The 230,686-nt window shown below is 67.8% G+C and carries 215 protein-coding genes, 9 pseudogenes and 1 riboswitch (2 of these 225 running past the window's edge); of the genes and pseudogenes, 103 read left to right on the plus strand and 121 right to left on the minus strand.

What is annotated here, in order from left to right; genetic code table 11:
• Window positions 1-1,152 carry the 5' portion of a glutamate-1-semialdehyde 2,1-aminomutase gene (gene hemL / locus G6N25_RS06515; protein WP_083074526.1) on the minus strand. 225 nt of this gene lie to the left of the window's left edge, so the window shows 1,152 of its 1,377 coding nt (coding positions 1-1,152); it begins with the start codon at window positions 1,150-1,152; its stop codon lies beyond the left edge, outside the window.
• Window positions 1,153-1,279: 127 nt separating this feature from the next.
• Between hemL and G6N25_RS06520 the strand changes: the two genes are divergently transcribed.
• Window positions 1,280-1,672, plus strand: coding sequence for a nitroreductase family deazaflavin-dependent oxidoreductase (locus tag G6N25_RS06520; protein WP_083074572.1), 393 nt, complete (start codon window positions 1,280-1,282; stop codon window positions 1,670-1,672).
• On the opposite strand, the gene G6N25_RS06525 is transcribed toward G6N25_RS06520, so the two are convergent.
• Window positions 1,656-3,008: an amino acid permease gene (locus G6N25_RS06525; protein ID WP_083074525.1), complete on the minus strand. Its 1,353-nt coding sequence runs from the start codon at window positions 3,006-3,008 to the stop codon at window positions 1,656-1,658. The genes G6N25_RS06520 and G6N25_RS06525 overlap by 17 nt on opposite strands.
• Before the next feature lie 94 nt (window positions 3,009-3,102).
• Window positions 3,103-4,248, minus strand: coding sequence for an LLM class flavin-dependent oxidoreductase (locus G6N25_RS06530; protein WP_083074524.1), 1,146 nt, complete (start codon window positions 4,246-4,248; stop codon window positions 3,103-3,105).
• Between the two features lie 251 nt (window positions 4,249-4,499).
• Here G6N25_RS06530 and G6N25_RS06535 point away from each other — a divergent pair, with 251 nt between their 5' ends.
• On the plus strand, window positions 4,500-5,378 hold the full coding sequence (locus G6N25_RS06535; protein ID WP_083074523.1) for an alpha/beta hydrolase: 879 nt from the start codon (window positions 4,500-4,502) through the stop codon (window positions 5,376-5,378).
• 349 nt (window positions 5,379-5,727) lie between these two features.
• Here the strand turns inward: G6N25_RS06535 and G6N25_RS06540 are convergent, their stop codons facing one another.
• Window positions 5,728-6,423 (minus strand): Rv0518 family GDSL lipase, encoded by a 696-nt coding sequence (locus G6N25_RS06540; RefSeq protein WP_083074522.1) that lies wholly within the window; start codon window positions 6,421-6,423, stop codon window positions 5,728-5,730.
• Window positions 6,424-6,516: 93 nt separating this feature from the next.
• Entirely contained in the window at window positions 6,517-7,755 is a 1,239-nt protein-coding gene (locus G6N25_RS06545) for an acyltransferase family protein (RefSeq protein ID WP_083074521.1), read from the minus strand.
• Window positions 7,756-7,983: 228 nt separating this feature from the next.
• On the opposite strand from G6N25_RS06545, the gene G6N25_RS06550 reads away from it, so the two are divergent.
• Window positions 7,984-8,430, plus strand: a complete 447-nt coding sequence (locus tag G6N25_RS06550; RefSeq protein WP_083074520.1) for an STAS domain-containing protein — start codon at window positions 7,984-7,986, stop codon at window positions 8,428-8,430.
• On the opposite strand, the gene G6N25_RS06555 is transcribed toward G6N25_RS06550, so the two are convergent.
• The 7 genes from G6N25_RS06555 to G6N25_RS06585 all read right to left on the minus strand — a co-directional run bounded on the left by G6N25_RS06555 (window position 8,414) and on the right by G6N25_RS06585 (window position 14,784).
• Window positions 8,414-8,686, minus strand: coding sequence for a hypothetical protein (locus G6N25_RS06555; RefSeq protein ID WP_083074519.1), 273 nt, complete (start codon window positions 8,684-8,686; stop codon window positions 8,414-8,416). The two genes, G6N25_RS06550 and G6N25_RS06555, sit on opposite strands and share 17 nt — an antisense overlap.
• A complete protein-coding gene (locus G6N25_RS06560) occupies window positions 8,683-9,231 on the minus strand; it encodes a DUF3093 family protein (protein WP_179961654.1) in 549 nt (182 codons plus the stop codon). Before G6N25_RS06560 ends, G6N25_RS06555 begins: the two co-directional genes overlap by 4 nt.
• A gap of 37 nt (window positions 9,232-9,268) precedes the next feature.
• Window positions 9,269-10,258, minus strand: a complete 990-nt coding sequence (gene hemB / locus G6N25_RS06565) for a porphobilinogen synthase (RefSeq protein ID WP_083074518.1) — start codon at window positions 10,256-10,258, stop codon at window positions 9,269-9,271.
• Window positions 10,259-10,343: 85 nt separating this feature from the next.
• Window positions 10,344-12,005 carry a bifunctional uroporphyrinogen-III C-methyltransferase/uroporphyrinogen-III synthase gene (locus G6N25_RS06570; RefSeq protein WP_083074517.1) on the minus strand — a complete coding sequence of 554 codons (1,662 nt, stop codon included), beginning with the start codon at window positions 12,003-12,005 and terminating at the stop codon, window positions 10,344-10,346.
• Between the two features lie 23 nt (window positions 12,006-12,028).
• A complete protein-coding gene (gene hemC, locus G6N25_RS06575; RefSeq protein ID WP_083074516.1) occupies window positions 12,029-12,976 on the minus strand; it encodes a hydroxymethylbilane synthase in 948 nt (315 codons plus the stop codon).
• A gap of 13 nt (window positions 12,977-12,989) precedes the next feature.
• The gene (locus G6N25_RS06580) at window positions 12,990-14,369 is read right to left on the minus strand and encodes a glutamyl-tRNA reductase (protein WP_083074515.1); all 1,380 of its coding nucleotides are present in this window, start codon (window positions 14,367-14,369) and stop codon (window positions 12,990-12,992) included.
• A gap of 145 nt (window positions 14,370-14,514) precedes the next feature.
• The gene (locus G6N25_RS06585; protein ID WP_083074514.1) at window positions 14,515-14,784 is read right to left on the minus strand and encodes a glutaredoxin family protein; all 270 of its coding nucleotides are present in this window, start codon (window positions 14,782-14,784) and stop codon (window positions 14,515-14,517) included.
• 59 nt (window positions 14,785-14,843) lie between these two features.
• Here G6N25_RS06585 and G6N25_RS06590 point away from each other — a divergent pair, with 59 nt between their 5' ends.
• The 5 genes from G6N25_RS06590 to cmaA2 all read left to right on the plus strand — a co-directional run bounded on the left by G6N25_RS06590 (window position 14,844) and on the right by cmaA2 (window position 17,984).
• Window positions 14,844-15,155 (plus strand): WXG100 family type VII secretion target, encoded by a 312-nt coding sequence (locus tag G6N25_RS06590; protein WP_083074513.1) that lies wholly within the window; start codon window positions 14,844-14,846, stop codon window positions 15,153-15,155.
• Complete coding sequence (locus G6N25_RS06595; protein WP_083074512.1) at window positions 15,148-15,438, plus strand: WXG100 family type VII secretion target; 291 nt, start codon at window positions 15,148-15,150, stop codon at window positions 15,436-15,438. Before G6N25_RS06590 ends, G6N25_RS06595 begins: the two co-directional genes overlap by 8 nt.
• 134 nt (window positions 15,439-15,572) lie before the next feature.
• Window positions 15,573-16,484: an HAD family hydrolase gene (locus tag G6N25_RS06600; protein WP_083074511.1), complete on the plus strand. Its 912-nt coding sequence runs from the start codon at window positions 15,573-15,575 to the stop codon at window positions 16,482-16,484.
• Window positions 16,485-16,530: 46 nt separating this feature from the next.
• Window positions 16,531-17,043, plus strand: a complete 513-nt coding sequence (locus tag G6N25_RS06605) for an FAS1-like dehydratase domain-containing protein (RefSeq protein ID WP_083074510.1) — start codon at window positions 16,531-16,533, stop codon at window positions 17,041-17,043.
• Between the two features lie 11 nt (window positions 17,044-17,054).
• Window positions 17,055-17,984 carry a cyclopropane mycolic acid synthase CmaA2 gene (gene cmaA2, locus G6N25_RS06610; RefSeq protein WP_083074509.1) on the plus strand — a complete coding sequence of 310 codons (930 nt, stop codon included), beginning with the start codon at window positions 17,055-17,057 and terminating at the stop codon, window positions 17,982-17,984.
• A 12-nt stretch (window positions 17,985-17,996) separates the two neighbouring features.
• On the opposite strand, the gene G6N25_RS06615 is transcribed toward cmaA2, so the two are convergent.
• The 9 genes from G6N25_RS06615 to G6N25_RS06655 form a co-directional block, all read right to left on the minus strand.
• Window positions 17,997-19,073: a lysophospholipid acyltransferase family protein gene (locus tag G6N25_RS06615; RefSeq protein ID WP_142272673.1), complete on the minus strand. Its 1,077-nt coding sequence runs from the start codon at window positions 19,071-19,073 to the stop codon at window positions 17,997-17,999.
• A complete protein-coding gene (locus tag G6N25_RS06620; protein ID WP_142272679.1) occupies window positions 19,070-20,152 on the minus strand; it encodes an SDR family oxidoreductase in 1,083 nt (360 codons plus the stop codon). The genes G6N25_RS06615 and G6N25_RS06620 overlap by 4 nt, the downstream gene beginning before the upstream one ends.
• Window positions 20,153-20,256: 104 nt before the next feature.
• Window positions 20,257-20,358: a 30S ribosomal protein bS22 gene (locus G6N25_RS06625; protein ID WP_003402602.1), complete on the minus strand. Its 102-nt coding sequence runs from the start codon at window positions 20,356-20,358 to the stop codon at window positions 20,257-20,259.
• Between the two features lie 151 nt (window positions 20,359-20,509).
• Window positions 20,510-20,767: a cell division/environmental response transcriptional regulator gene (locus tag G6N25_RS06630; RefSeq protein ID WP_083074506.1), complete on the minus strand. Its 258-nt coding sequence runs from the start codon at window positions 20,765-20,767 to the stop codon at window positions 20,510-20,512.
• Between the two features lie 141 nt (window positions 20,768-20,908).
• Window positions 20,909-21,781: a pyrroline-5-carboxylate reductase gene (proC, locus tag G6N25_RS06635; RefSeq protein ID WP_179961655.1), complete on the minus strand. Its 873-nt coding sequence runs from the start codon at window positions 21,779-21,781 to the stop codon at window positions 20,909-20,911.
• Between the two features lie 24 nt (window positions 21,782-21,805).
• Window positions 21,806-22,633 (minus strand): thioesterase family protein, encoded by an 828-nt coding sequence (locus G6N25_RS06640; RefSeq protein WP_083074570.1) that lies wholly within the window; start codon window positions 22,631-22,633, stop codon window positions 21,806-21,808.
• A 23-nt stretch (window positions 22,634-22,656) separates the two neighbouring features.
• Window positions 22,657-23,499 carry a sugar phosphate isomerase/epimerase family protein gene (locus G6N25_RS06645; protein WP_083074504.1) on the minus strand — a complete coding sequence of 281 codons (843 nt, stop codon included), beginning with the start codon at window positions 23,497-23,499 and terminating at the stop codon, window positions 22,657-22,659.
• Between the two features lie 26 nt (window positions 23,500-23,525).
• Complete coding sequence (locus tag G6N25_RS06650; RefSeq protein WP_083074503.1) at window positions 23,526-24,533, minus strand: hypothetical protein; 1,008 nt, start codon at window positions 24,531-24,533, stop codon at window positions 23,526-23,528.
• Entirely contained in the window at window positions 24,530-25,546 is a 1,017-nt protein-coding gene (locus G6N25_RS06655; protein ID WP_083074502.1) for a Ppx/GppA family phosphatase, read from the minus strand. Before G6N25_RS06655 ends, G6N25_RS06650 begins: the two co-directional genes overlap by 4 nt.
• 230 nt (window positions 25,547-25,776) lie before the next feature.
• On the opposite strand from G6N25_RS06655, the gene G6N25_RS06660 reads away from it, so the two are divergent.
• Window positions 25,777-26,562 carry a hypothetical protein gene (locus G6N25_RS06660; protein WP_083074501.1) on the plus strand — a complete coding sequence of 262 codons (786 nt, stop codon included), beginning with the start codon at window positions 25,777-25,779 and terminating at the stop codon, window positions 26,560-26,562.
• A 174-nt stretch (window positions 26,563-26,736) separates the two neighbouring features.
• Here the strand turns inward: G6N25_RS06660 and regX are convergent, their stop codons facing one another.
• The 6 genes from regX to G6N25_RS06690 form a co-directional block, all read right to left on the minus strand.
• Entirely contained in the window at window positions 26,737-27,420 is a 684-nt protein-coding gene (regX, locus tag G6N25_RS06665; protein WP_083074500.1) for a two-component sensory transduction protein RegX, read from the minus strand.
• Window positions 27,417-28,637, minus strand: coding sequence for a sensor histidine kinase (locus tag G6N25_RS06670; protein ID WP_142272672.1), 1,221 nt, complete (start codon window positions 28,635-28,637; stop codon window positions 27,417-27,419). Before G6N25_RS06670 ends, regX begins: the two co-directional genes overlap by 4 nt.
• Before the next feature lie 151 nt (window positions 28,638-28,788).
• Window positions 28,789-29,538, minus strand: coding sequence for a phosphoglyceromutase (locus G6N25_RS06675; RefSeq protein ID WP_083074498.1), 750 nt, complete (start codon window positions 29,536-29,538; stop codon window positions 28,789-28,791).
• Window positions 29,539-29,543: 5 nt separating this feature from the next.
• Window positions 29,544-30,077: a type III secretion system chaperone family protein gene (locus G6N25_RS06680; protein ID WP_083074497.1), complete on the minus strand. Its 534-nt coding sequence runs from the start codon at window positions 30,075-30,077 to the stop codon at window positions 29,544-29,546.
• Entirely contained in the window at window positions 30,074-31,426 is a 1,353-nt protein-coding gene (gene mshA / locus G6N25_RS06685) for a D-inositol-3-phosphate glycosyltransferase (protein WP_083074496.1), read from the minus strand. The genes G6N25_RS06680 and mshA overlap by 4 nt, the downstream gene beginning before the upstream one ends.
• A gap of 59 nt (window positions 31,427-31,485) precedes the next feature.
• Window positions 31,486-32,811 carry an ROK family protein gene (locus G6N25_RS06690; protein ID WP_372506730.1) on the minus strand — a complete coding sequence of 442 codons (1,326 nt, stop codon included), beginning with the start codon at window positions 32,809-32,811 and terminating at the stop codon, window positions 31,486-31,488.
• A 173-nt stretch (window positions 32,812-32,984) separates the two neighbouring features.
• On the opposite strand from G6N25_RS06690, the gene G6N25_RS06695 reads away from it, so the two are divergent.
• Window positions 32,985-33,734, plus strand: a complete 750-nt coding sequence (locus tag G6N25_RS06695; RefSeq protein WP_083074494.1) for an SDR family NAD(P)-dependent oxidoreductase — start codon at window positions 32,985-32,987, stop codon at window positions 33,732-33,734.
• Here the strand turns inward: G6N25_RS06695 and G6N25_RS06700 are convergent.
• The gene (locus G6N25_RS06700) at window positions 33,718-35,112 is read right to left on the minus strand and encodes a L,D-transpeptidase (protein ID WP_142272671.1); all 1,395 of its coding nucleotides are present in this window, start codon (window positions 35,110-35,112) and stop codon (window positions 33,718-33,720) included. The genes G6N25_RS06695 and G6N25_RS06700 overlap by 17 nt on opposite strands.
• A gap of 48 nt (window positions 35,113-35,160) precedes the next feature.
• The gene (locus G6N25_RS06705; protein ID WP_083074492.1) at window positions 35,161-36,276 is read right to left on the minus strand and encodes a UDP-N-acetylmuramate dehydrogenase; all 1,116 of its coding nucleotides are present in this window, start codon (window positions 36,274-36,276) and stop codon (window positions 35,161-35,163) included.
• Window positions 36,277-36,302: 26 nt separating this feature from the next.
• Between G6N25_RS06705 and G6N25_RS06710 the strand changes: the two genes are divergently transcribed.
• From G6N25_RS06710 to G6N25_RS06720, 3 genes and pseudogenes are all read left to right on the plus strand, one after another.
• Window positions 36,303-36,830: a DUF2505 domain-containing protein gene (locus G6N25_RS06710; protein WP_083074491.1), complete on the plus strand. Its 528-nt coding sequence runs from the start codon at window positions 36,303-36,305 to the stop codon at window positions 36,828-36,830.
• A 10-nt stretch (window positions 36,831-36,840) separates the two neighbouring features.
• Window positions 36,841-37,661: pseudogene (locus G6N25_RS06715) on the plus strand (carbon-nitrogen hydrolase family protein).
• On the plus strand, window positions 37,658-38,674 hold the full coding sequence (locus tag G6N25_RS06720) for an LmeA family phospholipid-binding protein (RefSeq protein ID WP_083074489.1): 1,017 nt from the start codon (window positions 37,658-37,660) through the stop codon (window positions 38,672-38,674). Before G6N25_RS06715 ends, G6N25_RS06720 begins: the two are co-directional and overlap by 4 nt.
• An 11-nt stretch (window positions 38,675-38,685) precedes the next feature.
• Here G6N25_RS06720 and deoC read toward each other — a convergent pair whose 3' ends face one another.
• The 5 genes and pseudogenes from deoC to G6N25_RS06745 all read right to left on the minus strand — a co-directional run bounded on the left by deoC (window position 38,686) and on the right by G6N25_RS06745 (window position 42,435).
• Window positions 38,686-39,372, minus strand: coding sequence for a deoxyribose-phosphate aldolase (gene deoC, locus G6N25_RS06725; protein WP_083074488.1), 687 nt, complete (start codon window positions 39,370-39,372; stop codon window positions 38,686-38,688).
• Window positions 39,373-39,435: 63 nt separating this feature from the next.
• Window positions 39,436-39,723: a DUF2516 family protein gene (locus G6N25_RS06730; protein WP_083074487.1), complete on the minus strand. Its 288-nt coding sequence runs from the start codon at window positions 39,721-39,723 to the stop codon at window positions 39,436-39,438.
• Window positions 39,724-39,810: 87 nt separating this feature from the next.
• Complete coding sequence (hbhA, locus tag G6N25_RS06735) at window positions 39,811-40,404, minus strand: heparin-binding hemagglutinin HbhA (protein ID WP_083074486.1); 594 nt, start codon at window positions 40,402-40,404, stop codon at window positions 39,811-39,813.
• A 143-nt stretch (window positions 40,405-40,547) separates the two neighbouring features.
• Window positions 40,548-40,968 (minus strand): annotated as a pseudogene (locus tag G6N25_RS06740) (helix-turn-helix domain-containing protein); the annotation flags it as partial.
• Between the two features lie 84 nt (window positions 40,969-41,052).
• Complete coding sequence (locus tag G6N25_RS06745; protein ID WP_142272669.1) at window positions 41,053-42,435, minus strand: DUF445 domain-containing protein; 1,383 nt, start codon at window positions 42,433-42,435, stop codon at window positions 41,053-41,055.
• 133 nt (window positions 42,436-42,568) lie between these two features.
• Between G6N25_RS06745 and G6N25_RS06750 the strand changes: the two genes are divergently transcribed.
• From G6N25_RS06750 to pcaA, 3 genes are all read left to right on the plus strand, one after another.
• Complete coding sequence (locus tag G6N25_RS06750; RefSeq protein WP_083074484.1) at window positions 42,569-43,270, plus strand: TetR/AcrR family transcriptional regulator; 702 nt, start codon at window positions 42,569-42,571, stop codon at window positions 43,268-43,270.
• Window positions 43,271-43,283: 13 nt separating this feature from the next.
• Complete coding sequence (locus G6N25_RS06755) at window positions 43,284-44,294, plus strand: prenyltransferase (RefSeq protein WP_083074483.1); 1,011 nt, start codon at window positions 43,284-43,286, stop codon at window positions 44,292-44,294.
• A gap of 149 nt (window positions 44,295-44,443) precedes the next feature.
• Window positions 44,444-45,307, plus strand: coding sequence for a cyclopropane mycolic acid synthase PcaA (gene pcaA / locus G6N25_RS06760; RefSeq protein ID WP_083074482.1), 864 nt, complete (start codon window positions 44,444-44,446; stop codon window positions 45,305-45,307).
• An 11-nt stretch (window positions 45,308-45,318) separates the two neighbouring features.
• Here the strand turns inward: pcaA and G6N25_RS06765 are convergent, their stop codons facing one another.
• Both G6N25_RS06765 and G6N25_RS06770 read right to left on the minus strand, forming a co-directional pair.
• The gene (locus tag G6N25_RS06765) at window positions 45,319-46,179 is read right to left on the minus strand and encodes a cyclopropane mycolic acid synthase family methyltransferase (protein ID WP_083074481.1); all 861 of its coding nucleotides are present in this window, start codon (window positions 46,177-46,179) and stop codon (window positions 45,319-45,321) included.
• Between the two features lie 86 nt (window positions 46,180-46,265).
• Window positions 46,266-47,129: a 3-hydroxybutyryl-CoA dehydrogenase gene (locus G6N25_RS06770; protein WP_083074480.1), complete on the minus strand. Its 864-nt coding sequence runs from the start codon at window positions 47,127-47,129 to the stop codon at window positions 46,266-46,268.
• Window positions 47,130-47,552: 423 nt separating this feature from the next.
• Between G6N25_RS06770 and G6N25_RS06775 the strand changes: the two are divergent.
• Window positions 47,553-48,844: pseudogene (locus tag G6N25_RS06775) on the plus strand (IS110 family RNA-guided transposase).
• 159 nt (window positions 48,845-49,003) lie between these two features.
• Here the strand turns inward: G6N25_RS06775 and aceA are convergent.
• Window positions 49,004-50,290, minus strand: a complete 1,287-nt coding sequence (gene aceA / locus G6N25_RS06780; protein WP_083077604.1) for an isocitrate lyase — start codon at window positions 50,288-50,290, stop codon at window positions 49,004-49,006.
• Window positions 50,291-50,558: 268 nt separating this feature from the next.
• Window positions 50,559-51,353: an acyl-[acyl-carrier-protein] thioesterase gene (locus G6N25_RS06785; protein ID WP_083077605.1), complete on the minus strand. Its 795-nt coding sequence runs from the start codon at window positions 51,351-51,353 to the stop codon at window positions 50,559-50,561.
• 158 nt (window positions 51,354-51,511) lie between these two features.
• Here G6N25_RS06785 and ramB point away from each other — a divergent pair, with 158 nt between their 5' ends.
• Together ramB and G6N25_RS06795 are read left to right on the plus strand one after the other, a co-directional pair.
• On the plus strand, window positions 51,512-52,936 hold the full coding sequence (gene ramB, locus G6N25_RS06790; RefSeq protein ID WP_083077607.1) for an acetate metabolism transcriptional regulator RamB: 1,425 nt from the start codon (window positions 51,512-51,514) through the stop codon (window positions 52,934-52,936).
• Window positions 52,933-53,511, plus strand: coding sequence for a carboxymuconolactone decarboxylase family protein (locus G6N25_RS06795; RefSeq protein WP_083077608.1), 579 nt, complete (start codon window positions 52,933-52,935; stop codon window positions 53,509-53,511). Before ramB ends, G6N25_RS06795 begins: the two co-directional genes overlap by 4 nt.
• Here G6N25_RS06795 and G6N25_RS06800 read toward each other — a convergent pair.
• A complete protein-coding gene (locus tag G6N25_RS06800; RefSeq protein ID WP_083077610.1) occupies window positions 53,508-53,792 on the minus strand; it encodes a hypothetical protein in 285 nt (94 codons plus the stop codon). The genes G6N25_RS06795 and G6N25_RS06800 overlap by 4 nt on opposite strands.
• A gap of 8 nt (window positions 53,793-53,800) precedes the next feature.
• A complete protein-coding gene (gene lpdA, locus G6N25_RS06805; protein WP_083077611.1) occupies window positions 53,801-55,198 on the minus strand; it encodes a dihydrolipoyl dehydrogenase in 1,398 nt (465 codons plus the stop codon).
• A 114-nt stretch (window positions 55,199-55,312) separates the two neighbouring features.
• Between lpdA and G6N25_RS06810 the strand changes: the two genes are divergently transcribed.
• Complete coding sequence (locus G6N25_RS06810; protein WP_083077667.1) at window positions 55,313-56,227, plus strand: IS982 family transposase; 915 nt, start codon at window positions 55,313-55,315, stop codon at window positions 56,225-56,227.
• Window positions 56,228-56,277: 50 nt separating this feature from the next.
• On the opposite strand, the gene G6N25_RS06815 is transcribed toward G6N25_RS06810, so the two are convergent.
• The 4 genes from G6N25_RS06815 to exaC are packed head-to-tail and all read right to left on the minus strand — an operon-like array spanning window position 56,278 to window position 59,188.
• A complete protein-coding gene (locus G6N25_RS06815) occupies window positions 56,278-56,847 on the minus strand; it encodes a hypothetical protein (RefSeq protein ID WP_083076702.1) in 570 nt (189 codons plus the stop codon).
• Window positions 56,840-57,118: a putative holin gene (locus tag G6N25_RS06820; protein WP_083076705.1), complete on the minus strand. Its 279-nt coding sequence runs from the start codon at window positions 57,116-57,118 to the stop codon at window positions 56,840-56,842. Before G6N25_RS06820 ends, G6N25_RS06815 begins: the two co-directional genes overlap by 8 nt.
• Before the next feature lie 19 nt (window positions 57,119-57,137).
• Window positions 57,138-57,653: a DUF779 domain-containing protein gene (locus tag G6N25_RS06825; protein ID WP_083076708.1), complete on the minus strand. Its 516-nt coding sequence runs from the start codon at window positions 57,651-57,653 to the stop codon at window positions 57,138-57,140.
• On the minus strand, window positions 57,653-59,188 hold the full coding sequence (gene exaC / locus G6N25_RS06830) for an acetaldehyde dehydrogenase ExaC (protein ID WP_083076710.1): 1,536 nt from the start codon (window positions 59,186-59,188) through the stop codon (window positions 57,653-57,655). Before exaC ends, G6N25_RS06825 begins: the two co-directional genes overlap by 1 nt.
• Before the next feature lie 67 nt (window positions 59,189-59,255).
• On the opposite strand from exaC, the gene G6N25_RS06835 reads away from it, so the two are divergent.
• The 6 genes from G6N25_RS06835 (at window position 59,256) to G6N25_RS06860 (ending at window position 64,241) form a co-directional block, all read left to right on the plus strand.
• Window positions 59,256-61,358, plus strand: a complete 2,103-nt coding sequence (locus G6N25_RS06835) for a prolyl oligopeptidase family serine peptidase (protein WP_372506661.1) — start codon at window positions 59,256-59,258, stop codon at window positions 61,356-61,358.
• An 89-nt stretch (window positions 61,359-61,447) separates the two neighbouring features.
• A complete protein-coding gene (locus G6N25_RS06840) occupies window positions 61,448-61,708 on the plus strand; it encodes a type II toxin-antitoxin system VapB family antitoxin (protein WP_083076714.1) in 261 nt (86 codons plus the stop codon).
• A 9-nt stretch (window positions 61,709-61,717) separates the two neighbouring features.
• A complete protein-coding gene (locus G6N25_RS06845) occupies window positions 61,718-62,143 on the plus strand; it encodes a type II toxin-antitoxin system VapC family toxin (RefSeq protein WP_083076716.1) in 426 nt (141 codons plus the stop codon).
• 31 nt (window positions 62,144-62,174) lie between these two features.
• A complete protein-coding gene (locus tag G6N25_RS06850) occupies window positions 62,175-63,089 on the plus strand; it encodes a crotonase/enoyl-CoA hydratase family protein (protein WP_083076718.1) in 915 nt (304 codons plus the stop codon).
• Between the two features lie 65 nt (window positions 63,090-63,154).
• The gene (locus tag G6N25_RS06855) at window positions 63,155-63,619 is read left to right on the plus strand and encodes a DUF5078 domain-containing protein (protein WP_083076720.1); all 465 of its coding nucleotides are present in this window, start codon (window positions 63,155-63,157) and stop codon (window positions 63,617-63,619) included.
• A gap of 277 nt (window positions 63,620-63,896) precedes the next feature.
• Window positions 63,897-64,241, plus strand: a complete 345-nt coding sequence (locus G6N25_RS06860) for a hypothetical protein (protein WP_083076775.1) — start codon at window positions 63,897-63,899, stop codon at window positions 64,239-64,241.
• 54 nt (window positions 64,242-64,295) lie between these two features.
• Here G6N25_RS06860 and G6N25_RS06865 read toward each other — a convergent pair whose 3' ends face one another.
• The 3 genes from G6N25_RS06865 to G6N25_RS06875 form a co-directional block, all read right to left on the minus strand.
• Complete coding sequence (locus tag G6N25_RS06865) at window positions 64,296-67,238, minus strand: MMPL/RND family transporter (RefSeq protein WP_083076724.1); 2,943 nt, start codon at window positions 67,236-67,238, stop codon at window positions 64,296-64,298.
• Entirely contained in the window at window positions 67,235-67,654 is a 420-nt protein-coding gene (locus G6N25_RS06870; protein ID WP_083076727.1) for an MmpS family transport accessory protein, read from the minus strand. The genes G6N25_RS06865 and G6N25_RS06870 overlap by 4 nt, the downstream gene beginning before the upstream one ends.
• A gap of 247 nt (window positions 67,655-67,901) precedes the next feature.
• A complete protein-coding gene (locus tag G6N25_RS06875; protein WP_083076730.1) occupies window positions 67,902-68,588 on the minus strand; it encodes a TetR family transcriptional regulator in 687 nt (228 codons plus the stop codon).
• Window positions 68,589-68,901: 313 nt separating this feature from the next.
• On the opposite strand from G6N25_RS06875, the gene G6N25_RS06880 reads away from it, so the two are divergent.
• From G6N25_RS06880 to G6N25_RS06890, 3 genes are read left to right on the plus strand one after another with little or no spacing between them, the layout of a single operon-like run.
• Complete coding sequence (locus tag G6N25_RS06880; RefSeq protein WP_083076734.1) at window positions 68,902-69,324, plus strand: MmpS family protein; 423 nt, start codon at window positions 68,902-68,904, stop codon at window positions 69,322-69,324.
• A gap of 56 nt (window positions 69,325-69,380) precedes the next feature.
• Window positions 69,381-72,197 (plus strand): MMPL/RND family transporter, encoded by a 2,817-nt coding sequence (locus G6N25_RS06885; RefSeq protein WP_276004235.1) that lies wholly within the window; start codon window positions 69,381-69,383, stop codon window positions 72,195-72,197.
• 17 nt (window positions 72,198-72,214) lie between these two features.
• Complete coding sequence (locus G6N25_RS06890) at window positions 72,215-73,900, plus strand: cytochrome c biogenesis protein CcdA (protein WP_083076740.1); 1,686 nt, start codon at window positions 72,215-72,217, stop codon at window positions 73,898-73,900.
• A 158-nt stretch (window positions 73,901-74,058) separates the two neighbouring features.
• On the opposite strand, the gene G6N25_RS06895 is transcribed toward G6N25_RS06890, so the two are convergent.
• Entirely contained in the window at window positions 74,059-74,574 is a 516-nt protein-coding gene (locus G6N25_RS06895) for a mycothiol transferase (protein ID WP_083076779.1), read from the minus strand.
• Window positions 74,575-74,584: 10 nt separating this feature from the next.
• Window positions 74,585-74,731: pseudogene (locus G6N25_RS06900) on the minus strand (VOC family protein); the annotation flags it as partial.
• Window positions 74,732-74,822: 91 nt separating this feature from the next.
• Between G6N25_RS06900 and G6N25_RS06905 the strand changes: the two are divergent.
• The 3 genes from G6N25_RS06905 to G6N25_RS06915 are packed head-to-tail and all read left to right on the plus strand — an operon-like array spanning window position 74,823 to window position 78,469.
• On the plus strand, window positions 74,823-76,574 hold the full coding sequence (locus G6N25_RS06905) for an N-acyl-D-amino-acid deacylase family protein (protein WP_083076747.1): 1,752 nt from the start codon (window positions 74,823-74,825) through the stop codon (window positions 76,572-76,574).
• Window positions 76,575-76,612: 38 nt separating this feature from the next.
• Window positions 76,613-78,028, plus strand: coding sequence for a PPE family protein (locus tag G6N25_RS06910; RefSeq protein WP_083076750.1), 1,416 nt, complete (start codon window positions 76,613-76,615; stop codon window positions 78,026-78,028).
• A gap of 27 nt (window positions 78,029-78,055) precedes the next feature.
• On the plus strand, window positions 78,056-78,469 hold the full coding sequence (locus G6N25_RS06915; RefSeq protein ID WP_083076754.1) for a hypothetical protein: 414 nt from the start codon (window positions 78,056-78,058) through the stop codon (window positions 78,467-78,469).
• A gap of 190 nt (window positions 78,470-78,659) precedes the next feature.
• On the opposite strand, the gene groL is transcribed toward G6N25_RS06915, so the two are convergent.
• Together groL and G6N25_RS06925 are read right to left on the minus strand one after the other, a co-directional pair.
• On the minus strand, window positions 78,660-80,285 hold the full coding sequence (groL, locus tag G6N25_RS06920; RefSeq protein WP_083076757.1) for a chaperonin GroEL: 1,626 nt from the start codon (window positions 80,283-80,285) through the stop codon (window positions 78,660-78,662).
• Window positions 80,286-80,493: 208 nt separating this feature from the next.
• Window positions 80,494-81,060, minus strand: coding sequence for a TetR/AcrR family transcriptional regulator (locus G6N25_RS06925; protein WP_083076761.1), 567 nt, complete (start codon window positions 81,058-81,060; stop codon window positions 80,494-80,496).
• 104 nt (window positions 81,061-81,164) lie between these two features.
• On the opposite strand from G6N25_RS06925, the gene G6N25_RS06930 reads away from it, so the two are divergent.
• From G6N25_RS06930 to G6N25_RS06960, 8 genes are all read left to right on the plus strand, one after another.
• On the plus strand, window positions 81,165-82,079 hold the full coding sequence (locus tag G6N25_RS06930) for an SDR family NAD(P)-dependent oxidoreductase (protein WP_083076764.1): 915 nt from the start codon (window positions 81,165-81,167) through the stop codon (window positions 82,077-82,079).
• A 25-nt stretch (window positions 82,080-82,104) separates the two neighbouring features.
• Window positions 82,105-82,596 (plus strand): cupin domain-containing protein, encoded by a 492-nt coding sequence (locus tag G6N25_RS06935; RefSeq protein WP_083076768.1) that lies wholly within the window; start codon window positions 82,105-82,107, stop codon window positions 82,594-82,596.
• A gap of 33 nt (window positions 82,597-82,629) precedes the next feature.
• Entirely contained in the window at window positions 82,630-82,785 is a 156-nt protein-coding gene (locus tag G6N25_RS24435; protein WP_408632426.1) for an FAD-dependent monooxygenase, read from the plus strand.
• Window positions 82,786-82,790: 5 nt separating this feature from the next.
• Window positions 82,791-83,159: an FAD-dependent monooxygenase gene (locus tag G6N25_RS24440; RefSeq protein ID WP_142272837.1), complete on the plus strand. Its 369-nt coding sequence runs from the start codon at window positions 82,791-82,793 to the stop codon at window positions 83,157-83,159.
• Window positions 83,086-83,751, plus strand: a complete 666-nt coding sequence (locus G6N25_RS24445) for an FAD-dependent monooxygenase (protein ID WP_264055556.1) — start codon at window positions 83,086-83,088, stop codon at window positions 83,749-83,751. The genes G6N25_RS24440 and G6N25_RS24445 overlap by 74 nt, the downstream gene beginning before the upstream one ends.
• Window positions 83,752-83,870: 119 nt before the next feature.
• Complete coding sequence (locus tag G6N25_RS06950) at window positions 83,871-84,284, plus strand: alpha/beta hydrolase family protein (RefSeq protein ID WP_232065707.1); 414 nt, start codon at window positions 83,871-83,873, stop codon at window positions 84,282-84,284.
• A gap of 1,529 nt (window positions 84,285-85,813) precedes the next feature.
• A complete protein-coding gene (locus G6N25_RS06955) occupies window positions 85,814-87,097 on the plus strand; it encodes a PGRS repeat-containing protein (protein WP_142272838.1) in 1,284 nt (427 codons plus the stop codon).
• 86 nt (window positions 87,098-87,183) lie between these two features.
• Window positions 87,184-88,458: a hypothetical protein gene (locus G6N25_RS06960; protein WP_163672386.1), complete on the plus strand. Its 1,275-nt coding sequence runs from the start codon at window positions 87,184-87,186 to the stop codon at window positions 88,456-88,458.
• Between the two features lie 119 nt (window positions 88,459-88,577).
• Here G6N25_RS06960 and G6N25_RS06965 read toward each other — a convergent pair.
• Window positions 88,578-89,455 (minus strand): annotated as a pseudogene (locus tag G6N25_RS06965) (IS256 family transposase).
• On the minus strand, window positions 89,428-89,892 hold the full coding sequence (locus G6N25_RS24450) for a transposase (RefSeq protein ID WP_408632422.1): 465 nt from the start codon (window positions 89,890-89,892) through the stop codon (window positions 89,428-89,430). Before G6N25_RS24450 ends, G6N25_RS06965 begins: the two are co-directional and overlap by 28 nt.
• 227 nt (window positions 89,893-90,119) lie before the next feature.
• Between G6N25_RS24450 and G6N25_RS06970 the strand changes: the two genes are divergently transcribed.
• From G6N25_RS06970 to G6N25_RS07040, 15 genes and pseudogenes are all read left to right on the plus strand, one after another.
• Window positions 90,120-91,187 carry an AAA family ATPase gene (locus tag G6N25_RS06970; RefSeq protein ID WP_163672388.1) on the plus strand — a complete coding sequence of 356 codons (1,068 nt, stop codon included), beginning with the start codon at window positions 90,120-90,122 and terminating at the stop codon, window positions 91,185-91,187.
• Between the two features lie 1,969 nt (window positions 91,188-93,156).
• Window positions 93,157-93,858: pseudogene (locus tag G6N25_RS24455) on the plus strand (PGRS repeat-containing protein); the annotation flags it as partial.
• Window positions 93,859-93,950: 92 nt separating this feature from the next.
• Window positions 93,951-95,276: a hypothetical protein gene (locus G6N25_RS06980; protein WP_083077602.1), complete on the plus strand. Its 1,326-nt coding sequence runs from the start codon at window positions 93,951-93,953 to the stop codon at window positions 95,274-95,276.
• A 101-nt stretch (window positions 95,277-95,377) separates the two neighbouring features.
• Window positions 95,378-96,427: an AAA family ATPase gene (locus G6N25_RS06985; protein WP_083077601.1), complete on the plus strand. Its 1,050-nt coding sequence runs from the start codon at window positions 95,378-95,380 to the stop codon at window positions 96,425-96,427.
• A gap of 2,065 nt (window positions 96,428-98,492) precedes the next feature.
• Window positions 98,493-99,125: pseudogene (locus tag G6N25_RS24565) on the plus strand (PGRS repeat-containing protein); the annotation flags it as partial.
• Window positions 99,126-99,267: 142 nt separating this feature from the next.
• A complete protein-coding gene (locus G6N25_RS06995) occupies window positions 99,268-100,608 on the plus strand; it encodes a hypothetical protein (RefSeq protein ID WP_163672391.1) in 1,341 nt (446 codons plus the stop codon).
• Window positions 100,609-100,825: 217 nt separating this feature from the next.
• Complete coding sequence (locus G6N25_RS07000; RefSeq protein WP_163672393.1) at window positions 100,826-101,953, plus strand: AAA family ATPase; 1,128 nt, start codon at window positions 100,826-100,828, stop codon at window positions 101,951-101,953.
• A gap of 7 nt (window positions 101,954-101,960) precedes the next feature.
• Complete coding sequence (gene moeA / locus G6N25_RS07005; protein WP_083074230.1) at window positions 101,961-103,175, plus strand: molybdopterin molybdotransferase MoeA; 1,215 nt, start codon at window positions 101,961-101,963, stop codon at window positions 103,173-103,175.
• A 25-nt stretch (window positions 103,176-103,200) separates the two neighbouring features.
• A complete protein-coding gene (locus G6N25_RS07010) occupies window positions 103,201-103,896 on the plus strand; it encodes a phosphatidylserine decarboxylase (RefSeq protein WP_083074229.1) in 696 nt (231 codons plus the stop codon).
• Complete coding sequence (gene pssA, locus G6N25_RS07015) at window positions 103,893-104,756, plus strand: CDP-diacylglycerol--serine O-phosphatidyltransferase (RefSeq protein ID WP_083074228.1); 864 nt, start codon at window positions 103,893-103,895, stop codon at window positions 104,754-104,756. The genes G6N25_RS07010 and pssA overlap by 4 nt, the downstream gene beginning before the upstream one ends.
• Window positions 104,753-106,921 carry an AAA family ATPase gene (locus G6N25_RS07020; RefSeq protein ID WP_083074227.1) on the plus strand — a complete coding sequence of 723 codons (2,169 nt, stop codon included), beginning with the start codon at window positions 104,753-104,755 and terminating at the stop codon, window positions 106,919-106,921. Before pssA ends, G6N25_RS07020 begins: the two co-directional genes overlap by 4 nt.
• Window positions 106,922-107,101: 180 nt before the next feature.
• Window positions 107,102-108,544, plus strand: a complete 1,443-nt coding sequence (locus tag G6N25_RS07025) for a long-chain-fatty-acid--protein ligase (protein ID WP_083074226.1) — start codon at window positions 107,102-107,104, stop codon at window positions 108,542-108,544.
• Complete coding sequence (locus G6N25_RS07030; protein ID WP_083074225.1) at window positions 108,541-109,998, plus strand: acyl-CoA reductase; 1,458 nt, start codon at window positions 108,541-108,543, stop codon at window positions 109,996-109,998. The genes G6N25_RS07025 and G6N25_RS07030 overlap by 4 nt, the downstream gene beginning before the upstream one ends.
• Window positions 109,995-110,927 carry an SDR family NAD(P)-dependent oxidoreductase gene (locus G6N25_RS07035; protein WP_083074245.1) on the plus strand — a complete coding sequence of 311 codons (933 nt, stop codon included), beginning with the start codon at window positions 109,995-109,997 and terminating at the stop codon, window positions 110,925-110,927. Before G6N25_RS07030 ends, G6N25_RS07035 begins: the two co-directional genes overlap by 4 nt.
• Window positions 110,924-111,496 (plus strand): TetR/AcrR family transcriptional regulator, encoded by a 573-nt coding sequence (locus tag G6N25_RS07040; protein ID WP_083074224.1) that lies wholly within the window; start codon window positions 110,924-110,926, stop codon window positions 111,494-111,496. The genes G6N25_RS07035 and G6N25_RS07040 overlap by 4 nt, the downstream gene beginning before the upstream one ends.
• 85 nt (window positions 111,497-111,581) lie before the next feature.
• Here G6N25_RS07040 and G6N25_RS07045 read toward each other — a convergent pair whose 3' ends face one another.
• From G6N25_RS07045 to G6N25_RS07070, 6 genes are all read right to left on the minus strand, one after another.
• Entirely contained in the window at window positions 111,582-112,400 is an 819-nt protein-coding gene (locus G6N25_RS07045) for an enoyl-CoA hydratase-related protein (protein WP_083074223.1), read from the minus strand.
• An 11-nt stretch (window positions 112,401-112,411) separates the two neighbouring features.
• On the minus strand, window positions 112,412-113,053 hold the full coding sequence (locus tag G6N25_RS07050) for an LON peptidase substrate-binding domain-containing protein (protein ID WP_083074222.1): 642 nt from the start codon (window positions 113,051-113,053) through the stop codon (window positions 112,412-112,414).
• Window positions 113,053-114,183: a glutamate--cysteine ligase gene (locus G6N25_RS07055; protein ID WP_083074221.1), complete on the minus strand. Its 1,131-nt coding sequence runs from the start codon at window positions 114,181-114,183 to the stop codon at window positions 113,053-113,055. The genes G6N25_RS07050 and G6N25_RS07055 overlap by 1 nt, the downstream gene beginning before the upstream one ends.
• On the minus strand, window positions 114,173-114,886 hold the full coding sequence (gene sodC / locus G6N25_RS07060) for a superoxide dismutase[Cu-Zn] (RefSeq protein ID WP_083074220.1): 714 nt from the start codon (window positions 114,884-114,886) through the stop codon (window positions 114,173-114,175). The genes G6N25_RS07055 and sodC overlap by 11 nt, the downstream gene beginning before the upstream one ends.
• 64 nt (window positions 114,887-114,950) lie before the next feature.
• Complete coding sequence (locus tag G6N25_RS07065) at window positions 114,951-115,424, minus strand: LytR C-terminal domain-containing protein (RefSeq protein WP_083074219.1); 474 nt, start codon at window positions 115,422-115,424, stop codon at window positions 114,951-114,953.
• A gap of 51 nt (window positions 115,425-115,475) precedes the next feature.
• On the minus strand, window positions 115,476-115,784 hold the full coding sequence (locus G6N25_RS07070) for a DUF3263 domain-containing protein (RefSeq protein ID WP_083074218.1): 309 nt from the start codon (window positions 115,782-115,784) through the stop codon (window positions 115,476-115,478).
• 194 nt (window positions 115,785-115,978) lie between these two features.
• Between G6N25_RS07070 and G6N25_RS07075 the strand changes: the two genes are divergently transcribed.
• The 4 genes from G6N25_RS07075 to G6N25_RS07090 all read left to right on the plus strand — a co-directional run bounded on the left by G6N25_RS07075 (window position 115,979) and on the right by G6N25_RS07090 (window position 118,951).
• Entirely contained in the window at window positions 115,979-116,572 is a 594-nt protein-coding gene (locus G6N25_RS07075; protein ID WP_083074217.1) for a peptide deformylase, read from the plus strand.
• Entirely contained in the window at window positions 116,572-117,471 is a 900-nt protein-coding gene (locus G6N25_RS07080) for an N-acetylglutamate synthase, CG3035 family (RefSeq protein WP_083074216.1), read from the plus strand. Before G6N25_RS07075 ends, G6N25_RS07080 begins: the two co-directional genes overlap by 1 nt.
• 17 nt (window positions 117,472-117,488) lie before the next feature.
• Entirely contained in the window at window positions 117,489-118,295 is an 807-nt protein-coding gene (locus tag G6N25_RS07085; protein WP_179961706.1) for an exodeoxyribonuclease III, read from the plus strand.
• Between the two features lie 200 nt (window positions 118,296-118,495).
• Window positions 118,496-118,951, plus strand: coding sequence for a hypothetical protein (locus tag G6N25_RS07090; RefSeq protein ID WP_163672395.1), 456 nt, complete (start codon window positions 118,496-118,498; stop codon window positions 118,949-118,951).
• A 19-nt stretch (window positions 118,952-118,970) separates the two neighbouring features.
• On the opposite strand, the gene G6N25_RS07095 is transcribed toward G6N25_RS07090, so the two are convergent.
• Window positions 118,971-119,300: an Rv1535 domain-containing protein gene (locus G6N25_RS07095; protein WP_232065708.1), complete on the minus strand. Its 330-nt coding sequence runs from the start codon at window positions 119,298-119,300 to the stop codon at window positions 118,971-118,973.
• 63 nt (window positions 119,301-119,363) lie between these two features.
• Here G6N25_RS07095 and G6N25_RS07100 point away from each other — a divergent pair, with 63 nt between their 5' ends.
• Window positions 119,364-119,639: a hypothetical protein gene (locus G6N25_RS07100; protein ID WP_142272641.1), complete on the plus strand. Its 276-nt coding sequence runs from the start codon at window positions 119,364-119,366 to the stop codon at window positions 119,637-119,639.
• 6 nt (window positions 119,640-119,645) lie between these two features.
• Here the strand turns inward: G6N25_RS07100 and G6N25_RS07105 are convergent, their stop codons facing one another.
• On the minus strand, window positions 119,646-120,353 hold the full coding sequence (locus G6N25_RS07105) for a PAS and ANTAR domain-containing protein (RefSeq protein ID WP_083074212.1): 708 nt from the start codon (window positions 120,351-120,353) through the stop codon (window positions 119,646-119,648).
• A gap of 118 nt (window positions 120,354-120,471) precedes the next feature.
• Window positions 120,472-120,582, plus strand: a riboswitch (TPP riboswitch).
• Between G6N25_RS07105 and thiC the strand changes: the two genes are divergently transcribed.
• The 5 genes from thiC (at window position 120,573) to G6N25_RS07130 (ending at window position 125,311) form a co-directional block, all read left to right on the plus strand.
• Window positions 120,573-122,213, plus strand: a complete 1,641-nt coding sequence (gene thiC, locus G6N25_RS07110) for a phosphomethylpyrimidine synthase ThiC (protein ID WP_083074211.1) — start codon at window positions 120,573-120,575, stop codon at window positions 122,211-122,213. It overlaps the preceding riboswitch by 10 nt.
• Complete coding sequence (gene thiD, locus G6N25_RS07115) at window positions 122,210-123,037, plus strand: bifunctional hydroxymethylpyrimidine kinase/phosphomethylpyrimidine kinase (RefSeq protein WP_083074210.1); 828 nt, start codon at window positions 122,210-122,212, stop codon at window positions 123,035-123,037. The genes thiC and thiD overlap by 4 nt, the downstream gene beginning before the upstream one ends.
• Entirely contained in the window at window positions 123,034-123,669 is a 636-nt protein-coding gene (locus tag G6N25_RS07120) for an alpha/beta hydrolase family protein (RefSeq protein WP_083074209.1), read from the plus strand. The genes thiD and G6N25_RS07120 overlap by 4 nt, the downstream gene beginning before the upstream one ends.
• Window positions 123,670-123,884: 215 nt before the next feature.
• Window positions 123,885-124,487: a DUF2249 domain-containing protein gene (locus G6N25_RS07125; protein WP_083074208.1), complete on the plus strand. Its 603-nt coding sequence runs from the start codon at window positions 123,885-123,887 to the stop codon at window positions 124,485-124,487.
• Complete coding sequence (locus G6N25_RS07130) at window positions 124,487-125,311, plus strand: class I SAM-dependent methyltransferase (RefSeq protein ID WP_083074207.1); 825 nt, start codon at window positions 124,487-124,489, stop codon at window positions 125,309-125,311. Before G6N25_RS07125 ends, G6N25_RS07130 begins: the two co-directional genes overlap by 1 nt.
• 36 nt (window positions 125,312-125,347) lie before the next feature.
• Here the strand turns inward: G6N25_RS07130 and G6N25_RS07135 are convergent, their stop codons facing one another.
• Window positions 125,348-125,785: a group III truncated hemoglobin gene (locus tag G6N25_RS07135; RefSeq protein WP_083074206.1), complete on the minus strand. Its 438-nt coding sequence runs from the start codon at window positions 125,783-125,785 to the stop codon at window positions 125,348-125,350.
• Window positions 125,786-125,794: 9 nt separating this feature from the next.
• Window positions 125,795-127,213: a WS/DGAT/MGAT family O-acyltransferase gene (locus tag G6N25_RS07140; RefSeq protein WP_083074244.1), complete on the minus strand. Its 1,419-nt coding sequence runs from the start codon at window positions 127,211-127,213 to the stop codon at window positions 125,795-125,797.
• Between the two features lie 216 nt (window positions 127,214-127,429).
• On the opposite strand from G6N25_RS07140, the gene G6N25_RS07145 reads away from it, so the two are divergent.
• Window positions 127,430-128,686, plus strand: a complete 1,257-nt coding sequence (locus G6N25_RS07145) for a cytochrome P450 (RefSeq protein ID WP_083074205.1) — start codon at window positions 127,430-127,432, stop codon at window positions 128,684-128,686.
• Between the two features lie 24 nt (window positions 128,687-128,710).
• Here the strand turns inward: G6N25_RS07145 and G6N25_RS07150 are convergent, their stop codons facing one another.
• From G6N25_RS07150 to G6N25_RS07185, 8 genes are all read right to left on the minus strand, one after another.
• Complete coding sequence (locus G6N25_RS07150) at window positions 128,711-129,508, minus strand: slipin family protein (RefSeq protein ID WP_083074204.1); 798 nt, start codon at window positions 129,506-129,508, stop codon at window positions 128,711-128,713.
• The gene (locus G6N25_RS07155) at window positions 129,505-130,131 is read right to left on the minus strand and encodes a hypothetical protein (protein WP_083074203.1); all 627 of its coding nucleotides are present in this window, start codon (window positions 130,129-130,131) and stop codon (window positions 129,505-129,507) included. Before G6N25_RS07155 ends, G6N25_RS07150 begins: the two co-directional genes overlap by 4 nt.
• A gap of 3 nt (window positions 130,132-130,134) precedes the next feature.
• Window positions 130,135-132,453 (minus strand): nitric-oxide reductase large subunit, encoded by a 2,319-nt coding sequence (locus G6N25_RS07160; protein ID WP_083074202.1) that lies wholly within the window; start codon window positions 132,451-132,453, stop codon window positions 130,135-130,137.
• A gap of 195 nt (window positions 132,454-132,648) precedes the next feature.
• Window positions 132,649-133,389 carry a Crp/Fnr family transcriptional regulator gene (locus G6N25_RS07165; RefSeq protein ID WP_083074201.1) on the minus strand — a complete coding sequence of 247 codons (741 nt, stop codon included), beginning with the start codon at window positions 133,387-133,389 and terminating at the stop codon, window positions 132,649-132,651.
• A gap of 10 nt (window positions 133,390-133,399) precedes the next feature.
• A complete protein-coding gene (locus G6N25_RS07170) occupies window positions 133,400-133,858 on the minus strand; it encodes a pyridoxamine 5'-phosphate oxidase family protein (RefSeq protein ID WP_083074243.1) in 459 nt (152 codons plus the stop codon).
• Between the two features lie 181 nt (window positions 133,859-134,039).
• Complete coding sequence (locus tag G6N25_RS07175) at window positions 134,040-135,509, minus strand: M28 family peptidase (protein ID WP_142272645.1); 1,470 nt, start codon at window positions 135,507-135,509, stop codon at window positions 134,040-134,042.
• An 8-nt stretch (window positions 135,510-135,517) separates the two neighbouring features.
• A complete protein-coding gene (locus tag G6N25_RS07180) occupies window positions 135,518-137,017 on the minus strand; it encodes a M28 family metallopeptidase (protein WP_083074242.1) in 1,500 nt (499 codons plus the stop codon).
• 11 nt (window positions 137,018-137,028) lie between these two features.
• Entirely contained in the window at window positions 137,029-137,406 is a 378-nt protein-coding gene (locus tag G6N25_RS07185) for a DUF2752 domain-containing protein (RefSeq protein WP_232065933.1), read from the minus strand.
• A gap of 449 nt (window positions 137,407-137,855) precedes the next feature.
• On the opposite strand from G6N25_RS07185, the gene G6N25_RS07190 reads away from it, so the two are divergent.
• Together G6N25_RS07190 and G6N25_RS07195 are read left to right on the plus strand one after the other, a co-directional pair.
• Window positions 137,856-138,383, plus strand: a complete 528-nt coding sequence (locus tag G6N25_RS07190) for a serine/threonine protein kinase (protein ID WP_083074241.1) — start codon at window positions 137,856-137,858, stop codon at window positions 138,381-138,383.
• Between the two features lie 66 nt (window positions 138,384-138,449).
• Window positions 138,450-138,977, plus strand: coding sequence for a serine/threonine protein kinase (locus tag G6N25_RS07195; RefSeq protein ID WP_083074198.1), 528 nt, complete (start codon window positions 138,450-138,452; stop codon window positions 138,975-138,977).
• A gap of 44 nt (window positions 138,978-139,021) precedes the next feature.
• On the opposite strand, the gene thiG is transcribed toward G6N25_RS07195, so the two are convergent.
• The 3 genes from thiG to thiO are packed head-to-tail and all read right to left on the minus strand — an operon-like array spanning window position 139,022 to window position 140,995.
• Window positions 139,022-139,780: a thiazole synthase gene (gene thiG / locus G6N25_RS07200; RefSeq protein WP_083074197.1), complete on the minus strand. Its 759-nt coding sequence runs from the start codon at window positions 139,778-139,780 to the stop codon at window positions 139,022-139,024.
• Complete coding sequence (gene thiS / locus G6N25_RS07205; RefSeq protein WP_083074196.1) at window positions 139,773-139,979, minus strand: sulfur carrier protein ThiS; 207 nt, start codon at window positions 139,977-139,979, stop codon at window positions 139,773-139,775. Before thiS ends, thiG begins: the two co-directional genes overlap by 8 nt.
• Window positions 139,976-140,995: a glycine oxidase ThiO gene (gene thiO, locus G6N25_RS07210; RefSeq protein WP_083074195.1), complete on the minus strand. Its 1,020-nt coding sequence runs from the start codon at window positions 140,993-140,995 to the stop codon at window positions 139,976-139,978. Before thiO ends, thiS begins: the two co-directional genes overlap by 4 nt.
• A 130-nt stretch (window positions 140,996-141,125) precedes the next feature.
• Between thiO and thiE the strand changes: the two genes are divergently transcribed.
• Entirely contained in the window at window positions 141,126-141,797 is a 672-nt protein-coding gene (thiE, locus tag G6N25_RS07215) for a thiamine phosphate synthase (protein WP_083074194.1), read from the plus strand.
• On the opposite strand, the gene G6N25_RS07220 is transcribed toward thiE, so the two are convergent.
• A complete protein-coding gene (locus tag G6N25_RS07220) occupies window positions 141,769-142,401 on the minus strand; it encodes an NUDIX hydrolase (RefSeq protein ID WP_083074193.1) in 633 nt (210 codons plus the stop codon). The two genes, thiE and G6N25_RS07220, sit on opposite strands and share 29 nt — an antisense overlap.
• A 136-nt stretch (window positions 142,402-142,537) precedes the next feature.
• Here G6N25_RS07220 and glnX point away from each other — a divergent pair, with 136 nt between their 5' ends.
• The 3 genes from glnX to G6N25_RS07235 are packed head-to-tail and all read left to right on the plus strand — an operon-like array spanning window position 142,538 to window position 147,095.
• Window positions 142,538-143,857 (plus strand): protein kinase G-activating protein GlnX, encoded by a 1,320-nt coding sequence (glnX, locus tag G6N25_RS07225; RefSeq protein ID WP_083074192.1) that lies wholly within the window; start codon window positions 142,538-142,540, stop codon window positions 143,855-143,857.
• Window positions 143,857-144,825 (plus strand): glutamate ABC transporter substrate-binding protein, encoded by a 969-nt coding sequence (locus tag G6N25_RS07230; RefSeq protein ID WP_083074191.1) that lies wholly within the window; start codon window positions 143,857-143,859, stop codon window positions 144,823-144,825. The genes glnX and G6N25_RS07230 overlap by 1 nt, the downstream gene beginning before the upstream one ends.
• Window positions 144,826-144,836: 11 nt before the next feature.
• On the plus strand, window positions 144,837-147,095 hold the full coding sequence (locus G6N25_RS07235; RefSeq protein ID WP_408632427.1) for a serine/threonine-protein kinase PknG: 2,259 nt from the start codon (window positions 144,837-144,839) through the stop codon (window positions 147,093-147,095).
• A 145-nt stretch (window positions 147,096-147,240) separates the two neighbouring features.
• Here the strand turns inward: G6N25_RS07235 and G6N25_RS07240 are convergent, their stop codons facing one another.
• The 4 genes from G6N25_RS07240 to fgd form a co-directional block, all read right to left on the minus strand.
• Window positions 147,241-148,098 (minus strand): hypothetical protein, encoded by an 858-nt coding sequence (locus tag G6N25_RS07240; protein ID WP_083074190.1) that lies wholly within the window; start codon window positions 148,096-148,098, stop codon window positions 147,241-147,243.
• A gap of 108 nt (window positions 148,099-148,206) precedes the next feature.
• On the minus strand, window positions 148,207-149,370 hold the full coding sequence (locus G6N25_RS07245; protein WP_372506659.1) for an acetate kinase: 1,164 nt from the start codon (window positions 149,368-149,370) through the stop codon (window positions 148,207-148,209).
• Window positions 149,363-151,468, minus strand: a complete 2,106-nt coding sequence (gene pta, locus G6N25_RS07250; protein ID WP_083074188.1) for a phosphate acetyltransferase — start codon at window positions 151,466-151,468, stop codon at window positions 149,363-149,365. Before pta ends, G6N25_RS07245 begins: the two co-directional genes overlap by 8 nt.
• Window positions 151,461-152,471 carry a glucose-6-phosphate dehydrogenase (coenzyme-F420) gene (gene fgd / locus G6N25_RS07255; RefSeq protein ID WP_083074187.1) on the minus strand — a complete coding sequence of 337 codons (1,011 nt, stop codon included), beginning with the start codon at window positions 152,469-152,471 and terminating at the stop codon, window positions 151,461-151,463. Before fgd ends, pta begins: the two co-directional genes overlap by 8 nt.
• An 86-nt stretch (window positions 152,472-152,557) precedes the next feature.
• On the opposite strand from fgd, the gene G6N25_RS07260 reads away from it, so the two are divergent.
• Entirely contained in the window at window positions 152,558-153,316 is a 759-nt protein-coding gene (locus G6N25_RS07260) for an MBL fold metallo-hydrolase (RefSeq protein ID WP_083074186.1), read from the plus strand.
• Between the two features lie 178 nt (window positions 153,317-153,494).
• On the opposite strand, the gene G6N25_RS07265 is transcribed toward G6N25_RS07260, so the two are convergent.
• Genes G6N25_RS07265 through G6N25_RS07275 form a run of 3 tightly spaced genes read right to left on the minus strand, consistent with a single transcriptional unit; the run spans window position 153,495 to window position 155,280 of the window.
• Complete coding sequence (locus tag G6N25_RS07265) at window positions 153,495-153,971, minus strand: GNAT family N-acetyltransferase (protein ID WP_142272638.1); 477 nt, start codon at window positions 153,969-153,971, stop codon at window positions 153,495-153,497.
• 10 nt (window positions 153,972-153,981) lie between these two features.
• Window positions 153,982-154,911, minus strand: coding sequence for a class I SAM-dependent methyltransferase (locus tag G6N25_RS07270; RefSeq protein ID WP_083074184.1), 930 nt, complete (start codon window positions 154,909-154,911; stop codon window positions 153,982-153,984).
• Between the two features lie 6 nt (window positions 154,912-154,917).
• Complete coding sequence (locus G6N25_RS07275) at window positions 154,918-155,280, minus strand: DUF3054 domain-containing protein (RefSeq protein ID WP_142272637.1); 363 nt, start codon at window positions 155,278-155,280, stop codon at window positions 154,918-154,920.
• Between the two features lie 69 nt (window positions 155,281-155,349).
• Here G6N25_RS07275 and G6N25_RS07280 point away from each other — a divergent pair, with 69 nt between their 5' ends.
• From G6N25_RS07280 to G6N25_RS07300, 5 genes are read left to right on the plus strand one after another with little or no spacing between them, the layout of a single operon-like run.
• Window positions 155,350-156,096: an SDR family NAD(P)-dependent oxidoreductase gene (locus G6N25_RS07280; RefSeq protein ID WP_083074182.1), complete on the plus strand. Its 747-nt coding sequence runs from the start codon at window positions 155,350-155,352 to the stop codon at window positions 156,094-156,096.
• 16 nt (window positions 156,097-156,112) lie between these two features.
• On the plus strand, window positions 156,113-157,297 hold the full coding sequence (locus tag G6N25_RS07285) for an acyl-CoA dehydrogenase (protein WP_083074181.1): 1,185 nt from the start codon (window positions 156,113-156,115) through the stop codon (window positions 157,295-157,297).
• A gap of 7 nt (window positions 157,298-157,304) precedes the next feature.
• Window positions 157,305-158,450: an acyl-CoA dehydrogenase family protein gene (locus tag G6N25_RS07290; RefSeq protein WP_083074180.1), complete on the plus strand. Its 1,146-nt coding sequence runs from the start codon at window positions 157,305-157,307 to the stop codon at window positions 158,448-158,450.
• Window positions 158,450-159,112: a TetR/AcrR family transcriptional regulator gene (locus G6N25_RS07295; protein ID WP_083074179.1), complete on the plus strand. Its 663-nt coding sequence runs from the start codon at window positions 158,450-158,452 to the stop codon at window positions 159,110-159,112. The genes G6N25_RS07290 and G6N25_RS07295 overlap by 1 nt, the downstream gene beginning before the upstream one ends.
• 4 nt (window positions 159,113-159,116) lie before the next feature.
• A complete protein-coding gene (locus tag G6N25_RS07300) occupies window positions 159,117-159,737 on the plus strand; it encodes a hypothetical protein (protein ID WP_083074178.1) in 621 nt (206 codons plus the stop codon).
• 29 nt (window positions 159,738-159,766) lie between these two features.
• On the opposite strand, the gene G6N25_RS07305 is transcribed toward G6N25_RS07300, so the two are convergent.
• A complete protein-coding gene (locus G6N25_RS07305; protein ID WP_083074177.1) occupies window positions 159,767-159,958 on the minus strand; it encodes a hypothetical protein in 192 nt (63 codons plus the stop codon).
• A gap of 291 nt (window positions 159,959-160,249) precedes the next feature.
• Window positions 160,250-160,558: a plasmid mobilization protein gene (locus G6N25_RS07310; protein ID WP_197745672.1), complete on the minus strand. Its 309-nt coding sequence runs from the start codon at window positions 160,556-160,558 to the stop codon at window positions 160,250-160,252.
• 521 nt (window positions 160,559-161,079) lie between these two features.
• Between G6N25_RS07310 and G6N25_RS07315 the strand changes: the two genes are divergently transcribed.
• Window positions 161,080-162,471, plus strand: coding sequence for an NAD(P)/FAD-dependent oxidoreductase (locus tag G6N25_RS07315; RefSeq protein ID WP_083074175.1), 1,392 nt, complete (start codon window positions 161,080-161,082; stop codon window positions 162,469-162,471).
• On the opposite strand, the gene G6N25_RS07320 is transcribed toward G6N25_RS07315, so the two are convergent.
• From G6N25_RS07320 to G6N25_RS07350, 7 genes are all read right to left on the minus strand, one after another.
• Window positions 162,468-163,706 carry an O-succinylhomoserine sulfhydrylase gene (locus G6N25_RS07320; protein ID WP_083074174.1) on the minus strand — a complete coding sequence of 413 codons (1,239 nt, stop codon included), beginning with the start codon at window positions 163,704-163,706 and terminating at the stop codon, window positions 162,468-162,470. The genes G6N25_RS07315 and G6N25_RS07320 overlap by 4 nt on opposite strands.
• Window positions 163,703-164,143 carry a rhodanese-like domain-containing protein gene (locus tag G6N25_RS07325; RefSeq protein ID WP_083074173.1) on the minus strand — a complete coding sequence of 147 codons (441 nt, stop codon included), beginning with the start codon at window positions 164,141-164,143 and terminating at the stop codon, window positions 163,703-163,705. The genes G6N25_RS07320 and G6N25_RS07325 overlap by 4 nt, the downstream gene beginning before the upstream one ends.
• A gap of 152 nt (window positions 164,144-164,295) precedes the next feature.
• On the minus strand, window positions 164,296-164,817 hold the full coding sequence (locus G6N25_RS07330; protein WP_083074172.1) for a hypothetical protein: 522 nt from the start codon (window positions 164,815-164,817) through the stop codon (window positions 164,296-164,298).
• A 15-nt stretch (window positions 164,818-164,832) separates the two neighbouring features.
• Window positions 164,833-165,510, minus strand: coding sequence for a hypothetical protein (locus G6N25_RS07335; protein ID WP_083074171.1), 678 nt, complete (start codon window positions 165,508-165,510; stop codon window positions 164,833-164,835).
• Between the two features lie 59 nt (window positions 165,511-165,569).
• Window positions 165,570-166,706 (minus strand): formate-dependent phosphoribosylglycinamide formyltransferase, encoded by a 1,137-nt coding sequence (gene purT / locus G6N25_RS07340; RefSeq protein WP_083074170.1) that lies wholly within the window; start codon window positions 166,704-166,706, stop codon window positions 165,570-165,572.
• Window positions 166,707-166,735: 29 nt separating this feature from the next.
• Window positions 166,736-167,377, minus strand: a complete 642-nt coding sequence (locus G6N25_RS07345) for a PaaI family thioesterase (protein WP_083074169.1) — start codon at window positions 167,375-167,377, stop codon at window positions 166,736-166,738.
• A complete protein-coding gene (locus tag G6N25_RS07350; protein ID WP_083074168.1) occupies window positions 167,374-168,672 on the minus strand; it encodes an adenylosuccinate synthase in 1,299 nt (432 codons plus the stop codon). Before G6N25_RS07350 ends, G6N25_RS07345 begins: the two co-directional genes overlap by 4 nt.
• Window positions 168,673-168,819: 147 nt before the next feature.
• Here G6N25_RS07350 and G6N25_RS07355 point away from each other — a divergent pair, with 147 nt between their 5' ends.
• Genes G6N25_RS07355 through G6N25_RS07365 form a run of 3 tightly spaced genes read left to right on the plus strand, consistent with a single transcriptional unit; the run spans window position 168,820 to window position 171,148 of the window.
• A complete protein-coding gene (locus G6N25_RS07355; protein WP_083074167.1) occupies window positions 168,820-169,434 on the plus strand; it encodes a peptidase M50 in 615 nt (204 codons plus the stop codon).
• 9 nt (window positions 169,435-169,443) lie between these two features.
• Window positions 169,444-170,226 carry a site-2 protease family protein gene (locus G6N25_RS07360; protein ID WP_083074166.1) on the plus strand — a complete coding sequence of 261 codons (783 nt, stop codon included), beginning with the start codon at window positions 169,444-169,446 and terminating at the stop codon, window positions 170,224-170,226.
• Window positions 170,227-170,266: 40 nt separating this feature from the next.
• Complete coding sequence (locus tag G6N25_RS07365) at window positions 170,267-171,148, plus strand: cation diffusion facilitator family transporter (RefSeq protein WP_083074165.1); 882 nt, start codon at window positions 170,267-170,269, stop codon at window positions 171,146-171,148.
• Here G6N25_RS07365 and G6N25_RS07370 read toward each other — a convergent pair.
• Complete coding sequence (locus G6N25_RS07370) at window positions 171,145-171,558, minus strand: DUF3151 domain-containing protein (protein WP_083074239.1); 414 nt, start codon at window positions 171,556-171,558, stop codon at window positions 171,145-171,147. The two genes, G6N25_RS07365 and G6N25_RS07370, sit on opposite strands and share 4 nt — an antisense overlap.
• Window positions 171,559-171,605: 47 nt before the next feature.
• Here G6N25_RS07370 and G6N25_RS07375 point away from each other — a divergent pair, with 47 nt between their 5' ends.
• Window positions 171,606-172,442, plus strand: coding sequence for an Rv0361 family membrane protein (locus G6N25_RS07375; protein WP_083074164.1), 837 nt, complete (start codon window positions 171,606-171,608; stop codon window positions 172,440-172,442).
• A 104-nt stretch (window positions 172,443-172,546) separates the two neighbouring features.
• On the opposite strand, the gene fbaA is transcribed toward G6N25_RS07375, so the two are convergent.
• A complete protein-coding gene (gene fbaA, locus G6N25_RS07380) occupies window positions 172,547-173,578 on the minus strand; it encodes a class II fructose-bisphosphate aldolase (RefSeq protein WP_083074163.1) in 1,032 nt (343 codons plus the stop codon).
• Window positions 173,579-173,636: 58 nt separating this feature from the next.
• Between fbaA and G6N25_RS07385 the strand changes: the two genes are divergently transcribed.
• Window positions 173,637-174,341, plus strand: coding sequence for a DedA family protein (locus tag G6N25_RS07385; protein ID WP_083074162.1), 705 nt, complete (start codon window positions 173,637-173,639; stop codon window positions 174,339-174,341).
• Here the strand turns inward: G6N25_RS07385 and G6N25_RS07390 are convergent.
• From G6N25_RS07390 to clpB, 7 genes are all read right to left on the minus strand, one after another.
• Window positions 174,300-176,249 (minus strand): acetoacetate--CoA ligase, encoded by a 1,950-nt coding sequence (locus tag G6N25_RS07390; protein ID WP_083074161.1) that lies wholly within the window; start codon window positions 176,247-176,249, stop codon window positions 174,300-174,302. The two genes, G6N25_RS07385 and G6N25_RS07390, sit on opposite strands and share 42 nt — an antisense overlap.
• Window positions 176,246-177,358, minus strand: coding sequence for a glycoside hydrolase family 76 protein (locus tag G6N25_RS07395; RefSeq protein ID WP_083074160.1), 1,113 nt, complete (start codon window positions 177,356-177,358; stop codon window positions 176,246-176,248). The genes G6N25_RS07390 and G6N25_RS07395 overlap by 4 nt, the downstream gene beginning before the upstream one ends.
• Before the next feature lie 160 nt (window positions 177,359-177,518).
• Window positions 177,519-178,163 (minus strand): TrmH family RNA methyltransferase, encoded by a 645-nt coding sequence (locus tag G6N25_RS07400; protein ID WP_083074159.1) that lies wholly within the window; start codon window positions 178,161-178,163, stop codon window positions 177,519-177,521.
• Window positions 178,160-179,041, minus strand: a complete 882-nt coding sequence (locus tag G6N25_RS07405) for a hypothetical protein (protein WP_142272644.1) — start codon at window positions 179,039-179,041, stop codon at window positions 178,160-178,162. Before G6N25_RS07405 ends, G6N25_RS07400 begins: the two co-directional genes overlap by 4 nt.
• Before the next feature lie 36 nt (window positions 179,042-179,077).
• Entirely contained in the window at window positions 179,078-179,614 is a 537-nt protein-coding gene (gene pyrE, locus G6N25_RS07410) for an orotate phosphoribosyltransferase (RefSeq protein ID WP_083074237.1), read from the minus strand.
• 18 nt (window positions 179,615-179,632) lie between these two features.
• The gene (gene ttfA, locus G6N25_RS07415; RefSeq protein WP_083074158.1) at window positions 179,633-180,508 is read right to left on the minus strand and encodes a trehalose monomycolate transport factor TtfA; all 876 of its coding nucleotides are present in this window, start codon (window positions 180,506-180,508) and stop codon (window positions 179,633-179,635) included.
• A 218-nt stretch (window positions 180,509-180,726) separates the two neighbouring features.
• On the minus strand, window positions 180,727-183,273 hold the full coding sequence (gene clpB, locus G6N25_RS07420) for an ATP-dependent chaperone ClpB (RefSeq protein WP_083074236.1): 2,547 nt from the start codon (window positions 183,271-183,273) through the stop codon (window positions 180,727-180,729).
• 210 nt (window positions 183,274-183,483) lie between these two features.
• Between clpB and G6N25_RS07425 the strand changes: the two genes are divergently transcribed.
• The 4 genes from G6N25_RS07425 (at window position 183,484) to G6N25_RS07440 (ending at window position 186,148) form a co-directional block, all read left to right on the plus strand.
• Window positions 183,484-184,635 (plus strand): FAD-binding oxidoreductase, encoded by a 1,152-nt coding sequence (locus G6N25_RS07425; protein ID WP_083074157.1) that lies wholly within the window; start codon window positions 183,484-183,486, stop codon window positions 184,633-184,635.
• Between the two features lie 78 nt (window positions 184,636-184,713).
• Complete coding sequence (locus G6N25_RS07430) at window positions 184,714-185,604, plus strand: aldose 1-epimerase (protein ID WP_083074156.1); 891 nt, start codon at window positions 184,714-184,716, stop codon at window positions 185,602-185,604.
• Between the two features lie 44 nt (window positions 185,605-185,648).
• A complete protein-coding gene (locus G6N25_RS07435; RefSeq protein WP_083074155.1) occupies window positions 185,649-185,894 on the plus strand; it encodes a type II toxin-antitoxin system Phd/YefM family antitoxin in 246 nt (81 codons plus the stop codon).
• Entirely contained in the window at window positions 185,891-186,148 is a 258-nt protein-coding gene (locus G6N25_RS07440) for a Txe/YoeB family addiction module toxin (RefSeq protein ID WP_083074154.1), read from the plus strand. Before G6N25_RS07435 ends, G6N25_RS07440 begins: the two co-directional genes overlap by 4 nt.
• A gap of 180 nt (window positions 186,149-186,328) precedes the next feature.
• On the opposite strand, the gene G6N25_RS07445 is transcribed toward G6N25_RS07440, so the two are convergent.
• From G6N25_RS07445 to G6N25_RS07470, 6 genes are all read right to left on the minus strand, one after another.
• Window positions 186,329-186,718 carry a heat shock protein transcriptional repressor HspR gene (locus tag G6N25_RS07445; protein WP_083074153.1) on the minus strand — a complete coding sequence of 130 codons (390 nt, stop codon included), beginning with the start codon at window positions 186,716-186,718 and terminating at the stop codon, window positions 186,329-186,331.
• Window positions 186,718-187,893 carry a molecular chaperone DnaJ gene (dnaJ, locus tag G6N25_RS07450; RefSeq protein WP_083074152.1) on the minus strand — a complete coding sequence of 392 codons (1,176 nt, stop codon included), beginning with the start codon at window positions 187,891-187,893 and terminating at the stop codon, window positions 186,718-186,720. Before dnaJ ends, G6N25_RS07445 begins: the two co-directional genes overlap by 1 nt.
• Window positions 187,894-187,971: 78 nt before the next feature.
• Entirely contained in the window at window positions 187,972-188,607 is a 636-nt protein-coding gene (grpE, locus tag G6N25_RS07455) for a nucleotide exchange factor GrpE (RefSeq protein WP_083074151.1), read from the minus strand.
• Complete coding sequence (gene dnaK / locus G6N25_RS07460; protein WP_083074150.1) at window positions 188,604-190,463, minus strand: molecular chaperone DnaK; 1,860 nt, start codon at window positions 190,461-190,463, stop codon at window positions 188,604-188,606. Before dnaK ends, grpE begins: the two co-directional genes overlap by 4 nt.
• 224 nt (window positions 190,464-190,687) lie before the next feature.
• A complete protein-coding gene (locus G6N25_RS07465) occupies window positions 190,688-191,053 on the minus strand; it encodes a helix-turn-helix domain-containing protein (RefSeq protein ID WP_142272636.1) in 366 nt (121 codons plus the stop codon).
• Complete coding sequence (locus G6N25_RS07470; RefSeq protein ID WP_083074149.1) at window positions 191,050-191,445, minus strand: hypothetical protein; 396 nt, start codon at window positions 191,443-191,445, stop codon at window positions 191,050-191,052. The genes G6N25_RS07465 and G6N25_RS07470 overlap by 4 nt, the downstream gene beginning before the upstream one ends.
• Before the next feature lie 150 nt (window positions 191,446-191,595).
• Here G6N25_RS07470 and G6N25_RS07475 point away from each other — a divergent pair, with 150 nt between their 5' ends.
• Window positions 191,596-192,195 carry a hypothetical protein gene (locus tag G6N25_RS07475; RefSeq protein WP_083074148.1) on the plus strand — a complete coding sequence of 200 codons (600 nt, stop codon included), beginning with the start codon at window positions 191,596-191,598 and terminating at the stop codon, window positions 192,193-192,195.
• On the plus strand, window positions 192,180-192,842 hold the full coding sequence (locus tag G6N25_RS07480; RefSeq protein WP_232065709.1) for an RES family NAD+ phosphorylase: 663 nt from the start codon (window positions 192,180-192,182) through the stop codon (window positions 192,840-192,842). Before G6N25_RS07475 ends, G6N25_RS07480 begins: the two co-directional genes overlap by 16 nt.
• A 135-nt stretch (window positions 192,843-192,977) precedes the next feature.
• On the opposite strand, the gene G6N25_RS07485 is transcribed toward G6N25_RS07480, so the two are convergent.
• From G6N25_RS07485 to G6N25_RS07495, 3 genes are all read right to left on the minus strand, one after another.
• Window positions 192,978-194,240 carry a type II toxin-antitoxin system HipA family toxin gene (locus G6N25_RS07485; protein WP_083074146.1) on the minus strand — a complete coding sequence of 421 codons (1,263 nt, stop codon included), beginning with the start codon at window positions 194,238-194,240 and terminating at the stop codon, window positions 192,978-192,980.
• Window positions 194,233-194,559 carry a helix-turn-helix domain-containing protein gene (locus G6N25_RS07490; RefSeq protein WP_197745673.1) on the minus strand — a complete coding sequence of 109 codons (327 nt, stop codon included), beginning with the start codon at window positions 194,557-194,559 and terminating at the stop codon, window positions 194,233-194,235. The genes G6N25_RS07485 and G6N25_RS07490 overlap by 8 nt, the downstream gene beginning before the upstream one ends.
• 487 nt (window positions 194,560-195,046) lie before the next feature.
• Window positions 195,047-195,994 (minus strand): LysR family transcriptional regulator, encoded by a 948-nt coding sequence (locus G6N25_RS07495; protein ID WP_232065710.1) that lies wholly within the window; start codon window positions 195,992-195,994, stop codon window positions 195,047-195,049.
• Between the two features lie 91 nt (window positions 195,995-196,085).
• Between G6N25_RS07495 and G6N25_RS07500 the strand changes: the two genes are divergently transcribed.
• The 4 genes from G6N25_RS07500 to G6N25_RS07515 all read left to right on the plus strand — a co-directional run bounded on the left by G6N25_RS07500 (window position 196,086) and on the right by G6N25_RS07515 (window position 201,227).
• Window positions 196,086-197,576, plus strand: a complete 1,491-nt coding sequence (locus tag G6N25_RS07500; protein ID WP_083074145.1) for an aldehyde dehydrogenase family protein — start codon at window positions 196,086-196,088, stop codon at window positions 197,574-197,576.
• A gap of 6 nt (window positions 197,577-197,582) precedes the next feature.
• A complete protein-coding gene (locus G6N25_RS07505) occupies window positions 197,583-198,533 on the plus strand; it encodes an amidohydrolase family protein (protein ID WP_083074144.1) in 951 nt (316 codons plus the stop codon).
• Between the two features lie 81 nt (window positions 198,534-198,614).
• A complete protein-coding gene (locus G6N25_RS07510) occupies window positions 198,615-200,072 on the plus strand; it encodes an amino acid permease (RefSeq protein WP_083074143.1) in 1,458 nt (485 codons plus the stop codon).
• A 591-nt stretch (window positions 200,073-200,663) separates the two neighbouring features.
• Window positions 200,664-201,227, plus strand: a complete 564-nt coding sequence (locus G6N25_RS07515; protein ID WP_142272642.1) for a hypothetical protein — start codon at window positions 200,664-200,666, stop codon at window positions 201,225-201,227.
• 221 nt (window positions 201,228-201,448) lie between these two features.
• Here the strand turns inward: G6N25_RS07515 and G6N25_RS07520 are convergent, their stop codons facing one another.
• The 7 genes and pseudogenes from G6N25_RS07520 to G6N25_RS24575 all read right to left on the minus strand — a co-directional run.
• Window positions 201,449-202,141 carry a DUF433 domain-containing protein gene (locus G6N25_RS07520; protein WP_232065711.1) on the minus strand — a complete coding sequence of 231 codons (693 nt, stop codon included), beginning with the start codon at window positions 202,139-202,141 and terminating at the stop codon, window positions 201,449-201,451.
• A 333-nt stretch (window positions 202,142-202,474) separates the two neighbouring features.
• Complete coding sequence (locus G6N25_RS07525) at window positions 202,475-203,518, minus strand: AAA family ATPase (RefSeq protein WP_158084877.1); 1,044 nt, start codon at window positions 203,516-203,518, stop codon at window positions 202,475-202,477.
• Window positions 203,519-203,772: 254 nt separating this feature from the next.
• Window positions 203,773-205,101 (minus strand): hypothetical protein, encoded by a 1,329-nt coding sequence (locus G6N25_RS07530; protein WP_083074138.1) that lies wholly within the window; start codon window positions 205,099-205,101, stop codon window positions 203,773-203,775.
• Window positions 205,102-205,175: 74 nt separating this feature from the next.
• Window positions 205,176-205,808: pseudogene (locus G6N25_RS24570) on the minus strand (PE family protein); the annotation flags it as partial.
• 1,911 nt (window positions 205,809-207,719) lie between these two features.
• On the minus strand, window positions 207,720-208,802 hold the full coding sequence (locus G6N25_RS07540) for an AAA family ATPase (protein ID WP_163672399.1): 1,083 nt from the start codon (window positions 208,800-208,802) through the stop codon (window positions 207,720-207,722).
• 193 nt (window positions 208,803-208,995) lie between these two features.
• Complete coding sequence (locus tag G6N25_RS07545) at window positions 208,996-210,246, minus strand: hypothetical protein (protein ID WP_083077064.1); 1,251 nt, start codon at window positions 210,244-210,246, stop codon at window positions 208,996-208,998.
• A gap of 75 nt (window positions 210,247-210,321) precedes the next feature.
• Window positions 210,322-210,987 (minus strand): annotated as a pseudogene (locus tag G6N25_RS24575) (hypothetical protein); the annotation flags it as partial.
• A gap of 1,954 nt (window positions 210,988-212,941) precedes the next feature.
• Between G6N25_RS24575 and G6N25_RS07555 the strand changes: the two are divergent.
• From G6N25_RS07555 to G6N25_RS07565, 3 genes are all read left to right on the plus strand, one after another.
• Window positions 212,942-213,388, plus strand: coding sequence for a hypothetical protein (locus tag G6N25_RS07555; protein WP_232065713.1), 447 nt, complete (start codon window positions 212,942-212,944; stop codon window positions 213,386-213,388).
• 98 nt (window positions 213,389-213,486) lie between these two features.
• Window positions 213,487-213,990, plus strand: a complete 504-nt coding sequence (locus G6N25_RS07560; protein WP_083077070.1) for a hypothetical protein — start codon at window positions 213,487-213,489, stop codon at window positions 213,988-213,990.
• A gap of 96 nt (window positions 213,991-214,086) precedes the next feature.
• Window positions 214,087-215,700, plus strand: a complete 1,614-nt coding sequence (locus G6N25_RS07565) for an Hsp70 family protein (RefSeq protein WP_083077073.1) — start codon at window positions 214,087-214,089, stop codon at window positions 215,698-215,700.
• Here the strand turns inward: G6N25_RS07565 and iniC are convergent.
• Both iniC and G6N25_RS07575 read right to left on the minus strand, forming a co-directional pair.
• A complete protein-coding gene (gene iniC / locus G6N25_RS07570) occupies window positions 215,697-217,205 on the minus strand; it encodes an isoniazid-induced dynamin-like GTPase IniC (RefSeq protein ID WP_083077075.1) in 1,509 nt (502 codons plus the stop codon). The two genes, G6N25_RS07565 and iniC, sit on opposite strands and share 4 nt — an antisense overlap.
• The gene (locus G6N25_RS07575) at window positions 217,202-219,043 is read right to left on the minus strand and encodes a dynamin-like GTPase family protein (RefSeq protein WP_083077078.1); all 1,842 of its coding nucleotides are present in this window, start codon (window positions 219,041-219,043) and stop codon (window positions 217,202-217,204) included. The genes iniC and G6N25_RS07575 overlap by 4 nt, the downstream gene beginning before the upstream one ends.
• A 401-nt stretch (window positions 219,044-219,444) precedes the next feature.
• Here G6N25_RS07575 and G6N25_RS07580 point away from each other — a divergent pair, with 401 nt between their 5' ends.
• Window positions 219,445-220,236 (plus strand): hypothetical protein, encoded by a 792-nt coding sequence (locus G6N25_RS07580; RefSeq protein ID WP_142272860.1) that lies wholly within the window; start codon window positions 219,445-219,447, stop codon window positions 220,234-220,236.
• Between the two features lie 140 nt (window positions 220,237-220,376).
• On the opposite strand, the gene G6N25_RS24125 is transcribed toward G6N25_RS07580, so the two are convergent.
• Entirely contained in the window at window positions 220,377-220,502 is a 126-nt protein-coding gene (locus tag G6N25_RS24125) for a hypothetical protein (protein ID WP_264055552.1), read from the minus strand.
• 277 nt (window positions 220,503-220,779) lie between these two features.
• Between G6N25_RS24125 and G6N25_RS07585 the strand changes: the two genes are divergently transcribed.
• Window positions 220,780-221,397: a hypothetical protein gene (locus tag G6N25_RS07585; RefSeq protein WP_083077085.1), complete on the plus strand. Its 618-nt coding sequence runs from the start codon at window positions 220,780-220,782 to the stop codon at window positions 221,395-221,397.
• 209 nt (window positions 221,398-221,606) lie between these two features.
• Here G6N25_RS07585 and G6N25_RS07590 read toward each other — a convergent pair whose 3' ends face one another.
• On the minus strand, window positions 221,607-222,134 hold the full coding sequence (locus G6N25_RS07590; protein ID WP_083077086.1) for an Rv0340 family IniB-related protein: 528 nt from the start codon (window positions 222,132-222,134) through the stop codon (window positions 221,607-221,609).
• 175 nt (window positions 222,135-222,309) lie between these two features.
• Between G6N25_RS07590 and iniR the strand changes: the two genes are divergently transcribed.
• The 4 genes from iniR to G6N25_RS07610 all read left to right on the plus strand — a co-directional run bounded on the left by iniR (window position 222,310) and on the right by G6N25_RS07610 (window position 230,506).
• A complete protein-coding gene (gene iniR / locus G6N25_RS07595) occupies window positions 222,310-224,706 on the plus strand; it encodes an isoniazid response ATPase/transcriptional regulator IniR (protein WP_083077089.1) in 2,397 nt (798 codons plus the stop codon).
• A 125-nt stretch (window positions 224,707-224,831) separates the two neighbouring features.
• Window positions 224,832-227,678, plus strand: coding sequence for a heterodisulfide reductase-related iron-sulfur binding cluster (locus G6N25_RS07600; RefSeq protein WP_083077092.1), 2,847 nt, complete (start codon window positions 224,832-224,834; stop codon window positions 227,676-227,678).
• 183 nt (window positions 227,679-227,861) lie between these two features.
• A complete protein-coding gene (locus G6N25_RS07605) occupies window positions 227,862-229,202 on the plus strand; it encodes a pyridoxal phosphate-dependent aminotransferase (protein ID WP_083077096.1) in 1,341 nt (446 codons plus the stop codon).
• A 23-nt stretch (window positions 229,203-229,225) separates the two neighbouring features.
• On the plus strand, window positions 229,226-230,506 hold the full coding sequence (locus G6N25_RS07610; protein WP_083077112.1) for a YibE/F family protein: 1,281 nt from the start codon (window positions 229,226-229,228) through the stop codon (window positions 230,504-230,506).
• Here G6N25_RS07610 and rfbA read toward each other — a convergent pair.
• Window positions 230,457-230,686 carry the 3' end of a glucose-1-phosphate thymidylyltransferase RfbA gene (rfbA, locus tag G6N25_RS07615; protein WP_083077099.1) on the minus strand. It continues 637 nt past the right edge of the window, so the window shows 230 of its 867 coding nt (coding positions 638-867); its start codon lies beyond the right edge, outside the window — the gene reads right to left on this strand; the stop codon is at window positions 230,457-230,459. The two genes, G6N25_RS07610 and rfbA, sit on opposite strands and share 50 nt — an antisense overlap.

Below are 230,686 nucleotides of genomic sequence, written 5' to 3' on the forward strand. Positions count from 1 at the left end.
CACGCTGAGCATGTTGCCGGCACGCGGAACCTGGTGCGGCACACCGGCTTTCGTCAGTGCCTCGGACAGCAGCCCGGCCAGGCGGTCGGCGTTGGCGTCCAACGCGGCGTAGACCGCGTCGTCGGCGGCGCGCAGCGTGGCCAGCCCGGCGGCCATCGCCACCGGGTTGCCCGACAGCGTGCCGGCCTGGTACACCGGCCCCAGCGGCGCCAGCCGCTCCATCACCTCGGCCCGCCCGCCGAACGCGGCCGCCGGCAGCCCACCGCTCATCACCTTGCCAAAGGTGAACAGGTCGGCGTCGACGGGATCGATTCCGTACCAACCACTTCGGCTGACCCGGAACCCCGTCATCACCTCGTCGATAATCAGCAGCGCGCCGTGCTCGGCGGTGATCGCGCGCAGCGCCGCGTTGTAGCCGGGTGCCGGCGGGACGACGCCCATGTTGCCGGGGCTGGCCTCGGTGATCACGGCCGCGATCTGGTCGCCGAACCGGGCGAACGCCTGCCGTACCGCGTCGATGTCGTTGTAGGGCAACACGATCGTGTCGGCCGCGGCAGCGCCGGTGACCCCGGGCGATGACGGCAGGGCCTGTGACGATCGCAAGCGCGGCGAAGCCGGGCGCGGCGGGTCGTCACATAGGCCCAGCGTCGCCACCCCCGAGCCCGCGTCGGCGAGCAGCGCGTCCACGTGGCCGTGGTAGCAGCCGGAGAACTTGACGATCTTGGCGCGGCCGGTGAACCCGCGGGCCAGCCGGACCGCGCTCATGGTGGCCTCGGTGCCGGAGTTCACCAGCCGTATCCGCTCCACCGGCGCCACCCGCCCGATGATCTCGGCGGCCAGCCGGCTCTCGGCGGGCGTCGGCGCCCCGAACGACAGGCCCGAGGCGGCGGCCCTGGTGACGGCGTCGACGACGGCCGGGTGCGCGTGACCCAGGATCATCGGTCCCCACGAGCAGACCAGGTCGACGTAGCGGTTGCCGTCGGCGTCGGTGAGCCAGCAGCCGCGCGCCTCGGTGATGAACCGGGGGGTGCCGCCCACCGCGGTGAAGGCCCGCACCGGGGAGTTCACCCCGCCGGGGATGAGCCGGCAGGCGTCCTCGAACAGCCGGGCCGACGCCCGCACGCTCGCGGTCGCTTGGTCGGTGCTATCCATGTCGACTAGTGTCCCAGCCTCCGCGGATCGTTCAACTACAGGGTGTAGCAGGAGGCGGCCCCACGCTGCGGCGTGCAGGCGGGCTCCGGGGTTGATGTCGGTCCGGGCCGCGGGTTGGATGGGTGGCATGCAACTACCGCAAGGGCTGGCCCGGTTCAACCGGCACGTCACCAACCCCATTCAGCGGCTGTGGGCCGGCTGGGCCCCGTCGTTCGCCATCATCGAGCACGTCGGCCGCCGTTCCGGAAAGGTCTACCGCACCCCGGTGAACGCCTTCACCACCAGCGTCGACGGCAAGCCTGGCGTGGCGGTGGCGCTGAGCTACGGCCCCGACCGCGACTGGCTGAAGAACCTCAAAGCGGCCGGTAGCGGCAAGATGCGCCGCAACGGCAAGACGATCGGCATCGCCGACCCGCAGGTGGTCAGCCGGGAGGCCGCGGCCGCGCACGTGACGCGCGGGCGGCGATTCTTCGCCAGGCTGCCGTTCGAGCAGGCGGTGCTGTTCACCAAGACCGGGTAGCGCCGACCCGGGCGCGGGCCACGAAGTACAGCCCAACCACCACCGCCCAGGACAGCAGGCTGAGCCAGAGCTGACTGCGCGCCGAGCGGTCGAACGCCATCTGTACCAGCACGGCGGTGATTCCGGCCAGGGTGAGGATCGACAGCACCGGGAAGAACCACATCTTGACCCGCAGCTTTTCTTCGGGTGTCCTGCGGCGCAGGATGATCTGCGACAGCGCGATCAACCAGTAGACGAACAGGATGATGGCGCCCGACGAGTTGAGCAGGAAGAGAAACACCGTGCCCGGCGCGACCCACGCCATGATGACGCACAGGAACCCGATCGCCGACGAGCACAGGATGGCGAGGTAGGGGACCCCGCGCCGACTGAGCTTGATCAGCGCGGCCGGGGCCTCGCGGCGGTCGGCGAGCACGAACAGCATGCGCGACGCCGTGTACAGCCCCGAATTCAGGCAGGACAGCACCGCGGTGAGCACGACGGCGTTCATGACCTGATCCGCGCCGGGAAGGCCCAGGTGCTTGAGGGCGGCGACGTACGGCGAGGCACCCGGCTCCACCGAATTCCACGGCAGGATCACGACAAGCAGAAAGACCGAACCGACGAAGAAGATCCCGATGCGCGCGACCACCGACCTCGTCGCCCGCTGGACCGCGAGCTGGGGGTCCCGACTTTCCGCGGCGGCGACGGTGACGATCTCGGCGCCGACCATGGAGAAGATCACCACCACGATGGCGGCGAAAACCGCCCCCGCACCCTTCGGGAAGAACCCGCCGTGCGACGTGAGGTTGGAAAAGTCGGGGTGACGGCCGGGCAGCAGGCCGAGCGCGAAGACGGTGCCGACGACGAGGAAGATCACGATCGTCGCGACTTTGATTCCGGCGAACCAGAATTCGAATTCGCCGAAGGACGACACCGAGAACAGGTTCGTCGCGGTCATCAGCAGCATCAGGCACAGCGAGAGCAGCCACAGCGGCGCGTGGAACCAATAGTCGAGGACTTTCCCGCCGGCGACGGCCTCGAACCCGACCACGATCACCCAGAAGTACCAATACAGCCAGGCAACCGAAAACCCCGCCCAGCCGCCCAGGGCCGTCGCCGCGTACTCGGCGAACGACCCGGTCGACGGGTTCGCGGCCGCCATCTCGCCCAGCATCCGCATCACCAGCACGATCAGCAGGCCGCACAGCGCGTACGCCAAGAACGCGGCGGGCCCGGCGTCTTTGATCACCACACCGGACCCCACGAACAGTCCGGCGCCGATCACACCCCCGAGGGCGATCATGGCGAGCTGGCGCTGCGACAGTCCTTGGCGCAGTTGCGAAGCGCTGGCCATGTCCTGGGCCCTCCCGGCGTGCCCGCCACCTAGTGCTGGTGACTAACCACAGCACATCGGCGCGCGGGACACCAACCGGGTGCCGCCGCCGTGGCTACTGCGCCGAGGCGACCGCGAAGGGTGTCGCCGGTGCCGGCTGTGACCGACGGGTGGGGTGTTGCCACAAACCCATCCGCTCGAGCAACGGCAGGACACCCTCGCCGAACCAGTAGGCCTCTTCCAGGTGCGGATATCCCGACAAGATGAAGTGGGTGATGCCCAGCGTGGCGTATTCGGCCAGCCGTTCGGCCACCTCGGCGTGCGACCCGACCAGGGCCGTCCCCGCTCCCCCGCGGACCAGGCCCACTCCGGCCCACAGGTTGGGGCCGACCAACAATCGGCTGCTGCTTCCGCCGTGCAAATCCAGCATGCGGCGCTGCCCCTCCGATTCGCTGCGCGCCAGGCTGGACTGCACCCGCTCGATGTCTGCCGGATCGACGGCCGCCAGCAGCCGGTCGGCCTCGGCCCATGCCTCGGCGGCCGTATCGCGACTGATCACGTGAATCCGCAAGCCGTACTGCAAGATCCGGCCCGCGTCGACGGCCAGCCCACGAATCCAGTCGAGCTTCTGCGCGACCGCTTTCGGCGGTTCACCCCACGTGAGGTAGACGTCGGAGTGCTTGGCCGCGACGGGCCCGGCGGCCGCCGACGAGCCGCCGAAGAAGACCGCGGGTGTCGGGTCGGGCGGGTTGTTCAGCTGCGCACCCTCGATGCGAATGTGGTCCCCGGCGAAGGTCACCGGCGTGCGCGAGGTCCACAGTTGCCGCACCACATGCAGAAACTCGGCGGTGCGGGCGTAGCGCGACTCCTTGTCCAGGAAGTCCCCGTAGGCCCGTTGCTCGTGCGGTTCGCCGCCGGTGACGACATTGAGCAGCAGCCGACCGCCCGAGTGCCGCTGGAAGGTCCCGGCCATCTGCGCGGCCAGAGTGGGGCTGAGCAGCCCGGGCCGGAACGCGACCAGGAATTTCAGCGCCTCGGTGCCCTCGATCAGCATCGCCGTCGTCAACCAGGCGTCCTCACACCACAATCCGGTCGGTGTGAGCACCGCCTCGAAGCCGTTGTCTTCGGCGGCCGCGCAGATCTGGTGCAGGTACCGCAAAGTCGCGGGCCGGTCGCCATGCATCGCGGTGCCGTGACCGCCCGCGACCAGGTTGCGCGAATCCCCGTAGGTCGGCAAAAACCAATGAAACGCCAGGCCCATTCACAGTCCTTTTCCGCTTCTCCACTGTGCACGAAAGCTCCAGCGTGCGAAACATCGGCCGGAGGCGCGACGGTTGAAACCTTCGAGATTGGATCTCGTACCGGCCGTCGGAGTCGTCGCCGCACGGGTGTCCGGCGGGCGAACCCGGCGCCGCGGCCCGGTGAGCGCGATGTCAACTCTTTGTGACCGCTACATCACAATGCCTGCTCTACGGCGTGGCTGGGGCGGTAAATCCCTGTGGGCGCGGCATTATGGCGACTGTGCCTGACCTGAACCGGCGTGCGGTGCTGCGGATGGGCGCCGCTGCCAGCGCGGCGGCCGCCGGCGTGTGGGCGTTGAGCGCGCTGCTGGATCCGCTCGAGCCGCAAGCCGCGCCGCCGCAAGCCCCCGCGCCGTTTGAGCCCCCGGCCGCGGGCAGCAGCCCGCCGACCAAGCTCACCGGTTCGTTCATCTCGGCGGCCCGCGGCGGGGTCAAGACCAATTGGGTGATCGCCCTGCCGCCGGGCCAGAAGGCCGGCGCCGGCGCGCTGCGCCCGGTGATCGCTTTGCACAGCAAGGACGGCAATGCCGACCAGATGATCGAGATCGGCGTCGAAGACGGGCTGGCCCAACTGGTCAAAGCCGGCAAGACGCCGTTCGCGGTGGTGGGCGTCGACGGCGGCAATACCTATTGGCACCGAAGGGCTTCGGGCGTGGACTCGGGCGCGATGGTGCTCGAGGAGCTGTTGCCGATGCTGTCCTCGATGGGCATGGACACCTCGCGGGTGGGCTTCATGGGGTGGTCGATGGGCGGCTACGGCGCGCTGCACCTGGGGGCCAAGCTGGGCCCGGCGCGCACCGCCGGGATCTGCGCGATCAGCCCGGCGTTGTTCACGTCGTTCACCGGCAGCACCCTCGGGGCGTTCGACAGCTATGACGACTGGGTGCAAAACAGCGTGATCGGCGTGCCCGCACTCTCCCAGATCCCGCTGCGCGTGGACTGCGGCACCGGCGACCGCTTCTATTTCGCCACGCGCCAGTTCGTCAGCCAGCTGAAAAAGCCGCCGGCCGGCAACTTCTCCCAGGGCGGGCACGACGTGGACTACTGGCGTGAGCAGTTGCCCGGCGAGTTGGCCTGGATGGCGTCCTAGCCGAGGCACCCACAAGGGATGACACTCCGGCCGGAAGACACCGCCAGCTCGCCCCGCAAAGCGGAGCGGCGCATGAGGCGGACGCATGGCCGCGTCACCGGCGGGTCGGGCCGTAATGAACTTCTCGCCGCGAACGAACGTCTTATTAACGAAAGGTGTTGGGAGGTTTTGAGATGAGCCCGCTGCTGCTGGTCTGCATCGTGGCCGCCGCGCCGGTCGTCGGCGTCGGCCTGATGCACGTGCAGGCGCGCCTGGAGCAGTGGGACTACGAGCGGCACGCGGACGACTGAAGCCGTTCGGCGTCTTCCGCTAACACCTTGTGCGGCCGGCCTTTTCGCCGTAATGCCGCTCACCGAGACAACTGCAGGCCAATGAGCGGTGCGATCTTGCCGGCCAGATATTCGTGCCCCGCGTCGTTGGGATGCACGCCGTCCGGGCCGATCAGGTCCGGCCTGTCGACGAACCAACGGTCGCCGATCGGGTCGACGAACGCCGCCCCCGCGGCCCGGGAGGCGGCGTTGAGCACGTCGCGAACCTGCAGGATCCACCCGGGTACGTCGGCGGTCGGCCACGGCGGTCCGATCACCAGGAGCCTCGCGGACGGCGCACGGATGCGCGCCAGATCGAAAGCGTCGCCGGCCCTTTCGGCCAGCTGTTCGGGATCGACGCCCTGGTCGTTGCGTGAGCCGAAGAACACCACCAGCGCGTCGTCGGGCTTGACCGCCCGCCCCGTCAGGTCCTCGAAGACGCTGCCGTGGTCGCCGGGCACGATGTAGCCGGCCCTGCCCTCGGCCGCCACGTCGGCGACGATCCGCACGCCTCGCTGGGCGAGCGTGTGCCAGGCCAGGGCGGTCCACGATTTCGGGCCCAGGCCGCCCTCGTCGGTGCCGGTGGTATAGGAGTCGCCGATCACCGCGACGTGGTTCAGCCGGGAATCCACGGTCAGCGTGTCGTAGGCCCGCACCCGCGCCGGGTGCGCCGGGTCTCCGAAGACAACGCCCACCGCAAGGGCGAGGCCGATGACGATCGTGGCCAGACGACTCACTACTACCTCCACGGAAACCGCATCGCCCTGTGCCGCATCCAAATCAACGGAATCGTACGGGGAAACGACGCGATTCGCGTACCGAGGCACCCGTCACACCGCGCGGGCCGAAACCGCTTCCAGCCCACCGTCGATCGGATGCAGCTTGGTGCCTACCGGCTCGGTGGGCTCGGCTTTCTCGTCGGCGGGCCTGACGTCGACCATCCTGCGCATCCAACGACGGGCGGGCTCTTCGACGAAGTGATACATGACGATCGAGGTGACCACGGCGATCGCCAACAGGCCGACGACGTTCCATTTCCACGGATCGTCCTGCGGCGTGAGCTCGAATTGTTCGACGGCCCATCCCCAGCCGGTGTGCACCAGCTCATGCACCATGTACAGGCAAAAGGAAATCTGGCCGCCGTAGACCATCACCCGGGTCGACAGCAGCCTCGGCAGGCTGCCCAGCCCGATCGCCAGCGTTATCACCAGCGGGACGAACAGCGCGTCGACCACCCCGCCGCTGTCGTTTTCCACGACCCCGGTTATCGGGTGCGCGTCAAACCAGTAGAGGACGCCCACCATCGCACCCAGCAGGAGCAGGGAGACGTACCCCGCGACGCGGCGGGCGCGGTCGGTCAGCCGCAGCCTGCGCACGGCGGCACAGGCCAGGGCGCCGGCGGCGAACTGCGTCACGATTCGCGGCAGCCAGCTCCACGGTGTGTAGAAGTGGCCGCTGGCCAGCAACATCAGCACCGGCGGCAGCGACGCCGCGAACGCCAGCGCCATGAGGCTCCGCGCCCTCGTCGCCTGCGTCATCCGCAAGATCACCAGGACGAGCAGGCCGAACAGCAGGTAGGCCAGCCATTCCGCGCTGATCGACCAGGCCGGCCCGTCCCAGCTGGACCCGTCGAAGAACGGCTGGAACCACAACTGCACCAGCAGGATCTGGCGCACATAGCTGATCGCGGTGAGCTGATCGGCGTCGGGCGACGGCACGTGACCGACGTGCAGCGTGAAGACCACCCACAGGGCGGCGAGGTGCAACGTGACCAGGTACACCGGCCACACCCTGGCCAGCCGCAGCCACAGGAAGCGCAGGGTGGTGCGCGTCGACCAGGACCGACCCATGCGGTCGAGGTAGTTCCAGGTCAGGACGAACCCGCTGAGGATGAAGAAGAGGTCGACGCCCTGGGCCCCGCAGTTGAGCACCGGCGCCAGCGCGTCGCGCAAGCCCGGCGACACATCGCCCAGCATCGGCCGGAAGTGAAACAGCACCACCCACACCGCGGCGACGATGCGGAGTCCCGTCAGGGCCTTGATCTCGCCCCTGATCTCTCCGGTGCGCACGATGCTCTTTCCGTCTGGCTTGCCGCTTCGTATCCGATCGGTCCGGCTGCCCGGGCGATCCCGCCATGACACAGACCCCCGACTGGGCGACCGGCAGCCATCGCAGCCTAACAGCCGGCCTCCGCAAGCCCCCGAAAATCGCTTCTTAGCAAAGAGTTAGACGCGGCTTTCGGTCCCCTTAGATTTTGCGGGCACCTTAGAAAGCAGGTTTCGTGGAATGGGGCGCTCATGACAATCGCTAACGTCGCGACTCGACGGGGGTACGGCACGTCCGACTGCGGCGGCGCCCAGATCCGGGCCCACTGTCGCCACCTGGCGACGGTCGTGACCGTCCGGGGGGACATAGACGCGGTCAACGTCGGCCGCGTCAGCGAATACATTCGGCGCTTCATCATCGGGAGCAATTCGGTGGTGCTCGACTTCACCGACGTGAGTCACTTTGCCGCGGCTGGTATCTCGCTTTTGCACATGGTCGACGACGACTGCCGCGACGCCGGGGTGGAATGGATATTGGTCGCGAGCCCGGCCGTCGCCGAGCTGATGGGCGTTGGCTTTGACCGCGCCGAGACCCTGTTTCCGGTCGCGCGCTCGGTGCGCGAGGCGCTCCGCAGCCTGGCCGACGCCATCGTCAGCCGCCGTCAGCTCGTGCTGCCGCTCGTCAAGAAGACGGCGTAGCGCCCCGGTCGGCGCTGCGCCGCTCGCGCCGCCACCTGGCGATCCCCACCACGGCCAGCACCCCGGCGGCCGTCACCAGCACCAGGGACAGCAACAGCAGCTGGGGGTCATAGACCAGCGACGTCGTGAACGGCTGCCCGTCGGCGATGGGCGCGACACGCACGGTGCGGCGCGCGTGCGCCCAGCTCACGGCCCCGCCAACCAGCGCGGCGCAGGCCAGGCCGAGTTCGACCCAGGCCCGGTGCCGGGCGGTCACCGCGCCGACCCGTCGTCGTACCGTTCGTCGTCGCCGAGATCGGATCCGGCGGGCTCCACGCGCTCCTGGACCAGTGGGGCCAGCGCCGCCCGAAGGTGACGATGCCGACGCGCCCAGGCCTGGGCGGTGCGATGTTCCGTGAGCTTGAGGCCGATGCCTATCCGGCCGCGCGGCACCCCGACCAATTCGCCCAGCGCCCGCGCCGACTGCCACCCCTCCAGCTCCTTGCCGGAAGCCTCGTGATTCTCCGGCTCCGGGTAAACCCTGACGATCTCGCGGACCAGGATGGTTTCGGTGCCCTGACGCAGGGCGTCCTCGGTGAGCTCGACCGAGACGTGGATGCGTGCCGCCTTCACCTGCAGCGCGACGAACGCCGACACCAGCACCAGGAAGATCGCCGGGACCACGAATGACACCCGGGCACCGCTCCAGACTTCGATCAGGATCATGGCCGCCCCCGACAGCGGGCCCAGCGCCACCCACCACCAGCTGGCGCCGGGTTCGTAGAACAACCGCTTCGAGCCGGTGTCCCTCGCTGTCGTCATCCGAAACCTCGTTTGGTGATCGTTAGCCACTGGTCCGTCACGAAAGCCAGCCCGCCGCATCGACGGCCCAGTAGGTGAGCACGATGTCCGCGCCGGCGCGCCGGATGCTCGTCAGGGACTCCAGCGCCGCCGCGCGCCCGTCGATCCAATTGTTCGCGGCCGCAGCGCAAATCATCGCGTACTCCCCCGAGACCTGATAGGCGGCCACGGGCACCGGCGAGACGTCCGCGGCGGCCGCCACCACGTCGAGATAACCCATCGCGGGCTTGACCATCACGATGTCGGCGCCCTCGTCGAGATCCAGCTCGATCTCGCGCAGCGCCTCCCGGAAGTTGCCCGGCTCCTGCTGGTAGGCGCGCCGGTCCCCGGACAGGCTGGAGCTCACCGCGTCGCGGAAGGGGCCGTAGAACGCCGAGGCGAACTTCGCGGCATAGGCCAGGATCACCACATCGGTGTGGCCGGCGGCGTCCAGGCCGTCGCGGATCGCGGCCACCTGGCCATCCATCATCCCGCTCGGCCCGACCACGTGTGCGCCGGATTCCGCTTGCGCCACAGCAAGTTTCACGTACCGGCTCAGCGTGGCGTCGTTGTCCACGCGGCCCCTGGCGTCCAGGACCCCGCAGTGCCCGTGGTCGGTGAACTCGTCCAGGCAGGTGTCGGCCATCAACACCGTGGCGTCGCCGAGGTCCTTGGCGAGGTCGCGCAGCGCGACGTTGAGGATGCCGTCGGGGTCGGTGCCGGCCGAGCCGGTCGGGTCCTTGTCCTCGTCGCGCGGCACCCCGAACAGCATCAGCCCGCCGACTCCCGCCGCGACGGCGTCGGCGGCGGCGGCGCGCAGCGAGTCCCGGGTGTGCTGAACCACGTTCGGCATGGACGGGATGGGTCGCGGGTCGTCGATGCCGTCGGCGACGAACATCGGCAACACCAAATGCCTTGGCTCCAGCGACGTCTGCGCCACCAGGCGACGCAACGCCGGGGTGGAGCGGAGCCGGCGCGGACGCTGCCGCGGGTAGCCGCCCACTCTCATCGACCGCGAGCGTGCGCAGAATGCCAGCGCGGACGGCGTGTCGCTGCACAGACACGCACGCTCGCGAGGGGGTGGGGGCTCGCCACTAGCGCCTGCGGCTCTTCTTGCGCGGCGGCGGCAGCGCGCCCTCGGCGCGCAGCCGCGCGGCGTGCTCGGCCAGGGCGTCGACCAGCGGGCCGACGGCGGCGGTGTCGGGCTGGACGTCCACCCGCAACCCGAATTCGGCTGCGGTCTCGGCGGTTTTGGGCCCGATGCAGGCGATGATGGTCCGCGCGTGCGGCTTGCCGGCGATGCCGACCAGGTTGCGCACGGTGGAGCTGGACGTGAAGCACACCGCGTCGAAGCCGCCCGTCTTGATCATCTCGCGGGTGGCCGCCGGCGGGGGCGCGGCGCGCACGGTCCGGTAGGCGGTGACGTCCTCGATCTCCCAGCCACGCTCGCGCAGACCCTCGGCCAGCGTCTCGGTGGCGATGTCGGCGCGCGGCAGCAGGACCCGGTTCACCGGGTCGAAAACGCTGTCGTAGGGCGGGAAGTCGTCGAGCAGGCCGAGCGAGGACTGCTCGCCGGCCGGCACCAGCTCGGGGCTGATCCCGAAGGCGCGGACCCGGTCGGCCGTCGACTCGCCGACGCAGGCGATCTTCACCCCGGAGAACGCGCGGGCGTCCAGCCCGAACTCGCCGAACTTCTCCCACACCGCGCGCACCGCGTTGGTGGAGGTGAACACCACCCACTGGAAGCGGCCGTCGACCAGGCCCTTGACGGCCCGCTCCATCTGGGCGGGGCTGCGCGGCGGCTCGACGGCGATGGTCGGCACCTCGATCGGCAGCGCGCCGTAGGAGGTCAGCCGCTCGCTCATCTCGCCGGCCTGGTCCTTGGTGCGGGGCACCAAAACGGTCCAGCCGTAGAGCGCGCGGCTTTCCCACCAGTTCAGCTTCGCCCGGCTGGCCACCGTCTTGCCGATGGTCACCACCAGCGGCCCGGTCATCGGGCTCGCCGGGTCGGCGCCGCCCAGGACGGCCGGATCGGTCAGCCCCCGCAGCGTGGTTTCGACCGAACGCTGCTGGCAGGTGGTGCCCTGCGCCGTGACCACGCAGGGGGTCGCCTCGGCCAGCTCGTGGTCGATCAGGGCGCGGGCCGCGTCGGGCAGGTGGGACGCGGTGGCCTGCAGGATCAGCGGGCCGGGTGCCGCCGCCAGCGCCTCCCAGTCGGTCCCTTTGGGGTCGACGCGCACGTCGGCAACCGTGTGCGACGAGCCCAGCGGCAGCCCCGCATAGGTGGGGACGGCGCTGCTCGCGGCCAGGCCGGGCACGATCTCGAAGTGCAGGTGGCTGCGCGCGACGGTGTTCACCTCGGTGATGACCGCGTCGGCGGTCAGCGGGTCGCCGGTCACCAGCCGCACCACGTCGGCGCCCGAACGGGCCTCGGCGGTAAGGGCCTTGGCGACGTCGGCGGGCTCGCCCAGCGCGGGCCGGATGTCGGGTCCGCCGGGGATCACCGCGTGCCGATCCCCGTCGCCGCCGCCCGCGTCGCCGTTCCCGGAGGCCGAACCGGCCGGCGCGGGGCCGGAGACCGGTGGCAGGTCCCTGCCGATCAGCGCGAGCACCGGCCCGGGGACGTCGGGGTCGGTGACCACCAGGGCGGCGTTGGCCAGCACCGCGGCCGCCCGCGCCGTCAACAGTCCCGGGTCGCCGGGGCCGGAGCCCACGAACGTGATGTGGCCCGGTCTCGGCTTGCGCCCTCGTGTCATTGTCGCTCCCACGTCATTCTCATTCAGTTCCCTTGCGACGGGTCCTGCCGCGCCCCCGACATCAGCTCCCGCGCGCCCAGTTCGAACAGCTCGGCGGCGACCGAAAGCCCCAGCTCTCGTGCCCGACCGGGAGTGCCGATTCCCGATGCGCGGATCACGTCGGACCCGTCCAGCGCCGCCACGCAGCCGCGCAGCGACAGCTCCTCGAAGACGCGGCCTTCCTCATCGATGGACTCGACCACTTCCGCGATCGCGCCCACCGGTGCGGAGCAACCGGCCTCCAGTTCGGCCAGCAGGGCTCGCTCCGCGGTGACCGCCGCGCGCGTGTCGGCGTCGTCCAACTCCGCCAGCACCGCCGCCAACCGGTCATCGCCGGCGCGGCATTCGACGGCGAGCGCGCCCTGAGCCGGTGCTGGCAACATCTGCACCGGCTCTAGCGTCTCGGTGACATCGTCGAGGCGGCCCAGCCGGGCGAGACCGGCCCGGGCCACCACGATGGCGTCAAGATCACCACTGCTTACCCTGTTCAACCTGGTATCTAGGTTGCCTCGTAGGGGGCGGATTTCCAAACCGAGACCCAATGCTCTAAGCTGTGCGGCCCGTCGCGGGGACGACGTGCCCACCAGCGAACCGACCGGCAACTCCCCAAGGACCAGCCCGTCCCGCGCCACCACGGCGTCCCGGGGGTCGTTCCGCGGCGGTATCGCCGCGACCGCGAACCGCGGATCCTCGGCGGTCGGCAGGTCCTTGTGCGAGTGCACGGCGGCGTCGACGCAGCCGTCCTCGATGGCCTCCCGCAGCGCGGTGGTGAAGGCGCCCACACCCAGGCTTTGGATGGGCGCCGACGACCGATCGCCGACCGTGGAGATGATCACCAACTCCGCGGGATGGCCGTTGGCGATGAGAGCGTCTCTGACGACACCGGCCTGCGTGGTGGCCAACAGGCTGCCCCGGGTGCCTATCCGGATCACGTTCGCCAATCGGCTACTCGCCGGACTGCGTTGGGGTTCCGGAGTCTAATCCGTTTGATATCACTGGCAATTCGCCCGCAGCGACGGCGGCTACGGAGTCTATGGCGGTCTGGTCGAGTTCGAAGAGCTCGCGCAGGGCCTCGGCGTAGCTGTCCCCGCCGGGGGCGCTGGCGAGCTGTTTGATCCGCACGGTGGGCGCGTGCAGCAGCTTGTCGACGACCCGCCGGACGGTGCGGGCCACCTCCTCGCGCTGGGCGCTCTGAAGGCCGGGCAGCCGGTTGTCCAGGCGCAGCAACTCCGCTTCGACGACGTCGGCGGCTCGCTGACGCAACGCGGTCACCGTCGGGGTGACCTCGGCCATCCGCTGCCCCGCCAGGTAGGTGGCGACCTCGGCCGCCACGATGTGGCGTGCGGCCTCGACGTCGGCGGCCGCGGCATGCGCCGACGGCTCGCGTTGCACGCGGTCCACGTCGACGACCCAGACGCCGGGCAGTCCGGCCACCGCCGGATCGACGTCGCGCGGCATGCCCAGGTCGCAGATCACCAGCGGCTGAAGCGATTCATCGCGGTGTCCGGCCGCCAGCGCATGGTGTACATCGGCCAACGAAACCACCGGACTCACCGCGCCGGTACAGCTGACGAGTATGTCGGCGCCCGCCACCGCGTCGGCGAGGCGGTCGAGGGTCAGCGCGTCGGCCGGCACGCCGGATTCGCGGACCTTGCGGGCCAGCCGCTGCGCACGGGACAGGGACCGGTTGAGCACCTGAATGCGCCCTATGCCGGCGCGGGTCAGGTGTGCCGCCGACAGCGCGCCCATCGCCCCGGCGCCGATGACGACGGCGGTCTTGCCCCCCAGCCCACCGAGCCTGCGTCCGGCCATGCCCAGGGCGACCGACACCACCGAGGCGCCGGCGGCGTCGATGGCGGTTTCGGAATGCACCCGCTTACCCACCGACAGCGCCCGCTGGGCCAGCTCGTGCAGCACCCGGCCGACGGTGCGATTGGCCTCGGCCGCGGCGTACGCGCGGCGCACCTGACCGAGCACCTGCTGCTCGCCGATCACCGCCGAGTCCAGGCCGCTGGCCACCGCGAACAGGTGCTCGACGGCGGCCTCGCTGTAGCGGACGTAGGCGTGCTTGGTCAGCTCACCCATCGACATCCCGGAGTGTTCCGACAGCACCTGTCCGACCACCGCCAACCCGCCGTGGAACGCGTCGACGATGGCGTAGACCTCGACCCGGTTGCATGTCGACAGCACCATCGCCTCGGTCACCAGTGGCGACTGCAACACCCGATCGACGATCTTGACCTGATCGGCTTCGTCGATGCTGAGCTGTTCCAGGACGGAGACCGGCGCACTACGGTGCGAAACCCCGAAGAGCAGGACGCTCACGGCAGCATCACCTGGCCAGCTCCCTTGCTTGCTCCACTACCGAACTGGTGTCCACGGTAAACGTTCATCAGGTGGGCTACCAAATAATTGACCGACGTCACTGGTCCGATCGGGGGCCGCCGCGGCCCGCCTTTTCCGTGAGCCTTCAGCGCGCGAGATCGGCGCGCAACCGCGGCTCGTCGACGTCCCAGTAGCTGTGCTCGCGGCCATCCAGCAGGATCACGGGCAGGCGGTCGCCGAACTCGGCCCGCAACCCCGGGTCGCCCGTCGACGCCGCGGCGTCGACGTCGACCGTGGAGAGCTCGAAGCCCAGCTCACCGGCCAGTTCGACCAGCCGGGCGTGCGCCCGCGCGCACAGGGCGCAGTCCCGGCGGGTCAGCAGCGCCACCCGCGGCCGGCCGTTGGGCTGCGTCATGGCCCCAGTGTGGCATTGGGTGAATTGTGGGGCCGCGCGGTAGCGGTTAGGTTGCCGCTGTGGCTGCTCAGGACACGTTGCGCGTCGACCCGGCGGCGATGCGGGGGTTCGCCGAAGGGCTGGGCGGTCGCGCCGAGGACCTGCGAAACCAGCTGGCCGCCCTCGACAATCAGGTCGGCGCGATGCTGGGCGGCTGGCGCGGCGCGTCGGGAAGCGCGTACGCGTCCGCGTGGGAGCTGTGGCATCGCGGGGCCGGGGAGGTGGAGGTCGGCTTGTCGCTGTTGGCGCGGTTGGTGGCCGAGGCCGGTGGGCTTTATCACGACAACGAGGCGGTGTCCGAGCGGGCGATGCGCGGGGTGGTCGGTGGCTGAGGGGTTTCGGGTGGATCCGCACGCGCTGGCCGACGCGGTGCGACGAATGACGGAGTTTCAGAGGTACGCCGAAGACATGCTCGACCAAATCGACTCCCTGGTAACGGATTTGCACGGGGGGTGGACGGGGCGAGGCGCGGCGGCCCACGCCGAGGCGCACCGGCACTGGGCCCGTGGCGAGGCGATGATGCGCGAGGCGCTGGCCCGGTTGCGGGCCGCGGGCGCGACGGCCCACCGCAACTACACCGGCGCAATGTCAACGAATTTGGCCATGTGGCCGTGACCTGAGGGTCGCGGGTCGACCTCGCGGGCCCGCGCCCGGCCGGGCGCGTAAATCCGGTCAAAGCCTCCGCCGGATAGTGTTGATACCGGCCGCCCACGGGCGGCGGGCGGCACGGCGATCCAGGAGGTGTGGCGATGGCTTCCCCTGAGTCGGGCAGCGCGGAGCCCACCGGCCGCGTTGACCTGGAGTCGCTGGCCGACAACGCGAGCGCCAAGCGTGCGCTCGACGACCTGCGGGCCGCGGGCATTCCCGAGGAGGGGCGCCCGCAGCCCCCCATTGATCTGACCGCGGCCGCGTTCTTCGACGTGGACAACACCCTGGTGCAGGGCTCCTCGGCGGTGCATTTCGGCCGCGGGCTGGCCGCCCGCAACTACTTCACCTACCGCGATGTGCTCGGATTTGTCTACGCCCAGGCCAAGTTTCAGCTGCTGGGCAAGGAGAACAGCGACGACGTCGCCGCCGGCCGGCGCAAGGCGCTCACGTTCATCGAGGGGCGATCGGTCGAGCAGCTGGTCGCTTTGGGCGAGGAGGTCTACGACGAGATCATCGCCGACAAGATCTGGCCCGGCACCCGCGAACTCACCCAGATGCACCTCGATGCCGGCCAGCAGGTGTGGCTGATCACCGCCACCCCGTACGAGCTCGCGGCGACGATCGCGCGGCGCCTCGGCCTGACCGGCGCGCTGGGGACGGTCGCCGAGTCGGTCGACGGAATATTCACCGGCCGGCTGGTCGGCGAGATCCTGCACGGCCCCGGCAAGGCCCACGCCGTGCGGTCGCTGGCGATCCGCGAGGGCCTCAACCTCAAACGCTGTACGGCCTATTCCGACAGTTTCAACGACGTGCCCATGCTGTCCCTGGTGGGCACGGCCGTCGCGATCAACCCCGATGCCCGCCTGCGCAGCCTGGCCCGCGAACGGGGCTGGGAGATCCGCGACTTCCGGACCGCCCGCAAGGCGGCCCGGATCGGGGTGCCGTCGGCGCTGGCGCTGGGCGCGGCGGGCGGTGCGCTGGCGGCGTTGGCGTCGCGACGCCAATCACGCTGATAAGCTGCGCCGCTGAGCAAACGATTCGAGTGGAGAGCAGCAAGGCATGACAACTCCCGAGGAAGCCCAGGGTCTCATCGGCAGCCACTACCGGGCGCCGGATTACTTCGTGGTCGGACGCGAGAAGATCCGGGAGTTCGCGGCCGCGGTCAAGGACGACCATCCGACGCACTACAGCGAGGTTGACGCCGCCGACGCGGGGTACCCCACGCTGGTGGCCCCACTGACGTTCCTGGCGATCGCGGGCCGGCGCGTGCAGCTGGAGATTTTCACCAAGTTCAGCATCCCGATCAACCTCGCCAGGGTCTTCCATCGTGACCAAAAATTCCTGTTCCACCGGCCGATCCTGGTCCAGGACAAGTTGCACTTCGACACCTACCTGGACTCGGTGATCGAGTCCCACGGCACCGTGATCGCCGAAATCCGCAGCGAAGTCACGGACGCCGAAGGGAAGCCGATCGTCACCAGCGTCGTCACGATGCTGGGCGAGGCGGCGCACCAAGACGCCGGCACTGAAGAAACCGTTGCCGCGATTGCATCCATTTCAGCCGGAAAGTAGGGTCGATTTGTATGACGCCACAGGGGGAACCGGGTGGCACCCAGCTCAAGCCACCGGTTGAAGCGGTCCGATCCCACTACGACCGATCCAACGAATTCTTCAAGCTCTGGCTCGATCCGTCGATGACCTACAGCTGTGCCTATTTCGAACGTCCCGACATGACGCTGGAAGAAGCCCAGTACGCCAAGCGCAAACTCGCGCTGGACAAGCTGCACCTCGAGCCCGGCATGACCCTGCTCGACATCGGCTGTGGCTGGGGCTCGACCATGCGGCACGCGGTGGCCGAGTATGACGTCAACGTGATCGGGTTGACGTTGAGCGAGAACCAGTACGCCCACGACAAGCAGAAGTTCGACGAGATGGACTGGGGGCACCGCCCGCTTGCGGGGGACCCGCGCCACAAAGAGGTGCGGATCCAGGGCTGGGAGCAATTCGACGAGCCGATCGACCGCATCGTGTCACTGGGCGCGTTCGAGCACTTCGCCGACGGCGCCGGCGACGCCGGGTTCGAGCGCTACGACACGTTCTTCAAGAAGTTCTACAGCCTGCTGCCCGACGACGGCCGGATGCTGCTGCACAGCATCATCATTCCCGACAAAAAGGAAGCCGAGGAGCTCGGCCTGACGTCGCCGATGAGCCTGCTGCGCTTCATCAAGTTCATCTTGACCGAGATCTTCCCCGGCGGCCGGCTGCCCCGGATCTCCCAGGTCGACCACTACTCGTCCAACGCCGGCTTCAAGGTCGAGCGCTACCACCGGATCGGCTCGAACTACGTGCCGACGCTGAACGCCTGGGCCGACGCGCTCGAGGCCAACAAGGAGAAGGCCATCGAGCTGCAGGGCGAGAAGACCTTCGACACCTACATGCATTACCTGAGGGGCTGCTCGGACCTGTTCCGCGACCACTACACGGACGTCTGCCAGTTCACCCTGGTCAAGTAGCCGCGGCCGAACTCAGCCGAAGAAGATGTTGCGGCGCCCGGCCAGCAGCCGGTACAGCGTCTGCTGGATCGTCTCGCGCACCTGGTCGGTCAGCTCGAAGGTGACCATCGGGTCCTCGGCGTCGGACGCGGCGTAGTCGGCGGTGCAGATCGGCTCGCCGAACGCGATGCGCCATTTCGACGGCAGCGGCACCAGGCCCGCCGGGCCGGCCAGCGGGAACAGCGGGGTGATCGGGAAGTAGGGCAGGCCGAACAGCCGCGCCAGCAGCTTGACGTCGGTGAGCATCGGGTAGATCTCTTCGGACCCGATGATCGAGCACGGAATGATCGGGGCTTTGGTGCGCAGCGCCGCCGTCACGAAGCCGCCGCGCCCGAACCGCTGCAGCCGATAGCGGTCCTCGAAGCGCTTGCCCAGGCCTTTGTAGCCCTCCGGGAACACGGCGGTGAGCTCCCCGGCGGCGAGCAGCCGGTGCGCGTCGGTGGTGCAGGCCATCGTGTGGCCCGCCTTGCGGGCGGCCTCGCCGACCACGGGCAGGTCGAACACCATGTCGGCGGCCAGCAGCCGCAGGTCCCGCTGCGCCGGGTGCTCGTCGTGAACCGCCACCGACAGCATCAGCCCGTCGAACGGCAACACCCCGGCGTGGTTGGCCACCACCAGCGCGGCGCCCTCGCTCGGCAGGTTCTCGACGCCGCTGACCTCGACCCGGAACCACGACCGGAAGAAGAACCGCAGCAAAGGCCGAACGATCGCGTTGTTGAAGTGCGGGTCGAACCCGAACTCGTCGACGGTGTAGTCGCCCGTGAGCCGCTGGCGCAGGAATCCGGCGACCGCGGCGACGCGTTGCGCGAGATCGTTGAGCGGCGCCTCGGTGGTCGACATCGCGCTCGCCGCGCGCCGGTGCTCGTCGATTTCGCGGACCACGGCGGCGATCTGTTCGGCGGACGCCCGAGCGCGCGGATCGGACAGCAGCGAGGGATGTTGACGAGACGAGTCCGCCCGTTGATCGGCTCTGCGACGCGCCGCTACCCGACCCCTATTGGTATGCAGTGGAATGACATTCGCTCTGGTCTCACCCGCCACGTTAACTATCCAAATCTATCTGCCCCGACCCATGGAATGGGATTCCGGCTACCCCACCGCTGCGCTATCGCTATGGCGCGACCCTCCCAGGAGCGTACCCGATCAGGGTCGATTATGGGAGTCAGGCCGCGGCCGCGAACGTAGTCGTCGAACGCGTCGGCCGTCGTCCATTTCGGCTGGTAGCCGAGTTCGGTGCGCATCCTGGTGGTGTCCATGACGCGGCCATAACTCAAATAATCAAACTGATCGCGGGTGATCTCGGTATAGCGATTGGCCCGTCTCAGCGAATCCAGCGCCCACACGCCAAAACCGGGTACCGGCAGCGGGATTCGGCCGGCCCGCCGGATCGCCTGCGACAGCATGATGATGCCGTCGGCGCCGATGTTGAACGTGCCGGCCTTGCCGGCCATCGCCGCGCGCTCCAGCGCGCCCAGCGCATCCTGCTCGTGCAGCAGCTGCAGGCGGGCGTCGCGGCCGAACATCGTCGGAACCAGCGGCCCGGCCAGATACCGCGACAGCGTGGTGTCCATCGCCGGGCCGATCATGTTGGCCAGCCGCAGAATGGTCACCGCGATATCGGGCCGGCGCCGGCCCAATCCGCGCGCGTATCCCTCGATGTCGAGGCTGTCCTTGGCGAAACCGCCGCGCAAGGGCCGCCGGCTGCTGCTGTCCTCGGTGAACATCACCGGGTCGTGCGCGCTCGAGCCGTACACCTCGGAGGTCGACTTCAGCACGACGCGGCGCACCGAGGGCGCCTTCTGGCAGGCCGCGAAGAGCTGCATCGCGCCCATCACGTTGAGCTCCTTCAGCGCCGCGCTGCCGCCGGATCGCGGCGCGTACGACGCCGCCGCGGCGTGCACCACCGTGTCGACATCGCCGTTGCGAATCACCTTGGCGATGAAGGGATTACGAATGTCGGCGCGGACGAACTCGGCTCGGCCCATGCGGCGCAGCATGTCTTTGCTGGGAGCGATCGCATCCACCGCGATGACGCCGTTGATCAACGGGTTCTGCGCGAGCCGGGCGGTCAGGTAGCCGCCCAGAAACCGGCACGCGCCGGTAACCAGCACCACCTTGGGATAGTGCATGGTGTCGCTCGCGCCGGCACCGCTTCCGCTGGGCTGATCCACCCAAACAGCCTAACGGCCCGGCGAGACGGTGGCGTTTCGGCGACGTGACGGTGAACTGGGGCTTACTTACCGAGTTTTCTGCGCTGCACCCGGGTGCGGCGCAGCAGCTTGCGGTGCTTCTTCTTCGACATGCGCTTGCGCCGCTTCTTGATTACTGAACCCATGAACTCCGCTATCTGACCGGTGACCGCTGCTAAAAACCTCGAGCCACCTTACCCGGCGGGCGGCGCCCAACACCAAACGGGCACCGACCGTAAGCTCCGCGACGCGACACGCTGGGCCGCCGCCGGATTCACGGTCGGGCCATGGGCGCGGCTAGCCCGCGTCGAAGTACGAGGTCTCCAGCATGTCGTGGACGGCCTTGGCATGCACCCGGAAGGACCTCCCGACCCGCACCGCCGGCAGCTCGCCGTTGTGCACCAGCCGGTACACCGTCATCTTGGAGACGCGCATCAGCGCGGCCACCTCGGCGACGGTGAGGAATTGTGTCCTGGCCTGCTGGCCGTCGGCGGAACCGGTGTCCCGCCCCTTACCAGCGGAATCTCGCGCCGATGGCCCGTTCGTAGACGTCATCGCAACCCAATCGTGTCAGGCCCGCGCAATGCCAGCGGCTTCCCCTCCGCTGGCACCCACACGTGCATACAAGTAAGGAGAATAGCGGGACTAATGGGGTTACTGGTACTGGTGAGGGACAATCAGTCCAAAATTCTTGAATTATTCCGATGTAATTCTTAGCTGCTCAGAGCGCCTTTTGGCGGCCTGGACCGCCGCGTCCACGGCCGCCCGCACTCCGCCCCGTTCCAGTTCGCGCAGCGCAGCGGCGGTCGTGCCGCCGGGCGAGGTGATCGTGGCTCTCAGCTGCGCCGCGGTGGCGTCCGCCCGCATGCCCGGCGCCTCCCCCTCGAACGCCCGGTCGGAATCCATCCGTTCCAGCAGCATGGCCGCCGACCCGGCCATCGTCTGCGTGGTCAGGTCGGTGGCGACGTCGCGGCTCAGGCCCGCCGCGACACCGGCATCCACCAGGGCCTCGACCAGCAGGAAGAAATACGCCGGACCCGAACCGGACAGCGCGGTCACGGCGTCCATCTGGGCTTCCGGAACCGTGAGCACGCCGCCGACGGAGTCGAACAGCGCCGCGACCTCCTCGAGCTGTGGCGGGGTGACGAATCGGCCCTTGGCCAGCGCGGTCACCCCCGCGCCCACCAACGCGGCCGCGTTGGGCATCGCCCGGACCACCGGCGTCCCGGCCGGTAGCTTGGATTCGAAGTAGGTGATCGTGATCCCGGCCGCGACGGTGACGAACACCTGCTCGGCGCTGTCGGTCTCGGCCGCGGTGGCGGCACGCGCCAGCTCGCCCAGCACCGACTCGACGTCGGCCGGCTTGACGGCGACGACGACGAACGTCGCGTTCTCCACCGCGTCGGTCACCGAGGTGACCAGCACCGAATAGGTGTCGGCCAGGTATTCGGCGCGCTCGGGCACCCGTTCGACCACCACCAGGTCTTTCACCTGCCGGCCCGCCCGCAGCAGACCCGACAGCAATGCCTCGCCGATGCTGCCGCCGCCGATGATCGCGATTCTTGCCATGCCGGAAAGCATCGCAGACAGCGGCTACCCGCGAGCGGCAGGGACCAGCGCCAGTTGGCGGGCCTGCACCACCAGGCGGCCCAGGCTGTCGACGACGACGTGGTCCTCGTCGAACCAGTCGTGGCCGATCTCCATGCACGTCGCGATGATTCGCAGCCAGCCGTCGGCGGGCAGGGCGCGAAGGAAGGCGGTGAGCTGAATGGTGGGGGCCCAGCCGGTGCGGTCGACGGCGAAGGTCACCGGCGCCGACAGGTCCCCGCACATGAGCGCGAACAGCGCGTCCGGGGCCACGTCGCGGGGCCGCGCCCACATCTGGATCACCGGCGGCCGCCCGCCCGCGCTGAGCCCCATCGTCGACAGCACCGGCCGCACGTCGCAGCCCTCGCCCAGGTGCACCAGGCCGGCCAGCGGGTGGCCGGGCCCGATCGGCGCGACGTCGTCGGGCGGTTCGGGCGCCATCAGGTCCAGGACGGGGTTGGCCGACAGCAGCGGCGCGGCCCGGCCGCCCGGCGGGAAATGTTCCGGCGCGCCCAGGTTGACGACGGCGTGCACGGCGGTGCGGTCGCCCTGGGTGAGCTCGACGTCGACGACGCTGATCCGGCGGCCGCGCTTGCGGATCGACGTCACCAGGCGCACCGCCCCGGGATCGGGCGCCCACAGGAAGCTCGCCGACACGGCAACGGGCTGCAAGTCCTGCCCGCCGTGTGCGGTGCGGGCGGCGTTGGCGCACAGCGCCAGCATCGCGCCCCCGTGCACCTTGGGCCCGATGGTCCAGTGCTCGTTGAGCTCGCCCGCATACACGCCGGGATCGACCTGCCGCAGCGTCATCGCGGTGGTGAATAGCGCGTTCATGGTCTCCTGGTGTCGCTGGAAGGTCACCGCATCAGGTGGGTGCGGGCGAACTGCAACGACTCGGCGAGCATGGCTTCGCGCTCGTGTGCCGAACGCGCGCTCGAGGTGGACACCTCCAGAATCACGTGGCCGGCGAAACGGCCGCCGGCCAGCATCTGGCACACCTCGGCGGTGGGTTGGGTGCCGCGGCCGGGCACCAGGTGCTCGTCGACGGGCAGACCGCTGCCGTCACACAAGTGCAGATGAACCAGGCCCGCGCCCATGCGCCGGGCCATGTCCAGCGAATCGGTGCCCGCGGTCGCGGTGTGGGACAGGTCCAGCGTGTAGTGCGCGTGGTTGCCGTCCAGGGGGTCGTAGGACGGCGCGAACGCCGAGATCGCCGGGCCCGGGCCGCCGCCGCGCCTGCGCATCCGTTCCCGCGACTGGCCGGCCCCGAAGAACCGGTCCGCCCGGAACGGGAACATGTTTTCCACGGCGATCATCACGTCGCCGGAGGCTTCCAGTGCCGAAACCTGCTCGCTGAATCCCTCGGCATAGCGCCGTTGCCAGCGGAACGGCGGATGCACGACGACGGTCTGCGCGCCCAGCCGTTCGGCGGCCTTCACGCTGCGCTCCAGCTTGGGGATCGGGTTGGCGCCCCACACCCGCTGCGAGATCAGCAGGCAGGGCGCGTGCACCGAGAGCACCGGCACGCGGTAGTGCCGCGACAGCTTCTTGACGGCGTCGACGTCCTGGCTGACCGACTCGCTCCACACCATCAGCTCGACCCCGTCGTAGCCGAGCCTGGCCGCATACTCGAACGCGGCCTCGGCCCGCAGTGGGTACACCGAGGCCGTCGAGAGGCCGACTTTGATTGCTGGGCGCAATGATCTGTGTGGTTCCGGGTGGGCGCCTAGCCGGACTGCAACGACAGCGCCAACGGCCCGAGCGTGATCAGCGCCCCCACCGCGACCGCGATCAACGTGCTGGCGATGTCCTCGGTCTTGCGAACCACCCGGACCCCCGCCACCAGGCCGAGGATGACGAGCACCGACAGCACCAGTGCCACGATGCTGTTCCAGCGCCACAGCTGGTCGAACGCGACGAACAGCCCGGCCCCGAACACGACGGCCAGGATCGACTGCAACACGATCAGGCTGCCGCGCCACAGCGCCTCGAGCCTGGCGCGCGCCTTGCGGGGCCTCTCGGCCTCGTCCACACGGTCGAGTGCTTCCTCGTCGTGCGGCCCGGCTGTCAGCAGGTCCGCGGGGGGTTCCCCGCCGCGGCGCCGGGCGACCTCGTCGGCGAGGGTCTGCCCGCCGAACAGCGTGGTGTCCGACTGCAGGTAGGAGCGCACGTAGGCGGAGTCCTCGGTCGCGGTTTCGGCCTCGCGCACCTCGGAGTCCATGACGTCCACCGGGATGTCGGCGTAGTGGTCCACCGGATCCGGGCTCATGTCCTCGGCGCCGGAGTGCTCGGCATCGCGCGGCTCGGTGTGGCGCAGGGGCCGCGGGTAGGCGCTGCGCTCGGGCCCCGACACGCGTTCGGGCTGCGGTGGCGACTTGGGCCAGCGCGGCGCGCGTTCGGACCAGTACGCGGTTTTGGGCCCGGCCTCGGTGCCGTGCCCGGACATCACGTCGTCGGAACGGGGTTCCGGCGCCGCCCGGGTGGCCGGTTCGGCGTCCTGAACCGCTCCGTTGGCGCCGTGCTCGGTCTCCTCGTGCTGGTCGTGCTCGTCGTCACGGATGACCGGGATCTCGCCGGTGAGCTCGGCCACCGTGACCGCGTCGCTGTCGCCGCGCCGGCGGCGCCGGCGCCGGGTGACCGCCGGGGCGCCGATGGTTCCGTTCCTGGCCAGCAATTCGGCGACCGAGATCGGCCGGGTCTCGGGGCTCTCGGTCTCGGGGTGTGGTCCGGTCATCGCTTGTTGCCTCTCGATCGGTTCGCGTTCCGATCATGTGCCTGGCCTTTAGCATCGCGCACCGAGCTCTCGACGAGCGCGGTTCCGTCGGCTTCGCTGTCGAGTTTGCGCAAGATGAGACCTTCCCGTAACGCCCACGGGCAGATGTCCAGCTCTTCGATCGACAGCGCTCGCATGCTTGCCTCCGCCACCAGGGCGCCCGCCACGATCTGCGGCGCCCGCTCGGCGCTTACCCCTTCCAGTTCCGCCCGGTCAGCGGTCGTCATCCTAGAGATGAAAGCTATGAGTTGTCTGAGGCCGTTTGCCGTGAGAGCCCTCTTCACCCGCGGTCCGGCCGCCGAGGGCGCCGCGCCGGTCAGCCGGGCCAGCGAGCGGAACGTCTTCGACGTCGCGACCGCCAGGTCGGGGCTGCCCGCTTCGAGCACCTGCACGCCGGCTTCGGCCAGCTCGGCGTCCAGCCAATCGCGCAGCATCGCCACCCGGCGCCGGCCGGGTGGATCGTCGGGCAGCCATTCGCGGGTCAATCGCCCGGCGCCCAGCGGCAACGACAGCGCGATCTCGGGCTCCTCGTCGACACCGCTGGACAACTCCAGCGAGCCGCCGCCGATGTCCAGGTTGATGATCCGCCCGGCGCTCCATCCATACCAGCGGCGCACCGCCAGGAACGTCAGACGGGACTCGTCGACGCCGCGCAGCACCTCCAACTCGACACCGGTCTCTTTGCGCACCCGGGACAGCACGTCGTCGGAATTCTCGGCGTCCCGGACCGCGGACGTGGCGAAGGCCATCAACTCCGAACAGCCCGAGCTGTCGGCGATCTTGGCGAACTCGTCGATCGTGGAAATCAACTTGTCGGCGCCGCGCTTGGTGATCTTGCCCGAGCTGTCGATGGATTCGGCCAGCCGCAGCGTGGCCTTCGTCGAACTCATGGGTGTCGGATGCCCACCGCGGTGGGCATCGACCACCAGCAGATGGACCGTGTTGCTACCCACGTCGAGCACGCCCAATCGCACAGCAACAACCTAGCCGGGCAACGATGCAGGGCGCGTCCCGCCCTGCTGAGACGCCCGGCGATCCAACCCCGCGGGCAACGATGCAGGGCGCGTCCCGCCCTGCTGAGACGCCCGGCGATCCAACCCCGCGGGCAACGATGCGGGGCGCGTCCCGCCCTGCTTGGGCGCGCCGCTCGCGTCGCAGGGCCGGGTAGCGCGAATCGCGGGAATTGTGGTCTAACGTTGACGGAATGGGGAATTCGCACCCGCAGCCGGGTCAAGAGGTCGAATTGGACTTCGCCCGTGAGTGGGTGGAGTTCTACGACCCGGACAATCCCGAGCACCTGATCGCGGCCGACCTCACCTGGCTGCTGTCGCGCTGGACGTGTGTCTTCGGCACACCGGCCTGCCGCGGCACCGTGGCCGGGCGCCCGCACGACGGGTGTTGCTCGCACGGCGCGTTCCTGTCCGACGACGACGACCGCGCCCGGTTGGACGACGCGGTGAAGAAGCTGACCGACGACGATTGGCAATTCCGCGAAAAGGGCTTGGGCCGCAAGGGCTATCTGGAACTTGACGAGCATGACGGCCAGCCCCAGTACCGCACCCGCAAACACAAGGACGCGTGCATCTTCTTGAACCGGCCCGGCTTTGCCGCCGGTGCCGGCTGCGCCCTGCATACCAAAGCCCTCAAGCTGGGGGTGGCGCCGCTGACCATGAAGCCCGATGTCTGCTGGCAGTTGCCGATCCGGCGCAGCCAGGAATGGGTGACCCGGCCCGACGGCACGGAAATCCTCAAGACCACCGTCACCGAATACGATCGCCGCGGCTGGGGCTCCGGCGGTGCCGACCTGCATTGGTATTGCACCGGCGACCCGGCCGCCCACGTCGGCGCCAAGCAGGTGTGGGAGACCCTGGCCGACGAATTGGCCGAGCTGCTCGGCGCGAAGGCCTACGCGGAATTGGCCGCAATGTGCAAGCGCCGCAGCAAGTTAGGTCTCATCGCGGTGCACCCGGCGACTCGGGTCGCCGAGTAGCGCCAGGTGGTCGGCGCCCGCTGATCGAGCGTGAATCCTGGGCTTCGAGTGTGCGCCCTGGGCGGAAATCCGGCCCGATTTCCGCCCTGCATACACACTCGTTGACGACGGCCACTTGACGACGGCTACCCCGTCGACGCACACCCGTCGACGGCCTCGCCGGCTCGACAGCCCCTAGCCTTCGAGCTTGTAGCCCAGCCCCCGCACCGTCACCAGGTGCACCGGGTTGGCCGGGTCGGCTTCGATCTTCGACCGCAGGCGCTTGACGTGGACGTCGAGCGTCTTGGTGTCACCGACGTAGTCGGCGCCCCACACCCGATCGATCAGCTGCCCGCGGGTCAGCACCCGCCCGCTGTTGCGCATCAGGTATTCCAGCAGGTCGAATTCCTTGAGCGGCAACGTGATCGTGTCACCGTTGACCGAGACGACGTGCCGCTCGACATCCATCCGGACCGGGCCCGACTCGAGCACGCCGTCGCTGATTTCGGAGTCGTCGTCGCCGCCCCGGCGCAGCACCGCCCTGATCCGGGCGATCAGCTCACGCGCCGAATAGGGTTTGGTGACATAGTCATCCGCGCCGAGCTCGAGGCCGACCACCTTGTCGATCTCGCTGTCGCGGGCGGTCACCATGATCACCGGCACGCCGGACCGGGAACGCAGCTGCTTGCACACGTCGGTGCCCGACATGCCCGGCAGCATCAGGTCGAGCAGCACGATGTCGGCGCCGGCGCGATCGAACTCGGCGAGCGCCGCCGGGCCGTCGGTCACCACCGTGGCCTCAAAGCCCTCCTTGCGCAACAGGAACGCCAGCGGATCGGCCAGCGACTCCTCGTCCTCCACGATCAGCACACTGGTCATCGACTTAGTTCTTCCTCTCGTTGTGACCTGTTGGGCCGCACCTCACGACCCCGCGGTTGCTCGGGTTGCTCGTCACTGTTTGTGTAGGCCGGAATGGACAGGGTGAACGTCGACCCGGTTCCCGGCTTGCTCCACACGCCGATGCTGCCATTGTGGTTGGCCGCAACGTGTTTGACGATGGCAAGCCCTAAGCCGCTGCCGCCGGTGGCGCGCGAACGCGCCTTGTCCCCGCGGAAGAACCGCTCGAAGACCCGCTCCTGGTCTTCCAGGGCGATCCCGATGCCGCGGTCGGTCACCGCGATCTCGATGTTGTCGCCCCGGCGGCGGCGGCTGATCGACACCGGCGAACCCGGGGGCGAATAGGCGATCGCATTCGAGACCAGGTTGGCCAGGGCGGTCACCAGCAGCGTTTCATCGCCCAGCACCCGCAGGCCGCTTGGCGCGTCGGTGCGAACCTCGATATCGGCGTTGTCGGCGGCCACCTTGTGGCGTGAAATCGCCTCGGACACAACGATGTCGACGTCAACGTCGGTCACGTTGGGCAACCGCTCCGCGCCCTGCAGCCGGGACAGCTCGATCAGCTCGGCGACCATGTCGCCCAGCCGGTTGGCCTCGACAAGCACCTTCTCGGCGAACCGGCGAACCGTCTCGGAGTCATCCGCGGACGCCAGCAGGGCCTCGGCGAGCAGGGCCATGGCGCCGACCGGGGTCTTGAGCTCGTGGCTGACGTTGGCCACGAAATCGCGCCTGGTCGCCTCCATCCGCGCGTAGTCGGACTGGTCGTGGACGAACACCACGGCGAACCGGCGGTCTTCTTCGCTCAGCAGCCGCGCCTGCCCGTGCACCGACAGCCCGGACCGGCCCGCCGCGCGTTTGGCCGGCCGCAGGTCGAACTCGACGTCGACGCCGCTGAGCGCCTGCTGCGCGGCCTGCCACGCCTGGTTGTCGAGCTGACGATCGCGCACCAGGCCCAACTCCCTGGCCCGGTCGTTGAGGTACACGACGTCGCGATGCGAATCCACCACCGCGACACCCAGCGGCATCAGCGCGACGATGCGTTGCAGCATCTGCGCGACGGTTATCCCCGTCCACTCGGTGGACGATTGCTGGCGGCGTTGAACCGCCCGCGGCGCCAGCCGAACACCGACCACCACGCCTACGGCCAATGCCAGCACGGACAAGACCCCGGCCAGCAACAGCGCCGAGAACACAGTCACATACAAAATCCTACAAATCTGGTGAACGCCGCCCTAGCGGAGCGAGGCCAAAATCGGACAAGTCACATCTTGCCCTACAGGTGTTCCGCTCGCGTTCACGCGATGTTTGGCAAACAGGCCTTTGAAGGGGCCTTCCGGGCGTGCGGCCGAACTACGCGCGTCCTTGGCTGGCAACCGCGGCGGCACCGGCCGCGGCGGCCTCCGGGTCGAGATAGGTGCCGCCCGGCAGCGCCGGCCGCAGGTCGGCGTCCAGGTCGTAGCGCAACGGAATGCCGGTCGGGATGTTCAACCCGACGATCTCTTCGTCGGACATCCGGTCCAGGTGCTTGACCAGGGCGCGCAGCGAGTTGCCGTGCGCGACGATCAGCACCGTCTTGCCGGCCCGCAAATCGGGGACGATGACGTCGGTGAAGTACGGCAGGAATCGGACCACCACATCGGCCAGGCATTCGGTCAGCGGGCCACCGCCGATGTTGGCGTAGCGGGGGTCGGTGTCCTGGCTGAACTCGCTGCCCTTCTCGATCGGCGGCGGCGGCGTGTCGTAGCTGCGCCGCCAGGCCATGAACTGCTCCTCGCCGTAGCGCTCCTGCGTCTCGGCCTTGTTCAGACCCTGCAGCGCGCCGTAGTGGCGTTCGTTGAGCCGCCAGCTGCGCCGCACCGGAATCCACAGCCGGTCCGCGGTGTCCAGCGCCAGGTGTGCGGTGGTGATCGCGCGTCGCAGCAGCGAGGTGTAGAGCACGTCGGGCAACAGGCCGTGTTCGGCCATCAGCTCGCCGCTTCGAACGGCTTCGGTCCGGCCCCTCTCGGTCAGCCCGACGTCCACCCAGCCGGTGAACTGGTTGCTTGCGTTCCAGTCGCTCTCGCCGTGGCGGAGCAGCACCAGCGTGGCAGTGTCTCCCATGCCGGTTAGTCTCTCACGCCCTCCGCGTCGTCGCCTTCGTCGCCGTCGATCAGGTGGGCGAACGCCTGCAGGTTCTTCAGCGACTCCCCGCGGGATACCCGCCAGTCCCACTCCTTTTGAATCGATGAGCGAAAGCCCAACTCCAGCAACGTATTAAAGTCCGAGTCCACCGCTTCGAGCACCTGCCCGAGCACCCGGTCGATCTCGTCGGCGTCGACCGACGCCAGCGACATGTGGCCCACCAGGTAGATGTCGCCGACGTTGTCCAGCGTGTAAGCGACCCCGTAGAGCCGGCGATTGCGCTTGAGCAGGAACCGGTAGACGCCCTCGTGGTTCTCGTCGGGCTTGCGGCACACGAACGCCTCGACGCGCACCGAGTGCTCGCCGACGATCAGGATCGTGTTGGTCTTGAGCTTGCGCTCGCCCGGCAGTTCCACCACCAACCCCGGCGGGCCGCCGTGCGCCCCGGGGAATTCCGAGTAGGTCAGCTCGCTGGCCCGCAGCGCGCGCTCGATCACGGCCTGCACGGTCGAATTCATGCGCCCACCCCGCGACGCGGCGCCCAGCGACGGGGCTTGCGCATCGACGCCCGGTCCGGCATCGGGACGCCCCGGCGCTGACGCTCGGCGGTGAAGTCGCCGATCGCCCGTCGATAGCTGGCCAGCAGCGCGTCGGTGGTGTTCTCCCAGGAGAAGCCGGCCGCGTGCGCGGCGGCGGCGCGGCCCATCGCCTCCGCGTGCGGCGGGCCCAGCCGCAGCAGCCGATCGAGGGCGTCCGCCCAGTCGCCGACGTCGTGCCCGGACACCAGGGCGCCGGAGATCCCGTCGCGCACCGCCACCGGCAGGCCGCCCACCGCGGCCGCCACCACGGGCGTGCCGCACGCCTGCGCCTCGACGGCGACCAGGCCGAACGACTCCGAATAGCTCGGCACGGCAACGAGATCAACGGCCCGGAACAGGGTGGCCAGGTCGTCGCGGGACTGCGGCGGCAGGAACGTCACCCGGTCGGCGATGCCGAGTTCGTCCGCGAGCCCGACCAGTCCGTCCGGGGAAGCCAGACCGCTGCCCGACGGGCCGCCGGCCACCACGATGCGCACCCCGGGCAATTTCGCCGCGGCGCGCAGCACGATGTCGGGGGCCTTCAGCGGCTGGATCCGTCCGACGAACGCCACCAGGTCTTCCTCGAGCGGGAGCCCCAGCGCGGCCCGGGCCGCCCGGCGGTCGCCCGGGCGGAACACGTCCAGGTCCACGCCGGGATGGACCACGTCGATCCGCGCCGGATCGGCGTGGTGGATCGAGATCAATTGTCTGGCTTCGTCGTCGGTGTTGACGATCAGCCGGTCCGCCTCGTCGACGACCTGCTGCTCCCCGACCGTGCGCAGCGGCGGCTCGGGCGCGTCCCCGGCGGCCAGGGCCGCGTTCTTGACCGCCGCGAGCGTGTGCGCGGTATGCACCAGCGGCACCGCCCACCGGTCGCGGGCCAGCCAGCCGACCTGCCCGGACAGCCAGTAGTGGGAGTGCACGATGTCGTAGTACCCCGGCTCGTGGGACGCCTCGGCGCGCAGCACCCCGGCCGCGAAGGCGCACAGCTGGGTGGGCAGATCGTATTTGTCCAGGCCCTCGAACGGCCCCGCCACCACGTTGCGCACCAGCACGCCCGGCGCGACCCGGACGACCGGCGGATCGGCCGACGCGGTGGCCCGGGTGAAGATCTCCACCTCGATGCCCCGCCGGGCCAGATGCAACGCGGTCTGCAGCACGTAGACGTTCATGCCGCCGGCGTCGCCGGTCCCCGGCTGCGCCAGCGGTGAGGTGTGCACCGCCAACACCGCTACCCGGCGGGGGCCACTCAGCCGGATGACGTCCCGGACAAGCTCGTCGTGCCGCACACCCTCATCTTTACAGGACGGGCCGCCACCAGGCCCAAGCGCGCTGGACGCGCAGGGTGTTAAGCGGACGACTCGTCGGCATCAGCGACGTCGCGCAGCCGGGAGTCCAGCGCGCCGGCGCGGCGCATCGCGCCCAGCGGGTCGGAATACAACCCGCCCAGCGACACGGTCCCCGCGCCCGCCTCCTGCACCCGGTTGCCGAAGGCGGTGACGCGGATGTCGCGCGGCGCCAGGACCGAGCGTGCGGCGAAGGCCGCCTCCACCCGTTCCATCGCCTCGGGGTATTCGGTGAAGGCCTGGCCGCCGACCACCAGCTCGTCGGGGTTGAGCATGTCGCGCAGCAGCGCGACCGCCTCCCCGAGCACCCGGGCCCGCTCGGCCAGCAGGTCCTTGGCCTGCTGGTTGCCGGCCCGCGCCACCCGCAGCAGGTCGGTCATGGCGGTTGCCGACCCGCCGGCGCGAGTCGCCGGGGCGACGGGCGCGACGCCGGGAAGGATCTTGAGCCGGCGCGCCGCGGCCAGGACCGCTTCGTCGCTGACGGCGGACTCCAGCTGCCCGGTGCCGCCGAGCGGCTCGGAGTATGCGGGCAGGGACGCGATGGTGCCCGGCCCGCTGGCCGGGCAGTGCACCCGTCCGCCGATCACCAGGGCGTAGCCCACGGTCTCGCGGGCGTAGACGTACAGGCTGGTCGGCGAGCTCGGCGCGAACCGCCGCAGCCCCAGCAGCAGCTCGGCGCCGGCCATGGCGTCGACGTGCGAGGCCACCGACACCGGCAGGCCCAGCGCGTCGGCCAGCACGGGCCCGACCGGCGCCTGCCGCCAGCCCAGCCTCGGGTGGTCGACGTGGCCGGTGGCGCTGTCGACGGTGCCGCCGATCGCCACCCCGACCCACAGCGGGCGGCGCCGGTGCCAGCGCCTCAGGTACCGGCTGGCGCTCTCGGCCAGCGACGCGAGCGCGGGCCCGGCGGGACTGAGCGGTGTCGGGGTCTCGACCGTGTCCAGCGTGCGGCCGAACAGGTCGGTGGCCACGATGCTGGTGGTTCGCGCGCCGACGTGGATGCCCAGCGTCACGAACGGTTCGTGGTTGATCTCCACCGGCACCCGCGGGCGGCCGATGGCCCCGGAGACGGCCAGGTCGGCGCGCTCGCGCAGGAGTCCGGCGTCGAGCAGCGCGATGACCTGGCGGTTGACCGTGGCGATGCTCAGCGAGGTGACGCCGGCGATGACGTCACGGCCGACCGGGCCGCGCAATCGGACGGCCCGGAAGACGGAGGCCGCCGCCGAGTCGGAGATGTACAACGCCGGCGGCAGGATCTGGCGGTGCAACCGCAGGTGGTTTTTGCGGGTGAGCGAATGATGGCTATGGGTGAGGGTAGTCGAGCGCACGAGCGTCCTTTGTCCGAGTTCCTGGTGGCCGGTCATGGCCACACCTGAAGGTCAGGAGCGGCAAAGTGCGCGGCAACAACACGCACTTGCCGCGCAAAGACACGCGGCGGTGTTGTTGAACGGGGCGCTGAGGTGCACTCCGAGAATTTAGCACGTTTATTAGAGTTGTTCCCGTGAATGCAGCAGGGGGGCGCCAACGGGTCGCGGTCGTCACCGGCGCCAGCTCCGGTATCGGCGAGGCTACCGCCAAAATACTTGCGGCACAAGGCTTTCACGTGGTCGCGGTGGCGCGGCGGGCGGACCGGATCAACGCGCTGGCCGACGAGATCGGCGGGACCGCCATTGTGGCCGACGTCACAGACGCCGGCGCGGTGGAGGCGCTGGCCGACGAAGTGGGCCGGGTCGACGTGTTGGTCAACAACGCCGGCGGCGCCCGCGGGCTGGAGCCCGTCGCCGAGGCCGACGTCGAGCACTGGCGATGGATGTGGGAGACCAACGTGATGGGCACGCTGCGGGTCACCCGCGCGCTGCTGCCCAAGCTGGTCGACTCCGGCGACGGCCTGATCGTCACCGTCACCTCGATCGCGGCGCTCGAGGTCTACGACGGCGGCGCCGGCTACACGGCGGCCAAACACGCCCAGGGAGCGCTGCACCGCACGCTGCGCGGCGAGCTGTTGGGAAAGCCGGTGCGGCTCACCGAGATTGCCCCGGGCGCGGTCGAAACGGAGTTCTCGCTGGTCCGCTTCGGCGGCGACCAACGGCGCGCGGATGCCGTCTACACCGGCATCACGCCGTTGGTGGCGGCCGACGTCGCCGAGGTGATCGGGTTCGTGGCCTCGCGGCCGTCCCACGTCGACCTGGACCTGATCGTCATCAAGCCGCGCGACCAGGCCAGCGCGTCGCGGTTCAACCGCCGGGGCTAGACGGCTCCGAACCGGAAGGCGTCGTGCTCGTCGTGGTCGTCGTGGTCGTCGTGGTCGTCGTGGTCGTCGGCGTGCCCGAGAGGGTGGGCGCGTTGGGAGGGGTCACCGGTGCGGTGACCGGAATCTGCGTGCCCGGCGGGCGAGCGGTCGTCGGCGGCAGCGCCGACATCGCCACCCAGGTGTCCCAGTCCACCGCCCAGTCCCAGATGTCGCCGTCGGAATAGGACAGCTGGATCGAGCTGCCGGTCACCTCGACCGGGTCGCCGTAGATCGCGGTGTGGTAGTACTCCTCGGCGTCGCCGGTGGACAGGTTGATGCAGCCGTTGGTGACGTTGGTGTTGCCCTGTGCGCCCGAACTGGCGGGGTTGGCGTGAATGAACTCGCCGTTGTTGGAGATCCGCACCGCCCAGCGCTCGTGGATGTTGCTGTAGCCGGCGGCCGGGTTGGACATGTAGAAGTCGGAGTACTTCTCGGTGACCACGTGGATGCCGTTGCGGGTGACGTTGCGCGCCTTGTCGGCCTCGCCGTAGCTGCACGGGAAGTCCATGATGACGCCGGCGTCGGTGACCACCTGGATGCGGTGCGAGGAGACCTCGGCCTTGACCACCTGCCGGCGGCCGATCTGGATCTTCAGGGAGATGTCCTCGGCGCCGTACGCGCCGTCGCCGAACGGCCGACCGTAGAGCTTGGCGTCGACGTTGACGGTGGTGCCCGCCGGGTAGTACTCGCGGGTCCGGTAGTGGACGCGCGCGCCCTGCGCCTCGTCGGGCAGCCACGCCCAGCTGCCCTCGACGGGCGGGTTGGCGGTCACCGTGAGCGCCTTCTCGACGGCCGCCTTGTCGCTGATCGGCGCGTCGAACTGGATGATGATCGGCGCGGCGACCCCGACGGTCTGGCCGTCGGCCAACTGGAAGCTCCCGCCGATCTTCTTGGTCGGCGACACGGTGGTGAACTTGCCGGTCACCGGCGTCGCCCTGCCGTCGTGGCCGACGGCCGAACCGCTCCAGGTATAGGTCGAGTCGTAGCCCAGCGGCTCGGTCGTGGTGTAGACGGTGCGATCGGAGTTGAACGCCCCGGCAACCACCTTGCCCGACGAGTTCGTCAACGCCACCTTCTGGAACCAGCCGTCACTCACCTGGACGCTGATCGGCGCGATCGGAACCACGTCGCCGGTAGTATCGGCCGGCTGGAACGTCAGGCGCGGCGCGGGCGGTTCCTTTTTCTCGGCGTGTTTGGCCACGGTGCCCGCGCAGCCGGCCAATACGCCGGGGGCGAACACGCCGAGCCCGAGGGCCGCCAGGGCCAAGCGCCGGTTGATCGGCGGCGGGGGACAGGACGTGCTCACGATAAATAAAGTACCGTGCTGAAAGACCTCCAACCCGCCACGACAATTCGCGGATCGTGTGCCGGGGCAGGAATTTCACCGCTACAGCCTGCACCCGAGCAGGACGGGCTCCGGTTTCAACGTGATGCCAAACACATCGCGGACCCCGTCACGGATGGTCCGGGCCAGTAGAATCACGTCCTCGGCGGTGGCGCCGCCGCGGTTGGTCAACGCCAGCGCATGCTTGGTGGACAGCCGGCACGGCGCTTCGCGGCCGCCCGGGTCCGGGTCCGGATAGCCCTTGGCGAAGCCCGCGCGCTCCACCAACCAGCCGGCGGCCAGCTTGACGCCGTCCGGCGCCGGGTAGTGCGGAACCGGCCCCTCGACACTGTCGGCCAGCCGCTCGTAGACCCCCGGCGGGACCACCGGGTTGGTGAAGAAGGAGCCCACGCTCCAGGTGTCGTGGTCGGCCGCGTCGAGCACCATGCCCTTGCGGGCGCGCAGCCCCAGCACCGCCTCGCGGACGGCCTTCGGGTCGGCGCGCCCGCCGCTGGTCGCGTTCAACGCGGCCGTCAGCTCCCCGTAGCGCAACGGCGCGCTGCGGCCCGATGCGTCCAGCGCAAACTCGACTTCGAGCACCACGGAAGGGATTTCGCACGCGGACTCCCCCGCCTGCTTGAATACGCTGGTGCGGTACCCGAAGCCCAGCTCGCCGCCCGGCACCCAGCGCACCGCCCCGCTGCGGCGATCCAGCACCCGGACCCGCGTGATGGTGTCGGACACTTCCGCCCCGTAGGCCCCGACGTTCTGCACCGGGGTGGCGCCGGCGGATCCGGGGATGCCGGACAGGCATTCCAGCCCCCCCAAGCCATGCTCGATGGCCGCGACCACCACGTCGTCCCACACCGCGCCGGCCTCCGCGCGCACCAGGTTGCCGTCGACGGTGATGCGGTCGTTTGCCAGCCGCACCGCCGTCAGGCCGGCCAGGGTGTCGGCGATCACCAGGTTGGAGCCGCCGGCAAACACCAGTACCGGTCCCCCGGCCGGTGGGGCTTCCAAGTCCAGCCGCCTCAGGACGGCGATCGCCTGGTCGGTGCTGGCGCAGGTGATCAGGCGTCGCGCGACCGGTCCGACCCGCAGCGTGGTCAACGGCGCCAGCGGCACCGCCTCGGCGACGTGCGCGCCGGCGAAGACCGAACCGGCACCGCTCGGTTTCATGGCCCGTAACGGTAGCCTGGCCAGCTATGCCGCGTTCATTCGACTTGTCGGCCGACTTCCAGGAAAGCGTCGAGGAGGTTCATCGCGCTTTCGGCGAGGAGGGGTACTGGCGGGCCAGGCTGGCCGACATTCCCGTCGACGAGGCGAAGCTGGAGTCGCTGCGGGTCGGCGGCGAGTCCGGAAGCGACGGCACCATCGAGGTCGTCACCCTGCAGGTGGTCCGCAGCCACAACCTGGCCGCCCTCGTCAAGCAGCTGCACCGCGGCGACCTCTGCGTCAGGCGCACAGAGACGTGGGGCCCGCTCACCGATGGCGCGGCGACGGCCTCCATCGCGGGCTCGATCGTGGACACCCCGGTGAGTGTGGCGGGCACCGGCGAACTGTCGCCGATCGCCGGGTCCGGGGGCGCCCGGCTCGCGTTCCGGATCAGCGTGCAGGTGCGGGTCCCGATCATCGGCGGCAAGGTGGAACGGCTCATCGGCACCCACCTGGCCGAGCTGGTGACCAGGGAACAACGCTTGACCGCGGACTGGATCGCCGATAACGACTCCTAAACTGGGGCCCATGCGAATCGCGCTGGCGCAGATCCTCAGCGGCGCCGACCCGGCGGCGAACCTGCAGCTGGTGCGCGAGTACGCCGGCCGGGCCGCCGACGCGGGGGCGCGGCTGGTGGCGTTCCCGGAGGCGACGATGTGCCGGTTCGGCGTGCCGCTGGCGCCGATCGCCGAGCCCGTCGACGGGCCCTGGGCGGACGGTGTGCGCCGGATCGCCACCGACTCGGGCCTCACCGTGCTGGCCGGCATGTTCACCCCCGCCGGCGACGGGCGGGTGACGAACACGCTGATCGCGGCCGGGCCGGGCACCCCGAACGCCCACTACGACAAGATCCACCTCTACGACGCGTTCGGCTTCACCGAGTCGCACACCGTGGCGCCCGGGCGCGAGCCGGTGGTGATCACGGTCGACGGCGTTCGGGTGGGGTTGAGCATCTGCTACGACATCCGCTTCCCGGCGCTCTACACCGAGCTGGCCCGGCGCGGCGCCCAGCTGATCGTCGTCGGCGCGTCCTGGGGTTCGGGGCCCGGGAAACTTGAGCAGTGGACGCTGCTGGCCCGGGCCCGGGCGCTGGACTCGATGAGCTACGTCGCCGCGGTCGGTCAGGCCGACCCCGGCGACTCCCGCCCCGGCTCGGGCGCGCCGACCGGGGTGGGCGGCAGCCTGGTGGCCTCGCCGCTGGGTGAGGTGGTCGCATCGGCCGGCGCCGACCCGCAACTGGTGGTGGCCGATATCGACGTCGACAGGGTGGCCCAGGCCCGCGACAGCATCGCGGTGCTGCGCAACCGCTCCGACTTCACCAGATCGATAGGGCACAATCGGTTAGGTGACGAACCCGCAAGGACCACCCAACGAGGGCCCGTCGACGTGGGCCCGTCCGGGCGGCCAGGGCCCCTTCGGTCAACCCCCGACTGAGCGGCCCACCGAGCGGATCAGCACCGGCGGCCCAGCCCAGACGCCGCCGCCGCCGCAGACCGAGCAGCTGAGCGCGCCCCACGCGGGCGTGCACCCGCCCGGCTACCCGCCTCCGCCGACCCCGCCCACGGCCCCCCCGGAACGGCCGGCCGCTCCGAACGAAGAACCGGCACCGGTGAAACGTAAACGACGCTTCCTCCGCGACCCGCTATCCATCCTGTTGGTCGGCGTGATCGTCTTCGCGCTCGTCGTCGCGGGCCTGATCGGAGGCGAGCTGTACGCGCGTCACGTGGCGGACACCAAGGTCGCCCAGGCGGTGGCGTGCGAGGTCAAGGACCAGGCCACCGCGTCGTTCGGGGTGGCGCCGCTGATGCTGTGGCAGCAGATCACGAAGCACTACACCAACATCTCGGTGCAGACGGCCGGCAACCAGATCCGCGACGCGAAGGGCATGAAGCTCGCCCTGAACATCAGGGATGTCCGGCTCAACTCGGCGGGCAACTCCAAGGGCACCATCGGCTCGCTGGATGCCACCATCACCTGGACGACCGACGGCATCAAGCAGTCGGTGCAAAACGCCATCCCGGTCCTGGGCCCGTTCGTCACCAACAGCGTGACCACCCATCCGGCCGACGGCACCGTCGAGTTGAAGGGCATGCTGGACAACATCACGGCCAAGCCGGTGGTGTCCGGCAACGGGTTGCAGCTGCAGATCGTCAGCTTCAACGCGCTCGGGTTCACCATGCCCAAGGAGTCCGTGCAGTCGACGCTGGACGACTTCACCTCCAACCTCACCAAGAACTACCCGCTGGGCATTCACGCCGACAGCGTCCAGGTCACCGATAGCGGTGTGGTGAGCCACTTTTCGACGCAGAACGCCAGCATCCCCGCCGGCAACGACAACGACCCCTGCTTCGCCAACATCTGACGACCGGGGCTCTAGCGGGCCTGGCCGAGCCCGTCGAGCACCCCCCGGGTGCCTGACAGGCCCAGCCTGGTGGCGCCGGCCTCCAGCATCGCGAGGGCGTCCGCGGCGGTGCGGATGCCGCCGCTGGCCTTGACGCCCAGTCGCCCACCGACGGTCTCGGCCATCAGGGCGACCGCGCGCACCGACGCCCCGCCCGCGGGATGAAACCCCGTCGAGGTCTTGACGAAGTCCGCGCCGGCGTCCTCGGCGGCGCGGCACACGTCCGCCAGCCTGCGGCCGTCCGCCCCGCCGAGCAGCACCGCCGACTCCACGATCACCTTGAGGACGGCCCGGGGCACGGCGGCGCGCACCGCCTCGATGTCGGATCGCACCGCGTCGACATCCCCGGCCAGGGCGACGCCGACATCGATGACCATGTCGATCTCGCTGGCGCCGGACGCCGCGGCCCGCGCGGCCTCCAGCGCCTTGACCGCCGGCACGTGCTTGCCCGACGGAAAACCCGCCACCGCCGCCACCCGCATGTCGCCGCCGGCGCGCGCCGCGACCGGCACCATCGACGGCGAGACGCACACCGCGTAGACGCCCAGGTCGACGGCTTCGGCGACCAGGGCGGCCACGTCGGCACGGGTGGCCTCGGGTTTGAGCAGGGTGTGGTCGATCAGCGCGGCCAGCTGCGCCCGGGTGGGTGGGCTCGCCACTAGAACGCTTCTTCGAGCCGCCGTCGACCACCGGCCGGCGCGGCCAGCGGGGCCTTCATCCCGCTAGCGCGACTTGCCCTGAATTTCGAGGAGTTTGGGCCGCACGTCGACGAGGTAGACGCCGGCGGCGCACGCCGCGATCGCCATGCCGAGCACGCCGAAAACGAAACTGAGGATGGACGTCAGCGCGACGGCCAGACCGAGGATCACCAGCCACACCGGCTTGGTCAGCTTGTCCGCGGCGGTATAGGCGTCGGGTCGCTGCATCGCCGCGTGCACAAACGCGTACACCGCCGTCACCAGGACGGCGACCTGCAAGACCAACATGACGGTACCCACGAGGTGGTTCACGCCCTAAGCGTATGCGGGGACCGTCCGAAACGTCGACTCCGAGTCGCCGTGGGGCGACCCGGAGTCGAGTGCGTTGGCCGTGTCCGACTACTTCTGGGTGACCTTCTTGGCCGAAGCCTTCTTGGCCGGGACCTTCTTCGCCGGAGCCTTCTTGGCCGGGGCCTTCTTGGCGGGAGCCTTCTTGGGCGCCGCGGCCTTCTTGGGCAGCTCGATGCCGACCAGCTTGGCCGCGCGCTCGCCGACCGCGCGGGTCTGCGACGCGACGGTGCCCAGCGCCTCCTGGGTCAGCTCGACGGCCTGGTCCACGTAGCCCTCGGCGCGCGCCGACGCGTCCTCGAACGGCCGCTGGCTGCGCAGCCGATCCAACGCGGCCTCGCCCCGCTCGACCAGCTCGTTGTACCGGTTGGTCGCCGCGTCCAGGTAGCCCTCGGCGGCCTTGCGCAGCTCGTCGGTGGTGAACCGGTCGCGCAGCTCGGTCAGCTGCTCGGGCAGGTCATCCTGCAGCTTGGACAGGCGAGCACGCCTCTCCTCGACGCGGCTGCGGGTTTCGGTGCGGGTCTCCTCGGCGCGCTCACGCAGGTTGGTGATCAAGTCGTTGACGGTGGCCAGGGCCAGGTCGGCCGCGCCCAGCGCCGCCAGCAACGGAGCCCGCAAGTCGTCGATGTTTGGGTTTTCAGCCATGGTGTTTTCCTTTCATGGTTTGTTTTTCGTTATCGGCGTTACTTAGGTGTCATTGGGGTGTGATTGGGAAAATTTGGTGCAAGGGGAAATTTGTGATGTCTGGGCCCGGCTACCCCGTAGCGATGCCGGCCAAAACCGGGCCGATCATGCGTCGCTGTCGGACTCGTTCGGACACTCCTCATACGCGGATTCGTTCTGTTGGGTGAAGGAGGCGTAGATGTCGAGCAGAATCTGCTTCTGACGCTCGGTGATCGCCGTATCGGTGATGATGGCGTCGCGCACCTGGCTCTTGTCGCAGGGCTCGAGGATTCCGGCCCGCACGTAGAGCACCTCGGCGGACACGCGCAGCGCCTTCGCGATCTGGCTCAGGACGTCGGCGGACGGTTTGCGCAGCCCGCGCTCCACCTGGCTCAGGTAGGGATTGCTGACGCCGGAGCGTTCGGCGAGCTGTCGCACCGACACCTGGGCGTTCTCGCGCAGGTCCCTGATGAAGCTGCCGAGGTCGGACGCCATGTCGGAGGCCGCCGTCGACACCTTGGCGGAGAGCTTCTCCTCGGGTGCCATCGGGTGCTCCTGGGTCTGGGTTTGATCGTGACGGACCCCAGACTACGGCCAAGTGCTTGCTATTGCAAGCACTTGTTAGCACTTCTAGAAAAGCAGCTGCGCGACGGCGTAGATGACCAGCCCGGCCAGCGCGCCCACCACGGTGCCGTTGATCCGGATGAACTGCAGGTCACGGCCCACGTGCAGCTCGATGCGCCGGCTGGCCTCCTCGGCGTCCCAGCGCTCGATCGTGTCGGTGATGATCGCGGTGATCTCCACCCCGTACTGGGACACCAGGTGCTGGGCCGCCCGCACGATCCAGTTGTCGACCTTGTCGCGCAGGTCGGCGTCGTCGCGCAGCGACTCCCCGATGCGGACCACGGTGTCGGCGATGCGCGTCCGCAGCGTGCTGGACGGGTCGTCGACCCCCTCGAGCACGAGCCGCTTGAGCGTCTTCCACGCCGTCGCGGCGGCGTTGGCGATCTCGTCGCGCGCCATCAGCTGTTCCTTGACCGCGTCGGCGCGCGCGATCGTGTCCGGGTCGTTCTGCAGGTCGTCGGCGAACTCGAACAGGAAGCGCGTGGCCGAACGGCGCAATTCGTGGTCGGGGTTGCGGCGGACCTTGTCGGTGAAGTCCATCAGCTCCCGGTGGATGCGGTCGCCGACGAGGTGGTCGATGAAGCGGGGCGACCAGCTCGGCGAGTCGCGCTCGACCACCCGCTGGATGACCTCCCCGGCGTTCAGGGACCACTGGAACGCCCGGTCGGCCAGCAGCTGGATCAGCGCCTCCTGGCGGTTCTCGGCCAGCAGCGTCGACAGCACGCGGCCCACCGGCGGACCCCATTGCGGCTCGGCGATGCGGCGCACGATCATCCGATCGATCACCTGCTGGATCTCCTCGTCGCGCAGCAGCTCCACCAGCACCCGCAGCACCGTCGCCGCCTCGCCGGCCACCCGCTCGGCGTGCGCGGCCTCCGACAGCCACTTACCGAGCCGGCCGGACACCTGCGCGTCCCGCAGCTTGGTCTCCACCACCGGCGGCGACAGGAAGTTTTCCCGCACGAACGCTCCCAGCCCCTCCCCGAGCTGGTCCTTCTTGCGCTTGATGATCGCCGTGTGCGGGATCGGGATGCCCAGCGGGTGCTTGAACAGCGCGGTCACCGCGAACCAGTCGGCCAGGGCGCCCACCATGCCGGCCTCGGCGGCCGCGCCGACGTAGCCGACCCACGCGCCCGTGCCGGCGTGACCCTGCGCCCACCGGCAGGCGAGGAACACGCCGGTGGCACCGACCAGAAAGCCCAGCGCCACCATCTTCATCCGGCGCAGCGCCGCCCGCCGCTCGGCGTCGGCCTGCGGATCGGCCCCGGCGAAGGACTCCGCCAGGGACGTCCGGGCCTGCCGGGCGCCGGTCGACGGCCCGATCAACTCCAGCCTCGCCGCCGGCGATCCCGGTGCTTCGCCTCCGTGTGAGGCCCGGTGTGCCACCACACCATCATGTATCGCCGCGGGCGGTTAGTGTTACCGCCCTGCTTGAGCGGCCCACACACACGCGGGCCATCCGCCAAAAGAGCACCCGCAAGCCGTAGTATCGGGAGCGTCTGATGAGTGGGAAGCGGCGACAGTGGCAGAGCGGATCCCGGCTGTGACCGTGAAGACGGACGGCCGCAAGCGGCGCTGGCACCAACACAAGGTGGAGCGCCGTAACGAGCTGGTTGACGGCACGATCGATGCGATTCGCCTGCACGGCCGCTTCCTGAGCATGGACGAAATCGCCGCGGAGATCGGCGTTTCCAAGACCGTGCTCTACCGCTACTTTGAGGACAAGAACGACCTGACCACCGCGGTGATGATGCGCTTTACCCAGACCACGCTGATCCCCAACATGGCGGGGGCGCTGTCGTCCAACCTGGACGGCTTCGACCTGACCCGCGAGGTCATCCGGGTGTACGTCGAAACCGTGGCGAATGAACCGGAGCCGTATCGGTTCGTGATGTCCAACAGCTCTGCCAGCAAGAGCAAGGTGATCGCCGACTCCGAGCGCATCATCGCCCGCATGATCGCGGTGATGATGCGCCGCCGGATGCAACAGGTCGGGATGGACACCGGCGGGGCGGAGCCATGGTCCTACCTGATCGTCGGCGGCGTGCAGCTGGCCACCCACTCCTGGATGTCCGACCCGCGGATGAGCCGCGACGAGCTGATCGACTACCTGACCATGCTGAGCTGGAGCGCGATCTGCGGGATCGCCGAGGCGGGCGGGTCGCTGGAGAAGTTCCGCGAGCAGCCGCATCCCTCGCCGATCGTGCCGCCGCGAGAGCCATGAGATCGCGGGTCCCGTGCCTGGCGTGAGCGTGGGCTCACGGCTGAGATCGTGGGCCTACGCGCTTCGCACCACCAACCCGCCGCCGGACGGGCCGGTCGACCTCGTCACGCGCTGGCTCGTGGTCACCCGCGCCGCGGTGCTGCCGATGACGCTGGTTTCCGGCCTGGTGGCCGCGTTGCTGGCGGTCGGCAAACCCGGGCTGGACTGGCGCTGGCTGGTCCTGGCCGTGCTGGGGATCACGCTGGCGCACACGGCCAACAACCTGATGAACGACCTCTACGACACCCGGGTCGGCACCGACAGCGCCACCTATCCGCGCGCGCTGTACGCCCCCCATCCGGTGCTGTCCGGGCTGATCGGCCGCCGCACGCTGGGGCTGGCGATCCTGGCGGTCAACGTCGCCGACCTGGCGATCCTGGTCGTGCTGGCGTGGGCGCGCGGGTGGCCCGTGGTGGCCTTCGCGGTCGGCGGGTTCGCCCTGAGCGTCGCCTACACGGCGCCGCCGCTGCGGCTGAAGAAACGCGGCCTCGGCGAACCCGACGTCTTCGTCGTGTGGGGTCCGCTGATGGTGTGCGGCACGTACTACTCCGCGGTCGGCGCGGTCGGCTGGGACGTGGTGCTGGCGTCGCCGCCCTATGGCCTGCTGTGCACGACGGTGCTGATGGGCAAGCACATCGACAAGATCCCGTACGACGAACCCCTCGGGATACGGACGCTGCCGGTGCTGCTCGGCGAGGCGCGCGCCCGCGCGGTGACGCTGGCCATGATGGTCGGCTTCTACGTGCTGGTCGCCGTCGCGGTCGCGGTGGGCGCGATGCCCTGGCCGGCGCTGCTCGTCGTCTTTGCGCTGCCGCGGCTGGCGAAGGTCTGGCCATACTTCCGTCGCCCGAAACCCGACGAGCCGCCACCGAAATTTCCGGTGTGGCCGCTGTGGTACGCGGCGCTGGCCTGGGTACACGTGCGTCAGGCGGGGGCGCTGCTGGTCGTGGGCCTCGCGATCGGCGCCGCGCTGCGCATTTTGTGAATCCCGCCAGTCGTGTGACCCGAATCCCGCCCGGCAGGGCGATTTGAACCGCCCGAACGGCTAGCATGCAGGGAGCATCGGGGGCAGACGAGGATGCGCCGTTTGCCGACGCGTCTATGCCTCCGAGACAAAGAAAGGCTCTCATCGTTATGGCCGTGCAGCTGACGCCGCATTTTGGAAACGTGCAAGCCCATTACGATCTGTCCGACGACTTCTTTCGGCTGTTCCTGGACCCCACCCAGACCTACAGCTGCGCCTACTTCGAGCGCGACGACATGACGCTGGAGGAGGCGCAGCTCGCCAAGATCGACCTGGCGCTGGGCAAGTTGCGCCTTGAGCCGGGCATGACGCTGCTGGACATCGGCTGCGGCTGGGGCGCCACCATGGCACGCGCCATCGAGAAATACGACGTCAACGTCGTCGGGCTGACGCTGTCCGAGAACCAGGCCGCCCATGTCCAGAAAATGTTCGACCAGATGGACTCCCCGCGCACCAGGCAGGTGCTGCTGGAGGGCTGGGAGAAGTTCCACGAACCGGTCGACCGGGTCGTGTCGATCGGTGCCTTTGAGCACTTCGGCCGCCAGCGCTGGGGCCGCTTCTTCAAGATGGCCCACCAGGTGCTGCCGGTCGATGGCGTGATGCTGCTGCACACCATCTCGCGTCCCACCTTCAAAGACGCCCGGGCGCGGGGCAGGCCGCTGACCCACGAAATCGTTCACTTCACCCAATTCATCCTGGCCGAGATCTTCCCCGGCGGCTGGCTGCCGACGATCCCGTCGGTCGACGAGCACGCGTCCGCGGCCGGCTTCAAGGTGGCTCGGATCCAGTCGTTGCAACTGCACTACGCCAAAACCCTGGACCTGTGGGCTGGCGCGCTCGAGGCCAACAGGGAAACGGCCGTCGCGATCCAGTCCGAAGAGGTCTACGAGCGGTACATGAAGTACCTCACCGGCTGCGCCAAGCTGTTTCGCCAGGGATACACCGACGTCAATCAGTTCACCTTGGAAAAGTAGGGCCGCGGCCGCTACTTCGTCAGCGTGAACTGCCCCACGTCGGTGATCCCTTTGCGGAAGAAGTTCTCGCACCCGGTCAGATAGTGCATGTAGCGGTCGTAGACCTCTTCGGACTGGATCGCGATGGCCTTTTCTCTATTGGCCTCTAAATTGGTCGCCCACATGTGCAGCGTCCGCTCGTAATGCTCGCGCAGCAATTGCACTCTTTCGACCGAGAACCCGGCCGGCTGCGCGAACTTGACGATGTCCTCCTGCGCCGGCAACTGTCCGCCCGGGAAAATCACCGTGCCGATGAACTTCGCGAATCGCACATCGTTCATCGTCAGCGTGACGCCGCGCGCGGGCATCTCCTGCCATTGATACGTCAAAATCGTGTGCAACAACATCCGGCCGTCGTCGGGAAGGATGTCATAGGCGCGCTGGAAGAACGCGGGCCAACGTTCCGCCTTGAACGCTTCGAAGGCGCCGATCGAGACGATGCGGTCCACCTTGTCGTCGAACTCTTCCCAGCCCTGCAACCGGATCTCGACGTTGCGCTGGGTCGGCATCCCGGCCAGTTTGGCCTTGCTGTACTCGAACTGATTGCGGCTGAGCGTGATGCCGATGACGTTGACGTCGAATTTCGTGATCGCCCGCACCAGCGCCCCACCCCAGCCGCAACCGATGTCGAGCAGCGTCATCCCGGGCTCGAGGTTCAGCTTGCCGAGCGCCAGGTCGAACTTCGCGTTCTGGGCTTCTTCGAGGGTCATGTCGTCCCGCTCGAAGTATGCGCAGGTGTAACCCATCGTTGGGTCTAGGAACAGCGCGAAGAACTCGTCTGAGACGTCATAGATGGATTGCGACTCTTCGTAATAGGGCCTCAACTTGGCCATGCGCGGTGGACACCTCTCGTCTGATGAATGCCGAGCGATGATAACCGATCGGCGGCGGCCGGCGTGCACTGCGACGCCCAATCGGATCAGTAAGCGTAGAAACCGTGACCCGATTTCTTGCCCAGCCGACCCGCCTCGACCATGCGGAGCAGCAGCGGCGGCGGGCCATACTGCGGGTCCTTGAATTCCTCGAACATTTTGTCCGCGATCAGCTTCAGGGTGTCCAGGCCGACAAGGTCGGACAGCCGCAGCGGGCCCATGGGGTGCGACAGCCCGGCGACGACGGCCTTGTCGACGTCTTCGACGGTGGCAAAACCGGCCTCGACCATCCGGATCGCCGACAGCAAATAGGGCACCAGCAGCGCGTTCACCACGAAGCCGGACCGGTCCGAGCAGCGCACCACCTGTTTGCCCAGGACCGCGCCGGCGAACTCCTCGGTGCGCGCGGCGGCGGCCTCGTCGGTGACCAGCGTGCTGACCAACTCGACCAGCGGCAACACCGGGACCGGGTTGAAGAAGTGCAGGCCCAGCACGCGCTGCGGGTTCTTGGTGGCCGCGGCGACCTTCATGATCGGAATGCTGGAGGTGTTCGACGCCAGCACCGCGTCGGGATCGGTGATCACCCGGTCCAGTTCGGCGAAGACCTGAGCCTTGACGGCCTCGTCCTCGACGATGGCCTCGATCACCAGCTGCCGGTCGGCCAGGTCTTTCAGGTCGGTGGTGAACGTCAACTTGCTCAGCGCGCGGTCGCGCTCCCGCTCGGTCACCTTGCCCGCGGAAACGCCGCGCTCCAAGGACTTCACGATGCGGTTGCGCCCGGCCGTGATCAGCGCCTCGGTCGGCTCGTACACCGTCACGTCCACGCCGGCGCGGACGGAAACCTCGGCGATGCCGGAGCCCATCTGCCCGGCCCCGACAACCCCAACCCGGTGGATCGCTGCGTCGCTCACTTGTCGTTGTCTCCAGTCGCATTGTCATGCACCGCAATAGGCCCCGCCCAGGTTGGCCGGGCGGGGCCTATGCTGTCAACTTCTCCTTCTACCGCGAGCCCCTACCGCGAGCTCCTACCGCGAGCAGCTATCTGGGGGGCTGAGGCCCCGCCGTGGGGGATGAAAATTTGGTGGTGTCGTTCGGCGTGGCTAGGTGGTTGCTTGGCGTGCTGGCGGGGTTGACGCTGGAGGGGTGTTTCGGTGGATCCCGTTGCGTCTGTGTTGTCGTGAGCACGCCGAGCAGCTTGGGACGAAGGGTACCCCGTGGTTGTGCGGGGGCCGTGGTTTGTTGCCTGTGAGCACGCGAGTGAGACTCCTGTTTGTTTTCACTCTTCCCGGAACACGCTGATTAACAACAGGTTCTAGATGATGAGGTGATTGATCATGGAGGTGGTCCATCGGCGGTGTGCAGGCCTTGATGTTTCCAAGAAGGACGCCAAGGTCTGTGTCCGGGTTCAGGGTCAGGGTCGGCGCGCCACCACGACGACGGTGAGCACGTGGGTTCGACCACCAGCCAGATCCTGGCGTTGCGCGAGCATCTGCTGGCTGAGCAGGTCAGCTGTGTGGTGATCGAATCGACGTCGGATTATTGGAAGCCGTTTTACTACCTGCTTGAAGATGCGCTGCCGGTGATCTTGGCCAACGCTAAGGCGGTGCGTAATGTGCCTGGCCGCAAGACCGATGTCTCGGATGCGATGTGGCTGGCTGACCTGGGCGCACACGGGCTGGTACGCGCCTCGTTCGTGCCGCCGCAGCCGATTCGGGAGTTACGCGATCTGACGCGGGCGCGCACCATGATCACCCGGGCGCGTACCAAGGAGATTCAGCGGCTAGAGAAACTGCTCGAAGACGCCGGGATCAAACTGTCGGCGGTGGCCTCTGACATCGTCGGGGTCTCCGGGCGGGCGATGCTCGAGGCGCTGATCGCCGGGCAGCGCGATCCGGCGGTGCTGGCTGATCTGGCCAAACAACGGCTGCGGGAGAAGATCCCCGCGCTCACCGAGGCGCTGCGCGGGCGGTTTAACGACCATCACGCGTTCATGACGCGGTTGTATCTGGATCGCATCGACGCCCACGACGCCGACGTCGCCCGCCTAGATGAACGCATCGAGGAGGCGATCCAACCCTTTCAAGCCATCCGGGAGTTACTCATGAGCATCCCGGGCTTTTCGACGATCGTGGCCGATGTGTTCATCGCCGAGACCGGCGCGGACATGAGCGTGTTTCCCACTGCGGCGCACCTGGCGTCGTGGGCTGGGGTGGTGCCCGGTTGCAACGAATCAGCGGGCCGGGTCAAATCAGCGGCCACCCGAGCGGGCAACCGCTACCTCAAAGCCGCCCTCGGGGTCGCGGCCCTCTCGGCGGCCCGCAGCAAAGACACCTACTACAACGCCCGCTACCGACGCATCGCCGGCAGCCGCCCACCCCAGCCAAAACGCAGGAACAGAACCAAAGCCCAGCACAGCTCACCAGCGGGCATGATCGCCCTGGTCGCCCTGGAACACAAGATGCTCACCGACGCCTACAACATGCTGATCAACGGCGCTTTCTACCGCGACCCCGGCCCCGGCTACTACACCCGCCACCACCCCAGCAAGACCAAGGCCAACGCCATCAAGCAGCTCGAAGCCCTGGGATACAACGTCATCCTCGAACCACTCACCGAAGTCGCCTAACACCAGGGGCCAGCGACTCACCCGCTTCGGGTCACCACATTTTCGAGTGAGACGCAGACTCGCATAAATCCGGCCGCCGGAATGCGATTCCGCGTCTGCTCGCGAGGGCCGGGAGGCCGGGCGGGCCGGGCGGCCTCAGGGCCTGCGGGCCTCAGGGCCTCAGTGGAACTGGCCCTCCTCGGTGGAGCCGGTGAGCGCGGTGGTCGACGAGTCCGGGTCCACCGTGGTGGCGATGCGGTCGAAGTAACCGGCGCCGACCTCGCGCTGGTGCTTGGTCGCCGTGTAGCCGCGCTCCTCGGCGGCGAACTCGCGCTCCTGCAGCTCGACGTAGGCGCTCATCTGGTTGCGGGCATAGCCGTAGGCCAGGTCGAACATCGAGTAGTTCAGCGCGTGGAAGCCGGCCAGCGTGATGAACTGGAACTTGAATCCCATTGCGGCAAGCTCCTTTTGGAACTTCGCGATGGTGCCATCGTCGAGGTGCTTGCGCCAGTTGAACGACGGCGAGCAGTTGTACGCCAGCATCTGGTCGGGGTAGGCGCCCTTGACCGCCTCGGAGAACTTCCGCGCCACCTCGAGGTCCGGGGTGCCCGTCTCCATCCAGATCAGGTCCGCGAACGGAGCGTAGGCCTTCGCCCGCGCGATGCAGGGCTCGATGCCGTTCTTGGTTCGATAGAACCCCTCGCGGGTGCGCTCGCCGGTGATGAACGGCTGGTCGCGCTCGTCGACGTCGGACGTGATGAGCGTGGCCGCCTCGGCGTCCGTGCGGGCGATCACGACGGTCGGCACGCCGCAGACGTCGGCGGCCAGCCGGGCCGACGTCAGGGTGCGGATGTGCTGCTGGGTCGGGATCAGCACCTTGCCGCCCAGGTGGCCGCACTTCTTCTCCGAAGCCAGCTGGTCCTCCCAGTGCGAACCCGCGACGCCGGCGGCGATCAGGGCCTTCTGCAGCTCGTAGACGTTGAGCGCGCCGCCGAAGCCGGCCTCGCCGTCGGCGACGATCGGCGCCAGCCAGTTCTGCACCGACGTGTCGCCCTCGACCTTGGCGATCTGGTCGGCGCGCTGCAGCGCGTTGTTGATCCGGCGGACCACCTGCGGCACCGAGTTGGCCGGGTACAGGCTCTGGTCGGGGTAGGTCTGGCCCGACAGGTTGGCGTCACCGGCGACCTGCCAGCCCGACAGGTAGATGGCCTTGAGGCCCGCGCGCACCTGCTGGACGGCCTGGTTGCCGGTCAGCGCGCCGAGCGCGTTGACCCATTCCAGGTCGTGCAGCTCCTCCCACAGCACCTCCGCGCCGCGGCGGGCCAGGGTGTGCTCCTCGACCACGGAGCCTTGCAGCGCGACGACGTCCTCGGCGGTGTAGGTGCGGGTGACGTCCTTCCAGCGTGGGTTGGTGTCCCAGTCGTGCTGGATCTGCTCGGGGCTCTTCGGGGTGCCAACGACAGACATGGGGCTTACTCCTTAACGGTCTTCATTGCTGAACTGCCAGCCGCCTCTCGGCGGTAGCTAGGGGCTCAACTTCACTGGTGTGCTAACTCGACCATGGCACAGCTTGTTGAGGCAGGTCTACCCGTTTCATTTGCCAATTTCCGTAATGAGTTCACGCGGATTTGCGAATCTTGCGAAGACGAACGTTAGCTTAACCGTTTCAGAAGCTACCCGTCAGTAACCACATCCCTGCAGGTCAGACCGGAAATCGACGAGGTCGCCGGTTCCGCTACACAGCGAAGATCGCGGCGACGGCTTTCGTCTCGTCGCCGACGGCATATGTGAGCGTCGTAACAGGCCGGTCGGCCAGGTTGGGGCCGAATCGGTCGGTCGAGCCGGCCGGATGGACGTGCGAGATGATCTCCAGCTTGTCGCCGAGCGCGACCGGCGCCTCGTGTTCGATGGTCACCCGCAGCGGTCCCGCCAGCAGGCCGGGGTGCGACGCCAGGTAGTCCTCGATCACGCTCCAGTACACCGCGTTGTTCATGTGGTCGAACAGGTCGATGTCGGTCACCCGGACCGGGAACTCGTGGATCTCTGACGCGTCATCACGGCCGCCCGGCTTCAGGTAGCCCTTCCAGCGCAGCCGGTCCACGGAGGTGGTCTTGTGCAGGCCGGCCAGGAAGTCGTCGGCGATGCGCGCCGGCATCTGGGTCTCCCGGTTGATGTTGATCCAGAACGCCTCGGACTCGATCAGGCCGCCCTTGCGTCCGTCGATGCGGACCCGCATCTCACACCACCGGTTCGAGGTGCCCGAACACCATCGACGCATCCGCAGCATGTCGCCGAACTCGATCGGCCGGATCAGGTCCACCATGGTGCGGCGGACGATCCACAGCGGATGGGTCTCCTCGAAGCCCATCTCGCGCAGCTGGTCCTGGCCGATGTCCTGGATGTGCCGGGCGCCCGCGTCCAGCCGCAGCCTGCCCGTGCGGTCGATGTCGCCGACCCGCAGCGGCCATTCGCGATCGAACACGTCGGGATGGCCGTCGGGCACCGGCATCATCACTTTGTCCAGGCTCACGACTTCACTCCCCATCCTCGTCGGTACCCCAAACTATTACCCAGACGCCCGAGGCGAACCATGCCAATCGGATTTCTCGAACACCAACCATGATGGCACCGTCCCGGGCTGCCAACTCTGCGAACGGTGCCTTCGCAACGACGGGTACGCTGTGTTAGGTGGCCAAAACCTTCGTCGGCTCGCGCGTTCGCCAACTGCGCAACGAGCGCGGGTTCAGCCAGGCCGCGCTGGCCCAGATGCTAGAGATCTCGCCGAGCTACCTCAACCAGATCGAGCACGACGTTCGCCCGCTGACCGTGGCGGTGCTGCTGCGGATCACCGAGGTGTTCGGGGTGGACGCGACCTTCTTCGCCTCGCAGGACGACACCCGGCTGGTCGCCGAGCTGCGCGAGGTGACGATGGATCGCGACCTGGACATCGACGTCGACCCGACGGAGGTGGCCGAGATGGTCGGCGCCCACCCCGCCCTGGCCCGCGCGGTGGTCAACCTGCACCGCCGCTACCGGATCACCACCGCCCAGCTGGCCGCCGCCACCGAGGAGCGGTACTCCGACGGCAGTGGCAGCGGGTCGATCACCATGCCGCACGAAGAGGTGCGCGACTACTTCTACCAACGCCAGAACTACCTGCACGAGCTGGACACCGCCGCCGAAGACCTCACCATCAAGATGCGGTTGCACCACGGCGACCTGGCCCGCGAGCTGACCCGCCGGCTCACCGAGGTGCACGGGGTGCACATCACCAGGCGCATCGATCTCGGCGACACCGTCTTGCACCGCTACGACGCCAAGACCAACACGCTGGAAATCGGCAACCACCTCTCCTCGGGTCAGCAGGTCTTCAAGATGGCAGCCGAGCTGGCGTACCTCGAGTTCGGCGACCTGATCGACGCCCTGGTCGCCGAGGGCAAGTTCACCAGCGAGGAGTCGCACACGCTGGCCCGGCTGGGGCTGGCCAACTACTTCGCCGCCGCCGCGGTGCTGCCCTACCGCCAGTTCCACGACGTCGCCGAGAACTTTCGCTACGACGTCGAGCGGTTGTCATCGTTCTACGCGGTGAGCTACGAGACCATCGCGCACCGGCTCTCGACGCTGCAGCGGCCGACGATGCGCGGGGTGCCGTTCTCGTTCGTCCGGGTGGACCGGGCGGGCAACATGTCAAAGCGACAGTCGGCCACCGGTTTTCACTTCTCTTCCAGCGGCGGCACGTGCCCGTTGTGGAACGTGTACGAAACGTTCGCCAACCCGGGCAAGATCATGGTGCAGATCGCCCAGATGCCCGACGGCCGCAACTACATGTGGGTGGCCCGCACCGTGGAGCGCCGCGCCGCGCGGTATGGTCAGCCCGGTAAAACCTTCGCGATCGGGCTGGGCTGCGAGCTTCGCCACGCCCACCGGCTCGTCTACTCGGAAGGACTGAACTTGGCGGGCGATCTGGAGAACATCGCCACACCGATCGGCGCGGGTTGCCGTGTCTGCGAACGCGACAACTGCCCGCAGCGGGCGTTCCCGGCGTTGGGGCGGGCGCTCGATCTCGACGAGCACCGCAGCACCGTGTCCCCGTACCTGGTGAAGCAAGCGTGAGCGCCGCTCAAGCCGGCCCCGCCGGGCGCATCCCGTCCGGCAGGCTGCGCCAGCTGGGACCGATCAACTGGGTGGTCGCGAAGTTGGCGGCGCGCGCGACGCGGGCGCCCGAGATGCATCTGTTCACCACGCTCGGTCAGCGTCAAGCCCTGTTCTGGGCGTGGTCCCTCTACGGTGGCCGGCTGTTGCGGGGCCGGCTGCCACGCGTCGACACCGAATTGGTGATCCTGCGCGTCGCGCATTTGCGCTCTTCCGAATACGAGCTGCAGCACCACCGCCGGATGGCGCGCCAGTACGGTCTCGATGCTCACATGCAGGCCACGATCTTCGCCTGGCCGGACGCCCCGGAAGGCGACGGCCCGCGAAAGATACTCAGCGCCCGCCAGCAGGCGCTGCTGACGGCGACCGACGAGTTGATCAAGGACCGGTCGATCAGCGACGGCACCTGGCAGCGGCTGGCGACACACCTCGATCGGCGCCGGCTCATCGAATTCTGCTTGCTCGCAACCCAATACGACGGCCTGGCCGCGACGATCGCCGCCTTGGACGTCCCGTTGGACAACCCGCACGGCTAGAAGTAGACGTCGGCCAGCACGGCCAACGTCAGCGCCACGGGCAGCACGGGCAGGCCGAAGCCGAACCCCGACCACACGTAGTTCCCGCGCCGGCGCAACACCGCGCCCCACAGCACCGCGCCGACCGCCAGCACGACCGACAGCAGCAGCACCATCGGCGCCCATCGGCCCACCGCCGCGTTGTCGTCGGCGACCGAAAAGGCCAGCAGCCACAGGACATAGCCCGCGGCGACCCCGCCGGCGGCCCCCGCAATGGTGCCCGTGGATTCGCTGGTGTTCATCGGCGCGCTCAGAAGTTGATCATGTGGCCGATCAGGCCGTGGAAGCACTCCTGCAGCGCCTCCGACATGGTCGGGTGGGTGTGCACGTTGCGGGCCAGCTCGTTCGCGGTCAGGTCCCATTTCTGCGCCAGCGTCAGCTCGGGCAGCAGCTCGGACACGTCATGGCCGACCAGGTGCCCGCCCAGCAGCTCACCATAGCGGGCGTCGGCGACCAGCTTGACGAAACCGCTGGGATCGCCCACGCCGTGCGCTTTGGCGTTGGCGGTGAACGGAAACTTGGCCACCACAACGTCGTAGCCCTCGTCGCGGGCCTGTTCCTCGGTGAGCCCGAAGCTGGCGACGTTCGGCTGGCAGAACGTGGCGCGGGGCAGCATCCGGTAGTCGCCGAGCGCCAAAGTCTCTGCGCCGGCGATGGTTTCGGCCGCCACCACGCCTTGCGCCTCGGCGACGTGGGCCAGCTGCAGCTTGCCGGTGACGTCGCCGATGGCGTAGATGTGGTCGACGTTGGTGCGCATGTAGTCGGTGATGCCGATGGCCTTGCGGTCGGTCAGCGCGACCCCGGCCCGGTCCAGCCCGTAGCCCTCGACGTTGGGCGCAAAACCGATGGCCTGCAACACCTTTTCGGCCTTGAGCTCCTCCGACTTGCCGTCCTTGCTGACCGCCACCCTGACCACGGACCCGTCGTCGGAGATGGAGTCGACCTTGGTCCCGGTCAGAATCTTGACGCCCAGCTTCTTGAACTGCTTCTCGATCTCCTTGGACACCTCGGCGTCCTCGTTGGGCAGCGCGCGCGGCAGGAACTCGACGATGGTGACGTCGACGCCGTAGTTCTTCAGCACGTAGCCGAACTCCATGCCGATGGCCCCGGCCCCGGCGATGACGATCGACTCCGGCAGCTCCCGCGTCATGATCAGTTCCTCGTAGGTGACCACGTTGTCCGAGAGCGACGTTCCCGGAACCAGCCGGGTGCTGCTGCCGGTGGCGATGATGACGTTGTCGAACGTGACCGTCTCGGTTCCGCCGTCGTTGAGCTCGACCGACAACGTGTGCGGGTCGGTGAACCGGCCGTAGCCGTGGATCTCGGTGATCTTGTTCTTCTTCATCAGGAAGTGCACGCCGGCGACGCGGCCCTCGGCCACCTTGCGGCTGCGGTCGAAGGCGATCCCGTAGTCGAAGGTCGCCTCGCCGTTGATGCCAAAGGTCTTGGCCTCCTTGGTGAAGATGTGAGCGAGCTCGGCGTTGCGCAGCAACGCCTTGGACGGGATGCAGCCGACGTTCAGGCAAACCCCGCCCCAGTACTTGGGTTCGACGACCGCGGTGTTCAGGCCCAGCTGCGCGGCGCGAATGGCCGCGACATATCCGCCGGGGCCGGCCCCGAGGACGACGACGTCATAGTGAGAAGTCACGAGCCCACACTAGATGAGTAATTCCGAGGGGTGTGACTGGTGTGGCTGCTGTGATTTTAGGGTGAGGGTGTCCAGGATTGGCGTTGCTAACCCAACCTGGCACTGGAGGCCGAAGTGGACGCCGACCTGGACACCCTCGCAACCGCACTGTACGTGACGACGGACGATTTTCTCGCCGACAATCCACAACACCGGCCGTGGCGGCCGAAGGTGGGGCTCACACCGCGGCTCTCGGATGCCGAATTGGTCACGCTGATGGTGTTGCAGGCATTGCTCGGCTTCACTTCTGAGGCGCGGTGGTTGCGCTATGCGAATATCCACCTGAGCGGGATGTTTCCCGATCTGCCAACGCAATCGGGTTACAACAAGCGTGTCCGGGCGGCGACCGGGATGCTGCGCGCGGTGTTCGCACATCTGGTCGCGTGCACCTCCAGGTCCACCGATGACATGTGGATCGCCGATTCCACGCCGGTGGAGTGTGGGCGATCACGCGAGACCGCCCAACGCTCGGATCTGGCTGGCTGGGCCGAATACGGATACTGCGCGTCGCACTCTCGGTACTTCTGGGGACTGCGGCTGCACCTGCTGTGCACCCCGGCGGGGCTGCCGGTCGCGTTCGCGCTTACCGGGGCCAAGGCCGACGAACGCGACACACTGCTGGGCATGCTCGATGCCGATCCTGGTCTGCTGACCACCCGCCTGCACCAACAACTGATGGCGGACAAAAACTACTACGGCAAGCAGTTCGAAACCGAGCTTGCCGGCAAGGGCATCACTCTACTGCGGCCTGCCCGCAAGGGCGAGAAACCTCGTGCGGGACAACGGTTCTTCAAACCGTTACGGCAAATCATCGAATCCATCAACAACACGCTCAAGGCCCAATTGGACCTCGAACGCCACGGCGGACGCACCATCGCCGGTGTCGCTGCCCGCGTCCTACAACGCGTCCTCGCCCTCACCGCCGCGATCTGGCACAACGACCACACCAGCCAACCCATCCTGCGATCCCTAACCGCCTACGACCACTGACCCCTTGGAATCAGTCATCTAGTGGGCGGCGACGGCGTTGGGACGCCGAGTCAGTAAGGGATGACGCCGATCAGGCAGTGGCCCGTCCGCGTGCAGTAGTAATAGCCGTACAGGGGCGCCGCGGCGACGATGGAGGCAAACGGCCCCGACATCACCGCGAACGCCAGCGCCGAGATCAGCGGCCTGCCCTCGACCATCGCCAGCATGACGCCTCCCACGGCGCACGCCACGACATAGACCAGGACCATGAACACCGACGGCGTCTTGTCGACCGAGTGGTACCACCAGGAGAACAGGCCCAGCCCGATCTCGGCCACCACGAGCCACACCCCGAGCACCACCAGAAGCAACTTCCACCACTTCAGGTAGGTGTAGCGACCGGGAACGGTGACCGACTGCACCGGCACGCCGGCCGCTTCGGTCGCCGAATCCGCCGGCGCGGGCGTCTCGGGCCCCGGCTCCCCCTGCTTCTCCGGCTTCTCCGGGTCGGCGACGACGGGAACCGGCTGCGAACCGGTGTCGTCAAAGTTTGGGACCCATGCGTGGGTGCCCGTGTCCTCCTCGAAGTCCGGCACGAACGGCTCGGTGCCCGGGTTCGACGCGCGATCGTCGTCAGCCACCGGAGGCCACCTGTATGGCGACGAGCACGCCGAACCAGCCCGGCGCGAGCGACAGAATGAACGCTCCCAGCACCGTGACCCATCGGCGCCCGGAAAACAGGATGGTCAGCAGCCCGGTCACCGTGGGTATCCCGACCACCAGCGCGATGACGACGTCCGGGCGGACCCTGGCATGGACCACCACGGTGAACGCGACGCCCGCCAACAACCCGGCCGCGCAACCGATCAGCATGGCGCCGGCCAGGAGCCAGGGACGGGGAAGCGGGATCACGCTGACGACATTACTGCGGTCATCGGGGGCCGGGGCTGCACGTTTGCGACGCGGCCGCCTCGTCGAGGGCCACCACCCGGCCGCACACCGGCGGGCGCTCACCACGCTCGTAGTCCGCGCCGGTGATGACGGGTGTGGCCCGCAGCAGGGCCTCCTCCGCGCCGGTGACGACGCGGCCGCGACTGAGAAACCGCACGCCCTCCGGCGCCTCCAGGCTGAACCCGCCGCCACGGCCCGGCACCACGTCGATGACCAGTTGGGTGCGCCGCGCTCCCCGATAGTGGGCCTGGTACTGCGGGCCCGAGATCCACACCGGCACCCCGCCGGAACCTTCCGGCCCGGCGTCCAGCACCCCGAGCAGCACGTCGCGGTCGCCGACCAGGAAGTCGCCGCGGGGGTAGCACATCGGCGAGGACCCGTCGCAGCAGCCGCCGGACTGGTGGAACATCACCGGGCCGTGCCGGTCCTGCAGGCGCGCCAACAGTTCGGCGGCCGCGGCGGTCATCACGACCCCTGATGGGGACCCGCGACCCATCAGAAGAAACCGAGCGCCTTGTCGGAGTAGGACACCATCAGGTTCTTCGTCTGCTGGTAGTGGTCGAGCATCATCTTGTGGTTCTCCCGGCCGATGCCGGACTGCTTGTAGCCGCCGAACGCCGCGTGCGCCGGATAGACGTGGTAGCAGTTGATCCACACCCGCCCGGCCTGGATGTCGCGGCCGGCCCGGTAGGCGGTGTTGCCGTCGCGGCTCCACACGCCCGCGCCCAGGCCGTAGAGGGTGTCGTTGGCGATCGAGATGGCGTCGTCGTAATCGGAGAACGACGTCACCGCCACCACCGGCCCGAAGATCTCCTCCTGGAAGATCCGCATCGTGTTGTTGCCGCCGAAGATGGTCGGCTGCATGTAGTAGCCGCCGGAGAGGTCACCACCGAGTTCGGCGCGCTCGCCGCCGCAAATGACCCTCGCGCCTTCGTTTTTGCCGATCTCGATGTAGGACAGGATCTTCTCCAGCTGGTCGTTGGACGCCTGCGAACCCAGCATCGTCTCGCTGTCCAGCGGGTCGCCCTGCCGCACCGCCTTGGTGCGGATGGCGGCCAGCTCGAGGAACTCGTCGTAGATGTCGGCCTGGATCAGGCTGCGCGACGGGCAGGTGCACACCTCGCCCTGATTGAGGGCGAACATGGTGAAGCCCTCCAGCGCCTTGTCCTGGAAGTCGTCTTGGACCTTACCGCTGCTGGCCATCACGTCGGAGAAGAAGACGTTGGGGCTCTTGCCGCCGAGTTCCAGGGTGACCGGGATCAGGTTCTGCGAGGCGTATTGCATGATCAGCCGGCCGGTGGTGGTCTCCCCGGTGAACGCGATCTTGGCGATCCGGTCGCTCGACGCCAGCGGCTTGCCGGCCTCGGCGCCGAATCCGTTGACGACGTTGACGACTCCCGCCGGCAGGAGATCGCCGATCAGCGACATCAGATAGAGCACCGAGGCCGGGGTCTGCTCGGCGGGTTTGAGCACCACCGCGTTGCCCGCCGCCAGCGCCGGCGCCATCTTCCAGGCGGCCATCAGGATGGGGAAGTTCCACGGAATGATCTGGCCCACCACCCCGAGCGGCTCATGGAAGTGGTAGGCGACGGTGTCCTCGTCGATCTGCGACAGCGACCCCTCCTGCGCGCGGATCGCCGCGGCGAAGTACCGGAAATGGTCGGCCGCCAGCGGGATGTCGGCGGCCAGCGCCTCGCGGATCGGTTTGCCGTTGTCCCAGACCTCGGCCACCGCCAGCGCGGCCTTGTTCCCCTCGATCCGGTCGGCGATCTTGTTCAGGATCGCGGCCCGCTCCGCGGGGGCGGTCTTGCCCCAGGCCGGGGCCGCCGCGTGCGCGGCGTCGAGCGCCTTGTCGACGTCGGCCTGGTCGGAACGCGGTATTTCGCAGAACGCCTGGCCGGTCACCGGCGTCGGGTTCTCGAAGTAGCGGCCGCCCACCGGCGCCACCCACTGGCCCCCGATGAAGTTCCCGTACCGGGACTCGTACGACATCAGCGCCCCGGCAGAACCTGGACGTGCGAAAACGGTCATCTGCCGCCTCCTCGTTTCCACCCTGTGTAATACACCTCACACTACCGCCGCGGCCAGAATGGCAGCCATGACGTCTGAAACCGCCGCCGCCGAAAACAACGATGACCCCTACCTGTGGCTCGAGGAGGTCACCGGCGACGAGGCGCTGGCCTGGGTGCGCGCGCGCAACGAACCCACGCTGGCGGAATTCGGCGGTGCGGAGTTCGAGCGGATGCGCGCCGAGGCCCTCGAGGTGCTCGACACCGACGCCCGGATTCCCTATGTGGTGCGCCGCGGCGAGTACCTCTACAACTTCTGGCGCGACGCCGCCAACCCGCGCGGGCTGTGGCGGCGCACCACGCTGGACGGCTACCGCACCGACTCCCCGGACTGGGACGTGCTGATCGATGTCGATGAACTGGGGCGAGCCGACGACGAGAAATGGGTGTGGGCGGGCGCCGGCGTCATCGAGCCCGACCACACCCGCGCGCTGATCGGGCTGTCCCGTGGCGGCTCGGACGCGTCCATCGTGCGCGAATTCGACATGGCGACACGCGAATTCGTCGCCGGCGGGTTCGAGCTGCCGGAGGCCAAGTCACAGATCGCCTGGGCCGATCCGGATACCGTGTTGGTGGGCACCGACTTCGGCGCCGGCTCGCTGACCGAGTCCGGCTACCCGCGGGTGATCAAGCGGTGGCGACGGGGCACGCCGCTGGCTGACGCCGAGACCGTTTTCGAGGGCGCCCGCGCCGACGTCCGCGTCTCGGCGTCGGTGGACCGGACGCCCGGATTCGAGCGCACCCTGGTGCTGCGGGCCCTCGACTTCTGGAACGACGAGGTCTACGAGCTGCGGGGCCCGGAGCTGATCCGCATCGACGCCCCCACCGACGCCGGCGTGTCGATACACCGCGAGTGGTTATTGATCGAGCTGCGCAGCGACTGGCACTTCCGCGACGAGGCGTACACCGCGGGCTCGCTGCTGGCGGCCGACTATAACGAATTCCTCGCCGGCACAGCGCAATTGCGGGTGGTGTTCGAGCCGGACGCGCACACCGCCCTGAACCACTACGCGTGGACGAAGGACCGCCTGCTGATCGTCACCCTGGCCGACGTGGCCAGCCGCGTGGAGATCGCCACGCCGCCTTCGCGTGACGACCCGTCCCCCGCAAACGGGAGGTACCCCCAGCGCCCTTCGTCGCGCTTGCGATCGTCACGGGGCGCGTGGCGGCGCGAACCCCAGCCGGGCCTTCCGGCCGCGACCAACACCGTCATCGCCGCCGCCGACGACACCGGCGACGAGTTCTTCCTCGACTCCAGCGGATTCGTCGCGCCCTCGCGCCTGATGCGCGGCACCGACGACGGGAAGCTGGAATCGATCAAGTCCGCGCCGGCCTTCTTCGACGCCGAAAACATGTCCGTAACACAGCATTTCGTGGCGTCGAAGGATGGCACGCCGATCCCCTACTTCGTCGTGCGGCCCGCCGGCGCCGACGGCCCCGGGCCCACCCTGCTGAGCGGGTACGGCGGATTCGAGGTGTCGCGAACACCCGGGTACGACGGCGTGCTGGGCCGGCTGTGGCTGGCCCGCGGGGGCACCTACGCGGTGGCCAACATCCGCGGCGGCGGCGAATACGGGCCCGGCTGGCACACCCAGGCGATGCGCGAGAACCGCCACAAGGTGGCCGAGGACTTCGCCGCGGTGGCAACCGATTTGGTGGATCGCGGGATCACGACGGTGGGGCAGCTGGGCGCGCGGGGCGGCAGCAACGGCGGGCTGCTGATGGGCATCATGCTCACCAAATATCCCGAAAGGTTCGGCGCGCTGGTCTGCGACGTGCCGCTGCTGGACATGAAGCGCTACCACCTGCTGCTGGCCGGGGCCTCGTGGGTGGCCGAGTACGGCGATCCAGACCACCCGGACGATTGGGCATTCATCTCCGAATACTCTCCGTACCAAAACATTTCGACGGGCCGCGACTACCCGCCGGTGCTGTTCACCACGTCCACCCGCGACGACCGCGTGCACCCCGGCCATGCCCGCAAGATGACGGCGGCGCTCGAGGCCGCCGGCCATCCGGTCTGGTACTACGAAAACATCGAGGGCGGCCACGCCGGCGCCGCCGACAACGAGCAAGTCGCGTTCAAGTCGGCGCTGAGCTACTCGTTTTTATGGCGGACGCTGGGCACTTGACCTATGACGATCCGGCGCCGCGGCACACGCTGCCACGTCGCACCAAACCGAAGGGTAGATCATACCGTGTGTAAGGTACCATCTACCTTATGGCTCTGAATATCAAGGACCCCGAGGTCGACCGGCTAGCCACGGAGCTCGCCGCCCGCCTTCACACCAACAAGACCGGCGCCATTCGCCATGCCCTCAACGCCCAACTGGCGCTACTGCAAGCGCACGCCGGCTACCGCGAGGAGCGGCTCCTCGACATCATGCGCACCGAAATATGGCCGCTGCTCACCGACCGCACCCCCGTGACCAAACGTGAACGCGAGGAAATCCTGGGCTACGACCCCGAGATCGGAGTGTGAAAGGCCCCGATGATCATCGACACCAGCGCCGTCCTGGCGCTCATTCAAGACGAGCAGCCGCACGCCGTAGAGGTCGTCGCGGCCCTGGCCGGCGCGCGTGACCCGGTGATGTCGGCGCCGACCGTCGCGGAATGTCTGATCGTCTTGACCGCCCGCCATGGGCCCGTCGCGCGCACCATCTTTGAGCGTCTTCGCACCGAAATCGACTTGGATATAGCGGATTTCACCAACGAACATGCAGCCGCCGCGCAACGCGCGTTCTTGCGGTACGGCAAGGGCCGCCATCCTGCAGCCCTCAACTTCGGCGACTGCATGACCTACGCCGCGGCCCAAATCAGCCACCAACCGCTCCTGGCGGTCGGCAACGACTTCCCGCGCACCGACCTCGAGTTCAACGGTGGCGTCATCGGCTACTGGCCGATCCCAGCTGCTTGACACCCGCAGCCGCGGCGGCTTGCCTGCTGTCATGCCGACATCGCACTTCGAAACACTGCTGTACACGACGGCCGGCCCGGTCGCCACCATCACGTTGAACCGACCCGAGCAGCTCAACACCATCGTCCCGCCCATGCCCGACGAGATCGAGGCGGCCGTCGGGCTGGCCGAGCGGGACCACGACATCAAGGTCATCGTGTTGCGGGGCGCCGGCCGCGCCTTCTCCGGCGGCTACGACTTCGGCGGCGGCTTCCGGCACTGGGGCGAGTCGATGATGACCGACGGTCGGTGGGACCCGGGCAAGGACTTCGCCATGGTCAGCGCCCGCGAGACGGGGCCGACGCAGAAGTTCATGGCCATCTGGCGGGCGTCCAAGCCGGTGATCGCCCAGGTGCACGGCTGGTGCGTCGGCGGGGCCAGCGACTACGCGCTGTGCGCCGACATCGTCATCGCCAGCGACGACGCCGTGATCGGCACCCCGTACAGCCGGATGTGGGGGGCCTACCTGACCGGCATGTGGCTGTATCGGCTGAGTCTGGCCAGGGTCAAGTGGCACTCGCTGACGGGCCGGCCGCTGACCGGCGCGCAGGCCGCCGAAGTCGAGCTGATCAACGAGGCCGTGCCGTTCGAGCGGTTGGAAGCTCGCGTGGCCGAGATCGCCGCCGACCTGGCGCGAATTCCGTTGTCGCAGTTGCGGGCGCAAAAGCTGATCGTCAACCAGGCCTACGAGAACATGGGCCTGGCGTCCACGCAGACGCTCGGCGGCATCCTCGACGGCCTGATGCGCAACACCCCCGAGGCGCTCGATTTCGTCGAGACCGCCAAGACCCGGGGCGTGCGCGCGGCGGTCGAGCACCGCGACGGTCCGTTCGGCGATTACAGCCAGGCGCCGCCCGAGCTGCGGCCGGACCCGGCGCACGTCATCGTGCCTGATCGCGATGGATAGTGAGATGGACTACGAATGTGGCCCACCCGTGCGCCGGCGCCGCAAAAAGTGTTACGGTAGCGACTATGTCTCGGCCGAGTTCCAGCCTGCGTGCAGGCGTCGTTTTTTCTGCCTTTCTCCTAGCTTTGAGCATCGCCGCCGCGATCTTCCCCAAGACCGCCGCGGCCGATTCCACGGAAGACTTCCCGATTCCCCGGCGGATGATCGCCACCACCTGCGACGCCGAGCAGATATTGGCGGCCACCAGGGACACCAGCCCGGTGTACTACCAGCGCTACATGATCGACTTCAACAACCACCCCAACGTCCAGCAGGCGACCATCGACAAGATCCACTGGTTCTACTCGCTATCGCCGGAGGGTCGCCGCGATTATTCCGAGCACTTCTACGACGGCGGCGTCGATCCGCTGTGGCTGGCCTGGCCCAACCACTTCAAGATCTTCTTCAACAACAAGGGCGTCGTCGCCAAGTCCACCGACGCGTGCAACCAATACCCGCCCGGCGACATGTCGGTGTGGAACTGGTCCTAGACCACGCCCGGGCGCTGCGCCCGCTCGGGTCTTGCTGCGCTTGCGAATTGACCCTGGCCTTTATTCGCCGGCGAGTTTAAGATTTGCCCTTGGTGGGTATCGCTTTTCTTTCCCGATTAGGCGACAAATCAATACCTCTTGACTGGTTATTCGGCGCACAGTTCCCGGAGACCACGGCTCAACCAGGACCACAACATGCACATCACCGCCGCTGCGAATGGCGAAAATTGGACAGAGGCCGGCTCGTGCCGGGATGCTGTGCCGCAGTGAGGAAACGATGACCACTGTGGACCCCCAGTCGGCCAGCCAGATCCCGGACGCGCTGGCCGCACTCGACTGGCACGAGATCACGTGCCAATCCGAAACCGGCTGCGCCAACCTGGCGACGCACGTCGTGTACCGGCACGCCGTCGACGAATGCAACCGGCCAAACCTCGACCCGTCCGGAAACATCGTCGACATCCTGTGCATCCGCTGCGTGCGCCGGCTCAAGGCCGAAGTCCTGCAGCAGGTGGACCGAATCAGCCGGTGCCCCGGCGGCTACTGCCTGACCTGCGGGGCGCCGGTGCACAAGCTGAGCGACATCATGCGCAAAATGGTGCAGTTGCGCAGCTACGCCTGATTCGCTCGACCCGCCCCCGGTAATGCCTCAGTAACCCCAGTAACCTCAGCAATCTCAGTAATGAGGCGCGCTCACCGGGAACCGGTCGGTGTCGGCCGCGCCGGCGTCGCGAGAGCGGGGTTCCTCGGGCGACAGCAGGGCCCGGACGGCCGGGCGGGGCCCGTAGGGCCGAAGCATCTGGCTTGCGGGGCGGGTGCGCACCTGTGTCGGCCACCAGAACCAGCGCCCCATCAGCGCGGCGACGGACGGCATCATGAACGAGCGCACGATCAGGGTGTCGAACAACAGGCCCAGGGCGATGGTGGTACCCACCTGCCCCATGACCTTCAGATCGCTGGCCACGAAGGACGCCATGGTGGCGGCGAACACCAGACCGGCGGAGGTCACCACGGCGCCGGTGCCGGCCATCGAGCGGATGATGCCGGTCTTGATGCCGGCATGGATCTCCTCCTTGAAGCGGGATACCAGCAGCAGGTTGTAGTCGGAGCCCACCGCCAACAGCAGGATGACCGACATCGCGAGCACCATCCAGTGCAGCTCGAAGCCGATGATGTCCTGCCACACCAGCACGGAAAGCCCGAACGACGCACCCAACGAGATCAGCACGGTGCCCACGATGGTGACCGCGGCGACCAGGCTTCGGGTGATGATCAGCATGATGATCAAAATCAGGCAGGCCGCGGAGATGCCGGCGATCATGAGGTCGTACTTGGATCCGTCGCGCATGTCCTTGTACACGGCGGCGGTGCCGCCGAGCCAGATCTTGGCGCCCTCCAGCGGGGTGCCCTTGATGGCTTCCTTCGCCGCTTTCTTGATCGGATCGACGTGCGAAATCCCTTCGGGGGTAGCCGGATCCCCCTCATGGGAGATGATGAACCGGGCCGCGTGCCCGTCCGGCGACAGGAACATCTTCAGGCCCCGCTTGAAGTCGGGGTTGTCGAAGACCTCCGGCGGAATGTAGAACGAGTCGTCGTTCTTGGCGGCGTCGAAAGCCTGGCCCATGGCGGTCGAGTTCTGGCTCATCACGTCCATCTGGTCGTACAGCGAGGACATCGAGCTGTGCATGGTCAGCATCATCTGCTTCATCGTCTGCATGGTGGCGATCATCGGCGGCATCTGCGCCAGCATCTGCGGCATCAACGCGTCCAGCTGGGCGATGTCGCCCGAAAGATACGTGAACTTTTCGGTGATCTGGTCCAGACCGTCGAGCGCGTCGAAGATGGATCTCAGCGACCAGCAGGCGGGAATGTCGAAACAGTGCTTCTCCCAGTAGAAGTAGCTGCGGATCGGCCGGAAGAAGTCGTCGAAATTGGCGATGTTGTCCCGCAATTGGGCTGTGACATCCAACATTTCATGCGTGAGGCCGTCCATGTGGTGCGTGACGGCGGCCATCTGCGACGTGATGTTGTACATGCGCTGCATCGTGTCGATGGACTGCTGCATCGCGTCGGCCTGCTTGAGCATGTCGTCCATGCGTTGATGCATGTACTGCTGGTTTTCGACCTGCGTCGTGTTTTGCATGCTGATCTGGAACGGGATCGACGTGTGCTCGATCGGCGTTCCCAGCGGCCTGGTTATCGCCTGGACGCGCGCGACACCGGGGATGTGGAAGACGCCCCGGGCGATCCGGTCCAGCACCAGCATGCCCGCCGGATTGCGCATATCGTGATCGGTCTCGATCAAGAGCAATTCCGGATTCATTCGGGCGTTGGGGAAATGCCGTTCCGCGGCGTCGTATCCGACGTTTGCCAAGGTATACCCCGGCAGATACTTGCGATTGTCGTAGTTCGTCTTGTACCCGGGCAGGGCGAGCAACCCGATGAGCGCGATCGCGACCGACACGGCCAGGACCGGCCCGGGCCACCGCACGATCGCGGTGCCCACCCGTCGCCAGCCCCGCGTCCGCATCTTGCGCTTGGGGTCGAACAGACCGAAGCGACTGCCCACCGTCAACACCGCGGGGCCGAGGGTGAGCGCCGCGAAGACGGCGACGAGCATCCCCACCGCACAGGGCACGCCGAGCGTCTGGAAATAGGGCAGCCGGGTGAAGCTGAGGCAGTACATCGCGCCGGCGATGGTCAGGCCGGAGCCCAGCACCACGTGCGCGGTCCCGTGGAACATGGTGTAGAAGGCCTGATCCCGGTCCTCGCCCAGCGACCGCGCCTCTTGATATCGCCCGAGGACGAAGATCGCGTAGTCCGTGCCGGCCGCGATGGCCATCAACACCAGCAGGTTAACCGCGAAGGTGGAAAGGCCAATGATGTTGTTATAGGCCAGGAAAGCGACGACCTGCCGGGCCGCGAACAGCTCGAACACCACCATCAGCAGGGTGATGAACACCGTGACTATCGAGCGGTAGACCCACAGCAGCATCATGATGATCACGATGAAGGTGAGGATCGTGACCTTAATGACGCCCTTTTCACCGGCTACCGACTGATCGGCGGTCAGCGCCGCCGCGCCGGTCACGTAGGCCTTGACCCCGGGCGGCGCCGGGACGTTGTGCACGATCCTGCGGACCGCCTCGACGGATTCGTTGGCCTTGCTCTCGCCCTGATTACCGACCAGGTAGACCTGAACGTAGGCCGCCTTGCCGTCCGAGCTCTGCGAACCGGCCGCCGTCAGCGGATCCCCCCAGAAGTCCTGGACGTGCTGGACGTGCTGCTTGTCCGCCTCGAGCTTCTTGATCAGTTGGTCGTAGAAATGGTGGGCATCGTCGCCAAGCGGCTTGTCGCCCTCCAGGACGATCATGATCGCGCTGTCGCTGTCGAATTCGTTGAACACCTTGCCGACGCGCTTCATCGCCTGCATCGACGCCGCGTCGCTCGGGCTCATCGACACCGTGTGTTCCTTGCCGACTTTGTCCAGGGAGGGCACGAACGTACTGAGGACGACGACGAGTCCCACCCACCCCAGGACGATCAGCGGCGCGAATTTGTGGACACTCCGCGCAAAAATTGGCATGTGCGGGAGGCCGGCGGCCTGGTTATCGCTCATGCGGACTTCACTATGCAGAAGGTTTGGGCATTCACTCCGGTCGCCGACCTTTCGTCTTTGACTACGTCGTTCACGATGATCCGGCAGCCGATCTGATCGGTATCGGCCTGCGCCACAACGTTGACGCTCACCGAGGGCAGTGTGGTGATGACCGAGAGCGTCCAGGGCAGCGGCACATTGCTGGCCCGCTGCGGCTGGGCGTTGACGTCCAGGTAATTGATGTTCGCTATCGTCCCGGCGGGGCCATAAACCTCGTAGACGACGTGCTTGGGATTGAACGGCTTAATGTCGTCGGCGGCGCCGCTGGTGATCGGGCGATTGTCGTGATTGCCAAAGACGCTCCGGAGTCGCGTGACGCAGAATCCAGCGACCGCGACGACCACCACGATGACCAGTGCAATCCACACTTTCTTCACCGCATTGGCAACAGGAGCCTTTGCCACTCACTTACCTTCCGCTAACCCGGCGCTCAACCGTCCATGCGATTGCTTCGGCCATCGCCCGGCCTCCGCTCGCGAAAACCCTCTCCCCCGTGGTTAATCCATTGATGCTTTGGTGCGCTAAGCACCTTAGCCGCACCGGCGCGCCCGCGCGCGTTGTGGTCCGATCCGGCCCCAAATCCCGGTTTCACATCGATGCGGTCACCGCTCATTCCTTTCTGCCTCAATGCGATTCGGAGACGAGGCCGATACAGGTGGCCGTGAGCACCCGGGTGAGGGCCGACGGGAATTCGATATTCCACTCCGGCGGGAGGGCCTCCGGCTCGTCGGCATAGGCGTCGGTGAGCCGCTCGGGGGGGTTGGCGATGTGCCAGAACGCGGCGGCCAGGGAGTAGGCGGCGATCAGGATGTCGAAGGCGCCGGACCTGCCGAGCGCCGGCAGCGCGCGCTCGATCGCGTCGGCGATCGCGATCGCGGCGGCGGAAATGGTCCGCCTGATGTCGACGACCCGCTCGGCGTCGACCTCGTGTTCGAGATGCAGGTGCAGGTTGGCCAGCAGGTCGCAAAACAGCGGGTCGGCGGCCAGCCCGTTGGCCAGCGTCTCGGCCACCCGCTCCGGCGAGGCCGGACCCGGCGCGGCCAACTCCGCGCACACCATGGCCGACCAGCGCACCCACCCCTCGGCGGCGAGGTGCAACAAGACCTCTTTGTGCGAGGTGAAGTAGCGACGCACCGCGGAGTAATGAATCCCGGCGCGGCTGGCGACGGCGGTCAGGGTGACCGACGCGACGCCGGCCTCGAGCGCCAACGAACGCGCGGCTTCGACGAGCGCCGCCGCACGTTGACGCTTGTTTTCCTCCGTGCGGGCGCGCTGAAAGGTCAGTGGCGCCACCGGCCGAGGATAACGCACATCATGTGATTTGCATAACGCACGCTGCGTGATTTGCGGGAGGGCGGGAGGCACGGTAATTTCCCGTTACGCACGTGATATGCGTTACACTCCAGGGCGCGAGGGGAAGGAGTCAACGTCCCGGCAGGGCGATGGCCCCGCCGTGATTTACTTAGGCAAGGCTTGGCTGTGTTCGTGCCCGAATCGCTATGGCGGGCCGGATGGGGCGTAGCGCGGCCCTACCGTAGTTGACCATGTTCGGCGGCATCCGCGATTCTGTGGACCGTCGAACCGCAGAAGTGCCAACCGCTGAAAGGGATGTCCAATTTTCAAGGTGCTGTCCCGGACGTGGATTCCACTGGTCATCGCGGCGGTGGTGGTGGTCGGCGGGTTCATCGTGTACCGGGTCCATGGCTACTTCGGCTCGGAGAAGCGCGAATCGTATGCCGACAGCAACCTGCAAAACCCCAAGCCGTTCAACCCGAAACGGATTGTCTACGAGGTCTTCGGACCGCCCGGGACGATGGCCGACATCAGCTACTTCGACGTCAACGCCGACCCCAAACGCGTCGACGGGGCACAGTTGCCATGGTCGCTGCACATCACCACCGACAAGGCGGCCGTGATGGGAAACCTTACGGCGCGGGGCGATAGCGATAGCATCGGCTGCCGCATCACGGTCGACGACGTGGTCAAGGCCGAGAGAATTTCCAACGAGGTCCACGCCTACACCTTCTGCCTGGTGAAGTCCGCGTGACCACACAATTCGCCAACGCCGCCAACACCCACACCGAACGGCCGTTCATCGCGAGGATGCTCCACACCTTCGCGGTGCCGATCATCCTGTTCTGGGTGGGGATCGCCATCGTCCTCAGCGTGTTCGTCCCGTCGCTGGAAGTGGTCGGGCAAGAGCGGTCGGTGTCGCTGAGCCCCAGGGACGCGCCGTCGTTCGTGGCGATGAAAAAGATCGGCCACGCGTTCAACGAAGGCGCGACCGACAGCTCGGCGGTGATCGTGCTGGAGGACAACCAGCCCCTCGGCGACGACGCCCACAGGTACTACGACGTCCTGATCCGCAAGCTGCGCGAAGACAAGACGCACGTGCTGAGCATCCAGGACTTCTGGGGTGATCCCCTCACCGCCGCGGGCGCGCAGAGCAACGACGGCAAGGCCGTGACCGTCCAGGTGAATCTCGCCGGTAACCAGGGCGAGCCGCTGGCCAACGAATCCGTCGAAGCCGTCCGCAAGATCGTCAACAGCGTGCCCCCGCCGCCCGGGGTCACGGCCTACGTCACCGGGGTGTCGGCGCTCGCCGCGGATCTGCACCACAGCGGCGACAAATCGATGCTGCGGATCACGGCGACGACGGTCGCGGTGATCCTGATCATGTTGCTGTTCGTCTACCGTTCGATCATCACCGTGATCCTCCTGCTCATCACGGTCGGTTTCGAATTGACCGCGGCGCGCGGGGCCGTCGCGCTGGTCGGGCACAGCGGGCTCATCGGGCTTTCCACCTTCGCGGTGTCCCTGCTGACGTCGCTGGCGATCGCGGCGGGGACGGATTACGGGATCTTCATCATTGGCCGCTACCAGGAAGCCCGCCAGGCCGGCGAAGACAGGGAAGCGGCCTTCTACACGATGTACCGCGGCACGGCCCACGTCATCCTGGGCTCGGGTCTGACGATCGCCGGCGCCACGTTCTGCCTCAGCTTCGCGCGAATGCCGTATTTCCAAACCCTGGGCATCCCGTGCGCGGTGGGGATGCTCGTCGCGGTGGCCGTCGCGCTGACCCTGGGGCCCGCCGTGTTGACCGTGGGCAGCCGGTTCGGCCTGTTCGACCCCAAGCGGGTGCTCAAGGTTCGGGGCTGGCGACGGGTCGGCACCGCGGTGGTCCGCTGGCCGCTGCCGATTCTGGCCGTCACCTGCGCCGTCGCCCTCGTCGGCCTGCTCACGCTGCCCGGATACAAGGCCAACTACAACGACCGGGAATACCTGCCCAGTTTCATCCCCGCCAATGCGGGCTTGATGGCCGCGGATCGCCACTTCTCCCAGGCCCGGATGAAGCCGGAGATCCTGATGATCGAGTCCGACCACGACATGCGCAATCCGGCCGACTTCCTCGTCCTGGACAGGCTGGCCAAGGGCATCTTCCGCGTCCCGGGCATTTCCCGCGTCCAGGCGATCACCAGGCCCGACGGAACGACGATGGACCACACCTCCATCCCATTCCAGATCAGCATGCAGAACGCCGGTCAGTTGCAGACCATGAAGTACCAGCGTGACCAGATGGACAACATGCTCAAACAGGCCGACGAGATGACCAAGACGATCGCCACCATGCAGCGGATGTACGAGCTGATGACGCAGCTCGTCGCCACCACACACCGCATGGTCGGCGACACCGAGCAAATGCAGCAGATCACCAACGAGCTACGCGATCGCATCGCGGACTTCGACGACTTCTGGCGGCCGATCCGCAGCTATTTCTACTGGGAGAAGCACTGTTTCGACATTCCGATCTGCTGGTCGATCCGACAGATATTCGACGCACTCGACGGCGTCGATCAGATCACCGAGAAATTGGGCACGCTGGTGGGTGACATCAAGGACCTGGATCGGCTGATGCCGCAGATGGTCGCCCAGTTCCCGCCGATGATCGAGACCATGGCCAGCATGCGGACCATGATGCTCGACATGCACAGCACCATGTCCGGGATCTTCGATCAGATGGACGAGATGAGCGACAACGCGACGGCGATGGGCCACGCCTTCGACGCCTCCAAGAACGACGACTCGTTCTACCTGCCGCCCGAGGTCTTCAAGAACAAGGACTTCAAGCGCGCGATGAATAACTTCCTGTCGCCGGACGGACATTCGGCTCGGTTCATCATTTTGCATCGGGGCGATCCGGCCTCGGCCGAGGGCATCGCGAGCATCGACAAGATACGCACGGCGGCCGAGGAATCGCTCAAGGGAACCCCCTTGGAGGACGCGAAGATCTACCTGGCCGGAACGGGGGCCGTCTTCAAGGACATCTCCGACGGCGCCAAATGGGACCTGGTGATCGCGGGAATTTCGTCGCTCTGCCTGATTTTCATCATCATGCTGATCCTCACCCGGGCCCTCGTCGCGGCCGCCGTCATCGTGGGCACGGTGGCGCTTTCGCTGGGCGCTTCCTTCGGGCTGTCGGTCCTGGTGTGGCAGCACGTTCTCGGCATTCAATTGCACTGGCTGGTGCTCGCGATGTCCGTCATCGTGCTGTTGGCCGTGGGATCCGACTACAACCTGCTGTTGGTCTCCCGGTTCAAGCAGGAGATCCATGCCGGCCTGAAGACCGGCATCATCCGTTCGATGGGCGGCACCGGCAAGGTGGTGACCAACGCGGGTTTGGTGTTCGCGTTCACGATGGCGTCCATGATCGTCAGCGACGTGCGGATCATCGGACAGGTCGGCACCACCATCGGGCTGGGTCTGCTGTTCGACACGCTGATTGTGCGCGCGTTCATGACGCCGTCCATCGCCGCGCTGCTCGGACGCTGGTTCTGGTGGCCGATGCGGGTGCGTTCCCGGCCCGCCAGGGTGCCCGCCCAGCCGGTCGAGCCCCACCGTTCCTTTGCCTACAGCGATTAGCCCGTAGGTCGGGCCGTATGGGCACGGTCGCGCTGATCGGATTCCTCGGTGGCCTGATCACCGGCATCTCGCCGTGCATCCTGCCGGTCCTTCCGGTGGTGTTCTTCTCCGGCCTGAACGGCGGCCGCGCGGCGCGCCCCTACCTGGTGATCGCGGGCCTGGTCTGCAGCTTCGGCGTGGTCACGCTGGCCGGCTCGGCCCTGCTGTCGGCGCTGCACCTGCCGCAGGACGCGATCCGCTGGGCCGCCCTGGTGACGTTGACCCTCATCGGCCTCGGGTTGATCTTCCCGCCGCTGCAGCATCTGATCGAACGGCCGTTTGCCCGCATCCCGCAGCGTGAAATCGGCTTAAAAAGCTCGAGCAGAAGCGGTTTCGGCCTGGGCCTGACGTTGGGCGCGCTCTACGTGCCGTGCGCGGGACCGGTGCTGGCGGCCATCGTGGTCGCGGGCGGCACCGCGTCCATCGGGGTGGCGACGCTGGTGTTGACCGCGACGTTCGCGGTCGGAACCGCGTTGCCGCTGCTGGCTTTCGCGCTGGCCGGGCGGGGCATCGCCGAACGCGTCGCGGCATTCCGCCGCCGGCAGCGCGTGATCCAGATCGCCGGCGGAATCACGATGATCGTGCTGGCCGTGGCGCTGGTCTTCAACCTGCCGGCGATGCTGCAGCGCGCCGTCCCCGACTACACGGCGGCAATGCAGAAAGGGATCGGCGCCAACGACATTCGGCGCAGGCTGAACCCGGGCGGCACGGCCAACGGTCGATTGGCCGACTGCACCGACGGCGCCGACCGGCTGCAGCGGTGCGGGCCGGCGCCCGCTTTGACCGGGATCACCGGGTGGCTCAACACCCCGGGCGGCGCGGCGGTCGACCTGGCGTCGTTGCGCGGCAAGGTGGTCCTGATCGACTTCTGGGCGTACTCGTGCATCAACTGCCAGCGCGCCATCCCGCACGTGGTCGACTGGTACAACCGGTATCGCGACGACGGTTTCGTCGTCATCGGGGTGCACACCCCCGAGTACGCGTTCGAACGCGTCGCCGCCAATGTCGCCAGCGGCGCCGCCGCGCTGCACATCACCTATCCCGTCGCGCTGGACAACGACTACGCGACCTGGAACAGCTACCAGAACCTGTACTGGCCGGCCGAATACCTGATCGACGCGAACGGAACCGTGCGGCATACCAAGTTCGGCGAAGGCGACTACGACGGCACCGAGGGACTGATCCGCCAGTTGCTCGTCGACGCCAATCCGGGCGTGCGGCTACCCGGGGCGACGCCCTCGGTCGACGCGACGCCGCGGACCAGGCTCACCCCCGAGACCTACCTGGGTGTCGGCAGGGCCGAAAACTACGGCGGCGACGGCGAATACAAGGCGGGCACCGCCACGTTCGGCTACCCGGCGACGTTGGCCGGCGACAGGTTCGCGTTGCGCGGCCGCTGGAAGCTCGACGACCAGGGCGCCACCGCCGACAGCGACGACGCCGCCATCCGACTCAACTACACCGCCAAAGACGTCTACGTCGTCGTCGGCGGCACCGGCACCCTCGCCGTCACCCGCGGCGGGACGACGACCACGACGCCGATCGGCGGACCGCCCACCCTGCATCAGATCGTGGGCAACGACCCCGGGGACACCGCGCACCCTGATCAGCTCGACATGCGGGTCAGCCAAGGCCTGCAAGTGTTTTCGTTCACGTTCGGCTAAGCGCCCACCGAGTTGGCTGTCGCTGGCTGGCCCACCCGCACCGGCACCGGCGCATCGAGATCTGCGTTAGCGCGGGAAAGTTCGAGTGGAGCGCACGCCCGCGTCGATCTCGACGCCGGAAAAAGCAATCCCGACGAACACATGGGCCAGGCCGAAACCTACGGGGCGATCCCCCGCACGTAGGCGGCCTGCCCGAGGTGCTGGGCGCAGTCGTCGACGATGCTCACCAGGCGCGCGCTGGCCGTCACGGGCGGGTCCCAGTGGGTGTCGACGACGCGGGCCAGCTCGTCGGCGGTCACGCTGGCGATGTATTCCAGGGTCAGCTTGTGCACCGCGTGGTAGTAGCCGGACAGCAGGTCGGCGGGCGCCTTCACCTTCGCGACTTGCTCGGGGCCGTGCCCGTAGCCGGTGTCGTTGCGCGGCAGGTCCAGCCCGAACCGGTCCGCCCAGCCGTCGCGGGTCCACACCTGCTCGACCCCGGCCACGTCGGCCAGCTGAATGTCCTGGACGCGGGCGCTGTGCCAGATCAGCCAGGCGATGCTGTTGGCGGCCGGGGCCGGCCGATAATTGGATACCGCGTCGGTCAGGCCGTCGGTGAGCTCGTCGACGTGTTCGATCAACCGGGTGAACGAGTCGCGGAGTAGCTCCTGCGCGGCGGCGTCGGTGCTGGCCATGTTCGCGACGCTACGCTCCCCCGCCATGCCAGACCGCCTCGACGTTGTTGCCGTCGGGGTCGCGCACGAAGGCGCCGAAGTACCCGGGGTGGTATTCGGGCCACCGGCGCGGCGCGTGCAGCGACTCGGCTCCCAGCACGGCGTCGTAAAACCGCTGGGATTTCGCGTAGTCGGCGCAGGTGATTCCGATGTGGTCGATCATGAAAAGATCCTGGCACGACCCACCGGGGCGGCCGTAGATTAGTTAGATGACCTACGACCTCCTCATCCGCAATGGCACCATCGTCGACGGCCTGGGGGGTGAGCCGTACGTCGGCGACGTCGCGGTGCGGGACGGCGTCATCAAAAAGGTGGCGGCCGTCGGTCACGTGAACGGCGAAGCCGCCAAACGCGAGATCGACGCCACCGGGCTGCTGGTCACGCCCGGCTTCGTCGACCTGCACACCCACTACGACGGCCAGTCCATCTGGTCGGAGCGCCTGACCCCGTCGTCGGCGCACGGGGTCACCACGGTGGTGATGGGCAACTGCGGGGTCGGCTTCGCCCCGTGCCGCCAGGAGGACCACGACGTCCTGGTCGACGTGATGGCCGGCGTCGAGGACATTCCCGGCGTCGTCATGACCGACGGGCTGCCCTGGACCTGGGAAACCTTCCCCGAATACCTGGACGCGCTGGACGCGGGCAAACGCGATATCGACGTGGCCGCCTACCTGCCGCATTCCCCGCTGCGGGTCTACGTGATGGGCCAGCGCGGCGCCAACCGGGAGCCGGCCACCGCCGGGGACCTCGCGAAGATGCGGGCGCTGGCCAAGGAGGCGATCGAGGCCGGGGCGCTGGGGTTCGCGTCGTCGCGGCTGATGATCCACAAGACCGAAAGTGGTTCGCCGATCCCGAGCTACGACGCCGCCCGCGAGGAGATCGAAGAGATCGCCCGGGGTGTCGTGGACGCCGGCGGCGGCCTGCTCCAGTTCGTCCCCGACATCCCGGCCGGCGGCTACCAGCCCGTGCTGCAGACGGTGTTCGACGTCGCCGAGGACGTCGGGCTGCCGGTCACCTTCACCCTGGTCGTCGCCAACGCCGGCGACCCGACGTGGCCGGACGCCATCACCATGATCGAGAAGGCCAATTCAAGGGCGGGCGCGGGCGATCCACGAATCACCGCGCAGCTGCTGCCGCGCCCGATCGGGCTGATCATCGGGCTGCAGCTGTCCGCCAACCCGTTCGTGCTCTATCCCAGCTACCGCGAGATCGCGCACCTGCCGCTGGCCGAGCGCGTCGCCGAGATGCGCAAGCCCGAGGTCCGGGCCCGCATCCTGGCCGACAAGCCCGGCCAGGGGCATCCGATCCTGTACGTGGCGCAGATGTGGGACTGGATCTTCCCGCTGGGTGAGCACCCCAATTACGAGCCGGACCCGGCGGACAGCATCGGGGCGCGCGCCCGGGCCAAGGGCGTGGACCCGATGGAGGAGGCCTACGACCGCCTGCTCGACGACGACGGGCGCGCCATGCTGCTGGTCGCGACCAGCAACCTGCAGGACAACTCGCTGGACACCGTCGGCGAACTGCTGCACCGCGACGACGTGGTGCTCGGACTCGGCGACGGGGGCGCGCACTACGGGATGATCTGCGACGCCAGCTACTCGACGTACTTCCTGGCGCACTGGGCGCGCGACCGGAAGACCGGGCGGTTCTCGGTGCCCGAAGCCGTTCGCGAACTCACGTCCGTGCCCGCGCGCGTCGCCGGACTGGGCGACCGCGGCCGCATCGCCGCCGGATACAAGGCCGACCTCAACGTCATCGACCACGCCGCGCTGCGCCTGCACAAGCCGGTGATCCGCCACGACCTTCCCGCCGGCGGGCGACGCCTGGACCAGACCGCCGACGGGTATGTCGCAACGATCGTGTCCGGCGAAATAATTGCCGAAAATGGCATTCCCACGCATGCGCGTCCCGGAAAGTTGGTCCGCGGCCGAAAGCCCATCCCTGTACCTGCTCAATAACGCCACGAAGGGCGGCCCGTCCCGGTTAAGTTGGGTTAGTGACAAGCCCGCATTTTGCGTGGTTGCCGCCAGAAATCAACTCGGCACTAATCTTCGCCGGCCCCGGAGCGGCGCCGCTGCTTGCTGCGGCCGCGGCGTGGGACGCGCTGGCCGAGGACCTGGCGTCGTCGGCGTCATCGTTTTTTTCGGTGACGTCGGACCTGGCCAACGGTTCGTGGCAGGGTGCGTCCTCGGCGGCGATGATGGCCGTCGCGAGCCAGTACGTGAGCTGGCTCAGCGCCGCGGCAGCCCAGGCGGAGGCCGCATCGAGCCAGGCCGGAGCCATCGCGGCCGCATTCGAGGCGGCGCTGGCGGCCACGATCCAGCCGGCGGTGGTGGCGGCCAACCGCGCCCTGGTGCAGGCGCTGGCGTCCACGAACTGGTTCGGCCTCAACGCCCCGGCGATCATGGACACCGAGGCGGCGTACGAGGCGATGTGGGCATCGGACGTGGCGGCAATGTTCGGTTACCACGCCGACGCCTCGGCGGCGGCCGCGCAATTGGCGCCGTGGCAGCAAATCCTGGAGAAGCTCGGTATCACCTTCAACAACGGCCAACTCAGCTTTAACCTCTTCGGATCCGCGCAAGGCAATTCCAACATCGGTTTTGGCAACAGCGGTAGTCAAAATATCGGCTCCGGAAACTCGGGTAACAACAATATTGGCTGGGGCAACCTCGGCAACGGAAATGTCGGCTTCGGCAATACCGGCAACAACGACTTCGGGATCGGGCTGACCGGCAACAACCAGATCGGCTTCGGCGGCTTCAACTCGGGCACCGGCAACATCGGACTGTTCAACTCCGGGAACAACAACATCGGCTTTTTCAACTCCGGCAACGGAAACTTCGGCATCGGGAACTCGGGCAACTTCAACAGCGGCTTTGCCAACGCGGGGTCGGCGAACGCCGGATTTTTCAACTCCGGCAGCTCCAACACCGGTTTCTTCCAGGACAACGGCATGGCCGGCCAGGGCAGCGCGGACTCGAGCATGCTCAGCTCCGGCCGCTACGTCACGGGCGGTGTCGGCGCGGCCAGCTCGGGCGTTCTCGGCTCGGTCACCGCGGCGACCGGCGGCTTGAACTCGAGCCTGCCAGGCTCGGGTTTGCTCAACCCGGCACTGTCCAACGCCGCGTTCGCCAACCCGGCGGATCCGAGCGCCATGTCCGGCGGCCTCCAGGTGGGCGCGAGCGCGGGCGCCGTCAGCGCGGCGAGTGGCCCCACCCCCACACCACCGGCCTTGCGAACGACGACATCCGCTCCCGCGGGCTTCTTCCCCACCGGCGGCAACGACTCCGGCTTCCGGAACCCGCCCACCCGCGACACTGGCATACCTAGCTCGGGCTTCTTCAACAAGGGAGACCGCGCCCCCGGCGCCCCCAACCCGGGCATACGGGTGCCGGACATATCCGACTAACGTCCGCCTGCGCCTATCCTCGAGACCATGCGCACGCAGAAGAGGGTGGACGTTAAGCGGCTCGCCGCTGCTCTCGCCGACTACCCGTTCGCGTATCTGATCACCGTCGACGACGGCTATCGCGTGCACACCGTGACGGTCGAGCCGACGTTGCGCGACCTTCCGGACGGCCCCGGCGCGATCCTCGACGTCGGGCTCATCGGCGGCCGCACCCGGAAAAATTTGGCCCAGCACGGCGACGTCACCCTGCTGTGGCCCCCGCCCGAGCCCGGCGGTTACTCGCTGATCGTCGACGGCCGCGCCGAGGCCAGTGACGTCGACGACCAGACCACCCGGTTGGGCGTGGTGCCCACCCGCGCGCTACTGCACCGCGACGCCGACTCCCCCGAGGCGGCCAAGGGCTGCCTGCACGACTGCGTGGTGTTCTCGCTGCCGGCCTGAGCCTCGTGGAGCGTTGGCAGTGAAACCAGGGCGTTGGCAGTGAAACCAGGGCGGAGAAATCGCCGGAATCCCGCCCTGGCTTCACGCGCAAAGCCGTAGGTTCACACTCAAGCCGCAGGCGAATGTGGCTGGCCCGCGACGAAAAAGCCCGGCTCCTGTTGGGGAGCCGGGCTTTTCGCTTGGCGACTTCTTAGAAGTCCATGCCGCCCATGCCGCCGGTCGGGTCGCCCGCGGGAGCGGCCGCCTTCTCCGGCTTGTCGGCCACGACGGCCTCGGTCGTCAGGAACAGCCCCGCGATGGACGCCGCGTTCTGCAGCGCCGAACGGGTCACCTTGACCGGGTCGGCGACGCCGGCCTTCAGCAGGTCCTCGTACTCGCCGGTGGCGGCGTTCAGGCCGGTGCCGGCGGGCGAGTTGCGGACCTTCTCGGCGACGACGCCGGGCTCCAGCCCGGAGTTGAAGGCGATCTGCTTCAGCGGAGCCTCCAACGCCACGCGGACGATGTTGGCGCCGGTCGCCTCGTCACCGGTGAGCTTCAGCTCCTCCAGCGACGGCGACGCGTGCAGCAGGGCCACACCGCCACCGGCGACGATGCCCTCCTCGACGGCCGCCTTGGCGTTGCGCACCGCGTCCTCGATGCGGTGCTTGCGCTCCTTGAGCTCCACCTCGGTGGCGGCGCCGGCCTTGATCACCGCAACACCGCCGGCCAGCTTGGCCAGGCGCTCCTGCAGCTTCTCGCGGTCGTAGTCAGAGTCGCTGTTCTCGATCTCGGTGCGGATCTGGGCCACCCGGCCGGCGATGGCGTCGGGGTCACCGGCGCCCTCGACGATGGTGGTCTCGTCCTTGGTGATGACCACCTTGCGGGCCTTGCCCAGCAGCGAGACGTCGGCGTTCTCCAGGGTCAGGCCGACCTCTTCGCTGATGACCTGACCGCCGGTGAGGATGGCCATGTCCTGCAGCATCGCCTTGCGCCGGTCACCGAAGCCGGGGGCCTTGACCGCCACCGACTTGAAGGTGCCGCGGATCTTGTTGACGACCAGGGTGCTCAACGCCTCGCCCTCGACGTCCTCGGCGATGATCAGCAGCGGCTTGCCGGCCTGGATGACCTTCTCCAGCAGCGGCAACAGGTCCTTGACCGTCGACACCTTGGAGCTGACCAGCAGGATGTAGGGGTCCTCCAGGACGGCTTCCTGACGCTCGGCGTCGGTGACGAAGTAGCCCGAGATGTAGCCCTTGTCGAACCGCATGCCCTCGGTGAGCTCGAGCTGCAGGCCGAAGGTGTTGGACTCCTCGACCGTGATGACGCCCTCGTTGCCGACCTTGTCCATCGCCTCGGCGATCAGGTCGCCGATCGACTGGTCGCCCGCCGAGATCGCCGCGGTGGCCGCGATCTGGTCCTTGGTCTCGACCTCCTTGGCCGACTTGAGCAGGGTCTCGGTGACCTTCTCGACGGCCTTCTCGATGCCGCGCTTCAGGCTGAGCGGGTTGGCGCCGGCCGCGACGTTGCGCAGGCCCTCCTTGACCAGCGCCTGGGCCAGCACCGTGGCCGTCGTCGTGCCGTCGCCGGCGACGTCGTCGGTCTTCTTGGCGACCTCCTTGACCAGCTCGGCGCCGATCTTCTCGTACGGGTCCTCCAGCTCGATCTCCTTGGCGATGGACACGCCATCGTTGGTGATCGTGGGGGCGCCCCACTTCTTCTCCAGGACGACGTTGCGGCCCTTGGGCCCCAGCGTCACCTTTACCGCGTCGGCGAGGGCGTTCAGGCCCCGCTCGAGGCCGCGGCGGGCCTCTTCGTCGTACGCAATTTGCTTGGCCATTGCGAAGTGATTCCTCCGGATCGGGAATGAAACGGATGACCGCGGGTGGGCCACCCCGTTACTTACGCTGGCCGGGCGCAGTGCCCGCGACGGACGACCAGAGCTGGTCTCACCGTCCCGACCTAGCACTCACCAGTCGCGAGTGCCAACGTCATTCTTAGCACTCGCCTATGCCGAGTGCAAGGTCGCCCGGTGACGATGCGGCCCGTCATCGCGCGGCGCGCAAACCGTCGACGACGACGTCGGTCACCCGCTCCGCCAGCGCCGGGTTGTACGCCTCCATCGCCTGGCATCCAACCAGGATTGCCTTCACCTCCCGCACGCCGATGTCTTGGCGCGCGGTGCCCGCCTGCTGCGCGGCCCGGAGCAGCTCGCCGAGCACGGCCAGGAACGCGTCCTCGGCCTCGGGCGCGGCGCTGGCGATGTCGATGCCGAACCCGGCCAGCGCGTCGACCAGCCCGCGGTCGGTCGCGCCCCACCGCAACACGATCGAGCGCAGGAAACTGAAGACCGCTTCGCCGGGCCCGTCGGATTCCAGCAGCGCGTACCCGTCGTCGACCAAACGCTGCATCCGGTCCTGGATGACCGCCCGAAACAGCGCTTCCTTCGTCGGAAAGTGGCGGTAGACCGTGCCGGCCCCGACGCCGGCGCGCCGCGCGACCTCATCGATCGGCACCGACAGGCCCTCGGCGGCAAAGGTTTCGTAGGCGACTTCCAGCACCCGGGCGCGGTTGCGCGCCGCATCGGCGCGCAACGGCCGTGTGGGTTGCTCCATCTGTTCACTACCCAATCGGTTGACAAAGCGGGGCGTGCGTTCCGTATAGTGACCAACAACCGGAGCGCTCGCCCCGTTTACCTTACCTAGTTCAGGAGCTCCCCATGGCCAAGTGGACCACCGCCAACATTCCCGACCAGACGGGCCGCGTCACCGTCATCACCGGAGCCAACACGGGCCTCGGCTACGAGACCGCCTTGGCCCTGGCCGGGCACGGCGCCCACGTGGTGCTGGCGGTGCGCAACCTCGACAAGGGCAAGGACGCCGCCGCGCGGATCGCCGCCACGAGCCCCAAGGGCGAGGTCACGCTGCAGGAGCTCGACCTGACGTCGCTGGAGTCCATCCGCGCCGCGGCCGACCAGCTGCGGTCCGGGTACGACCGCATCGACCTGCTGATCAACAACGCCGGGGTGATGTGGACGTCGAAGTCGACCACCAAGGACGGCTTCGAGCTGCAGTTCGGCACCAACCACCTCGGCCACTTCGCGCTCACGGGCCTGCTGCTGGATCGGCTCCTGCCGGTCGCCGGTTCCCGCGTCGTCACGGTCAGCAGCATCGGGCACCGCATCCGCGCCGACATTCACTTCGACGACCTGCAGTGGGAACGCCGCTACAACAGGGTCGCGGCCTACGGGCAGGCCAAGCTCGCCAACCTGCTGTTCACCTACGAATTGCAGCGACGCCTCGCCCCGCACGGAACGACGATCGCCGCGGCCGCCCACCCCGGCGGCTCGAGCACCGAGCTGACCCGGCATCTGCCCGGGCTGCTCGCGCCCGTGTACGGCCTGCTGGAACCGCTGATCGCCCAGGACGCGGCCACCGGCGCGCTGCCGCAACTGCGCGCCGCCACCGACCCCGGCGTTCTCGGCGGGCAGTACTACGGGCCGAACGGCTTCGCCGAAACACGAGGCCACCCCAAGGTCGTGACGTCCAGCGCCAAGTCGCACGACGTCGACCGGCAGCGCCGGTTGTGGGCCGTCTCCGAGGAGCTCACCGGGGTGGTCTATCCCATCGACTGACCGCGACGGGGGCCACACTGGACCCATGTCGATCGTCGTGCCACCGTATCCGCCGCCCCGCTACACCAAGGAGGAGCCGGAGACCAGCGCCTGGCTCAAGCGGGCCGATCAGCCGCCGGACTACGAAACCTCCGGCGTCAAGTACCACTACCTGGCCAATCAGCGGGCCACCGACGGCGACTACGGCCTCTACCGGGTCGACATCGCGCCGGCCGGCGGCGGGCCTCCAGCCCACTTTCACCGCGCGATGTCCGAGGCGTTCTTCGTGTTGTCCGGGACGATGAAGCTCTACGACGGCAACGAGTGGATGGACGGTCGTCAGGGTGACTTCTTGTACGTCCCGCCCGGCGGCATCCATGGTTTCCGCAACGAGGCCGACGAACCGGCATCGATCCTGATGCTCTTCGCCCCCGGCGCCCCACGCGAGGCCTACTTCGAAGGTTTCGGTGCGCTGGCCGACATGACGGATGGCCAACGCAGGGAGTGGTTCATCCGCCACGACAACTTCTTCATCTAGTAGTCAGGTAGCCAGGTCGCCATCGACGTAGCGCTGCAGGTTACCGAGCAAGCCAACGCCTCCTGGGTGATCGGGGCCGACGGCGCCCACAGCACGGTGCGCAAACTGGTCGGCACCAAACTCGCGGGTTCGTTTGTCGGGGAACGCTTTCTGCTCGGGACGTCGACGCCGAGCACTCACTCGACCTGAACTCGATGCACACCTTCTTCGCCTCCGACGGCCCGGTGGTGGTACTGCCGATGCGGGACGGGCGGATACGGTTTCTCGCCGAGGTGCACGACGCGCCCGGCACCCCGCTGAACCCGAAACCGACCCAGCGCGAACTGCAGACGATCCTCGACAAGCGGATCGGCGGTATCCGCCTGGTGCATTCACATCGGCTGACCACCTTCGAGATCCACCACGCGCGGGTGCCTGCCTACCGCTGGGCCCGGGTCTTCCTGGCCGGCGATGCCGCCCACATCCACAGCCTCGCCGGCGGCCAGGGGCATGAACACCGGCATGCAGGACGCGTTCAACCTGGCCTGGAAGCTGGCAGCGGTAATCGACGGCGACGGCGGTGACACGCTGCTGGACAGCTATCAAGCCGAGCGTATCCCCGTCGCCGACAACGTCATCGCGTTCACCGATCGGCTCACCAAGGCCGACACGCTGTCCGATGCACCCCGTCGTATCCGCGACGTGGTGATTCGGATGCTCTCGCATATCCGCGCGGCGCGACGAATGATGGCCGACACGGCGGAAGAGGTCAACATCACGTATCGGAACAGCCCGATCGCCGTGGGGAAACGCCGGCGGCGCGCCAAAGTAGTTGCCGGCGACCATGTTCCAGATGTCATGGACGCAGCGGTGCAGAAGCAACTCAGCGCGGTGCGCGGCGCGCAGAACACGGGTCACGTCGTGGTCACCGTCGCGCGCGGGCAGGTGGCACCGGCCGCGACGAAAGGTCAAGTGCAGGTTCTGGTGACCGCGGAAGACACCCCGGTCGCGGGGTACGACACCGTTATCGCTGCCTCGAACGGCGTTGTGGCACAGCGGTTCAGACTCGGGAACGGCGGGCGCATCGTGATCCGCCCGGACGGCTACCTCGGCGCTGTCGCCGCCCTGGACGACGCGACCACCGTGGCCGACTACTTCGTCAAGATCAGGAGCTGAATACCCATGTACACCTACGACATCGCCACCGCGGACACGTTCACCGACCGTACTGGCCAATTCGAGAAATTCGGCGTCCCGCTCGACGACATCGAGCGGTCCGGACCGCCGTGACAGACATGTGGGCCGACGCGCCCGGCGGCTGGGTTTACGAGTGGTCGAAGCTGGGCGCCGAATACGCCGACCGCGGCGACCACCGCATGGCGTCACTGGCCTACGGCTGCGCGAAGTTCCCCTGCCTGACGGACCAGGCGCGGGTGCGGGCCTTGCAGAACCAGCTCGAGCACTTCCAGTTGGCGGCCAAGGATTTCCAGGTGGCCTTTGAACGTCGCATCATCACAGTGCCCTACCGCGACGGCACCGTCGAGGTGCCCATCCACCTGCATTCCGCCGAAGGCCACTATGCGGCCCGGCCGGTGCTGATCGCCAGTGGGGTGGACACCTGGAAGATGGGCATCCGACCACGTCGATGTGGAGCTGCTTGCCTCGGAGCAGATGTGGCGGTCCCCAATCCCCGACCTGCTGATCGCTGAAACCGCCCGACATCACGGCTTAGGAGTCGTGCATGTCGACGGCGACTACTCCCGCATCGCCGAGGTCCGCCCACTCACCACCCGCCGCCTCGGCTAAACCCGACAACCACGCCAACCCAAAACGGTCGCGTTGGGTCCGCGCACACCGATGCTGAGCCGGGGATTCTGCTTGAACGTGTTTGCCGCATCGCCAATGGGCTTCAGGTGGTTTTGGACCGGAGGTCTCGCGGTGAGTCGCGCAGAGGGCTGAAGTGGCGGAGTAGCGGCCGGTCGAGGAATCCTCGGCACCGGTGCCGGCGGCGCCAGCACCAGAGGTCCGGTGGCAGGCTGGTGGTCTGGTGTGGAAGTTGGGCTGGGTTGAGGCCCAGCGTCGGAAAGCCTTGCGAGGGAAGCGACTGAGCGGTCCGTGACGTGAGTGGAGCCTGTCTCGTCGTTCGACCTTGAGGGGGCCCCGGGTTGGGTGGTTCATGGTGAGGGTCGGTTCTTACGGGTCGGCGAGCTGTACGTACCTGAGAAGAACCTGAGTCGGCGGGACTTTCGGTGGACATTTGCCGATCACTTCAGGAACACGCAGTCCAGCAATCTCTATGAAGTAGATGAGTACCTGGTATACACACTATTCTTGCGTGCTTCAGCAATCTCTATTCGAGGCTTCGATAGTTCAGTTTGAAAGTACCTACCGGTAACAAGCAGGACCCGCACCCACTCCCCACTCAAGATAGCTCCATCCATTGCCATAGGACTGTTTGGCAAGGCATACGGCGAATAACTGAGTTTGCTGCTGTCCACTTCGGAAGCATGTCTCCGACATGTCGTGATGGTCCTAGGCCATCGGACGCAAACCTGAGAAAAAGTGAGATTGCCCCCAACCCTTGCGATCCTCTGATGGACGCGACCCGTGTCGCCGTCCAGGTAGACACCTCCAAGCACTAGTCACCCCCGGGCCCAGCCCGCCGGTGACCATCGCCGTCAATTCCCGCATCAGGTGCGCTGCGGCGGCCACCGCGAGGAGCCATGCCCACCGACGTTTGACCCGCTACACCACCAACCCTGCAGGGATAGGCGCACATACAGCACAATGGCGTCACCCGCGACGGGGCGCGGTCTCCATCAACGTGCAGCCGGGCGTCGACGGGCCAGCGACGTTTGACGATCACGTCAGCGTTGACCAAGACACTTCCTGACAGCAGCGGTCGTGAGACCCACGCTTGGCCAGCCGTGCGCCGTGCGCAGTTGCCCGCTGGACAGAAACGCCACCCAATCTTGGGTGTAGCAGCACCCGCAAGCATTTCAAAAGACCAATAATTTTAGGGTTATTTTCAGCAGATTTTTTTGCTGCCAATTTCCCATCACCGCAGCTCATTAACCATTTAATTGCATAAATTCCTCGATGTAATTCTCAGGTATGTTCACCTCTGTTACCAGCCAGAAATACACGGTGAACCAGATCAAAAACGGCCAGTACCCAGTCTTTTCTTAAGTACGGCCCGGACACCTCGTTTTATCGGTCACGACAGGAAGGCGCCCAGATGAAGCGTAAACAGCACAACATGAGGCGAGACCACCGCTCACGCAACGCCAAGGCCGCTCGTCGTGGCCGTGTCGTCGGCCTGGGTACCGCCGCCGGCGCGTTGCTGACCGCCGTGGGGGCACCGATGGCCGCCGCGCCGCCCGCTCAGGCCGGGGTGCTCGACATGATCATCAACCCCATCATCCAACCAGTGATGGGCGCCGTCGGCACCGCCGCTAACGCGGGCACCACCGCGATCAACGGTATCGGCGCGGGTGCGCTCGCAGGCCTGCATACCGCAGCCCTCGAGGGCATCACCAATAGCCTCAACGCCAGCGCGGCGGCCTTCCAAGGCGTGCATTCGGCCGCCCTGGCCAGCATCACCAACAGCCTCACCGCCAGCGCTGCCGCCTTCAACACCGGCGGCCTGAACGCGGCCCTGGAAGGCCTGCATGCCAGCGCTGCTGCTGCCTTTAGTGGTGGGGGGCTTAGCGCGGCCGCGGCTAATTCTGCGGGGAATGTGCAGCTGAATAACCTCGTGTATGGCGGTTTCAGCAATGTCTACAACATGATCTACACGGCCGGGCAGTCGTGGCTTGTCAGCCCGACCGGTCAGCAAGTGGACGGGATACTCAACGCCCCCTTCCTCTACCTGTTCGGGCGCGACCTGATCGGCAACGGCGTCAACGGATTCAACGGCCCCAACACCACGCTGCTCGGCCAAACCGGACTCTTCGGCAACCTGCAAAGCGGCGGATTCCTGTTCGGCAACGGCGGAACCGGTGCGGCCGGCACCGCCACTAATCCCGCCGGCCTGGCCGGTGGGGCCGCCGGGCTGATCGGCAACGGCGGCAACGGGGGAACAGGCGCGAACATCACCAGCTCGGGGCTCAACCTGAACATCGGGGGCGCCGGCGGTCCCGGCGGCATTCTGATGGGCAACGGCGGCGCCGGTGGCATCGGCGGCGACACTATCGGCCTCTTCGGCGGGGATGGTGGCCAAGGCGGCGCCGGTGGCTTCTTGTTCGGCAACGGTGGCACCGGCGGCGCCGGTAGCCCCGTCGGCACCGCCACAGTCACCGGCGCCGGGGGTACCGGCGGGAACAGCGCCTGGCTGGTCGGCAACGGGGGCCTCGGTGGTAGCGCATCCGGCGGCTCAAAGGGCGGTGCGGGTGGTTTGGGCGGGATGCTCGCCGGCAACGGCGGCACCGGCGGCAACGCTACTACCGCCAAGGTTATCGGCGCCGGCGGCCTCGCCGGGCTCCTCGGCCAAAACGGCTCCCCCGGCAGCGTAAATCCCTAGCCGCTGCTAGACCCTACCGCCTCTCGACGCCGCAGCGTGGAGGCTCCGGACACCTAGATCACCCACAGCAAAGGAAGTAAACGCACATGAAACAGCTAGCAGGCTCTCTGCCCCTCGTCACCGCGGTTGCCGGGGCCCTATCCGCGGGCATGATCGCCCTCACACCGGCGGTCTCCAACGATCTGGCCGCCGACATCCAACACAGCATGACCGATCTGCAGCAACGCGCGGTCGAACTCACCGACTACGTCGCCAACCCCATCCAAACCTGGATCGACACCTTCGAGACGGCGGGTCTCAACCTCCAGTCGATCGCCACACAATTCCAAGCGTACCCTTTCGTGGCATCGCAGCAGATCGCAGCCAACTTTTTGCACTACGGATCCAGCTATGTCGGGTATTATCAAGCGGCCGCAAACGGTGCTGTCGGCTATTATCTCGGGACCATCCCCTACAATGTTAAAACTAATGTCGGCAGTTTCATACCCCGCCTTCAAGGCGCGGTCACTGAGGCGCAAGTGGGTAATATTTCCGGTGCGGTTAGCACGCTTTACCAGGCCCTTTGGAATGAATTTGTCCTTCAGGTCGCGCATCCACTCGAAAGCATTCCCCAAATCATTAATCCCATCACGGCGAACCTCTCGAACGCGAGTAGTTATCTGACGGTTACGGCTATGTCTAATGTTCTTGGAAGCCTTCTCACTAACGTGCCAAATCAGATGGAGCTGGCGCTGGGTGCCGCCCTCCAAAATGTCTACAATTCATTTGCGGCAGGGGATCCAGTGGGTGGTCTGATCAACGCGATTGATGTCCCCGGCGAAGTGATAAACGCAGGCCTCAACGGTAGTCTCAACGCAAAAGGGGTCTACATCAGCGGCCTAATCAGTGAATCGACCCCTAGTTTCCTCTCGTATCTCGCGCTAACGACGCCTCAGGGGCTTGCGTCAAAGATCGTCGCTCCCAACGCCCAGAACATCATGAGTGGCGGCAGCCTCTCGTATGCGTTGGGGTACTTGGGGAACGTGGTGACTACTGGGTTTCCCACCCCACAGATCGTCTTCGACAACCTACTCAACGTCATCCGTACTTATGCGGGTATTCCTAGTGCGGCGGCCGCCGCGGCGGCGAATGGAAGTGGCTTTGCGGCCTTGGCCCCGGCAGCTAGTGCCTTGCCTGGTTTGTCGGCTGGTGTGTTGAAGGCGTTTGATCCGGCGGCGGTGACCAATATTGCGGGGTCGTTGGGTCCGTCGTTGGCGGCGGAGGTGGCGGGGTCGTTGGGGGCGAATCTGGCGGGGTCGTTGGCGACAACCCTGTCGGTCGACCTCTCCAAGGTTGCGCTGCACATCCTGTCGGCGCTGTAAGCCCCACCATTTCGTTGTTGCTGCGGTGGTGTGCCGGCGGCCCGATCAGCGGTCGCCGGCATACGCCCGGGTGTGGGAGGTATCACGAGAAATTGTCAAGACTTGTGGATCGGGGTTTTTCAGGCGACCTCCGTTCCGGTGTGCTGGTCGCTGTCTGAGGACGGTGTCGGTGGGGTGATGTCGGTGGGGCGTTCGAGCAGTTTGCCTTTGTGGAAGACCGCTCCGGCGCGCACCAGGGCGACCAGGTGCGGGGCGTTGACGGCCCGCCAGCGGGCCTGGGCGGCGTCGATCAGCTTGTAGGCCATGGCAATACCCGCCGCGCGTGATCCCGGCCCCTTGGTCACCTTGGTCCGCAGCCGCACCGTGGCGAACGTCGATTCGATCGGATTCGTCGTCCTCAAATGGATCCAGTGTTCGGCCGGGTACTTGTAGAACTCCAGCAAGGTGTCCAGGTCGTCGGTGATCTTGGCGACCGCCTTGGGTACTTGGCGCCGAAGTCGGCCTCGAAGGCCTTGACTGCGACTTGGGCCTTGTCGATGTCCTCGGCGTTGTAGATGTCCTTGAGCGCCGCCAATGCGCTCGGATGCGCTGACTTCGGCAGTGCAGCAAGGACATTGGCCTGCTTGTGAAACCAGCAGCGCTGCTCCTTGGTGGCCGGGAAGACTTCCCGCACGGCCTTCCAGAATCCGAGCGCACCGTCACCGACCGCGAGCACCGGGGCGGCCATCCCGCGGCGGCGGCAATCACGCAGCAGATCAGCCCACGACTCGCCCGACTCCCGATACCCGTCGGTGAGCGCGACGAGTTCCTTGCGGCCATCAGCACGCACACCGATCATCACCAGCAGGCACAGCTTGGTCTGCTCGAGGCGGACCTTGAGGTGGATGCCGTCGACCCACAGGTAGACGTAATCGGTGCCGGACAGATCGCGGCGGCCGAACGCGGCGGCTTCGTCTTGCCACTGCGCGGTCAGGCGGGTGATCGTCGAGGCCGACAACCCGCGCCCGAGCCGAGGAACTGCTCCAGCGCCGAGGTGAAGTCACCGCTGGACAGCCCATGCAAGTACAGCAGCGGCAACACCTCGCTCATCTGCGGAGACTTACGTGCCCACGCGGGCAGGATCGCCGAGGAAAACCGCTGCCGTTCACCCGAATCGGGATCGACACGGCGGTCGTTGACCCGCGGCGCTTTGACCTCGACAGCGCCAGCCGCGGTCAACACCTTACGGGCCTGGTGATAGCCGTTGCGCACCACCAGCCGGCGGCCGTCCCCGTCGCACTGATCGGCGAACTGCTCCACATAAGCAGCGACCTCGGCGGCCAGCGCCGCGGCCAGCATCTGCCGGGCACCATCGCGGACAATCTCATCCAACAACGACCGCCGGCCGGCCTCGTTGCCGTTGGCCTCTACGGCATCGTGAACTACGGTGAGCATGGGCGTACCTTCCCAACCAGCGCGCCAACGCCGGTCTTGATCAGAGCTACTGGACTTTCAGATCATCCTCGGGAAGGTGCGCCCACTTTCACGCCCCCACACCGAGGCTCATCCACAAGTTCTGATCATTGCTCAGGTATCACGATGACCGGGATCTGGTGGGTGGCGCCCGTGTGGTGGTGTGGCGCTAACCCCGTACCACCAGCGGGTATGACCGGTGGTTGCTGATGTCTGTGGGCTGGCGAGAGTGGGATGACGAAGACACCACTGACGAGGTCCTGGGTGCTACAGGTATCTGGCTGATTCCACGAACACGCCCAGTGCTCGCGGAGCCCAGATGCCGAAACGTCACCATCAGCACCGGTCGCGACGCGCGCGCGGATGCTGTCCTGGCCGCGGAGTGTCAGGAGGTGCTGGAGTGGGCCCAAGCACGCATCGACGAACTGATCGGTCTAGCCGAGGCCAAAGAACACTTCACGACATGGCGCACCGCCCTACAAAACAACCACCGTGTCGAGCACGGTGGCGCAGTGACCTCCTGCCGAGAAAACCACATGGTGTTCCTCGGCGCACCGGGCACAGCCAAAAAAACGTTCGCCCGAATCATCGCTGAAGTGCTATTCGGGTTAGGCACCCTCACCCGCCCACAAGTCACCGAGATCACCGCCCACGACATCGTGGTAGACGATCCTTCACACAGCGCCGCCAGAATGAAAACCGTGTGCGACGACGCGCGTGGTGGGGTGTTGTTCCTCGACGACGCCCACCAGTTGGTCCCCCACACCGAAAGCCTCTCCTGGGGTGGGGATGTGATCGCCGCCCTGCAGGCGTGCGTGGCGGATTACCGCGGCGAGCTGGTCGTCATTCTCGCCGGCCACCCCACCCCCATGCGGGAGTTCTTGACGGCTCATGCGGGGCTGGCCGGTCGATTCCCCCACACCGTGGCTTTCACCAGCCCCACCCCCGACGACATCGTGGCTCTCGGGCACCGCTTAGCCGGCAAGGAAAACCTCCACGTCGAAGACACGGCATGGGAACTACTGCGCGCCGAAGCGGCCCGGTTGCGGTCGATCCCCTACGGCCACGGCACGCTGCTCGACGTCGCCGGCAACGCCCACTACGCATGTGACGTGATTCTGACGTGTCGGCGTGCACGACTACGCCGACTACACCGACTCGCACCCCACCGCCGTGACCTCGAACACCTCGTACGCACCAACCCCGGTGTTCTCCACGTCAACACCACCGACATGCAACGCGCCCTCACCGCAACCCACCCACCCACAGGAATATGAATCGACATACTGGCACCCGCCGGCATCGCTAGTGACCATTGCGGACGGACTGGGGTCCTCGCCACAGCCTGTTATGTCGTCACAGCGGCCAGAAGAGTGTGCCGGCTGCTCGCCATCCCCGCGACGCTTTCTCGCATGGTATGAGGACCAGCCGCATCTAAAAAGGCTGCTAGGCAAACCACTTCAGGGCAGGTGACAACGAAGCGATTCGCCGAGGAAGAGCCAGGCTTGGGTGGTTCCCGGTGCAGGGCCGGTCCTTACCGGGCCGGCGAACTGTACGTACCTAAGAAGAACCTGAGCCCACAGGGTTTTCGGTAGACATTTGCCGATCACTTCGGAAACACGCCGTCCAGCAATCCCCAAAAGGTCGCGAAAACACTGGTGAGCATGCACTACCGCGTATGTCAGCAACATCTCTCCGGCGCTGTGATAGTTCAGTGTGAAAGTACCTGCCGGTAACAAGCCCGGCCCGTACCCGCCTCCCACTCACGATAGCTGCACCCATTACTATAAGGTCGTTTGGCACGGAATACAGCGGATAACTGAGTTTGCTATAGCGCGCTTCCTCGGCATGTAGCCGACACGTCGTGATGGACTCATGCCACCAGGAGTAATCTCATCTTTTCTCAGGATTGCCCCGATCGTCGCGATCCTCTGCACGACCCGACCCGTGTCACCGTCCAGGTAGACATTCCCGCGTCAAACATGCTGCGCCGGCCCACACGAAGACAAAGCACCCCACTACCCACACCGTCCAGTAGGGGACACCGAGAAGCGGCAGCCACTCACCTAGACACCAGGGCAAGAACCCCTAATCACGCTGTCCTCAACGACGATCGCCGAAACCCAGCAGATGATCGCCGAGAAACGTCTTCATCCACACCGACGAAATCGCCACACCTCGCCGGCCCGCCGACCCGGCCGCACCCGCCTACCAGACCCTCCCGATCGCAGCCCCCACCCGATAGCGACGTTCCCTTCCCACACCACGAGCCTCGGCATGTAACCCTCAACACGGCCACACTGCCCTCAGATCGACACTCGACGATGCCACCCAGTCGCCGGGTGCGACAGCGCCGCCAAGCATTTTCGAAAGGCCAATAATTTTCGGGGCTATTTTGAGCGGATTCTTTTGCTGCCAATTTCGTCTCACCACAACCAATTATCCAGTGTATTACGCGATTTTCTCGACGTAATTCTTAGGTATGTTCACCTCTGTTACCAGCCAGAAACACACGGTGAACCAGATCAACAACGGCCAGTACCTGGCTTTTTTCTCAAGTACGGCCCGCACACCTCGTTTTATCGGTCATGACAGGAAGGCGCGCAGATGAAGCGTAAACAGCACAGCATGAGGCGAGACCGCCGCAACGCGAAGGCGGCGAGCCGTGGCCGTGTGGTCGGCCTGGGTACGGCCGCGGGTGCGTTGCTGACCGCCACCATGACCCCGGTCATCGCCGCACCCCCGGCGCAGGCGGGGGTGCTGGACCTGATCATCAACCCGATCATCCAACCCATCATGGGCGCCGTCGGCACGGCCGCCGCCGCGGGTACCACCGCGATCAACGGTATCGGCGCGGGTGCACTGGCGGGCCTGCACACCGGTGCCCTCCAGGGCCTCACGAATAGTCTTAATGCGGGTGCGGCGGCTTTCCAGGGTGTGCATTCGGCGGCCCTGGCCAGCATCACCAACAGCCTTAACGCCAGTGCTGCCGCTTTCAATGCCGGCGGCCTGAATGCGGCCCTGGAAGGCCTGCATGCCAGCGCGGCGGCGGCCTTTAGTGGTGGCGGGCTAGACGCGGCGGTCGCCGCGGCGAACTCGCCTAAGGCCGCGCTGAACAACCTGGTGTACGGGGCGTTCAGCAACGTCTACACCATGGTCTATACCGCCGGGCAAACCTGGATCGCCAGCCCCACCGGCCAGCAAGTCGACGGAGTCATCAACGGCCCGTTCGTCGCCCTGTTCGGGCGCGACCTGATCGGCAACGGCGTCAATGGTTTCACCGGCGCCAACACCTCACCGATCGGGGGTATCGGGGCTAATGGCAGCCTCGCCGATGGTGGGTTTTTGTTCGGCAACGGCGGGACCGGGGCCGCCGGCACTGCTTCTAGTCCCACCGGTTTCGCCGGCGGGGCCGCTGGGCTGATCGGCAACGGCGGGGTCGGTGGTGCCGGCTTCAGCACTGCCAGCGGGGTAGGCGGCACCGGTGGTATCGGTGGTGTCGGCGGCATCCTGATGGGCAATGGCGGTGCCGGCGGTGCCGGCGGTGCCGCCGCTACCAATAAAGGCGGTGTCGGTGGTGTCGGCGGTGCCGCCGGCATCCTGTTCGGCAACGGTGGCGCCGGCGGTGTCGGCGGCGCGTCCGGCGTGAGCGCGGTTAAAGGTTTCGATGGCGGGGCTGGCGGGGCCGGCGGTAACGCCGCCTGGCTGATCGGTAACGGCGGCGCCGGGGGTCTTGGCAATAACGGTACAGCCGTTGCGAGCGGCACCGGCGCCGTCGGCAACGGCGGCGCCGGTGGCGCCGGTGGCTTCAGTGGGCTGCTGGCTGGCGTCGGTGGCAGTGGCGGTAACGGCGGTAACGGCGCCGCCGACACCAGCAGAGTTGGTACCGGCGGCATGGGAGGTCTCGGCGGCTACGCCGGGATCCTCGGCTTAAACGGTACGGCTGGCACCCCCGGAGCCCCCGGCTAATACCCCTTGGGCGAAATGGCCTCTGCATGCCCACGACTACCTAGACCACAGACAGCAAAGGAACAACACCCATGCACCAGCGAACAGTCCTTCGACCCCTCATCACCGCGGGCGCCGCGGCAGTCGGCGCCAGCCTGATCGCCCTCACCCCGGCAGTCTCCAACGACGCGGCCTCCGACCTCCAGCGCAGCGTCACCACCGCCCAGTACCGCGCGGTCGAGCTGCTGAGCAGCGACCCCGGGGTCGTCAACCCCATCCAAACCTGGATCAACGTCTTCCAACAAGCGGGCGCCAACCTGCAAACGATTGGAAGCAACATGAGCACTGGGGGCACGATTTTCTTCCCACTGGCCCAGCAGCTGGCCGCGAACTGGATCACCTACGCGAGCATCTACGTCGGCGGCGTCCACAATGCGTACAAGGGCGCCGTCAACGGCGCGTACCAATTCTTCACTAATATGACCGGTTACTCGGTTTACCCCTTGCTTACCGGCGTGATCAGTAGCTTTCACCAAGGTGACTTCATCAACGGTTTCGAGGACCTGTACCGGCTGCTCTGGTTCTCGCCAGTCGCCTCAATATTTCAACCGATGGAATCCATTCCGACCATCCTCGCCTACATGTCGACCAACTTCGCGGCCCTTGGCAACGTCGCTTTTAACGAGCCGAGTCAGCTCAGTGCATCGATCGTGTCAATGCTTGGGGCCTTTTTTGCTATAGGTGTGGGCCAAAGCATCGTCAGTGCCCTTGGCGTCGGTGTTCAGAATGCTTACGACGGGTTCGCCGCTGGTGACCTGCCGGCGGGGGTGAGCAATTTGCTCAATATCCCGGGGATGCTCGCGGGAGCAGTCCTCAACGGATACGATCCCCTGGAAGTCTTGGGCGGCACCGGTATCCTCAGCCCCACCACCTCGTTGACAAAGCCTGGCCTGCTGGACACGTTGGTGGCTTGGATCCCCCAGACACTCGCGTCGGAGATAGTCGTTAATAATCGGGTAGCAGGCACCATCACCACCCCCAACATTTTGCAGGGTGGCAGTCTTGCCAACGCGTTCTCGCAATTGGCGAGCCAGGTAACCACGGGTTGGCCGACCCCGAACATGTGGGTCGATGAGTTGCTCAACGTGTATCAGAGCTTCCTCGGGTTCTTAGGTGGCCAGGTCGGCTTGGGGGGTGCGGCGTTCGCTGCTCCGGCTGGTGTCGCCAGCATTGCCCCGTCGATCGCGGCTAACCTCGGTGGCATAGCTCCGTCGATCGCGGCCGATTTCTCGGGGATTGCTCCGTCGCTCGCGGCGGATCTCTCGGGCATTGCCCCGTCGCTGGCGACGAACCTTGCTGGGACGCTGGCGCCTCAGCTGGGGACACTGGCGGCTCACCTCCTTACGTCGCTGTTCTGAGTTGCAGTGCGGGCCAAACCCGCCCAGCACAGGTGGCAACCACGCGCCAGTGCTAGGCGGGACAGGCCCGATCTGCGTGGGACCCGGTAGCGGAGGTGCCGATGAGCAATGTCAACAGTATGGCCGACCTGGCACTGGCAGAAGACTGGTGCCGACCGGGTGCATATGCGGGTACCGCCCTGGCTTGCGAGCGTCAAGAGGTTCTCGACTGGGCGCAAGCGCGTATCGATGAACTAATCGGTTTAGCCGAGGCCAAAGAACACTTCCAGGTATGGCGCACCGCACTGGAGGCCGGCCGGCACGGTGTCGAACCCGGCGGCGCAATCAGGGAAAACCACCTGGTGTTTCTGGGTGCACCCGGCACGGCGAAAAAGACGTTCGCCCGGGTGATCAGTGAAGTGCTGTTCGGGTGGGACATGATCACGCGCCCGGAGGTCACCGTGGTCAGCGCAGCCGACATCGCCGTGGACGGCCCCTCGGGCAGCGCGACCAGCAGGATGCAGCAGGTCTGCGCCCGCGCACGCGGCGGGGTGCTGTTTATCGACGAGGCCTACCAGCTGGCCCCCGACACCGACGACGACCCCTGTTGGGGGATAGAAGCGATCTACGCCCTGTTGACGTGTATGGCGGCCTACCGCGACGAGCTGGTGGTCATCATGGCCGGCTATGCCCGCCCGATGCGGGACTTCTTGACGGTCCATGCCGGGCTGGCCGCTCGGTTTCCCTTCACCGTGACCTTTGCCAGCTACACCCCGGCCGACATTGTGGGTATCGGGCGCCGCTTCGCCGCTAAGGAACGCCTCGTGGTACACGATGCGGCGTGGGACCTGTTGGGTGAGGAAGTGATTCGATTGCAGTCAATCCCCTACGGCAATGGCACGTTGCTCGATGCCGCCGGCAATGCCCACTATGTCCATGAGGTGATCGGGGCGTGTCAGCGTGCGCGAGTCCGCAGGCTGCATCGGCGTGCACCGAACCGCCGCGACCTCAGACAACTCATGCGCACCGATCCTCGTGTTCTTCAGGTCAACGCCACCGACATGGGGCGCGCGATCACCGCAACACGCCCAGCCACCGCAATATCAGCCTACCAACGCCTATTCCCCAACACCCAAACCCAGGAAACACCAACACCTTCGACAACCGGATAACGCTAATCCACAACACCCGCATGAGAAGCTTCCGTCCTCACACCGGTAAGGCCGGGCGTCTCTCGACAGCTGTTGTCTTCCCCCATTGACGATGCGTCGACCACGCGTCGTGGCGACAGTCAACACAGTCGAACACGTGTGTGACCTGCTGCCATGGAATCAGCGATGGTAAACATTCCGGTGGCTACTCGAATCTGACCTTCCGAGTGCGAGCTGGATGACGAGGTGGCCATACCCGAGCTGGATGACGAGGTGGCCATACCCGAGCTGGATGACGAGGTGGCCATACCTATGAAGAACCTGAGCCCACAGGGTTTTCGGTAGACATTTGCCGATCACTTCGAAAACACACCGTCCAGCAATCCCCGAAAATTTGCGAAAACACTGGTGAGCATGCTGCTACCGCGTATATCAGCAACAGCTCTTCGGCACTGTGATAGTTCAGTGTGAAAGTACCTGCCGGTAACAAGCCCGACCCGTACCCACCCCTCACTCACGATAGCTGCACCCATTACCATTAGGCTATTTGGCACGGAATACAGCGAATAACTCAGTTTGCTGCTGCTGGCTGCGCCAGCATGCATCCGACACATCGTCCTAACCCGATGCCACCAGGAGCCAAACTTACTTTTTCTCAGGATCACCCTCAGCCGTCGCGATTCCTCTGCCCGACCCGACCCCATGTCACCGTCCAGGTAGACACCTCGAACAACACCCGCCACCCCGGCCAGCCCGCAGCGACCATCACCGTCGATTCCCGCGTCAAACACGCTGCGCCGGCCCACACAAAGACAAGACACCCACTACCCACACCGGCCAGTAGGGGACACCGAGAAGCGGCAGCCACTCACCCGGGCACCAGGGCAAGAACCCCTAATTACGCTGTCCTCAAAGACGATCGCTAAGAAACGTCTTCGTCACCGCCGACGAGATTCCCACACCTGGCCGGCCCGCCGACCCGGCCGCACCCGCCTACCAGACCCTCCCGCAGACCCTCCCGATCGCGGCCCCCACCCCGATAGAGACGTTTGCCTTCCCGCGCCACGCGCCTCGGCGGGTGACCGACAACACGACCGCACTACCGCCGGGTTGATACTCGACGATGCCCCCAATCTCGATGGCAGGCAACAAGCAGAAATACCACTAAGCCGTGGGCGGTGGCGGCGTCCGCGAGCATTTCGAAAAGCCAATAATTTTAGAGTCACTTCGAGTGGAGACTTTGCTGCTAATTTCCTTCCACCGCAGCTCAGTATCCATTTCATTGCGCGATTTTCTCGATGTAATTCATAGGTATGTTCACCTCTGTTACCAGCCAGAAACACAGGGTGAACCAGATCAACAACGGCCAGTACCTGGCTTTTTTCTCAAGTACGGCCCGCACACCTCGTTTTATCGGTCATGACAGGAAGGCGCCCAGATGAAGCGTAAACAGCACAGCATGAGGCGGCGGGATCGCCGCAACACCAAGGCGGCGAGCCGTGGCCGTGTGGTCGGCCTGGGTACGGCCGCGGGTGCGTTGCTGACCGCCACCATGACACCGGTGGTTGCCGCACCTTCGGCGCAGGCGGGGGTGCTGGACCTGATCATCAACCCGATCATCCAACCCGTGATGGGCGCCGCCAGCACGGCCGCCGCCGCGGGTACCACCGCGATCAACGGTATCGGCGCGGGAGCGCTCGCGGGCCTTCACACCGGCGCCCTCCAAGGCCTCACCAACAGCCTCAACGCCAGCGCGGCGGCCTTCCAGGGGGTGCATTCGGCCGCCCTGGCCAGCATCACCAACAGCCTCACCGCCAGCGCCGCCGCCTTCAACACCGGCGGCCTGAACGCGGCCCTGGAAGGCCTGCATGCCAGCGCGGCGGCGGCCTTTAGTGGTGGCGGGCTAGACGCGGCGGTCGCTGCGGCGAACTCGCCTAAGGCCGCGCTGAACAACCTGGTGTACGGGGCGTTCAGCAACGTCTACACCATGGTCTATACCGCCGGGCAAACCTGGATCGCCAGCCCCACCGGCCAACAAGTCGACGGAGTGATCAACGGCCCGTTCGTCGCCCTGTTCGGACGCGACCTGATCGGTAACGGTGTCAATGGTTTCACCGGCGCCAACACCTCGCCGATCGGCGGTATCGGGGCTAATGGCAGCCTCGCCGATGGCGGGTTTTTGTTCGGCAACGGCGGGACCGGGGCGGCCGGCACCGCCGCTCACCACACCGGTTTCGCGGGCGGGGCTGCCGGGCTGATCGGCAACGGCGGGGTCGGTGGTGCCGGCTTCAGCAATGCCAGCGGGGTAGGCGGCACCGGTGGTATCGGTGGTGTCGGCGGCATCTTGATGGGCAATGGGGGTGCCGGTGGTGTCGGTGGCTTCGGTTACACCAGCAGTTCAGCCGGTAACGGTGTCGGTGGCGCTGGCGGTGCCGCCGGCATCCTGTTCGGTAACGGCGGTGCCGGCGGTGCCGGCGGCAATGCCGGCCCTGGCGGTTGGTACACCGGTAAGGGCGGTGCCGGCGGTAACGCGGCCTGGCTAGTCGGTAACGGCGGGGCTGGCGGCAACGCCCCCAATGCCCCTAGCGGCGGCGGTGCTTACGGGGGCGGTGGTGCCGGTGGTGCCGGCGGTTTCAGCGGGCTACTGGCCGGCAATGGCGGTGTTGGCGGCAACGGCGGTAGCGCCACTCCCGGCTACGGCTACGCCGGCGGCAAGGGGGGACTCGGTGGTCTCGCCGGGATCCTCGGCCAGATCGGTGCGGCCGGCACAAATGGGACCCACGGCTAATACCCCTGTGAATGTAGTGGGCCTCTGCATGCCTACGACTACCTAGACCACACACAGCAAAGGAACAACACCCATGCACCAGCGAACAGCCCTTCGACCCCTCATCACCGCGGGCGCCGCGGCACTAGGCGCCAGCCTGATCGCCCTCACCCCCGCAGTCTCCAACGACGCGGCCTCCGACCTCCAGCGCAGTGTCACCACCGCTCAGCAGCGCGCGGTCGAGCTGCTGAGCAGCGACCCCGGGGTCGTCAACCCCATCCAAACCTGGATCAACGTCTTCCAACAAGCGGGCGCCAACCTGCAAACGATTGGAAGCAACATGAGCACCGGGGGCAAGATTTTCTTCCCGCTGGCCCAGCAGCTGGCCGCGAACTGGATCACCTACGCGAGCATCTACGTCGGCCAAACGGGGCCGGGCGCGGTTGGTGGCACGTTCGCGAACGCCTACAAGGGCGCCGTCAACGGCGCCTACAACTTCTCCACTAATGCATTCTTTCCTGATCTTGCCACTGCGATTACCGACATGCGGCAAGGTAACTTCATCTCGGGCTTCTCAACCCTTTACAACGCGCTCTGGTACGGGCCGATTTCGCAGATATTTCAACCGATGGAATCCATCCCTACCATCCTCGCCTACATGTCGACCAACTTCGCGGCCCTCGGCAACCTCGCATTTAACGAGCCGAGTGAGCTCAGTTCGTCGATCGTGTCAATGCTGGGTGCCTTTTTTGCCGTAGGTGTGAGTAGCAGCATCTTCGGCGCGCTTGGCAACGGTCTTCAGAACGTTTACGACGCGTTCGCCGCTGGAGACCTACCGGCGGGGGTGACCAATTTCCTCAATATCCCGGGACTACTCGCGGGAGCAATCCTCAACGGATACATGTCCCCAGGTTACTTGAGCGGCACCGGGATCCTTACCCCCACCAGCGGTTTGCTAACACCTGGCCTGTTGAACACGTTGGCGGTCTGGATTCCCCAGACACTCGCGTCGAACATCGTTGTTAACTCTCAGGTGAAAGGCACGATCGCCACACCCAACATTCTGGCAGGTGGCAGTCTGGCTAATGCGTTCTCGCAATTAGCAAGCCAGGTAACCACGGGTTGGCCAACCCCGAACATGTGGTTCAACGGGTTAGTTAATGCGTACCAGACCTTCCTGGCAACGTTGGGCGCGCAGGTCGGCTTGGGGGGTGCGGCGTTCGCCGCTCCGGCCGGGGTGGTGGGGATTGCTCCGTCGCTCGCGGCCAACCTCGGTGGCATTGCCCCGTCGATTGCGGCTGATTTCTCGGGGATTGCTCCGTCGCTCGCGGCGGATCTCTCCGGTCTGGCTCCGTCGCTGGCGACGAACCTTGCTGGGACGTTGGCGCCTCAGCTGGGGACATTGGCGGCTCATCTCCTTACGTCGCTGTTCTGAGTTGCAGTGCGGGTCTGCTCGCCCAGCACCGGTGGCAACCACGCCGGTGCTGGGCGGGTTGGCCCGCCCCCGGGTAGTGCTGCGCGCAAGCGAGGGCTGTGGCGTCGGCGACGACCACCGATATGCCTGATGACCTGTTGGGCGAGATGTTGCGCGCGCCGGGGTGGGTGTCGTGGGGGCAGGCCCGCTGTGTGTGAGACCCGGTAGCGAGGTACCGATGAGCAATGTCAACAGTACGGCGGCGGCCCTGGCACTCACAGAAGACTGGTGCCTGGGCGGTCGCGACGCGTACGCGGGTACCGCGCTGGCCGCCGAGCGTCGGGAGGTGCTGGAGTGGGCGCAAGCGCGTATCGGCGAATTGATCGGTTTGCAAAGCGCTAAAGACCGTTTCGCGGTGTGGCTCGGCCAGCACGATGCCCAGCACCAGGGTGTCGTGGCCTCGTGTTCTGAACACCACATGGTGTTCCTGGGTGCGCCGGGCACAGCGAAAACAACGTTCGCCCGGGTGGTCGCTGAAGTGCTGTTCGGACTCGGTGTAATCACGCGCCCGGAGGTCACCGAGGTCAGCGCCCACGACATCGCCACCGGCAGCCCCTCGCACAGCGCGGCCAGGATGAAGAACGTGTGCGGCCGGGCGCGCGGTGGGGTGTTGTTCCTCGACGAGGCTTACCGGCTGGCCCCCGACACCGAAGACCACTCTTTGGGTGTGGAGGCCATCTACACGCTATTGACGTGCATGGCGGCCTACCGCGACGAGCTCGTCGTCATCCTGGCCGGTCATGCCCGCCCGATGCAGGACTTCCTGGCAGTCCATGCCGGGCTGGGCGTGCAGTTCCCGTTCACCGCGACGTTCACCAGCTACACCCCCAACGACATCGTCGCCATTGGGCGCCACCTAGCCAGCAGGGCACAACTGGTGGTCCAAGACGCCGCGTGGGATCTGCTGCGCACCGAAGCAACACGGCTACGGTCCATCCCCTACGGCCACGGCACACTGCTCGACGTCGCCGGCAACGCCCGCTATGCACGTGAGGTGATCGGGGCGTGTCAGCGTGCGCGGGTCCGCAGACTGCACCGACGTGCGCCCAGCCGCCGCGACCTCAGACAACTCCTGTGCACAGACCCCCGTGTGCTCCACGTCAGCGCTACCGACATGCGGCGCGCGATCGCCGCATCGCTTCCGGCCGCAGCAATATCAGCCTACCGACGCCTATACCCGAGCACCGAAACCCAGGAGCACAACACCTTTCGGCAACCGGACACGACCACCGTTGATCCACCACCCGCCACACCCGAACATGTCGACTCACACGACACCGCGACTCACCGGCAGCGAGGCCGATAATGGCCCAGTGCGGTCAGTCGAAGAACATCAGCGCGTCGTAGCGGAGATGATCCGTGCCCGCCCCGTGGCCACGGTCGCGCTGGCCGAGGCTCAGGGGCTGGTCCTGGCCGAAGACGTGGTCGCCCAGCTGGCGCTGCCCGTCTTCGACAACTCCGCGATGGACGGATACGCGGTACGTGCCGAGGACATATCGAACGCCACACCCGAGCACCCGGTGGCCTTGCCGGTCGCCGAGGACATTCCGGCCGGGCGCACCGATCAATTGACGCTGCAACCCGGAACCGCGCACCGGATCATGACCGGCGCACCGCTGCCGGCCGGAGCGACGGCCATCGTGCCGGTCGAAGACACCGACGGCGGCGTGGAATCGGTAGTCATCCGGCAACACCGCGAGCCGAGCAAGCACATCAGGCGAGCCGGCGAAGACGTGGCAGCGGGCACCACCGTCCTGCGCACGGGCCAGGTCGTGACGCCGGCGGTGCTCGGCCTGGCCGCGGCGCTGGGACTGGCCGGGCTGCCGGTAATCCCGCGCCAGCGGGTGCTGGTGATCTCGACCGGGACGGAGCTGGTGGCGCCGGGCACCCCGCTACGGCCCGGACAGATCTACGAGTCCAACTCGATCATGCTGGCCGGGGCCGTACGTGAGGCAGGCGCGGACGTGATTGCCGTCGCGACCGCCGAAGACGACGTCGCGCAGTTCAGCGCGATCCTCGATCGGCACGCGGCCTCGGAAACCCCAGCGGACCTGATCATCACCAGCGGCGGGGTCAGCGCCGGCGCCTACGAGGTCGTCAAAGACGCCTTCGGCCGCGACGGCGACCAGGGAGTGGAATTCGTCAAGGTGGCAATGCAACCGGGGATGCCGCAAGGCATCGGCCGGGTCGCCGGCACGACGATCGTCACCCTGCCCGGCAACCCGGTCAGCGCGCTGGTGTCGTTCGAGGTGTTCATCCGTCCCGCGCTGCGAAAGGCGATGGGGCTGCCCGATCCGGAGCGCCCGCGCCGGCCGGCGGTGCTCGCCGAATCGCTGACCTCGCCGCGCGGCAAGCGTCAGTTCCGGCGCGCGATACTCGACAGCGAAGCCGGCACCGTCACCAGTTACGGCCCACCGGCCTCACACCATTTGCGGTGGCTGGCGTCGGCGAACGGGCTGTTGGAGATCCCGGAAGACGTCGTCGAGGTGCCGGCCGGCACGCAACTGCAGGTGTGGGACCTGAGCTAAGCTCGCCGCTTCGTAAGATGGCCGGGTGGCACGACGCCCCCGCACCGAAGGACCGAAACACGTCGTGGAGTTGGTGCGCTCCACCGTTCCGCCGGTCCACCCCGCCGGGCTGCCGTTCGTCGCCGCCGGCCTGGGGGTGGCCCTGGCGGGCCGCAAGTTCCGCTGGCTGCGCCGGGCGGGTCTGCTGGCCGCGGGCGCGAGCGCGGCGTTCTTCCGCCACCCCCCGCGGGTGCCACCGAGCCGGCCCGGCGCCGTCGTCGCGCCCGCCGACGGCGTGATCTGCGTGATCGACGCGGCGGCCCCGCCCGCCGAACTCGGCATGGGCGATGCGCCCCTGCCGCGCGTCAGCATCTTCCTGTCGCTGCTGGACGCGCACGTGCAGCGCGCCCCGGTCAGCGGCGAAGTCGTTGCCGCGCAGCACAAGCCGGGCCGCTTCGGCTCGGCCGATCTGGCCGCGGCCAGCACCGAGAACGAGCGCACCAGCCTGCGGATCCGCACCGACGCCGGCGCCGACATCGTCGCCGTGCAGATCGCCGGGCTGCTGGCGCGCCGCATCGTGTGCGACGCACACGTCGGCGACAAGCTGTCGATCGGCGACACCTACGGGCTGATCCGGTTCGGCTCCCGGCTGGACACCTACCTGCCACCGGGCACGGAACCGCTCGTCGAGGTTGGCCAGCGCGCGGTCGCCGGCGAGACCGTGCTGGCCGAGCTGCCATGATCAGCAAGCCCCGCGGCAGGCGCACGGTGAACCTGCAGATCCTGCCCAGCGCGATGACCGTGCTGTCCATCTGCGCGGGGCTGACCTCGATCAAGTTCGCCCTCGAGCACCAGCCCAAGGCCGCGATGGCGCTGATCGCCGCGGCGGCCATCCTGGACGGGCTGGACGGCCGGGTGGCCCGCATCTTGGACGCCCAGTCACGCATGGGCGAGGAAATCGACTCGCTGGCCGACGCGGTGAACTTCGGGGTGACGCCCGCGATCGTGCTCTACGTGACGATGCTGGCCGAGTCGCCGGCCGGCTGGATCGTGGTGCTGCTGTACGCGGTGTGCGTCGTGTTGCGGCTGGCGAGGTACAACACGCTGCAGGACGACGGGACCCAGCCCGCCTACGCGCACGAATTCTTCGTCGGGATGCCCGCGCCGGCGGGCGCGGTGTCGATGATCGGTCTGATCGGGCTCAAACTGCAGTTCGGTGACGGGTGGTGGACGTCGCCGGTGTTCCTGTGCGTCTGGGTGACGGGGACGTCGGTGCTGATGGTCAGCAAGATCCCGATGAGAAAGATGCATGCGGTGGCGGTGCCGCCGAACTGGGCGGCACCGCTGCTGGCGGTCCTGGCGATCTGCGCGGCGGCGGCGGTGCTGGCCCCCTACCTGTTGATCTGGGTGATCATCGTCGCCTACCTGTGCCACGTCCCCTTCGCGGTCCGCAACCAGCGCTGGCTGGCCGCGCACCCCGAGGCGTGGGACGACAAGCCCAAGCAACGGCGCGCCGCGCGGCGCGCGAACCGCCGGGCGCAGCCGAACCGCCGGTCGATGGCGCGGCTGGGGCTGCGCAAGCCGAGCGGGCGCCTGCCATGACGCCCGCCGGCGAGGGTGCCGCGCGCCAGCTCACCCTCACCGCCCGGCTGAACACCTCCGCCGTCGACTCCCGCCGCGGCGTCGTCCGTCTTCATCCGAATGTCGTTGCTGCCCTTGGCATCCGGGAATGGGACGCGGTATCGCTGACCGGGTCGCGGACCACGGCGGCGGTCGCCGGCCTCGCCGGCCCGGACAACCCCGTCGGCACCGCGCTGCTCGACGACGTGACGCTGTCCAACGCCGGACTGCGGGAAGGCACCGCGGTGATCGTCAGCGCTGTCACCGTCTACGGCGCGCGGTCGGTGACGCTGTCCGGCTCATCGATGGCGACCAACTCGATTACGCCGATCACCCTGCGACAGGCCTTGCTCGGCAAGGTGATGACGGTCGGCGACGCCGTGTCGCTGCTGCCGCGCGACCTGGGCCCCGGCACGACGACGTCGCCCGCCACCCGTGCGCTGGCGGCTTCCGTCGGGATCAGCTGGACGTCGGAGCTGCTGACCGTCACGGGCGTGGACCCCGAGGGGCCGGTCAGCGTGCAGCCGAACTCGTTGGTCACCTGGGGCACCGGCGTCGGGACGCCCGCGCGCGAACAGCTCATCACCGGGACCCCGGAGATCCTCGTCGAGGAGCTCAAGGGCACGCAGCCACAGGCCGCCAAGCTCACCGAATGGCTGAAACTCTCGCTCGACGAACCGCACCTGCTGAAGACCTTGGGCGCCGGCGCCAACCTGGGTGTCCTGGTGTCGGGACCGGCCGGCGTCGGCAAGGTGACGCTGGTCCGCGCGGTGTGCGACGGCCGCAGGTTGATCGAGCTGGACGGCCCGGAGGTCGGCGCGCTGGCCGCCGACGACCGGCTGAAAACCGTTGCCTCGGCGGTGAAGAGGGTCCGCGACGGCGGCGGCGTGCTGTTGATCGCCGACGCCGACGCCCTGCTGCCGGCCACCGCCGAGCCGGTGGCCGCCCTGATCCTGGGCGAGCTGCGCGCCGCCGTCGCCACCGAGGGCGTCGCATTGATCGCCACCTCCGCGCGACCCGACCAGCTCGACGCCCGGCTGCGCGCCCCCGACCTGTGCGACCGCGAGCTGGGCCTGCCGCTCCCCGACGCCCCCACCCGCAGGGCGCTGCTGGAGGCGCTGCTCAAACCGGTGCCCACCGGCGATCTCAACATCGAGGAGATCGCCCGTCGCACACCGGCTTTCGTCGTCGCCGACCTGGCCGCGCTGGTCCGTGAGGCCGCGCTGCGGGCGGCGTCCCGCGCCAGCACCGACGGCCGGCCACCGAGGCTGAACCAGGACGATCTCGCCGGGGCGCTGACCGTCATCCGGCCGCTGTCCCGCTCGGCCGGCGAGGAGCTGAGCGTGGGAAGCGTCACCCTCGACGACGTCGGCGACATGGCCGAGGCCAGACGGTCGTTGACCGAGGCGGTGTTGTGGCCGCTGCAGCATCCCGACACGTTCGCCCGGCTGGGCGTCGATCCGCCGCGCGGGGTGCTGCTGTACGGCCCGCCCGGCTGCGGCAAGACGTTCGTGGTCCGCGCGCTGGCCAGCACCGGGCAGCTCAGCGTGCACGCCGTCAAAGGCTCCGAGCTGATGGACAAGTGGGTGGGCAGCAGCGAGCGAGCCGTTCGTGAGCTGTTTCGGCGGGCCCGGGATTCGGCCCCCTCGCTGATGTTCCTCGACGAGGTGGACGCGCTGGCGCCCCGGCGCGGGCAGAGCTTCGACTCCGGCGTGACCGACCGCGTGGTGGCCGCGCTGCTGACCGAACTCGACGGGATCGACCCGCTGCGCGACGTCGTGGTGCTGGGCGCCACCAACCGGCCCGACCTGATCGACCCCGCGCTGCTGCGCCCCGGTCGGCTGGAACGGTTGGTGTTCATCGAACCGCCCGATGCCGCGGCCCGCCACGAAATCCTGCGCACCGCAGGCAAATCCATCCCGCTGAGCGCCGACGTCGACCTCGGCGAGGTGGCCGCCGAACTCGAGGGCTACAGCGCCGCCGACTGCGTGGCGCTGCTGCGGGAGGCCGCGCTCACCGCCATGCGGCGCTCCATCGACGCCGCCGACGTGACGGCCGCCGACCTCGCGGCGGCCCGCAAGACGGTGCGCCCCTCGTTGGATCCGGCGCAGGTGGAGTCGTTGCGCGCGTTCGCCAAAGCTCTTTAGCACCGCCCGCGCCGTCGAGCGTGCATCCAGGCATTTGAGTGTGCGCACGCGGTGGAAGCTAAGCGAAAATCCCGCCCTGAACACACAGTGAAGTACACCGGCGCACACCCGATACGCCGCTTGGATTTGCAGTAGACTGCAGTATTGCGTGTAGCTGCATAGTGGGTTTACGCTGACCCGATGACAAGCACCGCCGCGCGGCCGGTGGACGATTTCATGAACGACCCGATCGGCTTCTTCGGGCAGTCGTATACGCGGATGCACAGCATCGACCGCGGCGAGCTCGAAGGGCTGCAGCGCCGGGCCATGGGCATCCGCTTCCGGGAGCACTACGACAGCATCGAGATGCTGCGCAAGCTCGCCGACCGGCTCGGCATCACGGCGCTCAACGAATTCAATGACGTTGTGCCGCTGCTCTTCTCCCACACGGCGTTCAAGTCGTACCCGGCCGCGTTGATCGACAAGAAGCGCTTCGACCTGATGACCCGGTGGCTCGACAAGCTCACCAGCTACGACCTGTCCGGCGTGGACACCACCGGCTGCATCGGGATCGACGACTGGATCGACCGGCTCGACGAGCAGACACCGCTCGAGGTCATCACCTCCAGCGGCACGACCGGCACCATCTCGATCCTCCCCAAGGACAAGCGCGGCGCCGAAGAAGGCATGACGCTGTGGAAGATCTGCCTGTTCCAGACCTTCGGCCAAGAACCGACCGAAGCCGAGCTCAACCCGTCGGTGGACGTGGTCTGGCCCAACTTCGCCAACGGCAAGCTCGGCCACCTGCGCATCGCCAACATGATCAAGCGCGGCTTCACCGGCGGCGACGAGAGCAGATTCCACGCGCTCTACCCGGGCGCGATCGACACCGATCTGATGTTCCTCGCGTCCAAGATGCGGGCCGCGGCGTCCCGCGGGGAACTCGACCGGCTCGAGATCGACCCGGCGCTGGCCGCCCGCAAGGACGAGTTCGTCGCCATGCAGGCGCGTCAGGCGCAGGACATGGACGCCTTCTTCACCCGGCTCAGCGACCAGCTGCGCGGCAGGCGGGTGTTCATGCTGGGCACCTACCACCTGATGTACGACATCGCCAGGGCTGGGCTGGAGCGCGGCGTGCGCAACGTCTTCGCCCCCGACTCGGCGATCCTCACCGGCGGCGGCATGAAAGGCGTTGCGCTGCCGCACGATTTCATGGACGTCATCAAGGAATTCCTCGGCGTCCAGCGGATCCAGGTCGGCTACGGCTTCTCCGAGTCGAGCACCTTCCACTGGGGCTGCACCGAGGGCCGCTACCACGTCGCCCCGTGGGTCATCCCCTTCGTACTCGATCCCGACACCAGCGAGCCGCTGCCCCGCACCGGTGTGCGGACCGGCCGCGCCGCCGTCTACGACATCCTGCTGCGCGCCCACTGGGGCGGCGTCATCTCCGGTGACGAGGTCACCATCGACTGGGACCTGCGCTGCCCGTGCGGGCAGGCCAGCGTCGCCTTCGAACCCGACATCATCCGCTACAGCGAGAAGAAGGGCTTGAAAAATGGGCAAGAGGACGACCGAATCACCTGTGCCGCCACGCATGAGGTGCACAACGAGGCGGTGAACTTCATGAAGGGCGTCGACCTGTGATCGCCTACACCGTCCCGCTGTTCCTGCGGGGGCAAGTCATCACCGACGACCTCGTCCCCTACGGCACCCGCACCGGCGACTGGCAATTCCGGGCGCCGGACATGGCCAAGTACGTCGCGCGCCTGCCGCTCAACAGCCCCGCCGAAATGAGCGACCTCCACGACGTGAGCTTCGACGAGATCCTCGACGTGCTCGAGGCATTGGGCGGCGCACTGGATTTCGAGTCCAACACCCACCTGCAGGAGGCCTACGAAGCCTCGCTGGTGGCCAATGTGCTGCCGGCGGAAATGCTGAAGAACAGCTATCGCGTTCTGGGGCCGCTGTTTTCCCGCGACAATGTCACCGAAATCGCCGACAGCCAGGTCGGGCTGGACTACCTCAACGGGTGGGTCCCGCACAAACTGCACGACGGGCGCGAACTGCGGGTGCGCGCCTTCGGATCCCGCGTGCTGCACATCCCGGCGGGCAACGGTGGGCTGGTCTCGGCGGTGACCATCCTGCGTTCGGTGATCACCCGGTCCGACGCGATCATCAAGGCGCCCTCCAACGATCCGCTGACCGCGATCGCCATCGCCCGCACGCTGGCCGATGTTGCGCCGAACCACCCGATCACCCGGCACCTGGCGGTCGGGTACTGGAAGGGCGGCGATTCGGGCGTCGAAGAAGCCCTCTACCGGCCGCAGCACATCGAAAAGATCGTGGCCTGGGGCGGGCTGGCGTCGGTCAAACACGTAACCCGGTACATCCAGCCGGGTTTGGAGCTCATCGCGCTGGACCCCAAGCGCAGCGCCACCATCATCGGCCGCGAGGCGTTCGACGACGAAGACACGATGCGGGAGGTGGCCCGGCGCGCCGCGACCGACATCGGTGTGGCCAACCAGGAGGGGTGCGCCAACGCCCGGGTCATCTACGTGCTCAGCGGCACGGATCCCGAGGGCCTGGCCAACGCCAATCGGTTCGGGGAATTGGTCTACCGGGAGTTGATGTCGTTGCCTCCGGTCATCAGCACCCCGCCGCGGTATCCCAACCGCGAGCTACTCGACCATCTGGAGGCCTCGCGCATGGCCGACGACTTCTACCGCGTCATCGGCGGCGAGCGCCGCGAGGGCGCCATCGTCGTCTCGCAATTCGATGAGGCCGTTGACTATTCGCCGATGCTGTCCGGGCGGGTCGCCAACGTCGTGCCCGTGGACAGCATCGACAAGGTGACCGCCGCGGTGAACGCCTATACTCAGACCATCGGCGTCTACCCGGAATCCCTGAAGCGGCGGCTGCGAAACACGTTGCCGCTGTTCGGCGCCCAACGGCTGACCACCCTGGGCTACGCGTGCAGCGTCGCGGTCGCCGCCCCGCAGGACGCCATCGAGCCGATCCGGCGGATGTGCAAGTGGATCGTCGACGAGGAATGCGATCCGGAGGTGGTGATCCCGCTGTGGCGACTCACGCCGGCATGACCGAACGTCCGACCGCCCTGGACGTCGTCGACGGAATCGACCTGTCGGGCAAGGTATGTGTGATCACGGGGGCGTCGTCGGGGTTGGGCCGCGAGTCCGCACGCGCGCTGGCCGCGGCGGGCGCGCACGTGGTGCTGGCCGCGCGTGACGAAGACGCGCTGGCGCAGACGGCCCGGTGGATAGCGGCCGAGGTGCCCGGGTCCCGCACCTCGACGGTACGGCTCGACCTCACCGCGCTGGCCAGCGTCCGCGCGGCGGCGGACGCCATAAGCGACGTCGCGCCGACCATAGATGTGTTGATGAACAACGCCGGTGTCATGTTCACCCCGTTCGGACGAACGCGCGATGGATTCGAAATACAGGTCGGGACAAACCATTTCGGGCACTTCGAACTCACCCGGCTCCTTGTCCCGCAACTGGCGGCCGCCGGAGGCGCCCGGATCGTCACGCTGTCGTCCGGGGGCCACCTCATGGGTGACGTCGATTTCGACGACCCGAACTGGGAGAGCCGCGAATACGACAAGTTCGTCGCGTACGGCGCGTCCAAGACGGCGAACATCCTGCACGCGAAGGAGGCCGACCGGCGGCTGCGCGAGTTGGGCATCCGCGCCTTCGCCGTTCATCCGGGCACGGTGGCGACCGCCCTGGCGCGGTACATGTCCCGCTCGGATTTCTCCGAACTCCGCAAGCTTGTCGTTGACAACAGCGCGGCGCGCGGCAAGCGGTCCGACGGCTTCCTCGACTTCACCACGCCCGAGCAGGGCGCGGCCACCCAGGTGTGGGCCGCGGTCAGCCCCGAGCTGAGGGACAAGGGGGCGCTGTACCTGGAAGACTGCGGGGTCAGCGACGCGGTCGCGCCCTACGCCCGCGACGAGCGGCGCGCGGCCGACTGGTGGGCCCTCTCCGAAAAGCTGTGTGACAGAGCGTGAACAGACTCGAACGGCGAAAGCTCGAGGTGCGGGAGAAGATCCTCGCGGCCGCGTTCGAGCTGTTTCTCCGCAACGGCGTCGCGGCCACCACCATCGAGGAGATCTGCGAGCGCGCCGACGTCGCCAATCGAACGTTCTTCAACCACTTCGCCACGCGCCAGGACATGATCCGGGCGTTGGCGCGGCGGCGACTGGTCAACCTGCACGACGTCGTGTTCGACCGTGTCGACCAGCCGATCCCGGACCGGCTGATCGGCGTGTTCGACGACATCGCCGCGGCGCTGGCGGAATCCGGCGACACCTACCGCGAGCTGATCGGGCACATGCTCGCCACCAGCGGCTACGGCATCCAGCGCGGCTTCGACCTGCACGACACGTTCGTCGAGCTGGTCAAGGAGGGGATCGCGCGCGGCGAGGTCGGCGCGCGACACGACCCGGAAACCTTGGCCGACATCATCGTTGGCGCCCTGTCCGGGGGCATCCTCAACTGGACCGTCGACCGGACGTATTCGCTGGAGACCAACCTGCACAACCTCGGCGTCGCGCTGGCCGAGTTGCTGAGCGGGTGAGGCCCGGGGTTTTGACTCTGCGCCCACCAGGGGCTCTACTCGCACTTTTGCCTGGTGGACGCAGAGTCAACTGAAACAGGCCGGCTCATGGCTCCGGGAGCTCCGTCCAGTCGGCCGAAAGCCGCGAGCTGAACCGGGGCGGCCGCCTGTCCAGGAAGGCGCTGACGCCCTCGCGGGCGTCGGCGGTGCCCATCACGCGGTGGTGCAGCTGGGTTTCCAGCGACGCGACCTGCCGCGGCGTGTAGTTGTTGATCGCGCTGTCCCACAGCAGTCGCTTGCACAAGGCCGCCGACATCGGAGCCACGTGGGCCGCGGTGTCGCGGGCCATCTCCACCGCCTGGTCGAGCACCCGCTCGGCGGGCAGCGCCCGATTCGCGATGCCGAGCGCCACCGCCTCCGCGCCCGTGAAGGTGCGCCCGGTGAGCAGCACCTCGGCGGCCACCCCCAGCGTGGCCAGATGCGCCAGCGTCCAGTGCGACATGCAGTCGGGTATCACCCCCCGGCGCACCTGCACCACACCGTATTTGGCGTCCTCGGCGGCGATGCGGATGTCGGCCTGCAGGGCAATCGTCAGGCCGATTCCGATGGCGTGGCCGTTGAGCGCGGCGATCACCGGCTTGCGCAATTCGAAGGCGGCGGGATCGATCGGCGATGCCGAGAACGTGCTGTCGTCCGCGGGCGCCTCGAACGGCGAGATGTTGCCGGAGAAGTCCGCTCCCACGCAGAAGGCACTGCCCGCGCCGGTGACCACGATGGCGCGGACGTCGTCGTCGGCGTCGCACTCCCGGTATGCCTGGCTCAGCAGCCTGCCCATGTCGGCGGTATAGGCGTTGAGATGCTCGGGGCGATTGAGCGTGAGCACCGCCACGCCCGCGTTGCTGTCGACCGTCACGTCGGCGCTCATCGCATCGCCCCCTATTCGGACAGCTGGAATTCCACCATGTCGGCCACCGCGTCCACGGCCTCGCTGAGCGCGGCGAATCGGTCGGCGGCCGACGGCGCCGACAGCACGGCGTAGCGGTCGGCCGTGCCGATCGGGATGCGAGACGCCAACGCGTATAGGCGCTGCCCGGCGTCGGCCGAGCCGTGACCCAGCAGCACGTCGCGGTCCGGCGGCGCGGCCCCGCGAGCCTGGGCGATCCGCTCGAACAGCGCCATCACCCGGTCCTCGAGATCGAGCAGCTGGGCGTGCGTCACCGGATCCCCCGGCTCGTCCGGCCACAGTGTCGCCGTCGCCCGCGGGTAGGGATCGTCGGGCAGCCACCCGGACACCCGGATCCGCTCCCCTGTCCGGCAGCGCAGCGCGAATCGGCCGGCGCCGAGATCGGCGTGTTCGATGATCCCGCACAGGGTTCCGACATCACAGCGCGAATCGCCGCCGCCGACCTCGCGGCCGGCGGAGATCAGCACGACACCGAACGGTTCGTCACCGTCGAGGCAGCGCCGCACCAGCGCGCCGTAGCGGGGCTCGAAGATCCGCAGCGGCAGATCCTCGTCGGGCAGCAGCGCCGACTCCAGCGGAAACATCGCCAGCTCAATGGGTTTGAAATCGGCCATCAGATGTCCAGCTCGGCCACCAGCGCGTCGACGACGGCACGCAGGTCGCCGTCGTGTTCCTCGGCCACCCGCCGCTGCCGCTGGTATGACGCGCCGTCGCGCCAGATGTCGGCCACCGCGCGCAGCTCCTCGGTGCAGTGCAGCGACTTGGCCACCGGCTCCAGCCGGGTCAGCACCTCGGCCAGATCGTCGGTCACCAGCCGCTCGTTGCTCTCGGCGTCCAGGATGATCACGGCGTCCAGGCCGTAACGGGCGGCGCGCCACTTGTTCTCCTGGACGTGCCAGGGCGGCATGGTGGGCAGCGTCTCTCCGGCATCCAGCCTGCGTTCCAGGTCGACGACCAGGCAGTGCGTCAACGCGACCAGCGCGCCGAGCTCACGCAGGTTGGACACGCCGTCGCAGACCCGCACCTCGAGCGTGCCCAGGTGCGGTGATGGCCTGATGTCCCAACGGATTTCGTCGATATGGTCGATGATGCCGGTCTTCTTCTGGTCGTAGACGAAGCCTTCGAACTGCGACCACCTCTGAAAGTGGAACGGCAGCCCCGCGGTGGGCAGCTGCTGGAACATCATCGCGCGATTGCTGGCGTACCCGGTGTCCTCGCCGCCCCACCACGGCGACGACGCCGACAGCGCCAGCAGGTGCGGGTAGTACTTCAGCAGCGACGTCATGATCGGCATCACCTTGTTCGCCGACGAGATCCCGACGTGCACGTGCACCCCCCAGATCAGCATCTGCCGGCCCCACCACTGGGTGCGTTTGATCAGCTCCGCGTAGCGGGGGGCATCGGTGAGCTTCTGGGTCGACCACCGAGCGAACGGGTGGGTGCCGGCGCAGAACAGCTCCATGCCGCGGTCCCGGACGATCCGGCGGGCGGGGCGCAGCGTGTCGCGCAAATCTTCCATCGCCTGCGCGGTGCAGTCGCAGATGCCGCTGACCACTTCGACGGTGTTGCGCAGCAATTCCTTGTGCACACGCGGGTTTTCGCCGATCTCGGCGATGACCGCGGTGGCCTCGTTGTTCAGGTCGCGGGTGTGCGCGTCGACGAGGGCGAACTCCCATTCCACGCCGATGGTCGGCCGTGGCGAGGGGGCGAAGTCGATACGGGCCCGGTCCCTGCTAGCCGGCACCGATGACACCGCACGCTACCCGCTTGCCGGCGTCACCGGTGGTCATCGTCGTCTGGTCCGGACCGGGTGTTCCGTTCGCCTGGGTGTAGCGATCCGACGGGATGTTGGCGAAGTTGTCGGCGCCGGCATGAATGATGATCGCGGTCTTCTCTCCGGTCAGCAGGTCGTCCAGGGTGAAGGCGTCCGTGGTGGTCACCAGCGTGCCGACCCCGTCCTTGCGGACCTCCAGCGAGGTCAGGTCACCGCTGGCGGGCTCGACGGAATGCCCGGGCGCCTGGAAGTGCCCGCCGGCGGACAGGAAGTCGCCGGGCGCGCCGCCGGTCGGGGCAACCGAATTGGCCTCGCACTTGCCCACCTTGTGGATGTGCACTCCGTGGAAGCCGGGCGCGAGGTGACCGGCGCCGGTCGTCGCGATCGTGATGGTGGCATAGCCGTTGCCGAAATCGAGCTTCGCGGTGGCGACCCGAGTGCCGTCGGGTGCCTTCAGCTGGGTGATGACGCTCTGCGCCGCGGGCTGCCCCTCGCCCTCGGCGCCCGGGGTTGTCGACGGGGCGGGCGATCCGGTCCACACCGCCGGCGTGGTACCCGGCGTCGACGCGGGCGGTTGGTTGGGGGTGCAAGCGCTGAGCCCGAGGCTGGCCGCCGCGAACAGTGCGGACGTGGTGGCGGCAGCGACGTGGCGGTGACCGGCGAGCTTAGCCATAGGGCGAGCCTAACCCCGATACGCCGTGCGCGAGCGTAACGCTACTGCGAATTCACCGTGGCGCTCAGCCCGTCACGAGGACGATGACACCGGGCGGCTGGTTGTTGAGTTCCGGAATCCGCGGTTGGACGGGCGCACCCAGCTTCTGGCCCACCGCGTCCGCGGTGGCGCGCTCGTCGCCGGCGTCGGTGTAGTACACGGTGGTGGCCGAGACATCGGACACCGACAGGTTCCCGACGTCGGTCACCTTGAAACCGGCGGAGGTCAGCTCGTCCTTGGTGCGCGTGGCGACGCCCTCTTTCGACGAGATGTTGTAAACGCGCACCTCGGCCTGGTTCGCCGGGGGCTTCGTCGAGGTCGACGACGCGGGGGCGGTGCTGGTCACGCTGGACACCGGCGACGCCGAGTCGTCATCGGAGGTCCCGGAGGAACCCAGCGCCTGCCAGCCGAGCAGCAGGAAAATGACGCCCAGGAACAACAGCACCATCACCATGGCCCGCAGGGGAAGCCCCGTGGAGTCGGGGACGCGCTCTTTCATCGAGCCCACTGTAGCCAGAAAAGTGCCGGAGCCCGCAAAGGCACGGACCCGTCAGGTCACCTCGAAGCCGAGCCGCCGCGCAGCCCGCGCCTTCTGGCGGCTGGCGCGCAGCCGCCGCAGCCGCTTCACCAGCATCGGGTCGGCGGCCAGCGCCTCGGGTCGATCGACGAGCGCGTTGAGCACCTGGTAGTAGCGCGTCCCCGACATCGAGAACAGCTCCTTGATGGCGTCCTCTTTCACCCCGGCGTATTTCCACCACTGACGTTCGAATGCCAGGATGTCGTGTTCACGGCGGGTCAGCCCATCGGCGATTTCAGCGTCGTCCCCCGATCGATTTGCCCGCGCCATGGCGCTGTCCATATCGCTTCCCCTGGACCCTTCCGGCGATTCTCACAGTGTTCGAATGACTTGACTTACATAGGGGCATGTTTCGGCGAATATTGAACCACGTCGCGAACCCTCAAGCCGTAATCCAGACCCGCGAGTCGGCCGATTCCCCCGCGATTGCCCAGCTCTCCCCGTCGCCACCGCGGGACGCTTTAAGCTAGCCGACCATGGCAGTCGTACCCATACGCATCGTCGGAGATCCGGTCCTGCACGCCCCGACGACGCCGGTGGCCGTCGCCGCCGACGGTTCGCTACCGGCGGATCTGCCCGAGTTGATCGCGACCATGTACGAGACCATGGACGCCGCCCACGGCGTCGGCCTGGCCGCCAACCAGATCGGATACGGCCTGCGGCTCTTCGTCTACGACTGCAGCGAGGACCGCGGGCTGACGGACCGCCGCCGCGGCGTGGTCATCAATCCGGTCCTGGAAACCTCCGAAATACCCGAGACGATGCCCGACCCGAACACCGACGACGAAGGGTGCTTGTCGGTTCCCGGCGAGTCGTTCCCCACCGGGCGCGCCAAGTGGGCACGGGTCACCGGGCTGGACGCCGACGGCGGTCCGATCGCCATCGAGGGCAGCGGCCTGTTCGCGCGGATGCTGCAGCACGAGACCGGGCACCTGGATGGATTCCTCTACCTCGACCGCCTCATCGGCCGGTACGCCCGCAGCGCGAAAAGGGCGGTGAAGTCCCACGGTTGGGGCGTTCCGGGACTGTCGTGGCTGCCGGGCGAGGGCCCGGACCCGTTCGGCCACTGATGGTCTCGTGGCCGGACCCGGGAACGCGGGTGACGGTGCGGTACCGGCGCCCGGCCGGATCGGTCCCGCCGCTGACCGACGCGGTTGGGCACCTGCTCGAGGCCGATCCGGTGCTGCGGGTGCGGACGAAAACGGGGGCGGTCGTCGAGATCGCCCCCGCCGACGTCGTCGCGCTGCGGGTCCTGACCGACGCGCCGGTGCGCACCTCCCAGATCCGGGCGCTCGAGCACGCGGCCGCGGCGGCCTGGCCCGGCACCGAGCGGACCTGGCTGGGCGGCTGGCTGCTGCGGGCCGGGCGGGGAGCCGGCCTGGCCGCCAATTCGGCTATGCCGCTGGATATCTCGGCCCGGACGGGTGCGATCCCCGAGATCATGACCTGGTACGAGCGTCGCGGCCTGACACCGTGGCTGGCCATCCCGGATCGCCTGTTGCCCCTGCCGCCCGGCCTGACCGCTGGGCGCACGGAGGTGGTCCTGGTGCGCGACGTGTCGAGCGTCACGCTGGCGTTACGGCCGGACCCGAGCGTCACGCTAGAGCGACGGCCGGGCGACGCGTGGCTGCGGACCTACCAACGCGAGATTCCCGTCGACGCGCTCACCGCCGTCGTCGACGGCGAGCTGATGTTCGGCACCCACCCGGGCGGGGCGATCGCGCGCGCCGCGGTGACCGACGCCCCGGACGGCACCCGCTGGGTGGGCCTGTCGGCGATACGCGCCCCCGACGAACGGGCCGCGGCGGTCCTCTGCGAAGCGCTGCTGGCCTGGGGCGCGGATCGCGGCGCGACCCGCGGCCACGCGCGTGCCCGTCAAGCCGGCGCCACCGCCCTCGCCGATGGGCTGGGTTTCCGGCCACACCACCGCCGCCGCTACGTTCCGGCCCGCGCAATGGATACCGTCTAGCCATGCCCGACGGGACGCTGCGACTGGCCACCTGGAACGTGAACTCGATTCGCACCCGGCTGGGCCGCGTCGTCGACTGGCTGGCCCGCGCCGACGTCGACGTGCTGGCCATGCAGGAGACCAAGTGTTCCGACGGCCAGTTCCCGACCCTGCCGCTGTTCGAACTCGGCTACGAGGTCGCACACGTCGGATTCAATCAGTGGAACGGCGTGGCCATCGCCTCCCGCGTCGGCCTCGACGACGTGCAGATCGGCTTCGAGGGCCAGCCCAGCTGGAGCAGCAAGCCGGAGGTGGCCGCCACGGCCGAGGCCCGCGCGCTGGGCGCCACCTGCGGCGGCATCCGGGTGTGGAGCCTGTATGTGCCCAACGGCCGCGCGCTGGGCGATCCGCACTACACCTACAAGCTGAATTGGCTTGCCGCACTGCGTGATACGGCGGCCGGCTGGCTGCGCGACGATCCCGAGGCCCAGATCGCCCTGGTCGGCGACTGGAACATCGCCCCGACGGACGACGACGTCTGGAGCGCCGAATTCTTTGCCGGCGCCACCCATGTCTCCGAGCCGGAGCGCCGCGCGTTCGACGCCATCGTCGACGCCCAATTCACCGATGTGGTAAGGCCTTTCACCCCGGGGCCCGGGGTCTACACCTACTGGGACTACACCCAGCTGCGGTTCCCGAAGCGGCAGGGCATGCGCATCGACTTCATCCTGGCATCACCGGCGCTGGCGGCCCGGGTGACCGACGCACAGATCGTCCGGGAGGAACGCAAGGGGAAGGCGCCCAGCGACCACGCGCCGGTGCTGATCGATGTGAGTCGGGTTTGAGTCGCATTGACGATTTGTATGCGGGCTGCGTGGCATAAAAAACCAGAAGTTGCTCGTTGTACGCGCGTTTGTAACGTGGCAGGCTTTCGCCTTATACATGCAGAGAACAATTTCGTTGTTGCTGTTAACCTCGCGTTCAACGGGTATACGGGTTGCCGACGCGGTTCCCAGTAAGAGCGATCGGATACCAGGGAGTCATCATGGGTGTCGTCGGCGGGGCAGTCCGGAACGTGGGTAAGACGGTGGGTCGCGCCGCGGACGCGACCACGGCGGCCGCGGGCGCTGTGGGCGGCGCCGCGGTCAACGGAATCGTCGGCGGCGTAACGGGAGCCGCCGAGGGCATCAAGCGCGGAGTCAGCAGTGGCAGCCACTCGACGCCGGCCGCCGCGTTGGCTTTGGGTGCGCTCGGTGTGGCCGGCCTGGTCGAGTGGCCGGTGCTGCTGGCCGTCGGCGGCGGCGCGTTGTTGGTGCACAAGATGCAACGCAAGCCCGAGCCGCCCGCGTCGGCGAAGACGAACCTCAAGCCCGTGCCGTCGGAGCCCGCGGCCAAGAAAGCGGTGCCGCAGAAGGCCGCCGGCAAGGCCGCCGGCAAGCCGGCGGCCAAGAAGGCGGCCGGGCGCCGGGCCGGCGCCGCCGCGTTGCGCAGCACCAACTGAACCGACCGAACGGAACCGTTTAAGCGGTCACCACGGTCACCGCTCGGCCGCACACCGCCGGGTCCAACCGGGTGGGGGCGGGCTCCGGGCGCCGCCGCGGCGACCATCGCGATGGCCGTTCCGAACCGCGCTTCGCAAGGTTGGGGCACGCCGCGCCGGCCGGGCACGCCGCCACCCGGACCTGACGCGCCCGCGACGAACGGCGCGCCGCCCGATCGGGCTGCCGGATCTCCACCACCCCGACGCGCCAAAGCAGCGCATAAAGTTCAACTAACGGGACCCGCAGCACCAAAGCGATCGACGAAACGAGCGGATCGGTCAAGAAGCCCGAGGAGTCGGTCGTCGACATAAGTCCGACGTTGACCTCACGACCCGGCGAGGCGGCAAACCCTTCGTTACCGAAAGGCAAATGATGGCGGAAAAGAAGTCGCGCACAGGGATTTCCCAGCGCGAAGCGGTGGAGAAGATCCGCGAGGGCGAAACCTTCGTGGTGAACGTGCCGGTGATCGGGCAGATGGAGATTCCGCGCCCAGAGCAGTTGGCCTACTACGGGGGTCTGGCCGCGCTGGCGGCGCTGGAGCTCATCGACTGGCCGGTCGCCCTGGTCATCGCCGCGGGGCATCTCCTGGCGAGCAACCACCACAACCGGCTCCTGGAGGAACTCGGCGACGCGATGGAAGAGGCCTAGGGCCGGTCAATCGGCGGCGTCGGCGGGGATCCGTTCGTGCATCGTCAGCAACACGTGGTCGAACTGACTTTGGGCGGCGGCCGGCGGCGACGGCAGGGTGGTCACTTCGGCGAGTAGCTGCTTCGCGAGCGCCCGCAGCTTCACGTTGGTCTCTTGCGAGCGCCACTGCAGGACGCGGAAGGCCTGGTCGGCGCTGACCCGGTAGACATACATCAGCACGCCCTTGGCCTGCTCGATCGACGCGCGGTTCTCGAAGAGGTCCGGCAGGGCCACGTCGAGCGCCTCTTGCCGGGCCTCGTCGAAGGTGTTGGTGAGGTCGATGTAGTAGCCGGCGGTGCCCACCACCGTGCCGGCGTCGTCGAGCATGCGGTCGGCCAGCACGATCGCGTCGTGCACGTTGCCCGCGGTGTCGATGAACCGGTGCCGGCTGGAAAACGACTCCGCCGACCGCAAGGCGTAGTCGAGCAGCTCCTGGACGTGCGCGCGGTCGTCGGGATGCTTGTGCGACAACAGCAGCTTGGTCGTCGGCACGATGGTCCCCGGTTCGTAGCCGTGCATCCTGGCCACCTCGTCGGACCACTCCCAGCGCTGACCGTCGAACCAGAACCGGAAGGTGCCGACGTTCGCGTACGTGCTGGCAGCGTCGGCGGCGTCGGTCGACGGCTGGCGGTTCGCCCCGGGTGCCGACGCACCCGTTCCCGTGGGCTGTTGCACATGTGCATCTTCCCATTTCGTGGGTAGCGGCGGCTACCGCTCTGTCGGGAAGGCCGCCCGCATGCCGCGTCGCGTGCCGTGCGAGTAACGTCGCGTGCGGGCGATCCAGCCAAACCAAGTAAACAGGCGCGGGAGCGCACGCCGAGTGCGCTGAGAGGACGGCTAGGGGCCGTCGACCGTACGAACCTGACCGGGTAATGCCGGCGTAGGGAGATGACAATGACTGAGACCTTGCCGAAAACCGCCGCACCGTCCGTGACCACCGGACCCATCGCGGGCAGCAGCAAGGCGTACCGCGACGTTCAGGGCCCGGGCGGGGCCGGTCTGAGGGTGCCGTTCCGGCGGGTGAACCTGTCCACCGGGGATCACTTCGACCTCTACGACACCTCCGGGCCCTACACCGATCCGGACGCGGCGATCGACCTGACGGCCGGGCTCCCGGCGCGGCCCGGGGTGGTGCGCGACCGCGGCACCCAGCTGCAGCGGGCCCGCGCCGGCGAGATCACCGCCGAGATGGCGTTCATCGCCGCCCGCGAGGACCTGCCCGCCGAGCTGGTGCGCGACGAGGTCGCCCGCGGCCGCGCGGTGATCCCGGCCAACCACAACCATCCCGAGAGCGAGCCGATGATCATCGGCAAGGCGTTCGCGGTGAAGGTCAACGCCAACATCGGCAACTCGGCGGTGACGAGCTCGATCGCCGAGGAGGTCGACAAGATGGTGTGGGCCACCCGCTGGGGCGCCGACACCATCATGGACCTGTCCACCGGCCGCAACATTCACGAAACCCGCGAGTGGATCCTGCGCAATTCGCCGGTGCCGGTCGGCACGGTGCCGATCTATCAGGCGCTGGAAAAGACCAAGGGCGATCCGACGGAGCTGACCTGGGAGATCTACCGCGACACCGTGATCGAGCAGTGCGAGCAGGGCGTCGACTACATGACCGTGCACGCCGGCGTGCTGCTGCGCTACGTGCCGCTGACCGCCAAGCGGGTCACCGGCATCGTGTCCCGCGGCGGGTCCATCATGGCGGCCTGGTGCCTGGCCCATCACCGGGAGTCGTTCCTCTACACCAACTTCGAGGAGCTCTGCGACATCTTCGCCCGCTACGACGTCACCTTCTCGCTCGGTGACGGGCTGCGGCCGGGCTCGATCGCCGACGCCAACGACGCCGCGCAGTTCGCCGAGCTGCGCACCCTGGGCGAGCTGACCAAGATCGCGAAAGCCCGTGGGGCACAGGTGATGATCGAGGGACCGGGACACATCCCGATGCACAAGATCGTCGAGAACGTGCGGCTGGAAGAGGAGCTGTGCGAGGAGGCCCCCTTCTACACGCTGGGCCCCTTGGCCACCGACATCGCGCCGGCCTACGACCACATCACGTCGGCGATCGGCGCGGCCATCATCGCGCAGGCCGGCACCGCGATGCTGTGCTACGTGACCCCCAAGGAGCACCTGGGCCTGCCGGACCGCAAGGACGTCAAGGACGGGGTGATCGCCTACAAGATCGCTGCGCACTCGGCGGACCTGGCCAAGGGGCACCCGCGGGCCCAGGAGCGCGACGACGCGCTCTCCACGGCGCGGTTCGAGTTCCGCTGGAACGACCAGTTCGCGTTGTCGTTGGATCCCGACACCGCGCGGGAATTCCACGACGAGACGCTGCCGGCCGAACCGGCGAAGACGGCGCACTTCTGCTCGATGTGTGGGCCGAAGTTCTGCTCGATGCGGATCACCCAGGACGTGCGGGACTACGCGGCCGCGCACGGGCTCGACAGCGAGGAAGCGATCGAGGCGGCCATGCAGGACAAGTCGCGCGAGTTCGCCGAGCACGGCAACCGGGTGTATCTGCCGCTTACACAGTGAGTTACCTGCCTGTGCCGTCGCCGGGTACCACGCCCCGGCGGGTGCTGACCATCGCCGGATCGGACTCGGGTGGCGGTGCGGGCATCCAGGCCGACCTGCGCACCATGGCGCTGCTGGGCGTGCACGCGTGCGTCGCGGTCACCGCGGTCACGGTGCAGAACACGTTGGGCGTACAGGGTTTTCACGAGGTTCCCGGCGAGGTGGTCGCCGACCAGATCGACGCGGTGGTCACCGACGTCGGCATTCAGGCCGCCAAGACCGGGATGCTGGCGTCGTCGGGCATCATCGACACGGTCGCCGCGACCTGGCGCCGGCTCGGGCTGGCGATTCCGCTCGTCGTCGATCCGGTGTGCGCGTCCATGCACGGAGACGCGCTCATGGCGCCCTCGGCCCTGGATTCGCTTCGCACTCACCTGTTTCCGTTGGCCACGCTGGTGACGCCGAACCTGGACGAGGTGCGGCTGCTCGTGGATGTCGACGTGGTCGACGCCGACTCGCAGCGCGCGGCGGCCACGGCGCTGCACGCGCTGGGCCCGCGGTGGGTGTTGGTCAAGGGCGGGCACCTGCGATCCTCGGATCGCAGCCGCGACCTGCTTTATGACGGCGCGGATTTCCACGAGTTCGACGCGGAGCGCATCCCCAGCGGAAACGACCACGGCGGCGGCGACACGCTGGCGGCCGCGATCGCTTGCGCGCTGGCGCACGGGTTCAGCGTGCCCGACGCGGTCGGCTTTGGGAAGCGGTGGGTCACCGAATGCCTGCGCGCCGCCTACCCGTTGGGCCACGGGCACGGCCCGGTCTCGCCCCTGTTCCGGCTCACATGATTGCCCGCCTCCTCGAGCAGATCGCGGGCATCGCACACCGGCCGGCCGGCGACCCCAACGGCGTCGTCGTGCTGACCCACGGCGCCGGAGGCGATCGGGAATCCCCGCTGCTGCAACGGGTTTGCGACGAATGGGCGCGACGCGGCTGGTTCGCGGTGCGCTACAACCTGCCCTACCGGCGGCGCCGGCCCAGCGGCCCGCCGTCGGGGTCGGCCGCCACCGACCGCGCGGGGATCGTCGAGGCGATCGCGGTGTGCCGCGGCCTCGCCGACGGCCCGCTGATCGCCGGCGGACACTCCTACGGGGGGCGGCAGACGTCGATGGTGGTCGCCGGCGGCGAGGCTCGGGTGGACGTGCTGGCGCTGTTCTCCTACCCGGTGCATCCGCCGGGCAAGCCGGAGCGCCCCCGCACCGAGCACCTGCCCGACATCACGGTGCCGACCGTGTTCACCCACGGGACGTCGGATCCCTTCGGCACGCCGGGCGAGGTGCGCGACGCCGCGGCCCTGATCGCCGCGCCCACCGAGGTCGTCGAGATCACCGGCGCCCGGCACGATTTGCGCTCGAAGACCCTCGACGTGCCAGCGCTCGCCGTCGATGCGGCGCTGCGCCTGCTGCGTCGCCAAACGTGAGGGCGACTCGTCCGGCCCCGGCCGCCGGCGCGCCGAGGTCCGCTTCCCGGCAACCCCGACCCCGTCGGCTTCATCCGCCGCCTCGGCGACGAGGTGATTCCCCGGCTCGCTGAAATCACCTGAGCCGCGAGTTCACCCGGCTTCCCTATCGCGCGACCATGCGGTAGTGTTTACACAAGTATGCTTGTAAAAACTTCGGAAGGCGCGAAACCCCCATGGTCGACAACGAACTCGACGTGCGACAGCTAAGCAAGCCCGACAAGCACCCGACGATCTTCGCCACCTATGCCGACCTGCCGGTCGGCGGATCGTTCGTGTTGGTCAACAATCATGATCCCCGCCACCTGCGCGACGAGTTCGAGGCCGATTACGCCGGCGGCTACCGATGGGAGTACGTCGAGCGGGGCCCGACGGTCTGGCGGATCCGGATCGGCAAGCTCACCGCCACGCCGCTGCCGCGGGTTCTGACGAACACCGCCGACATCGCGGGCGCCGACGCGGAACCGGACGTGGCCGGGGTGGCGTGGAAGCTGGACGTCCGCGACCGCGACCTGGACTCGAACGTCATCACGCTGGCGCCCAACGGCGGGATCGACGCACACACGGGGGCCGACGTGGACGTTTTGGTCCACGTGCTGTCCGGCAGCGGCCGGCTGACCACCGAAGAGGGCACGATCGAGCTGGCCCCCGGTGCGCTGCTCTGGCTCCCGCGCCGGTCGCGGCGCCAATTCACCGCAGGCCCGGACGGATTGCGCTACCTGACCGTGCACCAGAAGCGGGAGATCCTGCCGCTTACCCCGACCGTGCGGCACGCCTGATGAGCGGCGTCGTCGACAACGATCCCGGCAAGCTGCCGCGGTCGAGCCGCGGCGACGACGCCGTGCAGGGGCACTGGCTGCTGGCGCGCTTGGGCAAGCGGGTGTTGCGCCCCGGCGGCATCGGGCTCACCCGCACGCTGCTGGCCGACGCCCGGGTGCCCGACGCCGACGTGCTGGAGCTGGCCCCGGGTCTCGGCCGCACCGCGACCGAGATCCTCGCCCGCCGGCCCCGGTCGTACGTCGGGGCCGAGCAAGACCCCGACGCCGCCCGGTCGGTCCGCGACGTCGTTGCCGGGCGGGGCGAGGTCCGGGTCGCCGACGCGTCCGACACCGGGCTGCCCGACGCCAGCAGGGACGTCGTCATCGGTGAGGCGATGCTGACAATGCAGGGCGATCCGGCCAAACACGCCATCGTGGCCGAGGCCGCACGGGTGCTGCGGCCGGGCGGCCGCTACGCCATCCACGAACTCGCGTTGACGCCCGACACCGTCTCCGATGAGGTCAAAACCGATGTCCGCCAATCGCTTGCCCGCGCGATCAAGGTCAACGCCCGCCCCTTGACGGTCGCCGAGTGGACCCGGCTGCTCACCGACCACGGTCTGGTCGTCGACCGTGTCGCGACGGCGCCGATGGCGCTGTTGCAGCCGCGGCGCCTGATCGCCGACGAAGGCCTCCCACGGGCGTTGCGGTTTGTCATAAACCTGTCGATCCACCGCGAAGCCCGCCGGCGAGTGGCCCAGATGCGGAGCACCTTCCGCCGACACCGCGAACGATTGATCGCCGTCGCGATCGTGGCCCACAAGCCCGCCGGCGACGCCGGCTGACCCGAAACCGCTTGTGCGGTCACGGAATTCCTTAGTTCAGCGCGCGACCAGGGTGTCGAGTTCCGGCGCGTCGGTGCCCGTCAGCCGCCGGTGCATGGCCCAGGCGATCCTGGCGGCCTGGATTTTCGCGTGCTCGGCGACGGGTCCCCGAAACATCTCGTCGACGGTTTCGTTCCACACGGTCAGCCAGCGGACGAAGTGGCGCCCGCTCAGCGGGGTTTGTTGATGCACGCGCCGGTGGGCGTGCAACGCGCTGCCCCGGTACAGTCCGGCGCGAAACAGCACGGTCTGCCAGAAGTCGGCCATCACCGGGATATGCGAGTCCAGCCCGCCGGCCCGCAGCTCGGCGAACGGCCCGATAAGGACGTCGTCGACCATCACCCGGTCATAAAACCGATGCAACAAGGCCTCGACGTCCGCGCGGCCGGTCAGGTCCGCGACCGCCCGGTCGTCTGGCGCGTGGGGCTCGGTCATGGGCGCCGGCTACACGTTCGCGACGAGCGTCAGCCCGCCGCGGTCGCGCGCGGTCTTCCGTCTCTTGCTGCTCGCCACCAGGCGTGCCACCGCGGCTTCGATTCCGCGGGCCAGCGTGTCGACGTCGGCCCCGGCGTCGTAGTCGGCAAGGATGCCGAAGGACAGGTCGTCGGCGTAGCTGAGCATTGCCACCCCCGTTCGTAGTTGCATCGCGATCGGCGGAACCGGGAACACGCTCAGCACGCGCCGCCCCATGAAGTGCAGCGGTTCGCGGGGGCCGGGGACATTCGTCGTCAAGATGGCGACGCCGCGCTGCGGCAACCGGGTCAACAGACGGACGGCCCACGCGGTCAAGGGAAATGGGATGCGGTTGGCGACCGACACCAACGCATGACCCGCCTGGTGCTGTCCGTGAGACTTCGTGCGATCCAATCGGGAATGGACAATCCGCAGCCGCTGCACCGGGTTCCGCTCTTCGACCGGCAGGTACGGCAGCATCACCGAGACGCGGTTGTCGGTCTTGTCGAACGCGTCGACGGACCGCATCGACACCGGCACCAACGAGCGAAGCGCATCGGGCTGGGGATGCTCGCCACGCTGGACGAGGACGTTGCGGTAGCTCTCGGTGATCGCGGCCAGCGCGACATCGTTGACGGACACGTCGAACGCCCGGCACACCTGCGCGACGTCGGCCAGGGGAACCCGCGCGGCGCTGTAGCGGCGCAAATTGGTTATCGGCCCGTTCAGCGACGTCGCGGCGGGACGCAGCAGACCGGCCGCGATTTCGGCGGCGCCCAGGGCCGTGCGGGCGGTGGTGGCGGCGACGGCGGCCGAGGCATTCCACAGGCCGCCCAGCACTTTCAGCGGATTCACGTCCGACACGACCCGTAGGATTCCCTGCGCCTTGGGCTGCTTGGCGGCGCCGACCCGGCGCGCGAAGCTGTCGTGGATGCCGTTGGCGGCCGGGTCGCACAGGCCGGCGAGCATGTGGGTGGCGGCGATTCCGTCGGCCATGCAATGGTGGATCTTGGTCAGCATCGCCCACCGGTTGTCGCTGAGGCCCTCGATGACCCAGATTTCCCACAGCGGCCGATCCCGGTCGAGGCGCCGGGAGATGACGTCGGCGGCGAGCTGGAACAGCTCCCGGTCGTCGCCGGGCCGCGGCAGGGCGATGTGCCGCACGTGACGCGCGAGATCGAAGCCGGGATCGTCCACCCATTCGGGCGCGCCGAGATCGAGCGGGCGCATGCGCAGCCGCTGCCCGAACCGGGGGCACGCGCGGATCCGCTGCTCGAGCGTGGACATCAGCGCATCGCGGTCCGGGATCAGCCCCTCGATGACCGCCAGACCACCGATCGCCAGGCTCACGTGCCGATCGGAATCCTCCGCCTTGAGAAAGCCCGCGTCAAGGATTGTCAACTGGTCCACGGCCACCATCTCCACAGCTTATATGCAACTTGCAGTAACACTATTCTCCGCGCCGCCGGCCCGGCGGCGGCAGGGCCGAAAGTCCCCAAGTCGGCTCGTCAGCGCGATATAGAACGCGTTCTATTCGGCGGCGGAGAGAAGTGACTAAAGTACCTTTTTCCTGCGGCGTTACCCAGGTCTAATCGGACTAGATACTCTCACCCACAGGAGGTTGTCATGGCCCACCCCAACCTGGCGCCCGGGTTCGATTTCACCGACCCCGACATCTACGCGCACCGCCTACCGGTCGAAGAGCTGGCCGAGCTGCGCCGAACGGCGCCCGTGTGGTGGTGCGAGCAGACCCCGGGCAAGGCCGGCGGCTTCAACGACGGCGGCCACTGGGTGGTGACCAAGCACAAGGACGTCAAGGAGATATCGCTGCGCAGCGACGTGTTCTCCAGCTGGCAAAACGGCGTGATCCCGCGGTTCAGCGACGACATCGCCCGCGAGGACATCGAGGTCCAGCGATACGTGATGCTCAACATGGACGCGCCGCACCACACCCGGCTGCGCAAGATCATCTCGCGCGGGTTCACCCCGCGGGCCATCGGCCGGCTGCGCGACGAGCTCAACGAGCGCGCGCAGAACATCGCGAAGGCCGCCGCCGCCGCGGGCTCCGGCGACTTCGTCGAACAGGTGTCGTGCGAACTGCCGCTGCAGGCGATCGCCGGCCTGCTCGGCGTGCCGCAGGAGGACCGCAACAAGCTGTTCGAGTGGTCGAACGAGATGACCGGCAACGACGACCCCGAATACGCCCACATCAACCCGAAAGCCACCTCGGCGGAGCTGATCGCCTACGCGATGGGGATGGCCGCGATCAAGGCCAAAAACCCGGGCGACGACATCGTCACGTCGCTGATCGAGGCCGACATCGACGGCGAGAAGCTGTCCGACGACGAATTCGGGTTTTTCGTGGTGATGCTCGCGGTGGCCGGCAACGAGACCACCCGCAACACGATCACCCAGGGCATGATGGCGTTCTGCGATCACCCCGACCAGTGGGAGCTGTTCAAGAGGGAGCGCCCGGAGACCGCCGTCGACGAGATCGTGCGCTGGGCCACCCCGGTGACCTGCTTTCAGCGCACCGCGCTCGCCGACTACGAGCTGTCCGGGGTGACGATCAAGAAGGGCCAGCGGGTGCTGATGTTCTACCGCTCGGCCAACTTCGACGAGGACGTGTTCACCGATCCGTACACGTTCAACATCCTGCGCGACCCCAACCCGCACGTCGGATTCGGCGGCGGCGGCGAGCACTACTGCATCGGCGCCAACCTGGCCAGGCTGACGATCGGCCTCATGTTCAACGCCATCGCCGACCACATGCCCAATCTCGCGCCGCTCTCGACACCGCAGCGGCTGCGGTCGGGATGGCTCAACGGCATCAAACACTGGCAGGTCGATTACCAGGGCACCGGCCCACGGGGCGGGAACTGACCGCCCCCGCAACGGCATTCGCCCTCAGGGAGTGTCGTGTAGCGCGCTGGCGATGTTGTGCAACACCTCCGGGTGTCGCAAGAACGGGGTGATGATGTCGACCGGCAGCGGGAACACCACCGTTGAGTTCTGGTCGGCGCCCAATTCCAGAAGCGTTTGCAGGTAACGCAATTGCAGCGACGCCGGGCTCTTGGACAGGGTTTCGGCGGCTTCCCGCAGCTCCTCGGACGCCTGCAGCTCCCCGCGGGCGTTGATGACTTTGGCCCGGCGTTCCCGTTCGGCTTCGGCCTCGCGGGCCATCGCGCGCTGCATCGACTCCGGGATCTCGACGTCTTTGATCTCGACCACCCGGACCTGGATGCCCCATGGCTCCGTTTGCTTTTCGATGATCGTGCGCAAATCGCTGTTGAGGTCTTCACGGTGCGCCAGCAAGGTGTCGAGGTCGGCCCGCCCGAGCAGCGAACGCAGCGTCGTCTGCGCGATCTGGGAGGTCGCGACGGCGTAGTTCTCCACCGCCAGGATCGCCTTGAGCGGTTCCATCACCTGGAACATGACCACCGCGTTGACGCGGGCCGGCACGTTGTCGCGGGTGATCACCTCCTGCGGGGGGATGGTCAGCGTCACCAGCCGCTGATCGACTCGAATCATCTTGTCCACCAGCGGAATCAGGAAGCGAAGCCCGGGACGATACAGCGGGCGCACATGACCCATCCGGAACACCACCCCGCGTTCGTACTCGCGCAGGACCGTCAGCGACAGCAACCCGAGCACGGCCAGTATCGCGATCCCCGTGGCGATGACGCCAATCACCAGTGCGGTCATGAGGTCCTGTCTTCCTTGCCTTGCCAGCCTCCCCAGCGCGTGGAGTACCGGTCGATCGCGGCCGCCACCTGGTCCTCGATGGCGGTGCGGTGCGGCAGGTAATCCGGCGCGTTGGACGGAGTGTTCCACAGATGGCGGGCCAGCGGCAGCCCCAGCAGGACGACGACCAGCACCGTGCCCGCCAGCACCAGCACGTCGCCGACCGAATGGCTCGCGACCAACGTGGCCAGCGGCAGCACGATGCCGAACGCCACCACGCAGCAGGCGATTCCGCGATGAAACCGCCCGGCGTCCGAATGCGGCCACGGGTCGATCTCGCGGCTGACCTCGCGGCCGTGATCCGATGTCGTGCACGTCGACTTGACGGGACAGCTGTTACACACCACCGGCAACGCCCGGTATCGCATGACCCGGTGTTTGGGATCGAACGAGCTCGGCCATAGCCAGTGGTCCTGCGGGCACACCCAGGCGTCGTGGTCGGGGCGGTAGGTGAATCGGCCCGTGCGCCAGAGCGCCGCGCGCGCCGACGCCCGTCGCGCCATCGAGTCGAAACTCCACCCGATGGCCAGCAGCGCCAGCGAATAGCCGGCGATGAGCCACACGGACGCGGCTGGCGCGGCCATCGGTCAGTCCTTCGCCGCCGCCGCCGAGCCGGTTGTGGACTCGGCCGGAACCTCGGTGTAGAGCGGATGTTCGGGCAATTCTTGAACGGTCGAACCGGAACGGAAGTTGCGCAGCGCGGTCCACGCGATCCAGACGAACGGCAGCACACCGCCGACGATCAGGATGACGTCGCCGGGCAGCCGCAGCCATTCGAGCACCGCGTTGCCGGGTCTGGTGATGTAGCCCAGCGAGCGGGCCTCGAAGTAGCCGTCGTTGACCGAGTGGTACAGCTGCAGCACACCCAGCGGCAACAAGGTGACGAACACCATCCACGCCAGGCCGATGTTCATACACCAGAAGGAGATTCGCGCCAGCTTCTCCGGCCACTTGTCGGCGGGGATGACATAGCGGAACGCGAAAATCGCCAGGCCGACGGCGAGCATGCCGTACACGCCCATCATCGCCGCATGCGCGTGGTTGGCCGTCAGCGCGGTGCCGATCTGGTAGTAGGACACGATCGGCAGGTTGATCAGGAACCCGAAGATGCCCGCCCCCAAGAAGTTCCAGAAGCCCACCGCGACGAGGAACATCACCGCCCAGCGGTGCGGGAAGGGGTTGGCGTCGCCGGACTGCTGGCGCGCGCCCAGCTGCAGGAACGCCCACGCCTCGACAGTCAGGAAGGTCAGCGGAATGACCTCGGCCGCCGAGAAGAACGCGCCCAGCGCCATGTGCTCCACCGGGGTGCCGGAGAAGTACAGGTGGTGCATGGTGCCGATGACGCCGCCCGCGGAGTACAGGATGACGTCAAGGAAGATCACGCCCAACGCGATTCGCTCGCGCACCACGCCCAGCAGCACGAACATGTAGGCCACCATCACGGTGGTGAACAGTTCGAGGAAGTCCTCGACCCACAGGTGCACCACCCAGAACCGCCAGAAGTCGGCGACGGTGTAGTGGGTGTCGCTGCCGGCCAGTAGCCCGACGGCGTAGAACGCCGGAATCGCCAGCCCGGAGAAGAAGAACAGCCACGGCATGTTCATCTTCGACTCGCCCTTGAGCCGGGCGCGCATGCCCCGCCAGATGATCGCGATCCACACGAACAGGCCGACGATCAGCAGGATCTGCCAGAGCCGCGGCAGGTCGAGGTACTCCCACTGCTGGGAGAACAGCCCACCCGCGGGGATCACGCCGTAGATGGAGAGCCCCTCGCAGATCAGCGAGCCGAACACGACCACGGCGACGGCGCCCAGCAGGACGTAGGCGAGCAGGCCCTGTCGGCGCGGCTCGCGGCGGGCGATGAACGGCACCAGGAAGATGCCACCCGCCAGAAACGCCGCCGCGGTCCAGAACAACGCCAGCTGCAGGTGCCAGGTGCGGGCCAGGTTATAGGGCAGCAGCCGGGCCAGGTCCAGGCCGAAGAACGTCGACAAATCGGCGCGGTAGTGCTCGGCGGCCGCACCGAGCAGCGTCTGGGCCAAAAACAGCACCGACACGATCGCGAAGAACCAGATGGTCGCCCGCTGCGCCGGCGTCAGGCTCACCTCGCCGGGTTGGCGGAACGACAGCGTGGACGCCTCGGCGCCGTGCCAGCCGACCTTCTGGCTCCAGCGCCCGTAGACGGCGAACATGATTCCGATGCCGCCCAGCAGCGCGATCAGCGACAGCGCCGACCACACGACCACCGCCGCGGTCGGGCCGTTGTCGACCCGAGGCTCGGCCGGCCAGTTGTTGGTGTAGCTGTACCTGTGCCCGGGGCGCTCGGCCGCCGCGGCCCACGCCGTCCACGCGAAGAACGCCGTCAACTGGCGGATCTGCGCCTTGTCGGTGATCAGCTGCGGCAGCAGCCCGTACTTGGTCGAGTTCTCACCGAAGTAGGCCGCGTAATGGCTTTGGATGCGGCCGAACGCGGCGGCCTGGCGGTCGGTGAACACCAGCGTCTTGGTGTCGGGGTTGTACCGGTTGGTGCGGAACTCGGTGACCACGCGGTCGCGCGGGTCGACCAGACCCTGCGCCCGCAGCTGATCGGCGACGTCGTCGGTGGCCATGCGCAGGTATTCGGCCGTGTAGTCGGGCCCGAGGTAGGCGCCGTGGCCCAACACCGACCCGTACTCCATCAGCCCCCGGGCTTGGTAGAGCTCCTGCCCGCGGGTGATGTCGTCGCCGGTGAACAGCGGCTGACCGGATTCGCTGACCACCCTGTCGGGCATCGGCATCGCTGCCGTGTAGGTCCGATAGGCCAGGATGCCCATCACCAGGAAGCCGAAGATCATCACCAGGGCGACACCCTGGACCCATCCCCGTCCGACCAATGGCTGCGATGAATGTGCCGGGTGTTCTGACATGGCGACGACCTCTTTCGCGTGTATTGCCAGATGTCTGATACGCGACGCAGTCACAGTACTCGGATTGGGGCTGTGATGGTCTCAGGCAGTGGCGTCCTTGCCGCGGTTTCCCTTCGTGCTCGCGCAACGGGCCCACGCTACGAACCTTGGGGGACGGCGGGTTTGACATAGATCAAGTCGGCCCTATGGCTGTGGTCACAGAATCGAGCCACTCCGGGTATAGGAGTCCAAAGCGGCGATGTCGGGAATCTCGATGACGGCGCCGTCGGCACGGATCAGGCCCTTCTCGGAGAGGGCGCGCATCGCGCGGGAGAAGGTTTCGGGCGTCATGCCCAGCCGCGATGCGAGGACGTGTTTGAGGGCGGGCAGCTCGATGCGGGTCGACCGCGCGTCGAGGCTTGCCTCGCCTGCCGGCGGGGCGGCTCCCCCGCCCAGGTCGTAGGACCCGGCCCCGGCCGCGCCGAGGATGTAGGCCACGATCCGCTGGGTCGCGGATTGCAGGGACAGCATGGCGATGTCCTGGATCTTGCTTTGCAGCCGCCGCGCCATCGAGGCCAGCATGATGCGCGCCATCCCCGGGTCGTCGTCGAGGACCCGGTCGACCGCGGCGGCCGGGACGAACACCAGCCGCGCATCGGCCAGGGCGGTGGCGTCCACCGGATACGGTTCGCGGACGAACATGACCGCATGGCCGAAAGCGCTTCCCGGACGCAGGATTTCCAGCACCTTCAGCACGCCTTCGGAGTTGGACACCGAAAGCTGCATGAGGCCCTCGTGAACCATGTAGAAACCCGTCGATGGCGTTCCCTTACGGAACAGCACCTGACCCGAGGGCAGAAAGATCGCGCGGCTCCGCGCGGCCAGAAAGTCCACGTGCGCGGCGTCGAGCCCGTCGAACATGGGGACGGACGCGATGGCCTTTCGCAACTCGGTCACCGCGGGCCACTCACGATTGCGTTGTGTCGTCGAGGATGCGGACGCCGGTGACGATCTCGGGTCGGATGGCGATCAAGGTGTCCATGGTCATGTTCACCCACGGGCGCAGCCGCTGTTCGTAACGGGCGATCTGGTCGGGGTCGGTGATCGTGGTTGCCCACCCGGTGACCACGACGCTCCAGCCAGCCCGCCGCCGCGGGTCGAGGTCGTCGGCCTCGTACGCGACCACGACGCCGGCGCCGCTGCTCAATCGCACCACGGTGGACACCGTGGCGGTCAGGCGGGTGCGCACGATCACCCGGCCCCCGTCGACGAGGTGGTTGACCACGCGTATCGCCGGCAGCGCTTGGTGGGTGAACACCACCCGCCCATACTCGACGCTGGCCAGCAACCGCAGCGCCTCGCGGGGGTCGAGCTCGACCGTCCCGCGGGCGACCGCGGTGCCGCCATCCTGGGGGTGGCCTGTCATGACGCGGCAGCCGCCGCGCGCGACGCACACACCACCAGGCGACCTCGCCTTCTTCTCACGCTCGAACACTCGATTGCGCCAACGCCGAAGCCTTCCCGTTCGCCACGCGCGTCGAATAGGGTCCAAGGTCCCCACCAGATGTGGCGTTCGGCATCTCAGGCCCGGCGGGTCGTGCCGGGGGCTACGGCATCCGCGCGCGATGCCGCTTGTCGTGGGACGGGACGCCGTTGACGCCCGCGATCGACTCCGCGTAGGTGCCCACGGCGAACGCGACGCCAGAACCCATGACCGCCAACGCTTCCCGGTTGATACCGTCCACGGTGTCGCGGGGGCTCTGGTAGTTGGGGTCGAACGGGACACCGGACTGACCGCCCCACAGCCGCGCCTGCAGCGTGGTCTTCGTCTGGGAAGCACCGGCGGTCATGCCGCCGATCGGCACGCCCGCGACCATGAAGGGGTGGTAGTCGGCCCTGGTGCTCAACGGCATGTCGGCGGGCCGCTTGCCGGCCTGGTACAGATAGCCGGCCAGGGTGCGCTCGATACCGGCCGAACCGTCGGGCACGTCGCCGAATGCGATCCCGGCCCCCGGCGGACCGGACTGGTCGCCGTCGTCGGTGAAGAAGCCGGCGTTCGGCGAGCCGAGCATGGTGAAGTCCAGGTACATCGCGACGTCGTTGAGTTGATCGCGATCCATGCCGAACACGTAGTCCATGGCGCCGTTGAGCCCGTCCTCCTCGGCTCCCCAGAACACGAACCGCACCGCGTTGTTCACCGGGGCCAACGGGCCCAGCCGCAGCGCCGTTTCCAGCACCGCCGCCACGCCGGTCCCGTCGTCGTTGATGCCCGGGCCGTTGCGCGGGCTGTCGAGATGTGCGCCGACCACGATCACGTCATGCGGCGAGCCGGTTTCCGTTTGCGCCAACACGTTTCGCGACGTGATCTTGATGTTCTCGGCGTCCAGCACCAGGCGTATCGGCGCGGTGTCGCGTTCGAGCGCGGCGGCGCCGTAGCCGCCGGCGACGGCGACCGGCACGGCCAGTTGCTTGAAGTAGCCGGGGGTGAACAGGGTGGGCGGGGTCGCCCCGCCGTTGTTCGTGCTGAGCACGATCAGCGCGGCCGCGCCCCTGGCCACCGCGCTGTTCTGCTTGTCGACCACCGAGCAGCGGGCGTCGTCGACGACGGCGATCGCGCCCCTGGGCACCGCCGCCGGATAATCGCCGGCCGCGCAGCCCGACGGTTGTGCCGGACGGACCGGCAGCCCGGTGACGCCACCGGGAGGCGTCCGGACCAGCAACGAGGCCTGGTCGACCGGATAGGTGCGGCCGGCTATCGTCAGCGCCGGCTTGCCCGGCGAAACCTGATACAGCCGGTCGAACTGCGGCGTCGACACCGCAAAGCCCCTGTCCCGCAAGGTCTTCGCCACATACTCGACGCTGGCGTCATACCCCGGTGTGCCCTCCGCCCGGTTTCCGTGGTTGGCGTTGGCGATGTCCTGCAGCGCGCGCAGGTGGGCGACCATCCGGTCCACGGTCACCCTGGCGGCCAGGCCGTGACCGAGATCCGGCGCAGCGGCCGGCGGCGCCGGGCGCGGCGGCGCGCACCCCGCCACCAGCCCGATCAGCACCAGCGCCGAGCCCAGCCGGCGAATCACCGGCCGCCTCATGGCTTACCGAGCGCGTGGCGCGTACGGTCCGCCAGGTCCGGAACCCCGTTCCGGCCGCCAATGTCTTGGGCGTACAATGCCACCGCGTAGGCGACACCGCCGCCGTTGATGCCCAGCGAGGCGCGGTCGATGTGGTCGAGGGTGTCGGTTTTTTGGTGGTAGTTGGGATCGAACGGCTCGTCGGCGGTTCCGCCCCACAGCTTGGCCTGCTCCGCGGACTTCTTGACCTCGGCCCCGGAGAACAGGCCGCCGGCCGGGATTCCGGCCAGGGTGAACCCGTCGTAGTCCGAACGGCCGTCGAACGAGGTGTCCTGCGCGGCCTTGCCGGCCGACTTCAGGTAGGCGACGAGCGTGCGCTCGATGCCGGCCGAGCCTTCCGGCACCACCGGCTGGCCGCGGGCGTCCGCCGGCAACGATTGGTCCCCGTCGTAGGTGAAGTAGCCGGGGTTCGGCGACGCGAGCATGTCGAAGTTCAGGTACAGCGCAATGTCTTTGAGCCCGTCCAGGTCCAGCGACTCCACGTAGTTGCGCGACCCGATCAGCCCGAGTTCCTCCGCGCCCCAGAAGCCGAACCGCACCGCGTTGCGGACCGGTGGCGAGTTCCCCAGCTGCACGGCGGTTTCCAGGACGGCGGCGACTCCCGACCCGTCGTCGTTGATGCCCGGCCCCTCGGGCACGCTGTCCAGGTGCGCGCCCGCCATCACCACGTCGGTGCCCGACCCCGTCTTGGTTTGCGCGATGACGTTGCGCGCCTTGAAGCTCTGGACGCTCGCGTTGAGCTTGATGGTGGTCGGTCCCGGCTGCGCGCGCAGCTGCACGCCGCCGGACTTGGTCACGCTCACCACCGGGATCTTCACGACGGTGTTGGCCCCCAGGGTCCCGCCCATCTGCTGCTCGTCGACGTTGTCGGCGACGATCATCGCCACGGCGCCGCGCTGCGCCGCGGCGTCCTCCTTCTGGGCGAACGGGCACGCGCCACGGTCGACCAGCACCACCGCGCCCCGCACCGGGAGCCCGTCAAAGTCGGAGGCCTGACAGCCCGCGCCGTCCCCGGCGGGCACCGCGACCAACGGCCCGCTCACGCCGTCGGGCGGGGTGCCGAGGCTGAAATCCAGCGCACGCGCCTCCACGGTCGCGCCGGCGACCGTCACCGCCGGCTTGTCGCCGTGAAACACCCGCGCCGAGAACTCGGGCGTCTGCACGTCGAAGCCGCTGTGGCGCAACGTGTTCACCACATAGTCGACGCTGGCTTCGTAGCCCGGTGTGCCCACCGCGCGGGTGCCGTCATTGGCGTTGGCGATGTCCTGCAGCTTCGACAGGTGCGCCATCATCGCGTCGGCCGTGACCTTGCTCCGGATAGCGGTGGCGAACTCGGCCGCGGCCGGGTCGCCGGTCGCCTGCCGGGAGTCGGCGCACCGGTGCGAGCAGCCGGTCAGGAACGCGGTCAGGGCGACCACGGCCAGGACCGCCGGGACCGTCCTTGGAGTGTTTACCATCTCGCCCAAGGTTAGACATACAGCGCGCTGAATGGGGCGAACGGGATGTTGCGCACCACAAACCAGGCGCCCACCACGAGCAGCGTCACCATCGCCGACCACCGTCGGTGCTGCCAGCCCCTGATCCGCCGGCCCGTCACGCGGCCGTAGGTCCACGCCAGGTAGGCCCATACCAACAACGCCAGCGCCACCAGGCCCACGGCGTTGAACCGGGCGGCGGCCGTCACGTCGCCGTGCATGAGCGAATACAGCATCCGCGCCGTTCCGCAGCCCGGACAGTCGATGCCCAGGAGAGCCTTCGTGGGGCACACCGGCAGCGGCCCGTTCGGCGTGGTCGGATCGCCCACCCAGACCGCGGCACACACCAATGACGTGGACGCGGCCACCAGCAGCGGCGCGCCGAGGGCGTGGTTACAACATCGAGGAGAGCGAAGAAAGGGTCGAAAGCGTCGCCGCGCTCGAATTTCCGGCATTCAGACCACCCGCCACGGCAATGATGATGAGGAGTTAGCTGGCGTGAAGCGGTGCTTACCCTACCCGAGCGCCGGCGCGACGGCACCGTCTCCGCAAAATTCGTTATTTCCGCCGACCGCCCGACGGCATGCCCGCGGCCGCTGCCTCGCCATCGCCCGGGCGGCGAGCGCCGGCAGCGGCCCGAAAGTCGTTGATTATCAACCGGTTTGTCGCGTCGCGGCAACGTCATGCGCGCGCGGCGTGAATGACGCCCAGACAGATAATTTCCAGCGGAATGTGTTGCATAGTCAGGACATACGCCTACGATCCCTTTAGCAGGCGCGCGGCCGCGCCGCCGGTCCGACAACCGCAAGGAGCCAGGATGATGCCTCCCCCCAACAACGCGCTGCGAGCCGCCGCGGCCGCCGCGCTCGTGGGCGGTCTTGCCGTCACCGGCTCCGCGACGGCGGCCGCGGACCCCGCGGACACCGGCAGCCCGGCAAACATCAACAGGCTGGCCGCCTCGCTGTCGAAGGGCTACGGCCTCAACAACTGCACCGCCCAGAACCTCACCAGCGGCGAACTCGCCGCGCTCAGTTGCGGACAAAGCCCCGACCCCAGCGGCCCCGTCCAGGCGAAGTACATCCTCTTCAGCAACTCGGACAATCTGGCCGGCTCGTTCAAGGCCAGCATCAAGGACGACGTTCTGAGCGCGTGCGGGGACAGTGGCCAGTCGCCGACCACCTGGCACCAGGGCGGTTCCACGGGCGACTCGGGACAACTGGCGTGCGGGACCTACCAGAACGCCGCCGAGATCATCTGGACCACGGACTCCAAAAACGTGTTGAGCTACATCCGCGGATCCAGCACCGACGTCGCGGCCCTTTATCAATGGTGGCGGGCCAACGGCTGACGTTGCGCCATGGCGACCCGAAGGTGCTTGTGGTCCTTGGCTTTCCACTACACGAGGGAGCTCAGGATGTCCCCTCTCGGCAAGGCGCTGCGGGCCGCGGCGGCCGTGGCGCTCGCGGGCGGTTCCGTCATCGCCGGCACCGCGACGGCGGCCGCGGACCCCGACAACATCGGTAGCTCGGCGGACGTCAACACGCTGGCCGCCGCGCTGTCGAAGGGCTACGGCCTCAACGACTGCCAATCGGCGCCACTGACGGGCCCGGTGCTGGCCGAACTCGATTGCGGCCAAAGCCCCGATCCCAACGGACCGGCCGCGGGCGTCTACCAGCTCTACAACGGCGGCAGCGACCTGGGCGCCGCGTTCACCGCCGGCGTCAACGGCGTATCCCTGGCCCCCTGCGGGGAGGGCGGCGAGTCACCGGGCACCTGGCACCAGGGCAGTTCCGGCCAGACGGCGGGACAGGTGGTGTGCGGGACGTACAAGAACGCCGCGATAATAACCTGGACCACGGACAGCAAAAACGTGTTGAGTCACATCCGCGCGTCCAACACCGACGTCAACGCGCTCTACCAGTGGTGGCGCACCAACGGCTGACGTTCAGGGCTCGGCCGTCGAACCACCCTGCGCGGCATGACGTTTCACCGCTCCGGGGAGGACGCCTGCGCCCAGAACCGCTTGGGGATCCGCCCGGCCCGCCGCGCCAGGTGGCCGGCGCTCACGGCGGCGGCCATCGCGGCGGCCATGGCCGGCGGGTCGGCGGCCCGGGTCACCGCGGTGGCCAACAGCACGGCGTCGCAACCCAACTCCATCGCCAACGCGGCGTCGCTGGCGGTGCCGATGCCGGCGTCGAGCACCACCGGAACGCCCGCCCGGGCCACGATCATCTCGATGTTGTGCGGGTTGGTGATGCCAAGGCCGGTGCCGATCGGCGAGCCCAGCGGCATCACCGCCGCGCAGCCGGTGTCCTCCAGCCGACGGGCCAGCACCGGGTCGTCGTTGGTGTAGGGCAGGACGACGAACCCGTCATCGACCAATTGCTCCGCCGCCCGGACCAATTCGACCGCGTCGGGCAGCAGGGTGCGTTCGTCGGCGATCACCTCGAGCTTGACCCAGTTGGTGTTCAGCGCCTCGCGGGCCAGCCGCGCGGTGAGCACCGCCTCGGCCGCGCCGCGGCACCCCGCGGTGTTGGGCAGCGGCGTGATGCCGAGCCGGTTGAGCAGGCCGAGCAGCCCGGTCCCGCCCTCGGCGTCGACCCGGCGCATCGCGACGGTGGTCAGCTCGGTTCCCGACGCGATCAGCGCCTCTTCGAGCACCGCGAGGTTGGTCGCCCCGCCGGTGCCCATGATGAGCCGCGAGGCGAAGCTGCGGTCCCCGATCGTCAGTTTCTGGTCAGCCACCTTGCACCGCCGTCACCACCTCGAGTCGGACCGGCCCGGAAAGGTCGGAAAGTTTTGTGGCCCAGTCGGATCGCGGCAGCACCGCGTCGCCCATGGCCACCGCGATGCCACGGTCCGGGAAGCCCAGCGACTCCAGCAACGCGGCCACGGTGGTGCGCCCGTCGGCCTCGACCCGCCGCTCGTTGACGATGACGATCATCGGTGGGCTCCGACCGGAACGAGTTCGGACACAATCCGTTCGGCGGTCCAGGGCGCCAGCAGAAACCCCGATCGGCCGTGGCCGGCGGCGACCAGGGTTCGTTCGTCCAGGCGTTGCACGAGTGGCAGGTTGTCGGGTGTCATCGGGCGCAGCCCGGCGGCGCACTCGGCCAGCTCGTATTCGCCCAGCGCCGGCAGCACCGCGCAGGCGTCGTCGAGCAGGTCACGCACCCCGGACACGACCGGGGCCGTGTCGCGGCCGTGTTCGTATTGGGTGGCGCCGACGACCACCCCGTCCGCGCGCGGCACCAGGTACACCTGCCGTCCGTGCACGCGGGCGCGAATCACCCTGGCCAGCAACGGCATACACCCCTTGCGCCAGCGCAGGCGCAGCACCTCGCCCTTCACCGGGCGCACGGGCAGGCCCGGCCACAGCGTCGGCGCGTCGACGCCGTTGGCGATCACCACCGCGTCGGCGTCGACCCGAGACAGGTCGTGCGCCGGCGCGGCCCACCGGACCCCGAGGCGCTCGCAGTCCAGGCTCAGCGCCTCGAGCACCGCGCGGTTGTCCACGGCGAGCTCGGTGGGCGCGCGGAAGCCGTGCCGGATGCCCTGCGCCAGCAGGGGTTCCACGTCGCGGGCGGCCGACTCCCAGACCACCGGATGGCCCTGGGCGGAGAGCCACTCGGCCACGGTGCGCAGGTCCGCGACGTCGGCCCGGTCGACGGCGACCACCAGCGACTCGCGGGCGGTGATCACCGTCGGCGGCAGCCCGTCGAGGAAACCGCCCTCGCGCCACAGCCGCAGGGACTCGATGCCCAGCCGCAACAATCGTTCCTCGCCGGGCCAGCCCTCGCTGTGCGGGGCCAGCATGCCGCCCGCGACCCAGGACGCGCCCGGATCGCCGGTGCGATGCACCCGCACGGACCATCCGGCCCGCGCCGCCCGGCGCGCCACCGACAGCCCGATGACCCCGCCGCCGACGACGGCCAACGAGCCGGCCAGCGTGTTCGGCATCCCTTCGCTCCCTTCGCCGGCATGATCCGGATCAGGTTCGACGGTAAGGACAGGCGCGCCCACTCTCAGACCCCGCTCCCGGGACTCCCGTGTTCTTCAGGCTTCCACGCTAGCGCGCTAGCGTCGCGGTGTGCACGACTCCCATGCCCGCCTCGCGGCGGCGAGGCTTTACCTGTGTACCGACGCGCGCCGCGAGCGCGGCGACCTGGCCCGGTTCGTCGACGCCGCCCTGGCGGGCGGGGTCGACATCGTCCAGCTGCGCGACAAGGGATCGGCCGGCGAGCGGCGGTTCGGCCCGCTCGAGGCGCGCGACGAGCTGGCCGCCTGCGAGATCCTGGCCGACGCGGCCCGCCGGCACGGCGCCCTGTTCGCGGTCAACGACCGCGCCGACATCGCCCGCGCGGCCGGCGCCGACGCGCTGCACCTGGGCCAGGGCGACCTGCCACTGGGCGCGGCGCGCGAGATCGTCGGGCCCGACGTCCTGATCGGGCTGTCCACCCACGACCGCGGCCAGGTCGCCGCGGCCGCCGAAAGCCGGGCCGACTACTTCTGCGTCGGCCCCTGCTGGCCCACCCCGACCAAGCCGGGCCGCGCGGCGCCGGGCCTGGAGCTGCTGCGGGTGGCCGCCGAACTCGGCGGCGGCAAGCCGTGGTTCGCGATCGGCGGGATCGACGCCCGGCGGCTGCCCGAGGTCCTCGACGCCGGTGCGCGACGAATCGTGGTGGTGCGGGCGATCACCGCGGCCGAGGACCCCCGGGCCGCGGCCGAACGGCTCAGCTCGGCGCTTGCAGCAGCGAGCTGACGCGGCGGCTCAGCTGCGACGGCGCCTCGTCGGCCGCGCCGGGCATGCACCAGACGAAGACCCCGGCCTCGATCTCGATCGTGCGCGGCAGGCCCCGCCGTCGTTCGTCGCCCTGGCCCAGCGGCACCAGCGCCGGGGCGGTGCGCAGGCGCTGCCAGCTGGCCGCGAAGCCGGGATGCAGCGGCAGGTCGGCGACCTCGTTCTCGCCGACCCAGCGCATCTCGGCGCTTTCCCCGTTGGGCACGGTGTGCAGCAGCTCGGCCGCGTCGGCGACCACGGTGGTGTAGGTCCAGCGGGCGCCGCCGAGCCCCAAGACCTCGGCCGTCACCACGGTCGCCCGCACGGTCAGCAGCTCGGCCAACAGGCCGGCCTCTTCGCGGGCTTCGCGGACCGCGGTTTCCTCGGGGGTCTCGTGGCTATCCCGCGCACCGCCCGGCAAACCCCAGGTGCCGCCCTGATGGCTCCACACCGCCCGATGCTGCAGCAGCACCGCGGGGCTGCCGTCGGGCCGGGGGGCGCGCAACAACAGCCCGGCGGCGCCGTGCCGGCCCCAGTAGTGAGCGCCGCCGTCGGATATCACCCATCCGTCACCGTCGCCCTGCACGAATTCAGGATATGCAGGCGTCAATCAGATCGGCCTCCCCCCATCCGGCCGAACATTCTCTTAGAATTCGCTTATCCGGGTTGGTGCGGCGAATCGCATGTGTTTTCGGAGGCCGAAAGGTGAGGGCTGATCAGACGTGACGGTCGAGCTGGCGCACCCGTCAACCGAGCCGAAGGGGTCGCGGTCGCCGGCCGAACCGGCCCATCCCCGCTGGTGGTTCATCTCGACGACGCCGGGCCGCATCCTGACCATCGGGATCGTGCTGGCGGCGCTCGGCGTGTCCAGCGCGTTCGCCACCTCGACGACGATCAACCACCGGCAGCAGGTGCTGACCACGGTGCTCAACCACACCGAGCCGCTGTCGTTCGCGGCCGGGCGGCTCTACACCACGCTGTCGGTGGCCGACGCCGCGGCGGCCACCGCGTTCATCGCCCAGGCCGAGCCGCGCCCGGTCCGGCAGCGCTACGAGCAGGCCATCACCGACGCCGCGGTGGCCGTGACCCGGGCGTCGAGCGGCCTGACGGACGAGCCGCTGGTGCAATTGCTGGGCCGGATCAACGCCGAACTGGCCGTCTACACCGGGCTGATCGAGATCGCGCGCACCAACAACCGCGAGGGCAACCCGGTGGGGTCGTCGTACCTGTCGGAGGCGTCGGGGCTGATGCAGTCCACGATCCTGCCCGACGCGGCGCAGCTCTATCAGGCGACGTCGGAGCGGGTGGACTCGGAAACCACCGCGTCCACTCACTTCCCGGCCCCGGTGATCCTCGTCGTCGCCAGCACGGTGGTCTTCGGCGCGTTCGCCCATCGCTGGCTGGCCCGGCGCACCAGGCGCCGGATCAACCCGGGGCTGGTCGTCGGCGCGCTCGGTATCCTCGTCATGGTGGTATGGGTCGGAACCGCGCTCACCATCTCGACGACCGCCAGTCGCAGCGCCAAGGACACCGCCGCCGAGTCGCTCAAGACCGTCACCAACGTCGCCATCACCGCCCAGCAGGCGCGGGCCGACGAGACGCTGTCGCTGATCCGCCGGGGCGACGAGGAGGTCCGCAAGCAGTCGTTCTATCAGCGCATCGACTCCATGCACGCCCAGCTCGACCAGTACATGTCCCGCAGCGACGCCGTCGACAAGCCCGACCTGCAGGGCGCCGATCAGCTGCTGCTCCGCTGGCGCCAGGCCAACGACCGGATCAACTCCTACATCTCGGTGGGCAACTACCGGGCCGCCACCCAGGTCGCCCTCGGCAGCGGTGAGGACGACTCCACCCCGGCGTTCGACAAGCTCGAAGACCAATTGGGCAAGGCCATGGACCAAAGCCGCACCCACCTGCGCGACGACGTCCTCAGCGCGCGCGGCGGGCTGTCGGGCGCCCAGGTCGGCGGCGTGGTGCTCAGCCTCGGCGCCGCCATCGCGGTCGCGCTGGGCCTGTGGCCCCGGCTGAAAGAGTATCGATAATGACGCGCCTGCCCCGAGCGCTCGCCGCGGCCGCCGCGGCGATCGTGCTCGCGGGCTGCGGCCACAAGGAATCGCTGACGGGGGCGACCGCGCCGACGCTGCCGCCGCCGACGCCGGTCGGCATGCAGGAGTTGCCGCCGGAGCCGCCGCTGCCCCCGGACAACGCCAGCCAGGACTGCAACGCGACCGCCAGCCTGCGGCCCTTCCCCACCAAGGCCGAGGCGGACGCCGCGGTCGCCGACATCCGCACCCGCGGCAGGCTGATCGTCGGCCTCGACATCGGCAGCAACCTGTTCAGCTTCCGCGACCCGATCACCGGCGAGATCACCGGCTTCGACGTCGACATCGCCGGTGAGATCGCGCGCGACATCTTCGGGGCGCCCTCGCACGTCGAGTACCGCATCCTGTCGTCCGACGAGCGCGTGACCGCGCTGCAGCGCTCGGAGGTCGACGTCGTCGTCAAGACCATGACCATCACGTGCGAGCGGCGCAAGCTGGTGAACTTCTCCACCGTCTACCTCGACGCCAACCAGCGCATCCTCGCCCCGCGCGACTCGCCGATCGCCAGGGTGGCCGACCTGTCGGGCAAGCGGGTCTGCGTGGCCAGGGGCACCACGTCGCTGCACCGGATCCAGCAGATCGACCCGCCGCCGGCCATCGTGTCGGTGGTGAACTGGGCCGACTGCCTGGTGGCCATGCAGCAGCGGGAGATCGACGCCGTCAGCACCGACGACTCGATCCTGGCCGGGCTGGTCGAGGAAGACCCCTACTTGCACATCGTCGGGCCGAACATGGCCACGCAGCCCTACGGCATCGGCATCAACCTGGACAACACCGGCCTGGTCCGGTTCGTCAACGGCACCCTGGAACGCATCCGCCGGGACGGCACGTGGAACACGTTGTACCGCAAGTGGTTGACGGTGTTGGGGCCCGCGCCCGCCCCGCCCACGCCGAGGTACGTGGACTGATGGGCGAGCCGATGGACTTCGAAGACGGCGCGGCGGCGGAGTCGCGGCCGGCCGAAGCGCAAACCGGCGCGGAGTCGCGGCCGCAGGCCACGCAGGCGCTGTTCCGGCCCGATTTCGACGACGATGACGACGACTTCCCGCTCGTCCCCGGCATAGACACGGAGTCGCCCGAGCGGATGACGGTGGCCACGCGGGTGCTCCCGCCGACCCGGCAGCTGGGCGGTGGCCTGGTCGAGATCCCCCGCGGGCGGGACATCGATCCGCTCGAGGCGCTGATGACCAACCCGGTGGTGCCGGAGTCCAAGCGCTTCTGCTGGAACTGCGGGAAGCCGGTCGGCCGGTCCGGGGCCGAGAAGGGCGCGTCGGAGGGCTGGTGCCCCGCCTGCGGCAGCCCGTATTCGTTTCTGCCGCAGCTGAATCCCGGCGACATCGTCGCGGGCCAGTACGAGGTCAAGGGCTGCATCGCGCACGGCGGGCTGGGCTGGGTCTACCTCGCCGTCGACCACAACGTCAACGACCGCCCGGTGGTGCTCAAGGGCCTGGTGCACTCCGGTGACGCCGAGGCGCAGGCGATCGCGATGGCCGAACGCCAGTTCCTCGCCGAGGTGGTGCACCCGCAGATCGTGCAGATCTTCAACTTCGTCGAGCACACCGACCGGCACGGCGACCCCGTCGGCTACATCGTCATGGAGTACATCGGGGGCCAGTCGCTCAAGCGGCGCCTCAAGCAGGGGGAAGCCGAGAAACCGCCGGTCGCCGAGGCGATCGCCTACCTGCTGGAGATCCTGCCCGCGCTGAGCTATCTGCACACGATCGGCCTGGTCTACAACGACCTGAAGCCGGAGAACATCATGCTCACCGAGGAGCAGCTCAAGCTGATCGACCTGGGTGCGGTGTCGCGGATCAATTCGTTCGGCTACCTCTACGGCACACCGGGCTTTCAGGCGCCGGAGATCGTGCGGACCGGCCCGACGGTGGCCACCGACATCTACACGGTGGGACGCACGCTGGCGGCGCTCACGCTGAACCTGCGCACCCGCAACGGCCGCTACGTGGACGGGCTGCCCGACGACGACCCCGTGCTGGCCACGTACGACTCCTTCGCCCGGCTGCTGCGCCGCGCCATCGACCCCGACCCGCGGCGCCGGTTCTCCACGGCCGAGGAGATGTCCGCGCAGCTGATGGGCGTGCTACGCGAGGTGGTCGCCCAGGACACCGGGGAGCCGCGGCCCGGGCTGTCGACGGTCTTCTCCCCCAGCCGCTCGACGTTCGGGGTGGACCTGCTGGTCGCGCACACCGACGTGTACCTGGACGGGCAGGTCCATTCAGAGAAGCTGACGGCCAGGGAAATCGTGACCGCGCTGTCGGTGCCGCTGGTCGATCCGGCCGACGTCGCCGCCCCGGTGCTGCAGGCGACGGTGCTCTCCCAGCCGGTGCAGACGCTGGATTCGCTGCGCGCGGCCCGCCACGGCACGCTGGACGCGGACGGCGTCGAGCTGTCGGAGTCGATCGAGCTGCCGCTGATGGAGGTCCGCGCGCTGCTGGACCTCGGCGATGTGGCCAAGGCCACCCGCAAACTCGACGACCTGGCCGAGCGGGTCGGCTGGCAGTGGCGGTTGGTCTGGTACCGCGCGGTCGCCGAGCTGCTCACCGGCGACTACGACTCGGCCACCAAGCATTTCACCGAGGTGCTGGACACCTTCCCCGGCGAGCTCGCGCCCAAGCTGGCGCTGGCCGCCACCGCCGAGCTGGCCGGCAACACCGACGTGCACAAGTTCTACGAGACGGTGTGGAAGACCAACGACGGCATCATCTCGGCGGCTTTCGGGCTGGCCAGATCCCTTTCGGCCGAAGGCGATCGAGAGGGCGCGGTGCGCACGCTCGACGAGGTGCCGCCCACCTCACGGCATTTCACCACCGCGCGCCTGACCAGCGCCGTGACCCTGATGTCCGGCCGGTCCACCGGCGAGATCACCGAGGCGCAGATCCGCGACGCGGCCCGCCGCGTGGAGGCGCTGCCGCCGACCGAGCCACGCGTGCTGCAGATCCGCGCCCTGGTGTTGGGCGGCGCGATGGACTGGCTCGAGGACAACCGGGACGACAAGAAAGCCAGCACCAACCACATCCTCGGTTTCCCGTTCACCGAACACGGCCTGCGCCTGGGCGTGGAGGCGTCGCTGCGCAGCCTGGCCCGCGTCGCGCCCACGCAACGGCACCGCTACACGCTGGTGGACATGGCCAACAAGGTGCGGCCCACCAGCACGTTCTAGTCTTTCCGGGTTGGGCTTCGCTTTGGGTGTGAACCCTGGGCTTCGGGTGTGAGCGTAGGGCGGGATTCCGGCCCAGATCCCGCCCTACGCTCACAACCAAAGCCGTAGGAGCACACTCAAAAGCCGTCAGCTCACACCCAGCGTGTCAGCGCGCAGTCCAACCCCGTTCAACCATCGGCACCCGGACTCGGTGCACGATATTGGCGCGGTGGTCCTCGGCGACGACTCGGACGATGAGCCAGCCCATCCGCTCGATCATCTCCAGGCGCTGAATGTCGTAGACGTACCGCCAACGGTCTGTCTGGTGTTGGCCGCCTTCGTATTCGACGCCCACCATGTACTCCTCCCAGCCCACGTCGATATGAGCGACCGGAACACCGTCCGCGCCCGGCACCGGTATCTGGGTCTGCGGCCGAGGGAATCCGGCGTCGATGAGGAGCAGCCGGAGGTAGGTTTCCCTGGGCGACTGCGCGCCGGCGTCGACGAGGTCGAGCGCGGTCTCCAAGCGCCGCAGCCCCGGGGAACCGGGGTGGCGTTGCGCAACACGCAGGACGTCGTCGACCTTGAAACCCGTTGCGGCCGCGAGCGCGTCCAGCCTGGCAACAGCGGAGTGGATGGCTCCGCGCCGGCCGATGTCGAAGGCGGTGCGCTCCGGGGTGGTGACCGGGCGGCCGTCCATGGTCTGCGTTTCACCGTCGAGCAGCGTGTAACGTCGGGTCAGCACCCCGCGCGGCGGCCGGGAGTTGCCATATGCCAGCTCAATTGGGACGCTGTCGGGAATCCACTTGGCGCCGTGCAGCGCCGCCGCGGCCGCGCCCGTGAAAATCCCCCTCCCCCTCGACCACAGTCCCGCGGCGGCGATGCGCTGCTCAAGAGACGGCTGGACCCGCCGCGACAGGTAGACATTGGGCAGGACCGTACAGTATTGCGTGCGCAGCTGGTGCCGACTCAACGCCCCGCACGCCAATGCCTCGCTGCCGATAAACGGTTTCCCCGAATCCATGCCGGCACACTCGCACGACAACGGCCGACGGCGTGTACCTCTATGCACAGGCCGATCGAGTGTGCGTCCAGGGCGGAAGAACCCAAGGGGCGAAATTCCGCGGACCCGTCAACACCCCGCCAGCACGCTCACGCAGTCGCGGGCGATGGCCAGTTCCTCGTTGGTCGGAACCACCAGCACGGCGATCGGCGAGCCGTCCTTGGAGATGCGAGCGATCTGCCCCTTTCCGCCGCCGAGGTTGCGGCGCTGGTCGAGCGCGATGCCCAACCCCTCCAGGCCGGCCACCGCGTCGCGACGCACCGCCGCATCGTTTTCGCCGATCCCGGCGGTGAAACTGATGACGTCGGTGTGCCCCAGCACCGCCAGGTAGGCGCCGATGTACTTGCGCAATCGGTGGATGAACACGCTGTAGGCCAATTGCGCTGCGTCGTCGCCCGATTCGATCATCTCCCGCAGCCGCCGAAAGTCGCGTTCGCCGGCCAGGCCCCACACCCCGGATCGCTGGTTGAGCATCGACTCGACCTCGTCGACACCCATCTTCGCCGTGTGCCACAGGTAGCTGACGACGCTGGGGTCGATGTCGCCGCTGCGGGTGCCCATCACCAGGCCCTCCAGCGGTGTCAGGCCCATCGACGTGTCGACCGGCCGGGTGCCGGCGATCGCCGAGGCGGAACAACCGTTACCCAGATGCAGCACAATCTGTTTCAGGTCGCCGCGCGGCCGGTCCAGGAAGGCGGCGGCCCGCTCGCTGACGTAGCGGTGCGAGGTGCCATGAAACCCGTACCGGCGGATCCGCCACCGCTCGGCCAGTTCGCGGTCGATGGCGTAGGTCGCCGCCGCCGGCGGCAGGTCGTGGAAGAACGCCGTGTCGAACACCGCGATGTGCGGAACGTCGGGCAGTAACTTCCGCGCCACCTCAATCCCCTTGAGCGCGGGCGGGTTATGCAGCGGCGCCAGCTCCGACAGCGCCTCGAGCCTGCCGATGACGGCGTCGTCCAACAGCGTCGGCCGGAAGAACTCCTGACCCCCGTGCACCACCCGATGACCGACCGCCGCCAGGCCGCAGACCCGCAGGTCGATGCCGTCGTCGGCCAGCGTGTCGAACGCGCGCCGCAGCGCCGCGCCGTGGTCGGCGACCGAGGACGAGCCCTCCCCGATTCGCTCGACGTTGCCGGTCGCGCGCGCGACACCGGAATCGGGGTCAACGAGTTGGTATTTCAAAGACGACGAACCGGAGTTGATCACCAGCACGGGACCGCTTGCGCTAGCCACGGCTACCCTGCGCCTGGATCGCGGTGATGGCGACCGTGTTCACGATGTCTTCGACGAGCGCGCCCCGGGACAGATCGTTCACCGGCTTGCGCAACCCCTGCAGCACCGGGCCGATCGCGATCGCCCCGGCGCTGCGCTGCACCGCCTTGTAGGTGTTGTTGCCGGTGTTCAGGTCGGGGAATATCAGCACCGTGGCGCGACCGGCCACCGGCGAATCGCCCAGCTTGGTCGCCGCGACCGACGGGTCTATCGCGGCGTCGTACTGGATGGGTCCCTCGACCGGCAGCCGAGGATCCCGCCGCCGCACCAACTCCGTTGCCGCCCTGACCTTGTCGACGTCCGCCCCGGCGCCGGAGTCACCGGTCGAGTAGGACAGCATGGCCACCCGCGGCTCGATGCCGAACCGCGCCGCGGTGCGCGCGGAGCTGATCGCGATGTCGGCCAGCTGTTCGGACGTGGGATTCGGGATGATCGCGCAGTCGCCATAGACCAGCACCCGGTCGGGCAGGCACATGAAGAAGATGCTGGACACGGTGGAGACGTCGGGAGCGGTCTTGATGATCTCGAATGCCGGCCGAACGGTGTGCGCCGTGGTGTGCGCGGCGCCGGACACCATGCCGTCGACCATGCCGTTGTAGACCATCATGGTCCCGAAATACGTGGCGTCGCCCATGATCTCGCCGGCCTGCTCGACGGTGACGCCCTTCGCCCTGCGCAACTGGGCGTACTGGCCGGCGAACCGGTGACGCAATTCGCCGGCACGCGGGTCGATCACCTTCGCGTCGTCCAGGTTCACACCGAGTTCCGCTGAGCGCAGCCGGATTTGGGCTTCGTCGCCCAGTATGGTCAGGTCGGCGACGCGGCGCCGCAGCAGGCGACCGGCGGACTTGAGGATGCGGTCGTCGTGGCCTTCGGGAAGGACGATGTGCTTGCGATCCGAACGGGCCCGCAGCTGCAGCTGGTGGGTGAACATCTGCGGGGTGGTCACGGTGGGGATCGAAATGGCAAGCCGCGCCAGCAGATCCGTGATGTCGACGTGGCGGTCCATCAGTTCCAGCGCGGTGTCGATCTTGCGCTGCGAGGTGGCCGTCACCCGGCCGCGGGCCGCGGCGGCCGCGCCGGCCGTGTCGTAGGTGCCCAGCGGGGTGGCGATGATCGGCAGCCGCAGGTGCAGACCCGAAACCAGGGCCGCGATCGACGGGTGCAGCTCGAACCCGCCGTTGAGGACAAGGCACGACAGCGACGGAAACCCCTCGGCCGCGTGGGCGCTCGCGACGGCGAGCACCACGTCCGAGCGGTCGCCGGGGGTGATGACCGCCATGCCGTCGCGCAGCCGCTCCAGCACGTGGTCGGCGGTCATCCCGGCGACCAGCACGCCGGTGACCTCGCGTTCGGTCAGCGACGCCTCACCGCTGACCGGCGTCCCGTTCACGGCCCGCTCCAGTTCGGCGACCGTCGGCGCCGACAGCAGCGGCTCGTCCGGCAGCACGTAGCTGGGCGGGGCGAACGCGCGCAGCGCCTCGGCGACGGCCGCGACCTCCGCCGGCTCGCACCGGTTGGCCACCACCGCCGCGGTGACGGCGTGCTGCGCGGCCAGCTCCGCCAGGCAGGCCTCGACGATGCCGGCGACCTCGTCGGCGGTGCGGCCTTTCCCGCTGACCGTCAACAACACCGGCGCGCCGAGGTTCACCGCGATCCGCGCGTTGAGCGACAGCTCCGCGGGCCTCGCCACGTCGGTGTAGTCGCTGCCGACGATCACCACCACGTCGCAGGCCTGCGCCATCTCGTGGTAGGAGTCGACGATGCTGGCGAGCGCGGCGTCGCCGTCGGCGTGCAGCTGCTGGTACGTCACACCGACGCACTGCTCGTAGGACAAGCCCGCGGTGGTGTGCTCCAGCAACAGTTCCAGGATGTAGTCGCGGTCCTCGCCGGGGGCTTGGGGCCCGCCGGGAAGCCGCGTGATCGGCCGGAAGACACCGACCCTGGCGACCGTCGCGGTCAGCCGGTGCAGGAGCCCCAGCGCGATCGTCGACTTGCCGGTCTCGGGCTCGGGCGCGGCGATATAGATGGCCTTGGATAAAGGCCCGGTTTCAGCCAAGTCGCCGCAGCCGTGGCGCCAGGTCCTTCTCGAAGAGGTCCAGGAACCGGCGTTGGTCGTGGCCGGGCGCGTGGAACACCAGGTGGTTGAGGCCCCATTCCACGTACTGACCGACCTTTTCGACCGCCTCGTCGGGGTCCGACGCGACGATCCAGCGCTTGGCGACCTGCTCGATCGGCAGCGCGTCGGCGGCCTTCTCCATTTCGATCGGATCGTCGATGCTGTGCTTCTGCTCGGCGGTCAGCGACAGCGGCGCCCAGAACCGGGTGTTCTCCAGCGCCAGCTCCGGATCGGTGTCGTAGGAGATCTTGATCTCGATCATCCTGTCGATGTCGTCGACGTCGCGGTCGGCGGCCGCGGCGCCCTCCCGCACCGCCGGCATCAGCTTGTCCTTGTAGAGCTCCTCGCCCTTGCCGGAGGTGCAGATGAACCCGTCGCCGGCCCGTCCGGCGTATTTGGCCACCGCCGGGCCGCCGGCGGCGACGTAAATCGGGACGCCGCCCTCGGGCACGTCGTAAATCGAGGCGCCCTTGAGCCGGTAGTAGTCGCCGTCGAAATCAACGCGGTCGCCGCGCCACAGCTCGCGCATCAGCCGTACCGATTCGCGCAGCCGGGCGAACCGCTCCTTGAACTCCGGCCACTCGCCCTGGTATCCGGTGGCGATCTCGTTCAGCGCCTCGCCGGTGCCCACGCCGAGGAAGATGCGGTTCGGGTAGAGGCACGCCATGGTGGCGAAGGCCTGCGCGATGACGGCCGGGTTGTACCGAAAGGTCGGGGTCAGCACCGAGGTGCCCAGCGTGATCCGCTTGGTGCGTTCGCCGACGGCGGTCATCCAGGCCAGCGAGAACGGGGCATGCCCGCCCTCGTGCCGCCACGGCTGGAAGTGGTCACTGACGGTTGCGCTGTCCATGCCGTGCCCCTCGGCGGCGACGGCCAGCTCGACGAGCTCGCGCGGGGCGAATTGTTCAGCGGACGCTTTGTATCCAAGTTTCAGTTCAGCCACTCGTTATTTCTACTCCTCGTGGCGATCGCAAGCGCGGCGGAGCCGGGCGCAGCGGGTCGCCACGCATCAGACCTAAACTCGCGGGCATGGCCCACCAGTCATCCAAGGCGCCGAGGCTTGTTCAGGTCACCGACACCGTGCACCTCGCCCGGGGGCAGGCCGTGAATTGGGTGCTGGTCGCCGACGACACGGGAGTCATGCTGATCGACGCCGGCTATCCCGGCGACCGCGACGACGTGCTGGCCTCGCTGCGGGGGCTGGGCTACGAGGCCGGCGACGTGCGCGCGATCCTGCTGACGCACGCGCACATCGACCACCTCGGCTCGGCGATCTGGTTCGCCGAAGAGCACGGCACCCCGGTCTATTGCCACGCCGATGAAGTGCCTCACGCCAAGCGCGAATACCTCGAGCAGGCCTCGGTTTTCGATGTGGCACTGCGCATCTGGCGTCCCCGATGGGCGGTGTGGGGCGTCCACGTGCTGCGCAGCGGCGGCCTGATCCGCGACGGCATCCCGTCGGCCCGGCCGCTGACCGCCGAGGTGGCCGCCGGGTTGCCCGGCCGCCCGACGCCCATCGCGACGCCGGGGCACACCGGCGGGCACTGCTCGTATGTCGTCGACGGCGTGCTGGCCAGCGGCGACGCGCTGATAACCGGCCACCCGCTGCTGCGTCACGGTGGGCCGCAGCTGCTTCCGGCGGTGTTCAGCCACAACCAACAGGATTGCCTGCGCAGCCTGGACGCGCTGGCCCTGCTGGACGCCGACGTGCTGCTGCCCGGTCACGGCGACGTGTGGCGCGGCCCGATCCGCGAGGCGACGCAAGCGGCACTTGCGTTGGCTCATTGAATGTGGGTCCTGGGCGTCGAGTGTGAACGTAGGGCGGGGATTTCGCGATTCTGACGCCGTGGGTGCACACTCGACGCCGTGAGCGCACGCTAGCCCGCGGGCCCGGGCCGCATCCACCACATCGCTTGCGCCGCAGGCGAAGACGAGCGCAGTGCGACGCCCGGGCGCAACGGGCCGGTCATGCCAGCCACTTCTCGAACGCGATCGGATGAAACGGCCCCCAGGACGGCATGGGTTCGGCGGCCACCCGGGTGTAGCCGGTGGCGTCGTAGAGCGCCTCGGCCTCGGGTTGACGACTCCCGGTGATCAGGTACAGCCGCCGGTACCCGCGCGCGGCGGCCTCCGCCTCCAGCGCCGCCAGCAGCGCCCTCGCGTACCCGCGGCGACGATGCGCGCGGTCGGTCCAGATCCGCTTGAGTTCGGCGGTGTCGTCGTCGAAACGCCGAAACGCCCCGCCGGTGACCGGCGCGCCGTGCAACACGCCGATCAGCAAGCCGCCGTCGGGCGCCGCCAACTCGTCGGCCGGCACCGGCAGCCAGGCCAAATGCGCGTCGGGCGTGCCGCCGTAGCGCTGCGCGTACTCGACGGCGAGCTCGGCCAAAAGCGGCCGGGCCAGCGGGTCGTCGTGGGTAGCCGACACGAACTCGAGCGCCATCACCTCACGTCTAACGCTCGTCGGCGGGAAGCATTCCGAGCCGAACCGCGGTGACATAAGCCGGGACGACGGCCAGGTCGCCGGGGCCGCCGCGCCACAGTCCGGCCAACCCCATGCCGGTCAGCAGTTCGACGACGTTCCGCTCGACCGTCTCCCAGCCGTGCGCCGCCAGATACTCGGGCACGTGGACGTATTCGCCCGGGTAGGTCAGGCTGGCCAGGTCGACGTCCAGGCCGTGTTGTCGCCAGCCGTCGACGAACGCCCGCCCCGCCTCGAGGTGCATGGGCGTCCAGGTGGGCATGTGATCGGCGGCGAGCCGGCTGCCGGCCGCGCTTGCCGCCGTGACGTCGCGCAGCAGCCGCTTCTGCGCGTCGGGCGGTAGGTAGCCGACCAGCAATTGCTCGGCGATCCACACCGTCGGCTGAGCCTCGTCAAAACCGACCCGCCGCAGCGCCGCCAGCCAATCCTGACGCAGGTCGATGCCCACCGCGCAACGGTTCGCGGCCAGCCTGGCGCCCAGCCCGCGCAGCAGTTCGCTCTTGAAGTCGAGCACCTGCGGGCGATCGATCTCGTACACCGTGGTCCCCGGCGGCCACCACAGCCGGTACGGCCGAGTGTCGAGACCCGATGCCAGCAGCACCACTTGGCGGATGCCCGCCCGTCCCGCGGCGGCCAGATAGTCGTCCAGGAATCGGGTGTGCGCGGCGAGGATGTCGATGAGCCCGGTCATGACCGCGCTTTCGCCGTCGCCGGTCGAGAACCGCTCGTCGTTGACCACCCGGATGAAGTACTCCACCCCCACGGCACGCACCAGCCGCTTGGCGAACGCGTCGTGCATCAGCCCCTTGTTGTTGGCGACGGCCCTGGCGACGGCGCCGAATGTCGCGGTCACCCCGACGCCGGTGGCCGGATCCCAGGTGTCGTCGTCCTTTCGCGCCATCGTCGGTCAGGCGCCGGAGCGGCGCCGCACGGCCAGCCCGACGACCGCTCGCCAACCCAGCAACAGAACCGCGGTGACCGACGCGGCCACCACCACGAAGCTCGCCGCCACCCCCGCCGAGCTGGCCTTGCGCAGCGCCATGCCGACCGCCACGGTGCACAGCCAGACGATCACCCCGGTGGGCGCCAGCGCGGTGGGTTGCCGCCACGCCCGGGACGCCAACCAGCCGACGACGGTTCCGGCGAGGAACGGCCATGCCGTCGTCGCGACGCCGGCGATGCCGAGTCCCTCGTCGTGGCTGCGGCGCCCGGCGGCGCAGAACACCAGCACGGCGATGACGTCCATGGCTAACCACGCCGGCCGTCGCATGCAGCGAGACTACCGGGCCGGGCCGGGATTCTTGACCCCGCGACCGGGGTGAACCTAGATTCGTCTGCAATGAATGCCCATTCACAAGGCCGGCTCGCGGTGGTGACCGGCGCCGGGTCGGGGATCGGCAGGGCGATAGCGCTGGCGTTCGCCGCGCGGGGCGACCGCGTTGTGGCCGCCGATCTCGACGAGGCAGCGGCGACGGCCACCGCCAAGGAGCAACCCGAGCTGATCACCGCGCTGCCCGTCGACGTCGCCGACCCCGCCCGGGTCGACGCGCTGTGCGACCGGACCCACGCGCAGGTCGGCGTGCCCACCATCGTGGTCAACGCCGCCGGCTGGGACCGCACCGACCAATTCCTCAATGCCACACCGGAATTCGCGGCCAAGGTGGTGGCCATCAACTACCTGGGGCCGGTGCATGTCTGTCGTGCGTTCCTGCCGGGCATGATCGAGGCGGGGGCCGGCGGGCGCGTCGTCAACCTGGCCAGCGACGCGGGCCGCGTCGGCAGCGCGGGCGAAACGATCTACGCCGGCGCCAAGGGCGGGGTCATCGCGCTCACCAAATCGCTGGCCCGCGAGATGGCCCGCCACCAGATCACGGTCAACTGCGTGTGCCCCGGCCCGACGGACACGCCGCTGTTTCACGCGCAGCCGGAGAAATTGAAAGAGGCACTGGTCAAAGCGATTCCGTTCCGGCGGCTGGCCCGGCCCGAGGAGGTCGCCGCGCCGGTGCTGTTCTTCGCGTCCGACGCCGCGTCGTTCATCACCGGACAGGTGATCAGCGTCAGCGGTGGCCTCACAATGGCCGGCTAGTGGCAGGCTGATTCCCATGAGCACCGACGCGCCTCCCGCCTTCGACCGCGACGACCCCCTGAGCCTGGACGCCTCCCTGTCCGGCGACGAGCTCGCCGTGCGCGACACCGTGCGAAAGTTCTGCGCCGAGCACGTCCTCCCCTACGTCGCCGAGTGGTTCGAGATCGGCGACCTTCCGGTCCGCCAACTCGCCAAGCAGTTCGGCCAACTCGGCCTGCTCGGCATGCACCTGCACGGCTACGGCTGCGGCGGGGCCTCCGCGGTGCACTACGGCCTGGCCTGTACCGAGCTGGAGGCCGCCGACTCCGGGGTGCGGTCGATGGTGTCGGTGCAGGGGTCGCTGGCGATGTTCGCCATCTGGAAGTTCGGCTCGGAGGAGCAGAAGCAGCGGTGGCTGCCCGGCATGGCCGCCGGCGAACTGCTCGGCTGCTTCGGGCTGACCGAACCCGACGTCGGATCCGACCCGGCGGCGATGAAAACCCGTGCGCGACGGGATGGTTCGGACTGGGTGCTGGACGGGCGCAAGATGTGGATCACCAACGGCTCGGTGGCCGACGTCGCGATCGTGTGGGCCGGCACCGACGACGGGATCCGCGGCTTCGTCGTCCCCACCGGCACCCCGGGCTTCACCGCCAACACGATTCACCACAAGCTGTCGCTGCGGGCATCGATCACCAGCGAGCTGGTGCTCGACGACGTGCGGCTGCCCGCCGACGCGATGCTGCCCGACGCGAGAGGCCTGCGCGGCCCGCTGTCGTGCCTGTCGGAGGCGCGCTACGGCATCATCTGGGGATCGATGGGGGCGGCGCGGTCGGCCTGGCAGGCCGCGCTCGACTACGCCACGCAGCGCACCCAATTCGGCCGGCCCATCGCCGGATTCCAGCTGACCCAGGCGAAACTCGTCGACATGGCGGTCGAGCTGCACAAGGGGCAGCTGCTCTCGCTGCACCTCGGCCGCCTCAAGGACGGCGCCGGGCTGCGCCCCGAACAGGTCAGCTTCGGCAAGCTCAACAACACCCGCGAGGCCCTCGAGATCTGCCGGACCGCGCGAACCATATTGGGCGGCAACGGGATATCGCTGGAATACCCGGTCATCCGACACATGGTGAACCTGGAATCGGTGCTCACCTACGAGGGCACCCCGGAGATGCACCAGCTCGTCCTCGGCCAGGCGTTCACCGGCAGCGACGCCTTCCGCTGATGAGCTGATGAGCGGCCTGTCCTACCACCCAGAGCATCACCAGTTCCGGCGACTGGTACACGATTTCGTGTACCAGACCGTGGTCCCACTTCACGAACGTTGGGAAAAGGATGGCCAATGGGACCGCTCGCTGTTCGTCGAGGCGGGAAAGCTTGGGCTGCTGGGCTTTTCGGTGCCCGAGCACCTGGGCGGCCCGGGGGTGCGTGACTTTCGCTACAACGCGATCGTCATCGACGAGCTGCAGCGGGCCGGCGCGGCGGCCGAGGCCATCGCCTTCACGCTGCAAAACGACGTGGTGCTGCCCTATCTCACCGACCTGACGACGCCCGAGCAGCAGCGGCGGTGGCTGCCCGGGGTGGTGACCGGCGAGACCGTGCTGGGCATCGCGATGACCGAGCCCGGCACCGGCAGCGACCTGGCCGGGATCCGCACCACCGCGGTGCGGGACGGCGACCATTACGTCGTCAACGGCGCCAAGACGTTCATCTCCAACGGGCAGACCGGCGACCTGTTCGTGATCGCGGTGCGCACCTCGCCCGATCGGCACCAGGGGCTGTCGCTGCTGGTGGTCGACGCGGACACGCCGGGTTTTCGCCGGGGCCGCAACCTGGAGAAGATCGGCCTGCACGCCCAGGACACCAGCGAGCTCACCTTCACCGACATGCGGGTGCCCGTCGAGAACCTTCTTGAAGGGGAGGGCAAAGGTTTCTCTCAGCTGATGCGCAACCTGCCGCAGGAGCGGCTCGCGCTGGGGGTGGGCGCGGTGGCCGCCGCGGAGGGCGTCCTGGCCGAAACGCTGGACTACGTTAAGCAGCGCAAGGCGTTTGGCGCGCCGATCGGCAGCTTCCAGAACAGCCAGTTCGTGCTCGCCGAGCTGGCGACCGAAATCGACATCGCCCGAACGTATCTCGACGATTGCCTGACCGAGCACCTCGTCGGTTCGCTGACGGCCGCGCGGGCCGCGCGGCTGAAATGGTGGACCACCGACCTGCAGGTGCGGACCGCGGACCGCTGCCTGCAACTGCACGGCGGCTACGGCTACATGCGCGAGTACAGCGTGGCGCGCGCGTTCGTCGACGCCCGCATCCAGACGATCTACGGCGGGACCAACGAGATCATGAAGACGATCATCGCCAAGGACCTGGGCCTCTGATGGCCGTCGACTACGGCTCCCTGCCCGTCGAGGAGGCCGTGCGCGCGGCGCGGGCCAGCTCGCGGCGCCGGCAGGTGCTCGACGCCGCCGTCAAAGTCATGGGCAGGACCGGATTTCACCAGATGTCGATGCAGGATCTGGCCGCCGAGGCCAACGTCAGCGTCGGCCTGATTTACACGTACTTCGGCGGCAAGGAGGACCTGCTGCTCGCGACGATCGTGCGGATCCTCGACGTGTTCCGCGATCAACTGGCGCCGGTCATGGACGCCGCCGGCGACGACGCCGTCGACCGGCTGGCCGCGGGCATCCGGCGCTACATCCAGATCGTCGACGAGAACCTCGACGGGGTGGTGCTCACCTACCGCGAGAGCCGAACGCTGGGGGCCGAAGGGCGTACGCAGATCAAGGAGCTCGAAATCGCCACCGCCGCGCCGCTGCGCACCGCGATCGAGGCCGGCATCGCGCAAGGCGTATTCCGCGACGTCGACGTCGATCTCACCGTGTGCGACATCATGCTGCTGGCGCACGGGTGGGCGCTCAAGCACTGGCACTTCGGGCCCAACTACACCGTCGGCGACTACGTCGCGCTGCAGACCCGCCACGTGCTCAACTCGCTGATTGCCGACGGGCGCCGCGCGGAGTATGCGCACGTGCTGGAATGAGAGCATGAGAATTACCGCATACCGGATCCGCAGGGCTGCCGCCGCGGTGGCGTTGGTCGCCGCGGCGGGCATACCAACGGCGGGCGCCGATCCCGTTACGCTGCCCCCGATGACGTCCGGTGGCGGCGGACCGATCATCGGTGGCGGCAACAGCGCCGGGATCGCGCAGCAGCTGACCGGCCTGGGCAACCCGAACGTCCAGGAGGTCGACGGCTCGGACGCGGCGCAATTCATCACGGCCGCCGCCGCGGTCGCCAACCCGCAGCTGGCGGCGCCCTTTTCGCTGCTGCGCCGCGCGCTGGCGTGCCAGACCAACGGTGCGGGATTCGGGGCGCGCGCCTACCGCCGCAACGACGGCCAATGGGGAGGCGCGATGCTGGTCGCCGCCAAGAGCGCCACACCGAACGTCGATGCCCTGACCGCCTGCGCCAAAACCAATTGGCGGCGGCCCACCCTCGGCAGCGAGACCGCGATGTGCAACAGCGGCTGGACCACGCCCAATTCCTTCGACAGCCGCCGCAGCGGTGCCGAAGCCTATTACATCTTCCTCGCCGGCACGGCCGACGACTTCTGCACCGCACTCAACGCGAAGTACAAGACCAACGCCGGAGCCTGGCCATTCTAGATTGAGCACCCGCAACCAAATCCGCTGCGCTAGAAGGGCGGTGGTTCGTAGTTGGCTGCGGTGCGTTCGGCGCGCCGTGTGGCCTCGGTGGCCAGGCGGGCTTCGTTGACGCCTCGTTCCCAGCTGATCCGGGCGGCGCGCTCTTGGGCGCGGGTCTGTTTGCGGGTGGGCATCATCAGTGCGCGGTTTTGTCCCGGCGGCGGCATGCTGTTGGGCAGCACCAGTGCGCCCGTGGGGACGGCCAGCGCCGGGTCCCACCGAGTTTGGTGACGTAGTCATGCCCCGACGGTGAGGTCCATACCACGGTGCCGTCGGGTTCCTGGCGGTCCCGCCACCCGCCCGGGCCGGGGTAGAAGGTCTTGAGCAGGTGGTGATACGGGCAGAGCAAGCAATTGAGGTTGCTGACAAGTCGGGAATCTACCCATCCGCTTGGTGGCAGGCGCAGCCGGAGCCAGGGACAACCGGCGCTCGTGCGCCGTTTGCCGCCATCTCTCGCTTGCCGTCTGCAGCGGTTACGCGGGCCGCCTGAATACTTCGCGTTCGAGCCGTGCCAGACGCTCGGCGACGGTTCCTGATTCGCCATGATCTTCGGCGTGGAGTCGATCGACGGCCCATACCCGGATTAGGGTCGATAGTGACATTCCCGCGTTGCGGGCAGCCTGGCTCAACCGCTCGTGTTCGTCGGCAGCCAAGCGCACCGAAACCACAGTCTGGCGACCAAGATTCGGGCGGCTTGTCGCGACGTGCTCGGGCGTCGGCCCTCCCGGGTATGCCTCCGCACGTGCGCCTTCGTCGGCGAGCAAATCATCAATCCTGCTCATTCTTGCTGCTCCTCGCTGGCACTTGCCAGACGGCGTGACGGTCGTTGACCGCTTCATCCGTCCAGGCAACAGAGACGCCGTGCCGTTCCCCGATATAGTCGGCCCGCTTGCTCCGTCGACCCGCACCACCCACCTACAATACACTACGAATACCTACGTGCACTATTCTCGCGGCGGTGAGCGCCCCTGCGGATGCGTCAGAGGCCCATGCGTTCGTCGCGACCGTGGTGCACTCAGCTCGGGGAATTCGGACCCCGGTTTACCCGGGTCGCGCCCGGAGCGCCTCCATCGGCCCATCGATCGCCCGGCCCGCTAGACCGTGCTACCTCAGATGTTGCAAACAACACTCCTTGACCCGGAATCGCTTCTACCAGCGCTTTTCGTCAGCGATCGGCACCAATTCAACACAGCAACTTGACCTTCGATGGGTGGGTCGGGCCACAAAATTCCTTCCTTGCCGGCCACCGTGGAGTCATAGGGTGGATATGCGCCGCAGAGACTTCCAACAGAAGGGAACGCGCATGTCGCGCCATCGGGTCGTCATCATCGGAAGCGGATTCGGCGGACTGACCGCGGCCAAGGCGCTCAGGCGCGTCCCCAAAGGAAGCCAGGTCGATATCACCCTGATCTCGAAGACGACCACCCACCTGTTCCAGCCGCTGCTGTACCAGGTGGCCACCGGGATCTTGTCCGAAGGCGAGATCGCCCCGGCCACCCGGCTGATCCTGCGCAGGCAAAAGAACGTCAGGGTGCTGTGGGGCGACGTCAGCGCGATCGACCTGTCGGCGAGGACGGTCACATCGCACCTGATGGGCATGGAAACGGTGACGCCGTACGACAGCCTGATCGTGGCCGCCGGCGCCCAGCAGTCCTATTTCGGGCATGACGAATACGCCGCCTTCGCGCCGGGCATGAAGTCCATCGACGACGCCCTCGAGCTGCGCGGCCGCATCCTCGGCGCGTTCGAGGCCGCCGAGGTGACCACCGATCCGGCCGAGCGGAAGCGCCGCCTCACCTTCGTGGTGGTCGGCGCGGGGCCGACGGGCGTCGAGGTGGCCGGGCAGATCGTGGAGCTCGCCGAGCGCACGCTGGCCGGGGCGTTTCGCACCATCAAGCCCAGCGACTGCCGGGTGATCCTGCTCGACGCCGCGCCCGCGGTGCTGCCGCCGATGGGGGCGAAGCTGGGGCTCAAGGCGCAGCGCCGGCTGGAGAAGATGGGGGTCGAGGTCCAGCTCAACGCGATGGTGACGGCCGTCGACTACATGGGCATCACGATCAAGGAGAAGGACGGCGGCGAACGGCGGATCGAGTGCGCGTGCAAGGTGTGGGCGGCCGGCGTCCAGGCCAGCGAGCTGGGCAAGATGATCGCCGAGCAGTCCGATGGAACCGAAATCGACCGCGCCGGAAGGGTGCTCGTCGAGCCCGACCTCACGGTCAAGGGACACCCCTACGTCTTCGTCGTCGGCGATCTGATGTCGGTGCCCGGCGTGCCGGGGATGGCGCAGGGCGCCATTCAGGGGGCCAAGTACGCGACCGCGATCGTCAAGCAGGCACTCAAAGGGAAGGACGACCCGGCAAACCGCAAGCCGTTCAGGTACTTCGACAAGGGCAGCATGGCGACGGTGTCACGGTTCAGCGCCGTGGCGCAGGTGGGCAAGCTGGAGTTCGGCGGCTTCATCGCCTGGCTGGCCTGGCTGGTCTTGCACGTGTATTACCTTGTCGGCCACAAGAATCGGTTCACCGCGGTGCTCGCCTGGCTGATCTCGTTCCTGGGTCGCGGTCGCGGCCAGATGGCCATCACCAGCCAGATGGTCTACGCCAGGGTGGTGACGCAATGGATGGAGGCGCATACGCAGGGGGTGCTGGCCGCGGCCGAAGAGGCCGAGGACGCCGAACAGAAGGCGGCGGGCTAGCTCAACGCCCGGTCGATATCGGCGATCAGGTCGTCGGCGCCTTCCAGCCCGACGGAGATGCGAACCACGTTGTCGCCCAGCCCGATCGCGGCGCGGCCCTCGGGGCCCATCGCGCGGTGCGTCGTGGTCGCCGGGTGAGTGACAAGCGATTTGGCGTCGCCGAGATTGTTGGAAATGTCGATCAGCCGCAGCTTGTCCAGCACCTCGAAGGCCCGTTGCTTGGCGGCACTTTCCGGGCCCGTGAGCGCGAACGTGATCACCGTCCCGCCGCCGGTCATCTGGCGCTTGGCCAGGTCGTGTTGCGGGTGCGACGCCAGATACGGGTAGCGCACCCAGCTCACCGCCGGATGACCCTCTAGGAATTCCGCGATCCGGTGCGCCGACGCGTTGCCGCGCTCCACCCGAACGGCAAGCGTTTCAAGGCCTTTCAGTAGCACCCAGGCGTTGAATGCGCTCATGGCCGGGCCGGTGTGCCGCATCAGCTTCTGCACCGGACCCGCGATGTACTCCTGGTCGCCGAGGATCGCGCCGCCCAGCACCCGGCCCTGGCCGTCGATGTGCTTGGTGGCCGAGTACACCACCACGTCAACCCCGAGCGGAAAGCCCTGTTGCAGCAGCGGTGTGGCAAACACGTTGTCCAGCACCACTTTTGCGCCCGCGGCGTGAGCCAGCTCGGTCACCGCGGCGATGTCCACCAGCGACTGCATCGGATTCGACGGCGTCTCGAAGAACACCGCCTGCGTCGGCACCGAGAGCGCCCGCTCCCATTGCGCGAGATCGTCGCCGTCGACGAAGACGGTCTCGATTCCCCAGCGCGGCAGGATCTCGTTGCACACCACGAAACACGACCCGAACAGGCTGCGCGCCGCGACCAGCCGGTCACCGGCACCCAGCAGCGCACCCAGCGAGGTGAACACCGCGGCCATGCCGCTTGCGGTGGCGAACGCCGCGGGCGCCCCCTCGATCAGGCGCAACCGCTCCTCGAACATCGTCACGGTCGGGTTGCCGTACCGCGAGTAGACGAAGTGGTCCAGCTCACCGGTGAAGGACTGCTCGGCGACGGCCGCCGATTCGTAGACGTACCCGGACGTCAAGAACATCGCCTCGGCGGTCTCGTCGAATCCGGAACGCAAAAGTCCGCCGCGCACGCCGATGGTGGCCTGGCTGACGCCGTCGGGCAGCTGCTTGGGGGTGCGGACCGAGCCCCCCGGCGGAGAGCCGTCGGCGCGGGTCATCCCTGTTTCCAAGGCAATCCCACCGCGCGCCAGCCACTTTCACCGCGATGACCGTTGACGTCGAGGTGGCCTTCGAAGCCGTCCAGCACGTTGTAGGCCGGGGTGATCCCGAGCCGGGTCGCGACCTCGGCGGCGCCGATGGAGCGGTTGCCGGAGCGACACAGGAAGACCACCGGCCGCCCCTCGTCGGCCTCGGCGGGCGGGACCCTGTCCTTCAGCTCGTCGGCGAAGTTCTCGTTGTACGTCCCACCGGTCGTGGTCCACTCGATGTAGACGACCTCGCGGCCCAGGCTGGACAGGTCGGGGACGCCGACGAACCGCCATTCGGCGTCGGTGCGCACGTCGACCAGCACGGCGTCGGGGTTGTCGCTGAGTAGCTTCCACGCCTCCAGAGGCGTGATGTCTCCTGCGTAGGCGCGTGCGCGCTCTGTGCTCATACGTCTTCAACCTCGTCCTTTGCCAACGCTATGAGCCACACTATCCGTGCCTGAGCATCATGTCAGTGCTGGCGTCAACCGGCCCGGCGCAACCCCTCGAAGCTATCAGCCGGGATTGGTCGCAGCCGCGGCCGTTCCCGTTGATGTTTGATTCAGAGCAGGCGCGGGCTGTCCGGGTGGCCGTCTCGCCGTCGCCGACGAGCTTCCGATCGCGTCACGCGCCCTTGCCGTATGTTCCTCAGGCGCTTTTCGATGTCAACCTCACGGTGGGAAGTCCGTGTTATCGACAGGATGAGCGGCCCCTCTCGGTCCAGCAGAGCCTCAATCCGTCTCCACTGCGTCATAAACGTTTCGAGTTGATGCCATTTGTCCCCTGCATCAGGACCCGCGAGAGTGACTAGCCTCGCCCCATTGTCCTTGACGGATTGCATGAGCGAAAAGTGAGTCTGGATGTCGCTGTCGCGGGTGATGCCTATCCATCCCTGGGCGGTGGATGTTGTAATCCAGCGGTTGTCACCCGGATCTGACTGAATGACGCACGGCGGCCGCGACTTACGCTTGATGACGGCTCCGGGATCGCCCGGATAGGTGCAATCCGGCCTCAGCGCACAGATCACGTGGGCCAAGCCAAGGATGTCCGCATCGAAGTAAAAGCGGACATCGGCATTCTTCACAGCGCGCGATCCCGCTTAAGCGGCCTTGCTTTGCAGTTCGTATGCGACAGCCATTTCCACGTCACGCACTTTGAGGCCGAATTCCTCGGCGATCTCGTCGTAGCCATAACCGTCGTCCGCGTACTCCTTGAGTACCGACGTACTGATGCCACCGACCGAAGGTCGGCCGAACCGCGTGTCGGGCTCGATGACCACGGGCGACTCAGGGCCGGCCGGGCGCCAAAGGACAGCCTCGTCGTGAACAAATTTCACCCGATCTAGAAACTCCTGTGCGGCATACAAGGGAAGTATCAATTGGCCGTCAGTAGGGGCATACAACCAATATTCGGGCGGCAGATCGCTCGCCTTCTGCGCTTCTATCAGAAGACGACCATTCAGCGTCCAAGGACGTTCATGAGCGAGCGGATACGGTTCGCCGGTTTTATCCCGCAGTACGGCGATAAACCGGCGGACCTCATCGAGATCAACCTTGCGTTGGCGGTACTGGCTCAGCAGACCCGCCTCGACAAACTCCGCCCAGGTCACGGTTCGCCGACCCTCAGGCTTAGGCCGAATCACCGGCAAATACGTGCGGCCACGCCATGTCTTGCCTTCGAGCCAGTAATTCAGCGTCTGCTGATGAACTCGCAGCAGACGCGCGGCCTCTGCCTCGGAGTACATCTCGCGGTCCAGGACGGAAACGGTGGCGGCCATGCGGCGATTGTCGCAGAAGTCAGCGACATCGGCCCGTGCTTGGCTCGCGGCCGCAGGCGTCAGCTCCCATTCAGGGCGGTCGCCACCTGTCGGGCGCGGTCGCGTGCGGTCGCCACGTCGGGCGCCGTGGCCAGCGCCACGCCGAGCCCGCGGAGGTCGCTTTCCGGGACCCGCAGCGCGGCGGCCAGCGCGCCGGCGGCCGGCGGCCCGCCGTCATGGCCGGGGTTGACCGTGTGCGCGGCGCCCGGCGACATCATCATGGTGTCCAGCGGCAGGCCCAAAATGGCCCGGGCCTGCAGTTCGAACGCCGAAAGCCGCTGGCTGCGCAGGGTCACCCAGGCGCTCGGGTGCGGCCGGGCGGTGACGTCGACGAAGTACACCTCGTCGCCCTTGATCATCAGCTCGACAGCGAAGAGGCCGCGCCCGCCGAGCGCCTTGACGATTCGCGCGGCGATCGATCTGGCCGCATCCACCGCGGCCGGGCTCATCTGCTGGGGCTGCCAGGATTCCAGCACGACACCGTCGGCGTCGCGATGGCCGATGGGCGAGCAGAATTCGATCAGCGGACCGTGCGGCCCTTCGCTGCGCACCACGAGCAGCGTGACGTCGAACTCGACCTCGACGAGCGCCTCGGCCAGCACCCGCCCCGCCGAGCCCCCCAGCGCGCGCCGCCAGGCCGGCTCGATGTCGCCGGGCCCCGAGACCACCGAGTGACCCCGCCCGGCCACCGGCTTCACCAGCAATGGAAACCCGGCGTGTCCGGCCACCGCTTGCAGCTCGCCGAGCGACCCGACGAACCAGAACGGCGCGGTGGGCAGCCCCAACTCGTCGGCGGCCAGCCGGCGCAGGCCCTCGCGGTCGGCGGTGAGCCGCGCCGTGCGCGCGCTGGGCACCAGTTCGGGGCCGGCGGCCGGCGCCTCGAGGGCGTCAACGGCGAGCCCGTCGGTGGCCGCCACCACGAAGTCCGGCCGCAGCCGGTGGATCGCCGCGGACAGCTCGGCGGCGTCGGTCACCCTGGGCGCGCGGTCATCTCCCGCGGCGATCACCTGCGCGCCGAGGTGCCGCAGCGCGACGGCCAGCTCCCGGCTGAGCTCGTCGGAGCCCAGCAGCAGCACTCGGGGCCTGACGTCGGCTTGCGGCGGCACGGCGCGCGCCGTCGTCTTGTCGTCCTGCCCCTCGGTCAAGCCGTCAGTCACCGCTCAAGGATAGGTCCGCCGCCGGCGCCCTACGGCTGGCCGGGGAGCAGCCGCACCATCAGGCCGTTGCCTTCGGCCAGCACGGTGTCGTCCCCGTCGACCAATTCGGCCGACACGAACGCTTTGCGGCCCTCGGCGCCGGTGACCCGCCCGCGCACCAACAGCGGCACATCGATGGGCGTGACCTTGCGGTAGTCGACGTGCAGGAAGGCCGTCCGGCTGATCGGCCGCCCCGCGGCGTGCGAGATCATCCCGAACATGTGGTCAAACAGCAGCGGCAGCACCCCGCCGTGCACCGCATGGTTACCCCCGACGTGAAACCGGCTGAAATATCCCGTCATTTCGACCCCGTCGGGGGCATACCGCGTCAACGTCCAGGGCGGCAGCAGCAGGCTACCCATACCGGGCAGGTCGGGCGTCCGCCCGGCCGGCGCCTTGCCTTCGACATCGGCCTGAAACGGCCCCAGCAGCTCCACCAGGGCCGCGGCGCGGTCGGCCGCGTCGTCCCAGACGTCGTCACCCGGGTCGGCGGACACCGCGAGGTCCTGCAGCCGGCGCATCGCCGCGACGAACCGGCCGAATCCCGGGCCCGGGCTGGCGGGGCCGTATTCCGGGAAGCCGCCGTGATGCTCGTATTCGGGGTCGAGTTGTTTGGGATCGAAATCCGTCACGGGCGGGCCGCCAGGACGTCGCGGCGCACGATGGTCTGGTCACGCCCGGGGCCGACGCCGATGCACGAAACATGCGCCCCGGCAAGCTCTTCCAGCCGCAACACGTAATCACGCGCCTTGGCGGGCAGGTCGTCGAACTCCCGCGCGTCCGAGATGTCCTCCCACCAGCCCGGCAGCTCCTCGTAGACCGGCTCGGCACGGGCGAGATCGCTTTGGGTCATCGGCATGTCGCTGATGCGCGAGCCGTCGATCCGATACCCGACGCACACCGGCACCGTCTCCAGGCTGGAGAGCACGTCGAGCTTGGTCAGGAAGTAGTCGGTGATGCCGTTGACCCGGGTGGCGTAGCGGGCGACGACGGCGTCGAACCAGCCGCAGCGCCGGCGCCGCCCGGTGGTGACCCCGAATTCGCCGCCGGTCTTGGACAGGTACTCGCCGCTGGCGTCGAACAGCTCGGTGGGGAACGGGCCGGAGCCGACCCGGGTGGTGTAGGCCTTGAGGATGCCCAGCACGGCGGTGATCCGCGTCGGCCCGATCCCGGACCCGACGCACGCGCCGCCGGCCGTCGGATTCGACGACGTCACATAGGGATACGTGCCGTGGTCGACGTCGAGCAGCGTGCCCTGCGAGCCCTCGAGCAACACCGTCTCGCCGGCCTCCAGCGCGTTGTTGAGCAGCAGGCGGGTGTCGGCGATGCGGTGCCGGAACCCCTCCGCTTGCGCCAATAACGCCTCGACCACCTGGTCGGTCTCCAGCGCCTTGCGGTTGTAGACCTTGACCAGGATCTGGTTTTTGAGCTCCAGCGCGGCCTCGATCTTGCGGGCCAGCGGCTCGGGGTCGAGCACGTCGGCGACCCGGATCCCCATCCGCGCGATCTTGTCCTGGTAGCACGGCCCGATGCCGCGGCCGGTGGTGCCGATCTTCTTGCTGCCCATGTAGCGCTCGGTGACCTTGTCGATGGCGACGTGATAGGGCAACAGCAGGTGCGCGTCGGCGGAGATCAGCAGCCTGGAGGTGTCGACACCACGGTCCTCGAGGCCCTTCAGCTCGTCGAGCAGCACGCCGGGATCCACCACGACGCCGTTGCCGATGACGTTGGTGACGCCGGGCGTCAGCACCCCCGACGGGATCAGGTGCAGCGCGAAATTCTCGCCGGTGGGCAGGACGACGGTGTGCCCGGCATTGTTGCCGCCCTGATAGCGCACGACCCACTGCACGCGCCCGCCGAGCAGGTCAGTGGCCTTACCTTTGCCCTCGTCGCCCCACTGGGCGCCGATGAGGACGATTGCCGGCATGACATGCTCCCACCTGATCGCGACCGTTTAAGCCTGCTTATTGTGGTCCAGCCGGTGACCCACCCTACCCAGGCGACGATGCGGGCCGCCTGCGGCCAGCTGTGGAGCCGGGCAAATCAGCTTAAGCCAGGAGGTTGCGAGGACCGCATGCAAACCGTGGGGGTGTTGGTGTTCGGCGACCGGCGGGTGCCACGGCCGCTGACCGGCCTGCCGGTCCACACGGCCGAGATCGACGCCGCGATCGGGCCGTACCGACGCCTGGTGATCGTCGGCGGCGACGCCGACCTCGCCGCCGTGCTGACCCGATTGCTGCGCGCCGGCCGGCTCGACATCGAGGTGGCCTACGCGCCGCCCCGCCGCACCCGGGCGACCCGGATCTACCGCCTGCCCGCCGGACGCCGCGCGGCGCGGCGCGCCCTGCGCGGCTGCGCGCGGCGGGTCACCCTGGTCCGCGACGAAACCGGCTCGGCGATCGTGGGCCGGGCCGGCTGGCTGCCCGCCGACGATCGGCGGCACATCCACGGCGAGGCGGTCGTCGACGACACCGCGTTGTTCGACGGCGACGTCGCCGCGGTGTTCGTCGAGCCGACGCTGGCCATGCCGGGTCTGCGGGCCCGGGTGAGGCGCCGGTGGGTCGCCGGCCGCGCGGTCCAGCTGGGGAGCACCGGCGTCGTCGTGGTGCGCGACGGCGTCGCGGCGCCGCGCACGGCGCGCCGGTCGACGTTCTACCGCCACGTCGAGGGCTGGCTGCTGGTCCGGTAATTTCGACCGGTGAGTTTTCCCGCTCGGCAACACGAATCGGTGCGACCCAGCCCGATCTTTTTGGCCCTCATCGGATTGACGGCGGTCGGCGGCGTGCTGGCCTGGCTGGCCGGCGCGAGCGTGCGACCGCTGTCCTACGCCGGGGTGTTCGTCCTCGTGATCGCCGGCTGGCTGGTCTCGCTGTGCCTGCACGAGTTCGGGCACGCGGTGACCGCCTGGCGATTCGGCGACCACGACGCCGCGGTCCGCGGCTACCTGACCCTGGATCCGCGGCGCTACAGCCACCCGGCGCTCTCGCTCCTGCTGCCGATGGTGGTCATCGCGCTGGGCGGGATCGGCTTGCCGGGCGCCGCGGTGTATCTGCGGACCTGGTTCATGACGCCGGCCCGCCGCACCCTGGTCAGCCTGGCGGGGCCGGCGGCCAACCTCGTGCTGGCGGTGCTGCTGCTGGCGCTGACACGGCTGCTGTACGACCCGGCCCACGCGGTGCTGTGGGCGGGCGTGGCCTTCTTGGGGTTCCTACAGCTCACCGCCGTGTTGCTGAACCTGCTGCCCATCCCGGGCCTGGACGGATACGACGCCCTGGAACCGCATTTGAGTCCCGAGACGCAGCGGGCGGTGGCACCGGCCAAGCAGTATGGCTTTTTCATCCTGCTGTTCCTGCTCCTGGCGCCGGTGGCCAACCAATGGTTCTTCGGGATCGTGCTCTGGGTGTTCGATTTCTCCGGTGTGCCGCACTGGCTGGTGTCCGCGGGCAACTCGCTGACCCGGTTCTGGAGCGCCTGGATCTAGCCCTTGCAATACATGCGTCTCCACGCATATATTTCTGGCTATGGGAGCCGGCCACAACCACACGTCCCGGATGATCCCCCGCATGGTCATGGCCGCTGCGATCCTGGCGACGTTCTTCGCGGTGGAATTGACCACCTCGCTGTGGATCAACTCGATGGCGCTGCTGGCCGACGCCGGGCACATGCTGACCGACGTCGTCGCCGTCTTTATGGGCCTGACCGCCGTGATCCTGGCCCGGCGCGGCAGCTCGTCGCCCGCCCGCACCTACGGCTGGCACCGCGCGGAGGTGTTCACCGCGGTGGCCAACGCCGCGCTGCTGGTCGGGGTCGCGCTGTTCATCCTCTACGAGGCCGCCCAGCGGCTCAGCGAAGCCCCGTCCATCCCCGGCGTGCCGATGATCGTGGTGGCGCTGGCCGGCCTGGCCGCCAACCTCGTGGTGGCGCTGCTGCTGCGTTCACACTCGTCGGGAAGCCTGGCCGTCAAGGGCGCCTACATGGAGGTGATCGCCGACACCGTCGGCAGCCTGGGCGTGCTGATCGCCGGCGTGGTCACGGTCACGACGCACTGGCCGTACGCCGACGTGGTGGTCGCCGTGCTGGTCGCGTTGTGGGTGCTGCCCCGGGCCATCTCGCTGGCCCGCGACGCGCTGCGGATCCTTTCCGAATCGTCGCCGGCCCACATCGACGTGGAGGAGCTGCGCAGCGCGCTGGGGGCCGTCGCGGGCGTGACCGAGGTGCACGACCTGCATGTGTGGACGCTGTCGCCCGGCAAGGACGTCTGCACCGCGCACCTGACCAGCGCCGGCGACTCCGCCCGGGTTCTGCAGGACGCCCGCGCGGTGCTGTCGGCGCGCGGGCTCGACCACGCCACCGTCCAGGTCGAGTGCCCGGACCGGGACGGCGACTGTACGGATAGCTTCTAAAGGCCCAGCGCTTCGCGGGCCGCGGGGTCGCAGTCGTCCAGCAGGTCGAGGCAGCGCAGGTACTCGTCGGTCTCGCCGATGGCGTCGGCGGCCCGCGCCAGCGCCGCCACGCAACGCAGGAAGCCCCGGTTGGGCTCGTGCGAATGCGGCACCGGCCCGAACCCCTTCCAGCCGTGGCGCCGCAGCTTGTCCAGGCCGCGGTGGTAGCCCGTGCGGGCATAGGCGTAGGCGGTGACGGCCCTATCGGCGGCCAGCGCCTCCTCGGCAAGCGCCGCCCAGGCCACCGACGCCGACGGGTGCGCGGCCGCGACGAAGCTCGGGTTCTCGTTGGCGAGCAGTTGCGCCTCGGCTTCGCTGTCGCCGGGCAGCAGGATCGGATCGGGTCCCAGGAGGTCTCGCATCGACGTCATGGCGTCTATTGTGCCGCCCACCGGGGTGTGGTCGCTAAGCTCGATTCATGCCCAACGCACCCGAGCCCGACCGAGGCGCAACGCCGAAGCGGCCTGGGTTCGACCCACGCGAATCCCGCGGCGAGCGCGCCTTTCAGGCCGGCGAAGACGCCCCCGAGGACTACCCTTTGGTGCCCCCGGACCCGGAGACCGAGACCGTGGTGATCAACAAACCCGATCCGGACGACGACCCCGAGTCGCCGGAAGGCCAGCAGCGCGAACGGCGTTTCACCGCACCCGGCTTCGACGCCAAAGAGACGGCGATCATCGCCACTCCCGTGGAGCCCGCCACGGAGGTCTTCCCGCCGGCCGGGGAGGCGGCACAGCCGGGCACTCCCCCGAAAGTGGCTGTCCCACAATCGATTCCACCCAGATTCGGGGCGAAGCTACGGACGTCGAGGCAATTCAACTGGGGCTGGGTGCTGGCGCTGGTCGTGATCGTGCTGGCGTTGGTGGCGATCGCGATCCTGGGCACCGTGCTGCTGACCCGCGGTAAACACTCGAAAGTCTCCGAGGAAGACCGGGTTCGGCACACCATCGCCCAATACGACGTCGCGGTGCAGAGGGGCGATCTGACCGCGCTGCGCACCATGACGTGCGGGAATTCCCGCGACGGATATGTGGACTACGACGAACGCGCGTGGCAGGAGACCTACGCGCGGGTCTCGGCGGCCAAGCAGTATCCGGTGATCGCCAGCATCGACCAGGTCGTCGTCAACGGGCAGCACGCCGAGGCGAACGTCACCACGTTCATGGCGTACGACCCATCGGTGCGTTCGACGCGCAGCCTCGACCTGCAGTACCGCGACGATCAGTGGAAGATCTGCCAGTCCCCCAGCGGCTGACGGTCGGCGTTGACTCTGCGCCCACCAGGCCGTCTACTCGCACTTTTGCCTGGTAGACGCAGAGTCAAAAGCGGCCCAGGCCTACGCCGGGTTTAGGCCCGGGTTTAGGCCAGGCTCTTCCCGGCGCAGCGCAGGTCGTTGCAGGCCTCGATCACACGCTCGGTCATGCCGGCCTCGGCCTTCTTGAGGTAGCTGCGCGGGTCGTAGACCTTCTTGTTGCCCACCTCGCTATCGACCTTGAGCACGCCGTCGTAGTTGGTGAACATGTGACCGGCGATCGGGCGGGTGAACGCGTACTGGGTGTCGGTGTCGACGTTCATCTTCACCACGCCGTAGCCCAGCGCCTCCTCGATCTCCGACTTCAGCGAGCCCGAGCCGCCGTGGAAGACGAAGTCGAACGGCTTGGCGTCGGAGGGCAGTCCAAGCTTGGTCGAGGCCACCTTCTGCCCCTCGGCCAGGATGTCCGGACGCAGCTTGACGTTGCCCGGCTTGTACACGCCGTGCACGTTGCCGAACGTCGCGGCCAGCAGGTACCTACCGTGCTCGCCGTGACCCAGCGCGTCGATGGTTTTCTCGAAGTCCTCGGGGGTGGTGTACAGCTTGTCGTTGATCTCGTTGGCGACGCCATCCTCCTCGCCGCCGACCACGCCGATCTCGATCTCGAGGACGATCTTGGCGGCCGCGGCCTGCTTGAGCAGCTCCTGCGCGATGGCCAGGTTCTCGTCGAGCGGCACGGCCGAGCCGTCCCACATGTGGGACTGGAATAGAGGATCGCCGCCCGCGCTCACCCGCTTAGCCGAGATTTCCAACAGCGGGCGCACGTAGCTGTCCAGCCTGTCCTTGGGGCAGTGGTCGGTGTGCAGCGCGACGTTGATCGGGTATTTGGCCGCGATGACGCGGGCGAACTCGGCCAGCGCCACGGCGCCGGTCACCATGTCCTTGACCCCGAGGCCGGACGCGAATTCCGCACCGCCGGTGGAGAACTGGATGATGCCGTCGCTGCCGGCGTCGGCGAAGCCCTTGATCGCGGCGTTGACCGTCTCCGAGGAGGTGCAGTTGATGGCCGGGAAGGCGTAGGAGTTGTCCTTGGCGCGTCGCAGCATCTCGGCGTAGACCTCGGGCGTTGCGATGGGCATGAGCTCCTCCTGGCGGCTGGCTCTACCCAGTATCGCAACACCGGTATGTTGAGACATCGTGAGCACCGCCGTCACGGCCCTGCCGGACATCCTCGACCCGATGTACTGGTTGGGCGCCAATGGCGTCTTCGGCTCCGCGGTGCTGCCCGGCATCCTGGTCATCGTCTTCATCGAGACGGGGCTGCTGTTTCCGCTGCTGCCCGGCGAATCGCTGTTGTTCACCGGCGGGCTGCTGGCCGCGCACCCGGACCCGCCGGCGAGCATCTGGGTGCTGGCGCCATCCGTCGCGTTGGTCGCGGTGCTGGGCGATCAAACCGGATACTTCATCGGGCGGCGGATCGGGCCGGCCCTGTTCAAGAAGGAAGACTCCCGGTTCTTCAAGAAGCACTACGTGACCGAGTCGCACGCGTTCTTCGAGAAGTACGGGCCCTGGGCGGTCATCCTGGCCCGGTTCGCGCCGTTCGTGCGGACGTTCGTCCCGGTGGTGGCCGGGGTGTCGTACATGCGCTATCCGGTGTTCCTCGGGTTCGACATCGTCGGCGGCATCGCCTGGGGCGGCGGGGCGACGCTGGCCGGCTACTTCCTGGGCACCGTGCCGTTCGTCCACCAGAACCTGGAAAAGATCATCCTGGCCATCCTGTTCGTCTCGCTGCTGCCCGCGTTCATCGCGGCGTGGCGCGGCTACCGGGGGCGCCGCCGCGCCGCCGGCCGGCAGCCCGACTCAGGACACCCGGCTTCGGCGGTACGCAACGAAAGCGTCTAGCAGCTCCGGGCGGTCGACCGAACTCTGCTGCACGGCCGCGCCCGGCGCCGCGCCGAGCAGGATCCGTTTGATCGGGATTTCCAGCCGCTTGCCGGTCAGCGTCCGCGGTATGCCAGAAACCTGCAGGACGTCGTCGGGCACGTGCCGCGGCGAGGCATGCTGGCGGATGGCCGCGGCGATTCTCGACCGCAGCTCGTCGTCGAGTTTGACGCCGTCGTCCAGCTCCACGAACAGCGGCATCCAGTAGCCGCCGTCGTCCTGCTCGACGCCGACCACCAGGCAGTCGCGCACCTCGGGCATGCGCTCCATGGCGTTGTAGATCTCGGCGCTGCCCATCCGGATGCCCAAGCGGTTCAGCGTGGCGTCCGAACGCCCATGCACCACAACCGATCCCCGGTCGGTGATGGTGATCCAGTCGCCGTGACACCACACGCCCGGGTACTTGTCGAAGTAGGCGGCGCGGTAGCGGCTGCCGTCGTCGTCGTTCCAGAAGAACACCGGCATCGAGGGCATCGGCTTGGTCAGCACCAGCTCGCCCTCTTCCCCGATCACCTTGCGGCCCCGACCATTCCACGACTCGATGGCGGCGCCCAGGCAAAGGCAGGACAGCTCGCCGGCCCGCACCGGCAGGATCGGGCAGCCGCCGATGAAGGCGGTGCAGACGTCGGTGCCGCCGCTCATCGAGATCACCGGAAGCGACCGGCCGAGACCCTCCTGCACCCAGCGGAATCCGGACGCGGGAAGCGGCGAGCCGGTGGAGCCCACCGCGCGCAGCTTCTCCAGCGGATACGACGCGCCCGGCGTCAATTCCTTTTTGGCACAGGCCAACAGGTAGCCCGCTCCGGCGCCGAGCACGGTGACACCGGCCTTGGCGGCGACCCGCCACAGGCCGTCGGTGCCCACATGCGTTGGGCTGCCGTCATAGAGCACGATGGTGGCGCCGACCAGCAGGCCGGACAGCAGCATGTTCCACATCATCCAGCTGGTGGACGAGTACCACAGGAAGCGGTCGCCGGGGTGCAGGTCCAGTTGCAGGCTCAGGTATTTCAGGTGCTCCAGCAGGACGCCGCCGTGCCCGTGCACGATGCCCTTGGGGCTCCCGGTGGTTCCCGACGAGAACAGCACCCACAGCGGGTGGCCGAACGGAACCGGCGTAATGTCCAGGGCCGCATGCGATTCCACCGCCGTCGCCCACGGAACCACGCCGCTGTCCGGGTCCAGCCCCAGGCGGGGCACCACCACGGTGGCCCGCAGCGTGGGCATGGCGCGCCGGATCGCGTCCAGCTCGTCGCGGCGATCGATGCGCTTGCCGTCGTACACCGAGCCGTCGCTGGCCACCAGCACGGCGGGCTCCACCTGACCCAGCCGGGCTATCACGCCGTCGACGGCCAGGTCCTGGTTGCACACCGCCCACACCGCGCCGACGCAGGCGGCGGCCAGGGCGGCGACGACGGCCTCGCCGACGTTGGGCAGGTATCCCACGACGCGGTCCCCGGGTCGCACGCCGAGGCCGCGGAGGTAGGCCGCGAACGCCGCGGTCTCGCGCTCCAGCCGCGCCCACGACCACTCGCTCGAGCCGTCTTCGCCGACGACGATCAGCGCCGGGCGCTCGTCGGTAGCGTGCCGGAATATTTCGGTGGCGTAGTTCAGCGTGGCGCCGGGGAACCACTCGGTGCCTGGCATGGAACGGTTGCCCAGCACCGCGCGGGGCGGGCTTTGCGCCTGGACGTCGAAGAAGTTCCAGACGGCGTCCCAGAACCATTCGATGTCGTCCACCGACTTCGCCCACAGCTCGGGGTAGTCGCCGTACTCGCCGCGGTCGGTCTCGGCCAGCCAGGCCATGAAGCGGGTCAGGTTGGCGTCGGCGAGCGTGGCCTCGTCGGGGGTCCAGCTGCCGGGTTCGCTCATGTCCCGCTCACGGCGGTGACGTTACAGGCGGCCTCCATCAGCATCCAGCCGGACAGCTGCACCGACAGGTCCCGCTCGGCGACCTCGGAAGCGTAGACCGCGCCCTCGACGAACTGCGCCTTTTCGCCTTGCGCGCTGGGCAGCTCGGCGTCGCGGTCCCAGAACGCGCCGAACAGCGGCAGCCCGTCCACCGTTTGGCGGTAGTCCCACGCCGATTTCGCCGACGACAGCACGATTGCCCGGGCGGTGTCGCGGGCCGCGGCGTCGTCGGCGGAATCGCCCGGCAGCGCGGTGGCGACCAGCGCGAGGTACCGGGCGGTGACCCCGGCGAACAGCCCGCCGTCCCCGCCGCCGGCGCCGCGCAGCACGCCCGACGGCGCCATGTGCTCGCCCACCGCGGCGACCAGACGGTGCACCCGTGCCCGATGCCGATCGTTCCCGGTCCGCGCGGCCAGTTCGGTTTCCAGCCCGAGCACCACGCCCTGGCAGTAGGTGTACTGCGCGCGGACCAGCGAGCCGGCCTTGATGCCGTCGAACACCAGGTGCGTCTCGGGGTCGATCAGCGTGCGGTCGATCCAGTCGCCCATCTGCTCGGCCCGCTTCAGCCGGTCGCCGTAGCGGGCGAGGAAGATGCCCGCCGGGCCGTTGGCCGGGGCGTTGAAGAACTGGTCCTGCTTGCGCCACGGGATGCCGCCGCCATCCTCGGGCACCCACGCCTTGACGAACTGGTCGGCGAGCTTGGGCAGCGCGCGCCGCCGCGTGACGCCGGCTATCCGGTCGGCGCGCTCCAGCGCCAGCGCCAGCCACGCCATGTCGTCGTAATAGCTGTTGGTCCAGGAGAAGTTGTTGCGCAGCCGGTGCGAGCGGACCTGCCGGTTGATCCTGGCGCGCCGGTCCGGCCGCGGATCGCGCAGTTGCGCGTCGACCAGGCAATCCAGCAGGTGGGCCTGCCACCAGTAGTGCCAGGTGCCGAACAGCCGGTCCTTACGGGTCGACGGCCAGGCGACGACTCCCAGCTGGGTTCCGGGTAGCGCCCATAGCCGTTTCAGGTGTCGTTGCGCGACAGCGGCTTCGGAGCTGGCCGCCCGGTTGGCCCATAGCTGATCCATACCTGTCGATCCTGCCTCATGCGCTATCCCGTTGGGTGTGCGCTCCGGGCGTCCCGTTGGGTGTGCGCTCCGGGCGTCGAGTGTGCGCTGAGGGCGGGAAATTCGCCAAAATCCCGCCGCCGCTTCACGCTCGACGCCAGGGGCGCACGCTCGACGCCGTTTACCAGGCGCGGGACAGGTCTGCGTGCCGGCGGATCCACGCGTGCATCGCGATCCCGGCGGCGACGCCGGCGTTGATGCTGCGCGTCGAACCGAACTGGGCTATCGACACCGTGACCGCCGCGCCCGCCCTGATGTCGTCGGTGATGCCGGGGCCTTCCTGGCCGAACACCAGGAGGCATTCCCGCGGCAGCGCCGTCTCCTCCAGCCGCGCCGCGCCCGCGACGTTGTCCACCGCGACCACGGTCAAACCGGCGGCCGCCGCGAAGTCCAGCAGCCCGGCGGTGCTGTCGTGATGGCACAGCCGCTGATACCGGTCGGTCACCATGGCGCCGCGGCGATTCCAGCGCCGCCGCCCGACGATGTGCACGGTGTCGACGGCGAAGGCGTTGGCGGTGCGCACCACCGAGCCGATGTTGGCGTCGTGGCCGAAGTTCTCGATCGCCACATGGAGGGGATGGCGACGCCGATCTATGTCCGCGATGATCGCTTCCCGGGTCCAGTACCGATAGGCGTCGACGACGTTGCGAGTGTCGCCCTCGCGCAACAGGACTGGGTCATATCGGGGGTCGTCGGGAGGCTCGCTCACCCAGGGCCCGACGCCGCCGCCCGGTGTCCCCCACTCGGTGGGCCCGGGTTCGGTCATCGCTGCGTCCACACGGCGGCGTGGGTGCCGTCCACCGCCACCGTCGCGTACAGCAACGCCTGATTGATTTCGCCCTGGGTGCACAGCGACGCGTTGACGTGCACCGCGTCCAACGACGCGTCGGGCAGGATCAGCACCGAGGACCCATATGTCGCGCAGGCCGGGTTCAGCCCGCGGCCGGGCAGGGTCGGCGCCGCGAGCAGCATCATCGGGCCGCCGCGGGCGGCGGACTCGTCACGATAGCGGGCCGCGATCGCGTCGGCCTCCAACCCCAGCAGCATGAAGCCGTTCCCGGTGAACGCGCCCGGGTCGCCGAGCTGGGCCTTGGTCACCGGGGTTCCGTCGGCGCGCCAGGCCGACAGGCTGACGGTCTTGACTGTCAGGCCGGTGTCGCTGCCGTTGGTCGGCAGCAACCCCACCGGGAACGCCGCCGGGTAGGCCGCCGAGGTGTTCGGGATCCGGTCGCGCGGCGAGTAGCTGTACACCCCACGCACCTGGCTTCGATCCTTCAGCGGCCCAAGGCAAACCGTGCCCGTGAGCCGATTGGGGGGCGCCGACAGCGCGTTTTGGAGATCGTGCACGCTGGCCATCGCGTTGTCGCAGCTGCTTAGGCCGACCGATTCGATCGGGTGCGCCAGCGCGCCGTAGAGCCCGAAGCGAAGATCCTCGGGATTGGCGTGGCCCACGTGCGGATCCGTAGGCGACGCGTCCACGTCGATCAGCACGTAGTCGCCGTCCCAGCGCAGGTTCGACACCGACATGTTCCAGCCCAGCAGCGCCAGCGATTCGCCGAGCCGCGCGCGCTGGGCGCCGTAGGGCCGCGCCGGGTGGTTGGAGCTCGAACACCCCACCAGGCAGGCGGTGACGCAGGCTGCCATCGCAAGGAAGGTGCGCACGGTGGTCAAGCTAGCGGCCTAGCCCAGTCCCAGATCGGCGAGGCCCAGCACGCTGCGGTACGACAGGCCCTCGGCCTCGATGGCCTCGGCGGCACCGGTGGCGCGGTCCACCACGGTGGCCACGCCGATCACGTCGCCGCCGGCGTGCCGAACGGCGCGCACCGCCGTCAGCGCCGAGGACCCGGTGGTGCTCGTGTCCTCCACCACCAGGACCCGCTTCCCGGCCACCTCGGAGCCTTCGATAAGGCGTTGCAGGCCATGGGTTTTCACCGACTTGCGCACAACGAACGCGTCGATCGGACGCCCGGGTGCGTGCATGATGGCCGTCGCGACCGGATCGGCGCCCAGGGTCAGGCCGCCGACGACCGCGTAGTCCCAGTCGCTGGTGAGCTCGCGCATCAGCGTGCCGATCAACGCGGAGGCCCGGTGGTGCAGGGTGGCGCGGCGCAGGTCGACGTAGTAGTCGGCCTCTGCGCCCGACGACAGCGTGACGCGTCCGTGCACCACCGACAGCCGCCGCACCAGCTCGGCCAGCTCCGCGCGCTCAGGTCCGATTTGCCCCACCCGTCGCGCTCAGCGCTGGTAGTTGCTGGTCTGGTGGCCGTTGCGCCCGACCGGCGGCGGCCGGTGAACGCCTTCGGCGCGGCCTTCCGGGTGACCCTGGTCGCGGCGAACCGGCTCGGGTTGACGACGACCCTGAACGTCCGAGCCCAGCAGCCCGGCCACGTCCTGCCCCCCGTGCCGGGACGGCAACTCCGCGCGGCCCGCCGGCGCCAAGGGGCGGCTGGGTGACGCGTTGCGAAGCCCGGCGGGCTCTCCCGCCTCCTGCGGGGCCTCCTGGGGCACCGGCGGCAGCACCCGCAGCAGGTCGTTGAACTGGCGTATGGTGCGCAGGCCCTCGTCCCATTGGGTGCGGGTGCTGGTGACCGGCAGGGCGACCAGCGTCCAGTTCTGCTCGTTCCACATGATCTCGGCGCAGTCGGGCGCGGTGTGCGCGAAGGTGACCATGCGCCGGTCGCAGGCCCGCCGGGCCGCGTCCAGGTTGGTCGAATACACCATCCGAGGACCGATCGCGCCCAGCAGCCAAATGTCGTTCTCCCGCGGCTCTTTCAGCCCCTTGAGCCGCAGGTCGACGACGACGTTGGTGCCCACCTTGCGGTGCAGCGCGATCACCGTGGCGACCTCTTCGAGGTCGAAGATGTAGACCGCCTCGCCGCGGATCTGACCCAGCACGACGTTGTGGGCGGGGACGTCGCCGACCGTGGACATCACGCCGCGCTTCCAGCGCTTCAGGATGTCGGTCGATTCACGCTCGTAGTCGAATCCGTGCGAGCGCGCCCACGACTTGCGCCGCCTGCTGCGCCCGCGGCGCCGATCGACGTCGACGTACAGCAGCACCACCGCACCGACGAAGCACAGCGCGGAGAGCGTGAACCAGAGCGGGACCATCCCACACAGGGTATCTGCTGTTGGGTCGGAACCGAGAATGCGACCAGGTCACAACCGCGTCACAGGCCCGTTGCGATCGCGAGGCCCAGGCCCCTCGAGCCGCGTGCCCTGACGGCTTTGAGTGTGAGCTGGTGGCGGGGTTTTGGCCATTTTCCCCGCCCTGCACGCACACCCAAAGCCCAGGATTCACACTCGACCGAGCCGACCCGAGCCGAACTTCAGCCCAGGATCAGCGAGTCGCCGTCCGGGCTGACGTTGACCGGAACGGTGTCGCCGTCGTGCACCTCGCCGGCCAGCAACAGCTTGGCCAGCTGGTCGCCGATGGCCTGCTGGACGAGCCGGCGCAGCGGCCGGGCGCCGTACACCGGGTCGAACCCGCGGTGGGCCAGCCACTCCTTGGCCGGCAGCGACACCTCCAGCTGCAGCCTGCGTTGCGCCAGCCGCTTGCCCAGCTGTTCGAGCTGGATGTCGACGATCCGCACCAGCTCTTCGGGGTCCAGCCCGTCGAAGATCAGCACGTCGTCGAGGCGGTTGATGAACTCCGGCTTGAACGTCGCGCGGACGGCCGCCATCACCTGCTCCTCGCTGCCGCCCGACCCGAGGTTGGACGTCAGGATGAGGATCGTGTTGCGGAAGTCGACCGTGCGGCCCTGCCCATCGGTGAGCCGGCCCTCGTCGAGCACCTGCAGCAGCACGTCGAACACGTCCGGGTGGGCCTTTTCGACCTCGTCGAACAAAACGACGGTGTAGGGCCGCCGGCGCACCGCCTCGGTGAGCTGACCGCCCTGGTCGTAGCCGATGTAGCCGGGTGGCGCGCCGACCAGCCGGGCCACCGAGTGCTTCTCGCCGTATTCGCTCATGTCGATGCGGACCATCGCCCGGTCGTCGTCGAACAGGAAGTCGGCCAGCGCCTTGGCCAGCTCGGTCTTGCCGACGCCGGTGGGGCCCAGGAACATGAACGATCCGGTGGGCCGGTTGGGGTCGGCGACCCCGGCGCGGCTCCTACGCACCGCGTCAGAAACCGCAGTCACGGCTTTCCTTTGCCCGACGACGCGCTTGCCCAGCTCGTCCTCCATCCGCAGCAGCTTGGCGGTCTCGCCCTCCAGCAGCCGCCCGGCCGGGATGCCCGTCCACGCCGACACCACGTCGGCGATGTCGTCGGGGCCGACCTCCTCCTTGAGCATTTGAGCTTCGTGAGCTCGAGCGGACGTATCGGCGGCGTCGAGCTTCTTTTCCACCTCGGGGATGCGGCCGTACCGCAGCTCGGCGGCTTTGGCCAGGTCGCCGTCGCGCTCGGCGCGCTCGGATTCCCCGCGCAGTGTGTCTAGCTGTTCCTTGAGCTCGCGGACGACGTCGATGGCGTTCTTCTCGTTCTGCCAGCGGGTGGTCAGCTCGGCCAGCTTTTCCTTGTGGTCGGCCAGCTCGGCGCGCAGTTTCTCCAGCCGCTCCTTGGACGCCTCGTCTTCCTCTTTGGCCAGCGCCATCTCTTCGATCTCCAGCCGGCGCACCAGCCGCTCGACCTCGTCGATCTCGACGGGCCGCGAGTCGATCTCCATCCTCAAGCGCGACGCCGCCTCGTCGACCAGGTCGATGGCCTTGTCCGGCAGGAAGCGGGCGGTGATGTAGCGGTCGGACAGCGTGGCCGCGGCCACCAGCGCGGAGTCGGTGATGCGCACGCCGTGGTGCACCTCGTAGCGGTCCTTGAGCCCGCGCAGGATGCCGACGGTGTCCTCCACCGACGGCTCGCCGACGAACACCTGCTGGAAGCGGCGCTCCAGCGCGGCGTCCTTCTCGATGTACTTGCGGTACTCATCGAGCGTGGTGGCGCCGACCAGCCGCAGCTCGCCGCGGGCCAGCATCGGCTTGATCATGTTGCCGGCGTCCATCGCGCCTTCGCCGGTCGCTCCGGCGCCGACGATGGTGTGCAGCTCGTCGATGAACGTGATGATCTGCCCGGCGGAGTTCTTGATGTCGTCGAGCACGGCCTTGAGCCGTTCCTCGAACTCGCCGCGGTACTTGGCGCCGGCCACCATCGAGCCCAGGTCCAGGGCGATGACGGTCTTGTCGCGCAGACTCTCCGGCACGTCGCCGGCCACGATGCGCTGGGCCAGGCCCTCGACGATCGCGGTCTTGCCGACGCCGGGCTCGCCGATGAGCACCGGGTTGTTCTTGGTGCGCCGGGACAGCACCTGCACGACGCGGCGAATCTCGTTGTCCCGCCCGATGACCGGGTCCAGCTTGCCCTCTTTGGCGCGGGCGGTCAGGTCGGTGGAGTACTTCTCCAGCGCCTGGTACGTGGCCTCGGGGTCGGCGCTGGTGACCCGGGCGCTGCCGCGGACCTTGACGAACGCCTCCCGCAACGCCTGCGGCGACGCGCCGTGCCCGGTCAGCAGCTTGGCGACGTCGGAGTCGCCGGTGGCCAGCCCGACCATCAGGTGCTCGGTGGAGACGTACTCGTCGTCCATCTCGGTGGCGAGCTGCTGGGCGGTGGTGATGGCGGCCAGCGATTCGCGGGACAGCGGCGGTTGCGAGCTGGCGCCGCTGGCCTGGGGCAGCCGGTCGAGGATGTGTTGTGTTTCGGTGCGGATGGTGGCGGGCTCGACGCCGACGGCCTCCAAAAGCGGCGCCGCGATCCCGTCGTTCTGTGTCAGCAGCGCCAACAGCAGATGAGCGGGCCTGATCTCGGGATTGCCGGCGGCCGAGGCCGCCTGCAGGGCCGATGTCAGAGCCGCCTGCGTCTTGGTTGTCGGGTTGAAAGAGTCCACGACACCTCCGTTCGAGTACTTGGGGAAAATGCTTGTCGCGATGTTCAACGCCGTCAAGGTTGAGTCTGTTCCGCTCAACTTACAGCAGCTTCCTGCGCGCCTTTGGGCCGCGTGCCGGCGCGGCCCGTCGAACGTGTACCCACGGCGACTTGAGGCGCCGATTTTCGCACTGAGTGCACGCTCGGCGACGCGTTCCTAGAATCGAGCTCCGTGAGCCTCGAGGACCGGGACGCGTTGCGGGTGCTGCGCGACGCGTTCACGCCGGACCTCGTCCACCGGTTCTACACCCGCTGGTTTGCCCTCGACGTGTCGGTGCGCGACCTGTTCCCGCCCGAAATGGACGGCCAGCGAGCCGCTTTCGCCCACGCGCTGCACTGGGTCTACGGCGAACTGGTCGAGCGGCGCGCCGCGGAGCCGGTGGCCTTTCTCGCCCAGCTGGGCCGCGATCACCGCAAATACGGTGTGCTGCCACGCCATTACGACACGCTGCGCCGCGCGTTGCACGCGACGCTGCGGGCTCACCTGGGCGATTCCTGGACCGACGCGGTCGACGACGCGGCACGGCAGTCGCTCAACCTGATCACCGGAGTGATGAGCGGGGCGGCCGACGCCGACGAGGGCCCCGCCTGGTGGGACGGCACGGTCGTCGAGCACCTGCGGGTGTCGCGCGATCTCGCGGTCGTTCGGCTGCGGCTGGACCGCCCGATGCACTATTACCCCGGCCAGTACGTCAACGTCCACGTTCCCCAATGCCCGCGCCGCTGGCGCTATCTGAGCCCCGCGATCCCGGCCGACCCGGACGGCGGGATCGAGTTCCACGTCCGCCTGGTCCCCGGCGGCCTGGTCAGCACCGCCATCGTCAACGAAACCCGCCCCGGCGACCGGTGGCGGTTGTCCAGCCCGCACGGCGGCCTGCGCGTCGACCGGGACGGCGGCGACGTGTTGATGGTGGCCGGCAGCACCGGTCTGGCGCCGCTGCGTTCGATCATCATGGACCTCAGCCGCTACGCGGTGAACCCGCGAATGCACCTCTTCTTCGGCGCCCGCTATCGCTGCGAGCTCTACGACCTGCCCACGCTGTGGCAAGTGGCGCAGCACAATCCGTGGCTGTCGGTCTCGCCGGTTTCCGAGTACGGCGCCGACCCGTCGTGGGCCGGCGAGTATCCCGACGTCACGCCGCCACGCGGCCTGCACGTGCGCCAAACCGGCCGGCTGCCCGACGTGGTGACCAAATACGGCGGCTGGGGCGACCGCCAGATCCTGATCTGCGGCGGACCGGCCATGGTCCGCGCCACCAAGGCCGCCCTGATCGCCAAAGGCGCTCCGCCGGAACGTATTCAGCACGACCCGCTGTCACGGTAGGTGGACTTCTCGGTTGCGTGGGGCTGGTGTGTGATGGTTCATCGGGTCGTCGGGGACGGTGCCCATTAGGCTGACCGCGTGCACGTCGTCACCCTGCGCGACCCGTCGTCATCGATGGCCGCGCAGTTCGTGCCGGAGGCGGGCATGATCGGCACCTCGCTCACCGACTCGGGCGTGGAGCTGCTCGGCCAGCGGCGCGGGCTGGAGGCCTACCTGGCGGCCGGCAAGACGATGGGGATCCCGATCCTGTATCCGTGGGCGAATCGATTGGGCGCCAACACCTATACGGCGGAGAACGTCATGGTTAGGCTGACGCCCGGCGAGAACGGCGTTCGTCCCGACCCGAACGGGTTACCCATCCACGGCACCCTGGCCGCCTACCCGGGCTGGCGGATAACGGCGGAGTCGGAAAACGAGCTGGCCGCCGAGGCGGACTTCGGCGCCGACCCCGGGTTGCTGGCCGGTTTCCCGTACCCGCATGTGCTCGCGGTGGCGGTGCGGCTGGCCGAACGGGCGCTGACGGTGCGAACGACGGTCACCGCGACCAGCGACAAGGCCGTCCCGCTGTGCTTCGGCTTCCACCCCTACCTGCGCCTGCCGGATGTGGCCCGCGGCGAGTGGATCGTCACGACACCGCCCCTGCGGCACCTGCGCCTCGACGCCCAGGGGCTGCCCACCGGAGAAACTTCAGAGCAGCCGGCGACGGAGGGGCCGTTGGGCGACAAGGCTTTTGATGACGCCTATAACCGGGTGGGCGATGGCGCGGTGTTCGCGGTGTCCGGGGGCGGACGCCGGCTGGAGGTGCATTTCGAACGGGGGTATCCGGCGGCGCAGGTTTTTGCGCCGCTCGCCGAGGACGTGGTGTGCTTCGAGCCGATGGCCGCGCCGACCGACGCGCTGCGCCGCGGCGGCTACCGGTGCGCGCGCCCGGGCGAGCCGGCGGTCGCGGTGTTCTCCATCCGGGCATAGCCCCAAAGTGGTACCGTATCTTGTACCAATTTGGAGGAGTCAGAGTGGCGATCACCGCGTCTGAGGCACGCAAGAACCTATTTCCGTTGATCGAGCAGGTCAACAACGACCGTGTCCCGGTGGAGATCAACTCCCGCCGGGGTGATGCGGTATTGATCTCCCGCGCCGACTACGAAGCCCTGGAAGAGACCGCACACCTGTTGCGGTCCCCGGCTAACGCACGTCGACTGCTGGAGAGCCTCGCCCAGGCGCAGCGTGGCGAGCGCGAAGAGCACACGCTGTCCCGGTGAGGCTGGTCTTCACGCCTCACGGATGGGCCGACTACCAGTACTGGAGCACGACCGACCGGGGGACACAGGAGCGCATCAACCGCCTCATCGACGACATCTTGCGCGATCCGTTCGCCGGGACTGGCAAACCCGAACCGTTACGCCCCGCTTTCGCGGGCGCCTGGTCACGGCGCATCAGCGAGGAACACCGCTTGGTGTACCTCGTCGACGGCGACGACGTCGTGATGATGCAGGCTCGGTATCGCTACACCTGAGCGCAACGGGAAAACCGCGTCGCCTCACCGGCTGAAGCCGACTGCGCCGTTTGCTCGCCCGCTTACGCGCGCTCGCTCACCGGCTGAAGCCGACTGCGCCGTTTGCTCGCCCGCTTACGCGCGCTCGCTCACCGGCTGAAGCCGACTGCGCCGTTTGCTCGCCCGCTTACGCGCGCTCGCTCACCGGCGCGGCTGCCACACCACCAGCGCGGTGCTCTTGGGCACCACCGCCACATCGCGGCGCTGGTTGGCGCGCAACGCCGTCAACTCGTCGGCCATTTCCTTCAGCCGCGACTGCAGGGCCTCGACCTGATTGGTCAGCTCGATAATCCGTTTGATGCCAGCCAGATTGACACCCTCGTCCTGGGAGAGCCGCTGCACCTCGCGCAGCAGATCCACGTCGTGCTGCGAATAGCGGCGCCCCCCACCGGAAGTCCGGCGCGGGGTGACCAGCCCGAGGCGATCGTAGGTGCGCAGAGTCTGCGCGTGCATGCCGGCCAGTTCGGCGGCCACCGAGATCAGGAAGGTCCGGGCGTCCCCTTCCCTAGAGTTTCTGGGGTTCCTGGCCATCAGCGGTTACCCGCCCATCCCGCGCGCGGGTTGAACCCGCTGGACCGCTCGGCCTCCGCGTAGGCCTCCAGCGTCTCCTGCGCCTTGCCCTCCACGTTCGGCGGCACGGCCACCTTGACGGTGACCAGCAGGTCGCCGCTGCCGCCGCTGCGCTTGGGCACACCGCGTCCGCGCACCCGCAGGATGCGGCCGTCGGCGGTGCCCTTGGGCACCCGGACGCCGACCTTGCCGTCCAGCGTCGGAACGGAAAGCGTTGAGCCCAAAGCCAATTCGGTGAAGCTGACCGGAACGGTCACGGTGAGGTCGTCGCCGTCGCGCCCGAACACCTTGTCCGGCCGCACATGCACCGTCACATACAGGTCACCCGACGGGGCGCCGCGCAGCCCGGCCTCACCCTGCCCGGGCAGCCGGATCCGCTGGCCGTCCTCGACGCCGGGCGGGATCCGCACGTTGATGGTGCGGGTGCGAGTGGTCACGCCGGTGCCTTTGCACTCGTCGCAGGGGTGCTCGATGATCGAGCCGCTGCCCCGGCAATCGGTGCAGGGTTCGGAGAAGCCGAACGCGCCCTGGTTGCGGTTGATCACGCCGGACCCGTTGCAGGTCGCGCAGACCTTCGGACTGGTGCCCGGCCGCGCGCCGCTGCCATGGCAGTTGGTGCACGGCGCCGGGCTGGTCAGCCGCAACGGCATCGCCACGCCCTTGGCGGCCTCGACGAAATCCAGCTCCGTCTCGGTCTCCAGGTCGTTGCCGCGTCGCGGCCGGCTCGGACGGGCGCTGGCTCCCCGCCCGAACAGGCCGCCGAACAGGTCGCCGATGTTGGCGCCGCCGCTGCGCCCGGCGGCGTCGAACAGGTCGTTGAGGTTAAACTCGGCGCCGTCGCCGCCGACGTTGAAATTGAAACCGCCGGTGTCGAATCGGCGTCCGCCGAAGCCGCCGCCGGCGAACAGCCGACGGGTTTCGTCGTACTCCTTGCGCTTGGCCGGATCCGACAACACGTTGTGCGCCTCCGACACCGCCTTGAATCGTTCGCCGGCGGCCGGGTTGTCGGGATTGGCGTCCGGATGCAGGTCGCGTGCCAGCTTCCGGTAGGCGCGTTTGATCTCTTCTGGGCTGGCGTCGGAGGAGACGCCCAGCTCCTTATAGAAGTCCTTTTCGACCCATTCGCGTTGGGCCATGCCGCGTCACCCCCTTCCACCTTTCTCTAGCTATGTGCGTCTCTAGCTATGTGCGTTGATTCTGTGCCTATTCATCGCCTATTCATCGGAGGTGTCGGCGTTATCGTCCGTGTCGGCCGGTTCGGTTTCGGCGGCTTCGCCGCCCGCGACCGTGTCCACCACGCCGACCAGGGCGTGGCGCAGCACGTTCTCGCCCAGCCGGTAGCCCTGGCGCATGACGGTGCCGATGACCGGTTTGGAGCCCTCGTCGCCGTCGCCCTCGTGCTGCACGGCTTCGTGCAGCACGGGGTCGAAGTCCTCGCCCTCCTCGCCGAACGCCGTCAGGCCGAGGCCGGTCAGCGCGCTCATCAGCTTGTCGGCGACGGACTTCAGCGGTCCGGACTCCAGGTCGCCGTGGGCGCGCGCCCGATCGAGATCGTCGAGCACGCCCAGCAATTGGCTGACGACGGTGGCCTTCGCCCTATCCGCCGCCGCCTGCTGGTCGCGCAGCGCCCGCTTGCGGTAGTTGGCGAAATCGGCCTGCACGCGTTGCAGATCGGCGGTCAGCTCGGCGACTTTGGCCCCCGCCTCGTCGGCCTTGCCGACCGTCGGGCCAGGCGTTGCGCCGGGAGGGGCGTGCCGCACTTCACCGGTCTCGGGATCGATGCGCCGCTTGTCGGTGACCGTCACCTGTTCCTGCGGGTTGCCGTCCGCGTTTTGATTGCCGCCCGTCACTTGGACTCCCGGTCGTCGTCGACCACCTCCGCGTCCACGACGTCATCGGCGGAACCGGACTCGGCACCGCCGGGGCCCCCGCCCTGGCCGGACTCCGCCTGAGTGGCCTCGTAGATCGCCTGGCCCAGAGCCTGGGACTCCTGGCCGAGCTTCTCCATCGCGGACTTGATGGCGCCGATGTCGGTGCCTTGCAGCGCCGTCTTGGCCTCGGCCACAGCGGAATCCACCTTGTTCAGGGTGTCCTCCGGGACCTTGGAGCCGCCTTCGGCTTCCCTTTGTTCCTTGACGAACTTCTCCGTCTGGTAGACCAGCGTCTCGGCCTGGTTGCGGATGTCGGCTTCCTCGCGACGCTTGCGGTCCTCCTCGGCGTGCGCCTCGGCGTCCTTGATCATCCGGTCGATCTCCTCCTTGGACAGGCCGGAGCCCTCCTGGATCTTGATCGTGTTCTCCTTGCCGGTGCCCTTGTCCTTGGCCGTGACGTGCACGATGCCGTTGGCGTCGATGTCGAAGGTGACCTCGATCTGCGGGACGCCGCGCGGGGCCGGCGGGATGCCGGTCAGCTCGAAGGAGCCGAGCAGCTTGTTGTGCGAGGCGATTTCGCGCTCACCCTGGTAGACCTGGATCTGCACCGACGGCTGGTTGTCGTCGGCCGTGGTGAAGGTCTCCGACCGCTTGGTCGGGATCGTGGTGTTGCGCTCGATGAGCTTGGTCATCACGCCGCCCTTGGTCTCGATGCCCAGGCTCAGCGGCGTAACATCAAGCAGCAGAACATCTTTCACCTCGCCCTTGAGCACGCCGGCCTGCAGCGCGGCGCCCACGGCGACGACCTCGTCGGGGTTAACGCCCTTGTTGGGCTCCTTGCCCCCGGTCATCTCCTTGACCAGCTCGGTCACGGCGGGCATCCGGGTGGAACCACCCACCAGCACAACGTGGTCGATCTCGGACACCGAGATGCCGGCGTCCTTGATCACCGACTGGAAGGGCTGACGCGTGCGGTCGAGCAGATCCTGTGTGATGCGCTGGAATTCGGCGCGGGTCAGTTGCTCGTCGAGGAACAACGGGTTCTTGTCCGCGTCAACCGTGATGTAGGGCAGGTTGATCGAGGTGCTCTGGCTGGAGCTCAGCTCGATCTTGGCCTTCTCGGCGGCCTCACGCAGCCGCTGCATCGCCATCTTGTCCTTGGTCAGGTCAATTCCGCTGGTGCCCTTGAACTTATCGACCAGCCAGTTGACGATGCGGTCGTCCCAGTCGTCGCCACCGAGGTGGTTGTCGCCGCTGGTGGCGCGGACCTCGACCACGCCCTCGCCGATCTCGAGCAGCGAGACGTCGAAGGTGCCGCCGCCCAGGTCGAAGACCAGGATGGTCTGTTCCTTCTCGCCCTTGTCCAGGCCGTAGGCCAGCGCCGCGGCGGTGGGTTCGTTGACGATGCGCAGCACGTTCAGGCCGGCGATCTGGCCGGCTTCCTTGGTCGCCTGGCGCTGGGCGTCGTTGAAGTAGGCGGGCACGGTGATGACCGCGTCGGTGATGTCCTCACCGAGGTAGGCCTCGGCGTCGCGCTTCAGCTTCATCAGCACGCGGGCGCTGATCTCCTGCGCGGTGTATTTCTTTCCGTCGATCTCGATGGACCAGTCGGTGCCCATGTGCCGCTTGACCGACCGCACGGTGCGGTCGACGTTGGTCACCGCCTGGTTCTTGGCGGGCTGACCGACCAACACTTCACCGTTGCGCGCGAACGCGACGACGGACGGAGTCGTCCGCGAGCCCTCGGAGTTGGCGACGACGACGGGGTCACCGCCCTCGAGAACTGCGACGACGGAGTTGGTGGTCCCGAGGTCGATGCCGACCGCACGAGCCATAGTGATTCCTCCTGTTATATAGAGCTTCTTTGGTGCCACTATGCTGAGTGAACCCCGCTCAAGCCTGCCCCTGAGGGCGCCCTGGTGTCAACCCAGGGTTGAGCCTGGTTCACTCAACTTGTCGAGTACTCTAACGGAGGGTTGCGGCGTCTTGTTCCCGGGGGTGGTGGCTGGCCGCGTGCCGGGTAGGAACCGGGTTATCTTCTCGGACCGTCATTAAGCTGTCAGCCGGTCGTGGCCACCGAGTCGTCCGCAGTACCCAGCTGCTCCAGGTCGTAGCGGATTTCCGTGCCGGCGACAGTGACAACCAGCTGCGCTTCGGCACCCGCGGCGTGGATGTAGCTTGCGAGCGTGGACAGCAGTAGATCGTTTTGCCGTTCCAGCTTGGACACAGCCGCTTGTCCCTTGCCGAGACGGGCCGCCAAGTCTTCCTGCGTGAGTTGTGCGGCCTTGCGAATCATCGCCAGGTTCATCGCATAGACGCGGTCCATCTCCCGCATCCCCTCCCGAATCTCCGCCACGCGCTGGGCATGGTCGGGATCGGTGAGCTTGCGACGCAGACGCTGGGCGCCCTTATCTTCGAGGTTCACGATTTCCTGTTCCTCTCTCGTAGCCACTGGTCGATTGCCGCGTCGGCGCGCGAGGCTGCACTGATATAGAAGGCGTCGCCAATCTTCTTTTTGTCGCCGCCGAACGCGACGACCACGCCGGCTGTCTCACCCTCGGGAAACCACACAATGAGGCGAACCGCGACCTCGTCGTCGAACGGGTGCGACACCCGCCAGATGGGGTACTTTCCCCGCTGGCGTACCCGCATCAGGACCGCAGTGTCTTCACTCGGCGGCTCCGGCAAATCGGTAAGCACGGATATGCCCGCATCCGCATACTCGACCTGCCGCCGCGCGATGTGATCACCCGCGTCGGCTTTCGCGTCCAGGGAGTCCAGCCAGTTCTGGAACTCTCCGGTCCAGTCGGTGATCACCTGGTAATACTACTTGGAATGACTATTCATTTCAAGTAGTATCGATGCCGATGCAGGCTGAGGATTCCGACACGATGGCCGCCAGAATTAACGGTGGTATTATGCTGTTAATCTCCGTTAGGAGCATATGGGGCTGAAGGGTTCGCCGCGATGACCACAGATGAACTGGACCAACTCCTGTTAGACCGCTTCAACTTGCGCCGCTCCGACCTGATCGCCGCACTCAAGACGCTCCCCGCACACCGGCCGTGGGCGGCCACACTCACCACCGACGAGGCCCGGCTACTCGATAAGGCCGGGTTCACCGAAGACCCCGAAGTGTACGCAGAGATCGCAGCCGACGTGACCGCCCACATGGCCAGGCTGTACAGCACTGCCTACACCGCCGCCGAGGTCAGCGAAGGGCTGGGCGTCAACGATTCCCGCGTGCGGCAGCGCCGCCTCGCCCGCACGCTGTGGGCGATCAACGACGGCGGCACCTGGGTATACCCGGCGATTCAGTTCGAGATCGTCGGCCCCGGCCGCGACCAGCCGCTCACGCTCAAGCACGTCCGCGGCCTCGACGAGGTGCTACCGGCCCTGCTTGCCAGGGACCTTCACCCCACTGCGGTAGCCGGCTTTCTCATGACCCCGCAGCCCGACCTGCGAATCGATGGCCAACCGAAGTCGGTGCGGGAGTGGCTGCTGCACGGTGAACCCGTCGAACCCGTACTCGGATTGATCGAGATCGGCGAATGGGCGGCTACGTGACCGGCGACCCCATGCTGCCGGAACCACCACCACCGCATGTGCTGCGCTCGCTCGGCATCAACGACGACGAAATGCGCGCGATAGGCACAGACGAGATCTGGTGGCGCGTTCATCGCACTGGGGGCGAGCACGTCCTGGCGTGGAACGCGCTACGCACTTTTGGACCGGTGCTGCGCTTCGATTCTCACCCCCTCCCCAAAGGTGAACATGTGCGGCATGGCGTTTGGTATGGAGCCGCAACCCCTTGCGCCGCGCTCGGCGAGGCCTACCAAGTGGACCGGACCATCGACCGTGAACGCGGCCGCCCATATCTCACCGGTTTGTCATTCACCCGCCCACTCACGGTCCTCGACCTCGCCGCTGACAGCCAGGGAGCATGGGTCACACGCGTCGGCGGCACCTTCGCCATCTCCACATCCCCACATACCGTCACTCAGCAGTGGGCGCGGCACATTACCGAGGCATTCTGCGATCTCGACGGCCTGCGCTATAACAGCCGATTCGCCGGCGATCCATGCCTAGCACTGTTCGCGCCGGCCGCATCGGCAATGCCAAACCGGCCGAAAGTATCGCTGCCCCTGGCCCATCCCGATCTGGCCGGCCGCATCGCCGGCGCTGCGAAACGCCTTGGCTACGGCGTGGTTTGACAGTCGAATGCGGTGGGAAGTCATGGCACCCACGACGGTGAGTCGATAGCCGAGGAATCCGACAGCTTAGTGACAATCGCCGACCGACACGTTACTGAGAACATCCACATCGAAGCCGCCGCGTCGTGGGCCCGCTTAACCCAAGAGCCCGTCGATGGTTGCGGTGAGAGTTCCGACCTCCCGGATGAGAGAGTCGCGCAGTTCGATCAGGCCCTCCGCCTTGACGCTTGCCGCAGTGTCGGCGATCGCATCCGGCAGTTGTGTTGCCATCTCTCGGGTCCGATCGATGAGTCGCCCGGGATCGGTTCCCGTGTTGCGCGCGAACCGTTCGACATGTCTTAGCTGAACATCACCGAACTTGTTGTGGCCTGCGATGGACATCGCGGCGCGGTCGAGGCTGGATCCGGCGTCGCGTGGGTAGGGCAGCATGCTTGCGACGTCGTAGATCGGCGCGAGCGTGACGTCCTCACCGTCGAGGATGACGGAGTAGTTCTTGGCGTGACCGTCCGGTGCGCCCAAGAGGTATTGGGCGATGACGGCGTCGGTGAACCGGTCGATGTCGCGTTGAGAAGCGACCCGGGACAACAGCCGGCTGATGTCGACGGCCGAAGGCCCTCCGCTGGAGGTGTACTTGTTCTGCGGCCACACCGACAGCGCCTGGCACATATCCTCCTGGTGGAGCCGGATAACTGTGCCGTCTGGAAGCCGAAGGCGGTCATAGCGTTCGACGACGATCGCTTCGATTCCGTCGAATGACGTGAATTCTGTTCTCGCGGTGACGATTCCGATCTGCTCGAGGGACCGTAAGCAGAGGTGCTCATTGAGGGCCTGGGCCGGATATCGCCCGATGCCCGGCTTGATGATGTGGGTACTCGGCGCATTTCCACGCCGCCACGCCCACTGGCCGGCGGATGTGCGGGCCGCGGTGAATTTCGATTGCGCACCCGCGAGGCTCCAGCCCTCGTCGGCGTGCGCCCACTGAGATGGGCGCGAAATCAGGTCACGCAGTCGCTGGCCGACCAGTTCGTCGGTGACGGCTTCTAAAGTCCCCGGTTGAGCGAGCACGTTCTCGATCTCGTCCGGCGCCGCGAGCTGAACCGCTCCCGCGACGTCGTGGCCCACCCGTTCCAGTAGCGCGGTGGCGTTACTTGCTGACACTCCGAGTTCGCGGGCCCAGTTCGCACGAACCTGGTCATCGTCGGGGAGCAGATTGGACAACCATGGCGCAGTGACCCGGTGGTCATAGCTTCTGCCGACGGCCAGCGGCATCGACAGCGACAACGGTGTGGCGTCCGGGTCGCTTGCGTACTTGTCGAGGTAAGTGAACCGAGGTTTGCCGTCGACATGGGTGATCGCGCCAGTGATCTGCCGGTTGAGCACCACAACGAGGTCAGCCATCGCCGGTGTGCGCCTGCCGGTTCAGCTGGTCCAGATACGCCTTCACGGCTTCGCGATCCTGGGTGGGCTTGGGCGGTGTCCGTGGCACGACAGTGAGCCGATATCCAAGGGCGGCGGCCACTTGAGCGACACGACCGACTTCTCCGCGGGGACTGCCCGACTCGATTCGGCTCACCAATTGCCGCGAGACACCTGCGCGCGCGCCGAGTCCGTCCTGAGTCAACCCGGCCTCGATTCGGGCATTGCGCAGAGTCGCGCCAAGCTGGGTCAGCTGTCGATCAACTCGGGGATGAGGCATGAAGTTATGGTACCAATACATCAAATCAATGTTATGAACTCATAACGTCTGTGGATGTCGAGACGTAGGGCCAACGGTCAACCGCTAAATAAATTTGAGCCTAGCTCTGAAGATAGGTCGTAGCGGCCTCGATCAGGTCAGCAACACCTGTCACCCATTCCACACCAAGTCCTGCAGATGTTACGGATCGATTCCCTAAATCGAACGTTATGCATCCATAACACTTGTGAAGATGGTCATATCGCTGGTCCCTAGGAATCCGGCACACCTTAGTGAGGGGTCGCCGGGCTACACACTCTTGAAGAAGCACAGGCCGTCAGCCTTCCGAGCTGACGGCTTCCACGCGAGCGGAGCCTGGGCTTTGGGTGTGAATCCTGGGCTTTGAGCGTGAATCCTGGGCGGGAAAATCGGTGAAATCACGCCCTCTGTTCACGCTGAAAGCCGCTGATTCACACTCGACGCCCTAAGCCAACGCCGGAGGCACACTCGACGCCCTAAGCCGACGCCGTCAGCGCACGCTCGACGCCCCACGGTTCGGGATCATCTCCTCGATCAGCGAGAACAGGGCGCGGGTGGCGGCGTTGGTCGGGCGGACAGCAGACATCGCGACGTAGAGACACCATCGCAGGTCGTAGTCGGAGATCCGGATCGTCGCCAAACCGGAGTCGCCGATCTCGTCGAGGATGAACCTGCTGAGAAAGCCGATCCCTATGCCGTTTCGGATGTGGGTCGCGGTGGTGCCGATGTCGGCGACCTCGAGGGCGATCGTGCGTGGCACCCCGGCGCCGGCGAAGGCCTGGTCGACGACGGTTCGGTTGCCGTATCCCGGCGGGCCGTCGACGAACGACATCCCGGCCAGCTCGGCCAGCGGCACCGATTCCCGGCCGGCGAGGGGGTGCCCGGCGGGGACGACCAACAGCAGCTGGAAGACGGCGACGAGTCGGGTGTGCAGGTCGACCGGCGGGCCATCGGGGAAGACGACGAACGCGACGTCGAGGTCCCCGTCGCGGAGCTGCTGCAGCAGCCCCGCGGAACCGGCACGGGCCGAACGTAATTGGACCAGCACACCGGGATGCCGCGCATAGAGATCGGCCAGCAGCGTCGGCAGGTCGATGACGTTGATCGACGTCATCGTGCCCAGGGTGACGGTGCCACGGATGGCCCCGCGGGTGGCGGCGACGGCGTCCTTGGCCGACCGGGCGGCGTCGATGGCCGCGCGGGCGTGCGGCGCCAGCTCCTGTCCCGCGGCGGTGAGCGTCACGCCCGCCGGGCCGCGGAAGAAGAGTTCGGCACCGAGTTCGCGTTCGAGGGCCTTGATCGTCGCGGACACCCCGGACTGGACGACGTGAAGTCTCCTGGCGGCCTGGGTGAAGCTGAGGTTGTCCGCGACGGCAAGGAAGTACTCCAGGTGGCGAAGCTCCACCGAGCCATTATCACCGTTGGTGATGGAGTCCATCAGAAATATTCGTTGGCGTCTCAAGGCCGGGACAATTTATTGTTCGCCTAACTAATCCGCGTCGATTCCCATTCCCCTCAAACGGTGCCGCATGACCCAGCAAGCTCCCACCCTGACCAGGACCCGAACCCGCTGGTCTTCGGCGTCCACCGACGACCAATTCGTCGTGGAGAATCCCGCCACGGGCCAGGCCGTCACCGTCGTGCAGGGGGCCGGGCCGGACGAGGTGGACCAGGCCGTGCGCAAGGCCCACGCCGCGCACCTGAACTGGAAGCGGCTGCCGGCCCGGGAGCGCGGGCGCTACCTGCACCAGATCGCCGAGGTGATCCGCGCCCACGCCGACGAGATCGCCGCGCTCGAGACGCTGGAAATGGGCAAGCCGATCGCCCAGGCCCGCAATTTCGACGTGGAAGCGGCGATCGGCATCTTCGAGTACTTCGCCGGCGTGGTGGAGGTGCTGCCCAGCCAGGCGCGCGACTACGGCCCCGTCTTCGATGTGACCACGCTGGAGCCGTACGGCGTGATCGCCGGCATCGTGCCGTTCAACTGGCCGCCCATCCACACCGCCGGAAAGGTCGCTCCGGCACTGGCCGTCGGCAACGCCGTCGTCCTCAAACCGCCGGAGCAGACGCCCTCGGTGGTGCTGCGCATGGTCGAACTGATCCAGTCGGTCCTGCCGGACCCCGTGGTGCAGGCGGTGCCGGGCAGGGGCAACGTGGGCGCAGCGCTGGCCGGGCATCGGTTGGTCGGCAAGGTTTCCTTCACGGGATCGCCGAGGACGGGCGCGGCGGTGCTCCGGACGGCGGCCGGCAACCTCACCCCGGCGCTGATGGAGCTGGGCGGCAAGAACCCGTTGCTGGTCTTCGGCGACGCCGACCTGCGCGAGGCGCTGCTGGCCGCGGTCGACGGCGGCTTTTTCAACCAGGGTGAAGCCTGTACCGCGTCATCGCGAATCCTGGTGCAGGACAACATCTTTGCCGAGTTCGAGGCGAAGCTGTGCGCCGCGGTGAGCCGGCTTCGGGTGGGCGACGGCGCCGACCCGACCACCGACGTCGGGCCGTTGGTCACCCGCCAACAGCAGAAGCAGGTCCTGGACTACCTCGAGATCGGCGTGGCCGAAGGCGCCCGCATCGCCGCTCAGGCGCCGCTGCCCGACGATCCGCGATTGGCCGACGGCTTCTACGTCGCGCCGACCGTCCTGACCGGCGTGACGCCCGGCATGCGGGTGGCCCGCGAGGAGATCTTCGGTCCGGTGGTGACCCTCATTCCGTTCAGCGACGAGGACGAGGCGGTGCGGATCGCCAACGGCACGCCGTTCGGGCTGGTCGCGGCGGTGTTCAGCCGGGACGGCGATCGCGCGCTGCGGGTGAGCCGGCGGATCCGGGCCGGCGCCGTCTTCGTCAACAACTATCAGCGGATTTCGATCGGCACCGGATTCGGCGGGGTCGGCCACAGCGGGTTCGGCCGCGAGCACGCCCAGGAGACGCTCGCGGAGTACGGGTACACCAAGACGATCCGGCTGGCCGCCAACCGCGACGAGCTGTCCTACTGGAGCGCCGCCGCCAGAGTGCTGGCGGATTAACACGACATGCGGACCATCGCACTCGAAGAGCATTACGCCACAACGAAATTCCTGAGCGGGCCGGGCGCCTGGCTGGCGTCGCGGCCCGGGATAATCGAGCCGATCAGCGATCTCGGTGGGGGCCGCATCGCGGCGATGGACGAGGCGGGCGTCGACCTGGCGGTGCTGTCGCTCGCTGCGCCGGGAGTCGAACAACTCGACGGGCCGGAAGCGGTTCGGTTGGCCCGCAATTGCAATGACGAGCTCGCGGCGGCGGTCGGGCGGCACCCAGATCGGCTGGCGGGGTTTGCCGCCGTGCCCATCAGCGCGCCGGAGGCGGCGGCCGAGGAACTCGAGCGCGCGGTGCGCCAACTCGGCTTTCCCGGCGCGGTCATCAACGGGCACAGCAAGGGCCGCTACCTGGACGACCGATACTTCGAACCCGTTCTCGAGCGCGCGGCCGCGCTGAAGGTCCCGATCTACCTGCACCCGACCATCCCGCCGGCGGGCGTCATCGAGTCCAGCTACGCGGGGTTCGCCGCCGATGTCACCTTCGTGTTGGCCACGGTGGGCTGGGGCTGGCACATCAACACAGCGACGCATGTGCTGCGTCTGATACTCGGCGGCGTGTTCGACCGATACCCGGAGTTGCAGTTCATCATCGGGCACATGGGGGAGGCGACGTCGTTCATGCTGCCGCGGTTCGACGCCACCCTAACGCCCGAGCTGACCGGGCTCCGGCACCCCGTCAGCACGTATTTAAGGCAGAACCTGCACTACACCTTCGCCAACTTCAACGACGAAGCGACCTACGCGAACCTGGTCGCGCAGGTCGGCGTTGGCCGCGTGTGCTTTTCGGCCGACTACCCGTTCGGGTCGATGCGAGCGGCACGGTCGTTCCTCGACCGGCTGCCGCTGAGCCCCGACGACCGGGCGCTCATCAGCCACCGCAACGCGGAGCGGCTGTTGGGGCTGTGACTCCGGTTTGCCATTAGCGGGCGCCCGGCTCCTCCATGGGATAGCCTGAGCTTTCCCCCGGGCCACCACGGCAGGAGCTCGATGCCACCGCTAGACAGCGCCGCCGCGCGGCTCGCGCGCGAAGACGCGGGCTATCACAAGGGTCTCAAAAACCGCCAGCTGCAGATGATCGCCCTCGGCGGCGCCATTGGAACCGGCCTTTTCCTCGGTGCCGGAGGACGTCTCGCCTCGGCAGGGCCCGCGCTGTTCGTGGTCTTCGGGGTCTGCGGCATCTTCGTCTTCTTGATCCTGCGCGCGCTGGGCGAGCTGGTGCTGCACCGCCCGTCGTCGGGATCATTTGTGTCCTACTCCCGCGAATTCTTCGGGGAGAAACTGGCTTTCGTCGCGGGCTGGATGTACGTCCTGAACTGGGCGATGACGGGGATTGTGGACACCACCGCGATCGCGCACTACTGCCACTACTGGAAGGCGTTCCACGTCATCCCCCAGTGGACCCTCGCATTGATCGCGCTGGTGGTGGTGTTGTCGATGAACCTGATCTCGGTCAAGGCATTCGGTGAGCTGGAGTTCTGGGCCTCGTTGGTCAAGGTGCTGGCGCTGGTGACGTTCCTGGTCGTCGGCACGGTCTTCCTCGTCGGGCGCTTCAAGGTCGACGGTCAAAGCACCGGCACGGGGCTGTGGAACAGCCATGGCGGGCTGTTGCCTGCCGGCCTGCTGCCCGTGGTGCTCGTCACCTCAGGGGTGATATTCGCTTACGCCGCAATCGAATTGGTCGGCATCGCGGCCGGCGAGACGGCAAACCCGGAGAAGATCATGCCGCGCGCGATCAACTCGGTGGTGTTCCGCATCGCGGTCTTCTACATCGGGTCCACCGTCCTGCTGGCCCTGCTGCTGCCCTACACCGCCTACAGGGACCACGTCAGCCCGTTCGTTACGTTCTTCTCCAAGGTCGGTTTCAGCGGCGCGGGAAGCGTGATGAACCTGGTGGTTCTCACCGCCGCGCTGTCGAGTCTGAACGCGGGACTGTACTCCACCGGCCGCATCCTGCGGTCGATGGCGATCAACGGCAGCGGCCCGAAGTTCACCGCGCTGATGTCGAAAAACGGTGTGCCGTATGGTGGGATCCTGCTCACGAGCGCGGTGGGTTTGTTGGGCATCGTGCTCAACGCCGTCAAGCCGAGCCAAGCGTTCGAAATCGTGCTCCACATCGCCGCGGTGGGCATTGTGTTCGCGTGGGGGACGATCGTGGCGAGCCAGCTGCAGCTCTACCGGCTGGCAAAGGCCGGGACCCTGCAGCGCCCGAGCTTCCGGATGCCGCTGGCCCCGTATAGCGGCTATCTCACGCTGGCTTTCCTGGTCTGCGTGGTGATCCTGATGTTGTTCGACAAGATGCAGGGGCCTTGGCTGCTGGGCGCGATGATCGTCGGCGTCCCGGGGCTCTTCGGCGGTTGGTTCCTGGTCCGTCACAGGGTGAGGGCCGCCGCCGAAGACACCGCCGTGCCGGCCTCACCGCCCACCGACCCGTCCGTGGCGGCCTGAGGTCCGTTGGTATCGCCGCGCCGGTTGCCGGGGCATCGGGTCAGTCGCGCAGGCCTTGGGCGTCTCCGGATTGGGGCGAAATGGGCTGGTGTGCCGCCTCATTCGGACAGTGCGAACCGCAGCAGCGTCGCCGCCGTGGGTTGGTTGGGTAGTCACATGTGTCACTCGCGTCTCGGCTTCGGAGGCACCTACTTCTTTGCCCGCCTCCGAGCGACACGCGTGGTTGGCTGTCGCTCGGAGGCGGGCACATCGTCGTATGCCGACCGGCGAGTGACCGATGTGACAAACGGGATTGAGGCGCAATCTTTGGCCCGCCGCGCCCCGGCCGGGGCGGCCTTCACCCGCAGCGTGGCCAGGCCACCTCAAGTCCTGATCCCGACGCCCTCGCCACGAGCGGCAGCCGGCGCGAACACTAAATCGAGCCAGCCTGGGCATCGAGTCAGTCACGCGGCGGTAAACCTGCGTCATCGGCTCTGCATCGATAATTGTCTGACTGCAGTAACTTTCGCCGCCTGGTGCGTACTCTAAGCCCTGATATCCGAGACTTTCGGGGAGCGGCGGGTGCAGTTATCGCAAAAGGCACGGCGAAGTCTGGCCGGTGGCTCGCTGCTGCTCTCGGCCGTGTTGGCCGGTCTTGTGTTGGTCTCGGGCTGCAGCTCCGTCATCGAGGGCAAACCGGTCGCCACGCCGGGGACGGGGCCGACCGAGCCGGCTTTTCCCACCCCACGACCGAGCGCTAAGCCGCCCACCGGCACCAGCCCGGTCCCACTGCCGGGACCTTCCGGACCGGCGAGCCCGACCGCACCGGCCGGCGCAATCCCACTCCCGCCGGATCACAACGGCTATGTCTTCATCGAGACTAAGTCCGGCCTGACGCGCTGCCAGATCAACAAGGAAACCGTCGGGTGCGAGGCCCCGTTCACCAACTCACCCATGCAGGACGGTGAACACGCCAACGGCGTCAGCATCAGCTCCGGCGGCTCGGTGCAGTGGGTGCTGGGCAACCTGGGAGCCATCCCGACCGTCACCATCGACTACAAAACCTACGAGGCGCAGGGCTGGACGATCAACGCCACCGAAGGAGGCACGCGCTTCACCAACGAGCGCACCGGCCACGGCATGTACGTCAGCATCGAGAAGGTCGACACGTTCTGAGCTGGGTGACGTTTGCGGGTTGGGGACCGCAACAACGGAAGCCACTCAGCTCAAACCGCCCGTATCTGTCTGTGGAAGATTCCAATGGGCCCGCTCAATCGGTGCGACCTTCACTCTCTGCGTGCTCTCCGACTCGACGCCCTTGAGGGTGTAGAGATGCGGCTGGTTACGCCAGTCGCGAAGAACATAGATTAGGCCGGCGGTGACCGTCGCCGTTTCAATCACGATGCCGAACAGGCCATCGTGTTCTTTCGCTCGGTGGCCGACCCAGTGCAGACCGGCATCAAAGAGGGCGCGAGGCGTTTCCCTCCGCGTTCAGCGACTTCGTTGGCGAAATCAAGTGCGTCCTTGGCGGCGGCTTTTGAGACCCCTGGATAGTAGAAACGGAGGTCTTTCGGGTTGAGGTCACCACCTCGGAGCGCCGACGCAACGGTGTCGTAGGGAACCCGTGTACCTGCGATGGTCGGCCAGCCCCCAAGGCGGTGCGGGTCAACGGAAATACGTGGACGAGGTGCCTCGAAGTCGGCGACCTTCTGCCCCCTCTTGTTCACAAAGGGACGGAAGATGTCCTCTAGCAAGTAGATGTGGTATTGGCCAGGATTCCGAACGATGTCCATGAAGCCGTTGTCAGTCCACACCGCGATTGTCTTGCCGTCTGTCGCAAATCGATAGGCGGAAGGATGTTCGGTCAGGTCGAACTCTGACAAGTTCTTGAAGGCGCGACAGACCTTCTGCAGGGACGTCTCGGCTCGCAATTTCGCGACGGTTCGCAATGCGACCAGGTCGCGGAATGAGTAGAGGGGCGGCCGGTAGGCCTGAACCTCCGGCACAAGAAGCCCCGTCTTTCGCCAGTGCGAAAGCTGCCAGCGAGTGACCCCGGTCAGTGTGACCGTCAAGTCGAGGGGAAAACTCACTGTTTGCTCCATCGGTGCTGGTCGTCGGACCAGTTTGCCATAACTTGCTGGGTTTACTGGGGCTACTATCTGATGCCGCCATCTTCGCAGCGAGTACCGACACGCCAGATTCAAGCGACGTTTGGCGCTCGGATGCTTCCATGGCGCGTTTTTTCTGCGACCGCCGGAAGCACCCGGCCTGGCGGCGGTAGTCAGCATCGAGAAGGTCAACATATTCTGAGTGCCCGAAAGCGCAAGACTCGGCCGGACGAGCCCAGCCGGGAGCACGGGACGCCACCTCGAACAGGCACACGCACACTCGACCATGTTTAGCGAGCGTGTTGTGGGTTGATGTTATCCGGTTGTTGAGGGTGTTGGTGTTTGCTGGGTTTGGGTGTTGGGGTGTAGGTGTTGGTAGGTTGATATTGCTGTGGCTGGGTGTGTTGCGGTGAGGGCGCGTTGCATGTCGGTGGTGTTGGCGTGGAGGGCGCTGGGGTTGGTGTGGAGGAGGTGTTCGAGGTCGCGGCGGTGGGGTGCGAGTTTGTGGAGTCGGCGTAGTCGTGTGCGTTGGCAGGTGTGGATGACGTCGTGGGCGTAGTGGGCGTTGCCGGCGACATCGAGCAGTGTGCCGTGGCCGTGGGGGATGGATCGCAGTCGTGTTGTTTCGGTGCGCAGCAGATCCCACGCCGCGTCCTGGACAAGAAGTTGCTCCCTGCTGGCTAGGTGGCGCCCAATGGCGACGATGTCGTTGGGGGTGTAGCTGGTGAACGTCGCGGTGAACGGGAACTGCACGGCGAGTCCGGCATGGATTGTCAGGAAGTCCTGCATCGGGCGGGCGTGACCGGCCAGGATGACGACGAGCTCGTCGCGGTAGGCCGCCATGCACGTCAATAGCGTGTAGATGGCCTCCACACCCCCACAGTGGTCTTCGGTGTCGGGGGCCAGCCGGTAAGCTTGGTCGAGGAACAGCACCCCACCGCGCGCCCGGCCGCACACGTTCTTCATTCTGGCCGCGCTGTGCGAGGGGCTGCCGGCGGCGATGTCGTGGGCGCTGACCTTGGTGAGGTCCGGGCGCGTGATCGTGCCTAACCCGAACAGCACTTCAGCGACCACCCGGGCGAACGTCGTTTTCGCCGTGCCCGGCGCACCCAGGAACACCATGTGGTGTTCAGAACACGAGGCCACGACACCACCGTGGTGTGGGGCATCGTGCTGGCCGAGCCACACCGCGAAACGGTCTTTAGCGCTTTGCAAACCGATCAATTCGCCGATACGCGCTTGCGCCCACTCGAGCACCTCGCGGCGCTCGGCGGCCAGCGCGGTACCCGCATATGCACCCGGTCGGCACCAGTCTTCTGTGAGTGCCAGGGCCGCCGCCGTACTGTTGACATTGCTCATCGGTACCTCGCTACCGGGTCTCACACACAGCGGGCCTGCCCCCACGACACCCACCCCGGCGCGCGCAACATCTGGGTCTTCACCCGCCAGGTCATCAGGCATATCGGTGGTCGTCGCCGACACCACAGCCCTCGCTTGCGCGCAGCACTACCCGGGGGCGGGCCCACCCGCCCAGCACTACCCGGGGGCGGGTCAACCCGCCCAGCACCGGCGTGATTGCCACCGGCGCTGGGCGAGCAGACCCGCACTGCAACTCAGAACAGCGACGTAAGGAGATGAGCCGCCAGCGTCCCCAACTGAGGCGCCAACGTCCCCGCAAGGTTCGTCGCCAACGACGGAGCCATACCACCGATCTCAGCCGCGAGCGACGGAGCAATCCCCGAGAAATCAGCCGCAATCGACGGAGCCAGACCGGAGAGGTTAGCCGCGAGCGACGGAGCAATCCCCACCACACCGGCCGGAGCGGCGAACGCCGCACCCCCCAAGCCGACCTGGCCGCCTAAGAACCCGAGGTAGTACTGGAACACATTAATTAAGCCATCGACCCATTGGTTCGGTGTCGGCCAACCCGTGGTTACCTGACTTGCTAATTGCGAGAACGCATTAGCCAGACTCCCACCCGCCAGAATGTTAGGTGTGGCGATCGTGCCTGTCACCTGATTGTTAACAACAATCTTCGACGCGAGCGTCTGGGGGGCCCAGACCGCCAACGTGTCCAACAGACCACCACCTATCAAGCCGCTCCGGGGAGTAAGAACACCGGAAAGCCCTTGGCTGACGTTACCGTATCCATTGAGGACTGCCCCCGCGAGTAGCCCCGGCATATTGAGCAAATTGCTCACCCCCGCCGGCAGGTCACCAGCGGCGAACGCGTCGTAAACATTCTGAATACCGTGGCCAAGTGCGGAGGCGAGGCTGTTGTTCACACCTTCGACAAAAAAGGCACCCAGCATTGACACGATCGATTGACTGAGAAGGCCAGGTTCGTTAAAAGCCACGTTTCCCAGAGCCGCGAAGTTGGTCGACATGTAGGCGAGGATCGTCGGGATCGTTTCCATCGGCTGGAATATTATTTGAACCGGCCCTCCCCAGAACGCGAATTCCAGGTTGCTGACGGCATCGACGAAATCACGTGCCTGAAGCTCAGTGACCGCCCTTGTAAGAATAGAGGCAAGGCCGGTCGTAATCGGCGACGGCACATTAGTCAAGTACCCGAACGCGCCGAGATCGGCACTCTTGTACGCCGTGACGTAGATGCTCGCGTAGGTGACCCAGTTCGCGGCCAGCTGCTGGGCGAGTGGGAGCGGGATCGCGCCCCCGGTGCTCATGTTGCTCCCAATTGCTTGCAGGTTGGCGCCCGCTTGTTGGAAGACGTTGATCCAGGTTTGGATGGGGTTCACCACCCCGGGGTCGCCCGTGTCGGCGCTCAGCAGCTCGACCGCGCGCTGCTGAGCGGCGGCAACGCTGTGCTGCAGGGCGAAGGCTGCGTCGTTGGAGACTGCCGGGGTGAGGGCGATCAGGCTGGCGCCGACTGCCGCGGCGCCCGCGGTGACGAGAGGTCGGAGGGCTGTTCGCTGGTGCATGCGCTTAGTTCCTTTGCTGTCTGTGGTCTAGGTGTTTCGTGGGCGTACATGAAGCCATCACGCCCAAGGGGGTGTTAGCCGCTGGTTCCGGGTATGCCGGCCGCACCGATCTGGCCGAGGAATCCGGCGGGGCCGCCGTAGCCGCCCCTGCCGCCCTTGTAGCCGTAGCCGGGGGTGGCGTTGCCGCCGTTGCCGCCATTACCGCCGTTGCCGGCCAGTAGCCCGCTGAAACCGCCGGCACCACCGTTGTTACCAATGTTGTAATCTCCGGAACCGTAGATGTTGTTGGCGGCAGAACCACCCCGGCCGCCGTTGCCGACCAGCCAGGCGCTGTTACCGCCGGCACCACCGCGGCCGCCGTAACCACCGTTGGGGTTGCTAGCGCCGCCGGCGCCGCCGGCACCACCGTTCCCGAACAAGATGCCGGCATTACCCCCGGCACCACCTTGGCCGGCGCCAAAGCGAGCGGTGACACCTCCGGCGCCTCCGGCGCCGCCGTTACCCATCAGCAACCCCCCGGCACCGCCGACCCCGCCGTTACCGCCAGCACCGCTGGCAGGGCTGAAGCCGGCACCACCGGCACCGCCGTTGCCGATCAAGCCGGCGGCACCGCCGACAAGACCATTGGGACTCGCGGCGGTCCCGGCCGCACCGGCCCCGCCGTTACCGAACAGGAACCCGCCATCGTGGAGGGTGCCGTTAGCCCCTATACCGCCAATCAATGACGTGTTAGGGCCGTTGAAGTTATTGACGCCGTTGCCGATCAGGTCGCGTCCGAACAGGGCGACGAACGGGCCGTTGATCACCCCGTCGACTTGCTGGCCGGTGGGGCTGGCGATCCAGGTTTGCCCGGCGGTATAGACCATGGTGTAGACGTTGCTGAACGCCCCGTACACCAGGTTGTTCAGCGCGGCCTTAGGCGAGTTCGCCGCAGCGACCGCCGCGTCTAGCCCGCCACCACTAAAGGCCGCCGCCGCGCTGGCATGCAGGCCTTCCAGGGCCGCGTTCAGGCCGCCGGTGTTAAAAGCGGCAGCGCTGGCGTTAAGGCTGTTGGTGATGCTGGCCAGGGCAGCCGAATGCACACCCTGGAAAGCCGCCGCACCCGCATTGAGGCTATTCGTGAGGCCCTGGAGGGCGCCCGTTTGAAGGCCCGCGAGCGCTCCCGCGCCGATACCGTTGATCGCGGTGGTACCCGCGGCGGCAGCCGTGCTGGCAGCGCCCATGATGGGTTGGATGATCGGGTTGATGATCAGGTCCAGCACCCCCGCCTGCGCGGGCGGTGCCGCAACCACCGGGGCCATGGTGGCGGTCAGCAACGCACCCGCGGCCGTACCCAGGCCGACGACACGGCCACGGCTCGCCGCCTTCGCGTTGCGGCGATCCCGCCGCCTCATGCTGTGCTGTTTACGCTTCATCTGGGCGCCTTCCTGTCATGACCGATAAAACGAGGTGTCCGAGCCCGTACTTGAGAAAAAAGCCAGGTACTGGCCGTTGTTGATCTGGTTCACCCTGTGTTTCTGGCTGGTAACAGAGGTGAACATACCTAAGAATTACGTCGAGAAAATCGCGTAATACACTGGATAATTGGTTGTGGTGAGACGAAATTGGCAGCAAAAGAATCCGCTCAAAATAGCCCCGAAAATTATTGGCCTTTCGAAAATGCTTGGCGGCGCTGTCGCACCCGGCGACTGGGGGGCATCGTCGAGTATGGATCCGAGAGCAAGTGTGGCCGTGTTGTCGGTCATCCGCCGAGGCTCGTGGTGTGGGAAGGGAACGTCGCTATCGGGGTGGGGCTGTGATCGGGAGGGTCTGGTAGGCGGGTGCGGCCGGGTCGGCGGACCAGTGGGGTGTGGCGATTTTGTCGGTGTGGATGAAGGCGTTTCTCGGCGATCATCTGCTGGGATTCGGCGATCGTCGTTGAGGGCAGCGTAATTAGGGTCCTTGCCCTGGTGCCTAGGTGAGTGGGCGGCCCGCTTCCCGGCGTCCCTACTGGCCGACGTGGGTAGTGGGTGTCTTGTCTTTGTGTGGGCCGGCGCAGCATGTTTGACGCGGGAATGTCTACCTGGACGGTGACACGGGTCGCATCGGGCAGAGGATCGCCACGATCGGGGTGAACCTGAGAAAAAGTGAGATTACTCCTGGTGGCATCGGGTTAGGACGATGTGTCGGATGCATGCTGGCGAAGCCAGTCACAGCAAATTCAGTTATGCGCTGTATATCTTGCCAAACGACCCTATGGCAATGTGTGTAGCTATCGTGAGTGGGGGGTGGGTACGGGTCGGGCTTGTTACCAGTGGGTACTTTCAAACTGAACTATCGCAGTGCCGGAGAGCTGTTGCTGATATACGCAGCAGTAGTATGTTTACCGGTGCTTTCGCAACTTTTCGGAGATTGCTGTTCTGCGTGTTTTCGAAGTGATCGGCAAATGTCTATCGAAAACCCTGTGGGCTCAGGTTCTTCTTAGGTATGTCCAGTTCGCCGGCCGGTAAGGACCGGCACACTCTCCTGACCGCTGTGACGGCATAGCAGACAGGGCGAGGACCTCAGTCCGTCCGCACTGGTCACTAGCGATGCCGGCGGACGGTTGAAGTCCTCCGTGGCTGCGGGCAGTCGTTGGTTTAGGTGCTCACGGCTGGGTGTGTTGCGGTGAGGGCGCGTTGCATGTCGGTGGTGTTGGCGTGGAGGACACTGGGGTTGGTGTGGAGGAGGTGTTCGAGGTCGCGGCGGTGGGGTGCGAGTTTGTGGAGTCGGCGTAGTCGTGCGCGCTGGCAGGTGTGGATGACGTCGTGGGTGTAGTGGGCGTTGCCGGCGGCGTCGAGCAGTGTGCCGTGGCCGTGGGGGATCGATCGCAACCGGGTTGCTTCGGTGCGCAGTAGTTCCCATGCGGTGTCTTCGATGGTCAGGTTTTCTTTGCCGGCGAGGCGGTGCCCGAGAGCCACGATGTCGTTGGGGGTGGGGCTGGTGAAAGCCACGGTGTGGGGGAAGCGGCCGGCCAGCCCGGCATGGGTGGTGAGGAAGTTCTGCATGGGGGTGGGGTGGCCGGCGAGGATGACGACCAGTTCGCCGGGGTAGTCCGCGACGTGGGTTTGCAGGGCGGCGATCACCTCCCCACCCCAGGAGAGGCTTTCAGTGTGGGGGGCCAACTGGTGGGCCTCGTCGAGGAACAACACCCCACCACGCGCGTCGTCGCACACGGTTTTCATCCTGGCCGCGCTGTGTGAAGGATCGCCCGCCACGATGTCGTGGGCGGTGATCTCGGTGACCTCCGGGCGGGTGATTACACCGAACCCGAACAACACTTCGGCGATCACTCGGGCGAACGTTTTCTTCGCTGTGCCCGGCGCGCCGAGGAACACCATGTGATTTTCCCTACAAGACGTCACCACGCCACCATGCTCAACACCATGATGATGGTGGTTGTTTTGTAGGGTGGTGCGCCACATTGTGAAGTGTTCTTTAGCCTCGGCTAAACCGGTCAGTTCGTCGATACGTGCTTGGGCCCACTCCAGGACTTCCTGACACTCGCGAGCCAGTGCGGCATCCGCGTGCGCGTCGCGACTGATGCTGGTGGTGACGATCCGGTGTCTCGGCTTCTCGAGAACCGGGGGTGTTCGTGGGATGAGCCAAATACCGGTAGCACCCAACACCTCATCGGTATCGGTGGTGTCTTCGTCATCCCACTCTCGCCAACCCACAGACATCTATGACCACCCACCCACATTCCAGGCCACGCCACGCGCGGTCACACCCACTGGCAGTACGGGATTAGCGCCACACCACCACACGGGCGCCACCAACCGGATCATCGAGATACCTCCCACACCCCGGTGGTATGCCGGCGACCGCTGATCGGGTCGCCGGCATAACCACCACAGCAACAACAACAGGAAGGGCTTACAGCGCCGACAAGATGTGCAACGCCACCCTGGACAGATCCACCGACAGTGTTGTCGCCAACGACCCCGCCAGATTCGCCCCCAACGACCCCGCGACTTCTGCGGCCAACGACGGACCCAACGACGCCGCAATATTGGTCACCGCCGCCGGATCAAACCCCTTCACCACACCAACCGACAAACCAGGCAACCCACTAGCTGCCGGGGCCAGGGCAGCGAAGTTGCCCACATTAACAGCGGCCGCCGCCGCACCCGGATTGGCGAAAAGATATTGCAACAAATTCACCGCATTATCGACGACAGTCTGCGGAGTGGGAAAGCCCGTCGCCACCAGGTTCGCCAACTGCCCCAACGCATACGACAGACTGCCACCGGTCATGATGTTCTGCGCGTTGGGAGCAACGATCTTCTGCGCAAGCCCCTGGGCGGTGATTATTCCAATTGCATGGACAAGGCCACCTTGTCCATCACTAAGCAGGCCACTATTGTAGGTACCGTTTACCGCCGGACTTCCGTTGAGGAACGCGTTTGTCAATGCGCCAGGAATATCCACCGCATTCACCAATCCCCCCACCGGATCCCCGGCCGCGAACGAATTGTAAACATTTTGCAGGCTTGTGCCGAGCGTCTGCTGAAGTAAACTAGGGAGTGTAATGGTTGCTACTAGACCGACATTCGCCAGAGCGGTGGTGGTCAGGTAATTACTCGTGTTCGCGAGATTCTGCGTGATCGGGTTAAGGATCTGCGGAATCGTTTCGAGCGGTTGAAGAATTAATATCAACGGGCCTAGGTACACGGCGTTGAACACATTGCTGACCGCGGTCGAGATATTGCCCGTCGAAGCCGCGGCCACTGCGGTTTGTAGTATCGGCACAAAATCGTTTGCATTGGTCCCAAGGTAGTAATTGACAGCGTTGGTTGTGGCCGTTGTGTATGGCGTCACATACTGGATTCCGTATTGCAAGAAGTTGGCGGCCATCTGCTGCGGCACCGGGAACGGATGCTGTGCATATTGCGTGGCGAGTGACTGGAGGTTGATGCCCGCCGCCTCGAACGTGTTGATCCAGGTCTGGACCGGGTTGGCGACGTAATCGGTCAACTCCACCGCACGCTGCTGGATAGCGGCAGCACTGAGCTGCAGGTCGGATACGATATCGTTGGAGATCGCCGGCGTGAGGGCGATCACGCTGGCACCTATCGCCGCGGCACCCGCGGTGACGAGAGGCCGAAGGGCTGCTAGCTGTTGCATGAGCTGAGTTCCTTTACTGGTCTATGAACCGGATGTCTGAAAACGAGGTCTGCGGAATTAGCTGGTGGGCGTGATGCCGTTCGCGCCCTTCGCGCCGAGGATCCCCGCGAGACCACCAACACCACCGGCAGCGCCGATACCGTAGTAACTGCCGAAACCGCCGTTGCCGCCAACACCGCCGTTACCGGCCAGCAGCCCGCTGAAACCGCCGTTGCCGCCGCTACCCCCGTATAATGGACCGGCGGGACCAGCACCACCGGCACCGCCGTTCCCGACCAGCCAGGCGGCTTTACCGCCGGCACCACCGTTGCCGACACCGACATAGGGACCGACTCCGGCGCCTACGCCGCCGCCGGCACCTCCGGCACCTCCATTGCCGAACAGCAAACCACCAGAACCACCAGCACCACCGAAGCCGCCCGTCAAGTAGTTACCAGCGGTGAGAGCACCACCGGCACCACCGACGCCGCCGTTGCCCATCAGCAAGCCACCGGCACCACCGGCACCACCGACACCACCATCGCCGCTAGTAGCGTTGAATCCGGCGCCGCCGACGCCGCCGTTACCGAACAGCCCGGCGGCACCACCGGCCAGGCCGGCGGGATTAGTGGCGGTTCCGGCCGCGCCGGCCCCGCCGTTGCCGAACAGGAATCCGCCGCTTTGCAGGGTGCCGAAGAGTCCGGTTTGGCCGAGCAGCGTGGTGTTGGGGCCGGTGAAGCCGTTGACGCCGTTGCCGATCAGGTCGCGCCCGAACAGGTAGAGGAATGGTGCGTTGAGTATCCCGTCGACTTGCTGACCGGTGGGGCTGGCAATCCACGACTGGCCGGCGGTGTAGATCGTGTTGTAGACGTTGCTGAAACCGCCGTACACGAGGTTGTTCAGCTGCACATTCCCGGCAGAATTAGCCGCAGCCGCGCTAAGCCCCCCACCACTAAAGGCAGCGGCAGCACTGGCATGCAGACCCTCGAGGGCGGTGCTTAGTCCGCCGGTGTTGAAGGCGGCAGCGCTGGCGTTGAGGCTGTTGGTGATGCTGGCTAGGGCGGCCGAATGCACCCCCTGGAAGGCCGCCGCGCTCGCATTAAGGCTATTCGTGATGCCTTGGAGGGCGCCGGTGTGCAGGCCCGCGAGTGCGCCCGCGCCGATACCGTTGATCGCGGTGGTGCCCGCGGCGGCGGCGGCGGTGCTGGTGGCGCCGAGGAGGGGTTGGAGGATGGGGTTGATGATCATGTCGAGCACCCCGGCCTGCGCGGACGGTGCGGCGATGACCGGGGTCATGGTGGCGGTCAGGAATGCGCCGGCCGCCGTGCCTAGGCCGACGACACGGCCACGGTTCGCCTTCGCGTTGCGGCGATTTCGCCTCATGCTGTGCTGTTTACGCTTCATCTGGGCGCCTTCCTGTCATGACCGATAAAACGAGGTGTCCGGGCCGTACTTAAGAAAAGACTGGGTACTGGCCGTTGTTGATCTGGTTCACCGTGTATTTCTGGCTGGCAACAGAGGTGAACATACCTGAGAATTACATCGAGAAAATGGTGCAATAGAATGGGTAATGAGCTGCGGTGATAGGAAATTCGCAGCAAAAGAATCCATTCAAAATAACCCCCAAAATTAGTGTCATCTGAAATGCTTGCGGGTGCTGCTACACCCAAGATTGGGTGGCGTTTCTGCCCGGCTGGCAACTGCGCACGGCGCACGGCTGGCCAAGCGTGGGTCTCACGACCGCTGCTGTCAGGAAGCGTCTTGGTCAACGCCGACGTGATCGTCAAACGTCGCTGGCCCGTCGACGCCCGGCTGCACGTTGATGGAGACCGCACCCCGTTGCGGGTGACGCCATTGTGCTGTATGTGCGCCTATCCCTGAAGAGTTGAGCGGTGCAGCGGGTCAAACACCGGGGCAGGGCGTCTTCGCGCTGCCCGGCGCAGCGCGCCTGATGCGAGGATCGGCGGCGGCGGTCACCGCGGGCTGGGCCTAAGGTGACGGGTGCTGTGGGGGGTGTCTACCTGGACGGCGACACGGGTCGCGTCCATCGGAGGATCGCGAGGGTGGGGGTTATCCCGGCTTTTTCTCAGGTTTGTGCTGAGGGGCGAGGACCATCACGACATGTCGGAGACACGCTTCCGGAGTGCGCCACAGCAAACCAGATAATTCACTATATGCCTTGCCAAACAGTACTATGGCAATGGATGGAGCTATCGTGAGTGGGGAGTGGGTGCGGGTCTCACTTGTTATCGGCAGATACTTTCAAACTGAACTATCCGAGCCTCGAATCAGGGTTGCTGAAGCACGCAATAACACCGTTGATGCCAGGTATTTATCTACTTCACGGAGGTTGCTGCACTGCGTGCTCTCGAAGTGATCGGCAAATGTCTGTCGAAAGTCCCGCCGACTCAGGTTCTTCTCAGGTACGTACAGCTCGTCGGCGCGTAAGAACCGGCCCTCCACCGTGAACCACCCAACCCGGCTCCCTCAAGGTCGAACGATGAGGCAGGCTCGACTCAAGGACCTGGTCAATGCGAATTGGGCTGCTAGGCATGCGTCTAAGCCCGCCCCCGACGCGACCACTCGCGGATTGGCGAACGAGTCCCCGCAATCGGGGGCTGTCCGCAGCACATTCTGAGTCGGCCGGCGGCTAGGTGACATCCCGGGGTGCGACAGCTGCAGCAGTTTGGCGGCAGGCGTCAGTACCATCGGTGCCGTGGCACGCCCACCGGACGACTCCGACGACCCGCCGACCCGGTTCGAGCCCGCCGAATCACCGGACCCTTTCGACGAGGAAACCGAGCCCACCGCCTGGTACCGCAAGCCGGTGGGCCTCATCGCGTGGCTTGTCGCAGTTCTGATCCTGATCGCGCTGATTGTCTACGGCATCATCGAGCTGATCCAGGGAGACCAAGGCACCACCCACGCCCCAAGCACCACCCCGCCGACCACCACCGCCACGACGACGACGCCGCCGCCGAGCACCACAACCACGGTGACGCCGCCCACCAGCAGCGCGGTCGAGCCGCCGGCACAACAGCCAACCCAGCAGCAACCAACCCAGCAGCAACCAACGCATCACCATCACCTGCCACCGCTGCCATCGGTGATCACCGTTCCGGGAGTGCCGACGGCGATTACGCTGCCACCCGGGCTGCCCTGACGAGTTGGTAGCGATCAGATCAACGTTTGACTGCCGATCGGTAGCCGCGCGCGTGGCACCCGAATGCGCATGATCCCCGCCCGATACTCTCAGCGACCATGGCAAGGCGCGCGTCGTCAGACTATGGCGCCAGTGACCTGACCATGTACGGCGATCACGGTTACGGCGGCGACGGCGGTAACTACGACGGCCAAGAGCCTGAACCCGAGGAGCCGATTCCAGGTTGGCGCAAACCGATTGCGCTAGTCGGCTGGGGCATCCTCATCGCGATTCTGATCGGACTGATCATCTGGGGCATCATCCAACTCGTGCGGGGCGCCCCACCGCAGGAACCGGCAACCACCACGATAACGCCGCCGTCGAGTGCCACGTCGGTCGTCCCGAGCCCCGAACACCGGACTCCCGAGGAGACGACGACCACAACCACGCCCCGCACCGATATCGGCATCCCCACAGCGTCCACCGAGGAAACGAGCGCGCCAACAACCACCACCAGCGCCCCAGCACCGGGGGTCTTCCCGCTCCCGCAGCTGCCGTCGGTGATCACGCTGCCCGCACTGCCGGGGCTGCCGACCGCCATCACCTTGCCCCCGGGCCTGTGAACCGGCCGCTCACCTTGACCCGCGGGAATCCACAGTCACTATGGTGAGGACCACCGGCCGATCGCCGGCAATACGACAAACACAGGGGTATGCCAGATGAGCGAGTCGCTCGGGTTGTCGATCGGGGTGGCCAACCTGGTCGCAGCCCGCGCGACCGGCGCCCCGGTGGCCCGCAGCTCCGTATTGACGTTATTCGAGCACCGGCCGACTGAAGTCGGCCTGCCGGAAGAAAATCGCAATCTCACCGAACCCGGCCTGGTGCTGCGCGGATTCGTCGAGCGGGTCGGCGACCGCGCCCCGTTGGTGGCGGCCGACGGGACGAAGTACCTCGGCGAGGTGCTGACGGTCGAAGCGATCGAAGCGATGGCCCGTACGGTCGGCTACGGGACGCCGGTCACCATCGCGGTCCCCGCGTATTGGTCGGAGGCCCAGTCCACCGCGTTGCGCGAGGAGTTCTTCGCCCAGACCGATTTGACGCGAAGCGGCGTGGCTCCGGTGTTGGTCTCCGACGCCACGGCCGCGCTGGCGGCGCTGCGCGCCAAGCCGGGATTCCCGACCGGCGGCGTCGTTGCGCTGTGCGACTTCGGCGCCAGCGGCACCAGCGTCACCCTGTTCAATGCCGCCTCGAACTTCCAGCAGATCGGCCCGTCGGTGCGGTACGCCGATTTCTCCGGCGACGGAATCGATCAGCTCATCCTCAATCACGTGCGGGCCTCTGAAGCCACCAGCACCACGCGAATCGGCGCACAAAACCGCCTGCTCGGCGAATGCCGGCGCGCCAAGGAGCAACTGTCGGCGGCCACGGCGGCCACGGTCGCGGCGGGTTCCGGTGACGACGTTCGGCTGTCCCGCAACCAATTCGAGCAACTGATTTCCGAGCCGCTGGACCGGTTCGTCAGCACCGTGGAAGAGGTGTTGCGGCGCAACGGGATTCCGCGATCCACCCTGGCGTCGGTGGCGACCGTCGGTGGCGGCGCAAGCATTCCGCTCATCACGACGCGCCTGTCGGGCCGCCTGCAGGTGCCGATCCATACCGCACCGCAGCCCGCGTCGAGTGCGGCCGTGGGCGCGGCGGTGCTCGGCCAGCAGCGAGCCTCGGCGGGCGCCTCGACAGCGGCAAGCCCAATGGTCGAGACCCCGACCGAATTGGTCGAAACCGCCCGGGTCACCAGCGGCGACGGTGCCGTGGCGTGGTCGCAAGACGCCGACGACGCAGCCGATCCGGTGCCCTATACCGGCCGCGACGCCACCGGCGAATATACCCGTGAGACAACGGATTTCGATGATGCGGACGGTGACCGCTCCGCCGCGTCCCTACCGTGGTACAAGCGCACGGCGCTGGTCTTGAGCGTGGTCGGCGCGGGTGTGGCCGTGCTGGTGGCGGTGGTGTTGGCGCTGACCCTGGGCCACACCAAAACCAACCCGGTCAATACGACCCCACCGAACTCACCGCCACCGCCAACGTCGCAAACCGTGACCATAACGGGGCCGAACGACACCACCACCGTGACGGTGATCCCGCCTCCACCGCCACCGTCGACCGAGCCACCCGCGAGCACGGCAACGAGCCAGCCCCCCACCACGACGAGCCCACCGACCACCACGAGCGCCGCGCCGACCACGACATCGCCGGCAACCACCACCGCGCCGCCAACGCCCACACGGGAAAGACCGCTGCCGCTCCGCCCGGAGTCCCCGTTCCGGCGTTAGCGCGGCCGAACGTTGGACATGTCGTAACCGCGTGCGGCGAAATCCGCGACCATCGCCTCGGCGCTGCGCACCGCGGCGCGGCAGGCCTGGGTGGTGAACGGGTCGTTGAGGGGGTGCTCGGCGCGGCGTCGCCAACGTTGTGCGGCGGCGAATGCGGCGCGCGGACCCTCCTGCGGATCGCCGGGCTGTAGGCCCAGCCTGCTGGCCGGGTCGGTGCCCGAGCCGCCGATGATGCGGCGCAGCGAGGCGACCTCGTCGTCGTTCAAGGTGGTTGGGCGGCAATGTAATTGGCTGAGGAGTCTCAGCTCTTCGAAGGCATGGGTGTCGGCCAGCAGCGGGTCGATGTCGGCGATGATGTACGGCGTCGCCACGATCGGAAACGCCTCGACAAACCTGCGCAACGACACCAGCGCGGTGTGCGCCTTGAGCATGTCGGAGCGTTGCGCGAATTGCCGGTCGATGACCTGGCGCAGCGCCACCAGCCCGCTGCGCTCCAGCAGTTCGTCGACCAGTCCCGCCGCGTCGGTGACCCCGGCGGCCAGCACGGCGATCGAGATCCGGAGGCCGAACATGCCGAACCGTTCGAGCAGTTGCGCGCGGGTCGCGGCGTCGACGGGCAACGGGCTGTCCGCTCGCACGAAGCGATCCGCGCTCAGCATGGCCCTACTGAGCGTGGCGTTGTCGGCGCCAGCGAGCCGCTGCAGCGCGAGGAATTCGCTCTGACGCAGCGTGCGCGCGGTGAGCGCGAGCAGCCCGGACACCGGCACCACCGCCTGGCAGATGCCCGTCCGATTCATTTCGCGGGTGAACCGCTTGGCCACGTCGGCCGCCGACAGCATCGCGTCGATCCGGCCGGCGCCGATCTCGTCGGCCCGTGACGCCACGCCGATGATACCCAGCGCCCCCGCCGCGCCGCCGACCAGGTGACCGATCTGTTTGAGCAGCGCGATGTCGGCGGCGTTGAGGGTCCGCAACAGGAACACCACCGCGTCGACCCGCGGCACCCCGTCGGGGGGCAACAGCAGCTGCAGGGTGCGTTCGGAGATGTCGCGCGCCAACGACGACGTCCCCGGGGTGTCGATGATGGTGACGTCGACCAGTTCTTCCGCCGGCCATTCGACGTCTAGGTCGGCCACATCCGCCGGGTTGAGCGTCCGGAAGTCGAACGTCAGGCCGGCGCTGCGGTTGATCGGGACGTTCGAATGCCGTCCGCCCCAGTGGTTGGCGGTGACCTTCGGCGTCGGGCCATGCCGGAACCACGTCACGATCCGGGTGGCCTCGGTGGCGTCCGTCGGGGCGATGTCCTCGCCCACCAAAGCGTTGACCAGAGTGGACTTTCCGGCCTTGAGCGTGCCGGCCAGCGCGATGCGGATCGGTTCGCCCAGCCGCGCGCCGATGCGGTCCAATTCATAGAAGACGTCGGGGCGTTGCCGATACGCCGGCTCGCCCCGATAGGCCTGGATGGTTCCGCCGAGAATCGCGCGGACCTGATCGCTCGTGCTCACGAGCGTCCTACGGTTACCGGGGGCGTCAGCTTTTCTAGGTTGTCGATGACCTGGTCCAGGATGTTCAACTGCCGCTCCAGTTCACGAATCCTATTGTCGCGCTCGGTTTCTTCGATGTGCGCCTCGGTGAGGGTGGCCTGCAACGATTCGTTGAGCGATCGGGCGACCTCGTTGCCGATGTCGCGGTAGTGGTCGCGCAGCGCGCGCTGGATCGCCTTGAGCCGGTCGCGCGACTCCTTACCCACCACGAACGACACATCGTCGACGAAGCGCCGGACGTTGGTCTTGGCCTCGGCGCGTGCCCGCATCAGCCGGTTCTCCCTGTCCTCCTTGTAGGCCATGCGGCCCAGCAGCAGCCCGGCTCCCACCGACAGCGGGTTGAACAGACCCAGCCCGGCCACCGACGACAACATGCCGATCATCACCACACCGCCGTAGGAGCCGCGCAGGCCCGTGACCATTTTCTGGCCCTTGCCGGCCGGCTTGGATTCCAGCTGGGCCAGCGACTTGAGCCGGCCGAAGTCGCCACCCATCAGACGACCGGTCAGTTCCGGAGACATGACCGAGTCCAGCCCCGCATCGGCGAATGAACGGGCCACGTCGTCAGCCAACGCTTCGGCCCGCCGGTAGGACCAGACGAAGTTGTCCCCGACGGCGGTGGCGACCGTCTCCTCGACGTCCATGCCGATCTCGGCCCAGTGGCGGGTCGGATCGCACGCATCGATCCGGCGCTCGATCTCCTCGGTGAGGGCGCGGAAGCGGGCCCGCATGTCGTGGTCCACATCGGCGTACAGGTCGGTGAATCCGTCGTTGAGCACCTGCTGCCACAGGGCGGACTGGTTGAGGGCATCCTGGGCCTCGCGCTTGCGCCGCTCCAGATCGTCGGCGAGGCGGTCACGAAAGTCCGGGTCGTCGACCACGGCCAGCTCGGAGCCCACGGACATCACTAAATGCTCTGCAGCCGAACGTATTTCGGATAGGACCTGATCCCGCACCCGGTCCGTCTCGCGGGACAGCACCTTCTCGCTGAGGAACCTGACGATCGACGGAAAGTTCGACTCGTCGTTGAGTTCTTTGTCGTTGAGCGTGACGGCGTGGCTGCGCAGCAGCGACGACACCGGGAGGATCGGGATCGGCACGCCCGCGCGCTGCAAGTGCCCGGCGTTGGTGCTGACGATCTCGCGCCAGTGCGGGTACAGATCGGTTTTGGTGGCCACCAACACGGCGACGGGGCAGATTTGATACGCCTGGCTGATGAACCGCATCTCCGGTTCGGTCAGTTCCTGGCTGGTGTCGCTCACCATCAACAGGGCGTCCGCATCCGGCAGCAGTCCGAGCGTCGCGGACAAGTGCGGCTGCCCGTGGCCGCCGACGCCGGGGGTGTCGATGAACGCCAGCCCGCCCTGCAGCAGCGGGCTGGGCGCGCCGATCTCGACGCGCAGCACCTCGCGGCTGCCGGCTTGCGGCGCTCGACGCAGGTCGGTGTTGATGTCATCGACCGGGATGTCGATGGCCGCGGGTTCGCCATTGGGTCCCGCGGCCACGACCAGCCGGGCCGACGGCGGGTCGCCGTAGCTGACGACGGTGATCACGACGGTGGCCTCGTCGTCGCCGACCCGCGCCACCGGCAAGTTCAACAGCGAGTTGAGCAGTTGGCTCTTGCCCTGTTTGAGCTGCCCGGCGATCACGACCCGGATTTTCGGGTCGAGGATGCGCTCGCGGGCCCGGGTCAGGCGCTGCGCCAGGTCGTTGCGGTCGTTGAGTTCGGCAATGGCGATGGTGTGGTCGATCAGTTCGACGATGACGTTGACCCGCCGCGGGTCATCGAGTTGGGTCACCGCGCTGCCCCACTTTCTCGCTTGGATGCACTGAAATCACGGTATGCGGGAAGCGGCGGGGACCAAACAGTCCCCGCCGTCTCGCCACGCGATCGGGATCGTCAGCCGTGCGGCCCGGCCGGGTGCGCAGCGGGCGCCGGGTGCGGTGCCGGGGCCGGAGCGTGCACCGGGGCCGGCTCATGCGGGGTGCCTTCAAACACCGACGGGCTGTGCGGCGCTGGGGCCGGCGAGTGCTCGACCGGAGCGGGCGCGTGCTGGATGGGCGCCGGCGCGTGCTGAACCGGCGCGGGCGCCTGCTCTGGCTGATGGATCACCGGCGAGCTTGTGCCCCCATGGTTGACGGGGCCGCCGCCACCGGCGGGATTCTGGATGACGGGGCCGGGGTGCGACGGAGACGTCGCATGTCCACCAACGTTGGCCCCAGCACCACCGCCGCCCTGAATGACGGGGCCTTGTCCACCTGCGGCGGCGGGGTCGTGCTGGACAGGGGCGCCACCGGCGTTGACCGGGCCGCCGCCACCGAGCGTGGCACCTTCTTGGCCGAGGATCTGGCCGTGCGCCCCGCCGCCGGCTCCCCCGGCGATGGCGCCGCCCGCGCCTTGGCCTGCGCCAGCAGCCGCGATGGGACCGCCGAACCCGCCGGCCGCAGCGCCACCGCCGGTGGCGTGGCCGCCCAAGCCTGCACTCCCAGCAATGGACGGGGTCGCCGTTTGGGGCGTCGCGTGGCCGCCAAGGGCGCTGCCGTCGCCGCTCAAAATCGCGCTGCTTCGCTCGCCACCGATGCCCAGTCCAGCGCCGCCCGCCGCGCTGGCGCCCGCCTGGCCACCGACACCAACACCCGCGAGTGGGCTGGAGATGTGAGGCGTAGCGGCACCGTTCACCGCAGCACCTTCGCTGGCGATCAATCCCGCTTGACCGCTCGCGCCGGCGCCGAGCGCCGCGTTGCCGCCGGCACCGGCGAAGCCACCGACATTGCCTGCACCTGCCAGCCCAGCGCCTGCGGCAAGACCGGCCTGAGTGCCCAGACCACCGCCGCCAGCAACGCTGGCTTGGCTAACGAGCGTGGCCTGGGCGCCGGCACCAGCACCGAACCCGCCCTCAGCCTGACCACCGAAGGCGCCACTGGCACCGAACCCACCGCCGGCCAGGCCACCGAAGGCGCCACCGGCCCGGCCGCCAGCTTCCCCTGCTAAGCCGACGCCAGCCTGCGCGCCGGCGGAGCCGCCAAAACCGGCCTCACCCCCCAAGCCCGCACGACCACCAAGACCGGCAGCACCGCCCAGACCGGCACCAGCGCCAAAACCAACCCGGCCACCCAGACCAGCCTCACCGCCTAGGCCTGCGCCGCCACCAACGCCAGCTCCACCAGCAAGGCCCACGCCGCCGCCAAGACCGGCGCGAGCACCCAGCCCGGCCTGACCCCCGAGGCCGAATCCGCCGGCGAGTCCAGCGCGACCATCAAGACCCAAGCCGCCGCCTATCTGAGCACCCAGAGCCGCCTGGCCGCCCAAATCGAAGCCCGTCTGAGCGCCCAGGCCGGCCCCAAGCCCGAGGTTCAAACCGGTGTTGATCTGAGCCCCGAAGCCAACCGCCCCACCCAGGCCCAGCCCAAGACCCAAGCCGGCGTTGATTTCGGCACCCAATCCAGCCCCGGCGCCCAAGCCGCCGCCAACGAGCGGACCCGGACCGAAACCACCCCAACCAGGACCAAAACCGGGACCAAAGCCGCCCCAACCATGTTCCAACCCGGGACGGAACCCATCCCAGCCACGCTCGAACCCAGGGCGGAAATCACCCCAGCCGGGGCCGAAACCGGGACCGAACCCACCAGTGCCTGGTCCGAACGCGCCCCAACCCGGCTGCCATCCATACCCACCAGCACCGGCATTCCACAGCCCGGTGTCAAAGGCATTGAGCAGTCCGCCGCTCAACCCGCCGACGACGGCGGCCCCGTCGCCCAGTACAGCGTCTGCGCCATACACGACGGGAGCGACGGCGTCACCCACCAACGCGGCACCGTCATCGGCAACCGCGGAAACCAGGCCGGGCCCATACCCGTCGTAAGGGTCATAACCGCCATACGCATAAGGGTCATCGCCCCCATACGCGGGGGCGTAGCCGTACTGATCGGTCAGGACCTGCTGCAAACCGCCGATCGGGTCGCCGCCGAGGTCCAAACTGGGCATCGCATTCGCCGCCGCCATCGCGAACTCGTCGGGTGCCGCATTGACCCCGGCCTCGGCCATCGCCTGCTCGGGACCATTAAGGAAGGTTTGGGCCGCTTCTGGACTGGTGAACAGGGACAGGATGTATTCGATCAGCGTGTCCATGATCGGTTCCCTTCAAAACTCTGAAGCATTTCGCCGGCCAACCGGCATTTCCATATACACGCTATGCATTTCGCGCGGCCCAGGAATCGGGGCGCGATCCCCCAGAAGCTCAAGCGCCTACCGGGGTCGATCGGGGCACCCCATTAGGGGATTAGGGGATTGTCCGATGGCCGCATTCGCGCAGGTCGCGAGCCCAGCCGTCGATCATTGCCGGGCAACGGAAAGGAAGCGGATCACCCGTGGATGCCGAAGCCGTGGTGATCGGGGTCGACGGTGTGCGGGTGGGGGGCCGGGTGGTCCCAGGCGCTCACATCCTGTGCCGGGAACCCCCCGTGGTCGATCGTGCTGTCGGGCACTTCCACGCCGGTGAACAGCACCGACGGCTCGTGCGGGACGGGCCCCGGCGGATGTGGATCGGCGGGGGCCGGCATCGACGGTTGGCTGATCACGGTGGTGACCGGACCGTGCCGCTCGACGACTCCCGCCGGGGTGTGCGGGGCGAACGAGTCGAGCGCCGCCGCGGCCGCGCCGCTCGACCAGACGTTGCTGTGCTCGACGGCGGGCGCTCCCGAGGCGGCACCCGCGGGACTGGCCATCGACAACGAATCCGACACCATCGGGATCAGATTGTTCACGTCAGCACTGGTCACACCTGTAAGGTGGGCATCGGCGATCGCCTGCGCCGGGTTGGCCGCGTAGTGGGCGGCCGCGTCGGGATCCCGCACCAGCGCGATCACGAAGTCAAGCAACGAGTTTGCCAACGCACACCTCCTCACGCGCACCCGGCCAGATATCACGATGCTATCGGCCAACACAACGCGTGTGATCGGTGCGCAACCCACCTGTCTTACGGCACTATTAGGGGGTGCTCCATTAGGGGATTGACGGGGGTTCACCGGGTCGGCTTATCCACCCAGCGGGAAGGGGGGACACGATATGACAGACTCCCCCGTCGACATGCCGCCGAGCGCGCGCGACGCCCTTCAGGCCCTCGCCAACGCCGCGAAGACACCGATGAAGCTCATGGTCAGCGGGGGCCTCGGCACTGGCAAGAGCACCGCTCTCGCCGCCGCGCGCGACGCGCTGCGGGGTGCCGGGCTGACGGTGTTGGCGCGCCCGCCCCGTGCCGGCGACCCACCGGACGCGGCGTTGGTCATCGACGATGCGCATTTGCTGGCCGACGCCGAACTGCTGGCCGTCACAGAGCGCGTGACCGACCCCGGCGCGACGGTCGTGGTGGCCGCCCAACCGCAGGAACAGCTGCGGGACCTGACCCTAGCCATCGAACGGGACGGGCGGCACATATCGCTCGGTCCCCTGCCGGGCACCGAACACCTTGTGGAGTGCACCGCGGGGCTGCCGTTCCTGCTGAGCGCGGTCACCGACGGAAACCTGCCCCCGGCGCGGGCGGCCAAGTTCGCGCTGCTCGAGCGATTGCGCCGGCTCGACGAGCCCACCCAGGACACTCTGCTCATCATGTCGCTGACCCAAGAATTAGGGACCGCGGATGTGGCTGCTGCACTGGGGATTTCGACAGCAGAAGCACACCGGCTGGTTGATCGGGCGTGCGCCACCGGACTCGTCGAACCGTCGCACAGCCCGGAATTCCTGCGGTTGGTGCACGGGGCGGTCGCCCAGATCGTCGGCACCGCGCACCACCACGACGTCGAGGCCGCTCTACTGCGTTCGCAGCTCGACATCTCAACGTTATCAACAGTTTTCGCGCTCCAACTTGCCGAACACGGCTTGAAAGACGACCGGCTGGCGGCGATCCTCGCCGGGCAAGGCGCGGCCGAACGCGGTGAGCCGGTCCGGGCCGCGAGGATGTACCGGGCGGCGGTCGACGCCGGCGCCGAAGGACTGACCTCGCGACTCGCCGACGCGCTGGCCCGCACCGGAGACTGCGCGGCCGCCGCGGCGTTGGCCGAAGATCTGCTCGGCTCGGCGGATTCCGCCGAGCGGGCCGCGGCGGTCCGAATCGCCGCGAGCGTTGCGACCCACGATGGCAACGCAAATCAGGCCGCCGAACTGTTCGGCTGGCTGGGCCCCTACCCGGACGCCGTCGTCGGCGCGGCGGCGACGATCGCGCTCACCGCGACGGGTGACCTCGCGGCGGCGCGGGTCGCCTTGCGCCTCAAGGACACCGGGCCGCCGACCATGGCCGCGCGCGCCGCGCGCGGTCTCGCCGAGGGGCTGCTGCTGACCATGGATCACCCGTATCCGGTGGCGATGGCGAAGCTCGGCCAGGCTCTTGCGACCGACCAAGCCATGAGCGAAGTCATCCCCGACAGCCCCGCCGCGCTGGTCGCCCTGGCCGCGATGCATGGCGGCGATCCGGTCCGCGCCCGCAGCGTCATCGGCCGCGCCGTCCGCGACCCGCTGTTCGGGCGTCGGCATGCGTTGCTGTCCGGCTGGATCAAGATGCAGGACGGGCAGCTGCAGGCGGCCGGCGCGGACGTCGCCGCCGTCGGCTCCGACGGGTTGCACCGCCGCGACGCATTGTGGGCCACGGCACTGCAGACCGCGATCGCGCGCCGCAGCGGCGACACGGGTGCGCTGCAAAAACATTGGTACACGGCCATGGAAGTGCTCGCCGAGTACTCGGTCGACCTGTTCGCGCTGCTGCCCTTGGGGGAATTGTGGGTGGCCGCCGCGCGGATGCGCCAGCTCCACCGGCTGCGGCACATCCTCGATCAGGCGTTCGGGCTGCTGGAATCGCTGGGCAACCCGCCGTTGTGGTCCGTGCCGCTGCATTGGGCCGGGGTGCACGCGGGGATCGTCGCCAACGCACCGGAATCGGTTGCGCCGCACGGACAGGCGCTGAGCGGGTTGGCGGGCGACAGCGTCCTTGCGCGGGCACTGTCGGGCGCCGGCCGAACATGGCTCAGAGTCCTGGCAAACCAGGTCGACGCCGACGAGGCCACCGCCGCGGCCAGGTCGTTGTCGGATGTCGGGCTGACCTCCGACGCGACCCGGCTGGCCGGTCAGGCCGCCCTGCAAGCAGCTGACGGCCGGGTGTCCGGGGCCATGCTGCAACTGGCCCGGGACCTCAAGGTGGGGGCCGGTGCGGGCGAGACGCCCGTCGCGCAATCAGCGCCCGCCGCCCGTCCTGCGCCCCAGCACCCACGAGCGGGATCATCGCTGTCCGATCGCGAACGCGAGGTCGCCGAGCTGCTCCTGTTGGGCATGCCGTACCGCGACATCGGTGGCCAACTCTTCATTTCGGCGAAGACGGTCGAACACCACGTCGCCCGGATCCGTCGTCGGCTCGGCGCCGGTTCCCGTTCGGAAATGTTGTCCATGCTGCGAGCCAGGCTGGCCCCGGAGAGCTGAACTGCAGGCCAAGGGCACCAGGTTAGGGCAGCCTTTCTCGCACCGAAACCCGAGAAGATGTAACTATGAGGACGGCCTAAGCAGGCGAAAGCACGCCGAGTAACTATGCATTGGAGAGATCTTCTGTGACCACGCAGATGCTCATCAGACTGGCAGTGGGCATGGGCATGACGCTGGTCGTGCTCCTATTCGCCGCGCGGCGGGTGCTCTGGCTGTTCAAGCTGGTCACCTCCGGAAAGCCGGCCCCCGGGCACACCGACAACGTCGGTGAGCGCGTCTGGACGGAGATCGCCGAGGTCTTCGGGCAGCGCCGACTGCTGAAATGGTCGATTCCCGGCCTGGCGCACTTCTTCACCATGTGGGGATTTTTCATCCTGCTCACGGTCTACATCGAGGCCTACGGGCTGCTCTTCCAGGAGAACTTCCACATCCCGATCATCGGCCGGTGGGACGCGCTGGGCTTCCTGCAGGACTTCTTCGCGACCGCCGTCTTCCTGGGCATCACGACCTTCGCCATCATCCGGCTGACGCGGAGCCCGCGTGAGATCGGCCGCTCGTCGCGGTTCTACGGCTCGCACACCGGCGGCGCCTGGCTGATCCTGTTCATGATCTTCAACGTCATCTGGACCTATGTGCTGGTCCGCGGGTCGGCGGTCAACAACGGCACGCTGCCCTACGGCAAGGGCGCGTTCCTGTCACAGCTCTTCGGCGCGATCCTGCGCCCGGCCGGCCAGCCCGCCAACGAAATCATCGAAACGGTGGCCCTGCTGTTGCACATCGGGGTCATGCTGGCGTTCCTGGTCATCGTTTTGCACTCCAAGCACCTGCACATCTTCTCGGCGCCCATCAACGTCATCTTCAAGCGGCTGCCCGACGGGCTCGGCCCGCTGCTGCCGATCGAGGCCGACGGCAAGCCGATCGACTTCGAAAACCCGCCGGACGACGCCGAATTCGGCCGCGGCAAGATCGAAGACTTCAGCTGGAAGGCGATGCTGGACTTCGCGACCTGTACCGAGTGCGGGCGCTGTCAGTCGCAGTGTCCGGCCTGGAACACCGGAAAGCCCTTGTCGCCCAAGCTCGTCATCATGGACCTGCGCGACCACTGGATGGCCAAGGCGCCCTACATCCTCGGTGAGAAAACCGCAGAGCCGCTTGAGGGTCTCGACCTCGAGACGGTCCACGAAGAGGGCCACCACGTGCCCGAGTCCGGATTCGGCCGGGTTCCCGGGCACGGGCCCGAGCAGGCTGCCCGTCCGCTGGTCGGCACGGCCGAACAGGGCGGCGTCATCGATCCCGACGTGCTGTGGTCCTGTGTGACGTGCGGCGCGTGCGTCGAGCAGTGCCCGGTGGACATCGAGCACGTCGACCACATCGTCGATATGCGCCGCTACCAGGTGATGATGGAGTCGGAGTTCCCCTCCGAGCTGTCGGTGCTGTTCAAAAACCTTGAGAACAAAGGCAATCCGTGGGGGCAGAACGCCTCGGACCGGACCAACTGGATCGACGAGGTCGATTTCGACGTGCCGGTCTACGGCGAGGACGTCGACAGCTTCGAGGGCTACGAGTACCTGTTCTGGGTGGGCTGCGCAGGCGCCTACGACGACAAGGCGAAGAAGACCACCAAGGCCGTCGCCGAGCTGCTCGCCATCGCCGGCGTGAAGTATCTGGTGCTGGGGACGGGCGAGTCCTGCAACGGCGACTCGGCGCGCCGGTCGGGCAACGAGTTCTTGTTCCAGCAGCTGGCCGCCCAGGCCGTCGAGACCCTGGACGGGCTGTTCGAGGGCGTGGAGAGCGTCGACCGCAAGATCGTCGTCACCTGCCCGCACTGCTTCAACACCATCGGCAAGGAATACCGGCAGCTGGGCGCCAACTACAGCGTGTTGCACCACACCCAGCTGCTCAACCGGCTGGTGCGCGACAAGAAGCTGGTGCCGGTGTCGCCGGTCTCCCAGGACATCACGTATCACGACCCGTGCTACCTGGGCCGGCACAACAAGGTCTACGAGGCGCCACGCGAGCTGATCGACGCCGCCGGGGCGAACCTCACCGAGATGCCGCGCCACGCCGAGCGCAGCTTCTGCTGCGGCGCGGGCGGTGCGCGCATGTGGATGGAAGAGCACATCGGCAAGCGGATCAACCACGAACGCGTCGACGAGGCGCTGGCCACCGGGGCGGCCACGATCGCCACCGCGTGCCCGTTCTGCCGGGTGATGGTGACCGACGGTGTCAACGACCGCTCCGAGGAGGCCGGCCGCACCGGCGTCGAGGTGCTTGACGTGGCCCAGATCCTGCTCGGGTCGCTCGAGTACGACAAGGCGACGCTGCCGGCGAAGGGTACGGCCGCGGAGGAGGCCGAGAAGCGGGCCGCCGCGGCACCGAAGGCCGCCGCTGTGAGCGCGCCTGCGCCGAGCGCCCCCACTCAGGCTCCTGCGGCCCCGGCCGCGTCTGAGGAGCCCGCGCCCGCCCCGGCCGCCGAGCCGGTTGCGAAGGCCGCCGTGCCGGCCAAAGGCCTGGGTATCGCCGGTGGCGCCAAGCGGCCCGGCGCCAAAAAGGCCGCGGCCCCGGCGGCCGAGGCCGCACCAGCAGCCGAGGCGCCCGCTCAGCCGGCGGCGCCCGCCGCCCCCGCCAAGGGGCTCGGCATGGCCGCCGGCGCCAAGCGACCCGGCGCCAAGAAGGCGGCACCCGTGGCAAAGGCGGCTGAGGCGCCCGCGGCCGAGGCGGCTGAGGAACCCAAGGCGTCCACAGCGCCCGTCGCGCCCGTTAAAGGCCTGGGCATCGCCGCCGGCGCCAAGCGACCGGGGGCCAAGAAAGCGGCACCCGCGGCAAAGGCGACCCCGGCCACCGAGGCCACGCCGGAGCCCGAGGCCACGCCGGAGCCTGCCACCCAGCCCGATGACGACGCGGCACCGCCAGCAGCACCCGTTAAGGGGCTGGGCATCGCGCGCGGCGCCCGCCCGCCGGGCAAGCGCTGACCGCCTTGCCGACGGGATAGCGGCCGGCGAGATCGAAGGCGGTGCGAGTCCCCGACGAGGCTCGCCGAGCGTGTTCTCAGGGCGAGAAATCGGCGAAAATCTCGCCCTGAGAACACGCTCGGCGAAGGGGGGCGGCGAAGGGGGCGAACCGGGCCGCCCGGCGCCGCATGAAACGCTCGTTACATGCAACGGCCCAGCTCGGGGCCTAATCAGCAAATTTCATTCGACAACAATGGCACCATAGGTGACGTGACTACTCACCAGCTGCCCGTGCACACGCCTGGCCATCACCGGCAGCGGGCCTTCGCGCAGTCGTCCAAGCTGCAGGACGTCCTGTACGAGATCCGCGGCCCGGTGCACCAGCACGCCGCGCGGCTGGAGGCCGAGGGGCACCGCATCCTCAAGCTCAACATCGGCAACCCGGCGCCGTTCGGCTTCGAGGCGCCGGACGTGATCATGCGCGACATGATCCAGGCGCTGCCCTACGCGCAGGGCTACTCGGACTCCCAGGGCATCCTGCCGGCGAGGCGCGCGGTGGTGACCCGCTACGAGCTGGTCGACGACTTCCCCCGGTTCGACGTCGACGACGTCTACCTGGGCAACGGCGTCTCCGAGCTGATCACGATGACGCTGCAGGCTCTGCTCGACAACGGCGATCAGGTGCTGATCCCGTCGCCCGATTACCCGCTGTGGACGGCGTCGACCTCCCTGGCGGGGGGCACACCCGTGCATTACCTGTGCGACGAGACCCAGAGCTGGCAGCCGGACCTCGCCGACCTGGAGTCCAAGATCACCGAGCGCACCAAGGCGCTGGTCATCATCAACCCCAACAACCCGACGGGCGCGGTGTATAGCCGCGAAATCCTCACCCAGATGGTCGATCTGGCCCGCAAGCATCAGCTGCTGCTCCTCGCCGACGAGATCTACGACAAGATCCTCTACGACGACGCCGAGCACATCAGCGTGGCCTCGCTCGCGCCCGACATGTTGTGCCTGACCTTCAACGGCCTGTCGAAGGCCTACCGCGTCGCCGGCTACCGGGCAGGCTGGCTGGCGATCACCGGGCCCAAGGACCACGCCGGCAGCTTCATCGAGGGGATCAGCCTGCTGGCGAACATGCGGCTATGCCCGAACGTGCCCGCGCAGCACGCGATCCAGGTCGCCCTCGGCGGCCATCAGAGCATCGAAGACCTGGTGCTTCCCGGCGGTCGGCTCCTCGAACAGCGCGACCTCGCGTGGACCAAACTCAATGAGATTCCCGGGGTGTCCTGCGTCAAACCCGAGGGTGCGCTGTACGCATTCCCCCGATTGGACCCCGAGGTCTACGACATCGAAGACGACGAGCAGCTGGTCCTCGACCTGTTGTTGTCCGAAAAGATCCTGGTGACCCAGGGCACCGGATTCAATTGGCCCGCGCCGGATCACTTGCGCATCGTGACGTTGCCGTGGTCCCGCGACCTTGCCGCGGCGATCGAGCGGCTGGGCAACTTCCTGACCAGCTATCGGCAGTCAGCGGGTTCGTAGCGGCGCCCTCTACGGTGGAGCGGGTGACCGATTCTCACTCGCACAGCCTGCACGGCTCGTCAAAGGGACCGTCTCCGCTGGGTCCGCTGCCCGCCAAGATCGTCATCGGGCTGCTGATCGCCATCGGTGTGGCCGTGATCGCCGGTGCGGTATTGCTCTGGCCGAGCCGCCAGCACGTCGACATCCCGATGCCGTTCCAGAACGCGTCCGGCGGCCCGGTAACCACGGTGACCGGGCACATCCTGTCCAGCGGGCTGGGCGACTGCGGCAGCCCGTCGGTGGGCCAGGTGCTTACCACCGCGCCGGAGCCGGCAGCCCCCGGCGCCGGGCGGTGCATAGAGACGGTCGTCGCGATCGATTCGGGACCCAACGCGGGCGCCAAGACGCTTTTGGAGTCGTCCCCCGGTCCGAGCCAGCCCAAATTCGCGGCGGGAGACCACATCCGGCTCGTCCGCCAGGTCGACGAACAGGGCGCCACCGGGTACGCGTTCTATGATTTCGAGCGCGGTTGGCCGCTGGTCGCACTGGCGATCGCCTTCGCGGTGGTGATCGTCGCCGTGGCACGCTGGCGGGGATTGCTGGCGTTGGTCGGGATCGTGGTCGCGTTTCTGGTGCTGGTGGTGTTCCTGCTGCCGGCGCTGCGTGACGGCGCACCCGCGGTGCCGGTGGCGCTGGTGGCGTCGGCGGCGATCCTGTACGCGGTCATCTACCTCGCCCACGGGGTCAACCTGCGCACCAGCGCCGCCCTGCTGGGCACCTTGTCGTCGTTGTTGCTTGCCGCTGGATTATCTTGGGCCGCAATCGCATTGACTCATTTGACCGGGCTCTCGGACGAGCAGAATTCCACCGTCAGCGCGTATCTGGGCAGCGTGTCGATCAGCGGGCTGCTGCTGGCCGGGTTCATTATCGGGTCGCTGGGCGTGCTCAACGATGTGACCGTGACGCAGGCGTCGACGGTGTTCGAGCTCGCCCGCCTTGGTGAGAACACCTCGCGCAGGGCCATTTTCGTCGGCGCCATTCGGGTGGGACGCGATCACATCGCCAGCACGGTGTACACGCTGGTGTTGGCCTACGCCGGCACTTCGCTGCCGTTGCTGCTGCTGTTCAGCGTCGCCAACCGATCGCTCGGTGACGTGCTGATGGGCGAGAGCGTGGCCATCGAACTCGTCCGCTCCGCGGTCGGCGGCATCGCGCTGGCCCTGTCGGTGCCGTTGACGACGGCGATCGCCGCCGTGCTGGCCAAGCCAGCCGAAATCAGCTCCGCTCCAACAGCTCCAGCAGATAGCCGCCATATCCGGACTTGACCAGGGTGTGCGCTCGTGCGGCGAGCTGCTCGTTGGTGATCCAGCCCTGTCGCCACGCCACCTCCTCGGGAACGCTGACCTTCAGCCCCTGCCGCCGTTCCAGCGTGCGGACGTAGTCGCTGGCGTCCAACAGCGAGTCGAAGGTCCCCGTGTCCAGCCACGCCGTCCCTCTGGCCAGTA

Source organism: Mycobacterium heidelbergense, from assembly GCF_010730745.1.
GTDB lineage: Bacteria > Actinomycetota > Actinomycetes > Mycobacteriales > Mycobacteriaceae > Mycobacterium > Mycobacterium heidelbergense.

Coding starts and splice junctions, on each gene's coding strand:
- exaC (WP_083076710.1), bottom strand. CDS start 59,188: ATGACCGTTTTCGCACGTCCAGGTTCTGCCGGGGCGCTGATGTCGTAC.
- G6N25_RS06980 (WP_083077602.1), top strand. CDS start 93,951: ATGCACCAGCGAACAGTCCTTCGACCCCTCATCACCGCGGGCGCCGCG.
- G6N25_RS07095 (WP_232065708.1), bottom strand. CDS start 119,300: ATGTCGACGACCGACTCCTCGGGCTTCTTGACCGATCCGCTCGTTTCG.
- G6N25_RS06955 (WP_142272838.1), top strand. CDS start 85,814: ATGAAGCGTAAACAGCACAACATGAGGCGAGACCACCGCTCACGCAAC.
- G6N25_RS07065 (WP_083074219.1), bottom strand. CDS start 115,424: ATGAAAGAGCGCGTCCCCGACTCCACGGGGCTTCCCCTGCGGGCCATG.
- G6N25_RS07120 (WP_083074209.1), top strand. CDS start 123,034: ATGATTGCCCGCCTCCTCGAGCAGATCGCGGGCATCGCACACCGGCCG.
- G6N25_RS06885 (WP_276004235.1), top strand. CDS start 69,381: ATGCTCCACACCTTCGCGGTGCCGATCATCCTGTTCTGGGTGGGGATC.
- G6N25_RS07180 (WP_083074242.1), bottom strand. CDS start 137,017: ATGGTAAACACTCCAAGGACGGTCCCGGCGGTCCTGGCCGTGGTCGCC.
- G6N25_RS06520 (WP_083074572.1), top strand. CDS start 1,280: ATGCAACTACCGCAAGGGCTGGCCCGGTTCAACCGGCACGTCACCAAC.
- dnaK (WP_083074150.1), bottom strand. CDS start 190,463: ATGGCTCGTGCGGTCGGCATCGACCTCGGGACCACCAACTCCGTCGTC.
- G6N25_RS07070 (WP_083074218.1), bottom strand. CDS start 115,784: ATGGACAGCGCCATGGCGCGGGCAAATCGATCGGGGGACGACGCTGAA.
- G6N25_RS07235 (WP_408632427.1), top strand. CDS start 144,837: ATGGACTTCGAAGACGGCGCGGCGGCGGAGTCGCGGCCGGCCGAAGCG.
- G6N25_RS06600 (WP_083074511.1), top strand. CDS start 15,573: ATGGCTTCCCCTGAGTCGGGCAGCGCGGAGCCCACCGGCCGCGTTGAC.
- G6N25_RS06860 (WP_083076775.1), top strand. CDS start 63,897: ATGACCACTGTGGACCCCCAGTCGGCCAGCCAGATCCCGGACGCGCTG.
- cmaA2 (WP_083074509.1), top strand. CDS start 17,055: ATGACGCCACAGGGGGAACCGGGTGGCACCCAGCTCAAGCCACCGGTT.
- G6N25_RS07565 (WP_083077073.1), top strand. CDS start 214,087: ATGAGCGAGTCGCTCGGGTTGTCGATCGGGGTGGCCAACCTGGTCGCA.
- G6N25_RS07325 (WP_083074173.1), bottom strand. CDS start 164,143: ATGAGCACAGAGCGCGCACGCGCCTACGCAGGAGACATCACGCCTCTG.
- G6N25_RS06895 (WP_083076779.1), bottom strand. CDS start 74,574: ATGGCCAGCACCGACGCCGCCGCGCAGGAGCTACTCCGCGACTCGTTC.
- hbhA (WP_083074486.1), bottom strand. CDS start 40,404: ATGGCTGAAAACCCAAACATCGACGACTTGCGGGCTCCGTTGCTGGCG.
- G6N25_RS07170 (WP_083074243.1), bottom strand. CDS start 133,858: ATGACAGGCCACCCCCAGGATGGCGGCACCGCGGTCGCCCGCGGGACG.
- G6N25_RS07315 (WP_083074175.1), top strand. CDS start 161,080: ATGTCGCGCCATCGGGTCGTCATCATCGGAAGCGGATTCGGCGGACTG.
- G6N25_RS07335 (WP_083074171.1), bottom strand. CDS start 165,510: ATGGCCGCCACCGTTTCCGTCCTGGACCGCGAGATGTACTCCGAGGCA.
- aceA (WP_083077604.1), bottom strand. CDS start 50,290: ATGTCTGTCGTTGGCACCCCGAAGAGCCCCGAGCAGATCCAGCACGAC.
- G6N25_RS07160 (WP_083074202.1), bottom strand. CDS start 132,453: ATGTCAGAACACCCGGCACATTCATCGCAGCCATTGGTCGGACGGGGA.
- G6N25_RS07320 (WP_083074174.1), bottom strand. CDS start 163,706: ATGACCCGCGCCGACGGCTCTCCGCCGGGGGGCTCGGTCCGCACCCCC.
- G6N25_RS07285 (WP_083074181.1), top strand. CDS start 156,113: ATGAGCACCGACGCGCCTCCCGCCTTCGACCGCGACGACCCCCTGAGC.
- G6N25_RS06640 (WP_083074570.1), bottom strand. CDS start 22,633: ATGAACGCGCTATTCACCACCGCGATGACGCTGCGGCAGGTCGATCCC.
- G6N25_RS06570 (WP_083074517.1), bottom strand. CDS start 12,005: ATGACACGAGGGCGCAAGCCGAGACCGGGCCACATCACGTTCGTGGGC.
- G6N25_RS07075 (WP_083074217.1), top strand. CDS start 115,979: ATGGCAGTCGTACCCATACGCATCGTCGGAGATCCGGTCCTGCACGCC.
- G6N25_RS06960 (WP_163672386.1), top strand. CDS start 87,184: ATGAAACAGCTAGCAGGCTCTCTGCCCCTCGTCACCGCGGTTGCCGGG.
- G6N25_RS07265 (WP_142272638.1), bottom strand. CDS start 153,971: ATGGCGCTCGAGTTCGTGTCGGCTACCCACGACGACCCGCTGGCCCGG.
- G6N25_RS06905 (WP_083076747.1), top strand. CDS start 74,823: ATGACCTACGACCTCCTCATCCGCAATGGCACCATCGTCGACGGCCTG.
- G6N25_RS06620 (WP_142272679.1), bottom strand. CDS start 20,152: ATGCACTATCCCAAGGTGGTGCTGGTTACCGGCGCGTGCCGGTTTCTG.
- G6N25_RS07050 (WP_083074222.1), bottom strand. CDS start 113,053: ATGGCCGATTTCAAACCCATTGAGCTGGCGATGTTTCCGCTGGAGTCG.
- G6N25_RS07530 (WP_083074138.1), bottom strand. CDS start 205,101: ATGCACCAGCGAACAGCCCTCCGACCTCTCGTCACCGCGGGCGCCGCG.
- G6N25_RS06915 (WP_083076754.1), top strand. CDS start 78,056: ATGCGCACGCAGAAGAGGGTGGACGTTAAGCGGCTCGCCGCTGCTCTC.
- G6N25_RS06935 (WP_083076768.1), top strand. CDS start 82,105: ATGTCGATCGTCGTGCCACCGTATCCGCCGCCCCGCTACACCAAGGAG.
- G6N25_RS06995 (WP_163672391.1), top strand. CDS start 99,268: ATGCACCAGCGAACAGCCCTTCGACCCCTCATCACCGCGGGCGCCGCG.
- G6N25_RS07000 (WP_163672393.1), top strand. CDS start 100,826: ATGAGCAATGTCAACAGTACGGCGGCGGCCCTGGCACTCACAGAAGAC.
- G6N25_RS07020 (WP_083074227.1), top strand. CDS start 104,753: ATGACGCCCGCCGGCGAGGGTGCCGCGCGCCAGCTCACCCTCACCGCC.
- G6N25_RS07025 (WP_083074226.1), top strand. CDS start 107,102: ATGACAAGCACCGCCGCGCGGCCGGTGGACGATTTCATGAACGACCCG.
- G6N25_RS06550 (WP_083074520.1), top strand. CDS start 7,984: ATGACAATCGCTAACGTCGCGACTCGACGGGGGTACGGCACGTCCGAC.
- G6N25_RS06605 (WP_083074510.1), top strand. CDS start 16,531: ATGACAACTCCCGAGGAAGCCCAGGGTCTCATCGGCAGCCACTACCGG.
- G6N25_RS07240 (WP_083074190.1), bottom strand. CDS start 148,098: ATGGATTCGGGGAAACCGTTTATCGGCAGCGAGGCATTGGCGTGCGGG.
- G6N25_RS07495 (WP_232065710.1), bottom strand. CDS start 195,994: ATGGACTCCATCACCAACGGTGATAATGGCTCGGTGGAGCTTCGCCAC.
- G6N25_RS06765 (WP_083074481.1), bottom strand. CDS start 46,179: ATGGCCAAGTTGAGGCCCTATTACGAAGAGTCGCAATCCATCTATGAC.
- G6N25_RS07300 (WP_083074178.1), top strand. CDS start 159,117: ATGAGAATTACCGCATACCGGATCCGCAGGGCTGCCGCCGCGGTGGCG.
- G6N25_RS07370 (WP_083074239.1), bottom strand. CDS start 171,558: ATGACGTCGATGCGAGACCTCCTGGGACCCGATCCGATCCTGCTGCCC.
- G6N25_RS06650 (WP_083074503.1), bottom strand. CDS start 24,533: ATGACCGGACCACACCCCGAGACCGAGAGCCCCGAGACCCGGCCGATC.
- G6N25_RS06585 (WP_083074514.1), bottom strand. CDS start 14,784: ATGACGCAGCCCAACGGCCGGCCGCGGGTGGCGCTGCTGACCCGCCGG.
- G6N25_RS06840 (WP_083076714.1), top strand. CDS start 61,448: ATGGCTCTGAATATCAAGGACCCCGAGGTCGACCGGCTAGCCACGGAG.
- G6N25_RS06530 (WP_083074524.1), bottom strand. CDS start 4,248: ATGGGCCTGGCGTTTCATTGGTTTTTGCCGACCTACGGGGATTCGCGC.
- groL (WP_083076757.1), bottom strand. CDS start 80,285: ATGGCCAAGCAAATTGCGTACGACGAAGAGGCCCGCCGCGGCCTCGAG.
- G6N25_RS07510 (WP_083074143.1), top strand. CDS start 198,615: ATGCCACCGCTAGACAGCGCCGCCGCGCGGCTCGCGCGCGAAGACGCG.
- G6N25_RS07605 (WP_083077096.1), top strand. CDS start 227,862: ATGCAACGGCCCAGCTCGGGGCCTAATCAGCAAATTTCATTCGACAAC.
- G6N25_RS06680 (WP_083074497.1), bottom strand. CDS start 30,077: ATGAATTCGACCGTGCAGGCCGTGATCGAGCGCGCGCTGCGGGCCAGC.
- G6N25_RS24450 (WP_408632422.1), bottom strand. CDS start 89,892: ATGCTCACCGTAGTTCACGATGCCGTAGAGGCCAACGGCAACGAGGCC.
- G6N25_RS24440 (WP_142272837.1), top strand. CDS start 82,791: ATGCACACCTTCTTCGCCTCCGACGGCCCGGTGGTGGTACTGCCGATG.
- G6N25_RS07045 (WP_083074223.1), bottom strand. CDS start 112,400: ATGAGCGCCGACGTGACGGTCGACAGCAACGCGGGCGTGGCGGTGCTC.
- G6N25_RS06925 (WP_083076761.1), bottom strand. CDS start 81,060: ATGGAGCAACCCACACGGCCGTTGCGCGCCGATGCGGCGCGCAACCGC.
- G6N25_RS07150 (WP_083074204.1), bottom strand. CDS start 129,508: ATGACCGCACTGGTGATTGGCGTCATCGCCACGGGGATCGCGATACTG.
- G6N25_RS06675 (WP_083074498.1), bottom strand. CDS start 29,538: ATGGGAGACACTGCCACGCTGGTGCTGCTCCGCCACGGCGAGAGCGAC.
- G6N25_RS07405 (WP_142272644.1), bottom strand. CDS start 179,041: ATGGCAGCCTGCGTCACCGCCTGCCTGGTGGGGTGTTCGAGCTCCAAC.
- G6N25_RS06660 (WP_083074501.1), top strand. CDS start 25,777: ATGGGGAATTCGCACCCGCAGCCGGGTCAAGAGGTCGAATTGGACTTC.
- thiO (WP_083074195.1), bottom strand. CDS start 140,995: ATGCCGAACACGCTGGCCGGCTCGTTGGCCGTCGTCGGCGGCGGGGTC.
- G6N25_RS06845 (WP_083076716.1), top strand. CDS start 61,718: ATGATCATCGACACCAGCGCCGTCCTGGCGCTCATTCAAGACGAGCAG.
- G6N25_RS07290 (WP_083074180.1), top strand. CDS start 157,305: ATGAGCGGCCTGTCCTACCACCCAGAGCATCACCAGTTCCGGCGACTG.
- G6N25_RS07090 (WP_163672395.1), top strand. CDS start 118,496: ATGGGTGTCGTCGGCGGGGCAGTCCGGAACGTGGGTAAGACGGTGGGT.
- G6N25_RS07145 (WP_083074205.1), top strand. CDS start 127,430: ATGGCCCACCCCAACCTGGCGCCCGGGTTCGATTTCACCGACCCCGAC.
- G6N25_RS07480 (WP_232065709.1), top strand. CDS start 192,180: ATGGGCGGCTACGTGACCGGCGACCCCATGCTGCCGGAACCACCACCA.
- G6N25_RS07260 (WP_083074186.1), top strand. CDS start 152,558: ATGGCCCACCAGTCATCCAAGGCGCCGAGGCTTGTTCAGGTCACCGAC.
- G6N25_RS06535 (WP_083074523.1), top strand. CDS start 4,500: ATGGCGACTGTGCCTGACCTGAACCGGCGTGCGGTGCTGCGGATGGGC.
- G6N25_RS06560 (WP_179961654.1), bottom strand. CDS start 9,231: ATGACGACAGCGAGGGACACCGGCTCGAAGCGGTTGTTCTACGAACCC.
- thiC (WP_083074211.1), top strand. CDS start 120,573: ATGACTGAGACCTTGCCGAAAACCGCCGCACCGTCCGTGACCACCGGA.
- G6N25_RS07125 (WP_083074208.1), top strand. CDS start 123,885: ATGGTCGACAACGAACTCGACGTGCGACAGCTAAGCAAGCCCGACAAG.
- G6N25_RS07155 (WP_083074203.1), bottom strand. CDS start 130,131: ATGGCCGCGCCAGCCGCGTCCGTGTGGCTCATCGCCGGCTATTCGCTG.
- G6N25_RS07395 (WP_083074160.1), bottom strand. CDS start 177,358: ATGGATCAGCTATGGGCCAACCGGGCGGCCAGCTCCGAAGCCGCTGTC.
- G6N25_RS06950 (WP_232065707.1), top strand. CDS start 83,871: ATGTGGGCCGACGCGCCCGGCGGCTGGGTTTACGAGTGGTCGAAGCTG.
- G6N25_RS07390 (WP_083074161.1), bottom strand. CDS start 176,249: ATGAGCGAACCCGGCAGCTGGACCCCCGACGAGGCCACGCTCGCCGAC.
- G6N25_RS07130 (WP_083074207.1), top strand. CDS start 124,487: ATGAGCGGCGTCGTCGACAACGATCCCGGCAAGCTGCCGCGGTCGAGC.
- G6N25_RS07505 (WP_083074144.1), top strand. CDS start 197,583: ATGCGGACCATCGCACTCGAAGAGCATTACGCCACAACGAAATTCCTG.
- G6N25_RS07445 (WP_083074153.1), bottom strand. CDS start 186,718: ATGGCCAGGAACCCCAGAAACTCTAGGGAAGGGGACGCCCGGACCTTC.
- G6N25_RS06970 (WP_163672388.1), top strand. CDS start 90,120: ATGTCTGTGGGCTGGCGAGAGTGGGATGACGAAGACACCACTGACGAG.
- G6N25_RS06710 (WP_083074491.1), top strand. CDS start 36,303: ATGCCGCGTTCATTCGACTTGTCGGCCGACTTCCAGGAAAGCGTCGAG.
- G6N25_RS06825 (WP_083076708.1), bottom strand. CDS start 57,653: ATGGGTCGCGGGTCCCCATCAGGGGTCGTGATGACCGCCGCGGCCGCC.
- G6N25_RS06630 (WP_083074506.1), bottom strand. CDS start 20,767: ATGACGTCTACGAACGGGCCATCGGCGCGAGATTCCGCTGGTAAGGGG.
- G6N25_RS07270 (WP_083074184.1), bottom strand. CDS start 154,911: ATGGCGCGAAAGGACGACGACACCTGGGATCCGGCCACCGGCGTCGGG.
- G6N25_RS07490 (WP_197745673.1), bottom strand. CDS start 194,559: ATGTATTGGTACCATAACTTCATGCCTCATCCCCGAGTTGATCGACAG.
- G6N25_RS07035 (WP_083074245.1), top strand. CDS start 109,995: ATGACCGAACGTCCGACCGCCCTGGACGTCGTCGACGGAATCGACCTG.
- G6N25_RS07080 (WP_083074216.1), top strand. CDS start 116,572: ATGGTCTCGTGGCCGGACCCGGGAACGCGGGTGACGGTGCGGTACCGG.
- ttfA (WP_083074158.1), bottom strand. CDS start 180,508: ATGGTCCCGCTCTGGTTCACGCTCTCCGCGCTGTGCTTCGTCGGTGCG.
- G6N25_RS24125 (WP_264055552.1), bottom strand. CDS start 220,502: ATGGTCGCGCTGGACTCGCCGGCGGATTCGGCCTCGGGGGTCAGGCCG.
- G6N25_RS06625 (WP_003402602.1), bottom strand. CDS start 20,358: ATGGGTTCAGTAATCAAGAAGCGGCGCAAGCGCATGTCGAAGAAGAAG.
- G6N25_RS06835 (WP_372506661.1), top strand. CDS start 59,256: ATGACGTCTGAAACCGCCGCCGCCGAAAACAACGATGACCCCTACCTG.
- G6N25_RS06850 (WP_083076718.1), top strand. CDS start 62,175: ATGCCGACATCGCACTTCGAAACACTGCTGTACACGACGGCCGGCCCG.
- dnaJ (WP_083074152.1), bottom strand. CDS start 187,893: ATGGCCCAACGCGAATGGGTCGAAAAGGACTTCTATAAGGAGCTGGGC.
- G6N25_RS07195 (WP_083074198.1), top strand. CDS start 138,450: ATGTCCCCTCTCGGCAAGGCGCTGCGGGCCGCGGCGGCCGTGGCGCTC.
- G6N25_RS07230 (WP_083074191.1), top strand. CDS start 143,857: ATGACGCGCCTGCCCCGAGCGCTCGCCGCGGCCGCCGCGGCGATCGTG.
- sodC (WP_083074220.1), bottom strand. CDS start 114,886: ATGGCTAAGCTCGCCGGTCACCGCCACGTCGCTGCCGCCACCACGTCC.
- G6N25_RS07400 (WP_083074159.1), bottom strand. CDS start 178,163: ATGACCGAACCCGGGCCCACCGAGTGGGGGACACCGGGCGGCGGCGTC.
- G6N25_RS07580 (WP_142272860.1), top strand. CDS start 219,445: ATGTCCACCAACGTTGGCCCCAGCACCACCGCCGCCCTGAATGACGGG.
- proC (WP_179961655.1), bottom strand. CDS start 21,781: ATGGCAAGAATCGCGATCATCGGCGGCGGCAGCATCGGCGAGGCATTG.
- G6N25_RS07135 (WP_083074206.1), bottom strand. CDS start 125,785: ATGACCGAGCCCCACGCGCCAGACGACCGGGCGGTCGCGGACCTGACC.
- G6N25_RS07475 (WP_083074148.1), top strand. CDS start 191,596: ATGACCACAGATGAACTGGACCAACTCCTGTTAGACCGCTTCAACTTG.
- iniR (WP_083077089.1), top strand. CDS start 222,310: ATGACAGACTCCCCCGTCGACATGCCGCCGAGCGCGCGCGACGCCCTT.
- G6N25_RS07540 (WP_163672399.1), bottom strand. CDS start 208,802: ATGTCTGTGGGTTGGCGAGAGTGGGATGACGAAGACACCACCGATACC.
- G6N25_RS07310 (WP_197745672.1), bottom strand. CDS start 160,558: ATGAGCAGGATTGATGATTTGCTCGCCGACGAAGGCGCACGTGCGGAG.
- G6N25_RS07375 (WP_083074164.1), top strand. CDS start 171,606: ATGCCCAACGCACCCGAGCCCGACCGAGGCGCAACGCCGAAGCGGCCT.
- G6N25_RS07275 (WP_142272637.1), bottom strand. CDS start 155,280: ATGCGACGGCCGGCGTGGTTAGCCATGGACGTCATCGCCGTGCTGGTG.
- G6N25_RS07545 (WP_083077064.1), bottom strand. CDS start 210,246: ATGCAACAGCTAGCAGCCCTTCGGCCTCTCGTCACCGCGGGTGCCGCG.
- G6N25_RS07585 (WP_083077085.1), top strand. CDS start 220,780: ATGTTCCAACCCGGGACGGAACCCATCCCAGCCACGCTCGAACCCAGG.
- pcaA (WP_083074482.1), top strand. CDS start 44,444: ATGGCCGTGCAGCTGACGCCGCATTTTGGAAACGTGCAAGCCCATTAC.
- G6N25_RS07525 (WP_158084877.1), bottom strand. CDS start 203,518: ATGAGCAATGTCAACAGTACGGCGGCGGCCCTGGCACTCACAGAAGAC.
- G6N25_RS07560 (WP_083077070.1), top strand. CDS start 213,487: ATGGCAAGGCGCGCGTCGTCAGACTATGGCGCCAGTGACCTGACCATG.
- G6N25_RS07485 (WP_083074146.1), bottom strand. CDS start 194,240: ATGGCTGACCTCGTTGTGGTGCTCAACCGGCAGATCACTGGCGCGATC.
- pssA (WP_083074228.1), top strand. CDS start 103,893: ATGATCAGCAAGCCCCGCGGCAGGCGCACGGTGAACCTGCAGATCCTG.
- G6N25_RS07280 (WP_083074182.1), top strand. CDS start 155,350: ATGAATGCCCATTCACAAGGCCGGCTCGCGGTGGTGACCGGCGCCGGG.
- G6N25_RS07100 (WP_142272641.1), top strand. CDS start 119,364: ATGGCGGAAAAGAAGTCGCGCACAGGGATTTCCCAGCGCGAAGCGGTG.
- G6N25_RS06855 (WP_083076720.1), top strand. CDS start 63,155: ATGTCTCGGCCGAGTTCCAGCCTGCGTGCAGGCGTCGTTTTTTCTGCC.
- G6N25_RS07190 (WP_083074241.1), top strand. CDS start 137,856: ATGCCTCCCCCCAACAACGCGCTGCGAGCCGCCGCGGCCGCCGCGCTC.
- fbaA (WP_083074163.1), bottom strand. CDS start 173,578: ATGCCCATCGCAACGCCCGAGGTCTACGCCGAGATGCTGCGACGCGCC.
- G6N25_RS06930 (WP_083076764.1), top strand. CDS start 81,165: ATGGCCAAGTGGACCACCGCCAACATTCCCGACCAGACGGGCCGCGTC.
- regX (WP_083074500.1), bottom strand. CDS start 27,420: ATGACCAGTGTGCTGATCGTGGAGGACGAGGAGTCGCTGGCCGATCCG.
- G6N25_RS07365 (WP_083074165.1), top strand. CDS start 170,267: ATGGGAGCCGGCCACAACCACACGTCCCGGATGATCCCCCGCATGGTC.
- G6N25_RS06865 (WP_083076724.1), bottom strand. CDS start 67,238: ATGAGCGATAACCAGGCCGCCGGCCTCCCGCACATGCCAATTTTTGCG.
- G6N25_RS06705 (WP_083074492.1), bottom strand. CDS start 36,276: ATGAAACCGAGCGGTGCCGGTTCGGTCTTCGCCGGCGCGCACGTCGCC.
- G6N25_RS06890 (WP_083076740.1), top strand. CDS start 72,215: ATGGGCACGGTCGCGCTGATCGGATTCCTCGGTGGCCTGATCACCGGC.
- G6N25_RS07295 (WP_083074179.1), top strand. CDS start 158,450: ATGGCCGTCGACTACGGCTCCCTGCCCGTCGAGGAGGCCGTGCGCGCG.
- G6N25_RS07350 (WP_083074168.1), bottom strand. CDS start 168,672: ATGCCGGCAATCGTCCTCATCGGCGCCCAGTGGGGCGACGAGGGCAAA.
- G6N25_RS07355 (WP_083074167.1), top strand. CDS start 168,820: ATGCAAACCGTGGGGGTGTTGGTGTTCGGCGACCGGCGGGTGCCACGG.
- hemB (WP_083074518.1), bottom strand. CDS start 10,258: ATGAGAGTGGGCGGCTACCCGCGGCAGCGTCCGCGCCGGCTCCGCTCC.
- G6N25_RS24445 (WP_264055556.1), top strand. CDS start 83,086: ATGAACACCGGCATGCAGGACGCGTTCAACCTGGCCTGGAAGCTGGCA.
- thiS (WP_083074196.1), bottom strand. CDS start 139,979: ATGATCGTCATCGTCAACGAGCGGCGGGTCGAGGCCGACGGGCGCACC.
- G6N25_RS06525 (WP_083074525.1), bottom strand. CDS start 3,008: ATGGCCAGCGCTTCGCAACTGCGCCAAGGACTGTCGCAGCGCCAGCTC.
- G6N25_RS07500 (WP_083074145.1), top strand. CDS start 196,086: ATGACCCAGCAAGCTCCCACCCTGACCAGGACCCGAACCCGCTGGTCT.
- G6N25_RS06985 (WP_083077601.1), top strand. CDS start 95,378: ATGAGCAATGTCAACAGTATGGCCGACCTGGCACTGGCAGAAGACTGG.
- G6N25_RS06800 (WP_083077610.1), bottom strand. CDS start 53,792: ATGAACACCAGCGAATCCACGGGCACCATTGCGGGGGCCGCCGGCGGG.